The organism is Paenibacillus terrigena DSM 21567, from assembly GCF_000374845.1.
In the GTDB taxonomy this organism is placed as follows: domain Bacteria; phylum Bacillota; class Bacilli; order Paenibacillales; family Paenibacillaceae; genus Paenibacillus_K; species Paenibacillus_K terrigena.
In genome coordinates this window covers 1-230,686 of record NZ_KB895420.1, presented here as the reverse complement: position 1 = coordinate 230,686, position 230,686 = coordinate 1, and the positions used below count along the sequence as shown (strand labels likewise).

Annotated in this window: 190 protein-coding genes, 1 rRNA gene, 1 pseudogene and 3 riboswitches (1 of these 195 cut by a window edge); of the genes and pseudogenes, 37 read left to right on the top strand and 155 right to left on the bottom strand. The window is 46.6% G+C overall.

Features of this window, described 5'->3' with window-relative positions:
- The 8 genes from C558_RS0122835 to yyaC all read right to left on the bottom strand — a co-directional run.
- Positions 1–492, bottom strand: partial view of a PilZ domain-containing protein gene (locus C558_RS0122835; protein WP_018758633.1) — the 5' portion only. It extends 186 nt beyond the left edge of the window; only the first 492 of its 678 coding nucleotides appear in the window; it begins with the start codon at positions 490–492; its stop codon lies off the left edge, out of view.
- Positions 493–584: 92 nt separating this feature from the next.
- On the bottom strand, positions 585–1,790 hold the full coding sequence (locus C558_RS0122830) for a class I SAM-dependent methyltransferase (RefSeq protein WP_156826239.1): 1,206 nt from the start codon (positions 1,788–1,790) through the stop codon (positions 585–587).
- A gap of 15 nt (positions 1,791–1,805) precedes the next feature.
- Positions 1,806–2,462 (bottom strand): DUF6483 family protein, encoded by a 657-nt coding sequence (locus tag C558_RS0122825; protein ID WP_018758631.1) that lies wholly within the window; start codon positions 2,460–2,462, stop codon positions 1,806–1,808.
- A gap of 42 nt (positions 2,463–2,504) precedes the next feature.
- Positions 2,505–3,173 carry an SdpI family protein gene (locus tag C558_RS0122820; RefSeq protein ID WP_018758630.1) on the bottom strand — a complete coding sequence of 223 codons (669 nt, stop codon included), beginning with the start codon at positions 3,171–3,173 and terminating at the stop codon, positions 2,505–2,507.
- A gap of 13 nt (positions 3,174–3,186) precedes the next feature.
- Positions 3,187–3,450 (bottom strand): autorepressor SdpR family transcription factor, encoded by a 264-nt coding sequence (locus C558_RS0122815; RefSeq protein ID WP_018758629.1) that lies wholly within the window; start codon positions 3,448–3,450, stop codon positions 3,187–3,189.
- A gap of 153 nt (positions 3,451–3,603) precedes the next feature.
- Entirely contained in the window at positions 3,604–4,404 is an 801-nt protein-coding gene (locus C558_RS0122810; protein WP_018758628.1) for an alpha/beta fold hydrolase, read from the bottom strand.
- A gap of 22 nt (positions 4,405–4,426) precedes the next feature.
- Positions 4,427–4,690 (bottom strand): hypothetical protein, encoded by a 264-nt coding sequence (locus C558_RS0122805; protein ID WP_018758627.1) that lies wholly within the window; start codon positions 4,688–4,690, stop codon positions 4,427–4,429.
- 132 nt (positions 4,691–4,822) lie between these two features.
- On the bottom strand, positions 4,823–5,368 hold the full coding sequence (gene yyaC / locus C558_RS0122800; protein ID WP_026264084.1) for a spore protease YyaC: 546 nt from the start codon (positions 5,366–5,368) through the stop codon (positions 4,823–4,825).
- A 142-nt stretch (positions 5,369–5,510) separates the two neighbouring features.
- On the opposite strand from yyaC, the gene C558_RS0122795 reads away from it, so the two are divergent.
- Positions 5,511–5,735, top strand: a complete 225-nt coding sequence (locus tag C558_RS0122795) for a DUF1128 domain-containing protein (protein ID WP_018758625.1) — start codon at positions 5,511–5,513, stop codon at positions 5,733–5,735.
- Between the two features lie 68 nt (positions 5,736–5,803).
- Here the strand turns inward: C558_RS0122795 and C558_RS0122790 are convergent, their stop codons facing one another.
- From C558_RS0122790 to C558_RS0122775, 4 genes are all read right to left on the bottom strand, one after another.
- Positions 5,804–6,508, bottom strand: a complete 705-nt coding sequence (locus C558_RS0122790) for a copper homeostasis protein CutC (protein WP_018758624.1) — start codon at positions 6,506–6,508, stop codon at positions 5,804–5,806.
- On the bottom strand, positions 6,505–7,500 hold the full coding sequence (locus C558_RS0122785; RefSeq protein ID WP_018758623.1) for an asparaginase: 996 nt from the start codon (positions 7,498–7,500) through the stop codon (positions 6,505–6,507). The genes C558_RS0122790 and C558_RS0122785 overlap by 4 nt, the downstream gene beginning before the upstream one ends.
- Positions 7,501–7,589: 89 nt before the next feature.
- A complete protein-coding gene (locus tag C558_RS0122780; protein WP_018758622.1) occupies positions 7,590–8,444 on the bottom strand; it encodes a hypothetical protein in 855 nt (284 codons plus the stop codon).
- Between the two features lie 95 nt (positions 8,445–8,539).
- Positions 8,540–8,971, bottom strand: coding sequence for a MarR family transcriptional regulator (locus C558_RS0122775; RefSeq protein ID WP_018758621.1), 432 nt, complete (start codon positions 8,969–8,971; stop codon positions 8,540–8,542).
- A gap of 290 nt (positions 8,972–9,261) precedes the next feature.
- Between C558_RS0122775 and C558_RS0122770 the strand changes: the two genes are divergently transcribed.
- Positions 9,262–10,542, top strand: coding sequence for a GW dipeptide domain-containing protein (locus C558_RS0122770; RefSeq protein ID WP_018758620.1), 1,281 nt, complete (start codon positions 9,262–9,264; stop codon positions 10,540–10,542).
- Positions 10,543–10,621: 79 nt separating this feature from the next.
- Here C558_RS0122770 and C558_RS0122765 read toward each other — a convergent pair whose 3' ends face one another.
- On the bottom strand, positions 10,622–11,584 hold the full coding sequence (locus C558_RS0122765) for a Gfo/Idh/MocA family protein (RefSeq protein WP_018758619.1): 963 nt from the start codon (positions 11,582–11,584) through the stop codon (positions 10,622–10,624).
- A gap of 66 nt (positions 11,585–11,650) precedes the next feature.
- Positions 11,651–13,009, bottom strand: coding sequence for an aminotransferase-like domain-containing protein (locus tag C558_RS0122760; protein ID WP_018758618.1), 1,359 nt, complete (start codon positions 13,007–13,009; stop codon positions 11,651–11,653).
- A 189-nt stretch (positions 13,010–13,198) separates the two neighbouring features.
- Between C558_RS0122760 and C558_RS0122755 the strand changes: the two genes are divergently transcribed.
- Positions 13,199–14,182, top strand: a complete 984-nt coding sequence (locus tag C558_RS0122755; RefSeq protein WP_018758617.1) for a DMT family transporter — start codon at positions 13,199–13,201, stop codon at positions 14,180–14,182.
- Here C558_RS0122755 and C558_RS0122750 read toward each other — a convergent pair.
- From C558_RS0122750 to C558_RS0122730, 5 genes are all read right to left on the bottom strand, one after another.
- Positions 14,176–15,120, bottom strand: coding sequence for a hypothetical protein (locus tag C558_RS0122750; RefSeq protein ID WP_018758616.1), 945 nt, complete (start codon positions 15,118–15,120; stop codon positions 14,176–14,178). The genes C558_RS0122755 and C558_RS0122750 overlap by 7 nt on opposite strands.
- 154 nt (positions 15,121–15,274) lie before the next feature.
- Positions 15,275–15,886 (bottom strand): alpha/beta hydrolase, encoded by a 612-nt coding sequence (locus C558_RS0122745; RefSeq protein ID WP_018758615.1) that lies wholly within the window; start codon positions 15,884–15,886, stop codon positions 15,275–15,277.
- Positions 15,883–16,833 carry a ring-cleaving dioxygenase gene (locus tag C558_RS0122740; protein ID WP_018758614.1) on the bottom strand — a complete coding sequence of 317 codons (951 nt, stop codon included), beginning with the start codon at positions 16,831–16,833 and terminating at the stop codon, positions 15,883–15,885. Before C558_RS0122740 ends, C558_RS0122745 begins: the two co-directional genes overlap by 4 nt.
- A 27-nt stretch (positions 16,834–16,860) precedes the next feature.
- Positions 16,861–17,499 carry a nitroreductase family protein gene (locus C558_RS0122735; RefSeq protein ID WP_018758613.1) on the bottom strand — a complete coding sequence of 213 codons (639 nt, stop codon included), beginning with the start codon at positions 17,497–17,499 and terminating at the stop codon, positions 16,861–16,863.
- A 168-nt stretch (positions 17,500–17,667) separates the two neighbouring features.
- Entirely contained in the window at positions 17,668–17,883 is a 216-nt protein-coding gene (locus tag C558_RS0122730; RefSeq protein ID WP_018758612.1) for a hypothetical protein, read from the bottom strand.
- Positions 17,884–18,056: 173 nt separating this feature from the next.
- Here C558_RS0122730 and C558_RS0122725 point away from each other — a divergent pair, with 173 nt between their 5' ends.
- The 3 genes from C558_RS0122725 to C558_RS0122715 are packed head-to-tail and all read left to right on the top strand — an operon-like array spanning position 18,057 to position 20,909.
- On the top strand, positions 18,057–19,241 hold the full coding sequence (locus tag C558_RS0122725) for a MalY/PatB family protein (protein WP_018758611.1): 1,185 nt from the start codon (positions 18,057–18,059) through the stop codon (positions 19,239–19,241).
- Between the two features lie 46 nt (positions 19,242–19,287).
- Complete coding sequence (locus C558_RS0122720) at positions 19,288–19,968, top strand: DNA alkylation repair protein (protein WP_018758610.1); 681 nt, start codon at positions 19,288–19,290, stop codon at positions 19,966–19,968.
- Positions 19,965–20,909, top strand: coding sequence for a serine hydrolase domain-containing protein (locus C558_RS0122715; RefSeq protein ID WP_018758609.1), 945 nt, complete (start codon positions 19,965–19,967; stop codon positions 20,907–20,909). The genes C558_RS0122720 and C558_RS0122715 overlap by 4 nt, the downstream gene beginning before the upstream one ends.
- Before the next feature lie 44 nt (positions 20,910–20,953).
- On the opposite strand, the gene rnhA is transcribed toward C558_RS0122715, so the two are convergent.
- Entirely contained in the window at positions 20,954–21,613 is a 660-nt protein-coding gene (gene rnhA, locus C558_RS0122710) for a ribonuclease H (RefSeq protein WP_018758608.1), read from the bottom strand.
- Between the two features lie 213 nt (positions 21,614–21,826).
- On the opposite strand from rnhA, the gene C558_RS0122705 reads away from it, so the two are divergent.
- Both C558_RS0122705 and C558_RS0122700 read left to right on the top strand, forming a co-directional pair.
- Positions 21,827–22,585, top strand: coding sequence for a threonine/serine exporter family protein (locus C558_RS0122705; RefSeq protein WP_018758607.1), 759 nt, complete (start codon positions 21,827–21,829; stop codon positions 22,583–22,585).
- A gap of 26 nt (positions 22,586–22,611) precedes the next feature.
- Positions 22,612–23,040, top strand: a complete 429-nt coding sequence (locus tag C558_RS0122700; RefSeq protein ID WP_018758606.1) for a threonine/serine exporter family protein — start codon at positions 22,612–22,614, stop codon at positions 23,038–23,040.
- Here the strand turns inward: C558_RS0122700 and C558_RS0122695 are convergent.
- Both C558_RS0122695 and C558_RS0122685 read right to left on the bottom strand, forming a co-directional pair.
- Complete coding sequence (locus C558_RS0122695) at positions 23,007–23,492, bottom strand: hypothetical protein (protein WP_018758605.1); 486 nt, start codon at positions 23,490–23,492, stop codon at positions 23,007–23,009. The genes C558_RS0122700 and C558_RS0122695 overlap by 34 nt on opposite strands.
- A 311-nt stretch (positions 23,493–23,803) precedes the next feature.
- A complete protein-coding gene (locus C558_RS0122685; protein WP_018758603.1) occupies positions 23,804–25,153 on the bottom strand; it encodes a uracil-xanthine permease family protein in 1,350 nt (449 codons plus the stop codon).
- Positions 25,154–25,421: 268 nt separating this feature from the next.
- On the opposite strand from C558_RS0122685, the gene C558_RS0122680 reads away from it, so the two are divergent.
- Positions 25,422–26,402: an aromatic ring-hydroxylating oxygenase subunit alpha gene (locus C558_RS0122680; RefSeq protein ID WP_018758602.1), complete on the top strand. Its 981-nt coding sequence runs from the start codon at positions 25,422–25,424 to the stop codon at positions 26,400–26,402.
- A 114-nt stretch (positions 26,403–26,516) separates the two neighbouring features.
- On the opposite strand, the gene C558_RS0122675 is transcribed toward C558_RS0122680, so the two are convergent.
- Positions 26,517–27,800 (bottom strand): NCS2 family permease, encoded by a 1,284-nt coding sequence (locus tag C558_RS0122675; RefSeq protein ID WP_026264083.1) that lies wholly within the window; start codon positions 27,798–27,800, stop codon positions 26,517–26,519.
- A gap of 67 nt (positions 27,801–27,867) precedes the next feature.
- Between C558_RS0122675 and C558_RS0122670 the strand changes: the two genes are divergently transcribed.
- Both C558_RS0122670 and C558_RS0122665 read left to right on the top strand, forming a co-directional pair.
- Entirely contained in the window at positions 27,868–28,626 is a 759-nt protein-coding gene (locus C558_RS0122670; RefSeq protein WP_245583860.1) for a Crp/Fnr family transcriptional regulator, read from the top strand.
- Between the two features lie 190 nt (positions 28,627–28,816).
- The gene (locus C558_RS0122665) at positions 28,817–29,116 is read left to right on the top strand and encodes a DivIVA domain-containing protein (protein WP_018758599.1); all 300 of its coding nucleotides are present in this window, start codon (positions 28,817–28,819) and stop codon (positions 29,114–29,116) included.
- A gap of 80 nt (positions 29,117–29,196) precedes the next feature.
- On the opposite strand, the gene C558_RS0122660 is transcribed toward C558_RS0122665, so the two are convergent.
- The 13 genes from C558_RS0122660 to mutT all read right to left on the bottom strand — a co-directional run bounded on the left by C558_RS0122660 (position 29,197) and on the right by mutT (position 44,162).
- The gene (locus C558_RS0122660) at positions 29,197–29,985 is read right to left on the bottom strand and encodes a nucleotidyltransferase domain-containing protein (protein WP_018758598.1); all 789 of its coding nucleotides are present in this window, start codon (positions 29,983–29,985) and stop codon (positions 29,197–29,199) included.
- 184 nt (positions 29,986–30,169) lie between these two features.
- A complete protein-coding gene (locus C558_RS0122655) occupies positions 30,170–31,372 on the bottom strand; it encodes a copper amine oxidase N-terminal domain-containing protein (RefSeq protein ID WP_018758597.1) in 1,203 nt (400 codons plus the stop codon).
- A 79-nt stretch (positions 31,373–31,451) separates the two neighbouring features.
- A complete protein-coding gene (locus tag C558_RS0122650; protein WP_018758596.1) occupies positions 31,452–32,330 on the bottom strand; it encodes a copper amine oxidase N-terminal domain-containing protein in 879 nt (292 codons plus the stop codon).
- Between the two features lie 278 nt (positions 32,331–32,608).
- On the bottom strand, positions 32,609–33,742 hold the full coding sequence (gene ald, locus C558_RS0122645) for an alanine dehydrogenase (RefSeq protein ID WP_018758595.1): 1,134 nt from the start codon (positions 33,740–33,742) through the stop codon (positions 32,609–32,611).
- Positions 33,743–33,757: 15 nt separating this feature from the next.
- A complete protein-coding gene (locus C558_RS0122640) occupies positions 33,758–35,110 on the bottom strand; it encodes an aspartate aminotransferase family protein (RefSeq protein ID WP_018758594.1) in 1,353 nt (450 codons plus the stop codon).
- Positions 35,111–35,131: 21 nt separating this feature from the next.
- Positions 35,132–36,595 carry a CoA-acylating methylmalonate-semialdehyde dehydrogenase gene (locus C558_RS0122635; RefSeq protein ID WP_018758593.1) on the bottom strand — a complete coding sequence of 488 codons (1,464 nt, stop codon included), beginning with the start codon at positions 36,593–36,595 and terminating at the stop codon, positions 35,132–35,134.
- Positions 36,596–36,730: 135 nt separating this feature from the next.
- Positions 36,731–38,203 (bottom strand): aldehyde dehydrogenase family protein, encoded by a 1,473-nt coding sequence (locus tag C558_RS0122630; RefSeq protein ID WP_026264081.1) that lies wholly within the window; start codon positions 38,201–38,203, stop codon positions 36,731–36,733.
- A 26-nt stretch (positions 38,204–38,229) separates the two neighbouring features.
- The gene (locus tag C558_RS0122625) at positions 38,230–38,811 is read right to left on the bottom strand and encodes a DUF3156 family protein (RefSeq protein ID WP_018758591.1); all 582 of its coding nucleotides are present in this window, start codon (positions 38,809–38,811) and stop codon (positions 38,230–38,232) included.
- A 15-nt stretch (positions 38,812–38,826) separates the two neighbouring features.
- The gene (locus C558_RS0122620) at positions 38,827–40,260 is read right to left on the bottom strand and encodes an APC family permease (protein WP_018758590.1); all 1,434 of its coding nucleotides are present in this window, start codon (positions 40,258–40,260) and stop codon (positions 38,827–38,829) included.
- Positions 40,261–40,293: 33 nt separating this feature from the next.
- A complete protein-coding gene (locus tag C558_RS0122615; RefSeq protein ID WP_018758589.1) occupies positions 40,294–41,469 on the bottom strand; it encodes an iron-containing alcohol dehydrogenase in 1,176 nt (391 codons plus the stop codon).
- A gap of 239 nt (positions 41,470–41,708) precedes the next feature.
- Complete coding sequence (locus C558_RS0122610) at positions 41,709–43,373, bottom strand: PucR family transcriptional regulator (RefSeq protein ID WP_018758588.1); 1,665 nt, start codon at positions 43,371–43,373, stop codon at positions 41,709–41,711.
- 54 nt (positions 43,374–43,427) lie between these two features.
- Complete coding sequence (locus C558_RS0122605; protein WP_018758587.1) at positions 43,428–43,760, bottom strand: nucleoside triphosphate pyrophosphohydrolase; 333 nt, start codon at positions 43,758–43,760, stop codon at positions 43,428–43,430.
- Positions 43,761–44,162 carry an 8-oxo-dGTP diphosphatase MutT gene (gene mutT / locus C558_RS0122600; protein ID WP_156826232.1) on the bottom strand — a complete coding sequence of 134 codons (402 nt, stop codon included), beginning with the start codon at positions 44,160–44,162 and terminating at the stop codon, positions 43,761–43,763.
- A gap of 280 nt (positions 44,163–44,442) precedes the next feature.
- Here mutT and C558_RS0122595 point away from each other — a divergent pair, with 280 nt between their 5' ends.
- Positions 44,443–44,871 (top strand): MarR family winged helix-turn-helix transcriptional regulator, encoded by a 429-nt coding sequence (locus C558_RS0122595; RefSeq protein WP_018758585.1) that lies wholly within the window; start codon positions 44,443–44,445, stop codon positions 44,869–44,871.
- Positions 44,872–44,896: 25 nt separating this feature from the next.
- Complete coding sequence (locus tag C558_RS0122590) at positions 44,897–46,555, top strand: MFS transporter (RefSeq protein WP_018758584.1); 1,659 nt, start codon at positions 44,897–44,899, stop codon at positions 46,553–46,555.
- A 76-nt stretch (positions 46,556–46,631) separates the two neighbouring features.
- On the opposite strand, the gene C558_RS0122585 is transcribed toward C558_RS0122590, so the two are convergent.
- The 14 genes from C558_RS0122585 to C558_RS0122515 form a co-directional block, all read right to left on the bottom strand.
- The gene (locus C558_RS0122585) at positions 46,632–48,821 is read right to left on the bottom strand and encodes a DEAD/DEAH box helicase (RefSeq protein WP_018758583.1); all 2,190 of its coding nucleotides are present in this window, start codon (positions 48,819–48,821) and stop codon (positions 46,632–46,634) included.
- Positions 48,818–50,137, bottom strand: a complete 1,320-nt coding sequence (locus C558_RS0122580) for an ATP-binding protein (protein ID WP_018758582.1) — start codon at positions 50,135–50,137, stop codon at positions 48,818–48,820. Before C558_RS0122580 ends, C558_RS0122585 begins: the two co-directional genes overlap by 4 nt.
- Positions 50,138–50,146: 9 nt before the next feature.
- The gene (locus C558_RS31725; protein WP_018758581.1) at positions 50,147–51,715 is read right to left on the bottom strand and encodes a TerB N-terminal domain-containing protein; all 1,569 of its coding nucleotides are present in this window, start codon (positions 51,713–51,715) and stop codon (positions 50,147–50,149) included.
- A gap of 148 nt (positions 51,716–51,863) precedes the next feature.
- Positions 51,864–53,219, bottom strand: a complete 1,356-nt coding sequence (locus C558_RS0122570; RefSeq protein ID WP_018758580.1) for a dipeptidase — start codon at positions 53,217–53,219, stop codon at positions 51,864–51,866.
- 200 nt (positions 53,220–53,419) lie between these two features.
- Positions 53,420–59,551 carry an S-layer homology domain-containing protein gene (locus C558_RS32795; RefSeq protein ID WP_211220792.1) on the bottom strand — a complete coding sequence of 2,044 codons (6,132 nt, stop codon included), beginning with the start codon at positions 59,549–59,551 and terminating at the stop codon, positions 53,420–53,422.
- Between the two features lie 330 nt (positions 59,552–59,881).
- Positions 59,882–60,286 (bottom strand): DUF6855 family protein, encoded by a 405-nt coding sequence (locus C558_RS0122560; protein WP_018758578.1) that lies wholly within the window; start codon positions 60,284–60,286, stop codon positions 59,882–59,884.
- A 34-nt stretch (positions 60,287–60,320) separates the two neighbouring features.
- Complete coding sequence (locus C558_RS0122555; protein WP_018758577.1) at positions 60,321–60,779, bottom strand: 2-thiouracil desulfurase family protein; 459 nt, start codon at positions 60,777–60,779, stop codon at positions 60,321–60,323.
- 229 nt (positions 60,780–61,008) lie between these two features.
- The gene (locus C558_RS0122550) at positions 61,009–62,523 is read right to left on the bottom strand and encodes a sulfatase family protein (protein ID WP_018758576.1); all 1,515 of its coding nucleotides are present in this window, start codon (positions 62,521–62,523) and stop codon (positions 61,009–61,011) included.
- Between the two features lie 164 nt (positions 62,524–62,687).
- The gene (locus C558_RS0122540; protein ID WP_018758574.1) at positions 62,688–63,287 is read right to left on the bottom strand and encodes a response regulator transcription factor; all 600 of its coding nucleotides are present in this window, start codon (positions 63,285–63,287) and stop codon (positions 62,688–62,690) included.
- The gene (locus tag C558_RS0122535; protein ID WP_018758573.1) at positions 63,284–64,420 is read right to left on the bottom strand and encodes a sensor histidine kinase; all 1,137 of its coding nucleotides are present in this window, start codon (positions 64,418–64,420) and stop codon (positions 63,284–63,286) included. The genes C558_RS0122540 and C558_RS0122535 overlap by 4 nt, the downstream gene beginning before the upstream one ends.
- Before the next feature lie 66 nt (positions 64,421–64,486).
- Positions 64,487–65,545: a Delta(5) desaturase DesA gene (desA, locus tag C558_RS0122530; RefSeq protein WP_018758572.1), complete on the bottom strand. Its 1,059-nt coding sequence runs from the start codon at positions 65,543–65,545 to the stop codon at positions 64,487–64,489.
- A gap of 234 nt (positions 65,546–65,779) precedes the next feature.
- A complete protein-coding gene (locus C558_RS0122525; protein WP_018758571.1) occupies positions 65,780–67,273 on the bottom strand; it encodes an ABC transporter substrate-binding protein in 1,494 nt (497 codons plus the stop codon).
- A gap of 259 nt (positions 67,274–67,532) precedes the next feature.
- Positions 67,533–68,396: a carbohydrate ABC transporter permease gene (locus C558_RS0122520; RefSeq protein ID WP_051106913.1), complete on the bottom strand. Its 864-nt coding sequence runs from the start codon at positions 68,394–68,396 to the stop codon at positions 67,533–67,535.
- Between the two features lie 166 nt (positions 68,397–68,562).
- Positions 68,563–69,501 (bottom strand): ABC transporter permease, encoded by a 939-nt coding sequence (locus C558_RS0122515; RefSeq protein ID WP_018758569.1) that lies wholly within the window; start codon positions 69,499–69,501, stop codon positions 68,563–68,565.
- Between the two features lie 215 nt (positions 69,502–69,716).
- Here C558_RS0122515 and C558_RS31715 point away from each other — a divergent pair, with 215 nt between their 5' ends.
- Both C558_RS31715 and C558_RS0122505 read left to right on the top strand, forming a co-directional pair.
- Positions 69,717–71,492: a sensor histidine kinase gene (locus tag C558_RS31715; RefSeq protein ID WP_018758568.1), complete on the top strand. Its 1,776-nt coding sequence runs from the start codon at positions 69,717–69,719 to the stop codon at positions 71,490–71,492.
- Entirely contained in the window at positions 71,485–73,119 is a 1,635-nt protein-coding gene (locus tag C558_RS0122505; protein ID WP_018758567.1) for a response regulator transcription factor, read from the top strand. The genes C558_RS31715 and C558_RS0122505 overlap by 8 nt, the downstream gene beginning before the upstream one ends.
- 524 nt (positions 73,120–73,643) lie before the next feature.
- Here C558_RS0122505 and C558_RS0122500 read toward each other — a convergent pair.
- From C558_RS0122500 to C558_RS0122475, 6 genes are all read right to left on the bottom strand, one after another.
- Entirely contained in the window at positions 73,644–74,408 is a 765-nt protein-coding gene (locus C558_RS0122500; RefSeq protein WP_018758566.1) for a formate/nitrite transporter family protein, read from the bottom strand.
- 3 nt (positions 74,409–74,411) lie between these two features.
- Positions 74,412–74,732 carry a nitrite reductase small subunit NirD gene (gene nirD / locus C558_RS0122495; RefSeq protein WP_018758565.1) on the bottom strand — a complete coding sequence of 107 codons (321 nt, stop codon included), beginning with the start codon at positions 74,730–74,732 and terminating at the stop codon, positions 74,412–74,414.
- Positions 74,733–74,746: 14 nt separating this feature from the next.
- A complete protein-coding gene (gene nirB / locus C558_RS0122490) occupies positions 74,747–77,149 on the bottom strand; it encodes a nitrite reductase large subunit NirB (protein ID WP_018758564.1) in 2,403 nt (800 codons plus the stop codon).
- 240 nt (positions 77,150–77,389) lie between these two features.
- Positions 77,390–78,217, bottom strand: coding sequence for a carbohydrate ABC transporter permease (locus C558_RS0122485; protein WP_018758563.1), 828 nt, complete (start codon positions 78,215–78,217; stop codon positions 77,390–77,392).
- Between the two features lie 18 nt (positions 78,218–78,235).
- Positions 78,236–79,123 (bottom strand): carbohydrate ABC transporter permease, encoded by an 888-nt coding sequence (locus C558_RS0122480; protein WP_018758562.1) that lies wholly within the window; start codon positions 79,121–79,123, stop codon positions 78,236–78,238.
- 93 nt (positions 79,124–79,216) lie between these two features.
- Complete coding sequence (locus C558_RS0122475) at positions 79,217–80,479, bottom strand: sugar ABC transporter substrate-binding protein (protein WP_018758561.1); 1,263 nt, start codon at positions 80,477–80,479, stop codon at positions 79,217–79,219.
- Between the two features lie 313 nt (positions 80,480–80,792).
- Here C558_RS0122475 and C558_RS0122470 point away from each other — a divergent pair, with 313 nt between their 5' ends.
- From C558_RS0122470 to C558_RS0122460, 3 genes are all read left to right on the top strand, one after another.
- Positions 80,793–82,958: a glycoside hydrolase family 3 N-terminal domain-containing protein gene (locus C558_RS0122470; protein ID WP_018758560.1), complete on the top strand. Its 2,166-nt coding sequence runs from the start codon at positions 80,793–80,795 to the stop codon at positions 82,956–82,958.
- Between the two features lie 19 nt (positions 82,959–82,977).
- On the top strand, positions 82,978–86,322 hold the full coding sequence (locus C558_RS0122465; protein ID WP_018758559.1) for a GH36-type glycosyl hydrolase domain-containing protein: 3,345 nt from the start codon (positions 82,978–82,980) through the stop codon (positions 86,320–86,322).
- An 84-nt stretch (positions 86,323–86,406) separates the two neighbouring features.
- The gene (locus C558_RS0122460) at positions 86,407–87,372 is read left to right on the top strand and encodes a LacI family DNA-binding transcriptional regulator (protein WP_018758558.1); all 966 of its coding nucleotides are present in this window, start codon (positions 86,407–86,409) and stop codon (positions 87,370–87,372) included.
- 87 nt (positions 87,373–87,459) lie between these two features.
- Here C558_RS0122460 and C558_RS0122455 read toward each other — a convergent pair whose 3' ends face one another.
- From C558_RS0122455 to C558_RS0122430, 6 genes and pseudogenes are all read right to left on the bottom strand, one after another.
- On the bottom strand, positions 87,460–88,557 hold the full coding sequence (locus C558_RS0122455; protein ID WP_018758557.1) for a DNA alkylation repair protein: 1,098 nt from the start codon (positions 88,555–88,557) through the stop codon (positions 87,460–87,462).
- A gap of 181 nt (positions 88,558–88,738) precedes the next feature.
- Positions 88,739–89,417, bottom strand: a pseudogene (locus C558_RS31710) (Fic family protein).
- A 123-nt stretch (positions 89,418–89,540) separates the two neighbouring features.
- Positions 89,541–90,935, bottom strand: coding sequence for an MATE family efflux transporter (locus tag C558_RS0122445; protein WP_018758555.1), 1,395 nt, complete (start codon positions 90,933–90,935; stop codon positions 89,541–89,543).
- 296 nt (positions 90,936–91,231) lie between these two features.
- A complete protein-coding gene (locus C558_RS31705) occupies positions 91,232–91,411 on the bottom strand; it encodes a DUF3934 family protein (RefSeq protein ID WP_018758554.1) in 180 nt (59 codons plus the stop codon).
- A gap of 38 nt (positions 91,412–91,449) precedes the next feature.
- Positions 91,450–91,899, bottom strand: coding sequence for a HEAT repeat domain-containing protein (locus C558_RS0122435; protein ID WP_018758553.1), 450 nt, complete (start codon positions 91,897–91,899; stop codon positions 91,450–91,452).
- Positions 91,900–91,967: 68 nt separating this feature from the next.
- Complete coding sequence (locus C558_RS0122430; RefSeq protein WP_018758552.1) at positions 91,968–92,849, bottom strand: aminoglycoside phosphotransferase family protein; 882 nt, start codon at positions 92,847–92,849, stop codon at positions 91,968–91,970.
- A gap of 161 nt (positions 92,850–93,010) precedes the next feature.
- On the opposite strand from C558_RS0122430, the gene C558_RS0122425 reads away from it, so the two are divergent.
- On the top strand, positions 93,011–94,819 hold the full coding sequence (locus C558_RS0122425) for an S-layer homology domain-containing protein (RefSeq protein ID WP_211220791.1): 1,809 nt from the start codon (positions 93,011–93,013) through the stop codon (positions 94,817–94,819).
- 66 nt (positions 94,820–94,885) lie between these two features.
- On the opposite strand, the gene C558_RS32790 is transcribed toward C558_RS0122425, so the two are convergent.
- From C558_RS32790 to C558_RS0122390, 7 genes are all read right to left on the bottom strand, one after another.
- A complete protein-coding gene (locus tag C558_RS32790; RefSeq protein WP_018758550.1) occupies positions 94,886–100,903 on the bottom strand; it encodes an S-layer homology domain-containing protein in 6,018 nt (2,005 codons plus the stop codon).
- A gap of 185 nt (positions 100,904–101,088) precedes the next feature.
- On the bottom strand, positions 101,089–101,928 hold the full coding sequence (locus tag C558_RS0122415; protein WP_018758549.1) for a Gfo/Idh/MocA family oxidoreductase: 840 nt from the start codon (positions 101,926–101,928) through the stop codon (positions 101,089–101,091).
- Positions 101,925–103,004 carry a Gfo/Idh/MocA family protein gene (locus tag C558_RS0122410; protein ID WP_018758548.1) on the bottom strand — a complete coding sequence of 360 codons (1,080 nt, stop codon included), beginning with the start codon at positions 103,002–103,004 and terminating at the stop codon, positions 101,925–101,927. The genes C558_RS0122415 and C558_RS0122410 overlap by 4 nt, the downstream gene beginning before the upstream one ends.
- 16 nt (positions 103,005–103,020) lie before the next feature.
- Positions 103,021–103,851, bottom strand: a complete 831-nt coding sequence (locus C558_RS0122405) for a carbohydrate ABC transporter permease (RefSeq protein WP_018758547.1) — start codon at positions 103,849–103,851, stop codon at positions 103,021–103,023.
- 3 nt (positions 103,852–103,854) lie between these two features.
- A complete protein-coding gene (locus C558_RS0122400) occupies positions 103,855–104,805 on the bottom strand; it encodes a carbohydrate ABC transporter permease (RefSeq protein WP_018758546.1) in 951 nt (316 codons plus the stop codon).
- A 91-nt stretch (positions 104,806–104,896) separates the two neighbouring features.
- Complete coding sequence (locus C558_RS0122395; RefSeq protein WP_018758545.1) at positions 104,897–106,207, bottom strand: ABC transporter substrate-binding protein; 1,311 nt, start codon at positions 106,205–106,207, stop codon at positions 104,897–104,899.
- 185 nt (positions 106,208–106,392) lie between these two features.
- Positions 106,393–107,319: an AraC family transcriptional regulator gene (locus C558_RS0122390; protein WP_018758544.1), complete on the bottom strand. Its 927-nt coding sequence runs from the start codon at positions 107,317–107,319 to the stop codon at positions 106,393–106,395.
- A 146-nt stretch (positions 107,320–107,465) separates the two neighbouring features.
- Between C558_RS0122390 and C558_RS0122385 the strand changes: the two genes are divergently transcribed.
- Positions 107,466–108,668, top strand: coding sequence for an acyltransferase family protein (locus C558_RS0122385; protein ID WP_018758543.1), 1,203 nt, complete (start codon positions 107,466–107,468; stop codon positions 108,666–108,668).
- Between the two features lie 44 nt (positions 108,669–108,712).
- Here the strand turns inward: C558_RS0122385 and C558_RS32785 are convergent, their stop codons facing one another.
- From C558_RS32785 to C558_RS0122355, 6 genes are all read right to left on the bottom strand, one after another.
- Positions 108,713–111,343 (bottom strand): DUF4855 domain-containing protein, encoded by a 2,631-nt coding sequence (locus C558_RS32785; RefSeq protein ID WP_018758542.1) that lies wholly within the window; start codon positions 111,341–111,343, stop codon positions 108,713–108,715.
- A 264-nt stretch (positions 111,344–111,607) separates the two neighbouring features.
- On the bottom strand, positions 111,608–111,895 hold the full coding sequence (locus C558_RS0122375) for a hypothetical protein (protein ID WP_018758541.1): 288 nt from the start codon (positions 111,893–111,895) through the stop codon (positions 111,608–111,610).
- A gap of 57 nt (positions 111,896–111,952) precedes the next feature.
- On the bottom strand, positions 111,953–112,429 hold the full coding sequence (locus tag C558_RS0122370) for a GNAT family N-acetyltransferase (protein WP_018758540.1): 477 nt from the start codon (positions 112,427–112,429) through the stop codon (positions 111,953–111,955).
- Positions 112,430–112,602: 173 nt separating this feature from the next.
- A complete protein-coding gene (locus C558_RS0122365) occupies positions 112,603–113,955 on the bottom strand; it encodes a HAMP domain-containing sensor histidine kinase (RefSeq protein ID WP_018758539.1) in 1,353 nt (450 codons plus the stop codon).
- Positions 113,952–114,626 (bottom strand): response regulator transcription factor, encoded by a 675-nt coding sequence (locus C558_RS0122360; protein WP_018758538.1) that lies wholly within the window; start codon positions 114,624–114,626, stop codon positions 113,952–113,954. Before C558_RS0122360 ends, C558_RS0122365 begins: the two co-directional genes overlap by 4 nt.
- A 57-nt stretch (positions 114,627–114,683) precedes the next feature.
- A complete protein-coding gene (locus C558_RS0122355; protein WP_018758537.1) occupies positions 114,684–116,531 on the bottom strand; it encodes a serine hydrolase domain-containing protein in 1,848 nt (615 codons plus the stop codon).
- A 400-nt stretch (positions 116,532–116,931) separates the two neighbouring features.
- On the opposite strand from C558_RS0122355, the gene C558_RS0122345 reads away from it, so the two are divergent.
- A complete protein-coding gene (locus tag C558_RS0122345; protein ID WP_018758535.1) occupies positions 116,932–117,360 on the top strand; it encodes a hypothetical protein in 429 nt (142 codons plus the stop codon).
- Between the two features lie 115 nt (positions 117,361–117,475).
- On the opposite strand, the gene nudK is transcribed toward C558_RS0122345, so the two are convergent.
- From nudK to C558_RS0122315, 5 genes are all read right to left on the bottom strand, one after another.
- On the bottom strand, positions 117,476–118,426 hold the full coding sequence (nudK, locus tag C558_RS0122340; RefSeq protein ID WP_018758534.1) for a GDP-mannose pyrophosphatase NudK: 951 nt from the start codon (positions 118,424–118,426) through the stop codon (positions 117,476–117,478).
- Positions 118,423–119,646, bottom strand: a complete 1,224-nt coding sequence (locus C558_RS0122335) for a MerR family transcriptional regulator (protein WP_018758533.1) — start codon at positions 119,644–119,646, stop codon at positions 118,423–118,425. Before C558_RS0122335 ends, nudK begins: the two co-directional genes overlap by 4 nt.
- A 279-nt stretch (positions 119,647–119,925) precedes the next feature.
- Positions 119,926–121,224, bottom strand: coding sequence for a DUF5050 domain-containing protein (locus C558_RS0122325; protein WP_018758531.1), 1,299 nt, complete (start codon positions 121,222–121,224; stop codon positions 119,926–119,928).
- Positions 121,225–121,375: 151 nt separating this feature from the next.
- The gene (locus C558_RS0122320; protein ID WP_018758530.1) at positions 121,376–121,765 is read right to left on the bottom strand and encodes an iron chaperone; all 390 of its coding nucleotides are present in this window, start codon (positions 121,763–121,765) and stop codon (positions 121,376–121,378) included.
- A gap of 39 nt (positions 121,766–121,804) precedes the next feature.
- Positions 121,805–122,458 (bottom strand): M48 family metallopeptidase, encoded by a 654-nt coding sequence (locus C558_RS0122315; RefSeq protein ID WP_026264076.1) that lies wholly within the window; start codon positions 122,456–122,458, stop codon positions 121,805–121,807.
- Between the two features lie 160 nt (positions 122,459–122,618).
- On the opposite strand from C558_RS0122315, the gene C558_RS0122310 reads away from it, so the two are divergent.
- A complete protein-coding gene (locus tag C558_RS0122310; protein ID WP_018758528.1) occupies positions 122,619–122,966 on the top strand; it encodes a hypothetical protein in 348 nt (115 codons plus the stop codon).
- 64 nt (positions 122,967–123,030) lie between these two features.
- Here the strand turns inward: C558_RS0122310 and C558_RS0122305 are convergent, their stop codons facing one another.
- Complete coding sequence (locus C558_RS0122305; protein ID WP_018758527.1) at positions 123,031–123,537, bottom strand: ferritin; 507 nt, start codon at positions 123,535–123,537, stop codon at positions 123,031–123,033.
- Positions 123,538–123,714: 177 nt separating this feature from the next.
- The gene (locus C558_RS0122300) at positions 123,715–124,143 is read right to left on the bottom strand and encodes a hypothetical protein (RefSeq protein ID WP_018758526.1); all 429 of its coding nucleotides are present in this window, start codon (positions 124,141–124,143) and stop codon (positions 123,715–123,717) included.
- 194 nt (positions 124,144–124,337) lie between these two features.
- Here C558_RS0122300 and C558_RS0122295 point away from each other — a divergent pair, with 194 nt between their 5' ends.
- Entirely contained in the window at positions 124,338–124,679 is a 342-nt protein-coding gene (locus C558_RS0122295) for a helix-turn-helix domain-containing protein (RefSeq protein WP_018758525.1), read from the top strand.
- Positions 124,680–124,753: 74 nt separating this feature from the next.
- Here C558_RS0122295 and C558_RS0122290 read toward each other — a convergent pair whose 3' ends face one another.
- The 3 genes from C558_RS0122290 to C558_RS0122280 form a co-directional block, all read right to left on the bottom strand.
- Positions 124,754–126,199, bottom strand: a complete 1,446-nt coding sequence (locus C558_RS0122290) for an alpha/beta hydrolase family protein (protein WP_018758524.1) — start codon at positions 126,197–126,199, stop codon at positions 124,754–124,756.
- 166 nt (positions 126,200–126,365) lie between these two features.
- Positions 126,366–127,604, bottom strand: a complete 1,239-nt coding sequence (locus tag C558_RS0122285) for a chloride channel protein (protein ID WP_018758523.1) — start codon at positions 127,602–127,604, stop codon at positions 126,366–126,368.
- A 206-nt stretch (positions 127,605–127,810) separates the two neighbouring features.
- Positions 127,811–128,860 carry a LacI family DNA-binding transcriptional regulator gene (locus C558_RS0122280; protein WP_018758522.1) on the bottom strand — a complete coding sequence of 350 codons (1,050 nt, stop codon included), beginning with the start codon at positions 128,858–128,860 and terminating at the stop codon, positions 127,811–127,813.
- 228 nt (positions 128,861–129,088) lie between these two features.
- On the opposite strand from C558_RS0122280, the gene C558_RS0122275 reads away from it, so the two are divergent.
- Positions 129,089–130,138 (top strand): 2,3-butanediol dehydrogenase, encoded by a 1,050-nt coding sequence (locus tag C558_RS0122275; protein WP_018758521.1) that lies wholly within the window; start codon positions 129,089–129,091, stop codon positions 130,136–130,138.
- Positions 130,139–130,281: 143 nt separating this feature from the next.
- Here C558_RS0122275 and C558_RS0122270 read toward each other — a convergent pair whose 3' ends face one another.
- The 3 genes from C558_RS0122270 to C558_RS31690 all read right to left on the bottom strand — a co-directional run bounded on the left by C558_RS0122270 (position 130,282) and on the right by C558_RS31690 (position 133,729).
- Complete coding sequence (locus C558_RS0122270; RefSeq protein WP_018758520.1) at positions 130,282–130,875, bottom strand: acyl-CoA-like ligand-binding transcription factor; 594 nt, start codon at positions 130,873–130,875, stop codon at positions 130,282–130,284.
- Between the two features lie 149 nt (positions 130,876–131,024).
- Complete coding sequence (locus C558_RS0122265) at positions 131,025–132,548, bottom strand: MFS transporter (RefSeq protein WP_018758519.1); 1,524 nt, start codon at positions 132,546–132,548, stop codon at positions 131,025–131,027.
- Between the two features lie 152 nt (positions 132,549–132,700).
- Entirely contained in the window at positions 132,701–133,729 is a 1,029-nt protein-coding gene (locus tag C558_RS31690; protein ID WP_018758518.1) for an LCP family protein, read from the bottom strand.
- Between the two features lie 323 nt (positions 133,730–134,052).
- Between C558_RS31690 and C558_RS31685 the strand changes: the two genes are divergently transcribed.
- Together C558_RS31685 and C558_RS31680 are read left to right on the top strand one after the other, a co-directional pair.
- A complete protein-coding gene (locus C558_RS31685; RefSeq protein WP_018758517.1) occupies positions 134,053–135,444 on the top strand; it encodes an MFS transporter in 1,392 nt (463 codons plus the stop codon).
- A 50-nt stretch (positions 135,445–135,494) separates the two neighbouring features.
- Positions 135,495–137,075, top strand: a complete 1,581-nt coding sequence (locus tag C558_RS31680) for a DUF5597 domain-containing protein (RefSeq protein WP_018758516.1) — start codon at positions 135,495–135,497, stop codon at positions 137,073–137,075.
- A gap of 57 nt (positions 137,076–137,132) precedes the next feature.
- Here the strand turns inward: C558_RS31680 and C558_RS0122245 are convergent, their stop codons facing one another.
- The 6 genes from C558_RS0122245 to C558_RS0122220 all read right to left on the bottom strand — a co-directional run bounded on the left by C558_RS0122245 (position 137,133) and on the right by C558_RS0122220 (position 141,886).
- Positions 137,133–137,744 (bottom strand): TetR/AcrR family transcriptional regulator, encoded by a 612-nt coding sequence (locus C558_RS0122245; RefSeq protein ID WP_018758515.1) that lies wholly within the window; start codon positions 137,742–137,744, stop codon positions 137,133–137,135.
- Between the two features lie 39 nt (positions 137,745–137,783).
- Positions 137,784–138,488, bottom strand: coding sequence for a DUF7832 domain-containing protein (locus C558_RS0122240; RefSeq protein WP_018758514.1), 705 nt, complete (start codon positions 138,486–138,488; stop codon positions 137,784–137,786).
- 42 nt (positions 138,489–138,530) lie between these two features.
- Complete coding sequence (locus C558_RS0122235; RefSeq protein ID WP_018758513.1) at positions 138,531–139,133, bottom strand: hypothetical protein; 603 nt, start codon at positions 139,131–139,133, stop codon at positions 138,531–138,533.
- A 478-nt stretch (positions 139,134–139,611) separates the two neighbouring features.
- A complete protein-coding gene (locus tag C558_RS0122230; protein ID WP_018758512.1) occupies positions 139,612–140,136 on the bottom strand; it encodes a VOC family protein in 525 nt (174 codons plus the stop codon).
- A 51-nt stretch (positions 140,137–140,187) separates the two neighbouring features.
- Entirely contained in the window at positions 140,188–140,814 is a 627-nt protein-coding gene (locus C558_RS0122225) for a type 1 glutamine amidotransferase family protein (RefSeq protein WP_018758511.1), read from the bottom strand.
- A gap of 109 nt (positions 140,815–140,923) precedes the next feature.
- A complete protein-coding gene (locus tag C558_RS0122220; protein WP_018758510.1) occupies positions 140,924–141,886 on the bottom strand; it encodes a helix-turn-helix transcriptional regulator in 963 nt (320 codons plus the stop codon).
- Between the two features lie 506 nt (positions 141,887–142,392).
- Here C558_RS0122220 and C558_RS34335 point away from each other — a divergent pair.
- Positions 142,393–144,765 carry an NPCBM/NEW2 domain-containing protein gene (locus C558_RS34335; protein WP_018758509.1) on the top strand — a complete coding sequence of 791 codons (2,373 nt, stop codon included), beginning with the start codon at positions 142,393–142,395 and terminating at the stop codon, positions 144,763–144,765.
- 155 nt (positions 144,766–144,920) lie between these two features.
- Here C558_RS34335 and C558_RS0122205 read toward each other — a convergent pair whose 3' ends face one another.
- From C558_RS0122205 to C558_RS33940, 3 genes are all read right to left on the bottom strand, one after another.
- Positions 144,921–145,568, bottom strand: coding sequence for a Vat family streptogramin A O-acetyltransferase (locus tag C558_RS0122205; RefSeq protein WP_018758507.1), 648 nt, complete (start codon positions 145,566–145,568; stop codon positions 144,921–144,923).
- Positions 145,569–145,692: 124 nt separating this feature from the next.
- Positions 145,693–145,965, bottom strand: coding sequence for a hypothetical protein (locus C558_RS0122195; RefSeq protein ID WP_018758505.1), 273 nt, complete (start codon positions 145,963–145,965; stop codon positions 145,693–145,695).
- A gap of 43 nt (positions 145,966–146,008) precedes the next feature.
- A complete protein-coding gene (locus tag C558_RS33940) occupies positions 146,009–146,179 on the bottom strand; it encodes a hypothetical protein (RefSeq protein ID WP_018758504.1) in 171 nt (56 codons plus the stop codon).
- A 147-nt stretch (positions 146,180–146,326) separates the two neighbouring features.
- On the opposite strand from C558_RS33940, the gene C558_RS0122185 reads away from it, so the two are divergent.
- A complete protein-coding gene (locus C558_RS0122185) occupies positions 146,327–146,683 on the top strand; it encodes a helix-turn-helix domain-containing protein (protein ID WP_245583858.1) in 357 nt (118 codons plus the stop codon).
- A 132-nt stretch (positions 146,684–146,815) separates the two neighbouring features.
- Here the strand turns inward: C558_RS0122185 and C558_RS0122175 are convergent, their stop codons facing one another.
- The gene (locus C558_RS0122175) at positions 146,816–147,523 is read right to left on the bottom strand and encodes a response regulator transcription factor (RefSeq protein ID WP_018758501.1); all 708 of its coding nucleotides are present in this window, start codon (positions 147,521–147,523) and stop codon (positions 146,816–146,818) included.
- Positions 147,524–148,238: 715 nt separating this feature from the next.
- Between C558_RS0122175 and C558_RS0122165 the strand changes: the two genes are divergently transcribed.
- From C558_RS0122165 to C558_RS0122150, 3 genes are all read left to right on the top strand, one after another.
- Positions 148,239–148,694: a very short patch repair endonuclease gene (locus C558_RS0122165; RefSeq protein WP_018758499.1), complete on the top strand. Its 456-nt coding sequence runs from the start codon at positions 148,239–148,241 to the stop codon at positions 148,692–148,694.
- A gap of 766 nt (positions 148,695–149,460) precedes the next feature.
- Positions 149,461–150,597, top strand: a complete 1,137-nt coding sequence (locus C558_RS0122155; RefSeq protein WP_018758497.1) for a restriction endonuclease PLD domain-containing protein — start codon at positions 149,461–149,463, stop codon at positions 150,595–150,597.
- Entirely contained in the window at positions 150,594–152,453 is a 1,860-nt protein-coding gene (locus C558_RS0122150) for a Z1 domain-containing protein (protein WP_018758496.1), read from the top strand. The genes C558_RS0122155 and C558_RS0122150 overlap by 4 nt, the downstream gene beginning before the upstream one ends.
- A gap of 104 nt (positions 152,454–152,557) precedes the next feature.
- Here C558_RS0122150 and C558_RS0122145 read toward each other — a convergent pair whose 3' ends face one another.
- From C558_RS0122145 to C558_RS0122125, 5 genes are all read right to left on the bottom strand, one after another.
- Positions 152,558–153,667 (bottom strand): DNA cytosine methyltransferase, encoded by a 1,110-nt coding sequence (locus tag C558_RS0122145; RefSeq protein ID WP_018758495.1) that lies wholly within the window; start codon positions 153,665–153,667, stop codon positions 152,558–152,560.
- An 802-nt stretch (positions 153,668–154,469) separates the two neighbouring features.
- Positions 154,470–155,882 (bottom strand): UvrD-helicase domain-containing protein, encoded by a 1,413-nt coding sequence (locus tag C558_RS0122140; protein WP_018758494.1) that lies wholly within the window; start codon positions 155,880–155,882, stop codon positions 154,470–154,472.
- Positions 155,883–156,077: a hypothetical protein gene (locus C558_RS0122135; protein WP_018758493.1), complete on the bottom strand. Its 195-nt coding sequence runs from the start codon at positions 156,075–156,077 to the stop codon at positions 155,883–155,885.
- A 2-nt stretch (positions 156,078–156,079) separates the two neighbouring features.
- Positions 156,080–158,680 (bottom strand): PD-(D/E)XK nuclease family protein, encoded by a 2,601-nt coding sequence (locus C558_RS0122130; RefSeq protein WP_018758492.1) that lies wholly within the window; start codon positions 158,678–158,680, stop codon positions 156,080–156,082.
- Complete coding sequence (locus tag C558_RS0122125) at positions 158,677–161,730, bottom strand: UvrD-helicase domain-containing protein (protein ID WP_018758491.1); 3,054 nt, start codon at positions 161,728–161,730, stop codon at positions 158,677–158,679. The genes C558_RS0122130 and C558_RS0122125 overlap by 4 nt, the downstream gene beginning before the upstream one ends.
- Before the next feature lie 240 nt (positions 161,731–161,970).
- Here C558_RS0122125 and C558_RS32775 point away from each other — a divergent pair, with 240 nt between their 5' ends.
- On the top strand, positions 161,971–162,903 hold the full coding sequence (locus C558_RS32775) for an HNH endonuclease (RefSeq protein ID WP_169445406.1): 933 nt from the start codon (positions 161,971–161,973) through the stop codon (positions 162,901–162,903).
- Between the two features lie 407 nt (positions 162,904–163,310).
- Here C558_RS32775 and C558_RS0122115 read toward each other — a convergent pair whose 3' ends face one another.
- From C558_RS0122115 to C558_RS0122020, 17 genes are all read right to left on the bottom strand, one after another.
- Complete coding sequence (locus C558_RS0122115; RefSeq protein WP_018758489.1) at positions 163,311–164,975, bottom strand: UvrD-helicase domain-containing protein; 1,665 nt, start codon at positions 164,973–164,975, stop codon at positions 163,311–163,313.
- A gap of 15 nt (positions 164,976–164,990) precedes the next feature.
- Positions 164,991–167,633 carry a PD-(D/E)XK nuclease family protein gene (locus tag C558_RS0122110; RefSeq protein ID WP_018758488.1) on the bottom strand — a complete coding sequence of 881 codons (2,643 nt, stop codon included), beginning with the start codon at positions 167,631–167,633 and terminating at the stop codon, positions 164,991–164,993.
- A 9-nt stretch (positions 167,634–167,642) separates the two neighbouring features.
- Positions 167,643–170,108: a UvrD-helicase domain-containing protein gene (locus C558_RS0122105; protein ID WP_018758487.1), complete on the bottom strand. Its 2,466-nt coding sequence runs from the start codon at positions 170,106–170,108 to the stop codon at positions 167,643–167,645.
- 14 nt (positions 170,109–170,122) lie between these two features.
- Positions 170,123–171,868 carry an AIPR family protein gene (locus C558_RS0122100; protein WP_018758486.1) on the bottom strand — a complete coding sequence of 582 codons (1,746 nt, stop codon included), beginning with the start codon at positions 171,866–171,868 and terminating at the stop codon, positions 170,123–170,125.
- A 1,018-nt stretch (positions 171,869–172,886) separates the two neighbouring features.
- Complete coding sequence (locus C558_RS0122090) at positions 172,887–173,294, bottom strand: hypothetical protein (protein ID WP_018758484.1); 408 nt, start codon at positions 173,292–173,294, stop codon at positions 172,887–172,889.
- Positions 173,295–173,378: 84 nt separating this feature from the next.
- Positions 173,379–173,549 (bottom strand): hypothetical protein, encoded by a 171-nt coding sequence (locus C558_RS34490; protein WP_156826231.1) that lies wholly within the window; start codon positions 173,547–173,549, stop codon positions 173,379–173,381.
- Between the two features lie 592 nt (positions 173,550–174,141).
- Entirely contained in the window at positions 174,142–175,470 is a 1,329-nt protein-coding gene (locus C558_RS0122075) for a DUF4261 domain-containing protein (RefSeq protein ID WP_018758481.1), read from the bottom strand.
- A gap of 304 nt (positions 175,471–175,774) precedes the next feature.
- Positions 175,775–178,513 carry a DEAD/DEAH box helicase gene (locus tag C558_RS0122070; RefSeq protein WP_018758480.1) on the bottom strand — a complete coding sequence of 913 codons (2,739 nt, stop codon included), beginning with the start codon at positions 178,511–178,513 and terminating at the stop codon, positions 175,775–175,777.
- Between the two features lie 188 nt (positions 178,514–178,701).
- Positions 178,702–179,040 carry a hypothetical protein gene (locus C558_RS31665; protein ID WP_018758479.1) on the bottom strand — a complete coding sequence of 113 codons (339 nt, stop codon included), beginning with the start codon at positions 179,038–179,040 and terminating at the stop codon, positions 178,702–178,704.
- A 260-nt stretch (positions 179,041–179,300) separates the two neighbouring features.
- Positions 179,301–179,627, bottom strand: a complete 327-nt coding sequence (locus tag C558_RS0122060) for a hypothetical protein (protein WP_018758478.1) — start codon at positions 179,625–179,627, stop codon at positions 179,301–179,303.
- Positions 179,628–180,088: 461 nt separating this feature from the next.
- Positions 180,089–180,337 carry a hypothetical protein gene (locus tag C558_RS0122050; RefSeq protein ID WP_018758476.1) on the bottom strand — a complete coding sequence of 83 codons (249 nt, stop codon included), beginning with the start codon at positions 180,335–180,337 and terminating at the stop codon, positions 180,089–180,091.
- A 57-nt stretch (positions 180,338–180,394) separates the two neighbouring features.
- Positions 180,395–181,015: a ribonuclease H family protein gene (locus C558_RS0122045; protein ID WP_156826230.1), complete on the bottom strand. Its 621-nt coding sequence runs from the start codon at positions 181,013–181,015 to the stop codon at positions 180,395–180,397.
- Between the two features lie 134 nt (positions 181,016–181,149).
- A complete protein-coding gene (locus C558_RS0122040; RefSeq protein ID WP_018758474.1) occupies positions 181,150–182,409 on the bottom strand; it encodes a FlxA-like family protein in 1,260 nt (419 codons plus the stop codon).
- Positions 182,410–182,450: 41 nt separating this feature from the next.
- Positions 182,451–182,918, bottom strand: a complete 468-nt coding sequence (locus C558_RS0122035) for a hypothetical protein (RefSeq protein ID WP_018758473.1) — start codon at positions 182,916–182,918, stop codon at positions 182,451–182,453.
- A 143-nt stretch (positions 182,919–183,061) separates the two neighbouring features.
- On the bottom strand, positions 183,062–183,844 hold the full coding sequence (locus C558_RS0122030; RefSeq protein WP_018758472.1) for a hypothetical protein: 783 nt from the start codon (positions 183,842–183,844) through the stop codon (positions 183,062–183,064).
- Positions 183,845–183,882: 38 nt separating this feature from the next.
- Positions 183,883–184,551: a GNAT family N-acetyltransferase gene (locus C558_RS32770; protein WP_018758471.1), complete on the bottom strand. Its 669-nt coding sequence runs from the start codon at positions 184,549–184,551 to the stop codon at positions 183,883–183,885.
- Positions 184,552–184,749: 198 nt separating this feature from the next.
- Positions 184,750–185,382 carry a hypothetical protein gene (locus C558_RS0122020; RefSeq protein WP_156826229.1) on the bottom strand — a complete coding sequence of 211 codons (633 nt, stop codon included), beginning with the start codon at positions 185,380–185,382 and terminating at the stop codon, positions 184,750–184,752.
- 344 nt (positions 185,383–185,726) lie between these two features.
- Between C558_RS0122020 and C558_RS0122015 the strand changes: the two genes are divergently transcribed.
- On the top strand, positions 185,727–186,206 hold the full coding sequence (locus C558_RS0122015) for a hypothetical protein (RefSeq protein ID WP_211220790.1): 480 nt from the start codon (positions 185,727–185,729) through the stop codon (positions 186,204–186,206).
- Between the two features lie 45 nt (positions 186,207–186,251).
- Here the strand turns inward: C558_RS0122015 and rlmD are convergent, their stop codons facing one another.
- The 4 genes from rlmD to C558_RS0121995 all read right to left on the bottom strand — a co-directional run bounded on the left by rlmD (position 186,252) and on the right by C558_RS0121995 (position 189,956).
- Positions 186,252–187,757 (bottom strand): 23S rRNA (uracil(1939)-C(5))-methyltransferase RlmD, encoded by a 1,506-nt coding sequence (gene rlmD / locus C558_RS0122010; protein WP_018758468.1) that lies wholly within the window; start codon positions 187,755–187,757, stop codon positions 186,252–186,254.
- A gap of 193 nt (positions 187,758–187,950) precedes the next feature.
- On the bottom strand, positions 187,951–188,856 hold the full coding sequence (locus tag C558_RS0122005) for a diacylglycerol kinase (protein ID WP_018758467.1): 906 nt from the start codon (positions 188,854–188,856) through the stop codon (positions 187,951–187,953).
- A 35-nt stretch (positions 188,857–188,891) separates the two neighbouring features.
- Positions 188,892–189,662, bottom strand: a complete 771-nt coding sequence (locus C558_RS0122000) for a sirohydrochlorin chelatase (RefSeq protein WP_018758466.1) — start codon at positions 189,660–189,662, stop codon at positions 188,892–188,894.
- Positions 189,663–189,665: 3 nt separating this feature from the next.
- Positions 189,666–189,956, bottom strand: a complete 291-nt coding sequence (locus C558_RS0121995; RefSeq protein ID WP_018758465.1) for a YerC/YecD family TrpR-related protein — start codon at positions 189,954–189,956, stop codon at positions 189,666–189,668.
- A gap of 344 nt (positions 189,957–190,300) precedes the next feature.
- Here C558_RS0121995 and C558_RS33920 point away from each other — a divergent pair, with 344 nt between their 5' ends.
- Positions 190,301–190,660: a hypothetical protein gene (locus C558_RS33920; RefSeq protein WP_169445404.1), complete on the top strand. Its 360-nt coding sequence runs from the start codon at positions 190,301–190,303 to the stop codon at positions 190,658–190,660.
- Positions 190,661–190,818: 158 nt separating this feature from the next.
- Here the strand turns inward: C558_RS33920 and C558_RS0121980 are convergent, their stop codons facing one another.
- From C558_RS0121980 to C558_RS0121950, 7 genes are all read right to left on the bottom strand, one after another.
- A complete protein-coding gene (locus tag C558_RS0121980; protein WP_018758462.1) occupies positions 190,819–193,227 on the bottom strand; it encodes a universal stress protein in 2,409 nt (802 codons plus the stop codon).
- A gap of 75 nt (positions 193,228–193,302) precedes the next feature.
- Entirely contained in the window at positions 193,303–193,929 is a 627-nt protein-coding gene (gene kdpC, locus C558_RS0121975) for a potassium-transporting ATPase subunit KdpC (RefSeq protein ID WP_018758461.1), read from the bottom strand.
- A gap of 33 nt (positions 193,930–193,962) precedes the next feature.
- Complete coding sequence (gene kdpB, locus C558_RS0121970; protein ID WP_018758460.1) at positions 193,963–196,002, bottom strand: potassium-transporting ATPase subunit KdpB; 2,040 nt, start codon at positions 196,000–196,002, stop codon at positions 193,963–193,965.
- 25 nt (positions 196,003–196,027) lie between these two features.
- Positions 196,028–197,707, bottom strand: a complete 1,680-nt coding sequence (gene kdpA, locus C558_RS0121965) for a potassium-transporting ATPase subunit KdpA (RefSeq protein WP_026264072.1) — start codon at positions 197,705–197,707, stop codon at positions 196,028–196,030.
- 184 nt (positions 197,708–197,891) lie between these two features.
- A riboswitch (cyclic di-AMP (ydaO/yuaA leader) is annotated at positions 197,892–198,059 on the bottom strand.
- Between the two features lie 92 nt (positions 198,060–198,151).
- Positions 198,152–198,339, bottom strand: a riboswitch (cyclic di-AMP (ydaO/yuaA leader).
- 407 nt (positions 198,340–198,746) lie between these two features.
- The gene (locus C558_RS0121960) at positions 198,747–199,751 is read right to left on the bottom strand and encodes an inorganic phosphate transporter (protein ID WP_018758458.1); all 1,005 of its coding nucleotides are present in this window, start codon (positions 199,749–199,751) and stop codon (positions 198,747–198,749) included.
- Between the two features lie 119 nt (positions 199,752–199,870).
- Complete coding sequence (locus C558_RS0121955; RefSeq protein WP_018758457.1) at positions 199,871–200,482, bottom strand: DUF47 domain-containing protein; 612 nt, start codon at positions 200,480–200,482, stop codon at positions 199,871–199,873.
- Positions 200,483–200,693: 211 nt separating this feature from the next.
- Positions 200,694–201,761 (bottom strand): DUF3048 domain-containing protein, encoded by a 1,068-nt coding sequence (locus tag C558_RS0121950; RefSeq protein ID WP_018758456.1) that lies wholly within the window; start codon positions 201,759–201,761, stop codon positions 200,694–200,696.
- 297 nt (positions 201,762–202,058) lie between these two features.
- On the opposite strand from C558_RS0121950, the gene C558_RS0121940 reads away from it, so the two are divergent.
- Entirely contained in the window at positions 202,059–202,562 is a 504-nt protein-coding gene (locus tag C558_RS0121940; RefSeq protein ID WP_018758454.1) for a DoxX family membrane protein, read from the top strand.
- Between the two features lie 131 nt (positions 202,563–202,693).
- Positions 202,694–202,990 (top strand): DUF3784 domain-containing protein, encoded by a 297-nt coding sequence (locus C558_RS0121935; RefSeq protein ID WP_018758453.1) that lies wholly within the window; start codon positions 202,694–202,696, stop codon positions 202,988–202,990.
- Between the two features lie 70 nt (positions 202,991–203,060).
- Here C558_RS0121935 and C558_RS0121930 read toward each other — a convergent pair whose 3' ends face one another.
- The gene (locus C558_RS0121930) at positions 203,061–203,363 is read right to left on the bottom strand and encodes a hypothetical protein (protein WP_018758452.1); all 303 of its coding nucleotides are present in this window, start codon (positions 203,361–203,363) and stop codon (positions 203,061–203,063) included.
- A gap of 96 nt (positions 203,364–203,459) precedes the next feature.
- Positions 203,460–204,296 (bottom strand): alpha/beta hydrolase, encoded by an 837-nt coding sequence (locus C558_RS0121925; RefSeq protein ID WP_018758451.1) that lies wholly within the window; start codon positions 204,294–204,296, stop codon positions 203,460–203,462.
- A gap of 239 nt (positions 204,297–204,535) precedes the next feature.
- Here C558_RS0121925 and C558_RS0121920 point away from each other — a divergent pair, with 239 nt between their 5' ends.
- A complete protein-coding gene (locus C558_RS0121920) occupies positions 204,536–205,210 on the top strand; it encodes a phosphatase PAP2 family protein (protein ID WP_018758450.1) in 675 nt (224 codons plus the stop codon).
- A gap of 56 nt (positions 205,211–205,266) precedes the next feature.
- Here the strand turns inward: C558_RS0121920 and C558_RS0121915 are convergent, their stop codons facing one another.
- The 22 genes from C558_RS0121915 to rrf form a co-directional block, all read right to left on the bottom strand.
- A complete protein-coding gene (locus C558_RS0121915) occupies positions 205,267–205,446 on the bottom strand; it encodes a hypothetical protein (protein ID WP_018758449.1) in 180 nt (59 codons plus the stop codon).
- Between the two features lie 327 nt (positions 205,447–205,773).
- Positions 205,774–207,039, bottom strand: a complete 1,266-nt coding sequence (purD, locus tag C558_RS0121910) for a phosphoribosylamine--glycine ligase (RefSeq protein ID WP_018758448.1) — start codon at positions 207,037–207,039, stop codon at positions 205,774–205,776.
- Between the two features lie 233 nt (positions 207,040–207,272).
- A complete protein-coding gene (purH, locus tag C558_RS0121905) occupies positions 207,273–208,820 on the bottom strand; it encodes a bifunctional phosphoribosylaminoimidazolecarboxamide formyltransferase/IMP cyclohydrolase (protein WP_018758447.1) in 1,548 nt (515 codons plus the stop codon).
- A 19-nt stretch (positions 208,821–208,839) separates the two neighbouring features.
- The gene (gene purN / locus C558_RS0121900) at positions 208,840–209,454 is read right to left on the bottom strand and encodes a phosphoribosylglycinamide formyltransferase (protein WP_018758446.1); all 615 of its coding nucleotides are present in this window, start codon (positions 209,452–209,454) and stop codon (positions 208,840–208,842) included.
- On the bottom strand, positions 209,454–210,500 hold the full coding sequence (purM, locus tag C558_RS0121895) for a phosphoribosylformylglycinamidine cyclo-ligase (protein WP_018758445.1): 1,047 nt from the start codon (positions 210,498–210,500) through the stop codon (positions 209,454–209,456). Before purM ends, purN begins: the two co-directional genes overlap by 1 nt.
- 64 nt (positions 210,501–210,564) lie before the next feature.
- Entirely contained in the window at positions 210,565–212,058 is a 1,494-nt protein-coding gene (purF, locus tag C558_RS0121890; RefSeq protein WP_018758444.1) for an amidophosphoribosyltransferase, read from the bottom strand.
- The gene (gene purL, locus C558_RS0121885; protein ID WP_018758443.1) at positions 212,043–214,286 is read right to left on the bottom strand and encodes a phosphoribosylformylglycinamidine synthase subunit PurL; all 2,244 of its coding nucleotides are present in this window, start codon (positions 214,284–214,286) and stop codon (positions 212,043–212,045) included. Before purL ends, purF begins: the two co-directional genes overlap by 16 nt.
- Complete coding sequence (gene purQ / locus C558_RS0121880; protein WP_018758442.1) at positions 214,264–214,953, bottom strand: phosphoribosylformylglycinamidine synthase subunit PurQ; 690 nt, start codon at positions 214,951–214,953, stop codon at positions 214,264–214,266. The genes purL and purQ overlap by 23 nt, the downstream gene beginning before the upstream one ends.
- A 4-nt stretch (positions 214,954–214,957) precedes the next feature.
- Entirely contained in the window at positions 214,958–215,203 is a 246-nt protein-coding gene (gene purS / locus C558_RS0121875) for a phosphoribosylformylglycinamidine synthase subunit PurS (protein WP_018758441.1), read from the bottom strand.
- An 886-nt stretch (positions 215,204–216,089) separates the two neighbouring features.
- Complete coding sequence (locus C558_RS0121865) at positions 216,090–216,971, bottom strand: phosphoribosylaminoimidazolesuccinocarboxamide synthase (RefSeq protein WP_018758439.1); 882 nt, start codon at positions 216,969–216,971, stop codon at positions 216,090–216,092.
- A 24-nt stretch (positions 216,972–216,995) separates the two neighbouring features.
- The gene (purB, locus tag C558_RS0121860) at positions 216,996–218,291 is read right to left on the bottom strand and encodes an adenylosuccinate lyase (protein ID WP_018758438.1); all 1,296 of its coding nucleotides are present in this window, start codon (positions 218,289–218,291) and stop codon (positions 216,996–216,998) included.
- Positions 218,292–219,473, bottom strand: a complete 1,182-nt coding sequence (gene purK, locus C558_RS0121855; RefSeq protein ID WP_018758437.1) for a 5-(carboxyamino)imidazole ribonucleotide synthase — start codon at positions 219,471–219,473, stop codon at positions 218,292–218,294.
- A complete protein-coding gene (gene purE, locus C558_RS0121850; protein WP_018758436.1) occupies positions 219,470–219,955 on the bottom strand; it encodes a 5-(carboxyamino)imidazole ribonucleotide mutase in 486 nt (161 codons plus the stop codon). The genes purK and purE overlap by 4 nt, the downstream gene beginning before the upstream one ends.
- 251 nt (positions 219,956–220,206) lie before the next feature.
- Positions 220,207–220,307: riboswitch (purine riboswitch) on the bottom strand.
- A gap of 219 nt (positions 220,308–220,526) precedes the next feature.
- A complete protein-coding gene (locus C558_RS0121845; RefSeq protein WP_018758435.1) occupies positions 220,527–222,674 on the bottom strand; it encodes a DNA topoisomerase III in 2,148 nt (715 codons plus the stop codon).
- 350 nt (positions 222,675–223,024) lie between these two features.
- Positions 223,025–223,444, bottom strand: coding sequence for a universal stress protein (locus C558_RS0121840; protein WP_245583857.1), 420 nt, complete (start codon positions 223,442–223,444; stop codon positions 223,025–223,027).
- Between the two features lie 66 nt (positions 223,445–223,510).
- Positions 223,511–223,762, bottom strand: a complete 252-nt coding sequence (locus tag C558_RS0121835; protein WP_245583856.1) for a DUF1294 domain-containing protein — start codon at positions 223,760–223,762, stop codon at positions 223,511–223,513.
- Positions 223,763–223,832: 70 nt separating this feature from the next.
- Positions 223,833–225,770 (bottom strand): ABC transporter permease, encoded by a 1,938-nt coding sequence (locus C558_RS0121830; protein ID WP_018758432.1) that lies wholly within the window; start codon positions 225,768–225,770, stop codon positions 223,833–223,835.
- Positions 225,742–226,521: an ABC transporter ATP-binding protein gene (locus C558_RS0121825; RefSeq protein ID WP_018758431.1), complete on the bottom strand. Its 780-nt coding sequence runs from the start codon at positions 226,519–226,521 to the stop codon at positions 225,742–225,744. Before C558_RS0121825 ends, C558_RS0121830 begins: the two co-directional genes overlap by 29 nt.
- Positions 226,522–226,624: 103 nt before the next feature.
- Positions 226,625–227,740 (bottom strand): sensor histidine kinase, encoded by a 1,116-nt coding sequence (locus C558_RS0121820; RefSeq protein ID WP_018758430.1) that lies wholly within the window; start codon positions 227,738–227,740, stop codon positions 226,625–226,627.
- Positions 227,741–227,742: 2 nt separating this feature from the next.
- On the bottom strand, positions 227,743–228,465 hold the full coding sequence (locus C558_RS0121815; protein WP_018758429.1) for a response regulator transcription factor: 723 nt from the start codon (positions 228,463–228,465) through the stop codon (positions 227,743–227,745).
- 43 nt (positions 228,466–228,508) lie between these two features.
- Complete coding sequence (locus tag C558_RS0121810; RefSeq protein ID WP_018758428.1) at positions 228,509–229,999, bottom strand: FGGY-family carbohydrate kinase; 1,491 nt, start codon at positions 229,997–229,999, stop codon at positions 228,509–228,511.
- 455 nt (positions 230,000–230,454) lie between these two features.
- Positions 230,455–230,571, bottom strand: a 5S ribosomal RNA gene (gene rrf, locus C558_RS0121805).
- Between the last annotated feature and the right edge of the window lie 115 nt (positions 230,572–230,686).

Below are 230,686 nucleotides of genomic sequence, written 5' to 3'. Positions count from 1 at the left end.
TAGATCCAATTCGCCATGAAACCTCGTATGGATGGAGAACAACTCTGTCTTGGGCAGCATGAAGCCTATCCCTTCCAAGCTGATATTCGACAAGTTAAAGGACAACGGCTCATCTAATACGAACAAATCCTCATGACGTACAATTTTAAGAATATGGCCGCCCTTATTCGTCGCGATCCGTGGATACTTCCGCTTGTCCTCGAACTTGCTCTGATGGTTCGGCGGATGAATAATGAGGATGGCTCCCTCATATTTTGCAATGACAGAAGATTGCAGAATATGGATACCTACCGGCGAATAGATTGTAATTTTGACCGATTCACCGAGCTCGAAATCTTGGTATTCCGCAATTTCGACTTCGAGCAAATCGCCTTCCGCATACGTCAGCACACCCGTTGATACATAATCTTTGCGTTCTACGACTGTCCTGCAGTCGAGTAATGAGGTTAGCGGAACAGATTCCCGTTCATTCGTATACTTCTTATCTTCCAACCTGCCGTCCCTCCAAATCTGGTCATATCGTCGTTTACACCATATATTACCATAGACACTTTAAGACGAACACCCATCCTAGAAAAACAAGGCTACTTACGCGCCAGCGGCGGCAGCAAATCTTGGCAAGCCCGCTCTAGATAAGGCGATATATGAAGGAAATCGCGATATTGCACGTACTCCTGAACCCACTGCTCACGTTGTTCTGCGGACGCACTGCCCTTCACTGCTCGAATTAGAATATTCTTCGGCGTATGCTCCATATCAATGAACTCGAGTAGTTGCGTACGATAGCCGAGAAGGTCAAGCAGCTTGGCACGCGCCGCATCGGTTGCGAGCGCAGAGAACCGTTCTTTCAATATGCCATGGGACAACAATGGCTCAAGGGCCGGATTATCGATCTGGCGGAATAATTCATGCTGACAGCATGGGACAGAGAGAATGACATTCGCTCCCCAACGCACGGCTTTCTCGAGTGCCGCATCTGTCGCCGTATCACACGCATGAAGCGTTACGACCATATCCACCTGCTCTAGTTCATTGTACTCGGCAATATCGCCGACGAGGAATTGCAGCTGCCCATAATCGAGACGTTCTGCAAGCTGCTGACAATGTGCGATGACATCGGCTTTGAGATCAAGTCCTACGACATTCAGGGACAAGCCTTGCTGCACTTGCAAATAATGATACATCGCAAAGGTCAGATAAGACTTCCCGCAGCCAAAATCAACGATCGTAATCGTCCGATCCTTCGGCAAATGCGGCAATACATCTTGAATCATCTCCAAGAACCGATTGATCTGCCTGAACTTATCGTATTTCTTCGCTAGCACTTTTCCGTCGGCATTCATGATACCGAGTTCAATCAAGAACGGAACGGGTTCCCCTTCTTCGAGGACATACTGCTTCTTCCGATTATGCGTTAAATCCGCTGCGACCGCAGCCGTCTTCTTCCGGATCACAGTCACCTTGTTCTTCTTCGAGAGCAGCACTTGCAGCTCCTCCGAAGTCGTCCGAAGCAGCCCCTGCCGGAATGTGTGCTCGAAGAGCTCGGCAAGCTTCGCTCCAGCCTCTTCAAGCAGGACATTCTCATGCGTGACCCGCTTCGCATAATGATATTCAAACTGCACATATAACTGCTTCCGAAGTTCAATTGTCTTCAAGAGCACCTTCGTATACGTATCTGGCAGCTTATGCCGTAATTGACTCATCGTCCCGGACACCAGCTTACCTTCTTGAACGAGTCCATTGAGCATTTCGCTCAAGGATTCAATTGTATAGGATTCATTAGCCAAAATTGTTGCCTCCATTTCTTACTTAAGCCTTCCATCGTCCTGAAGCTGGGCGAGCCCTTGCTGCACTTCCTCCCGAGGAAGTCTACCCTGCTCAAGTGCCTCATCCGCCTGCCCCAACAAACGATTGTAGAAGGCAATGCCTTCCGAGAGGATATCGGGATCTCGATGATAGAGATGGAAGAGATGATCTTCGGCCTTCGCATAGTTTCCTATTCCCTCGTAGTGTTCCCACAACAGCCGATGCAAGGCATTTGAGAGATATACACCTTGCAGCAGAGCTTCAAGCTCACCGATTTCATCGCATGTCTTCACCCATTTGACTGGATAACCCTGCGTTGATGCATAGGCTAACAAATGCAATGCTTTGATTCGAAGCTGTGCTGCTTTCTCGATATCCTGCCTCTTCTCTTCAATCATCGCCTGCTGCTTTATGAGCAGTGCGACCCCCTGCAATCGATCCGACTCGAGCACACCATTAAAGGTGAACATCTTGATCAGATCCACAGCAGATAGCGATTGAAGCAGCGGGCCGCGAAGACGGAATTTTCGCTGCAAGAGCTCATCGATTTCCCACTCCGCCTCCGTCAATTTATTATCCTGACGAAGACCCATCACTTTGCCAAGCACACTGGTCATCTCTTCAATTAATCGCACCAGATAATCTCTCTGGAACATCCATCTCACCTGCCTGTCATATCAATCAATCTATGACTTGAATCATTTCCGATACAGCATATAGGAATAAATCGTCGGTATTATGGTGCTTAGTAACAGTATAGGGATAAACGTCACCAAGAAGTACGATGCAGGGAAGAATGACGCGACGATCATCAATAATCCACAGACGAACCAACATTTCCCACCGAAGCGATGTGTCTTACGCCAGACTTCCTCACTTGCAAGCGTCCAAGGGGTACGAATTCCCATAAAGTAAGTAAACCGAATTCGGCCCATCCTATTCCCAATTATGATCCATAAGGCCCCAAGCCCGAGCAATAATGCCGTGTTCATGGAAACCGGATACCCTAAATTATACGCAATCCCAAAGCCAAAAATAAAGTGAATGAACAAGACAACCGCCCAGCGCGAAAGTTGAAATGTCGATTCGAACAGCAAATAGTTGGCTTTGCGCGGATCGAGGTTTCGTGTCATTTTAATAATGATCGGCAATAAGATAGCCAACCCTCCATACAATAACCAGAATGCCCATTTGTCCATCGTCCGCGTAGGATTTCCATTCAGATCGAATTTCGAGATGACTTGGTCGGGCAGCCGCGGATAGAACAAGGAAGCTAGCACGAACAAGAGGGTGCTGACTACGATCAGTATCGTATCCTTGCGATCCCATAGCTTCGATGGATTGTCTTTCGTTTCTGAGGTATTCATCGCCTTTTCCCTCCTATTTATCCTTCTGAATCATGTTCAGGAACCAACCGAGCGCCTCTTGAATGACGGTCGTATTGAGCGAATAGATAATGTTCTGACCCTGACGTTGATCCACAATTAATTGTGCATGCTTCAGACTGTTCAGATGATGTGAAATGCTTGGTTTTGTCATGGCAAAATGATCGGCGATTTCGCCTGCGGACATATCCCGTTCTTTCAACAACACCAGAATCTGACGCCGCGTCGGATCTGCCAGTGCCTTGAAGGCATCATTCACGGGTGCTCCCTCCATTCCTTAGATAATTAGGTAATCTTCTAAACGGATTGTATGCAATCCTAGGCGATGTGTCAACAAACCCTATATCGCAGCAAAAAGAGGCCTCTCATAGCATCCAAACTAGGACATCCTTGGGCCTCTCTCTATGAAAATCTATCCATACACACGCTGCAAAAAGCTTCGCAGTACAGGTACCAACTCGTCCGGCGTCTCCATCATGCTCATATGCCCCGCAGCAGGGATGATGACCGGCTCAATATGTGTTCCTTCTACGGTGAACGCTTTGTCTGGCGGCACGATCTGATCCAACTCTCCAGCAACGATCAGAACCGGCAATTGCGTCTCTTGCAATACGTGATTGCGATCAGGACGCGACCGCATCGCAAGGCTCGCACCGGTTGCACCTGCTGGCGCTGTTCCATAACCAATTTGCTTCGCCTGCTCAACAAGCTCTGGCATCGTCGTGACATGTTCAGGTGCGAACAATTTCGGTACAAGGCCATCGACAAATGTCCGGATGCCTTCTTCTTCAATCGTCTTCACCGCTTTTAACCGGTTCTCGCGCGCTTGCTCCGCATCGGGATTCGCCGTTGAATGGACAAGGGAGAATCCAGAAAGTCGTGCAGCATATTGTTCAGCGAATGCTAGGGTTATATAGCCTCCCAGCGAATGTCCGAATAAGACAGCCTTTGCAATCCCTAGTTCGTCCAGCAATTCCACAATATCTTGGGCCATAGCTTCGATCCCGAACTCCGTACCGATCACGGCCGATTGTCCGTGCCCCCGTAAGTCGGGCGTAATGACCTTATAACCCTGTGCCATATCGGGAACGACAGCTTCCCAATAATCTGAACTGCCGCAAAACCCGTGCAGCATCACAATGGGATTCCCTTCACCTTGAACCTTGTAAAATAATCCTGCCTTTGTCTTTCCTTGTTCGATTCCTGAGCTCATTTGCGTCCCCTCTTTTCAATCTCTATTTCGATGTTGAGATCACGACGCTTCGCGTCTGATTATAGGCGAATTCATGTTCAGGGTCTGTGACGATGAGTGTATGTTCCCCTCGCAAGTCATTCCAGAAGCATTCCACACCTTTGCCTTGCGCAGTCCCCCCGAACATTTTGCAGCCTACACAATAACTCATCAATTGCTGTTCATTGAAATTAACAATTTTATTACGCATGCAGCAATAGACTTGTCCATCCTTCGATTTTATATTCACATGATTCATCCATGTCATTGTCCATCTCTCCTCTCGGCCTCTAGAGCACCTGTGTATTAGCGTACCTAGATTATATGCGGCCTATATTAAAAAGAGACTCGAATTTTGTAAACAAATTAAAAAAATTTCTGCATGCGGATTGTCCTGGATCTAATGGCTCAAAAGCGCATGCGCAAGCCCTTCATCAACCGCGCTGGCAATCTGCTCCGCCATCTGCATCACATGATAGAGCGAAGTCATCTGCAACGTCCAATACGGCTTCGGTCCGCTTACATTCACGACTCCTGCAACGCTGTAATGACCAACCTCCGGCAGTCGCCCTCCTACGGATTCCGCAGGCTTCAACGGTTTACGCGACACATAGTATTGTCCCACCATTGAAGGATGGCCTAGACAGGCATCGACTGCCACGACGATATGATGCTGCGGGATGGTCTTCAATCGAGTTGCAAGATTCGTCGCGTCGCATGGATTGGCCAGCGTACCGATCACATGCTTGAATCCACGCTGTTCCAGCAAAGTACCAAGGAAGGGACCGAGTGCATCTCCTGTCGAACGATCCGTACCAATACAGACGAACGAGAGATGATCTACAGAATGTGCGGTGAAAATCGACTGGAAAAAAGACGATAACTGATCCGCTGTCATTTTCTGCCGAGAGCTCCCTACCGATGAACTCGAATTCAATTCATGCATCGTCACCCAACCCCTCCTTGCATTAATCTGTCCGTATATTGCTATGATTGTAACTGAACAATAAATTCATGGCAATTTTTTGAGCACCTGTGATTTGAATCATGCTACAATAAAGATATTGAACCTGGAAAGGATGAATAATGTGGATCTTACTCAACCAACACAAGAAAACGTAGAATATATGATTGAAGCCATCAAAACCAAGCTCAAAATGGCAACCGCCGCTGCGATGCAAGCTTCATCCTTCTCCGTCGAACGTTATGAAGATATTCAAGAACTATACGATATCGTCGTAAGTAAACAGAACTTCAGCATTAGCGAAATCGAGGCTCTGGTCTCCGAGTTAGGTAAACTCAGACACGCCTAATTCATGTGTTAAAATCGAAAAACAGGCACTGCTCTTTCCGAAGAGCGGTGCCTGTTCTATTCTATGTATTAGGCATGTAAAATGGAACGTACCGCAGCCATCCGCTCCGAATCGATCGGCGCAAGGGACTTACCGTCTACTCGCACACCTGATCCGAAATGAACCTGCTGTACACCTGTCTCATGTAAGAAAGGCGCAAGCTTCTCCGCATCCGGCGATAACCCGCTCCCCGCCAAGATCGTACAATGCGTTCCGGCCGTACGCTCGACCATCGCTCGAATGCGATCCGTCGCATGGAGCACATTAGGCTGTCCGCCTGAAGTAAGAATGGTCGTTATCTGTGGATAGGCAAGGATCTGCTCGAGCGCCGCCATTTGATCCTGAACTTCATCAATGGCACGATGGAACGTCATTTTCATATCTCCTGCGCGATCCAATACCCGTTCCAGCAATCGAATATCGATTTCGGCTTTGGGTGTTAGAGCCCCAAAGACAATTGCATTCGCACCTGCCCGTTTGATATGCCGAACCTCAGACAGCATCGTACGAATATCCTCCCGATCGTATTCGAAAGACCGGCTGTGAGGTCGAATCATAACATTTACTGGAATATTGACCGATTTGACCGCTTCCTCGATCAAACCTATGGACGGAGTCAAGCCTCCCTCCTGCATCGCCGTGATGAGCTCAATCCGATCCGCTCCATACGCGGCAGCCGCTTTAACTTCCGTTAAAGTCGTCGCAATCACTTCGAGAATTACACGTTGCTTCATAGCTTAAATACCCCCTTGCTGTAGCCTACAATTTTGCCCGCATCATTCCGGATGTCTGCAGGGAACCGCTCATGAATTCGCTCAATCGTCTCGCGATTGTCATATTGAATCTGTTCTAGAATCGAGACCACGATACGCGCCCATTCTTCATCGGAACCGTCAATAATTTTGAAGGCGAATCCAAGTTGTTCCTTCCTTAGACTAAACCCATAGATCCCTTTGAAGCCGCCTTTAGCGACAATGTTCGAATCTTGCAGCAAAGTCGAGCAAATCCGATTCGTACCCGAGACATTCTCAGGATACGCATGCATCGCTGAAGTGATCTTACGAACCGCTTCTCGTGTCTCTTCCTCTTCGATCAACTCTGGACAAGCCAGCTTCAAGTAAGCAGTGGCAATATTCCGCAGCGGAAGCGCAAATACGGGAAGCCCACAACCATCAGTTCCACGCGCAATTTGATCTTCTGGCATCTCAGCCATCATGGCGAGTGTCTTCACAATCTCAAGCTGTGCCGGATGATTCGGGTCCTCATAGCCTTCGAGCGAATAACCCATCAGCTTGCAGTAAGATAGTACACCGAAATGCTTGCCTGAGCAATTATGATAGATCCGTCTTTCATGGCCTTGATCACGAATGATTGTCTCTCTTGACGCACGGTGCATTGGATAACTCTTCGCGCAGACCAAGTTCGACTCCTCAAGCCCTGTATGCTTCATGAAATCCTGTAATGTATCCATATGAAAAGACTCGCCGCGATGCGAAGCCGTCATAATCGCAATCTCGCGATCCGTTAAGCCATACGCTTCATGAATGCCGGCCCGAATCCCCGGAATGGCCTGAAATGGCTTGCCTGCAGAACGCAGGAATGCCACATAATCGGCGTCGCCTACCTCATATTTCACTTGTCTATCTATTCCAACACCGCAAATATGACCACGATGCAAACATTCGAGTGTCTCGTTACGGTATTCCTCCACCAATACTTGTTCCATGATGATAACTCCCTTTCGGATCGTACTCCCTTTCAAGTATACAACAAAAAGCTACCCTCGGGCAGGATAGCTCTTCCTTTGAAGCTTCTTCACTTCACGGCTTTCTGAACATAGACATGCAGCTGTCTCCACTTGCCGTCCTCCCAAGTCCATAAGGAATGCACATAGGCAATCACGTCATCATCACTGGCACCCGTAACCTTCTGTACACCCTGTAAATCCGTCGTTCCGTTCTTATCGAAATCAACAGGCTGAATCACTTCGAATGAAGCATTCGACACCTTCGTTGGACGCAGCAGCTTTCCATTTTTATAATAGCCTGCTGCATCATACTTTTCCTTCCGATCCTTCATATTTACAGCGTAGGTATCTTGCCCCTTCGCCTTCAACGTAATCGTGTAATCATTCTCCAGTTGGCCGACGATTTCGATCGGATTCGGTGCAGGCATCGGAACAACCTCTTGGTTCTTCACCGTATACAGTCGATAATTTGCTTTCTCTGTGTTGCTTCCTTTTGGCAGCTTCACAAGAACATCATTCACCTGATCCCCATTCAAATCGCATACGACCATGCTCGGTCGATACCCGCCTTGGATGAACGTGACACTGGTCTTCTGATGTTTCACATCTTTGTAGATCAGATAGACGAGCTGATAATGATCCGAATTGGGATCGTCCTTGCCGCCCAACAACCCGATCTGTTCCTGCTCACGATCCCCTGTTATGTCTCGCGCATCTGTCTGAAGCCATTGCAAATTCCGAAGCGCATTTAGCTGCGGATGATCTGGAATTTCCATCGGTACCGTTACGGACTGCTCAGGTGCAACTGTTACAGGCGATGACCCAGAAGAAGCGGAAGCACGCAAAATGCCTGGGAATAAGGTACTTAACATAAAGGTAATACAGATGACAGCAATCCAACTCGATATCGCGCGTTGCTTCATACAGCACATCCTTGTCTCTATCGTTTATTACCGATTAGGATGGCAAGATCGACCAAGGATTATGTACCGATACAGCACTCACTTAAGTAAGATGATTATTTGGACTCGGAATTCTCAATCACTTGCTTGAAAACTGAAGTTAGATGCAACACATCCTCATCTGATACGTTACCGAATAAATCGTTCATCAGCTCATGCCTGCGCTTCGCGATCTCTTGCATCGTCTGAATCCCCTTCTCCGTAATTTTCAAATATACAACGCGCCGATCCCGCTCATCGCGCAGCCGCTCTGCATAGCCGCCAAGAATCAGCTTGTCCGAGCATCCGGTCACAGCACCAGCTGTAATATAGATGGCATCGGCAATATCTGAACCTTTCATAGGACCTTCTACATACAATTTATCGAGTACAAGAAATTGCGTCCTTGAGAGCTCACTATTTACATTTCTAGCCCATTCAGACTGCACTTTTCTCATGAACTTTCTAAATTCATTCTCCATTTCCATAAGGTTCTCACGTTTAGCCAACGTACAACCTCCTCTAGGTCATAATAATTGTAACCACTCCATGAACCATCCAACAGTATATGACTTTTTCTTGATAAGGGTCAATACCCGCCATCACCTTTCCCTATAGGGATTATCCCGGTTGAGGTTTCCTTCGTTCGACAGGATTCGTAATCTTATTTTAAATAGATTGATACCTTGATGTAACCCTAGGCCGTTTGAACACGTATAAAATATAGATGTAGAAAACATATCCAACCCGCCCGAAATATGCTAATGACAAGGACGGACTGACAGGAGGTACATCATTTATGAGACAAAAAATCATGGCACTGACCCTATCGTTATCGATTCTCGCCACATTCCCCGCAGCGGCGTTCGCTGCAGACCATACGCAATCCGGTTCTGACAACCCGCCTAAAATCGGACAAACTTTCTCACTAGATGGCGTAACCGTTCCAGAGAATACCGTGCTGCTCGACCAGCAAAAGATTGATGTGAACAAAGACGGCGTGCTGGACACTGCGTATGTGGTTGGAACCCGTGAAGATAAGGAATCCCCTTTCTCCCAAGACATTAACCTTATTGTTGTCGATGGCAAAACATCCAAAATCATGAACGCGAACCTTATCGGATTCGATGGCTACATGCCTTATATTAATTTTGCAGGCGACTTCAACGGCGATAAAGCGAATGACATTATGCTGACGGCTGATACAGGCGGATCAGGCGGCTATATTACGAGTCGTATCGTCTCGTTCTATAACAATACACCCAAAGTTATTCTATCCGATAATTTACGGATTAAAGGCAATCTAGCCACATTCAATTCTCTTGATCCCTTCGACACGAATGGGGATGGGATCTACGAATTGCTCGGCGAAGAGCGACTTACCGGGGATAGCAATGCCGAAACCATCGGCTATGTGAACACCACGCTATCCTACCGAAACGGCGAGTTCACCGTCATGAAGCAAGCAAAGACGAAAGATGCACTAAGCTCTATTCATACGAGTCCGGCTCAAGATTTCATGTATGTCATCCCTGCATCATGGGAGGGCATTGTGGATATCGAGAAATTGAACCAAGCCAAGCTGGACAAGATCAAGCACGGCGGCGTTTACTCGGAACGGATTATGTATACACCAAGAGGGTCCAAAGCCAATGACGAGATGATCCTCTCCATCACGAAATATACGAAGAAAGAGTGGGCATCCCTTGCCAAGAGCCAGAATAAGGGTGGCGTCATTGTTGGAACGCAAAATGATAAGGTCTACGTGATCGAGACACCGCAGTCGAATCCATATCCAAATGGAAGTAAAGAGGCGCGAATCTTCAATGATCTCGTCTCATACATTCCAACATTCAACCGGATGTTCAGCGTAACGACACCAACATTCAGTAAGCCAGACAAAACCTTCTCAATTACCAAACCGATTACGGCACACAAAACAACAACAAGTAAAGCACTCGGTACGTTGATGCCTCAGATCGTCACAATTAACAATGAGAAACTCGATACGAAGGGGAACAAGTGGTATCAAATCCGTGATGCGAAATTCGGAGAAATTTGGTTTCAAGTCCCTAAATAATCGTCTAATCGTTATATTTCAAAACAAGCCCACTGCGCAGTTCATCTGTTCAGTGGGCTTATTGGTATGATGTTGCCTTCTATAATTTAACTGGAACACCAGTCGCTGCAGAATGTAAAGCTGCCGTTGCAATCCGCTGCGATTGGATCGCATCCTGATAGGTAGAACGAATATGCTGGGTATCTCCAGTGCGTACCGCATGGATGAACGCTTCATTTTCATGGACATACGGATTAGATTGGTTCTGAAGTGTATACGTCTCACCCTTCGTCCGATCTACAAGTTGGTTCGAATGAATCTCCATCACGCCTTGATCAGTATAAATATGAAGCCCTACTTGACCGGATGTCGGCACAATACACGTATTCGAGATGTTCGCCACGGCTCCGCTCGCAAGCTTCAAGGTCACGGTACCGACATCCGCAACGGTAACGCCTTCCTCGACCTGATGCATGACGCGATTCGCATAAGCGGCATAAACTTCGGTCACTTCACCCAGCGTATAACGGAGTAAATCAACCATATGCGTCGTCTGCTCCAGGAATTGGCCACCAGAGCCCTCCTGCTTGCGCCACCATCCGACACGCGGCATGTCTCCCATCCATGTACCGAGTGCCATCCCTACGGTTCGACCCTGTAAGAGCTTGAGCGCTCTCTGCGCCGCATCGGTATACCGGAAATGATAGCCTACCGAAGTAATAAGAGATTTCTCCTGAATGTGTGCGTAGAGCTCCGCAGGGAGCTGATCATCTAACGCAATCGGCTTCTCGATAAAAAACGGAATGTTCCGTGCGATAACTGACTTCTCCATCTCCCCATGCGCAAATGGAGGTACACAGATATAGACGGCATCCAGCTTCTCCTGATCGAGCATATTCTCAACATTCTCGTAAGCCGATACGTTACGCCATTTTCCTGCCAAGCGCTCAGCCTTCTCCATACTTGTCCCACATACAGCGCTAACATGTACACCTTCCATTTGCTCTAATAAATTGCAGTGCATCTCCGAGAACCATCCGGTTCCGATCATCCCAATCTTCATTGACCAATTCCTCCCCATTCATTGAAATTCATCATGCATGACGACTATCCCAAATCTCGTAACCTTCTATCCCCATCCACGGCCCGTGCGCTTCACTTCATCCATGATCGCTCGTACACCTTCTTCAATGCGATCCTCGTGAACACGAGTAATACTTAGCCGAAGGAATTTGGAAGAAGGTGTATGACCTTGCAAAAAGAAATGTTTGCTTGGTACCGTAATAATGTTGGCCCGCTTCAGCTTCGTATGCAGCTGATCCATATTGACGACTTTCGGCAGCATCAGCGAAATATACACGCCTTGTTGGACGGGAGCGACTTCTACCCATTCTGATGCTTGTACTTGCGTAAGCGCTTGGTTCATCCGATTCATCCGATCCGCATAGAGCTGTATAATTTTGCGCTTATGCCGGTCGAACATCCCATTCTTGAGGTAAATCTCCAGTGCCCCTTGAGAGACAATTGAAGAATCGGCATCAGAAAAGGCCTTATATTGCACGAAGGTCGGATGAAGCAGCTTGGGTACTACCGCTGCACCGATTCGAAGCCCCGGGAATATGACTTTGGAGAAGCTTTTCAAATAAATCACATGTTCAGACGTATCATAGCTATAGAGCGGATTCATCCGAACCTCGGTTCCCAAGTCCCCCATATAGTCATCTTCGACAATATAGACATCATACCGCTCGGCTAGCCGAACGATCGCTTTCCGTTCTGTAAGGGTAAAGGAAGTCCCCAGCGGGTTCTGATACCTCGGCATCGTATAGAAGAACTTGATATCCCCGTGCTTGAACATCTTCTCCAGCTCGTCCAGATCCAGGCCACGAGTTGTTCGGGCAATGCCTGCGACGTTCACGCCTTCCAGCTCTAGGAACCGCTGATAGATCTCATAGCTTGGCTGCTCAATCAGAATAACGGATTTGCCATTCGGAAATGGCATGCGGGTCAGAATGTTCAGCGCTTGCTGTACACCCGACGTGACAACGATCTGATTCAGCTTCGTGAACACTTGATCATCGGCAAGATGCTTCACCAGCATATGACGGAAGCTCTCTAGGCCCTGAGAATCGCCATACGTGAACAATTGATATTGATAGGTGTCGATCGCGCGATTTAGACAATGCTGAAAATCAAGGTACGGGAAAATATGCAGGTCTGGTGATGCCGACGAGAAATCTAGCTTGTCGTTGTCCCTCCCTTGATCCCACTGTTCTCCGCGACGATCTACCACATAATATCCACTCTGCGGCATCGCATAAATGATATGTAGACGTTCGAGTTCTGCATAGGCACGAATAATGGTGCTCTTACTGCATCCATACATCTCGGATGCATCACGGATCGAGGGGAGCTTGTGACCAGGAACATACTGACCTGTGCGAATTCGTTCTTCCATATCCGTCAGTACGGATACATATTTAGCCATCAACACACCGCGTTTCTATATAAAAATCATGAACCACTTGGAACTGTACCGATACAATTCAGTTAAATCCATCTCGTCAGCTTCTAGTTATTATCGTATCTTCAGTATAACGATTCACACTATCACTGAATAGAAGGAAGATCGTCATTTTCAATAAATCCATAGGATTTATTCTAGGAGGAATTTTATATGAATTCACAACAAAGCAATAAACTTGCCGTCGTATCCGCGGTCATCAACGCTAGCATCATCGGATTATCATTCTTGTTCATGAAGAGCGCGCTCCAATCGGCGGACCCCTTCACCGCGTTAGCCTATCGGTTTATCCTGTCGTTCTTGGTTCTTAGTATCCCTGTTGCGCTCGGGTGGATCAAAATCGATCTTCGCGGCAAATCACTACGTCCGATTCTAGGCATGGCGATCTTGTATCCGACTCTATTCTTCGCGCTTCAAGCCTTCGGATTGCAGCACGCATCCTCTGCTGAAGGAGGTATTCTCTATGCATTTACGCCCGTCTTAACGGTTCTGTTCGCGGGATACTTCCTGAAAGAACGTACAACGCTTAAGCAAAAGTTAGCCATTGTACTCTCGGTATTTGGGGTATTGTTCGTGGTTATTATGAAAGGCACGAAGCTGGATATGTCTCATCTTGCGGGGATTATCTTGTTGTTCTTATCCGTCTTATCCTTCTCAGGATACAGCGTATTCGCCCGGAAGCTCACCGGCCAGTTCCGTCCGATCGAACTGACTTATATCATGATGGCGATCGGCAGCGTAGCCTTCGGTGCCATGGCACTGATTCAACATGGCGTGAACGGTACGATGGAGCAATTGATTCAACCCTTGTCCATCGGCTCCTTCTGGATTGCGATTCTCTATCTAGGATTACTCTCTTCCCTCATGTCGCTGTTATTACAGACGTATACGTTGTCCAAAATGGAAGCTTCCAAAATGAGCGTATTCTCCAATCTTGCAACTGTCGTAACCATGATTGGCGGGGTGCTTGTATTCGGTGAACAGATCACAATCTATGATATGCTCGGGTCTGTCATGATTATCATCGGCGTTATCGGTACACTCATATGGGGAAAGCGTAAGACAGAGCAAGCAGAATCACTGAACACGAACAGCCCTGCCGTGACGCCTCCCTCACAAGTACGTGCGAATCAATAAGTTTGCGATTGAGCTTGAACGACGAGCACTTCGCGAACGAATCGACCTTTGTGAACCTGACAGCGGTCTACAATATCGAAGCCAGCATGGGCAACCGATTCGTCGATCGGCTCCGTTGTAATCAATACGACGCGATCTGCGAATCGATGCGCACTGCGCAGCATCGACAACCGCTCCTCATCGGAGAGCTTTGAGCACAGATTATAGGGCAGATCGATGATCGCCGTATCATAATGATCCGTAATATCCCGCACATCGCCTAACGTAACCACATTCGGGTAGCCAAAGTGCGCAAGATTCAGTCGTGCTCCACGGGTCGTTAACGGGTTGATATCGCGACCAACAATGTCGATTCCCATCGATAATGCTTCAAGCAATACGGTCCCAATCCCGCAGCATGGATCTATGACTCGAACGCCCTCCACTTCGGGGACGGCAATATTAGCGACGGCACGCGCAAGTCTTGTACTCAGTGCCGTCGAATAATTCTGAGGCTTATCTTGATGTTGCTTCCAGATCGCCTTACTCTGCATACACTCACCGAGTATCCAACCCTCCGTATGCTTCGTGACGCCGAGTATAAGCTCTGGATTGCGCATATTCACCTTGCCGCAGATCGCTGCTCCGAGCTTCCGTTCAATCACCCGCTCCTCATCATAGGATACAAACTCACCTGATTTATAATATACGACCTTAAATGATTTTCCCTGCTGGATTTGTAGGAAATCAACCTGCTCAACCAGCTCGTCAAGGGTCGGAGCCGTGTATTCGATTGTAATTCGTTCATGAATGAAAGGACTCCGGCTTGGATCAATCAGACGTGATGAGATGAGACTCTTAGCACCGATCTTCGCTCCTCTGAACAATGTACGTAGTTCCAATTGACACAACGCTTGTTCATCTTCATGTGCTGCATACGTATATAAATAGCTCTTCATTCGTATTAACCTCTTCCGTTATTCAACCTCTAGCCAGTATAGCGGATATTCACCGCCTGCTCCAGCAAAATAGCCATGACAGATAGCCGATCCTACATCGCTATCTACCACGGCTATTCTAAGTTTCTTTTCAATGACATGCGAACTCATACCGTTATTGTGCGTAGTGCTGCTGGTACCAAAAAGCAGCTGCATCTACCTCTGCTCCAGTGAGCTGGTGACCTGCATTTCCCCAGTGAAGCGTCACCGAAGCCCCTGCATCACGCAGGAGTTGATCCAGCTCCTCGGATTCGGATTTCGAACAGATCGGATCATTCGTACCTGCACCAATGAAGACTTCGGTCCCCTCTAGATTCGGCAACGCGACTCCGCGGCGTGGAACCATCGGATGATGCAGAACAGCGCCTCTGACAGCGTTCGCGTAATGGAACAACAAGCTGCCAATCATATTCGCACCGTTCGAATACCCTACGGCGATGAAATTGCTGCGATCTAATCCATATTGCTCAGCTGCTTGATCTAGGAATTCGTAGACTTCTGTCGTGCGGAAGATAAGGTCCTCTTCATCGAATACCCCTTCAGCCAACCGTCTGAAGAAACGAGGCATGCCGTTCTCCAGAACATTCCCTCGAAGACTGAGGATGCTTGACGATGGTGCAATATGCTTCGCAAGCGGTAATAGATCGCGCTCTGTGCCGCCTGTTCCATGAAACAGTACAAGTGTTGGTGCATTCGGGTCTGTGCCCTGCTCGAATAAATGAATCATACTTGACCCCCTCCTAAACTTCGAACTTCGATTGGAAGTAAATTCGCTTCTATCTGCGCTCGTCTTGGCTCGAACCAATGCGGTAGCATGAGCTGCTCGCCAAGTGCATCCGGATCCTCATCGCGTGCGAAGCCTGGAGGATCTGTTGCAATCTCGAATAGGATGCCTCCAGCTTCACGGAAATACAGCGCATGGAAATACTGGCGATCAAGAATATCTGTCGGTTTATAACCGCCTTGGATGACAGCCTGCCGCCATTGCGCATGCTCTTCATCGTCTTTGGCACGCCATGCTATATGATGCACGGTACCTGCGCCGCCATGGCCCCATTCCACATTATTGGCGCTAACATCAATTAAGTTGCCAATTTCTCCGGTTGCTTGATAACGTATATAACCTACATCTTCTCCAACCTTCGTTAGCCCCAACACATTCTCCAGTACGTCCATCGTACGCGCTGAATCCACGCTGAACAGCACAGCCCCGCCGAAGCCTTTGATTGCTGCCGATGTCGGAATACCGTCGAATGACCATGCACTCCGTTTTCCTTCCTCGCGTTCAACGAGCTCCAACTGCAAGCCTTCTCGATCTGCGAATTGCAGATATTTCTCGCCGAAGCGCTCTGCCGTCGAGATCGAAATCCCAAAATGTTTCAATCGGTCTTCCCAGAAGCCCATAGCGCCTGACGGAATCACATATGTCGTTCTCCCCACTTGTCCTCCGCCAACCCGTCCTCTGCGAGATTCAGGCCAAGGGAAGAACGTGATAATCGTACCCGGATTACCAGCCTCATCGCCGAAATACAAATGATAGACCTCTGGCGCATCAAAGTTAATCGTCTTCTTCACAAGTCTTAACCCAAGAATCCCTGCGTAGAAATCAACATTCTCTTGAGGATTCCGAGCAAACGCCGTAATATGATGAATCCCTGCTGTTCGTAATGACATGTTCCCCTACCCCTTTCCAACCATAATTTATTTTGAAATTTCGGTATTGTAGCTAACGAACTCCGCTATCGGCTTGCGGTAACCGCGCGGTCTTTGGCCCGCTACCTGCTCTTGCCCAATGACGATTAACATCGCTGGTACATATCGAGTTGAGATATTGAGTGCTTCTCTTATGGCTTCCGCATCGAACCCGATCATCGGACATGTATCCCAGCCCTTCTCCTTGGCAATCAACATGAACAGCATTGCGGATAAACTCGCATTACGTATGGCTTCATCACGCTTAAAGGTATCGCCGCGGTCTTCATAGAACGATGTCACCGATTCAACGGTCATATCGTATTCTTGCTTATTTATGACCCCAAGATGAAGCATCCCTTCATTGAGCTCACCAACCTGCGTGTACGCCTCCAGATCGCCAAGTACCAGAATGGCAGCAGATGCCGATTGGACCTTATACTGCTTATTCGCCGCTTCATAGATCTTCCCATTCTTGAGCGCCTCATCATCGATAACGATATAGTGTGCATGTTGCAAATTAAACGCCGACGGTGCATATTTGACGAGATTAAACATCTCATTGAGTTCTTCTCTTGTAATATGTACCTCTGGCTTAAATTTCATAGCCGATCTACGGTCTTTCACTATTTGCATGAAATCAGTCATGATATGTTCCCCCTACTGGATAATATATGAATTATTTCGTTCCATGATTTACTTGTTATTTATAACTTGATTATAGTATATAACAAAAAGTAAGTCAATAACAATAAAAAAAGAAACGCTATCGCACTTGTTTAAAGTGGAAACGTCCCTTTATCCTAACCCTTTATTTTAAATATAATCGTCGTCTTCGATCACATTGGATGCATGCTGCATCGATGCATCAGGAGCCGCAGGTGTTGCGGATGGAATCGCATTCCCTTCTTGCACATCATCACGCCCAAATTGCATCGATGTTAGTCCTGCACTAGCCGATGTTGCTGCATTCATCGACTCGAAATCCGCTTGAATCGCATCTTGAACAGCTTTTCTACTCTGATCTGACATGGTTGTCTCCTCCTCGTTCTCAAGCTTTTGCTTACAAGGATAGCGTGACCATTTCCGGCAAAACTATGTATTCGGCCTCATCCAAGGTAGGATTAACACTTTTCATAGTTGATTGCTTCTCTAGAAAGCCTTTAAATAAGAATATAACCGATACAACAGGAGGTACTTCCGCTATGAATTCATCTTATTCATCTTTCGATCAGATTACGAACCGATTCGGCACCAACAGCGATAAGTGGGATATCATGGCTCAGCAATTCGGGCAGAACCAAATCGCTCTTTCCGTCGCCGACATGGATTTGCTGACGCCCGAAGCCATTCAGAAATCCATTCGACGCATGGCAGATCACGGCATTTACGGCTATACGAATCTATTCGCACCTTATTATGATGCGGTCAAGCGATGGATGCGCAGCGCCTATTCATGGCAAATAGAACAAGAATGGATCGTCTTCTGTCCACGTATCGTCCAAGCAGTCTCTTTAATCATTCAGCATTTTACAGAGGAAACGGATCGGGTCTTGGTTCACACGCCATGCTATCAGCCAATCCCGCGATCAGTTCGTCTGAATCATCGCACCTTGGTGGAGAGTCCGCTTCAGCTTATCAATGGACGGTATGAAATGGATTTTGATGATATGGAACGCCATATGCAGGAAGGAATCAAAATTCTATTGTTCATCTCTCCGCACAACCCGACGGGACGGGTCTGGACGCGGCCTGAACTGGAGCGTGTTGCAGCGTTATGCGAGAAGTACGATGTACTTATCGTCTCAGATGAAATCCATGCGGATTTCGCACATGTTGGACATGAGCATACCGTCATTGCCACCTTGTCCGATGTGATCGCACAACGCTCCATCATCTGCACCTCTCCAGCCAAAACTTTCAATCTGGCAGGTCTAGAAATTTCGAACATCATCATTCCGAATGCAGAATTACGTGCAGGCTTCCGGACGCGCATGCTTCAATCTGGCGTATTCGATCCGACCTTCTTCGCTGTCCCGGCACTCGAAGCTGCTTATACAGCTTGTGATGAATGGCTTGGGGAGTTACGCACATACATTCAAGGCAATATTGCATTTGCGAAGCAATTCATTATGGAACATATGCCAGAGTTAGTCGTCATTGAACCAGAAGGCACGTACCTGCTGTGGGTGGATTGCCGTGCGGTTAGTAGAGATGAGCAGGCATTGAAGCAATGGATTGAGCAGGAAGCTGGCGTCACTGTTAGCTTCGGTACGGCGTTCGGCCCTGGTGGTGATGGCTACATCCGAATCAATTTAGGAACACCGCGTGCATTGCTGCAAGAAGCACTTGAACGAATTCAGAGAGCCTATCCCTTAGCGAAGAGGTAAATGAACGGACTTCTGGATATTCTAAACCTACAAAGGAGTCGTGCCGATGCATCCCTATTCTGAACAACTCGAAGCGTATTTCCGAACTCACGCGAGTGCTAAAGCAGCCATTCCTATGGCAGCTTATATGCGGGATCAATTCCCCTTTCTCGGTATTCGAACGCCAGAAAGAAGTCAATATTTACGCCAGTTCATGCAGGCGAATCCACTGCCTAAAGGCCAAGAACTTGTTCAAGTTGCCGGTGAAGTATGGTCACTGCCTGAACGAGAGTTCCAATATATCGCGATGATTCTCTACGAGAAACACCGGAAGCATGCCGAACAAGCACATATCGATGTCTTAGAACACCTTATTACAGATAAATCCTGGTGGGATACGGTCGATCTGATCTCCTCACGGTTGATTGGATTCCATCTCGCCAAATATCCGGAGCTGATTACATCCTATACGGAACGATGGATTGAATCCGATAACTTCTGGCTGCAGCGCGCTGCCCTGCTCTATCAGTTAAGTTATAAGCAGAATACCGACGAAGAACGATTGTTCCGATACATTCGGCGCCGTGCGGAAGAGAAGGAATTCTTCATTCGCAAAGCCATTGGCTGGGCTCTTCGAGAATACTCGAAGACGAATGAAGCGGCCGTGCGTAAATTCGTAGCGGAGACTGCCCTCTCGCCGCTAAGTCAGAAGGAAGCGCTCAAACATGTTGAGCGAAAGAACGCATGAAGCTATTTGACTTAGATCGCATAGAACAGTCGATCACTACGCATGCGCTCCGAAGCTGTATTTTGACAAAAGGCGATCAAATGCTGTTCGAGTACCATCGGGAACCCGACTCAGCAGACGCACTGCATAAGATCAACTCCTGCACCAAAAGTGTGTTATCCGCACTCGTCGGGATTGCGATCGATCAGGGGATTTTGCCAGGGACTGACGCACCGTTCCATCCCTTCTTCCCACAGCTGGAACAGGATGCCGATGATCGTAAGCGCAGTATAACGATCGAACATTTACTCTCGATGACTGCAGGGTTCGAATGGATGGAGTTCGGTGGACTAAATTCGTTCCCTCGCATGACAAAGACGATGAATTGGGTAGATTTCACATTAGCATTACCTTTGTCAGATCCTCCAGGTGCGCGAATGATCTACAATTCCGGCTGTTCGCAGCTGCTCGCGGCTATGATCATGCAAGCTTCTGGGCAATCGGTTGAAGAATTCGCTAAGCACCATCTCTTCCACCCTCTTGGTATAGAGGAATGGCAGTGGGAAGTCGATCCGCAAGGCATTCACACGGGAGGCTTCGGCCTCTATATGAAGGCTCGGGATATGCTTAAGTTCGGGCAGCTCTACCTGCAAAAAGGTCGATCACAAGGTATGCAGATTCTTAGCGAGTCATGGATCGAGCAATCGACTTTGCCGCGTGTGCAAGTTAGTAAACCGCGCGAAGGCATGTACGGCTGGCATTGGTGGGTATCTACTTTCACGACCGAGCAAGAACCAGCGATAGAAGTTCCTTATTACTTCGCCCTCGGATTCGGCGGACAATATATTATCGTTGTTCCATCTCATGATCTGGTAGCCGTCCTTACCAATGACAAGCATAAGAAAAGGAAACCGCCCATCGATGTGTTCCTGCAGTATATTGCTCCTACGCTTGTCAAATGAAAAAAGGCTTGTCCTCCTGTACAGTGGACAAGCCCTTTTTTTATTTACTTCCGCCCATAGTCGGCTCGAATTTCGCCCCAGCTCTGCGTCTCCCACTTCAGGACTTTATTCTTGTAAGTGTTCGTCCTAAGCCACTGTTCCGCTCGATCAACCAGGGTCCAGATCTCTTCCGTCGAAGCATCGCGAACAAGCGTGGAAGCTACCTTCTTCTGCTTAAGCCATTTCAGCGCATTTGCCGAATCGCTATAGATTGTCTGTGTGCTGTCCTTCTGTTTCAGGTAGGCCAAACCATGTACAATCGCAAGGAATTCGCCCAGATTGTTCGTTCCCTTCGCAATTGGGCCATGTGAGAACAATATATCTCCTGTCTGTGTATCCACACCTTTGTATTCCACCGGACCCGGATTCCCTCGTGTCCCGACATCGACCGAAATGCTGTTATAGTCGATTTCCGATAGCGGCACGTCTTTGGATGCGGGTTTGCGCGATCCCGATGTCTTGGCAGCCCCGCTCCCCTTCGATCCGGCTTGATTCCAATACGACTTCGCTCCGCCTTGATAGGCTTTCTCCGCTTCCGCTAAGGTCTCATACGATTTATACTTGGCCTGCGGGAATTGATTGACCTGCTCTTGGCACTCCGGCCATGTCTTATAAATCCCCGGCTTTTTCCCAGCCCATACGACATAATACTTCTGCTTCGCCATTCTCGTCCTCCTCGTGCCCTACTCGTATTTCCTTATTATAATGGAAAATGGACGGCAGAAGAAATGGGGTGCACGTACACCCTGCTCACACGTCTGCCTCATGTGCGCAACTAGCATGATAATCTTCGGTAAACCTGCTTTACATTCGGCATTTTCTTCTCCATAATGATCATAATTATGATTCTTGCATCATTTGATTATAGGGGATATGACATGGAAGACAAACTTGATCATTTAACATATGAGACCATCGAAATCTGTCTGCTCGCCGGCAAAATTATGCTGCAGAGCGGTGCAGAAACATCCCGTGTTGAAGATACGATGACACGGATGGCCACATCGCTTGGTCTCCCACGTTCGCATAGTTATGTCACGCCGACGGGCATTATTTTCTCGACGGATGGTGCAGAACCTGCCAAGTTAATCCGAATCACAGAACGAACGACAGATTTATCCAAAGTCGCCGAAGTGAACAATGTGTCTCGCGCACTAACAAGCGGCGCAATCACGATGCCGGAAGCTCGGCTGCGACTACGAGAAATCGAACAAGATAAACATACATATCCGATCTGGTTCCAGATCGTCGCTGCGGCAATATCCAGTGGCTGCTTCCTGATTATGTTCCGAGGCGGCTGGTACGATTTCATCCCTGCTGTCCTATGCGGAGGTCTCGGACTTGCATCCGTCATCTATTTCCAGCGGATCGTGGCTGTGAAATTCTTCGCGGAATTCTCAGCATCGTTTCTGCTCGGACTACTCGCATTCTTAATCGTCAAGCTTGGAATTGGGTATGAAGTAGATAAGATCATCATCGGGTCGGTCATGCCGATCGTTCCTGGCCTGTTAATTACGAATGCTGTCCGTGATCTGATGTCCGGTCATCTCGTCTCAGGGATCTCCAAGGGGGCAGAAGCGTTCTTAACCGCCTTCGCTATTGGAACAGGTATTGCCCTCGTCTTCATCTTACTCTAACCAACTCATTCGAAAGAGGTCAATCTATGATCGCACAACTCATTACCAGTTTTATTGCCTCCTCCGCCTTCAGCGTGATCTTCAATGCCCCAAGACGTTCGCTGCCGCAATGCGGCCTTGTCGGCATGGTCAGCTGGGCTGTCTATATTTTACTGAACGGAAGCTACAGCACCGTTCTAGCAACGTTCGCTGCGACATTCGTCGTCGGAGCGACTAGTATTGTGTTCGCGCGGATGTATAAGACGCCCGTCATTATCTTCAGCGTATCGGGAATGATCCCCCTCGTGCCCGGCGGCATGGCCTACGATGCGATGCGCCATTTCGTCGAGAATGACTACAATGTCGCGCTGCAGCTCGCTGCGCAAGCCTTCTTCATTTCTGGAGCGATTGCGATTGGCCTTGTGCTTGCTGAGGTGCTGAATCAGATGCTGCGCAAGGTGGGGAGTCGGATCTGAAGGCTAGCTGCATTAATGAAAATGCCCAGTAAGCAATAAATTTGCTTGTTGGGCGTTTTTATTTGATGCGGGTCGTTTGGGCTGGTTCGGCGAAATACCTGCACATTTGCAGTTATTTCGTCCAAGTGGGCAGCTTTCCAGCCATTTAACTGCACTTCTGCAGTTAATTCGTCCGAGCGTGCAACCTTCCCGCCATTTAACTGCATTTTTGCAGTTATTTCGTCCAAACCTGCAACTTTCCCTCCATTTAACTGCACTTTAGCAGTTAATTCGTCCGAGCGTGCAACTTCCCCACTATTTAGCTGCACTTTTGCAGTTATTTCACCCACGCGTGCGGCTTTCCAGCCATTTAACTGCACTTTTGCAGTTATTTCGCCCGCGTGTGCGACTTTCCAGCCATTTAACTGCATTTTTGCAGTTATTTCACCCGAGTGTGCGGCTTTCACGGTCATTTAGCTGCACTTTTGCAGTTAATTCGCCCAAGCGGGCAGCTTTACAGCCCATTAGCTGCATTTTTGTAGTTATTTCGCCCAAGCGTGCAACTTTCCCGCCATTTAACTGCTTTTTTGCAGTTATTTCTCACACGCGTGCTACTTTCCCGCCGATTAACTGCTTTTTTGCAGCTATTTCGCTCACGCGCAGCACTCGCCCACCATTAGCTGCCTTTTTGCAGTTATTTCGCACACGCGAGCTACTTTCCCGCCACTCCCCCACCCACCTAAACACAAAAAAGGCTTGGCCCCTACGCCAAGCCTTTCTATATTTAAGCAACTTCCTGGTTTGATGCAATCGCTGCTTTCTCTTTGTGATCCGGAATCAGAAGATTCAACAATACCGCCGCAAGCGCACCTACCGTCAGACCCGAAGATAGAACATAATTTACGAAATCAGGCAATCCGTCCGTTGCGCCTTTCGGAAGCACTGTAATCGCAATCGTTAACAATACCGGGATACCAATCACCATCATATTGCGATCATCGAGCACGACGTGTTGGATAACTTTCAGACCATTAATGACAATCGCGACACAGACAATACAGAAGATGCCGTTAATCACAGGTTCAGGAATACAAGTAATCAATGCAGACAGTTTCGGCATCAGTCCGAGCAAAACAAGGATACCGCCGCCCGCCATAATCGCCATCCGGCTGCCTACACCCGTAATTGCGATCAAGCCAGCGTTCGAAGAATAACCCGTCATTGGCGTTCCGCCAAACAACGAACCGACAAAACATCCAAGACCTTCACCAAAAGATGCGCGGTTCAGACGCTCGTTCGACAGATCCTCACCTGTAACGGAAGAAATAACGAACCATGTACCCGTCGTCTCAATCAAGACGATGAAATATACGAATACCATCGTAAGAATGGCACTAATATCAAACACAGGTGCTCCAAAAGGGAACAGTTTCGGGAAAGAGAACCAAGCGGCATCTTTCACAGGTGAGAAATCGACTACGCCGAACAACGATGCGGTGATGATGCCGGCGACAATCGCAACGATAACCGAAATCAGGCGGAAGAATGTTCCTAGCCCTTTCGCTTTACGTCCAAGAAGAATACAAACAACAAGTACAGTCGCCGAGACAGCACCGATTAGAACATTCGTGCTCAGTTCTCCCTGCCCATGCCCGTATACATTCCCTAAGCCGACAGGCATCAGGCCAATACCAACAATCAGGATAACCGTTCCCCCGACAAGCGGCGGAATGAATTTACGAACAGCTTTGGCGAACCATTTGAGTGGAAGGCCGAGCAGCATGACGATCAATGCGCCTGGAAGCAAGCTTCCGGCCATTGCGCCCATGCCAAGTTTACTGCCAATGGCACCAATTGCAGCGATCGGTACGTAGGATGGTCCTTGGACAACCGGCAAGCGCAGTCCGATCCCCGTCTGAATCAATGTTGCGATCCCTGTCGCAAAGAAACACATTTGAATAAAGAAGGAAGCATTGCTGTTACTTAATGATAAAATCCCTGCAATAATGATCGGCGCGATATACAAATCCATCGCTAATACGTGCTGTAATCCTAACAAGAGCGCTTTGACGGGGCCAATCTTCTCATTCACTCCGACGATAAGCTGCGGTTTGTTTGGCTGCTGCTGTTCCAACGAATACCATCCTCTCTTTTATGGCAAAACTTTTTTGACACTCGACACAATATGACAAAAATCATAATTCCGATTATAGGCGACACTTTTCGATTTGTACAGCCCTAAATACGTACATTAAATAATTACAACAAAATCAATGTTCGTCTTTATATTGAATAACCTGATTTATTTTGATAATATGTACCATATAAACGTTTTAATCGCGAAATAGTGACATTAAATATTAAATTCTATCAACTTTGAGTGAGCGAAGGAGTATGAAATCATGATCATTGAAGATGCGGTATTACGGCGTGAGTGGCTTGTAGCATGTCGAACGGATGAATTGCAGGAGAAACCACTTGGCGTGATGCTGATGGGAGAACGTGTCGTGTTGTTCCGGAATGAGGAAGGCGTACATGCGTTCAAAGACTTGTGTATTCACCGCGGAGCGAAGCTATCTCTCGGCTGTGTACGTGATGGCAACCTCGTATGTCCTTACCATGCGTGGGAATATGATGGCAGCGGCGCTTGCGTCAAAATCCCACAGCTTCCAGCTGATCGTGCTATTCCAGGTAAAGCTCGTACTTACAAATATGCTTGTAAAGAAGAATATGGTCTGGTGTGGGTATGCCTCGACAGCGAACAAGCTGCTCCGATGTTCGCACTTCCAGAATGGGCGGACGATTCGTATCGCAATGTGATGTGGGGATCAACGACGGTTGAAGCGAAGCCGCCGCGCGTGATCGAGAACTTCCTTGATGTTGGTCATTTGGCCGTTGTGCACGAAGGTTACCTCGGCGTATCTACGCATACCGTGATCGGAGACTATCACGTGATTCATGACGAACAGTCCATTCGTTCCGAGGAAATTGAAGTATTCCAACCTGATCCGGACGGTTCCGGTCAAGCCAAAAACGTCTATTACACGTATGAAATTCTTCGTCCAATGACGGTGAAATTCACGAAACGCGACAAAGAGCAAGGCAACAAAATGTCGATTATTCTTACCGTGTCTCCGAAGGATACAGAGACGACGATTGCTTATGGCATCTTGTCCTTTAACTATCCCATGGACTTGTCGGATAGCGAAATCGCGGCGTTCCAAGACGTTATTTTCGCGCAGGACAAGCCTATTGTTGAGAATCAGAAGCCGGAAGATCTTCCGCTCGATCTCCAAGCAGAGCTCTCACTCGCTTGCGACCGGATGAGCATCGCTTACCGTCGCTACTTGAAAGATACTGGCCTCGTATGGGGCACGGCATAATTCTACGTCAAAAAAAGCTGGCACCTGTCATTTCAGGGTCAGCTTTTTCATCTATTCAGCACTTAACTTAGGTTGCACAGCATTGTTTGTACTTCCGTCCACTCACTGCGAGGATTACGCGCCTAATATAAAATAAACCAAGAACAACGCTGCAATCACATACATCGCACCAGAGACCTCAGCCCGTCGCCCACTCACAATCTTCACGAGCGGATAGGCAATAAAGCCAAATGCGATGCCATTCACGATACTGAAGGTTAACGGCATGACCGCAATCATCAGATAGGCGGGGAATGCATCGGTAAAGTCATCGAGCTTCACATGCCTCATCCCTTGAATCATCAAGCAGCCAACAATAATCAGTACTGGTGCAATGGCGCTGCTCGGGATGATTTTCAGAATCGGAATCAAGAACAACGCTGGAATGAACAATAGTCCGGTTACGAACGGTGTTAAGCCGGAACGGCCACCGGCAGCAATCCCTGCAGCCCCTTCTGCCGCTGTCGTTGTTGGACTGCAGCCGAGCATTGAAGCCGCAATAATCGATAAGGAATTCGCTTGAAAAGAACGTCTGAACTTCGATGCGTCCGGCAGCATACCGAGCTGTGCACCCATATTCGCAAAAATAATGACCATCGATAAAGAGAACACAGCAATCCAGAATTGAAAGGAATGGATTTGGCTAAAATCAAATGCAAAGAATACTTCATCATACCCAGCCATCGAGAATTTGAAACTGCCCATTCGGGAGAAATCCACGATCCCTAACAAAATGCCAATGATCGTACCAGCAATAATCCCAATCAAAAAGTTTCCACGAACGCCACGTAAAAATAAGGGAACAACAATGATCAAAGTTAAAAGCGTCGTCAATGCATGTGGGTCACGCAAACTAGCTAGTGTAACAAAGGTCCCTTCGCTCGCGACGATCACGCCTCCATTTTTCAATCCGAGAAAGCCTATAAATAGACCGATTCCAGCTGTCATCGCATGAATCATGGAGCTTGGAATCTTCTTGGATAAATAGACCGCGCCTTTCGTCATACTGACAATAAAGAAAACAATCCCTGCGATCAGAACGGCGGCAAGCGCCTGCTGCCAGGTCAGACCGAAGGAGAACACTAATGTGAAGACGAAAAATGCATTATCCCCCATCCCCGGCGCAAGAATTAGCGGTGACTTCGCCCAGAAGGCCATCAGCATACATCCAATAAGCGCAGAGAATACCGTCGCGATCGTCGCTGCTTCATACGGCATGCCCGCATTGCTCAGAATCGCCCCGTTGACGGCAATAATATATGCGATTGTAATGAATGACGTCAGCCCCGCGAGCATCTCCGTCCGGATACTGGTCTGCTGATTATCAATTTGAAATATACGTCCTAATCTTGAGTTCAATGATGATCCCCCATCCATGCTGCCAGTAATTTTTGAATCTTGTCGAATCATGTTACAATAAAGAAGAATGACCATCGTGAAAGGATTGGTACACATGATCGAAATTAATCAAGTCCCGATCTTCTCTGATATTCCAATCGATGAATTGCAACAGATTATTCCTCTGCTCCGAGAGCGTCAATATAAGAAGAATCATGTATTCATGTTCGAAAATGACCAGAGCGATAGTATCTTTATCCTGAGGTCCGGCAAGGTTAAAGTATACCGAGGTCAAGAAGGCAAAGAAGTCATCATGGGTATTCAATTCCCAGGCGACGTCATCGGCGAAGCCGAGGCATTAACTGGTGATAGTCACCGTATTGCGACCATTGAAGCATTGGAGCCGGTTGCGGCATGGCAAATTGCGAAGAAGGATTTCCTTGATCTTGTGGATCGTTATCCTCCCATCCTACGTCGAGCTTATGATATTATGTTCGCACGCGTCCGTGTATTAAATCGTACCATTCGCTACTTAACGTTCTGTGATGTCCGCACCAAAATTGCAAATTTGATCATGGACCTTTATTATAATTTTGGTGAACAAGAAAAAGATGATATCGCTTACAAGATTGATATGAAAATCAATCACTCGCTGCTTGCAAGCATGGTAGGAATTACACGCGAGTCGATCTCGAAGACACTCAATGATCTGCAGCATGAAGGAATTATCGAGATTAGGCAGAAATATATTTATGTGTTAGATCTGAACCACCTCGAGCGGATTTGTCAGGAGACCGAAGAAGTTCCTGCGCTTCGCAAATGGCAGCACGGCACCGTATTGGAATAACCTGTAATGACTATAACAAAAGAAAAGCTGACAATGCAGTTAGACCGATAACATTTAGAATGTGATTTGGTTCATAAAAGTTAGGCTAACCCGTTCACAGAATAACCATGCATTGGAAATTAGGAACATTTCATTTGTAAGCACCTCTCCATGCTGTGCTTGCGAATATGGATAAGAAAGGTGATATAACGTGGCTAACGGATTTGGAAAAATGAAAACCCTCGAAGAAATGGGCATCAAACTTAATGCGCAAGAAATTCATAATAAGGATTTCAGCCGTTCCCTGCGCGGGTACAATGAAGAGGAAGTGGATGCTTACCTCGATGAGATTATTAAGGATTACGAACTATTCGCAAGGCTTTTTAAGGAAATGCAGAAACATATCTATGATATGCAAAATGCAGCAAACGTGGAGATATCCAATACCGACGATCTTCTGCAGCGTGTTCGTGAGCTTGAAATGTTTTGCTGGGGTAAGACAAAAGGTTAATGCAGGATCCCCAGATTAAAGAAAAGCAGGCATTGAGATGATGTCTGCTTTTTTAGTACCCTATTTGATAAGCCATTTCATTAACCCTCGTTCCACACTTCCGCTAGAGCAGCGCGAAATAGGACATCAAGCTCAGCATCCTGTGCTCCTTCCACTGCTTTTAACCCGGCTGCTTTTTGCTCGAAATCATTGATTTGCTCCTCCAAAAACGTATTGATGGGATGAATCCGAGGCTCGAAGTCGAGTTCGTCGCCTGTTTTTTTACGCCTTAATAACTCTTGAATAACCTCTCTTAACTCCCCACCCTCAGGAATCAGTCGTTCCACGAGTACATCGAACTGCATAGGCGGCATTTCATTATAGTGCTCAATCCACGCACAGGCCAGAATCGGACGCAGCACGTAGAAATATTTCTTAATTTTCACCTGATCACCTTGTAAATAATCCCGATAATTTCCTTTCGCCATATTCAGATAGTGATACATACAGGATTTCGGGGAAAAGGTTAGCGGCGAAATGCGCCGGATTTGCTCTGCGATGGTGTACTTCTCCAAGTAGAGAATCGGCGACTGAAGCCATTCGAGCAGCGGAGGGTTCGATTTGCGGAATAAGTTCAACGCCTTCTTGAGATCCCATCCGTTAATATCCAACAGATCATTAATCGGACGTTCGATCACATCTCGCTTATCGAAGATAGATAAGTACCAGTCCACTGGACGAATGTAAATGAATCGGACGTCATAATCGCTATCCTGGGAGGGAAAACCCCACGCACGACTTCCCGACTCACAAGCATATAGAATGCGTACATTCTCCTCTTGTTCAATGTTATGAAGCTCTTGTTGTATGATCGATTGAATAGCTGACATGACTGCACCTCCTCTGATTAGAAAATTACGATTCTCACGATAAAATAACAAAAACGGACATAGCCGAATCAACGATCCGGCTGATTCGGCTATGCCTATGAATTGCTGTTGATTGCACGTTGGAACGGGTATCGCTGATTCCGATATTTCTTCCACTGCCGTGGATACTTCTTGAATTTGCAGATTAATTTACGCTTTTCCGATGATAGGTCAACAGATGATGCTTCCCGTCAAACGGGCTGTAATGCGTGAAATAAATCAGATTCCCGTCCGTTGATTCGCTGTGATATTGCAAATCATCTCCACGATATGGTACATCATTATTGTGCGCGTAATCCAGCTCTTGGCCGGTGAGCAGCTTGTCGCACAGCACGACAACGGAATGATCATTCAGATCAATCAACGTCAGCAGTCCTGTCTTGTTCGGCCGAACAAGCAAGTAATCATCTTCGATCCCTTTAATCGTATATACATCATCTTGTCCAGCAAGCTTCGGCAGATCGTATTCTTGGACAAGTTGGCCTTGATCATTATACACGCTCAAAATCTTGCCATCGGTCATCAACAAATGCTCAATCCACTTTTCCGCTTTCGAGTCAAGTGTTTGATAATTTCTTACGTTACCATCATAACGCTGGAAATAGCTCGCTTTCTTCTGCGTTACAATTTTTTTGTTAAATAGAAGTACGCTATACACATCATAGTTCACATGCGGCTCACCGTAATTATCCACGACGGTAATGATCCGAGCCCCCGAATTGACGCTCATCGTGTCGATGGATACGTTCCCTTGAAGAGGATGATCCAGCTTAATCTTACCGAGATAAATCGGTGGTTGCTCGTAGGGATACGCGTAATAGAGATCCCCCGTCTTGCGATTCATCCAACTGCCTGCTTCATATTTCACAAAATCATTGGATTTCGTAATGGTTACCTTACTCGTCGATGGACTCCAAGCCACGCCGGCTCCAATGGCTTCCGAGAAGAAACGAAGCGGAACGTACATCCTTCCATCTACCAACCGCAGCTGAGCCGTCAATTGTACCGGCTTCCCGTTGACCGTCGCCTGCGTCGATCCATAATTCAGCTTGACGAACTGATCCGGATACGTCATGGTTATGACCTTGGTCGTCGAGTTCCAGAACACGATTGTACCGAGCAACTCCCCTGTATCCCGTAGCGGCATATAGAGCACTCCATTCTCGATAAAAGGAGCCGATTTCGGTTGAAATTCGACATCGTTCAATACGACCTTAATCCCACTTGAGACTTGCTTATTCGCTTGCGTCGCCCCAGCCGCAGAAGCCGCTACCGGTACCGATAAGGCCATAGCCGCGATTAGAGCCGCCGTAAGAATACGAGAAGACATTTTTCTTTTATGATGCATGAAATAAAACCTCCAATGTCAGCAATCTCTATCACTTCTTGAGAACACGCCTAATGATGAATATGAAAAAACTTAAGCGCTAGGGTCTAGCATCCGTGCGCTTCTCTCCTTCAATCGGAACGACTCTCCCATCGACCTCTTCGGATAAAAGCCTGCCAAGCTCTTGATTATTCCCTTGGGCATCGGTCTTGCCAAATGTATATAAACCGCCCATCCACTGATCTAAGAAATAGACCGAGCTTCCAAACTTCGGCTTCACGCCCCATTCGCGCTTAGCTACATCATCATACTGCCATTTCTTGATCGCTAGTCCTTCTTCATTAACCTCGTAGTACCCATAGTCGTAACCGGCATTATCGAAAATAAATCGCAGGGCCTCTCCTTCGGGGAACGTGAAACCATAATGATGATACCCTTCACCCGATTCCAACATCGGCGCATCCCCCGAGATCATTGGCACTTTTAACGCAATCTTACGTGCTTCCGTCAGATCGCCGTGCATCAGCGTCTCGTATTCTTTCTGGGCCGTAGGCGTTCGTACGATGACACGATTGTCTTGCGCGTTATACTTCACATAAGCGCCAAGTGCCTCGCTGATGAACCGAAGCGGCACATACGTCAGTCCGTTCTTGTTCACGACTGCGGCGTCAATCGGAACGGATTTGCCGTTCACGGTTGCCTTCTTTTCCCCTTCCCGCAATTGCACCGTTATCTTGTTATCTTTCGTATGAAACATCACAACACGCGTCTTCGGATCATAGGCAAAAACAATCCACGCCGTATCCGTCAGCGCCCGCAATTTGATCATCGCATTTCCCTTGACCATCATGGCATCGTATTGAAGCTCTCCGTTCACGAAAACCGAAGGGGCAGCGGCATAAGCAGGTGAACCCGCGAAGAGAACACTCCCAAGCAAAGCGGTACCCATTGTGAGCGTGAGCCATTTATTCCATCGCATTCAATCATCTCCTGGCTAAATTTAGCGAATAATACTAATATTTACGCGATGGGCAGCAGAAAAGTTGCAGGTTTGTACCGGAACACATGGCGATATTTTCTGTTAATCTCAAGCGAATCATTACTCTTATGAAAGAATCAAAATAAAGAATAAAGAGAAAAAGACGATATTCCGTTCGAATTCGAACGGAATATCGTCTTTTTGATTTAAAGCATGCCTTCAACTAATTAAAAACGTAAGTTTTTCAGTGGCCTCCCGCGGGTATGTCCCTCTTTTCATTACACGCGAACCGCGGCTTGATTTAACACCGCATACACATCCGTAAACGTATATCCATGCGCTTCTGCGACCGCTTTGTAGGTCACTTGGCCATCAACAACGTTGATGCCTTTGGCTAGCGCCTTGTTGTCGAGCGCCGCTTGCTTGTAGCCTTTGCTTGCGATTTGTACACCGTATGGTGTGGTTACGTTGGTCAAAGCTAACGTGGAAGTTCGTGCTACCGCACCCGGCATATTCGCTACTGCATAGTGAACAACGCCATGTTTCTCATACGTTGGGCTATCATGCGTCGTAATGCGATCAATCGTCTCGATCGAGCCGCCTTGGTCAATCGCTACGTCGACGATGACGGAGCCTGGGCTCATACTCTGTACCATTTTCTCCGTTACGAGCCTTGGCGCACGCGCACCAGGGATCAATACAGCGCCTACGACGAGGTCTGCGTTACGAACGGTCTCGGCAATATTGAACGGATTGGACATAATCGTCTTCACACGGCCTTGGAACATATCATCGAGCTGACGCAGGCGATCTGGGCTAATGTCTAGGATGCTCACATCGGCACCAAGTCCGATGGCCATTTTCGCTGCATTCGCACCAACGATCCCGCCGCCTACGATGGCGACTTTCGCTGGCGCAACGCCTGGCACACCGCTCAGCAATACACCTTTACCGCCGTTCGCTTTCTCTAGGAATCTCGCACCGATCTGAATGGACATGCGTCCTGCCACTTCACTCATTGGGGTTAGCAATGGCAAGCTGCCATTATCCAATTGGATTGTCTCATAAGCAATCGCTGTCACTTTACTCTCGACGAGTGCTCTCGTTAACTCTGGCTCAGGTGCAAGGTGCAGATACGTATATAGAATTAATCCTTCATGGAAGTAACCATATTCCGAAGGGATCGGTTCTTTGACTTTCACGACCATCTCTGCCGCCCATGCTTCATTCGCGGAAGATACGATGCGCGCGCCTGCTGCAAGGTAATCTTGATCTGTAAAACCAATTCCCGCTCCTGCATTCGTCTCAACGAGCACTTCATGACCAGCATTGATGTAGGTTACAACAGAACTTGGAGTCATGCCGACGCGATTCTCATTGTTTTTGATCTCTTTTGGCACACCGATTAGCATAATTGTTCCCACTCCCTATTGGTTGTTCATAACCTCTTTAAATGTGTTAACAATGAATTCAAGGTCTTCATCCGTACAGGATAACGGCGGCGAGAAGGTTAACACGTTGTTATAGCCCGCAACCGTATCGCCATTCTTCCCTATAATTAAACCTTTCGCTTTACATTCGGAAATGATCTTACCTACAGCAGGCAGCAGCAATGGCTCTTTGGTCTCTTTATTCTGAACCACCTCTACCCCCATTAAGAATCCGAACCTTCGAATATCTCCTACGAGTGGATGATCAAGCAGCTCTGCCATGCCCGCTTCCAGCTTCTCACCTAGAATCCGGGAACGCTCAACGAGATTCTCACGCTCCATAATCTCTAGATTCTTCAGCGCAAGCGCACAAGCTGCAGGTGTACCACCGAACGTATTCACATGGCGCAAATGGCTATAGTCTTCCTTGCCCTTAAATGCTTCATAAATATCTTTGCGCACAGCCGTCGCCGATAATGGCAAATATCCACTCGTTAACCCTTTTGCCATCGTCACGATATCTGGCTTTACATCGTAGTTCATATGTCCAAATTTACGGCCAGAACGGCCGAATCCGCAGATGACTTCATCAATAATGAGCAGTACATTGTGGTGATTGCAGATCTTCTGTACTTCTTCCATATAGACCGGATCCGGGACAATGACTCCACCGCCTGTGATCGCCGGCTCCATGATAACCGCTGCAATCGTCTCTTGGCCTTCCCAAATGATCGTATCTTCGATCTCTCGCGCACATTGCAGATTGAAATCCTCTTTGCTCATGCCTGCAGGACGACGATAGCTATCTGGCGGATGCACATGCACGAATCCCCCGCCAAGCGGCTCATATTTATACTTCCGTTGCGCTTGTCCTGTTGCAGCTAGAGCACCCATGGAGTTGCCATGGTAAGCACGATAACGGGAAATGAATTTATAACGATTCGGTGACCCCGATTGATCATGATACTGACGAGCAATCTTGAATGCCGTCTCATTCGCCTCAGAACCACTGTTGGAGAAGAAGACCACATACTCCCCTTCGAGCCATTCGTTCAGCTTCGCCGCGAGCTCGATGGCCGGAATATGGCTCTGTGTTAGTGGATAATATGGCATTGCAACGAGCTGATCATAAGCTGCCTTCGCCATTTCCTCGCGTCCATAGCCCACATTCACACACCATAATCCAGACATGGCGTCTAGGTAACGGTTGCCATTCAGATCGGTAATCCAAGACCCTTCGCCGGAAGTGACGACCATCGGAGGAACGTTCTCATTATAGGGGGACATTGCGTGCCACAAGTATTGACGATCTTTTGCAATGATGTCGATTGATTCACTTTTGATTGACATGTCTTCAACACCTCCGCCTGATTAGTAACGAGCTGTGAGCATTTTTTTACGCGTATAGAACTCGACGCCGTCTCGACCATTCGCATGGAGATCTCCATAGAACGACTTCTTATAACCGGAGAATGGGAAAAATGCCATTGGTGCGGGCACACCCAAATTCACGCCTAACATGCCAGCATCGATATCTTCACGGAACTGACGAATCGCCTTCGCACTATCCGTATAGAGACAAGCGCCATTCGCAAATTCGGATTGGTTCGCAATGTCGATTGCTTCCTTCAAATCCTTAGCCCGAACGATCGATAAGACAGGCGCGAAAATCTCATCCTTCCAGATTTGCATACCAGGTTTCACTTCATCGAAGATCGTTGGCCCAACGAAATAGCCCTCACCATCTACCGCTTGATCCAATCGGCCATCACGCGCAAGAACCGCGCCCTCGGATTGACCAATCTCTATATATTTCATCGTACGCGCTTTGTTATCTTCACGAATCACTGGGCCTAAGAACACATCCGATTGCATACCGTTACCGATCTTAATCGCATTCGCTGCTTGTAACAGACGATCAACCAACGCATCCGCAACGTCACCTACCGCAACGACAACTGCACAAGCCATGCAGCGCTCACCCGCTGATCCGAAAGCAGCCCCGATAATATTCGTCACCGCGTTATCCAAATCCGCATCCGGCATGACAATCGAATGGTTCTTCGCGCCAGCCAAGGCTTGAACACGTTTGCCGTTCGCAGCAGCCGTCTTATAGATGTACTCAGCCACAGGCTGGGAACCAACGAAGGAAACCGCCTTAATATGCTCGTTCTCCAGAATTCCGTTCACCACATCATGGGAACCATGGACGATACTGAGGACGCCTTTCGGAAGACCTGCTTCCTCGAACAATTCAGCTAGACGATTTGCAAGAATCGGTGTACGCTCCGAAGGCTTAAGTACGAACGTATTCCCGCAAGCAATGGCAAGAGGGAACATCCAGCAAGGCACCATCATCGGGAAGTTGAACGGGGTAATCCCGCCGACAACCCCTATCGGGTAGCGATACATTCCGGATTCTACGCCCGTCGCGATGTCCGGCAGTTGGTTGCCCATCATTAATGTCGGTGCACCCGCAGCAAATTCGACGCACTCAATTCCGCGTTGAACCTCACCATAAGCTTCCTGATAGCTCTTACCGTTCTCCAATGTCACGATCTTCGCTAGCTCTTCCCAATGCTCCACGAGCAATTGCTGATAACGGAACAAAATCCGTGCTCGGCGCGGAACGGCAACGCTCTTCCAGCTGGCAAATGCCTTCGCCGCTGCTTCAGCTGCTTGATCCAACTCTGCACGACTCGAATGCGGCACCTGCGCAATGATCTCGCCCGTTGCCGGATTAGGCACTTGATCATAACGGCCGCTCGTGGATTCGATCCACTCCCCGTTAATATAGTTCTTTATGGTCATGACTTGCGTCTTTACTTCAGACATTTGCTTACCCTCCTGTGATTTATGATATAAAAGTTACCTTTAGTATAGGGACTTCCCTCATGCAAAACATTAGACAGGATGTTAGGAAGAAACATCAAACTTTTTACCACAATAGAAATTATATGTTCCTATCGCTTAATGTCTGAACCAACCGGAAGGCGCCGTCTGCAAAGATACATTAATTTGCTTCGTCTCGAGATATTCTTCGAATCCGTAGGTCCCTAACTCACGGCCGATACCGCTCTGCTTGTAACCACCCCATGGCGCCTCATTGAATGTCGGATGATACGTATTAATCCACGTAATCCCTGCACGAATCTTACGGATGACGCGATGTGCCTTCGCTACATCACTCGTGAACACGGCACCCGCCAAGCCAAATTTCGTTCCATTCGCGAGCGCAATCGCTTCCGCTTCCGTTCGGAAGGTCTGAATAGCCAATACTGGCCCGAAAATTTCTTCCTGTACGATTCGCATATCTGGCGTGGTATCACCGAAGATCGTCGGTGCGACGAAGTTACCGCGGTCGAGCCCGTTGTCCATGATACGGTAGCCTCCACATAATAACGTTGCGCCTTCGTTCTTCCCAATCTCGATATAGTCCAGCACACGCTGCATTTGGCGCTCACTAATGAGCGGTCCCATCTCTGTTGTCTCTTGCATGCCATCGCCGACTTCAATCAACTGTGCACGACGCACCATTTCCGGAATGAATGTCTCGACAAGCGATTCTTCGAGCAATAACCGTGATCCCGCAGAGCAGACCTGCCCTTGATTCGCGAAAATCCCGAATAACGCATAATCCACCGCCGTATCGAAATCCGCATCCGCGAACACGATATTCGGCGATTTGCCGCCCAGCTCGAGGCCCACCTTCTTGATGGTCTCGGCAGCGGTCTTCATGATCTTAATCCCTGTCTCTGTCCCGCCTGTAAAAGCTACCTTGTCAACAAGCGGGCTGCTCGCCAGCTCGTGTCCGACCGTTGCACCTAAGCCAAGCACCAAGTTCAATACGCCTGGAGGACATCCCACTTCGTCAATGATCTCGAAGAGACGAATCAGCGTCAGTGGTGTCTGCTCCGCTGGTTTAATAATGACGGTACATCCCGCTGCTATAGCAGGCGCAATCTTCTGCGTTGCCATCACGAGCGGATAGTTCCACGGAATGATCTGACCGACCACGCCTACCGGTTCGCGTACAACCATCGCTTGGATCTGATCCGGTACATCGTAGGTCACACCATGCGGTTTGGTCGCAAGACCCGCATAATAACGGAACTGATTAATCGAATCGGTAATATCGTACTCCGCTTCACGCAGCGGCTTCCCATTATTTAGCGTCTCGAGCTTCGCGAATTCTTCTACCCGTTGTTCAAGGCGATCCGCAATTTTATGGAGCAAATCTGCACGTTCTCTCGCATGCATCTCTGGCCAAGCCCCTTGATCAAATGCCGTTCTCGCCGCTTGAATCGCAGCTGCCGCATCTGCATTGCTTCCTTCTGTCACAACAGCGATAACTTCGCCATTGGCCGGATTCACAATATCTCGCATCTCCCCGCTCATCGCCGATACCCATTTCCCGTTAATATACATATTCTCGATTGCCATTGGTTCTTTATTTATCATGATGTTGATCATCCTCTCATAATTAATTGTTGATGTTCAATATGTATCGCAAGTAATTCCATACATCGTACCGTATTGCTTGCTTCCTCAGCTGTTGGTTTCCTTGCATAGGACATCGGCGGAATAAGTACCCAGATAAAATCGCCATAATTCGGCGCGATCCGGACAGTCCACCTCTGCGAAGTGCGATTATACTTCAGCTCCATCTGATCAACGTCCATCTTATTGCATAGCTGGATCAGCTCTGGATCACCATTCAACAAATCGGCAAGGACGCTATCTCCAGATACGAGCAAGAATTGTGCCTGATTCTGCCCTCGAGCCGAACCTCGGTAATGCAGCTTGATTCGCGCATCGGAGGCAAGGGAAATACCCGGAAGCGAGAACTCCCAGGTATAAATATAGACGCGTCCCATCCATTTATTAATCATGTTGTGGTAAGCCTTCATTGATTCCATGCCATACTGCGAACCATCTAATTCAATCGCATTATCTTCCGCATGTAGAATCGGAATCATGGCTTGGAATTTCTCCACGATCTGGTTCAATGCCCGGTTCGCGCGGCGATCTACGATGCTATATACGCCCATATCGGCTTCCCCCTTCTATGCTGTAATTTGTGAATTCGGATCTTGTTCGCTGCCCGTCACAGCTAAACCATCGGACTCGCTACGTGATTGAATGCCGCGATAGACTTGATCGAGCGGCACCGGTGTAAACAGCTTCTGCCCTGTCACTTTCAAGTAGCTGATCGCGAATATCAAAATCAAAGCAATGGTTACAAGCGAAATTTTTAATACGGTTGGATTCACATACAAGGTATAGATCATATAGATACATGCAAGAATGCCGACGATTTGCGGAAGCGGATACAACGGTGTGCGGAATGGACGATGTTGATTCGGATACTTCCGGCGCAGCACGATCACATTAACTTGGGCAATGATGTAGGACATGAGCCATGTTGCGCAAGCCACATTAATCATCGTCGTAATGAAGCCGATATTGGCATTATTCAGACCCGCATACACTAGAACGATCGTGATCAGTGCCGTAACGAATAGAATGCCATACCATGGCGTTCTTGTTCTTGGGTGCAAATAAGAGAAGAATTTCGGCATCAAGCCCTCTTTGGACAAGCCGTACAACATTCTTGGAATCGCCATAAGATACGTATCGCAGGTTGTAATCGCAGCAAGGATAGATACGACCCCCATCAGGATCAATCCTGCTCGGCCTAGCATGGCTTCAGCTCCTGCGACGTGAGGAATCGTCGAAGCCGCTAGTTCATCAAGCTTGATATATTTCGTAATGCCGAGACCAAAGAATAAGTCTACGAGCCAAATCGTCAAACAACCGAATATCATCGCCATCGGGATCGTTCTACCCGGTCTCTTCACTTCCTCGGCAAGCGGCGCGACGAATTCCATCCCGATAAATAGCCAAATCGCTGCACCGAGGGTCTTGAATTGATCGCCCCAGGACATCGTCGAAAAAGGCGGCTGTACAGGCAATTGACTGTGCAGCCCAATGCCTGTCGTTCCCCATAGACCGATCAGACCTAGCAATCCCATCATGCCCAGCGCCAGGATCGTCTGCACTTTGCCGAATACGCCTACGCCCGCCATATTGACAGCGACTAAGGCTGCAAGGATGATCACGACGGCCAAAACCCATGGGATGCCGGTCAATGTCTCAATACTCTGACCTCCGACAATCATGTTCGTGCCGCCATCCGTTCCGACGAGTACGATATATCCCGCGAGTACCGCGAACATCGCTGCTAACTTCCCTAACGCAGGTGTCGTATACTCGCCAATCATCCCCGCTCCTGGGATCATGGCAGCTAGCTCAGAGTAAGATAAAGCTACACATAAAATAACGATAAGAGCGAAAAAAGCAATAATACTAAATGCTGGACCTCCAACACCATAACCATTTCCTAAGGAAACCATCGCTGTACCGGAGACGACCAGCCCTACTGATGCCGAATAAGCTGCCCAGAATCCCAATGTCCGATTTAACTTGACTCCACTCATTTATCTTCCTCCTCGAATGACCAATTAACACCGTTAAGCTTGTACTCCGATTTGACCATAAGCTTTGTGAAATAATTGAAGATAATCCTCTTGTGTCGCTGGACGCGGATTACTAGGGGCAGATACATTCTTGGTGGCGCCTTCGGCAAGATACGGGAAATCAGCTGGATTGATGTTATGTAAATCTCTCATTTTGGGAATCCCCACGGTTTCAGCCAGCTGCATGAGTCTAGTAACTCCCTCCGCAGCAAGCTCCTCATCCGACTGACCTTGGCGAATTGCGCCCAGGCGCTCTGCCACAACGGCATGCTTCGCAGGGTTTGAAGGGATGTTATATTCGAATACATAAGGTAAGAGGATTGAATTAGCCACGCCGTGCGGGGTATCATACAGTCCGCCGAGGGCTTCCGCCATGCAATGAACGCCGCCTACGTCGGAATTGCCAAATGCGATGCCGGCAATCAGACTTCCCATAAGCATATTCTTGCGCGCTTCTAGATCTGTACCGTCATGTACAGCCTTCGGGAGGTTGGTAATAATCATATCCATAGCATATAGAGCAAGTGCATCGGTTATTGGCTCTGCGATATTGCACGTATAGGCTTCAATCGCATGTGTCAGTGCATCCATCCCTGTCGAGGCTGTGACAGATGGAGGCAAAGTGAGGGTCAATTCTGGATCGAGCAGTGCGAGTACAGGAGCCACGTGAACGTCCAGAATGTTCATTTTCAAATTGGTAGATGTGTCTGTTATGACAGAGAAAAATGTGACTTCACTGCCGGTCCCTGCCGTGGTAGGGATACAAATCGTCGGAGTAATCGCATGCTGCAATGTGTTGAGCCCATACCAATCTTGAATCGAACCGCCATGACTGAGCAGTGTGCCTACCGCTTTTGCCGTATCCATTGAACTGCCACCGCCAAGGCCGATCAGCAGATCAACGCCTTCTTGAAGCGCGAAATGATAAGCTTCCATACAATCCGTGTCGCGTGGATTCGGTTTCGTCTTGTCATACACTACATAATCCACGCCTGCCTGCTCAAGCACATCGAATACTTTCTGAGCAACGCCGTACTGGATTAATCCCTTGTCGGTCACGACAAGCACTTTGCTCCCTCCGAACTCTTTAACGCGATGACCTAATTCGTTGACCTTACCCATTCCAAACGCAATACGTGTCGGTACATTAAATTGAAAATCCCATAGCATCCCTTTGACCACCTTCCTGAGTCATTGTGCAAGAGGTATTTGAAAGCGATTACAACAATACTAATGTGCTACGAAATTAAGTATAAATTGTTTTAGGTTCATTGCATTAGACAGAATGTTAAGTAGAATCTTTCACTTTTTTGACAAAAATGTCGAAAATGTGTCGTGTCATACGACAAAACGCCTACCACATCCGCATTCGGCTGGTAAGCGTTTCGGTTTATCCATATCGTAATGAACTAATCCTGATTCGATAGCCGTTCCGGATTCAGCATCTGATAACCGCGAAGCGCGACCTGCAGGGCAATGCGGTTCTCTGGTTGGATAAAGTCTGCACCGAGCAATTCTGCGATTTTCTCAAGGCGGTAATAGAGCGATTGTCTGACAATGAACAGCTTTTGCGCCGCAATTTGCTTCGACCCATCATGGTCTAGATAGACTTTTAACGTGCGAATTAATTCGCTGCCTCTTGTCACATCATGCTCGATTAACGGACCCAGATAGCTATGAACAAAGGATTCTAGCATCTCTCGATTATCGATATTAAATAGCAGCTGAAAGACACCCAAGTCTTCGAAGAACATCACGGGCTTCTTGAAGCAAGGATAGAGCGAGATCGCCCGAATTGCCTCTTGGTAACTGTGATGAGCATTCATTAATTTAACATAAGAACGGCCGACACCGATGAGCAGATCGATATCGCCGATTTTCTCATCCATCTGAATTTGTTGTAGCGACTCAAATACCTGCTGTAATCGAATCTTCGACGGACGCTTCGGATTCAGATCAATCGCAACAAGGATAAGGCGGTTATTCTTCAGCGTAATGAGAGGCAGGAAGGAATGCTGCTCGAAGATCGAACGGAGTACCATCGATAGATGAATCCCAATCGACTCGGTCCCCTCTTCCACCGCATGAAAAGACTGGTCGCCATGCTGATCGAATTCAATCAAGCACACCCGATAGTTCGCCTCGTTCAAACGTTTGAAATCTGTACCCATCAGCGACTTAATCTGATCCTCGTCCTTAATCCGAACATGCAGCAGGTCGTCCACCCATAGGTTCTCTGTATACAATTTACGTTCATCAATATAACGTTTGCGTAGCAAATCCTGCGCAATGGATAACGATGCGGAATCAAGAATGAGGTAATCATACTCCTGTGGCGGATGTTCGAGCACCATGACGATGTAGGCCCATGTCTTCCCTAAGGCACCTACAGATTGCAGGATCATGGTCTTGTTATCGAACTCCCACTCCATTGGCACGACATTGGGTTTATTCTCTGGCATTTCCGGAATTTGGTTCGATAGCGCTTCCAAAAAACTCTTCTGTTTCTGAATCGGCAGCGCAGGATTGAAGGTTGGTTGCCCCTGTGTCGGAACGTAGATGACTTGTGCTTTGGTACTCGTATGTAGCAGCTTAAGGACATTAGTAACCCCTTGCGAAGTTAACGTAAGTCGATGGAATTCCCTTGACACACTCTCTAATTCTTGCAGAATGCGATGGTGACTATTAATGATCATCGAATGTAGATCTTGCGTAATATCCACAAACCGAACGGTGTGCGGGAAAATAATGAGTGGCAGCTGATGTCTATTGGCCGCCTCAATCATCGCCTCAGGTACTTTGTCAAAAAACTTGCCCAGTTCAATACATAGACAAGAAGCATTCTGCTTCGCTAATTCCTCTACATAACTCACGGCATAGGATGGATCCGAATGAAAGCTAATGCCTGTTGTCAGAATTAATTCTTCTCCATTGATCAATTGGTCGAAATTCGATACTTCAAGGATATGAACCCAACGCACGCGACGGGCTAATCCGCCAACACCCGCGACCACCTTCGCATTCTGAAAAAGAGGACGTTGTAAGATGTCATGAACGGTTAGAATGAATTCCATAAGCGAGCTTCTCCTCCCCTAAATCACCCTCATATTACTGGAAATGGACTTTATTCAATCCTCCACCACATCGATCAAATAAATACGATCTTGAAAACCCCCGCGCTCTGCAGCCTTCTTCGCACGGATTTGTTCGAGCTCGTCCCAAGAGGCCCCATGTACAGCCGCTAACGCTCGGATGACCTCTAGGGCATCAGCCAGTTCTTCAAGTGCCTCTCCATCATTGTCCGCTTCAAAATATTCCTGGGATTCCTCGCGATATTTGACTTTCAACGCTTCCTTATAATCGGAATCTTCTAATACTCTCGTATTCGCTCTTTTGCCCTGTGCCTCAATGATGTGTGGAATCAAGTCACGAACGAGCTTGTTATATGTATAGGTTGGCATTCACTTCTCCTCCAATTCTGCTTGCAGCATCTGAACAAATAGTACATCCGCCGGGGCAAAAGCGATCTCAGTAAGTTCCTCACGCCGTACCCAACGATACGCATCATGGTCGATGAGCCTGATATCGCCTCGAAGGTAAACGACTTTATAGGCAATTAACCGGATATTCGCCGTCTCATATGGATGTTCGTGCGTGCCGAAATACGATTTTATCGCTACTTCGATCTGAAGCTCTTCCATCAGCTCCCGCCGAATACAAGCTTCGATGGATTCACCGGGTTCAATTTTGCCTCCAGGGAACTCCCATAATCCGGCCTGCGATTTCCCTGCCTTCCGTCTCGCGATCAGAATCGAACCTGCTTTATTCTCAATAATAGCGGCTGCTACTTCAATCCATTTCATATCTTCCATCCTCATTCTGCATCTTTTTCTTCTATTAGAATATCATTTGAAGCCTTTTCTGCCACCATATTATTTACGTTTTTCCCTGTTGGTACACTTTTCCTTTACCTATTGACGTTTTAAATCAAAAGATTTATACTGTCTAAATATTCGATAGTGAATTGTTTTAGTCATAAAAAATATGTGCCGCAAATAAACTGAGCATTGGGGTGGGCTGCTGCTAGCTGCTATTGAACATGCTGAATCGTGCATACCCCGAAGCCATTCGAGGAGAATCAACATGCCGATCAACACAGAATTGGTTGAAGTATCTACCTTATTTAAGACGCTAATCAAGAGCATGTCTCAGAATTGGAACAAACGTATGGTTCACCAATTGACCCTCCCTCAATTCAAAATGCTCTTCAAACTGGAGCAGCATGGTCCGCAGAAAGTGTCGCAGCTTGCAGAAGCCTTGTGCATTACTTCAGGTGCCGTGACTGGCGCAGCCGACCGACTATTGTCGGAAGGCTACATTGAACGTACACGTGCAGAAGATGACCGGCGCGTCGTCTACATTCAGATTACGGAGGAGGGCAGACAGATCACACATCAAGTGATGGAAGACCAGAAAGAAACCATCGCGATGTTCTTCGGTTCATTACCGGACGAAGATATCAAGCACTTGAAGCGCATTCTGACGACAGTGCTTGCGAAGATAGATAAATAGAGTAAAAGGAGTAGAAGAAAACATCATGGAGCATTTATCCTTGAAACGTAAAATTACGATCATGGTCGCCATCATGGCTGCCATGTTCTTCGCGGCGATCAATCAGACGATTGGCAGTACCGCCATGCCGCGCATTATTTCCATACTAGACGGTATGGATCTATACACATGGACGATTAACATTTATTTGTTGACGTCGACGATCGCGACCGTATTGGTCGGTAAATTGTCCGATATTTATGGACGTAAACCATTCCTGCTAGCCGGGATCTTATTCTTCATGGTCGGGGCCTTCCTAACCGGGACATCATCCGATGTCTATCAATTTATTACGTATCGAGGGATTCAAGGGATCGGCGCAGGGATTATTATGGCGACTTCCTTTACCGCTGTAGGTGACTTGTTCCCGCCGCGTGAACGTGGTAAATGGACTGGACTCATGACAGCCGTATTCGGATTCTCGAGTGTAATCGGGCCTACGCTCGGTGGTTATATGATCGATAACATGGATTGGCATTGGATCTTCTGGATCTTCTTACCACTTGGTGTTGTCGCATTCTTCATGATTATTTTCTTGTTCCCGAAAGTGGATCGCAAAAAATCAGAATCGATTGACTACTTGGGTTCAATTTTCCTGACAACGTCACTCGTTCCATTACTTCTTGCCTTCTCTTGGGGGGGCACAGAATATAAATGGGGCTCACCGCAAATCCTAGGATTACTCGCAGCTACGATTATTTCTGCCATTATCTTTATCTTTGTCGAGAAACACGCGAAAAGCCCTGTGCTTCCGCTGTCTTTATTTAAAAACGGTATCGTTACCGTATCCAACTTAATTGGCTTCATGATGAACTTCGGAATGATGGGCGCCTTGATCTACTTGTCCTTCTTCGTGCAAGGGGTTCTTCAAATTTCGCCGACTTATGCAGGTTATGTCACAATGCCAATGTCCATCTTCATGGTCATTACCGCTGCCATCACAGGTCAAAAGATCTCGAAGATCGGAAAATATAAACGCTTCGCTATGCTTGGCATACCGATCATGATCGCTGGTATGGCCATCATGGTCTTCATGACAAATGTAACGACGGCTGTAATCAGTATGATCGTCTTCGGTATTGGCCTTGGACTCGGGATGCCGGTCTTCTCTCTCGCTACGCAAAATGCCGTACCGCACAAGGAAATCGGTGTTGCAACAGCATCATCGCAATTGTTCCGTAACTTAGGTGGTACAATCGGGATTGCTGTTATGGGTTCCGTTATGGCGACGAGCCTGAAGCATAATATTACAGACAAAATGCAGTCCGCTGCAGCCCATGGCGTCGATATGACGAAAATGGATCCGAATATTGCGAAGCAATTAGCAGGGTTCGCAAATCCGCAGACCTTGATGAACAAACCACTGATTGATGAGACGATGGCGAAATTGCCAACTGATATTCAACCGTTGTTCACCAAAATGCTGGATATGATCCGAGATGCACTAGGCTCCACCTTGTCTACGGTATTCTTAACAGGTACGATTGTGCTAGTCCTTGCACTTGGGTTGGTCTTCTTCTTGAAAGAAATCCCGCTTCGTACTTCCAACTCAGCACCCGCACCTGCTGCAGGTGACGGGCAAGCGAAGAATGAAGGTATCGATGCAAGCACGAAGCAAGTGCTCGCAAGCGATAGTATGAACTAATTCCATCGTATGTTATATGAAAAGGAGCTCCAACCAATAGGTTGGAGCTCCTTTATTGTTCTAATGCTATGACTACCTATTCTTGCGCACGCAGTGCCGCGCGCAGTCCTTCCAAATCCAGTCCATCCTCAGCAAATGCCAAGCGAACCAGTTCAGGTAAGACAAATTCATCATATTTGCCTAGATAAGGCGACTCATCGGGTTTCAGCAGTCCCATCGGGTCCACATCGTGCGTACATTCAGCCTGAATTTCTGCCAGAAGATTCTCTGCATCGGCTCGCCCCGAGATGACCATATAATACGGCTCCATCGGTACGATCGAACGTAGCGAAAGCCGATCTGCCAGTCTATGCTTCACCAGCCTCTCCAACGTACGGAATGGCTTCGTACCGATCCATGGCAGGATGAACATCGAGTCTCCGCCTGCGGGGATGACGGTCTTCTCCAGCAAGCCGCTCTCACGAGCGAGTCGCCGCGCACGTTCCAGACGATTCACGGCACGCGGAGCAAGATACGGATAGATCGTATCGTCCGTTAGCACATCTTTCATTTTGCGCATCACTTCCGTATGAATGTCCCCTCTGCCTCCGAGCCATAACGTATCTACTTTGCCCAGCGATGGCTTCACATAGACTGCCTTGTGTTTACGATCAATCTCGATGACCTTCCACAGCTTCCCGGCAAGTGAGAAGCAATATTCGGGAGGTGGCACCGTCGTAATGGAGCCGATCTCTTCCGAGCCGTTATAGACGACATACTCTTCGTCATCTTGGAAGACCGCGTAGAATCTGTAGTTATTTACGGTCTTCTCCCCCGTCAGCCCTATAATCAGGCCACCCACTTCGGTCCGCTGCAAGTGATCGGTCTGTAGCAAATATTGCAGAAACTGCTGATATTCATCCGGTGAAATATACTGGAATGGGGGCAACGACAAAATCATTCGCGCGAGGTCCTTCGGCTCCGCTTCCCCCATGCTCTTCAAGACGCTCATCGTCTGATGATACAGCAGTCCGACCGGCTTCTTCCGAAGGCTGAGCGGCTCCACCCACTTGTGCCGTACATACAACTCGATGATGGCAATGGCTCGCATCAGCGTCCAAGGCATCCGTGCGGGCAGCTGCGCCTGCTCGTCCTCCTCTTCGGGAATCACGAACATCATCTCCGAAGGCATATCGCCGCGCCGCCCGGATCGACCGAGCCTCTGCACGAAGCTTGAGCAGCTGCTCGGCGATTCCAGCTGCACCACCCGCTCCAGCTCGCCAAGGTCAATCCCGAGTTCGAGCGTCACCGTCGCCATCGCCACGGCTGGCCCATGGCCTGTCCTCAGCGCTGCTTCCGCTTCTTCTCGCAGCATGGCAGAGATGCTGCCGTGATGCACATGGAACACATCCGGCTCCTGCCGTCTTGCCGCCGTGCGTCGTAACTCAAGGGTTGCGAGCTCTGCGTCGGAGCGGCTATTCGTGAAGACGAGTGCTTTCTTCAGCCGCGTATGATCGTAAATGTAATCGAAATAAGCACGGCTTGCATTCGCAAGCTGCTCCGCCTGCTCTTCATCCCTTGCGCTGGGGAATGAGAAATGCTCAATGGATAAGCGAAGCTTACGTCCTCCTTGGGGGGCAACCACTTCAACGCCATCTGCTGAGCCCGCGCGAAGCCATTCAGATGCCGTAGCATAATCACTCAGGGTGGCGGACAGTCCGATTCGTCTTGGTCTGCAGCCAGCCATACGTTCAATCCGAGCGATCTCGCTGAGCACCTGCATCCCGCGATCTGCGCCCATGAAGGCATGGACTTCATCGATGATGATGTACCTGAGATCATGGAATAAGGCTGGGATGGCGTTCGGCTTATTCATTAAGAGCCCTTCGAGCGATTCCGGCGTAATCTGAAGAACACCTGAAGGATCCCGTACAAGCTTGGTTTTCTCTGACTGTGGAACGTCGCCATGCCAATGCCAGACCGGGATATGTGCTTCTTGAAGCAGTTCCTTCAGCCGTTCGAATTGATCGTTAATGAGCGCTTTGAGCGGCCCGATATAGAGAATGCCGACCGATTGTGACGGCTGATTATGCAGTTCCGTTAGTGCCGGGAAGAACGCTGCTTCCGTCTTCCCGGATGCGGTCCCAGATGCGATGAGCAGATGATTCGGCGTATCGAATAACACCCGGCACGCTTCGACCTGTGCTTCGCGCAGCGTGTCCCATCTTTTCCGATAAATATATTCTTGAATGAACGGTGCCAGCCGATAGAATGGATGATCACTCATAGCTCGAACTCCGCCAAGAAGTCATCGACTTCATCGGGATTCGCTGCGGCCGGCTGCACATGACGTTCACCGAGCAATACTTCGAAGATACTGTCCGGATGCTGATGGAGCGTATGCAGCAGATCCAGGAAATCGCGCACGATCTCACGCGTCGTTAAGAGCTCGTCTGCCCCGAGTCTGCCGACGGCTAACTTCATGAAGGCGATCATCTGATTATCGGTGACTGACGGCGTGTAACCGAAATGCAGGGCATGAATTTGTCTTAATCGCTGCAAGAGAATCAGGATTTCCTCATAGGACAGCATGTCCAACTTCAGAATCGGCCCCGCGTAATTACGTAATTTGTCTTTCGCATATCGACCTTCAATCAGGCGGGAACGTAATGCTTCATAGCTGTACAAGCCCCGACGCTGGTCCTCCACGAACTGCGGCGTGCCGCCCAGATAGATGCCGAGATGCTCTGCTTTGCCCTGCATTGTATCGTTGAACATCGTCAGCAATTTTTCGTAGTTGCTCGTACGGGAAATGCTATTCGATATTTTGTACAAATTGACGCCCTCATCGATGAATAGGAGCAATCCTGCATAACCGATTTTCGCGGTGAACTCCGACCATAACTTCATATAATCGTACCAATTGTCGTCATCGATAATAACACCCACGCCCAGCGCTTGCTTCGCCTCTGTCTTCGTAGGGTATTCGCCGCGCAGCCAGCGCATAGCCGATTGTTTCTGCTCATCGTCACTCATGCGATATCCATTCCAATATGCCGATAGCACGCGAGCAAAATCAAACCCGTGCACCATATTCTGCATCTCGTTCGTGACGTGGACGATGCGCTGCTCCACTTCGACATTCAATGCGGGATCATCCATCGCGAGACCTTTCTCCTGCATGACTTGCTGTTGAAGTGCACCGAACCATCGTTGCAGCACCGTCTCGAGTGCCCCGCCGTCAGGTCTCGTACGCGTAGACAAGTTCATCATGAGCTCACGATAAGTAGCCAGACCTTGGCCTTTTGTACCGACGAGCCGCCGCTCTGGTGATAAATCACCGTCCGCGACCACGAAGTTACGATCCATCGCATAGTTACGGATCGTCTGCAGCAGGAAGCTCTTGCCGCTTCCGTAACGGCCTGAGATAATGCGGAACGCTGCCCCGCCCTCTGCGATATTATCCAGATCCGATAGAATCGCCTCGATCTCCGGTTTGCGTCCGACCGCTACGTGCTCTAGCCCAATACGCGGCACGACACCTGCCGTTAAGGAATTGACCAGCGCTGTTGTGACACGCCTCGGGATTCTAATCTCTTGCATTTCATCACCTTACCCTAATAGATTCTTAAGCATATCGATATATTCATCAACGAGGACATCACCATCCACGATCAAATCCCCAATCGTCTCCATCGCCAATTCATTCATACCATCAATCAAGAGTGCCGGCATCGTGCTATGTTCACGTGCGATCATGAACATTTCCGTATCCCACATCCCTTGAACCAAGGCTGATAAAGCCGCACGATAAGCAGGTGTCAATGCTGCTTGGAAAGCTTGCCAACTATCATCCAGATGCTCGCTGCCCGTTGGTTCAGGGGCTGCGGTTGAAATCTGATCCAACGGCTCAACACAGTTAGAAACCTCACGCTGCGTTGTATCGACATTCAACGGTTCTATCGCCACCTTCGTCTCACCCACCGATACGCGATCCGACTCCTGAACCGTCTCCTCCTCTACCGTCAGCAATTCACGCACATGATCGGAATCGCGCTGCAATTGCAGCAATCGATTCGTATCGATCTGCACCTCTGACTCCACTCGCTCTATGGCAGCCTGCCGTTCGAATTCCGTCTGCAGCGCCCGAGTAATCAATGGTTCTAGTGCTGCGTCGATTCGTACGCCTCTCAACTTCCCTTTATAGCCGCATAAATCACGCAGCTGATTCTCGCAATACCGAATCAACTGGCTTATGAAATCCCGAAAAAGCTTATGCTCGCTGATCTGAACGGCATGGACCGTGAACGTTCGGCCATATAACGACGTATCATACACCGCACTACCGAATAGATATCGCTCTCGCTGCACTTCTTTGCCCGGCTGAAACATCTCAATCAGTCTGCGTCCCTGTGTCTTCCGATAATAAGCGTCAACAAGGGCGACCACGCGCGGAACATAAGCTTCCATATGAACCTGACCGTCGCCCAAATAGAACTTGCTCTGCTGCACATTATAATTGGACAGCTTCTGCAGCATATCCCAGGAGACGTCAACCGGTTCCGCATGCAGTCCACGCATCAATTCCAGATCGAGCAGCTCCCCATTCAAGCCGTACGTCGAGCGACGCATGATGTCTTGAAAAGAAACATCCAGCCGATGTACGAGCACGAAGTCCGACACCCAGTCCACGATATAGAAGTTAAGCTTCGCATATTGGGCTCGGTATGCATCCCATAACGCAAGCAATGCCCGGTACCCTTCCATGGGCTCCTGCCAGCCTACGCCATTAATCAATTCATAGATGTAGAGAAAAATATACGATAAATCCGACTCAGGATACCTCCCGCTTCGCACCTCGTTCCGCCAATAATAGTACCACTTGACCTGCGATTCATTCATATTGGCATACGTCGGCCAGTACGTCATAAAAGGAACGAACGGCACCTCCGCTTCAACATGGTGCTCCATCTGTCTCGCCCGCTCCAGAAATCGCTGCTCCCCCGTAGGGTAATTCTTCGCTTCTTGGATCGCTACGGGTGCCGTTGTTTCCTGATTCTTCGATCCTTGTTCGATCGCAGATGTCTGTGGGCGCGACGGTATTGAAAGCCCCGAGCTCTGCGTCTCCCCTTGGCCGATCTCTATTTCTGCAAATTTCACTTCATGATTGTGATTCGTCATTAGAATTTGAACACCTCAAAGGTCGTCAACCGACTCGAATGTATGTTCTAATTATAACATTGGTTGGATGGAATGTAATCTTGTAACTTCGCTCCTGTTGAGCCTGCAAAAAACCGCCCGGATTTCTCCAAGGCGGCTTCGTTATCGATTAGACTGTTTTCAAAAATTCAACAATGGTGAGTAGACCTTTATCGAAATTCTCGAGGTTAAAATGTTCATTCGGTGCATGCAGGTTCTCATCCGGCAAGCCAAAGCCCATCATCACGACCGGCGCTTCGAGCACACGGGAGAATGTCTCCACAATCGGGATGGATCCCCCATCCTTCGTGAACAACGCGCGAGTTCCATAGATTGTGCCATAAGCATCCGCAGCAACTTGCAGCACGCGATCCGTCGGATCGATATTAAATGCGCGAGCTTTCTCACCATCGGTAATCGTTAGCGTTGCGCCCGGTTGAATGTGTGCGTTCAGATGTTTTCTAATTTTAGTGAGCATGTCCTGAGGGTCTTGATCGCCCACCAATCGGCAAGTAATCTTCGCATGCGCTTCCTTCGGGATGACGGTCTTCGTCCCCTCCCCTTGGAATCCACCGTAGACACCGTTCAGCTCAAGCGTCGGTCTTGCGCCAACGCGCTCCACGAACGTGTAGCCTTCTTCACCATATAGCGTATCGAGACCGAGCGATTTCGTAAGTGCATCTTCATTCATCCCTTGCTTCGCAAACTCCTCGCGCATCAATGCCGATAGCTCTGGCACACCTTCGTAGAAGCCTTCTACCGCGACGCGGCCTTGCTCATCATGCAGGGTTGCCAGCAATGACACGATCGCGTGAAGCGCGTTCGGTACGCCGCCACCATAAGTACCGGAATGAAGATCCGTATTCGCCGTGTTCACAGCTACCTCTAGGGAACAAAGTCCACGAAGTCCTGTGCTGATCGCTGGTTTGCCCGGTTCCATCAAGGATGTATCCGAGATGAGGATCGCATCCGCAGCCAGCTTCTCCCGATTCGCTTCCAAGAAAGGCGGCAGACTTGCGCTCGAAATCTCCTCTTCCCCTTCGATACAGAGCTTAATGTTAACTGGAAGTTGCTTCTCTTGATTCAGAATCGCTTCAATTGCCTTCACATGTAAGAACAACTGCCCTTTATCATCCGTTGCACCACGTGCATATAACTTGCCGTCACGAATCGCTGGTTCGAATGGTGGTGTTGTCCACAAGTTCAGAGGGTCGACCGGTTGAACGTCATAGTGACCATAGACCAGAATGGTTGGTTTGCCCGGCGCATGCAGATGATCGGCTGTAATGATCGGATGACCGTTCGTCTGATGAACCTCTACATGCTCAAGTCCGATTTCTTTCAGGTGGTTGGCAAGCCATTCGGCTGCGCGGTTCACATCTTCTTTATGCGCGGATAATGCGGAAATACTCGGAATCGAGAGCCACTCTTGCAGTTGGCTTAGATGCTTTTCTCTATTGGTTTGGAAATATGTTTCGTAACTCATGGGAATTGAAATCCTCCTCATCGTGATTGATGTATGTATGACACTATTGTACTACGTTTTCGAGAAATTACGAAAAATTTGACTAATATTCCCTCACTTATGCATTCGTTGATGCAGTGATAGGTGCAGCTAACCTTATTTTCCCTGTACATAGAAAAAAGGTTACCCTTTGCGCTTAACGCAAAGGATAACCCCTATTATTAGATGAGTTCAGACTTCTGAAGAAGTCGTTCAAGCATAACCGCAACTTCTGCTCTTGTAATGGTTGCTTGCGGTGCAAGCTGTGTAGCGCTGCGGCCGGAGACGACTCCTGCCTGCACACTCTCTACAATGCCGTTCACTGCCCAAGCAGAGGCTTGATTCTTATCTTCAAAGACACGTAGAATTTCTTCATTCGAAGGTTTTGGCAAGTTCGTGCTTTGCGTGGTAAGCTTCATCGCTTGCGCAATCATAACCATCGCTTGTTCTCTTGTGATTTGGTCCATCGGACGGAACTGTCCGTCTTCATAGCCATTGATTAAATGGTAGGCATAAGCCGTCTGAATCACTCCCTGGTACCAATCCGACACCAACACATCCTTGAATGCCGATTCGCCGCCTTCAAGTTTTAAGCCTAATCCACGAACGAGCATCGCAGCGAACTCTGCCCGTGTAATCTTTTGATCAGGATTGAATCGACCTTCATCATCGCCCCGGACCACCATCCGTGATCCCATATCGGTAATCGCGTCTTTCGCCCAATGCTGTGCCACATCCATGAATTCAACCGGATGCCAGATGACAGCATACGTGCTATTCGTAAGACTATGGATGATCGCAACAACCTTGCCATCCTTACGCACAATTTTCGTTGGCACATGACGTACGCTGCCGTCTTCTTCAATCACAATAGCAGTCGTGATCCGATTCGTATCTGCGACGTCAGATAGAACAATTGTCCGCTCCACATAGCTATCAAATTGAGACAATTCTACGCTCTTGCTTCCATAGAACGCTTTGACTGTAAATTGGAGCGGTGTTGCTACCAGTGTAAATGCCCCTTTGCTCGCCACTTGTTGTATCTTTTTCAATGTATCAGCGCTTGGTACGGCTATTTTGATCTGCACTTTCATATCTTGAAGCACAACATCTTTCCCAAATCGTTTGGCTAACTGATTCATTCCGAGTTGCTTAGCGGAGATCGTATAAGATCCCTTCTCCGACTGGAGGGTTAAGGTAACTCCTGCCTTTTCTAACATTTGAAGAAGTTGACCATTCAACTCACTAATCGCAACATCGGAATTGAATATTGGGATCACGATAACCGCCCCATGCCCTTCCGACGCCATCATCTCCTCCAGCTTCTTCTGATCCAATGTCACTGTTGTGACGGTCTGTCCATTCACTTGTTTCTTCGTTACTTTACCAATATGAATCGCCTTGCCGTTAATAAGTACATCCACGAGATTGTTTGATGGGGCAGGCGTACTTGGCTGGGAAGAGGAGCTTCCTCCATCGTTGTTTCCTCCACCACTCGCAGGCGCTGCCGGTATTACCGGATTCGATATTGGCGAAGCAGCACTTTTACCTGCACTATTCATAGCTTGGACTGTGAACGTATAAGTCGTCCCATTCACAAGCCCTGTGATGGTAATCGGACTGTTCAAACCCGCTACAACGACATTGCCCGGTGACACCGTCACTTCATAACCCGTAAAAGAACTTCCTCCGTCATCTATTGGTGCCTTGAAGGTGATGGTTGCTTGACCATTCCCTGCTATCGCCTTAACATCCGTAGGTGCTCCCGGAATCGTCCGAGGCTTCGCACTAACTTCATTAGATGCCGCACTATCCCCGCCTGGATTCGTCGCCTTAACAACGAAATTGTAGGACTCCCCGTTCTTCAGTCCCGTGACATCATAGCTGTATACCGTGCCTGTAACGGAAGCGACTTCCGTATCGTATACGCCTGGTGTTTGGCTTTGATACACTTTATAGCCTGTCGAGCCGTCTACTGGACTCCAATCCAAATGGATTTGCATATCCCCTGCTACAGCTGGTTGTAGAATCGGTGCACCCGGTGCTGGCACTTGCGGCGTTGCGCTAACTTCATTGGACGCTGTACTGATGCCCCCAGGGTTAATTGCTTTGACCACGAAATGATACGTTGTTCCATTGGTTAGCCCTACCGCATCATAGTTCGTAACGGAGCTGTCAACGATCGCAAGCTCCTGATCATAAACGCCTGCATCGGTGCTCTGATAGACGGCATAACTGACGGATCCGTACATCGCACTCCATTGTAAAAGAACATGTCCGTCGCCTGCTGTCACGGACTCAATGCTAGGTGCTGTAAGCGAAGGCCATGGAAGATCTACTGCTGCACTTAATATTTCAGGCATAGCCCCCGCATTGAATGCCAATTGTGCTCCAATGACTTCGGCGGCATTCGTTGCGCCAAGTCCCGAGAACGTAACAATACCCGCTTGCGCTGTCGCTGCCATTGTACCTGTCAGCTTCCACGCACCTGCATCCTTAATCGATGCGGTCACGACGGTGCTGTTATCGCCAACGTTCACGTTGCCGTACTTATCATAGAGTGTTACGACTGGTTGTGTCGCAAATGCGCCACCATTGCTTGCCGGGGCAGCAACATCCTTCGTCAACTCCATGGATGCTGTGTTGCCTGCAACCAGTGTCAGGACAAGCGAATTCGTATCCGGTTTCGCAACGCTAGTGATGCGGAAGTCAATCGTCTGCGCATCTGATTTGTTTAACTTCAAGTCAGCTTTTGCAACACCATCCACAAAAGTCACGCGGACTGTGCTAGGCGACGCGGTCAGATCCGTTGCCTTGAAACTTCCATACGATTGATCTGGTGCTTGCTGGTAACCTGTCACAATGACATCCTGTGCACCATTAAATGTCTTGTCCGTATGTCCTAACGAATTTAATACCGTTAATGTGATTTCTACATCTGTCCCTACGGTTGGATTGATGTTGTTAGCTGCAGCAGTCACGCTCTGTGCCCCTGCTGGTGCCGGCAGATTCACAACTGTGCTCATCACATCGGACATACCCGCCGCTTGGAATTGCAGCTGTGCGCCGGTGACGTCTTCATCATTCGTCGCACCAAGATTGTTGAAATTCACGATCCCAGCTTTTGCAGTAACGGTAGTGTCGCCTGTCAAAGCCCACGAACCTGCATCCTTCTGAGATGCCGTTACTACTGTGCTATTATCATTCGTGCTGATGTTGCCGTATTTATCGAGTAACTCTAATACAGGCTGTTGTGCAAAAACTGCACCATTTAAGGTCGGTGCGGTCACATCTCGGCTTAGCTTCATCGAGACTGCATTGCCTGCGACTGGCGTTATACTGATCGTATTCGCACTCGATACTGCGACATCTGCAACGCTGAGTTGGATCATCTGTGCTTCTACTTTGTTCAATGCCAACTTCACATGTGCAACACCACCCGCGAAACTAACAGAAGCCGTGCTACTTGTGGCGGTTAGATTCTTGCTGTCTAGACTTCCATACGAACCATTCGGCGCTTGCACATATCCCGTCACTGTTACGTCATGCGCTCCGTTAAAAGTTGCATCTGTTTTATTTAGGGAATTGCGTACCGTTAAAGTAATATCATTATCCACACCAACGCCTGGATTGACATCCTTAGCCACCGCGGTTACGTTCTGCGCCCCCGCAGGTGCCGGAAGATTCACGACTGCGCTCACAGCATCAGGCAAGCCTGCTGCCTTGAATTGCAATTGCGCGCCAGTGACGCCCTCATCATTCGTCGCACCAAGATCTGTGAACGTTACTACCCCCGCAGCTGCTATTCCGTTCAAAGTTCCTGTCAGCATCCACGCCCCTGCATCCTTCTTCGATACAGCTACGACAGTGCTATTATCGTTATTGCATGGGTTGCCAAATGCATCCAATAAGGTCACCACAGGCTGCTTCGCAAAGGCTCCGCCATTCTCTGATGGTGCTGTGATATCTTGCGTCAGCTTCATCGATGCTGCGCTGCCTGCGACAGGTGCCATGTTCAATGCATTCGTCGCATGAGCAGCCACGCCCTCGATCTGGAATCCGATGCTCTGAATAGCAGCAGAATTCAACTTCAATTGTACTTTCGCGACACCATCCACAAAATTTACAGATACCGCACTAGGTACTGCCGCTAACGGCGTTCCATGGAAGCTGCCATACGTCCTATCAGGCGCAGGCTGTGCACCTGTTATCGTTACATTTTTATTACCGTCAAAAGCAGCGTCTGTATGGCCTGCCGAATCTAGCACCGTCAATGTGATCTCATCATCTTGACCTGCTGTCGGTGTCAAAGTCGCAGCTGCAGCTGTGGCACTCTGCGCGCCTGCAGGTGGACCTAAGGAAACGGTCATTCTCGTCATATTACTACCTGCAATGTTGAAGTTCACACGATCATAAGCAACGCCATTCAAATTGGATGCTGAATTCGAAGCTTCCTCGTTCCATGTCGTTCCATCGGGTGACGACATCATTTCTCCAGCATTACCTACTGCCAGGAAACTCCCATTGCCGTAGGCAACGTCATTCAGACTATCAGCATTCACAGAAATCGGATTCCATGTCGTCAAATCTGCTGATTTGTAAATGATCCCTTTGCCTGTAGATGGATTCTGACCTACCATGACATACTGACTTCCGCTATAAGCAATACCCGTCATGATGGAATCCGGAGCAGCAACCTCAAGCGGTGTGCCCCACGTCTCTCCATCTGATGATCGAGCAACCACAATTTTCACAATATTATAGTTGCTATCATATTTCGTCCCTAACGCGATAAATTGATTATTCAGATAGGTAACCGTATTGAAGCCATAGTCCACATTCGTATATTTCGACCAGGCACTCTTGTCTGCCGCACTCACGTCTGCTGTGCTATAAATCGTCCCATAATCAGAGACCATGACATATTTCCCTGCGCCAACAGCAACGCCTGTTAAAGACTCATTAAGGCTGTTCGCTTCCCCCCACACGACTCCGTCATTGGAAGATAGTATCTTCGCTTTTCCATCATTGCCCGTTCCTGACACGGCAACAAATTGCCCATTCCCGTAGTTAACTGCATTTAGGCCAGGAATCCGCGAGGGCGTAACTTCGTTCCAATCTTTAGCATTCGTAGATTGATAGATCGTTCCAAAAGAACCATTGTTCGCAATCTCAACATACGTGCCCTTCCCATCATCTACAACACCTTTGAGGCTGCCCGTTAGAAGCTTCCAATTCTTAAGATCCGATGACACGACCATGCCTTCGTACCCGGAAGCAATGTAAATTTCATTAACGTCGTCGTATACGATATTGTCGAACATCATGGATGTCTTCGTATCGCTAACACTCCAATCTTTGAGTTGCGGCGTAGGATTACTCGTATAATAGATTCTCCCTTGATCTCCAAGCAATACATATTGGCGATTCCCTACCGGTCCCACTTCTGCGCCACTATAAATCGGGTTGTTATCCCAAGATGTATTCACAGACCAATTTTTCCCGTCCGTTGAAGTGAACATCTTCTTCTGGAAGGCCGCTGCATACGTGAAGAACATGTTTTTCAAATAGGTCACATTGTTCATATAAGGCCACATCGAATTGAATTCGTTGATGACAAGCTGGGTTAGTGTAACCGTCGTCCATGAAGATAAATTTGAAGAATAATAGAACGTCGTATTTAACCCAGATACAACATTTCTTTTATTCAGCGCATCATAAGCAATATCCGTTATAGACTGCATCCCCATGATATGATCGGTAGAGGTAATGTTGGTATTCTTCCACGTACTACCGTCTAGCGAGTATTCCAACCGAGCTTTGTAGGCTGGCGGATTCGTACCCTGTACATAATCCGAACGCCATGCGAAGAATGTATCAATCTCGGCTACATTAGGGTCGGGGTCGATCTTGCTTTTCACCATTTTGAGCTTCATAGGTACATAACCGATGTCCTTACTGCTCCAAGTTTCTCCATCTGCAGAAGTATAAATGTTGCTCGTCGTACCATCAATCGCAACAAACTTCCCATTCGCAAACGTAATGGTTGTCAAAGTCGGATCATTGGTGTTCCGATTTACAATCTTCCAATCCACCCCCTTGGTAGATGTCGAGATACTTCGATTCATCCCTATGGCAACGAATTTTCCATTTCCAAATGCAACATTCGTTAATTGCCCTGTAGATATCGCGCTCTGTTCTTTGATCACAGCAGTCGCAGCAGTCGCAGCCTGCGCTGTCCCAGGCATAATCAGCATACTTACAAGCGGAAATAAGAGACCTATCACGAGAATTAAGCTCAACCTACTTTTCATACTCGGTTGTCGCCCCATCCCTTTCTGCCCAGCATTTCTGTGCTTCATTGACTTTAAACTCATACATTCGATTCCCCCTATGTATTCTCCCAATCTATTAAAAATGGAGGTATGTTGCCCTCCTTACAGCTGCTCATACACATCATGCATTTCAGCATCATACCATTTTTCTACATTTTTCGACATCGTTTTCATTCATTCTGTCAATGATTTTTATCACACTCAAAAAACGGCATAGATGTCCGTCATAGAGACGTAAATCTCACGTTTAACCCCCTCAAAAAAACACGACGAAGGGGTCGTCGTGTTCTGTGTCGTATCATGATTGTCTTATAGCGCCCGCATCCGATTATTTCTTGGGTTATGCTCAACTTCTGCAAGTCCTAGGGCTTCCATCAACGGCGGAACATACATGCCGAAGCGCCCGCGAAGTCCTTTTTTCAGCCCATACCAGCCTCCGACTGGATTCTCGAGAGAACGCCCCCAAGCTTCCACCGTACCATCCTTCGCTGGCTTCTGCTCGTCAGCGCTGCCGAGCTCCATCCAATCTCCATGAGCTTTCAGCATTTCATGTAAATCTGCAATACAACGAGCATCGTAATGCAGCACGGTCTTCCCAACCGTACAGACGATAATTTCTCGTCCATCCTTCTCATCCTTGTACATCTGATACTCCGATGTTAATGGCGGTGTTTTTAGCTGCCAAGGATTGTCCTTCGTTCCGAGCTCTGACATTCCATTCACTCCTCTACTTATGTTGTGTTCCTTATCACACCATCATCTCAACAAATTCTTCCTCCGAAATGACATTAAACCCTTCACGTCTTAGCAGCGCGGTCGTAACCCCAACACCCACCATCCGCGTATTCGAGAAGCTGCCATCATAGACCATTTTCCCACCACAGGAGGGACTGTATTCCTTTAGTACAATGATCGTCGCCTGCAGCTCACGTGCGAGTTCGAGGGTACGCTGCGCCCCAAGGAGATAGAGCTCGGTCACGTCACTCCCCGACTTCTCTACGATCTTCGCACGGCCATCCAGCACATCTTCGCCTGTTCCGTTCACAATCTCTGCAGGTTCACGCGGCGTCTGGAACCCACCGAGCAATTCCGGACACACCATCTTGGCTCGTCCCTGTTCTACAAGTTCATGAATTTTGTATACCAGGCGATGCGTTGCATTATACCGGCATTCTACACCAGCAAGACAAGAACTTACGAGTATCATGCAGTTTCATCCTCTTTCTATCACGTTCGATATGGTTTGACATTATTATACCAATAATTCTATCGTTTGCTCTTGCACATGAACAGGAAATAGATGATTTTCTAGAATCTATAACATTATTGGGTTTGAGGAGAAATAATGTTAAATTTTGTAATACACTACACTCAAAAAAAGCGGTGTAGACCCCTAACAGGAATCATACACCGCTATGAATAGCGTAAGCTAGATTCTACGCTCCCGCAATCCGCGGCATCCACATCGGATCTTTGTCCAGCTCAGCCCACATGAACTCCATGAGCAGTCTGGATTTCAAATCTCGGTGTTCCGAGCTATCCCAGAGATTGCGAATTTCATTCGGGTCCTCGACTAAATCGAACATCTCTCCGTACTCTTGATTGCAATAGACGGTTATTTTATAGCGTTCATTCACATAGGTTCGCAGGTTAACAGTCGTCGGTTCATGATGGAACTCGCATATTATGTTGTTGCGAGCCTTCTCCTGATTCCCAAGCCATACTTCCGACTGGTCTTTCCCCGTCATGGCGCCAGGAATCGGCACCCCCGCGAACTTCAAGAACGTCGGTGCCAAATCTACAAGTGATTGCATCGCATGACTTGTCGCGCCTGCGGCAACTTCCTTCGGATAACGAACGATGAATGGTAATTTCAATAAATCTTCATAATGGAACGCACCTTTGGCAATTAAACCGTGCTGACCGATAAAGTGACCGTGATCCGTCGTGAATACGACGATCGTATCCTCAGCAAGCCCCAGCTCATCGAGCTTATCCAGAATCGAACCGATGTATTTGTCCATCAGGCTCACCATGCCATAATACACGGCAATATCCTTCTTCAGCTGCTCTGTCGTATGTAGATGGCTATGGAATCCATGAACCCCATACCCTGTCTCGTAATACGTGGAATAGTCCGGACCTTGCTCTTGCGATAGCTTGAAATGCGGCGGATTGTTGTCATGCTCGCCCGCTACGACAGAAGGAATCGTAAGCTGATCTGGGTCATACATGCTGCACCATGGCTCAGGCACGAGATATGGCGGATGCGGATCCGGGAAGCTTGCCCATAAGAAGAAATTCTCATCGTTCTGTTGGTAGTCCTCCAAGAGCGCATTCGTACGCTCTGCAATCCACGTGCTATAGTGGTATTCCTCGGGAATGTCCCACTTGTGCTGCACATCATACGTCAATTTTCCAGTCGGCTGTGCATAGTAATCCCGCCAGTTCTCGCAGCCCTTCTCTTCCAACCAGATCGCATAATGCTGACCTACCAGATGCTCGTGCGCATGATTGCGCAGCATCTCAATCTGCTCGAAGCCATAGTACGGGCCTTGGAACTTCTTCCAGTATTCCAGATCTTGTAGCAGAGGCTGCGACTCAATGGACGGATAAGCATCGGAAGTATACGCGGGTTGGAAATGCGCCTTCCCAATCAATGCCGTCCGATAACCTGCCTGCTGCAGATCTTCCCCTACCGTATGCGCTTCTTCCGGCAGCTTCGTGCCAAGTGTCCATGCGCCATGCTGGCTCGGGTACATCCCCGTAATAATGGAAGAACGGGATGGCGTACATGTCGGGTTCGGGCAATAAGCCCGAGTGAATGTCGTTCCTTCTGCAACTAATCGATCCAAATGCGGTGTCGAGATTTCCGGGTTGAATGCTCCAATCGTGTTCCAATGCTGCTGGTCACTCGTAATCAACAAGATATTCGGTCTTTTCTGCACCATGACGACCTCCTGTGGATGTTATTTCAACGCCATAATACGATCATAGTTCGTCTGGTAAATTGTGACAAGATAATGAAGCTATTTCATATTATTAAAAGGGTTCCAATCGCTGTTGAATTCCTGTTCATCTATACAAAAAAAAGCAGGCATTATGCCTGCTCCTCTCATTTGAACCAGCCCTTCTCTTTGAACCGCGTGATCGCTTCGATCCGATTCGTTACCTGCAGCTTATCGAGAATGACGGATATATAGTTGCGTACCGTTCCTTGCGTAATGTACAACTGGGTCGCGATTTCTTTCGTATTCTTCCCGTCCGCGATTAGGCCGAGCACTTCCTTCTCCCGCTGCGTCAGTGGGTTCTCCTCGCCATACGCGTCATCGACGAGCTCCGATGCGTAGATCCGACGACCTGCCATAATGCTGCGAATGGAATCTGCTAACTCTTCGCTCGGGCTGTCCTTCAACAAGTAACCGTGCGCTCCTGCCTTAATCGCCCGTTCGAAATACCCCGATCTCGCGAAGGTGGTCAAGATCATGACTTTACAGCCGCTGCCTTTGAGCTCTTCTGCCGCTTCGAGTCCGTTCTTGCCCGGCATCTCAATATCCATCACGACGATATCCGGCCGATATTGGTGAGCCAGCTTCACGGCATCTTCGCCATTGCTCGCCCGGCCGACTACTTCCATGTCCTCTTCCAAATCGAGCAATGAAGCGAGTGCGCCGAGCAGCATCCGCTGATCCTCTGCGATCACAATTCGAATCATACGACCACCTCCTTCTCCGGTTGATTCACGATATTCGGAACGCGAATGATCAGGGTCGTCCCGGATTCAGAACGAATCTCCATACTGCCGTTCACGAATTCAAGCCGTTCCTTCATCCCGCGCAGTCCATTGCCTCGCTTGCACATCGCTTCATTCGTTAGCCCCACGCCATTGTCCATGACTTTTACCGTGAGCTCCGTTCGCGAAGGAATGATGCAAATGCTGCAGAGCGTCGCGCTGCTATGCTTGACCACATTCGTCACGGCTTCCTTGAGGCACATGCTGATCACATTTTCAACAAGGAGTGAGGTATTGGTGAGTTTCAGGTCCCCTTCAACATGACATTCGATGAAGGCCGCCTTCAGAATTTGCTTCACCCGGAACATCTCATCCTCGAGACTCGTCCCGCGCATTTGCGTTACCATTTCCCGCACTTCCTTAAGTGCATGCCTCGCCGTCTGCCGTACATCTTGAATCTCGGCGTGTGCACCTGCCGGGTCTTTGTCGATAAGTTTTCCCGCCAGATCACTCTTTAATCCAATTAATGAGAGTTTCTGCCCTAGCGTATCATGCAAATCCCGTGCAATCCGTTGACGCTCTTCTAGCTTCACCAGCTCCGATATCCGCTTGTTGGCGTCCTCCAGCTGCACTTCGAGCAACTCTCTCTTGTTCCGGAAATACGTCGTTACAGGCAAGAGAATGACGGCGATCAGACTAACCAAGACGAACGGAATTTGCGTGATCATGATCGGATTTTTCGTTGCGAATCCATAATTAATCGTCACAAGCGTCGTAATGAGGTGGATCGTATAGAGTGTAATAAAGCCGGCCCGATGATGAATATTCCCGATGAAGAACGCCAGGAACAACCCAAAGTATACATAACCGAACAGCACTGTCATCGTAACCGAAATCAGAATCTGGATTGACGTCCAGAAATAGACAAGCCATCCTTTGGAGACAAAGGACAGCACATAGCAGCCAAAAAAGGCCATGATCATAATAATACCGATCGCCACCTCATACGGAGACGAGGAGCGAAATATGAAGTAGAAAGGGAGAATGTAAAAGACGACCCATACATAAGGGCTAAGCCCCGTACTCCGGTGAAAAATTTGATACCATTTCTGCAAGGCTGCCCCTCCCTAAGGTTCATAAGATACGTTATAAGTATCTTATCACAAACGATGGCGGCGTAGTTATTTGCCTTGAACACTTGGACGGCGATTCTTGACCGAGGCCGCTGCCTTTCTTGCGGGTCCTCCCAGCAAATGTTTGATCTGCTTGAAGCTTACGAATGTCTTGCGCTCCTCATCCCACAGACGGAACCGCAGTGACTGCAAGCTCGTACGAAGCGTAATCGTCGTTGCATGCTGTAATGGCGGCGTATCATTGTGCGCTTGCTCCAGCAGGTAATTCGGCACCTTCGGGCTCAGATGGTGTACATGATGGAAGCCAATGTTGCCCGTCATCCACTGCAGCAGCTTCGGCAGCTTATAATACGAGCTCCCCTCTACAGCCGCAAGGACATAACTCCACTCGTCTTCATGCTCGAAATACGAATCTTCGAATTGATGCTGCACATAAAATAACCAAATCCCGAGCATACCAGATACGAAAATAATCGGAACCTGAACCAAGAGGAATGCCTGCCAGCCAATCGCCCAGCACAGCAATGCGTATAGCGCTACAATAAGTACATTCGTCAGGTACGTGTTCATTCGTTCCTTGCGCTTCGCGCCCTTACGGTTGAAACGGTAGGTCAATACAAATATAAAAATCGGTCCGAGACCGAGCATAACAATCGGATTGCGATAGATTCGATAAGCAATGCGCTGCATCAGCGGTGCTGCCACATATTCATCCACCGTCATCACCCACATATCGCCGACGCCCCGTTTATCGAGGTTACTGCTCGTCGCATGATGGATGGAATGGCTGTTCTTCCATTGCTGATAAGGGACCAGCGTCAGAACGCCTGTAATCGTGCCGAGGATATCATTTGCACGACGGCTCTTGAAGAAGGATTGATGACAACAGTCATGAAAAATAATAAACGTCCGAATGACAAAGCCCGATGCGACGATCGTGAGCGGCAGCGTGAGCCAGTACGATACGGACAGGCTGGCATAAGCCGCGATCCATAGCAGGACTAAAGGTAAAATCGTATTTAAAATCTGCTTCATACTCGTCTTGATATTGCTCTTCTCATAGGGAACCATTTCTTTCTTCAAATGGGTGACATGGGAATGTGTCATCGTGTCATTTCCTCCTTGGGCTCATGCATGGGGAAACCTACCCAGCAGGTCTATTCTATCTTCAGTATAGAAAATGCCGTGTTGGCCGAGTAGTCATGAACGTCAGGTGACGAGTATGACAAATATCATATAAACGGGGGCCTATTTCCCAATTGTGCCCAGATAAGATGAGAATAGCCTCCTGCCGCGAAGGATATTGTTCCCCTCGCAGCAGAAGGCCTGCTGATGATCGTATTATTTGCTTGCGCGCCAAGCGTCAAGCTGCTTCTGTGCTTCTGCAATGATCTTCTCGATGCCTTGCGCCTTCAGCTTCTCAATCGCTTTTGGCAGCATCTTCTCTGGATCCACGGATCCTGTGTTGAAGGATGGACCGAATTCATCGACCGCATTCTTCACGTTCGCGATTTCTGTCATGACATTCGTTGGGTCGAATTGGAACCCAAGCAGCGGTGCATTTTTCGCGGAATCATTGAATTTCTTGTATTGCTCCCACTTATCTGCCGGGTCAGCCTTTAACTTATCAAGCAAGAACATGTTGCCGAGCGTGAAGGACGGCATGCTGTAACCGGAGTCTGGGATCGGCTCATACGTATCAGCTGTCAACCGTTTGTAGTGCACGCCTTCAATACCATTGTTGATCAAGTTGCGCAGATATTTATCCGTGTTCAGCAAGTTCAGGAATTCCATCGCCTGCTTCGGATATTTCGTTTTGGCCGAAATCGCCTGCATCGAACCCGTTACGGACCAGTTGAACACGAGCGGCTCATGAATTGGCGTCGAGACGATCGGATACTTCATGCTTTCTGTCCATTGAATGTCGGCAAAAGGTACGGTGTGCTGCTTATCCACGAGCCATTTGCCCGTTTTCTCGAAATCATTGCCTTGTTTGGTTGCGACATCTGGCGGCAAATAACCAGCTTGGTAATACTCGCGCATCGTCTTGAAGACTTGCTTCGCTTCCACAGATTCCCAAATATTCACCATTTTGAAATCAGTTGTGTTCATTGGTACTCCAACCGGAATGCCTTCTAATGCAAAATCAAACGGAAGGTACATACCAATGTTCGATGGAATCGGATATACATCCGGCTCACCTGCTTTGACAGCCTTCAACATCGGTGCAAGGCTCTCGAGCATTGTTGCTTGTGTAATGTCTAATTTGTATTTGTCGACCAAGTTCTTGTTGAACCGCCACACTGCTTGCGCAGGAAGCTCTTTATTCGTCGGGATCGCATAGTTATGGCCATTGACTTTGGAGCCTTCGAGGAACGCTGGATTGAGCACTTCCTTGATGCCCTGACCCGATTGGTTCAACAGTTCATCCAGCTCGAGGAAATAACCTTTTCTCGCACCCTCAACATAGTTGAAGGCCCATGAACTCGTGAACGCGATATCGAATGGTTCACCCGAGGCAGCGATAACTTGCATTTTCTGCGAATAATCGCCCCAATCGATTACTTTCATGTCCAGCTTCACATTGATTTTCTCTTGCAAATATTTGTTGACCTCCGTCAAGACTTTATCTTGGTCTTTTTGCGGTCCACCAATGGTATACCATAATAGCGTGACTGGGTCTTCTTTCTTCTCTGGCGTAACCTGTGTATCTGTCGTTCCTGTGTCCTTCGTGCCCTCACTGGACTTTGTGTCCTTGCTGCCGCTAGAGCAGCCTGCGAGTGCGATTGAAGCAAGCATGATGAAGGTTAATACGAGTAGTACACTTTTTCTCATCTCTGTCTTCCTCCCTTTTGTTTAAGTGCTATATAAGTTGAACTAAACCCGGCTCAGACGTTTGACGCCCCGCTACGAGAAATGCTCAACTTCCGGCCGCTGTTGTTTTCGGATTTCTTGAATGATTGGGTTATAGAGGAAATCCGAAAACAAAGGCGAACGTTATCACTCCTCCAGTTCGAGCATTCCTCTTCGCTCTTGTGCTGCTCATCTTTTCTACGTTTTGTTAATTCAACTCATATAGCATCTATCTTCGTAATCATTCCTTCACCGCGCCAATCGTCAAGCCTTGCACGAAATAACGCTGGAAGAATGGATACGCGAAAATAATAGGCACGGTAGCTAGAACAACCATCGCCATCCGTGTCGTCTCGGCCGGTAACGTTCTGACCATATCCGTTCGATCAGCCGCACCGCCAACCCCCGCATTCTGGAGAATGAACTGAATGTTCGTCTCCACCTTCATGAGCAAGGATTGCAGCGGAAGCAATCTCGCATCGTCAATATAGAGCAGTGCATTAAACCAGTCGTTCCAATAACCTAAGGCGGCGAACAGCCCAATGGTGGCTAGACCCGGCAACGAAATCGGCAGTACCAGGTATAGGAATACGCGGAACTCGCCTGCACCGTCAATTTTGCCCGATTCGATAATGGCGTCGGGAACCATGGTCTTGAAGAAGGTCCTCATGATGAGGATCGAGAACGCACTGACACACATCGGGAGAATTAGCGCCCACATGGTATCCTTCAAATGCAGCACTTGCGTCACGACGATATATGACGGCACAAGTCCGCCCCCGAACAGCATCGTGAAGAAGGCGACGAAGGAGAAAAATCCTCGAAAATGAAAATAGCTTCGGGATATCGCATAAGCATACAGGGATACGATCACGAGTGTGAGTAGCGTCCCCACAACGGTGATGAATAACGTAACCCCGTAGGATCGCAGCAACTGATTACCTGTCCTGAACAGGTACGTGTAAGCTTCCACAGACCACTGCTCTGGGATAATTTTATACCCATTCTTCGCTAACGACTGCTCATCTGTGAAGGACAGCACGACAACGAACAAGAACGGATAGACACATGCTAGTGAAAATAATCCAATCCCAATATGCGCCATGGCATTCCAGAAAGGCGACAGATGATGAATGTTCCGCAGCTTCTTTCGCGGTGCTCTAGGATTGTTCAATGATGGGTGTGAATCGATGACGGTTCTATGTTCCAAAATGGAGTTCCCCCTCTCGCTAAAGATGTCGGTCCATAAACCACGGGATGACCATGGCCATTTAGAATAACGCTTGTTCTTTATTAATTTTCCGTACGATAAAGTTCGTGACCAGGACAAGAATGAAGCCAACAACAGATTGATACAATCCGGCCGCGGTACTCATTCCGATATTGCCCGTTACCTTAAGTCCGCGATAGACGAACGTGTCAATGACATTCGTAACTGAGTAAAGTGCGCCGGTATCGCGTGGTACTTGGTAGAAGAGCCCGAAGTCTGCCCGGAAAATTCCCCCTACCGCAAGAATGAACATAATTACGATAATCGGTGTAATCATTGGAATCGTAATGTTGCGAATTTGTTGCCATTTGCTAGCTCCATCGATCATCGCCGCTTCGAAATACGATTTGTCGATCCCGACGATCGCCGCCAAATAGATGACACTGCCGTATCCGACACCCTTCCACAAGTTCACGATGATCAGAATGTAAGGCCAGAATTTGGTCTCCGTATACCAGAATTCCGGATCTGCGCCGATCCAGGTTAAGAACTGGTTCAGTACCCCTTTATCCACGCTCAGAAAGCTGAATACGAAATAACTCACGATAACCCACGAAAGAAAATGCGGCAGGAACATGCCCGTCTGATAAATTTTGGCCAGCTTCTTATTCGCAATCTCACTAATGACAATCGCGACAAGCACGGCGAAGAGTGTCCCGAGAATGATAAAGGCTGCGTTATAGAGCAGCGTGTTCCGCACGATGAGATAAGCGTCTTCCGTCTTGAATAGGTACTCGAAATTTTTGAATCCGACCCATTTGCTCTCGATCATACTGGCTAAGAATCCATCTCGGCTGAACTGATAGTCCTTAAATGCAATTAACGCTCCCGGCATCGGCAAGTAACAGAAGAGCAGAAACCATACGAATCCCGGCAGCACCATTAGGAGCAAAGCTTTGTTACGGCCAACCAGCTTCAGCCAGCGCAATAAACCTTTCATGTTGTCCCCCCCAGCTCGTCATTTGTTGATATGCCTAACTCTACAGCAATGTAAGCGTTCTCTAAAGTGAACAAATCAAAAGTCGAGGTGGATAAAACAAAGATCATATTCCTTTCTTTTTCCGAAGACAGTACAATAAGTGATGGGATTCCTGAATATTAAGAGGAAGGAATTCTTCTTAATGAAAGCGTATACAAAAAAGGAGTACGACAGCAATGCGTTTGATGATCGATTTCTACCAGAAGCACTTCAAGCAAAAGTTGTTCAATAAGATCTTGATGATCTACTCCCTCATCACCATCGTGTCGCTCGCGACGCTATCCGTCTTCGTCTTTACGTATTTCAGCAATAATCAAATTAAGAAAGAGCTCGATTCTAACAACCATGTGCTGTCGAGCATCGGCAGCTACTTCGATACACGCCATGCGGCTTCGCAGCAGATCATTCAGCAAATTTATCAAGATGGCTCCTCCACCCTGCTGGATGATGCGTTGTCTTTTCTGAAGAATAACTTCTCGGACTATTTGGATGACCGTCTGACACGGTTTAGCGATACGGGCATTCGGCGGCGCGACGTATTATCTTTTCTCCGCATCCAATTAAATACGTTCTCCGACATTCGGACCATCGGACTCTACAGCTCCAAGAAGAAATTCACCTTGCTTCTCACGAAGGATAATCAAAATTATTATCAAGTGAACAGCGATCTTCAGACGGTGCTCAACCAATATGTCATTACGCCCAAAAGCATCACGACCATCAGCAACATTACAAATTTGACGACGCTCGAGACCGACGGGAATCTCATTATCGACTATAACTCCGATGGCATCTACCGCGCGTTTCAGAACAATTGGAGCGAAATGAAAGGTTATGTGCTCGTCTTAACGCCAAGTGGCAACGTTGTATTCGATTCCTCGAACCGATACTACGGCGCCAAATATCCATACCTGTCACAGCTAAATGCACCTGCATCCATCCAGCAATTCGAGGAACCGTCTTATGTGAACGTGCAGACGACGAACCGATTCGGGTATTGGATTGTCGGGGTGATTCCGAAAAGCGAGATGTCGGCGAGCATGGTCGGCCTTCGGAATACGCTGCTGCTCGTAACCAGTCTCGTCATCGTGGCTGCGATGGCGCTCACGTACTTTACGATCGTCAATTTCTCAAGGCGTACGAGGACTGTTGTACGTGCGATGGAGAAGCTTAGGAATGGGGATTTATCGGTGCGGATCACGATGGAGAAGGAAGATGAGCTCTTCCAGATCGCGGATCGGTTCAACCATATGTGTGAAGATTTGACTCGTTATATCGACCGCGTCTATGTCTCGGAGATTCGGCAGAAGCAGGCAGAACTCGTCGCTTTTCAAGCGCAGATTAAGCCGCATTTCCTCTATAACACCCTAGAAGCGATTCGGATGCGGGCCCTCTCCTACCAAGCCGAAGACGTCGGGGAAATGATCTATATTCTGTCCACGCTGTTCCGGTATTCCGTTCGGCGCGATACCATCGCCCCGCTCGAAAATGAGATCGAATATTGCAGCCTTTACCTGGACTTGTTCCGCATTCGCTACATGCAGAACTTCTCGTATGAAATCGATATCGAGCCGGAGCTCATGAGTCTTCGGGTGTTGAAATTATCCATCCAGCCCATCATAGAGAATTACATCGTACACGGACTAATTATGTCTCGCACGGATAATCGGATCTGGATTCAGGCCGTGCTCGAAGAAGATGCGCTGGTCATTACGATTAAGGATAATGGCAGCGGCATAACGCCAGAGAAACTGGAGTTCATAAGGCAGAAGCTGAATACCGAGGTGTCAGACGATGCAGCAAGTCAATCGATCGGACTGATGAATACCCATGAACGGATTAAAATTTGCTTCGGTCCTGCATATGGACTTCGCGTGGAGTCTGTTCCGGGGCAAGGCACGATGGTTACGATGAAAATACCAGCAAGCCAAGGAGGAGAACTGTATGCGTAAAGTATTTATCGTTGATGATGAGCCATTCATTCTACAAGGTCTAACGACGGTGATCGACTGGGAAGAGTTCGGCCTTCATTTGGCAGGCAAAGCTTATGACGGTTCAGAAGCCTTTGAAGTGCTGCAGCATATGGGCTCAGAGGTGGATATTCTGATCACCGACATCATGATGCGCGATATGAACGGCTTGGCATTGATCGAACGGCTGAAGCCGCTCTATCCGCATATGAAGTTCATCGTGCTCAGCGGCTATAACGAATTCAGCTACGTCAAGGAAGGGATGCGCCTTGGGATTGAGAATTATCTGCTCAAACCGGTGAACATCAAGGAGTTAACGGAGACGGTTATGAGCACGGTTCAGAAGCTCGAGCAAGCCGATCGGCAAGCCTCCATCGTGCAGAACCAACTGGATATCTTGCGTGACAATGTGATGGCGCGTTGGGCTACAGGGAATATCGACCCCGCGGAACTGCGGAATCGGTTAGAGTTCCTGGAGATCCCGGTGGATCGCCCCTTCTATGCCGCTGCGACGGTGAAGATGGTACAGGATTCCGCTGCAGAGAATGGCAGCGATGCCTCGATATGGGAAGAACAGCAGAATAGCGAAGCTTATCGCATCTGCCAGACGCTCGCGCGTAAGATGGAGGGCAGCTATAGTTACTGCGATAATGATGGCGACACGATTATTCTGATAACTGGCGCAAGCGCAGAGGCAGGTCTAGCGGCGACACTGCCCTTGCTGGAGCATATTCGATTGGAATTGAAGCAGCGGCTTGGCATGCATGTATTTATCACGCTTGGCAGCATGGAGCTGAGCTATCTGGATATGTCCCAGAGCTATGCGCATGCCAAACGGCTGCAGGAATATTTCCTCACGAATACGGATAATGCCATTATCTCTTACGATCGGATCGTTGCTGTCGATGAGGAGCTGAAGCTGCCTTCGATGGATGCCTTCGAATATGAGCGCCTCCTGCTCGGTAAAGACAAGTCGGCCGTTCATGCCTATATCGACAAACTGTTCCAAGAGCTGCAATCGACTGCATCCATTACGCCGGCACATATTCATAATCGTGCTGTGGAACTGATCCTATGTACGAAGCAGGTCGTGCGAGACAATAAACTGAATCATGAGCTGGCGACGAGCGGCTATAAGCAGCTGTTCACAGCCCTGTTCCGCGCGCATACGATCGGTCAGCTGACGGCGCATGTGAAGTTCATCGCGGATTCGGCCATCGACTACCTGTCGACCGAAGACGATGAATTTAGCTCGGTCGTGAAGCAAGTGCTGCATCAGATTCAGACGAATTATGCAGAGGAGCTGTCGCTCAAGACGTTGAGCCATACGCTGCATATTCACCCCTTCTACCTCGGACAGCTGTTCCAGAAGGAGACGGGGGAGAGTTTCTCGGATTACCTGAACGCCTTCCGCATTAAGAAAGCGCAGAAGCTGCTGAAGACGACCAACATGAAGACGAGCGATATTTCGCGCAGTGCCGGGTATTTGGAGCCGGGGTACTTCTACAAGATGTTCAAGAAGTACACGGGCATGTCGCCAACGGCTTACCGGGGCAATCGGGGCGGTGCTGGATCGGAGCAAGGGAGTGTGAGTGAGACGCAGGTGTGAGACGCAAGTGTGATACGGCGGCTCCGGTGCGGGGCGATGCGGATGCAGATGCGGTGCAGGCGTTGGCTTGTGGCACGGCGCTGATAATGTGCGGGTGAACGGTGTAGGCGATCGATGCGGGCGATCGAAACATATGCGGAATATGCAACTCTTCTCCTCCACTAGTTAAGTCTTTTGAACACACATCTCTCCCTGTCCCTATGACGCCTATGTTGGATCTCTGCATGATAGATAGCCATCAGAGCCCATTATCATGCTCTATGATGGATCCTAGCATCGTAGAGACTCGAATTTATACCATTTGAGCTCAAAACCCTACTCTACCGTGCAAATATACAGGATAGGTGCCACTTCGAGCGAATTTAGCCAAAGTTAGTGCGAGAATCCAGGATAGAAGTAGTTCAGACGACGCGCTACAACTACTGCTACATTCATCCGCAACAGCAATTCGCATCATCTACCAAACAAAAAAAGGGCTGCACAGAGGATCCATTATCGGATTGCCTCTCTGTACAGCCCTACTTTTATTTCTCCTTCGCAATATACCAGTATGCAATGCCCACGAATAGCATGCCCCCGACGATATTCCCTAGCGTAACAGGAACGAGGTTCGCTGCCATACCCGCCCACGATACTGTCTCCGGATGCGGGATGAATAACGAGATCGACAACAACGTCATATTCGCTACACTATGCTCGAAACCTGAAGTGATGAAGGCGAACAGACACCAGAAGATCATGATAAGCTTCGCTGTCTCTTCCTTCAATTTCATCGAGCACCAGATCGCAAGACAGACGAGCGTATTACACAAGATGCCGCGCATGAACAACTCGAGGAACGGTGCATTCATTTTGGCTCCCGCTACCGTGTTGATGAAATCAGCAACGCCGCCCGTTGCAAGCCCTGTACCAACGAAGATCGCTGCCACGAGCATGGATCCTACGAAGTTACCGATATAGCTATAGAACCATATTTTCATTGTCTCAAGCCAAGTGGTCTTCTTCTCTAACGTACTAACCGTGAGGATGAAGTTATTGCCCGTGAACAATTCACCGCCCGCCATGATGACAAGACTCAAGGCAATGCCGAAGGAGATCCCCATAATAATCTTCGTGCTCGGCACATGCGCTGGCGATAACAGCCCGCCAATCGTGAAGATGAGAATGATGCCCAGACCTACGAACAATCCGGCGAGCATGGAGGAAGTCAAGTACTTCCCCTTGCTGCGCTTAAGCAATGCGACTTTACTCACGCCTGCGTTGTTAATAACGTTAATGAGCTCCTTCATCTATCACAGCCCCCCTAGATACACGTAACCGTCGCGAATTTCCGTCGGATATACTTCAATGCATCCATCATCCGGCTTCTGGACTTCACCTGTGACAAGCGAGATTTTCCAATCATGCAGCGGACAGAACACGAATTCCCCGGAGACGATCCCTTCGGCAAGCGGACCATTCTTATGCGGACAACGATTACTTACCGCACGGACATCACCATTCGATAGACGAAAGATGGCGATCGACTTCTCCTTCACATGCACTTCTTTGCCGATCTGTATCGCAAGATCTTCGAGCTTGATAACTTTGATCATATTCATCGTTGTACTCATCGCGATCATCCCTTCTATCGTTGTTCAATGGTGTACATATTCCGGCGTTGTTCATCTTCGAGCGTTGCGCTCCATGCCTCACGGTACGTGTCTCGGGCGAGTTCAAATCTAGCAGCTAACTTCTCCACCTGATCCTGATTCTCGAGGACCATACGTACTTTGTCTACGCCAACGCGGTCAACCCAAGGAGCTGTACGCTCTCCATAAATCCCCGTCTCCCGGTACAATTGAACGTATGCCTTCGCCATTTGCACCACTTCATCTTCCGTAGTGACCGTCGTCAAGCTATCGCATTCCCGAACTTCTGTACCGCCATTCCCGCCAAAGTATAACTGGAACCCGTTCTCCACGCAGACGACGCCGAAATCCTTCGTCAGCACTTCCGCACAGTTCCGCGGACAACCAGTCACGCCCATCTTCATCTTGTGCGGCGTATCGACCATCTCAATTTCTTGTTCTAAGCGAATGCCGAGCGCGAGCGAATCTTGCGTCCCGAAGCGGCAGAACTGCGAACCCACACAAGTTTTCACGTTACGCAGCGACTTGGAGTAGGCGTAACCAGAACGCATTTCGAGCTCAGCCCATACTTTCGGCACATCCTCTTTCTTGACGCCAAAGAGGCCCACACGTGCTGCGCCCGTAATTTTCACGAGCGGTACATTGTATTTCTTAGCGACTTCACCAATACGGATCAAATCTTCCGGCGTCGTCGTCCCTCCGTACATCCGCGGAACCACCGAGAACGTACCATCATTCTGGATATTGCCGTCCATCCGTTCGTTGACGAATCGGGAGGCTTTGTCATCTTCATATTCATCGGGGCGCAGCATGCGCAAATAGTAGTTCAACGCAGGACGGCATTTCGAGCAGCCCTCTTCATGCTTAAAGCCGAGTACGATACGGACTTCTTTTGGCGTATGCATGCCTTTCTCACGAATCGCTTCAACCACCTCATCGCGGGATAAGGTCGTACAGCTGCACATTCCAGTGACTTCCGCCGATGCATCGAATTTATCGCCTAACGTATGAGCAAGAATCGCTTCCACGACCCCACGGCATTTACCGCAAGATCCGCCTGCCTTCGTCACGGCTTTCACTTCATTGAAGGTTGTCAGTCCATGCTCCAGAATCGCGCCGACGATCGTGCCTTTCGTTACCCCGTTACATCCACATACCGTCTCATTGGCACTCATCGATGCTACGTCGATCCCCGACTCTTCCCCTGCTTTATGCAAGACAGAAGCATTCGTAAATTCTTGAATATCGGATTCTTTCTTCAACATGCTGAACAATCGCGTACCATCGGATGCATCGCCATAGAGCACGACACCAACCACTTTATTGTCACGGACGAGCACTTTTTTATAGACACCCTTCAATTGATCCTGCACCACAATCGCCTTCGTATCATCGCTCTCATGGATTTCGCCGCCAGAGAATAGATCACACCCTGCTACCTTCAGCTGCGTTGAGAGAATGCTACCTTGGTATCCAGCCGTCTCTTTGCCTGTTAGGACATCCGCAAGCACGATCCCTTGTTCATACAGTGGTGCGACAAGCCCATAAGCGATCCCACGATGCTCTGCACATTCGCCAACCGCATAAATCTGTGGGTCCGAGGTTTGCATGTAATCATTCACTTGAATGGCGCGACCTACAGCAAGCCCTGCTTCCCGCCCAATCGCAGCATTCGGTCTGATCCCTACCGCCATCACGACAAGATCACATTCGACACTTGTGCCGTCATCGAATCTAAGTCCTTCAACCCGCTGATCGCCATAGATTTCCGTCGTCTTCTTCTCCATCAGGAACTTCATACCTTGCTTCTCGAGGTCCTTCTGGAGCAGCTTCGCTGCTTCACGGTCGAGCTGCATCTCCATCAAATTCGGCAGCAAATGAACGACATGCACGTCCATCCCGCGATCGATCAGACCGCGTGCCGCTTCTAGTCCGAGTAAGCCACCACCAATCACGACGGCTTTTTTGTACTGTTTCGCAGCATCCATCATCCGCTCTGTATCTTCAATCGTGCGGAAACCGACGACGCCTTCCAGCTCATGCCCTGGTACAGGCAGAATGAACGCGCTCGATCCTGTCGCAATAATCAACTCGTCGTAAGGAATGACCTTCCCTTGATTCGTAACGACTTGCTGCTGCTCTCGCTGAATTTCGGTTACTCGCTCATTGGAGATAAGTTGAATGTGGTTCTCCTTGTACCAATCCCAATCATTTATATTAATCTCGCTAAATGTTGTTTTGCCTTGTAAGACATTCGACAGCATGATCCGGTTATAGTTCGGATACGGCTCATCTCCAATCATGGTGATGTCGAACATGTCAGCATCTCTTTTTAGAATCTCTTCAATACAACGTGCGCCCGCCATCCCATTGCCGATCATGACCAACTTTTTTTTCATTGAACACGCCTCCATCACCACTTTGTGAAAAAATTAACATATTTAAATTATAACTATTTTCACACAATATAATGTGATCTTTCGCACACTTTTAGAGGGAATTTTGTGAAATTAATGGAAAAACGCATCAGAAAAATACCAAAAAGCTGTTCCACACGTATCAATCGCTACGTCGGAACAGCTCTTTTTGTTACATCTATTTGTAAAGGAAGGTTTCATTAACACGCCTCGGTGCTCACATTATTTCGAACTGGAAGTCGTGTAATTCTCAATAATATTTTTCTGGAAAATAATAAAGATGATAATAACCGGCATAACCATGAAGGTTGCGCCCGCCATCTGCAGAGCAAAATTCCCGCCATACTGACTTTTCAGTAATGAGAGACCGACGGACAAGGTATATAATCTTTCATTGTTCGCCATGATTAACGGCCATAGGAAGCTGTTCCAACCACCGATAAAGGCAAGAATGGCCTGTACAGCAAGAATTGGCTTCGAACACGGAATAATAATCTGCATGAAAATTCTGAACTCACTAGCTCCATCGAGTCGTGTCGCTTCCAGTATTTCATCTGGAATGGTCGTCATAAACTGACGGAACAAGAAAATTCCGAACGCACCCACGAGACTAGGTAATACAATCCCCAGCATCGTGTCGGTCAAATTCATTTTGTTTAAGATCAAATAAACCGGGATCATCGTTACTTGGCTTGGAATCATCATCGTTGCCAATACCATAAGGAATGTACTTTCTTTCCCCTTAAAATCGTACTTGGCAAAACCAAAACCAGCCATCGCATTTAAGAACATTCCAAAGAATGAGAAAAGAACGATGATCATTGTATTTTTCAAATACACGGCAAAGTTCATATTTTGAAATAAATTGGTGTAGTTATCCAAAGTAAAATCTTTCGGCCACAATGTTGGTGGAATCAGAATAACTTCACTTTCCATCTTAAAGGATGATAAGATCATCCAAATAAAAGGAAGCACAAACAGAATACCTCCAATTGTTAATACAATCCCGGCCACCCATTGAAATAATTTATCTTTATTTGCACCTTTCATCGGTTCACCTCCACTCTTTTAATAATCTGATTCTTTCGCTTGCACTCTATATTGAACCAACGTTACCGCGATGACAGCGATGAATAATATAAATGATCCAGCCGCAGCATATCCAAAGTTACTTAATTGGAAACCATTTTTATAAATAAACAATGCAGCTGACATCGTGCCATCCAGTGGTCCACCCTTGGTCATAATGAACGGTTCTTCGAAGAACTGAAGCCATCCGATCATCGTCGTAATCGATACGAAGAAAATCGCAAATTTCAGCATCGGAATCGTAATTTTCGTAACTTGTTGCCACGTATTGGCACCATCCAATTGCGCAGCTTCATAATAAGACTTTGGAATACCTTGTAATGCTGCAATGAAAATAATCATATTTAAACCTACCGCTCTCCAGAGTGCCATGAGAATCAATGATAATTTGGCTACTGTAGGATCGGTCAACCACGGAATTGCAGATAAGTTCATAGATTCTAGAATGTAATTGAACAGACCAAATGCAGGGTTGTACAAATAAGTCCAGACTACCGCTACCGCTACAACGTTCGTAACCGAAGGCAAATAATAGACAACACGAAACACTTTGAAAATTTTAGAAGTACCTAAGTTAATCAATAAAGCCACACCAAGTGAAGTTACAATAACGAGAGGAACCCCAATAATAACGTAAAACAATGTATTAAAAATGGCTTTTAAAAAAACGGGGTCCGAAAGCACATTGATGTAGTTTTTAAAGCCAATAAAGCTCAAATTTGAATAGTCTGCTAGTCCAGCCAAGTCCATATTCGTAAAACTAATGAACAGGGCCACGAAGATTGGCAATAACGAAAACACAAGGAGCAATATGATCGCTGGCGCAATGAAAAAATATGGTGCCTTCCTCGAGGTGAAACCTTTCATACCCTAGTCACTTCCTTTACTCAGGTTCCTATAAACAGATAATGAGAGAGCTAACCGGCTATTGTAGCCGGTTAGCTTCATTGGTCTATACTATTACTTATTAATAATCGATTCAGCTTTTTTGTTGAAATCGTCCATTTCTTTTTGTACGTCAGCACCTTTTGTACGGTACACTTTTTCAAAGCTACTCAAGAAGTTTTGGGCAATTTCTTCAAATTGTTTTGTAGAAGGCATTGGAATCGCTGTTTTTAATTGTTCACCAAATACTTTATAGTTCGCGTCTTCTTGAAGAACTGGGTTGTTCCAAGCTTCTTTTGAAGAAGGAAGGGATTTAGTTAACTCCATCCATTTCAATTGTGTTTCAGGTTTCGCCATGAACTCAACGAATTTCAGTGATGCTTCTGCATTCTTTGTGTATTGGAATACGGACATGTTCGATCCACCAAGAGAGGAGAAGTTATTATCTTTACCCGCTGGCAATACCGCTGTTGCCCACTTACCATCAATATCAGGCGCTTGATCTTTAATCAATTGAACCATCCAAGGTCCGCTGATAAACATCGGTGCAACACCATCGCCACGGAAGCCTTGAATCGCATCAATACCCAGATCCACTGGAGCAGAGCCATTCTCAACGAAGCTATTCATATATTTCACAGTATCTACGAAAGCCGGTTGGTTAAATAATGGTTTACCTGCTGCATCGAACAATTCAGAACCATTTTGGCGCGCTAACATAAAGGAAAGAGATTGTTCTTTAACGTCAAGGGCGAAACCGTATTTTCCTTGACCGCGATCAGCAAGTTTCTTCGCTGCATCTTGCATTTCTGCCCAAGTTTTTGGTGCTTGATCGTAGCCAACTTCTTTGAGCAAATCTGTACGGTAATAAAGAACGCGTGTATCGATGTACCAAGGTACGCCTACATAAGCACCTTCGAATGTTCCAGTTTGAACGGATCCAGGGTAGAAGTTGTCTTGTTTCAATCCAGGATATTTATCTAAATACGGAGTTAAATCCATCAAGGCTTTTGCGTTCGCAAATTCTGGAATCCAAGTTGTACCCATTTGTACAACGTCAGGACCTTTTTTCGATGCAACAGCTGTTAGCAATTTGTCGTGTGCAGAATCCCACGGTAACGCTTGTACTTCAACTTTAATGTTTGGATTCTCTGCTTCGAAAAGTTCAGCCATTTTAGGAAGTGACTTCGCTTCCTCCCCCATCCCCCATACACTAATTGTTGTCACTTTATTGCCGGAGTTATCTGTTGTTTCTGCTGATTTTGACCCGCATCCTGAAAGGATACCCATAACAAGTAAAGTAGATGCTAGTACGGTTGCTGCTGTTTTTTTACGCATATTTAACTTCCTCTCTAATCATGATAGTAATTGGTGAAACGTTTCAATATACTTTATAACCCCGCTTCAAAATCGATCATCCATATAATTCAAAACGTTTCGATAATCATTATATAACATGCTGTAATCGTATACAAGTGAAAAATTCGTGATATTTAAAACGATTCTCTACTTTAAAAACTTATAAAAACCTAGGTTGACGTCGCTATTAAAGGTGTTTATAATGGTTTTTGTGTGACGATAGAAACGTTTCTATAATATTCGAATGTCCTTGAACATCGCTTTTGAGGCTTAACAAGATGGAGGAAAACATATGTCGGAACAACAGTTAATTTCATTAATAAGCCAAATGACTATAGAAGAAAAAATCAGTCAGCTACTTCAGTTAGCGGGTCCATTTTTTGAAGGCTCAGAGAGCCAAGGCGAAATAACAGGACCTATGGCAGCTATGGGAGTTTCAGATGATTCGGTTCGAAATTCGGGTTCAGTACTAGGTTTGACAGGAGCTAAAGAAGTCATTCAAGTACAAGAGGCCCATTTAAAAAATAATCGACTAGGTATTCCACTATTATTCATGGCAGACATTGTTCATGGGTACAAAACGATCTTCCCTGTCCCTCTTGCGATCGGCTGCTCCTGGGATATGGATATGGCGGAGAACACCGCAGCAATTGCCGCCAAAGAGGCTTCAGTCGCTGGTGTACACGTTACGTTCGCACCTATGGTTGACCTCGTACGTGATCCACGTTGGGGGAGAGTCATGGAATCTACCGGAGAAGATCCATTCCTTAATAGTGAATTTGCACGAGCCTTCGTAAGAGGTTTCCAAGGAACGGATTTAACTGATGATCATTCTCGTGTAGCAGCTTGTGTGAAACACTTTGCCGCTTACGGTGCAGCAGAAGGCGGTCGTGACTACAATACGGTGGATATGTCCGAACGCCAAATGCGTGAATATTACCTCCCCGCCTACCGCGCTGCGTTAGATGAAGGCTGCGAGATGGTAATGACCGCATTCAATACGGTCGATGGAATTCCGGCTTCTGGAAATCGCCGCTTAATGAGAGACCTGCTTCGAGACGAATGGGGATTTGACGGTGTCTTAATTTCCGATTGGGGCGCAGTTAAAGAGATGATTCCTCACGGCATTGCTGTGAATGAAGCAGAAGCAGCTTATAAAGCGATACAAGCTGGTGTTGATATTGAAATGATGACGCTTTGCTATGAAAATCATCTAAAAGCATGGATTGAAAACGGCCAAGTTAATGAATCACTCATTGATGAAGCCGTCCTGCGTATTTTGACACTGAAGCACAAATTAGGGCTGTTCGATAATCCGTATCGTGGCGCAAGTATCGAGCTTGAAGAAAAACTCATCTTATCCGAAGCACATCGTCAAGCTGCTCGAGATGCAGCCGCTAAATCTTCTGTGTTATTGAAGAATGACAACGTTTTACCTTTAAAAGAAGAGCAAAAAGTCGCGTTGATTGGTCCGTTCTCTCAAAGTGGAGATATTCTTGGCCCATGGTCTTGGTTGGGATCTAAAGAAGAAGCTGTTCAGTTGTATACCGGTATGGTCGATCTTGTAGGCTCCACGCATATCAAGACCGCACAAGGTTGCGCAATCGAGACGATGACGGAAGCTCAATTAGCAGAAGCATTAGTAACCGCACAAGATGCCGATGTCATTGTGCTCGCTTTAGGTGAACATTCCGATATGAGCGGCGAGGCTGGTTGCCGTGGAGACATTACTCTACCTAAGGTTCAGCTAGAATTGATCACCGCGTTAAAGTCGTTGAATAAGCCCATGGTTGCGGTTCTTTTTAACGGTCGCCCCCTAGACTTACACGGCGTCTACGACCAAGTGGACGCCCTGCTTGAAGCTTGGTATCCAGGAACCGAAGGCGGAGCAGCCATTGCTGATTTATTATATGGCAGACAGAATCCAACAGCTCGGTTAACCATGTCATTCCCATATGCATTGGGTCAAGTGCCTGTCTACTACAATCATTTCAATACAGGCCGTCCACAAGGTGCACCGGATGCACAAATACGCTATGTATCGCAGTACTTGGACATGCCTAATGAACCGTTATTACCTTTCGGATTTGGTCTTAGCTATACAACCTTTGAATATAGCGAGGCAACCCTTTCTTCATCAACCATAACTATGGAACAGCCTTTGACCATTAAGGTACTTGTCACCAACACGGGAGATCGGTCCGGTGAAGAGCTTGTCCAATTGTATGTTCGTGACCTATCCGGAGAAGTAGTACGTCCAGTTAAAGAATTGAAAGCATTCAGCAGAATCTTACTAGAGCCGGGAGAAAGTCAAGAAGTTACCTTTACATTAGCGGAAGAACAGCTTCGCTATCATCATTCTAACCTAGAATTCAATAGCGATTCAGGTGACTTCATCGCCTTTATCGGCGGCAACAGTCGAGATGTTGCCGAACTAAAATTCACTTTAACGAAGTAAGGAAGGCGAGTGAGAAAAAATGACAACAATTAACCCTTCAAATTTTCAAGTAAAAAATAATAACTTAGCGTTCACATTTATGAATAGCGGAGATATTCGTGAAATACGAATGAATCAAATGATGATTAATCAATGGATCGCAAATCCATTAGATGGATCTCTGAACAATCTATATCTTCGTGTACACCATGAATCCGGTATGAACTGCGTGCCACTCCTTGGCGTTCAATCCACAAGCGAAGTAAGCCATACGGATACACAAGTGATATTTAAGGGTACATTCGAATCCCTTTGCTATCTTGTTACGTTCACTTTAACACCGATGAATATTTGGTTCTGGGATGTTCAGGTTGAAGGGCAAGGTGAGGTTGTTGATGTCATCTACGGACAAGATATCGGTCTAGCAGATCAAGGGGCTGTACGCTCAAACGAAGCTTACCTATCTCAATATATTGACCATACTATGTTTGAAGATGCAGAGAAGGGTTATGTCGTATGCTCGCGTCAGAACATGCCGCAAGCTGGCGCATTCCCTTATATCCAACAAGGTTCATTGACGAAGGCTGTGGGCTTCTCAACGGATGGATTCCAATTCTTCGGCCTATCTTATAAAGCTACGAATGAGATCGCTGCACTTCAACAAGCACAATTAAATAATGAAGTTTATCAATATGAATTTGCCTATACGGCATTGCAATCAGAGCGCGTTACAGTGAATGGGACTGCACGGTTTGTATTTTACGGCCTCTTCAGCCCGGATCATAAGGCAGCCATCACATCCCTTGAATTCAACAAAGAGATTGAAGAAGCATGGGTGCAGGTATCCAAACTTCAAGCTACAACACGCGCTTCTGTAACGAAGGTAAACCTTGCACCATATATCGGATCACCGCTAACAACCGAACCCATGACATTAGAAGAAGTGAAGCGTCTCTTCCCTAACCGACACCAAGAAGAGTGGCAAGGTGAAGAATTGTTATCCTTCTTTACCGATACGCACGAACATATCGTATTGAAAGCCAAGGAATTGCTTGTTGAGCGCCCACACGGTCACATTCTAATGACTGGGGATAACGCGCACTTGAACGATCAAATCTTAACAACAACTTCATATATGTATGGTATATTCAACTCCCAATTGGTTGTTGGAAATACGTCCTGCAATAAAATGTTAACGAATGCTCGTAATGCTCTGAATGTGATGAAAACATCCGGTCAACGGATTTATATCGAAATCCAGGGTGCGTATCACCTGCTTACCATGCCTTCGATGTTCGAAATGGGCTTTAACTATGCTCGCTGGTATTACAAAATGGCAGACGATATGCTCGTTATTACGAACTTCACAACCGTAAACACACCTGAATTGCACTTACAAGTTCGTTCTGCTTCCGGCAAAGCTTATCGTTATCTCGTAACGAATCAAGTATCGATGAACAATAATGAATACGTTGCCCCATATCACATGGAGCAGTCTGATTCTGTGCTTACATTCCGTGCGGATGCAGCATCCGATAGTGCAAACACGTTGCCTGACCTTTGCTATCGCATGAAATTTACAGGTACAGCTATGACAATACAAGATGAAACGGCGATGTCTAAACAGGTGGATGCTGGATCGGCTTCACTTGTAGTCCTTGAACTATCTGCTACAAACGAATGGAATATGACAGCACAAGGGTTAATTGATGGTGGAGACTTACCATTTGGAACTCCAGATGTAGACACGGAAATTGCTAGCTACCGTGCATTTTATGAGCAAGTTATGAACGGCTTTAATCTGAATCATCCAGAAGGTCTTACCGATGAGATTCAAAAAGTAAACGCCCTGGCATGGTGGTATACACACAATATGTTAGTGCACTATTCTGTCCCTCACGGATTAGAACAATACGGTGGTGCAGCATGGGGTACGCGTGATGTGTGCCAAGGACCAACAGAATATTTTATGGCAACTCAAAAGTATAATGAGGTACGGGACATCATCAAAGTGGTGTTCACTCATCAATATGAGGATGAAGGCAACTGGCCGCAATGGTTCATGTTCGATCAGTACTCTCATATACAACAAGAAGAAAGCCATGGCGATATTATTGTATGGCCACTCAAAGTTTTGAGCGACTATCTGAACTTCACCAAGGATTACAGCATCCTTCAAGAAGAAGTGCCTTATTCCATCCGTCATACAGGTGAGCTAACAGAGAAGAAAGCAACGATCTATGATCATGCTAAAAAAGAAATCGAATATATTAAAAATCATTTCTTGCATGATACACACTTATCTTCTTATGGTGATGGCGACTGGGATGATACGCTTCAACCAGCAAATGCACAGTTGAAACAATATATGATCAGCAGTTGGACGGTTGCATTAACATACCAAGTGTTCAACCAACTAGCTACGGCGCTATCCCAAGTTGACGAAGCGATGTCTGTAGAATTAAGCGAACATGCTGCTGCTATTCAAGCTGACTTCAATCGCTATATGCTGAACACGGATGTGATTCCAGGTTTTGTATACATGGAAAAGCCAGGTCAAGCTGAATTGATGCTACATCCAACAGATACGAAGACAGGCATTCAATATCGCCTCCTCCCGATGACTCGCAGTATGATCGGTGAATTACTAACCGAAGAGCAAGCAGCAGCTCACTATGAGCTTATTAAGAAAGAACTCTACTGTCCGGATGGTGTACGCTTGATGAACCGTCCAGCTCAATATGTCGGTGGTGTAAGCACAAACTTCAAGCGGGCTGAACAAGCATCCAATTTTGGTCGTGAAATCGGTCTGCAATACGTCCATGCTCACATCCGCTTTGTAGAAGCGATGGCGAAACTCGGAAAAGCCGATGAAACATGGAAAGGTCTTGCCATGATTAATCCAGTAGGCATTCGGGACGTCGTGCCAAATGCTGAATTACGTCAGAGCAACGCTTACTTTAGCAGCTCCGATGGGAAGTTCAATGACCGTTATGAAGCACAAGAACGATTCAACGAGTTACGTACGGGCGATGTCGCGGTTAAAGGCGGTTGGAGAATCTATTCCAGCGGTCCTGGGATCTACATGAATCAATTGATCTCCAACTGCTTGGGTATTCGTCATGAAGGCGGCGATCTTATTCTGGATCCTACCCTACCAACAACATGCGATGGTATGCAATTTGACTTCACAATTCGTGGATCTAAGACACGTTTTGTCTACCATATTACCGGCCAGGCGATTAGCCGTATAACTGTAAATGGAAAAGATGCTGCTACAACCGAAACAACGAACCGTTATCGTAAAGGCGGCATTCGGATCGACGAGCAACAACTAAGCGATTTGATGAACGATACTGTGAATGAAATCAACATTTATATGTAAAAGCTACTTAGCACTCTATTAGGATCATCATCACATTTGGTATAATAGAACATTATGAGTGAGTGAACGTTAGGAGCGTATATCGTGGTCAGTATAAAAGATGTCGCTAAAAAAGCAGGGGTTTCGATCTCGACCGTTTCTTATGCGCTAAACGGAAATCCCAAAGTCAACGAGGAAACTGCATCCAAGATATTAGCTATTGCAAAAGAATTAAAATACACACCCAATGCAGCGGCTCGAAATTTAAAAAGACGAGAAACTAAAATTATTGGTGCATTCTTAACGGATTTTAATGGCGCTTTTTATGGTGATTTATTGCAAGGAATGAAGGAAATTCTGAACAAAAATGACTATGATCTAATTGTCTGCAGCGGAAAACAGTCGCATCGTTTGTTGCCGGAGAAAATGATCGATGGCGCCATCGTTCTAGATGCCTTTTTCTCTAGTGAGGAATTGCTGCTCCATGCAGATCGAGGTCATAAACTGGTTGTACTCGACAGAGAATTAAAGCACCCTAATATCAACCAAGTATTACTCGATAATAAAGCAGGGGCCGGGCTTGCCGTTGAATACTTAATTGAACAAGGGCATCGTAAAATATATATTGTTACAGGACCTCCTGATTCTTTCGATTCGGTTCAACGTCTTCAAGCCGTAAAACAAACGATCGATAGAAATCAACCTATTGAATGTATTCTCATTCAAGGAGATTTCAATAAATCATCAGGAGAACAAGCGGCGCACAAAATTATGGAAGATTATACGGAACCGGTTGCTGTCTTCTGTCTCAATGATGAAATGGCCCTCGGTGTGTATGATGCCGTGCAACAAAGTGAATTCCGCATCGGCGAACATATTCACCTGATCGGATTCGATAACATGGAGCTAACGCAATATACACAACCTCGAATAGCTACCATCGATTACTCCAAGCACAAATGGGGTGCGGTCGCTTCGGAACAACTATTAAAACTTATCGCTTCGGAAGAAGCAGATCAGGAACGGATCTATGTCAAGTTAATCCAAGGTGATTCTGTACATCGAATATAATTTTTTTCTAATCCAAAGACGAATTCTATCTAACAAGGTAGGATTCGTCTTTTATTTAGTGCTTATCATTTTATTATAGAAGTTGAACTATTCCCTCAACTCAACCGTCGCATCCGCCACTTCCACCCCATTCACCACCAGGACAATCCGATGCTCCCCTGGATAATGGCGGCGCGTGGTCAGGTCTGCCCAATTATGGCTTCGTCGCCCGTTCAGAACGGTACCTCCCGGGACAGTTTTATCCGTTAGCAGGAATAATTTGCGAGACGTCTGCCCCTTCGCTTTCACAAAGTAAATCCCATATTCAATCCGAACGCGCACCTCTTCCCCTTCTCGCACGCGCAGCGCATATTGAAGCTCGCAGCGCTCGCCAATCATGAGCGAAGCAGGCTCTACAGCAATAGAGGCTGAGGTCGTGAGCGAAGATGCATCCTCTGCATACCCGAAAATTCGCATGATCTCCGGGTCGGCTCGGCGAATCAATGTCCTGCATGCGTGGCGAATGATCCAATCCGTATCCGGGTGTTTTCCCTGCCAACGCCGCGCTGTCTCGATCACGATCACCGGGTGATCCTTCGCAATATCATTCAAGTTGTTCGCAACGCTTTTGCGCACATAGAGGGATGTGTCGGCTTGCAACTTCTCCAGAATCGGTAGAATCGGTGCGGGGTCGCGCTTGAACATCGATAATGCTACACCCCAAGGCAGCCTTGGACGACACCCTTCACTGGCAAGCCGTCGTACATGCTCACTCGGATGCTCTGCCCAGATCGCCATCTGACGCATCGCTCGCTCGGGATCTCTCAGCAGAAACGGTCTTATTGCGAACTCAGAAGAAGATCCTGACGTGAACCGCTCCAGCGCCTGCATCGATAGCTCCCAATGCTCATCGGCTTGTCCATAGACCTCGACGAAGTCGGGCAAGAAGAGGTACGGAAAGCCCGTACAGGTCTCATCGATCGCGAACAGTACCTTGATTGCTTCTTCATAGCTTGACGGCAAATACCGTCCGAGCGTCTCCGATATTTTCCGCATCCGTTCTTTGAGCGCTAGCTCGTCCCACGTCTCGTCGATGACATCCGTGATAAATTGCTCCAGTTGAAATGCGCCAAACGCAGATTTCACTTTCTCACCAAAGCCGCGTAGAAACGCTTCATGATAGACTAATTTTAATGGCTCAGCCAATGCTGTCCCCTCCTGCTTAACATGTTTTTTCTAGTATAACGGATCAAATTGGACAACAGGGTGTCAGGGAATAAAACCGCAAGAAAAGAAAATAACCTTGATAACTTATACAATCTTATCTCTTCAAAAAAACGCCATTGCACTCCAAAATAAAGAGTGAGAATGACGTTAATTAAATGAACTATTTCACCGCAGACAAATAGGACTGCAAAAAGCTCCGCGACGCATTCTATGATCAGCTCCATAAAGGGTTGCAACTGACCTTGAACACTTGCTTCTCCCAGCGTCTCATAATAGCGGAGTCTCGCAGCATCTGCTGCTTTTACAATCGCAGGAGGGTATCCATATTGCATAAGAATCAGATTCATTAATAGCCTCGCCGTACGCCCACTTCCATCCGAGAATGGATGGATATATACGAATCTGTAATGAAACTCTGCCGCTAATAACAAGGGATGCATGATGTTGCGCTGTGATTCATACCACTGGATTAACTGCTCCATTTGTTCAGGCACAAGCGTGTAATGCGAGGGTACATGCTCAGAACCAGATATTCTGACATTGACCATACGGTACCGCCCAGCATCATCTGCAATATTTTTGAGAACAAGATGTTGAATGGATTTGACTACGAATTCCGTAAGTTCATGCCCCTGATCAATCAGTTCTTGAATATACGCAATGGCTTCCGCGTGATTAATCACTTCGAAATGTTCCCGAAGCTTCTTTCCACCGATCGTCAAACCTTGCTCTAACACAAGTTTGGTTTCTAACAACGTCAGCGTATTTCCCTCGATCGCATTCGAATTGAAAGTCCACTCTACGCGATAAACTTCTTCCAAATTCCTAACAGCGGCGATAGGTAAAGGTCGAAGCGAATCTAAGGAGGTCTATATAACTCTAGTATATCAGATCAGCTCTTCGTTTAGACGTTACAAAAAAGCTGACATCGACAATCCGACATCAGCTTGCTTCTTCCAGCACTATATCAACTTCCTGCTATACCACTTCTCGCCTCTGAACCGCCACCAGAAGATCGCACCGCGGATCCCCCATTCACTGACCATCGCAATCCAGACGCCCATGATGCCGAGGCCAAGCGTAATCCCGAGCACATAGCCGAAAATCACGCGGAACACCCACATGGTAATCAAGGATGAGATCGATGTGAAATTAGAGTCTCCCGCTGCACGTAACGCAGAAGGCAATATGAAGCTGATTGACCATAGCAGCGGCTGCGTCACGGCGATCAAGACCATAAGCCCGTAGATCGAAGACACGATTTCCGCTGGTGGAGAGAACAGATTCACGATCCATGGCATCAATGGCATCAGAATGGCAGCTGCGACCAGGAAGATCACGGTGGACAAGCCGATGAACGACTTAATGAACTTCCGCGCATCCTGAATGTTACGCCGCCCGATACATTGACCGACCACGGTCACGACCGCAATACTGAGCGCACTGGCCCCAATCTGGAAGACGAGTGCAATCGAGTTCCCAATCGCATTCACCGTGATCGCCATCGTCCCGAGCTGCACAATGAACGTCTGCGTTAACAGCTTCCCGCCATTGAAGAACATCTGCTCTGCGGCGAACGGGACGCCAATGATCATGACTTTCTTGAGAATCGAGAAATCAATCTTCAAAGCATTTTTGATCCGGAATCGCAGCGTCTGATTGTACTTGAGCAGATAGATGAGCGACACCGCCATCCCGAGTACCCTAGCTGTGATTAACGAGATTATTAGCCCGGTAACCCCCATGTCGAGCACCGAGATGAACAAAATATTCAAACCTAGATACGTCAAATTCATAATGAGCGACAAGCCGAGGCATGCCTTCGTCTCTGCTACCCCGCGCAGCGCGCCTGTTACCGCTTGGAATATCGCAATGAAGGGGTACGAAATGCAACTACCAATTAAGAATAGCCTCGCATTATGAAAGACATCTGCATCCGCCTGACCGAATAACAAATCCAACGTAGGATTGTGAAAAATAATGACGATCGCGCTGATCAAGACCGATAAGATCGCAACCGCCGATATCGCTTGGGCGGCAGCCTTCGAGACCATCTCTGGATTCCCGCTTCCCCGGTACTGGGCGACAATGACGGTTCCCCCCGTCGCTACGGCGACGAACACATTGATCAGGAAAATATTCAGCGAATCGACCATACTCACCGCACTGACCGCCGCCACCCCGGAGGAGCTGATCATGGCCGTATTCACCAAGCTCATCAAAATAATAAAAGCTTGATCCACAAATATCGGAATGATGATCGCGATAATCTGTTTGTAATCAAGCGTGTCTCCCGTGAAATATTTATTTAACAGGACGTTCGTTTTACGTTTTAAATTAGGACTAATAAAATTCACTGTATCATCTCTTTTTGGCTGTATTCAGTCTGGTCAAAGTCCGCGCTTGACCTTAATGCTGTAACATTAAAATTATACCACTCTTCCAAAGAGATTGAAGTGATGAGTATTGCTATATGGGGGAGCAAATGCCAGATAGGATGCGGATACCCGGAGCTACGATCCCTATTTGGACCGTCAGATGGTTATACGCCGATTTATCGTCAAACGTAAGCACCAGCCGAATGTTAAAGCGCCATAAGTCATCACAAAAAAAGACTGTCGAAGGTTCTCAACAGTCTTTCATCATCAGGAAATTATAATTTGTCGCCCTTCTTCAAATCCAATGGATCTGGAGATTCGGACGGCTTCTTCGTTCCCTTGCTCTTATAAGGTTTGGGCGTGTTCATTGCCCGCTTCTCAGCAGCTTGCCAGCGGTTCCAGCCTTTTTTGCCCGTTCCGCGGCCTGTTCCGCCTTTACCTTTTGCCTTGCTCATGCCATCACTCCAACTACCCTTGCGTTCGGGTAAATCTGTTACTTCTTATGCGTCTCCAATGACTTCCACATTTTCTCGAGCCACGGATCGAAGTCCGCCCCCTTCTCACCTTCGTACGCGTCGTAGATATCAATGCGCATCTTCTGCACTTTCTCTTTGAATTGCTCGTACGTATGGTCTTTCGGCAAGCTCTTCTTAATGCGCATCATAATTTTCGAGATTCCTTTGAACAGCTCCGGCTTGTTGCGGGAAGGCTGTTGAACGTTCTCCCCCATCGCCTTAAGCTGTTTATATGCCGCCTCTTGCACAGGGTATACGAGATCATGCGTCATCATCCGCGATAGGATCGCAATCGACTGTGGATGATCAACCTGGCCTAATTCTTCAACCGCTTGAAGACGTTCTCTCCAATTCGCGGAACGCTTCGCAGATGCTTTTAATGCCTCGAAATTTTCAGGCAATTCTTGGTGTATATCTTGATTATTCAATGGATTTAATCCCCTTCGCTTGTCTTCTTATCACCATTCCCTTAGAATAGCTTGTTTTCGGGGTAGAATCAAATTTTTCTGTAAAGAAAATCCTGTGCAAACGGGCCAAGAAATGGATTGCTTCGTATGAAGCTTTCCGCTCTCTCCATGGTGTCCGGTCCAATCGGCACACTGCCGTATCGATGCAGCAGCACCCATCGCAGACAAGCCAGCGCTTCGAACCGTTCAAGCTCTTCCTGTGAGATGCTATTTTTCGCCAAATATGCGGAACGGAACATCTCGGCGTGCCGATCGGATATATGTATCTGCAACAAGATAAACGACCATGCGAAATCATATCTTGCATCCCCTAATTGCCCATTCGTCCAATCGATGACGGTGTATCGGTCATTGTTCTCTAGAATGTTGCCTAAGTGGAAATCGCCGTGAATAATCTGGTCCTGTTGAATTGTGGTCACTTCGGTAACATGCGTTAACGCTTGTAATACATCGGAATGCTCCCTCACGCTCGGGAAAAAGTAGTCGATGAAATCAAACTTCGGAATATGGAAATCATCCATTTCCTTCGCATCGGTCTTATGGATGTCACGCAGCATGCGAGCAAATTGGGTCATTTTCTTCTTATTTACGCTTGTTATTGGCGAACCGTCGAACGTTGTTAACAGCACCGGATCGCCTTTCGGATTGATCCCCCAGCCGAGCGGCTTCGAGACGGACAATCCACGCTCAGAGAGGACATGCAACAAATGATATTGGGACCTGATATCCGGTTTGGAGTGCTTGCTCCATATTTTCAAGACGAAGCTCTGTTCAGCGATGGTAATCCTCACAACTTCGGCCTCGAATCCCTGATCCAAGGGATACACAGTTAAGGAATGGGCTTGCTCTAACAGCTCCTCCAGCTTTTCGTTCTTGTCCTGCCAATTTACGCTGCGGATTAGATCCAACATCCAATTACACCCTTTCAAATCGTTCATTCATACAACTACTAGAAAAAACAAGAAAATCTACCGATATTTAAAATATATCACATATCTTAAGGAGTGAAATGATTTTGCAGCCACGATTCAAGACAAAAAGAACGATGTTGATTTGCCTTACCTGCCTCTTCTTGCTAAGCAACGCATTTGGATATACCAAGGCGCAGGCGGCTGAGACAACAAATGTACAGGAACTTGTGAGCAGCCATACAACAGCGGATATTCTCGCGAAATGGAAGCAGTATCAACCTATGAGCACGGCGTCGAATTATATGGATGGCGATTATATCTATGACAACAAACCTTCCTTTTCTCCAGGTTCCTATCAAGCTGGAAAGCTCAAGGAAATCTATGTAGAGGACGCTATTCGTGCCACTAATTTTGTTCGCTATTTAGCGGGGTTGCCCGATGATGTCACAGCCGATTGGAGTCTGTCCGACCAAGAACAAATGGCTTCGATACTCAATGCGCTGAATGGCGGGTTGTCCCACTATCCGCCTCAACCTGCGCAAATGTCCGATTCGCTCTACAAGCTTGGTTATAAAGGCGCTTCGTCCAGCAATCTATCGGCAGGGAGACCTACGCTGTACTCGACGATCCTATTCGGTTACATGTCTGACCGCAGTGCTTCCAATATTGATCGCGTCGGACATCGCCGCTGGATTCTCAATCCGCCCATGAAGAAGACCATGTTCGGAATGGCCCTTTTCACGGAATCTCGTTACGGCAGCTATTCGGCAATGTATGCATTCAACAAGGATCGCAATCCAAATGATGTGCAATATGATTATGTGAGCTGGCCATCGGCTGGATATTTTCCGAATGAAGTATTTGCCGTTGATGACCCATGGTCTATAGGACTGCAGCCGAATCGCTATGATGCGAACCGCACCTCCGATATTCAGGTCACGCTGAAGCGCGAACGTGATGGACGTGTATGGAATCTCGACAAGTCGTCAACTGACAAAGAGGGAGACTATTTCAACGTGGATACGGGAGGGTATGGGATTCCATTGACGATCATTTTCCGTCCGAAAGGCATTGAATCCTTCGCGAGCAATGACGCATTCCAAGTCACGGTAACCGGGGTCTATACCAAAGACGGTCAACCGACGACGATTTCGTACAAAACAACGTTCTTCGATATGGTACCGGCGATCTCCACTGTTACGCAACTCATCAAGTTAAATGTCGGTGAATCGTTCACCATTCCGATTCAATTCGAACATTCCAAGGATGAGAAGCAGCAGCTCACGTATACAAGCACAAATCCAAATATTCTATCTATTGATCAGCAGGGCGTCGTGACAGCGTTGCGTGAAGGTGAGGGCACCATTCAAATCAGTGGATTTTTCGATAGTTATGCAGATGTTCGCTTTAGCGTTAGTACATCCAATGGAACGGATCGTCCAAGTGCGTGGGCGTTAGAAGACTATACATTTGCGAAAAGCAAAGGGCTTGTAAGCCTGGAATACGATGAGCGATACCAATCTGCGATGGACCGCTATGGATTCGCGCAAGCAGCAGTAGGTCTCATCGAGCAGCTCCAAGGCACACCGATTCCGACGAAGGAATCCCCTTTTACTGACACGAAATCCGAAGTCGCGATCAAGGCATACTACAGCGGCATCATGAAAGGGAATGCCTTGAGCCAATTCACTCCGACGATGTCCATCACGCGGCAAGAAGCCGCTGTCTTGCTGATGAATATATACAATAAACTGAACAAATCCGAAGCATCCGTCATTTCAGGACTGGCAAAAACATTATTCAAAGATGATGCCGCCATTGCATCCTGGGCTAAAGCCAGTGTCTATCACGCCGCACAGCTGGGGTTATTGAAAGGAAATGATGAGGGTACCTTCCTCCCAAAAGGCCAGCTTACGCGTGAACAAACCTTCGCTATGTTAGCTAAATTGTATAAAATAATAAGTGAATAAACATAATGGAAAAGACCGTCGGGGTGAAGATCACCCTGACGGTCTTTTAGGTTTAACGCGCATACGTTACTTATTCAAAACCTCATACAACATCTTCGCGATTTCAGCTCTGGTTACTGAGCCGTGCGGATCGAAACGGTTATCGTCTTTGCCGTTAATGATACCCGCTGCTTGCAGCTTACTAACCGCATCCTTAGCCCAGCCAGAAATGCTGTTCATGTCGGCGAATGCCGCTCCGGACGTGGTCTCAGTCATTGGCTTCTTCATGTACTGTGCCATTTTGACAAGTACGAGAGCCGCTTCTTCCCGTGTAATCTGATCTTTCGGACGGAACTTGCCGTCGTTACCTTGCACAAGACCAAGCTCGGCCGCTTTGCTGACATAGCCTGCATAATAAGCATCTGCTACTACGTCGGCGAACGCCGGATTGTTCTCGGCCGTCTGGATTCCCAGTGCACGAATGACTAGCGTCGTAAAGTCTGCTCGCGACACCTTCAGATTCGGTCTGAAATGGTTATCGTCCATACCGGTAATGATGTTCTTCGCAGCCAGCTTGAGAATATACTCGTCTGCCCATCCGCCTGTTAAGTCTGCGAACTGCTTGTGCAGCTCGAACGCCGCGAATTGCGCCAGTTGATCCGTCGTAAAGCTAATTGTGCTGCCATCGAATGTGCTATGGATCAGCTCTGCTTGGCCACCAACGAGACGGTACATATTCGCATAATCTTTCTGCAACTGCTTCATTTGCTCTGCCGTTAGCGAGCGCTTCACGGTAATCGGACCGCTGAACTGCGGAACCGCTGTCTCCGTTTTCCCTTTGACCGTTACGAGCTTGAGCGTAAATACTAATCCCGTCGACTTCAGCTCACCGTTCGAACGGAGCGCATCATTGACAGCCTTCTGAATCGTAGAGCTCATCGTCGGATCGATCTGAAGCACGATGCGATCCGCATCTGCTATGCCATTTGGCAGGGAAGCTGCCGGAATCGTCACAGTAAATCCAGAAGCTACAATTTCAAGGCTGAGCTTGCGATTTTTCGCTTTCTGTACGCCAGCTGCATCCAACGTGAGCTGGGCCGCTTGTTCCAAAGCTGTTCCCTCGAGCTTGATCGCAACTTTGCCGTTCTCTGCTTCGTTTACCGCTTTTTCAAGTGCAGCACGATCTGCCGTATAAGCGCCGTCCGCACCCGGTTTGATATTCACAACCCCTTTATCCGAAGAAGGCTCCGGCTTTGGCTGCGGTTTTGGATCAGGCTTAGGAGTCGGAGTACTTGGGCCTGGATCTGGGTTATTCACTTTGCCCGTGTAGAAGCCCCAAATATCCGAAAGCACTTGTCCGCTGTTCGCGTCCTCTACCTTCGTGTACCATTGGTAGTAGCTATTGCCTTGGAGGCTATTCCATGTCAGAGAAACTTGCTTACCGCTCTCCACATGACTCACCTTGCCAATTGGCAGATCGCTGTATACCTTCACCCCGATGTAATCGGTCGCGACACGTTTCGTTTTTGGCTGCAAATCCAGATCAAGCGAGAACTCGTCTTTGCCTGGGAACTGCGCAGGATCGTAATAGTTGTAATCGTTCAAATAAGGCGAATACGTCTTCATATGAAGCTTATTGTTCTTGACATCGAATTGCATCAGACGGATATAGCCAAGACCGCCCTCCGGCGCACCTTGATAGTCCGCGAGCATCTGATATACTTTGCGCTTCTCGCCGTTGTCGTCCAGCTCATCGATCTTCAGCTGTGCATCATGATAATGTCCTGACAATGCCGCAATGACGTTCTTGTTCGGCTTGATGACCTTCTCGAAAATCTTATCGGCGATCGGAGCACGGTTATTCGACACCAGCATGTATTCATGCAAGCACAAGATCGCCTTACGCTCCGGATATTTCGCCACGACTTCATTCATCCAGTCGATTTCCTTGTCTCCTAGGCCCCAGCCCATATATACGATAATAAAATCGTTGCCGCCGGCGGAGACTAGATCATAGTGTCCACGATTGTTCTCGTAGGATCCGCCGTATGTCGGCATATCTTTGAAACGCTTTTCCCCAAAATACTGCCAATACTTCGCATAGTCGTTGTCTTGGTGACCAACGTCATGGTTACCCGCTAGCACACCGTAAGGAATTTTCTCTTTTTCCAGGACCTTCATATCCAGGTCGGCTTCCTCCCACTGATACTCTTGATAGGATTTGTCGACGATGTCGCCCGTGTGGATGACATATTTGATGTTGTTGCTTTCCTTGTTCTTCGCAACCCAGTTCACGATATCCTTGTAAATCGTCGGATAGCTCTGTGAATAATATTGCGTGTCCGACATCCATACGAAGGAGAAGTCATACGGATCAGTAGATTCTGGCGTAGGTTTTGTACCTGGCTTTTGTTCCGCAATTTCATCCTGTACGATAATCTGGATCGTATGTCCATTTGCGTAATCGCTAGCTTTCACCGTTGACATTAATTCGAAGTCCTCTGCGCCTGCAATACGGTGATCCAACTGTACCCATTGCTTCGCTGCCTGACTCCATGCATACAAGCTTACTTTACGTCCTTCGATCGATTTCCCTTTCCAGACGATATCGACACGATCTGTACCTTGCACATTCGGGTCAAGCTTAATCTCATAACGTTGGTATGGGAACTGCTCCACCGCATCATTGACTAAATAGTCGCCGTCTTCAGCGCTAATTTTGCGATATTCCTCGGCCGTTAATGCCTTCTCCCCTTGCGGAATCATTTCCTTCGGCGGTTCGGTATCGGATGCATTCTTGAAGCCCGTGAATCCTTCCTTACGATTTCCGTCATATTGGAAGCCTCTATAGAACGTCACGTCCATCGGATCATCCGTTGGATCTTGCACCTTCACCTTCAAGTCTGCGCTGCTGCCTACTCCAGATTGATTGTGCGTCGGAGCGACGAGCACCGGCTTCAACGGGTTCTCTTCCGGTACCAAGAAGGTAACGGTTCTCTCCGATTGATTGCCGATCTTATCCGTTGCCGTAATGTTCAGCGTATGATTGCCAGCGGTCATGCTTCCGGATGACAATGCGTATGGAAGCGTGATGTCTTGATTGTCCAGCTTGACGATCACCTTGTCTACGCCGGCAAGCAGGTCTTTAATCTCCGCATCCAGCTTGAAGTTGCCGCGGTACAGCTTGCCTTCTTCCACATTCGGTTTAATCGAAGGCGGCGTATTATCTACCGTGACATTCGCTGCCACTTCACTGTTCTTGTTATCTATCACCTTCACCTGATGAGTACCATCAGCCGATTTGGTCGTATCCCAGGCATAAGCATGCGATTGGAAGGACTTCGCATCCAAATTGAAATTAAAGCCAATCGATTCCAATTTCCCTGGGCTGTCACCGATCTTAATTTCTTTGTCCTTCGCATAGAGCGGATCCCAGATCTCGGTGCCGTCCGCCAGCATCAGACGTACGTTTCTCACTTCAAAATCGTCTTTGTTCTCTTCCTTGCGATCATCGAATGGACTTGTCTTCGACCCTGCGCGAATGTAGATCACGTTATCCGCACCGATATGCAGACGACTCGCATCGATCTTATACGTCAATGTCGTATACGTCGGAATCGGATCCATGAACGTATAGAGGATCGTCTTATCCTTGTCGCTTGGCGGTCCCATCGTGACGGCATTCTTAAAATAGTAATCGACACCCTTCGCTTCGAAGACGAAGTAAGCATCATGCTCTAGTGCATCGTACGTATCTTGCGCAAGCACTTGACCGTCAACGCTTAATTGCAATGTATTCGGAGAAGCGGTCTCGGACGTACCTTTCAACGTCTTCGTGCCGTTCACGATATCCCCGTTCTTCACGTTTAGACGAAGCGGATCATGGCCCGGCTTGCCTGTGATGTTCACCTTCACCTTCGCCGTCTCAACCTCATTCGTACCGTCAGATACCATGAAATAATATTCGATGTACTTACTGCCGATTAGGGTTGCTGCCGGCACGAGATAATGATACAGCGAATCATTGAAATTCTGTGTAAGCGAGTAACCGATATACTCCGATTCTTTGTCCGTACGGATAAGAACTTTCACCGTCGCCACTTGCTGTTTATCATCTGCAAAAGCCTTCAGGTCGAGGTTCTTCGACTGGTCGATCGCCGTGATGCCTGTCCGATCTTCTGCCGTTGGCGGAACCGTGTCCACTTCGATATGAACGGGCACTGATGGCACTAACGTACTGTCCACAGCCCCAGGAACAGGAGTAACTTGACCGGAGCTTGCCTTGATCATCGTGATGCTGCCGTCCATTGGATATTTGAATACAATCGCTTTATCTTCCTTGGTCTCGTCGCTCACGCCGCCTTCATACACGGTGGTTGCCTCATAGTTGGCATAGGAAATTTCTTTGCCTGTATTCGTCTTGACCACGACACCGCGACGCCCGGAATTCGCCATGCCATCGCTCTTGATCACGAACAAGTTCGTGTCTTCAATCAAGCTCGTCTTATAGAAGCTGTTGAAATCCGCAGCCGTATAACTGCTGTTCGTGTCGTTCTTAATCCAGAACACGACTGACTGTTGGGACGGGATAACGAAGTCTTCTTTGGTCGTCGGCCACTTCACGTCAGCTTCCGGACCATCGTCAGGATAACGATAGTTGATCTTATAGTTCTTGAAATTGATCGGTGCATCGGTATTGTTATATACTTCGATCATTTCGAATGCATCCGAAGACGTGTTCGGCACATTCGTCGTGTTCGGAACGATCTTCGTCACGAGCAACGGCGGTACCGTCGCAGGATCAAATGCCGGGATTTTGACGCCTACCGTATAGCTCTTCTCAACGTCTTTCACGCGAATGATGTAATCAAGCGTTGGTTCGACAAACGCATTCGCCGGAATGACGGCGCTATAGTCGCCGCTAGGCTTTTTCTCCATCGTCATGACTCTGTATCTCACTTGCGAAGGCGACTTGAACAACAGTTCAACCTTGTCAATCTTGACATTGTCCGGATTGTTCAGCTTAGCGGAGATTTCCAAATCCTTCGCTTCGACAAGCTGTGCAGAGGTATGCTCGATTTGAAGCTTATCCCCTTGCACCGGCGGCAACGATTCGATCTCTACCGCATATGTACCCGTTCGCTCAGGCAGCAAATCGCCGTCCGCCGCTTCGATATAGTATTGAAGCAGATTGCCGTCAACGACCGCTTGGCCTGGAATCGTCGCCGTATGCTTTACTCCATCGGCCGATGTCATCACTAGCGGCGTATATGCCGTCTGAACATCTGTCTTATAGTAGACGGAAGCGGTAACTGTCAGATTCAGATTACCCGTGATAGACGCCTCAATCGGCACATCTTGATTCACGGAAATCTTGGGCGCCGCTGTGTGAGCGAAATTCAGACTCGTAGCGGCAGGCGGCTCACCGATATCCGAAGTAAACGCCGGCACTTGATTCGCCTCGACGGTCCCTGGTGAAGCCGGCTGCGATTCCGGCGCACCTACCATGGCCATGTTCTTGCTTGCATCTATCGGATAACTATAGTGGATGCCGTAATTTTCTTTGGACTTGGTTACCGAATAAGCTGCTTTGGCGATCTCGACACCGCCAAGCGTATGAATCGCTACGCTGCGGTCTCCCGTATTCGCCATGCCTCCTTCTCCATTAATTCGGAACAAATTTGTATCTTCGATCAAATTGGACGTGTATCCATTCACCGTATAATTGCTGTTAAAATTGTCCGCTGTCTCATCTTTATTACTGCCATTCACATTCATAATCCATAACACAATCGTCTGGTGCGGCTTGATGATAGCAGGTACTTCTGTCTTCTTTAACTTCCAGTCATTATCACTGCCGTTGTTGTACACAATCTTGTAATTTCTGAAGTCAATATCTCGACTTGTATTATTGTAAATCTCAATACTTTCATAACCGTCTGAGGAACTTACATTCTTCGTATCCGGCACAAGCTCCGTAATTAATAGCTTCGGTACTTTGGTATAATCGAATCCAGCTGCGGCTTGTACCAATGCGGGCTGCAGCACGCCGAGCAGCATACTCCCGAGTAGTGCCAGAGACAACCATTTTCTGCGTCTTAGCATGTGATTATTTCTCTCTCCTTTTTATCTATTCCAAATGATGGATGTATCGCACCTGTAGTCTAACCCTCCATTGTAAAATCTAGGTCATCCCCATATGGAGTATATGTAAAGGAAAGTGAAATACAAAAAAAGGAAGTTGAAAGTCTTGATAGACTTTCAACTTCCCTACTATTTATCCGATCAGCTCAACACGGCAGCTCAATCCACTGATAAGGACGCTGCGCCGCAATACGGCCGTATTCAATCCATGTCACAATCGCAATCGTCTCAACCGAAGGAACTGTCACACGTCCTGTCTCGAAGAAAGCCACTAAATCACGGATGAACAATTGGAAGAAATCCGACTCTGGTCGCAGCACGCTACAATTCCCCGAAACGTAACTCACCGCCATCGTAAAAGGACATCCGAGTCCCGGATGCTGAATCGTCGCCTGCCGACCATCCGAGAATTCGATCATCAAGGCTGGCACGGCCTCTGTTCCGATGAACATCACCCGCTGCGCATCCGTCCCCATCAGAGATGCGATCGGCTCCAGCTGATGAATCGAATAGTTGTCGAAGGACCCGGGCCCCCAGCTGGAGACAACTCGGACTCCCTGACGTTCCGCTTCGACATACTCCGTTGCGAACCGCAGCGCCGATGAGGAATAGAGCGGCGTGTCATGCTGCGCAGCACGTTCGAACAATCGGAGTGCCGTTGCCCGATCCGGGGCAAACGTCTTATCGATATACGTCGGCTTCCCGGAGGTGAGCGGCAGCTGGGCGAGCGCTTCGTGCTGCTCCGGGTGATCGGGAGACAACACGATCAGATAATCGCTATGCTCCACGACCTCTGCAATCGTCGGCAGCAACGCGACACCATGGCGCTCACACCAAGCTGTATTACTGAGCCCTTGCTCGGCATCCTTCATACCGTAGGCGTAAGCGACCTCCATGCTTCCACCCGAGGCGCTCCGAATCCATTCCGGGTAGTTATTCGCATGCCACTCATCCAGATAATAATCGATGAATCCGATCTTCTTCATTGGACGACCCCTTGCTTCACGAAGGAGATTTCCTCCCCTTGGTCGGAGGATTGATAGATCGCCTCAATAATCTTGGAGGATTGGATCACATAGTCAATGTGCGCCGGTAATTTCTCACCCGACTTAACGCACGCCAGGAAGCTATCGATTTCGTTCTGGAACATATCGCTTTTCGTGAACTTCGGTGTGCTCTCGATTAACGCCCCATGCTTCGCACTGTAGATCGTGAAATCCGAACCGTACTGCAGCCGGATACCTGCCTTGTCGCCAAGGAAATCGATATACATCTCATCGACACCGATATTTTGTGCCCATGCGCCATTCATCGTAATCGAAGGCCCTTCCGTGCGAATCATCGCGGTTACAAAATCATCGACATCATAGGTTCCCGAGAAGTTCGGTGGTCCTGCCCACATATTGAGGTACGCGTAATTCTGCATGTCTTTGCCGAGCTTGGAATACGCCTGCCCCGTCACCGTCTTCGGCTGCGGATCGCCTACACAATACATGACGATATCAAGGAAATGTACACCCCAATCGATCAGCGCTCCGCCACCTGCAACGGCTTTGGTGGTGAAGTCTCCGCCGAGCCCAGGGATCGAACGGTGCGCACGGAAGCTCACGTACACATGATACAGCTCACCTAATTCTCCATCGTCAATCATGTTTTTTATCAGATTGACGCCTTTATTGAAGCGATTCACGACGCCGATATTCAGCGTCTTCCCCGTCTCATGCTGCACCTTCTGCATTTCTAGCGCTTCCGCATACGTTCTCGCTGCCGGCTTCTCGCAGAGGACATGCTTCCCTGCACGCAAGCAGTCGATCGCAATGGATGCATGAACATGGTTCGGTGTACAGATCGAGACCGCTTCGACTTCCGGGTCTTCCAGAATGATATGGTAATCTTCGATCGCCTCGCCGCAGCCATGCTTCTCGACCGCCTTCTCTGCCATTTCTTTGCGGATATCGCAGAAATATTTGATCTCCGCGTCTGGATTAGCCAGATACGCAGGAATATGCGCGCTATTCGCGATCGTTCCACAGCCGATAATTGCTACAATGGTCTTGCTCATTGAATCGTCCCTCCAATTATTTGAACCCAGTGAAAGCCGAACCGGATTGCATGAAATATTTTTGTCCGAAAAAGTACAATAGAATCATAGGAATCGCCATAATCGTCGATGCCGCCATGAGCTGCTCCCACTGCGCACCGTGATCCTGCTGGAAGCCCTGCAAGCCAACCGTGATCGTCCATTTCGCCGCATCATTCAGGTAAATGAGTGGTCCCATGAAATCGGTATACGATCCGACGAAGGTAAACAGCGCTACCGTGGCCAGTGCAGGCTTTAAGGTCGGCAGGATGATCTGCCTGTAGATGCGGAACTCGGATGCTCCATCAATTTTGGCCGCCTCAGACAACTCTTTCGGAACGCCTAACAGGAACTGCCGCAGCAGGAAAATATAGAACGGTGCCCCGAAGAAAGCCCCAATCGTGAGCGGCAGAATCGTATTGACCCAGCCCAGCTTCGTAAAAATAATATACTGCGGAATCAATTGCACCTGAGATGGCAGAATCATCGTCGCGAGAACGATCGCAAAAATAATTTTGCTCCCCACCCATGGAATTCGTGAGATCGAATACGCAACGAGTGGTGCTGCGAACAATTGCCCCACGATGCAGATCACGCAGATGACGAGCGTATTCAACATATAGCGCGGGAACGGCACCGTCTCTAAGGCCGCTCGGTAATTCTCAAAGTGGAACGCCTCAGGCAAAATGCGTGGAGGCATAGCAAAGATTTCATTCGACGTCTTCAGCGAAGTGAATACGAGCCATACGAAAGGAAACAGAAAGAAAATGGAGAACAAGATCAGCACCATATGCGGCAGGATTTTAGTTCGCACCAGCTTAGCTGTCATCCGCTATTCACCTCCATAGTAGACCCATCGCCTGGACGTTTTCAGGAGCACGAGGGTAATGGCCATCACGATGATAAATAGAATCCAAGCAAGTGCGGAAGCATAGCCCATCTTCAGATTCATGAACGCTTCTTGGTATAGGTTGACCGCATAGAACAGCAGCGATTGATCAGGCCCGCCGATCGAACCGCTCACCGATTTGCCACCAGCAAGAATATAAGACTCTGTAAATATCTGAAATGCACCGATGAGACCCATGATGAGCTGAAATAAGATGATTGGCGATAGCGCCGGGATCGTAATCCTCCAGAAGCGATGCCACCCGTTCGCACCGTCCACCTGAGCGGCTTCGTAATATTGCTGCGGCACGCCCTGAAGCGCTGCGAGGAATATCAGCGCTCCCGCACCGGAACCCCATAACCCCATGAGAACAAGGGATGGCTTGGTATATCGCGGGTCCATCAGCCATGCCGGATCGGGAAGGCCTACCGCCCGAAGGAACATATTGATCAGGCCAAAATCCGGGTTCAGCATCCATGTCCAGAGCAGCGCACTTGCCACGACGGGAATAACGGCTGGAAGATAGAAAATCGTACGGTAATAATTGATGCCCTTCACCTTGAAGTTCAGCATAAGCGCAATGATTAAGGAGCTGGCGAGCGAGATCGGCACCGAAATGAAAGCCATAAATAAGGTGTTATTGATCGATTTGTAGAACCTCTCGTCGGTCATAATTTGCTTGTAATTATCCAGCCCTACCCACTGTGGGGGATTGAACAAATCGTATGTCGTCAAGCTGAAGTATAGGGAGCTGAAGAAGGGATACACCGTAAAGACCAGAAATCCGATAATCCACGGGGAAGCAAAGAGGAGTCCCAGCCAGAAGTAGCGCCATTCCCTTCTCGTCCAACCCTTTCGCTTCGCAGACAGCTTCATGGATGCGGAGTCACTCATCGACTTGTACTCCTTTCTTAGGTCTCGGATCTAATCCAGTGCTCCAACCCACAAGGATCGGCTGAATTAGATCCGCCTGGTTTACAAGCTCCTATTTGACCAAAGGCTGTATCTTATCCTTCACCTTCTTGAGCCCTTCATCAATACCTATCTTTCCTCTCAGGATTGCGTTATATTGGTCCGTGAACTCCGTCATATATTCATTCGCGAATGCTGTGGCAGGGAACGAGTGCAGGTTCGGGCTTTGCGAATAGGTTAGGAACTCTTTGAATCCCGGTACATTCGCATAGATCGGATCATCCAACAACGATGCTCTCGTCGGCAGGTTCCCAAGCGCTGCAGTGAATTCTCCCATCTGCTCCGGCTCGGTCAGCCACTTCAGGAATTTCCAAGATGCATCGGGGTTTTTCACGCCTTTTGGAATGTAGAATACGCTTGTCGTGACGTTGCCTGGATTCTTGAGATTCGGATTGTTATCATCATACGGAATCGGAGCAATGCCATAGTTCAAGTTCGGGGCGAACTGCTTGATGAAGGTCGGCAGCCATTCCCCGTCGATCGTCATCGCATATTTGCCCGTGAAGAACGGGTTCTGAGCGGACATATACTGTCCAAGCCCGGATGCGAAGCGATCCAGCTCCTCCGATCCGAATTGGTCCCATATGCCTTTGGCCAGCTGGATTGCGGATTTCACACCTGCATTGTCAGGCGTCACTTGCTTCGCATCAGCATCATAATAAGAACCCCCGAATGCATTCGTGAAGGTAAACGCATCTACCCCAGGCCACAATCCCAGCTGTTGCAATCGCCCTCCATCCTGCTTGACGCTGAGCTTCGTGATATACTCCTTCAACTGGCTGATCGTCTGCGGCGGACCATCGAATCCTGCTTTTGCCAAGACGTCTTTGTTGTAGAACAACATCGTGGTGTGCATCGCAATCGGCAGTGCGTACGTCTTGCCATTCCCTTGTGACGTGCTGAGTGCGGCTGTAATATAATCGCTGAGATCGACACCGTCCTTCTTGATGTAATCGTCGAGCGGCATCATCGCCCCGCGTTCGCCCCATGGCACAACATCCTGCCCGAAATTCGAAGCAATGTCCGGCGGATTGCCCCCCGTAATCGCGGTGAGCTGCTTCTGATAGTCACTCTGTGACAGCCCCTTGACCTTGATGTCCGGATTCGCCGCATTCCACTTCGCAATGATCTTCTCGAGCGCAGCCGCTTCCGGCCCCGTCCAGCCGTACCAGAAGCTGAGCTCTACAGCGCCTTTGGTTGATTCACCACCCTTGGAACCGTCTGACTGATTGTTAGCATTCTGAGTTTCTTTTCCCGCACAGCCTGATGCAACCGAAATCATAAGAACAAGAACTAGACCCCACAGCCATGGTTTTCTTTGCATGCCGCCCGTTCCTCCTTTGATTCTTGCTAATTTCGTGCAAAACCGTAGAAACCTCACCCCATCATTTGGTTGATAGCAACGACCTGACTCGTATCCGCTACAGGCTATCAATATCCCACATGTTATCATGTAAGCGTTTTAGTTCATTTCACTATCGTCTTCAAAAATAGGATTATCGTATGATTTCACGATTTTCGAATCGCCTGCTTGCGAAAGTGATTGGGAGAGATCCCCGTGTACTTTTTGAAGATTCTGCAGAAGTAAGACAGCTCATTAAACCCCGTCGCATAACACACATCCGTGACCGATAAGGTTGGCCGCTGCAACAACGTCATGGCATTCAGAATCCGCAGATCAATCAGATAGCGGTTGAACGTCTTGCCTGTCCACTCTTTGAACAAGCTGCAGAAGGTCGACTTCGACATATTCGCTATGGTGCAGACATGCTCCAGCTTAATATCATCATGTACGTTCGTATGAATATAGTCTACGACGCGAGTCATGATATCCCGATATTTCTCGGATTTCTCGAAGCCTGCTCGGACCACGTCTCCATTCACTTGCCGAATGATGATCGACAGCATAACCAATAGATTCGATTTCAGCGCGATTTGAAAAAAAGGCGTGCGTCTCTCATACTCGCTCAGCATTTCTAGCATCAGATTTCGAATTCTTCCTTCCGTTACGCCGTCTAATGTCATTTGCGATTGAGCGGTACCGTCGTTATGCCAGAAGTGCTCCAAATAGCCGGCATCGAAAAATGCCTGATCCGCCGTCTGATCATCAAACCGTTCATTCACGAAGCACGGCATAAATTCGCAGCCGATGATCTCCATCTCTCGATCGCTCTCGACATGGATGCTATGCAAAGTAAAAGGAGCTACGACGAATAGATCACCTTTCCTGATGGTATAGGGTCGGTTGTCCACCGTATGGATGAATTCGCCTTTGGACACATACCAAATTTGAAAGTAATCATGGAAATGGGTCAACAGGTTATGAAGCCTGTCCAATTTGTACATCTTGCAATGCAGATCCTCCAGCATCTCGAGCCTCGAGTTGAAATAAATAACCCCAGAGTGCGTCAATTCCTCTATATCTATCGATCTCATATGCGCGATGAACCCCCTTATCGAAATTTCAAAGTCATTCATTTCTTCCTATTCCCATAATTATCCTATACAACACTCACAATGTGTACAGTCTATTCCATGTATATGCAGAACTTTGCATTTCTACGAAAGGAGCTGAGCTTGCTATGACATCCAAAATCGCTTATTTAGACGGTTTACGAGGATTGGCAGCATGTGTCGTAGTTGTCTCTCACTATTTTCAAGTATTTGCTCCGTCTGTCTTTGAAGGCAGAGCCGAGATTGAGCATTTCGCCTTCGAGCGCTTCGCTGCGATAACACCGATCAATTTGCTGTTCAACGGCAACTTCTCGGTCTGCCTATTCTTCGTCTTAAGTGGGTTCGTGCTCAGTTATCGGTATTTTCGTACGAAGGATTCGCTTCCCGTCTACTCCTCCGCCTTACGAAGATATTTTCGATTGGCTGTGCCTGCCGTGCTCTCCGTTGTACTCGCCTATCTCGTGATCGTCTTCGGATTCGGATACTATGATGACATTCGCGGCATGACCCTATCTTCGATGCCTGATCCCTTTATCGCCAGTGCTAGCTTTCTCGTCATGATCCAGGAAGCTTTCTATCATACCTTCTTCACGTATGGCATGACGTATAATCCCGTGCTATGGACCATGACCTATGAGCTGTTCGGTTCCTTCCTCATCTTCGCATTTCTGCTGCTCGTAGGTAGATTCAAGCTGCGCTTTCTCTTCTATCTGGTTCTCGGCTGGGTGTTCATCGATTCCTATTATCTAGGATTCGTGCTCGGCATGCTGCTGAGTGATCTGGTATACAGCGGTCGGAATTGGTTGGATTTGATTCGTCGTCCTTGGGTGAACTTCTTGCTCCTCGTTGCAGGGCTTTACATGGGCTCCTTCCCGTATCTAGGTGTTGAAGGGACGATCTATGCCCTACTCGTGTGGCAGCCGGGGTCGGGGTTCGCATACTTTCCGTTCTATCATGTCATCGGCTCCTTCCTGATCTTAATCGCTCTACTGAATTCCCCCTGGTTGAAAGCACTCTTCAGCCGCAAACTATTCTCTTATCTCGGCAAAATATCCTTTTCGCTCTACCTCGTCCATTTTACGATCCTCTGCTCCTTCGGCAGCTTTCTATTCCTTCAGCTTCAGCCCCTGCTCCCTTACTCCATTAGCGTAGTCCTTACAGTATTGATCACGACGCCCGTCATCTTCGCTTGCGCCCATCTATTCTATCGATGGGTGGATGCGTCCACGCTCGCTGTGCTCGCACGATGGAGTAAGAAAATGTTGCTGCCAATCACGGATCGGAGGAAGGAGAGGCTGCGTGCAGGTGTTGAAGAGAGGCTTGGTCAGTAAGACATGAAAAAGCGCACGGCTCCTCATGAGCCGTGCGCTTCGTATTATTGTAACGCAGAGAGATTCTCGGCATAGAAGTCATAGCTGCCTCGCCATGTGAACTTCTCCCCTTGCTTAAGCCCCGGTGTCGTTCCTTTGATCTGCAAGAAATAGGTTTTGCCGTATTCTTGTGTGAAGATGACAGGCATATGGTCCGCGAGGTTCGCTAACTCGCCTAGACCATACTGCCGATCGAGCCTTACGCGCAGCATGTGTTTGAATCCGCCCTGATCGGCGGAGCTGAGCAAGTAGCTGTCTACGTTCGGATTCACGGCTTTGGTGCCCGAATCGCTATACATGCCTGCTGGGCTGGAAGCGACCTCCTGCTCGCCTGCGAAGTAGCGAACCGTATCATTCCATGCGCCATTCACCGACTGAAGTCCGTAATACGTGTCGAACGTGATGTCTTCCAGCGCTTCGATCTCGTTATGGACCTGCACATGACCGTTCGAAATTTCATACGTGACGGTTTCCCGCAGTACAGGTCTTCCGGAGCCATCCGCCACCTTCGTGTTATAGGCTTGGATCAGATTAACCACTTCGATCTTCGTGTAGACGCTCGCCGTCACGCTGCCGTCCTGGACTTCCACGCCGTCTGCCCACACGCGGAACGATTCCGTCGTACCCGTATGCGAGCTGGCGCTACCGCCATCATAATTGTGATTGCCTCCCGTGAAATCCCACGGATTGCCATTGCCGTTCGCATTCGCTCTCACGACGTAAGGCCCGATCCAGTCCGATACATCCGCCTGGAGAAGCGTCGATGGTTGCGACATGTCGGGATTGACGCTCGCTCCCGAATTTTGTGCGAGCCTCCATTCCTTGAGGCCCTCCAGCTTGTTCGCGCCGAACCGGTCGAATACGATCCACATATCGTTCTGATCATTGTATTTGTGAGAAATCGTAATTTCAGTGCCGCACTTCACGACATATTGTGCCGCATTAGGCGCCACTGGACCTTCAGGATTCTTCATGCAAGGCCTTGGCTTCGCATACGTCCCTGTCACGAATTGATACATAAGATCATAATTCTGCCGTGCCATCGGGTCCGAGCTCTTGGCGCTGCTGAGTAATGTAGCCTTGCCTTGATCATAGGCCTTAAAAGCGTTATCCATATAGCCATAGTCGATACCGCCGTTCAGTGTATCGATATACCGCTCACGTCGATCGGTGTCGGTGTTGATCTGCTCATCGAACGCCAGCTCAAGCCCCATCTGATACTGCTTCGCTAGACCTGAAGCATCTTCCAAGCGCTGTGTCACCGATGAAGCGTTGTATGCACCCGAATCTAGCAGCGCTGCATCGAAGCCAAGCGCCTCCCCATCGTAATTCCGGTTGCCTTGGAAGCTCGGCATCCAGTAGAAGTTCAGATCCTTCTTATGCGCTTGCTTGCTCGTCGCTTGAATCAGATTCGGTTCCAGTAAATCGGAGGTGCTGATGCTTTTGCCGGTCCAATAGATGCCGTTCAGCTTTAATTTCGAATATTTCTCCTCTTTCCACCGTTGCTTGATCTGCTGAATCCACCAGGTGACCGCCTTTTGCTTGTTCCTGTAAGCTGCTTCCGCGCCAATTGCAGCGGAGTTGAAATTCTCCGTCACGCCATCGCCATCCACATCGCCGAAATCCGTTAATGTATCGCCCGGATTTGGTATCATCAACACGACATTCTCCTTATGGCCTCGTTCACCGAGCTTCGTACCCGCTTCGGTCACCGCTTCGTTCAACTGCTGCAGATCCCCTTGATCCGCGAACATCTTGTCCAGATACCCTATCCAATCGCTAAGGGTAGCGGTGCCCTTCGTGAAATCCTTCCCGCTCGGCGACTGAACGCTGTGGAACAGTACCCCGTCGAACAACCAATCCTGCGGTTCGCCTTGTTTATTCACATAGCTGATATACGGCATCAGGGTATCCTTCGTCCAGCTGCCGGAACCGCCCGGACCGTTCCCGTTATTCAGCAGTACGAGATTGCGCATGCCGCCAGTTGCTTTCCCTGGTTCTTGAAATGCAAGCCGGTCCGCAGATACCTGCTTGGCTTTGTTCATTTTGCCGTCCATCCCCCAGATCTCGATCTCATCCACGAACACAAACACATCGGTCGTAAACGTAACCTTCACATACTGGGCATAAGCCATCGTGGCGTTCGGATGATGCTTGGCCAAACCATCCTTGCTGCCATCCCAGACATAATCTTGGGTGCTCGCCGGAACATCGGCCCATCTGACTTCTCGGCTCGGAATATGTGCCAGGTTGCCCCACTGTATGCCGTCATTCGACGCGTACATGGACACCGTATTCGGGTAGGCGATACCGACCGATGAATCTTGCAGGAAATTCGCACTAATTCGTGCAATCGATTTCTTCTCCCCGAGGTCAAATACGACGCTTCGCGTTGACTTACGTAGATGTCCTGCCCATGCCGGATCCGTGAAGACCGTCGTACCGTACTTCCCGTCCGTTAATTTATTGCCAGCATCCCCATAGCTCGGCTCCGGCTGCTCCGACCACGTATACCCGGTGCCTGCTGCGAGATTTCGCAATTCCGGCTGGTCTTTGGCGGCCTCGGCTGTCGGCAGCCATAACAGTACCATTAGTAGTGCAACTGCTGCGGCAATCCCTTGTCTGTTTTGTTTCATTCATTTCCCTCCCGATTTGGATGAAATTCTAGATTTATGAATGCGGTTTCAAATGTGACTTGGTATTACTGTGCCATACAAGTCGTTATTCTCACCATCGGCTATCAGAACTAAGTGAAAATTTTGGATTACCGTCGAATGCTGTATTTTTATGATGAATTTTAGCGAATGAAAAAAAGACACCTGCGGAAGGTGCCCTACGTTAGACCTAGATGAACGATGATAACGAAAAAAGCCAACCAGAAATATCTGGCTGACCTTATCCTAATTGCCGCGATGCGCCGAAGTCGCTGTATTCAGCATGGACGTCCAATTCGGGAAATCCGTCTCCCTAGCAACATGCCGATCGAACAGCTCTTCAGGCAGGTTATCGATATCTTCCCGCGTACTTACTTGAAAGTTCCCTTTCGCAAGAAACTCCCCAAAGCTCTCGCAACGGGTATGTTCGTTCATGAAAACGTCATTGAACAATGCTTCAAGCGACGCCTCCTTCTGCTCTTCTTCTACCGACTTTTGTCCTTGTAATTCTTTCAACAGGTCGTCAAACGACATAGGCTTATGCTTTCTCAGACGATCACTCCTCGATTAAATTTAATCTCACAGAATGCCTTAATTAAAGGTCATCCATGCCGTGCTTCCCAGAACCTCGAAATTTTGCTTGAACCAGAAATTCCGTGATTTATCCAGGGTATAGACGTACATTCTTTTGCTTGGATACTTCGCTTTGAGCCAGTTCATGAAGGAAGCCGCGTACCCTTTGTTTTCAAATTCTTTGAGCACATCCAAGGCTTCGATAAAGATAAAGTCCTTCTTGCTCTTGATATCAATATAGAAGTCCTTCTCCAAATACCGCTCATCGGCGCTAAAATAATCTTGTTCGGCTTTCTGGATAAGCTGTTTCCCGTTATCGTATTCCCATACGACCCCGTACCCAACCATCGTATCTTCCGCCTCAATGATATAAATCTCTTCCGGTAATTCAGATAGCTCCTTCGTGCTCAATTCCCCTGCATGATAAGCAGATGTGACTTCACTTAGACATCTCTGCATTTCATGATCAAATGGCTTTGCAATTATCGTTGGCATTCCTGTTCTCCTTATTATTATATCCAGTACCTGACATCTTCAAATGAAAAAAAAGCAGGGCTCTCATACGTTCCCTACTTCTCCAATTGAATGTGTACGGGTTATTGTCCTTCGTTATTCTACCACAGATTCGGCAGATCGTAACCGTATTTTCCTTTACCATTTTCGAAATGTTATCGAATAGGCAAATGAACATCCACGGTCGTACCTTGGCCGACCTGACTTTTCATTTCGATGTTCCCCTGATGAAGCGTCACGATTTTTTTCGCGATGGCAAGTCCTAAGCCATTCCCTCCGATGCTGCGGTTCCGCGATCGATCCGTTTTGTAGAACCGCTCGAACACATAATCAAGCTGCTCCGGCGCGATTCCAACCCCTGTATCGGTTATGGAGAAGAAGACTTCTTTCTCCGCACGGGTCATGCGTATTTCGATATGCCCGCCCTCAGGGGTAAACTTGATGCTGTTGCCGAGTAAATTCATCCATACTTGGTTTAGCTGGTCCCGATCTGCCGTGATGTTGACGGCGTCCGCAAGTTCCAACTCGATGCGAATGCCCTTCGCCGACCATTGCGGCTCACAAGTCACGACGATTTGCCTGATTTGCTCATCGATGTAATACGTCGTCGCCTCGAATGGATGATGTTCCGAATCTAAGGAGGCGAGCTTCAACAAATTATCGCTAAGCCTAGATAGTCGCCCGCTCTCCGCGATAATAATATCGAGGTAGTAGCTTCGATCGCCTTCTGCGACCAAATGACTATGCTTCATCGCCATTGCAAAACCTGAAATCGACGTGAGCGGGGTTTGAATTTCATGCGAGACATTCGATACGAAATCCTGCCTCATCTGCTCCAATTGCTTCAGCTCGCTCGCCATTTCATTGAAGCTCTGCGTTAACGCTCCCATCTCGTCCGCTCGTTTCGTTTGTATTACCACGTCGAAGTCGCCCTTCGCAAGTCTTCTGGTCGCTTGCGTCAAGGCCTGGATCGGTTTCACCAAATACCTGGCCGCAATGAAGATGCATAGGCTTCCAATCAACAGGCCGAGCAGCAATACGATCATCATCATCCGATTGATGAGGTTTTCGTTCTGCGAGGAGAACTGCATAAACATCGCACGCCGCTCCCCTGCGAATGAAAAAGGAAGACCGATAAACGTTTGATCTGCCTCACCGGGAGAACGATAATCGTGTCCCTGGAGCACCTGCCGGACCGCTTCCGGTGCGATTTCGAAGCTACTCGTATCGTCCAAGCCATAGAACGTTACGTTACCGGAAGTGTCAACCAGATGAATCGGATAAGCGGATATCTTCACCATGTGCTGCATGAACGCCTCCTGATCATCGGGTTTTGTTTGTTCATAGAGACGTATCATCTCCTCTCCGACGGCAATCATGTCGTTCTGTCCTGTATGGTCGATCTCTTTCTGGAAGAGAATGAGCCCTATCAAGAAAGAGGATAGCAAGCTGAAGATAATGACCGCCAGAAACGTGCAAATGATACGGACGTATAAGGTTTTGATCATGATATCACTAGCCGATATCCCAGACTGCGGGCCGTTTCAATTTGGAAATGCTCCGAATCGCCAGCAAACCTCTCCCTTAGCCGTTTAATGTGAACATCGACGGTTCGATCAACGCCATCATAATTTTTGCCCCAGATATGCAAGATCAACTGGTCCCGGGTAAAGATCTGCCCTGGATGGCTAGCCAGCTTGAACAGGAGCTCGAACTCCTTTAACGGCAGATTGAGCGTCTCATCTCCCCGAATCACTTGATAGTTACGGCGATTCAGCACAATGCCGCCTAGCTGTATCGTCTGTGAAGCGACAATCATATAACGTTTCAGCAATGCTTTGACTCGCATCACAAGCTCCATCGGATTGAACGGTTTCGTTAAGTAATCGTCCGTTCCAAGTTGGAATCCTTTTACCTTATGCCCAGCTTCTCCTTTGGCCGTGACCATCAAGATTGGAAGATTCGAATCGACGCGCCTGATCTCTGTGCACAATGCCCAGCCATCGATATGGGGCATCATAATGTCCAGGATCACCAGGTCGATTTGCGAATTTTCCACGATCGCCAGCGCTTCCGCGCCATCCCTTGCCTCCAATAGCTCGAATCCTTCATTCCGTAAAAATAACGTGATTAGCTCGCGAATATGCGTATCGTCATCCGCGATAAGGATTTTAGCCATGCGCATGTACGCCTCCAATCTCTATCGAATTCCCCCCCGAATGGGTGGATTGTTGCTTCAACCGAACTGCCATCCCAGTAGATTCCAGTGATAGAAGAACAGACTCATCACGACCGCCGAGATCGCCACGAGGGTGAAATGCACGCGCTTCAGCACCGTCCAATATTTGTTTTTCCATGCCATGACGCTATAAGCCACGATGGCTGCTGTCAATCCGACAAGGATTATCGGCATGAATAGATAGAGATGTAACGATTCCGGAATGCGGCTAAGTCGATCCAGCAAATCCATGTTCAACACCACGACGAACGTCGCGATACAGGTCGCTAACGCCCATGCCGCGGTAATCGCCGACAGCCGGATTGCCCACTTCTGCGCTGTCGGCATCGTCTTCATTTCACGCCGGCGATAAGCGAACCCCGTCAATGATGTAATGAACAGCACGGCCGAGATGCCCAGCAAGGGTAACCAGAAAGTGGTTTGGTCGGACAGCGGCGTGGGCTCGAGCGGCATTTCAGGAAGAATATCCAGCAGCAGATGGGTAACCTTCCCCGACGCATCCGTGCGGAATCCGATCTGATGCGAGCCTCCGACTTCTTGAAATAAATTCGGTCCGATCGGAGCGAAAACTTGCTGTTCGGCCCCGCTCCCTATGGATAATCGGTTACCCTCAGCCGTAACGTTGATCTGGGACAAGAAGCTGAAAAACTTATCGATATCCGTGTGGTTACGGCGCGTGAATTGATAGGAACCGGCGTATTTCTGCACGGTGTTCTCAAGCTCGGCGGATACTGGTGGCGACTCTATGGCTTGCACCGGGAAGTAACGATTGAAGAAGGCTTGTAATAATCCTACCGTTGCTGCCCCTCCATCCCCGCCGCTATGGGATACAAATATGCCAATTTTCTTATCAGGTACAAGATACAGCTCCGTTGTGAATAGCGTGTCTGCTCCTCCATGGGAAAGGATGCGCAGCCCATTCTTCCTTTGCTCAATAAAGCCCAGGTCCATCGCCGGCAGACGCTCATCAAACTGGAACGCCGGCGAATGCATAAATCTGGCGGTTTCCGCCTTGAGTATTCGCCCATCCCCATACTGTCCATCCTGAAGATGTGCGATCATAAAATGGGCCATATCAATCGCTGACACGGCACCAGACCCCGCAGGACGAAAGCCTCCCTCAAAGGTAGGCGGTTGGGCCACGAATGTACCGTTTTCCCTGGCATAGCCTAACACCGCATAAGGCTCTAATGACGCCGGAATAGGCTCCTGAACCGTAGCATATTTCATGTCGAGCGGATCGAAGATGTTGTTCTGGATATAGTCATTGTACGAGAGGCCGCTAACCTCCTCGACGATGAGCCCCGCGAGCGCGGTGCCATAGTTGGAATAAGACATCATTTCGCCCGGTGGCCGAACCCGTGCCGGCATATGCTTGGCAAGTGTGTCTGAGATCGACACCGGCAGTTTCTTGGGGTCCGTGGTAATTTGATAGCCGATCCCCCCCTCCTCAAATCCCGCAGTATGGGTCATCAGATGACGCATCGTAACGGGTTGCGGATAGGTTTTTGGTATTTTCACCGTTTTTAAATAGGTATTTACGTCTGTATCAAGATCGAGCTTGCCCTGCTCAACCAATTGCATGACGGCCGTCCAAGTGAACAGCTTCGTAGTCGAAGCGATCCGAAACAGGCTGGTCTCCGGATCGACTAACGCACCTTTTTCGATGTTGGCGTAACCATACCCCTTCGTGAACAGGATCTTCCCATCCTTGACGATCGAGATGACCGCGCCTGGTATTTTGAAATTATCCATTTGCACTTTCATGATACCATCCATGAAAGGCGTTAGCCCAGCTGTATCGTTCAGATCCGCCGCCGCTCCCTCCGCTCTAGCGGATTGCATCCAACTCGCCCCAATCGTAACGACCAGTAACGCCAGTAAAACCAATTTGCACGATAAGTTCCTTATAGACGATGACATGATTAGTCCCCACCATTCAGCATATTTGTGATCTCTCGATTTCTTGGGAGAGCATATCACACGCGTGTGAACGGAGAATGAACCTCGGCTGTTATTTATTTCAATGTCACAAAGTAAGAAGTTGAGATTGTTACATAGATAGAGTACATGCTAGAGACAGAAGAGATGGGAGAAATGAAACATGAAGAGCAAATCGTTAACATGATTAAAAAAGACATTTATCTCATGTATCTGCCTTATTTCGAAACTGTTTAATAATCGTCCAATCACTCTCCTCTTGTCCAACATACTTTGAGAATATCAAACGAGAGGAGATGATTTTTTGGTACGTATTCTCGATAAAGCTGCCGTCCAGCCACGTCGTAGATTCAACTTAGCAACTTCATTTACGATCAGACGTTCACCGGCTAGATCTCGCCTAGCAACCATTCGATTAAGAATACCCGCTGTGAATGCTCAACCTAATCGAGTTGAACTAGTAGCAACTGTTGGTGTAAAGGGGATTACCGGTATTGCACAAATCCTCTTTAAAATCTTCCGAGACGGCGTAGAGATCTTCAATACACTACAAGGTATTGAATCAGCTGCTTCGGAACAAAACTATGCTGTCACATTTCAGGCGATCGATCGAAATGTAAGATCAGGTAATCATGTCTACACAGTAACCGCACAAAACCAGACCGCAAATACCAGAGCTGATGTTGTTGGTCCGATTTCATTTAGTGGGCTAGCCGTTCAAACGAGAACCTAATATTTTACGCACCTAAGTCCCCTATTAACAGAAAACGATCGATGAATAACAGATAAAAGCAGCGCAAGACTGTATTGTTCCAGTTTTGCGCTGCTTTTGTTGACGCGACACCTACCTAAGCCAGTACTGGAATTTCATCGAGATCGCGGTATACCCTTTTCCCCTTGGCCTCAGCAGTTCTTACCATCTCATCGGCACCCTTGGACGGTCCTCCTATTCTAAGAACTGCATCGCAATGAGATAACAGCCGAACGGCCGATGGGTGGAACATCCGCTCGAATATCTCATCTCCGATACGTTGCGAACCGGCCGTCTCCATGAGCGGCAGGGCGTACCATTCGCCGAGAACCGGCAGATGCCCCATCTCATACACGCGCAAGGCTGCTTCATTCATCAGCCGCATATTGGCCTCGATTAGCTCCGAATCGTCTCCCGTATTGGAACGATAAGGCCCCGCGATTAGTATATGCTGAGGTTGGCTCACAGGATGAAGCAACCCGTTCAGCTGGGCATATTGCAGCAGCATGATCGTTTTCGCATCCCGTATTTCACCGTTCTCCGCCATGTTCAGGGCTTGTCCGAAGGGCAGCTCCAGCACTTCGATCTCTTCCTGTTCTTTCTCTACGCCTCCGCCCTGACCCGTCTGCATATGCGGCGTATATTCTGCCACGAAGAAATAGAGTATTTCCGTCACTGATCCCGGGGACATATAAGCCTCCCCAATCTTGTGCACGTTGGATACTCGGTAGCCGGTTTCCTCTTCCGTTTCACGGCGAATGCAGTCCTCCGGCGAGTCCTTATCCAGCAGCCCCGCACAAGCCTCAATAAGCAGACCCGTCTCATTGCCGTTCATATACGTCGGCATCCGAAATTGCCGGGTCAGAATGACGGTTTGCTTCTCCCGGTTATACAACAGAATCGCAGCGCCGTTGCCGCGGTCATACGCTTCTCTTGCTTGCGTTTCCCAGCTGCCGTCACGCTTCTGATACTTGAAGGTCATTTTTTTCAGCACATACCAATTGTTCGATAAAATCTCTTCTTTCACGATTTCAATGTTCGGTATCATCCCGATCTCCCCTTATCCTCATCCGTTTTTCTGGCCAAAAAAAATCCCGTATCCTTCGTGATGTAGAGACTGCCTTGTTCTGCGATCTTACCCTTCAAATAAGTCGTGAATTGGTCGAGCTTGGTGCCGACAAGAAGCTTCCTCGCATTCATCGGCGTTGAAGTCATGTATTGGATGAGCGGCTGCACCTCATCGATCCGCATATCATCCTCGAACCGGATCTGCTCGATCTCGGTGAACGCAGCCCGCAGCGTATCTCTTCCGTTATCAAGCTGGAAGCGGTCCATCACAGGGTCAAGCACCTGAATTTGCGGATCGAACGCTCGGGTCAACTGCTCGATTTCTTGCAGATGACGCGTGCTCATCGTAGAGGCGTACAAGCACCCGCCAGGTTTCAGCACACGGTGCATCTCGGATATGGCACGATTCATATCGAGCACATGATACAGCATGTGATTGGCGATCACGATATCGAACTCGTTGTCGTGGAAAGGAATCTCCTGGGCGTCGGCAAGCAGAAATTTGAACCGTCCGCTGTGTGCACCCAAGCTCATCCGCGCCTGCTCAAGCATCCCTGCCGATAGATCCGTAAGCGTAATGCTCCAGGTTTCTGGAATGAGGTCCGTATTCCTTCGCCATAAGGCCGCATCACCACAGCCGAGCTCCAGTACCTTGAGATGGGGAAGCGAGCCCAGATGCTCGAAGAACCATCGATGCCATCCCGTCTTGTTCGAACTAAACTGATCATACAATCGCATTCTCGCCTGCAGCCGCACCGCATTATGGTACTGCTCACTCCAGTCCTTCTCCTTATGAATCGTTCGCATCACGCCCGCTACACCTTCCCAATCGACTTGTTGTCCCTGTTCATCCACCTTCCCCAGTGCTTCATCAATGGCTTTGGATACGTATTGCAAATGAGCGATTTGGGATTGGATGATTTCTTTTTGCATCTTCAATGAACTTCCCAGGTCTTGTTCGGGGGTGGTGTCATCTTGGATATATTGTCTGATCTCGGCCAGGGACAACCCGACGTACTTAAGCATCTGGATCTTGTGCAGCCGTGCCACATCTTCCTTACTGTAGAGGCGGACAGAAGCATGGTTGTGCTCTGACGGCTTCAGCAATCCAATCTTGTCATAGTAGCGAAGCGTTCTAAGCGTCATCCCCGTTCGCTTCGCAAGTTGCCCCGTTGTGAAGTAATGGTGTTCCTCCGGCATCACGGTACTCCTCCTCCTCGTATTTCCTATTGTATCCGGTGACGTTACGTCACCTGCAAGTTTTATTTAACTTCATCGCTGAAGTTTTCCACCTTTCCTACAGCATGGATAAGAAGGGAAAAATCATGACCGATGCGAAAGGCAAATGGGTGAAAAACTATCATAAGACGCCGGAGATGAAAATCCCTGTGAAAGCGTAAGGAATGACAAAAAGCCGCCCTATACACCGCTTCATGCTGGCGTATAGGGCGGCTTTCCGTATCCGTGAGCTTCTGCTCCTTATTGCTTGTCAATCAGAACGATATGATCAATCGTCTCTTCACTTAGCTTTGTACTCGTCTTACCATCATCCCCCATATGGTACAATCGTCCGTTATCTCCAGCATTGATATAGAAAAATCCAGATACATTATCTTTGTATTTGACATAATCCCATTCCACGCCAACGATTTTCTCCAATGAAAGATCATTCTTCAACAGATATGCGCCACTATCCGCAAAGATCAAGGTCGCTCTTACTTGACTATCCGTTACTAGATTACGAACATACCAAGCGTCGGTAACAGACAATGTTTTGGTGCTGACGACTTTATTATTCTTGAGCGTACTCACATAAGCATGGCCACCCGCATCAACAAATGCGAGCTTATCTGTTCCTACACTTGCAATCTCTGGCACGCCAGATTTATGCAGATCAATCGTTTTTCCTTCTGAGGTCAAGAGTGTCCCTTTGCTGATACTATAATCGTAATCTCCATCTACATTCAGCTTAATTCCTTTGTTAAATACAAAGAGATGGTTAGCCCACCAGCCGGAATAAGCCGCATTCACATCAAGTGGAGCTTTTGCATTAACGGCTTTCGCTGCCCCGCCTTTTGCAGGCATGGCGTAAATTACGATACTGTTCGTGGAGTATTGGACTTCTTCCGGTTTGATATTCACTACGAAATACAAGGTTGAACCCGTAACTCGTGCTTCCCAAGGCTTCTCAAAAGCACCTGCTGCAATCCATTGCACTTGTCCCGTACCATCAGCTGCCTTCGATGCCACCCAAGTCTTGCGTCCGTCTTTCAGTGCATTATAATAGACGCGACCTTCAACCACGACAAATCCAGAGAATTTCGTATCTGCCATATCGGCAATCAATTTGGCTTCGGATTTATCCACCGCATTGGCTGGCGCGCGATAGATTTTCCCTTTACTATCCATATAATACAAGAAGTTATGATCCGTCTCAAAATAGATTGCATCATCGAAGAATCGTTTTGGTATATTCGTCGATCCGTCTACAGGAACACGCAGTAACGTCGTTGATCCTTGGCTGTATGCAAAATATAAATAGTCTCCAGCCGGCTTCATCTCGGTGCCTTCAAAATTAAAACTTTTCAACAATCGTTGTGCTCCAGTACCATCACTTTTCACACGATACAAATCACTATCGGATACATAATAGACATACGCATCCCCCGTTGCAGCAGCCGCCTTATCTAAGGCTAAGGTTCCGATACCTGTAAACATGAGTGAACAGAGTAGAACCACACTAAACGTTTTTTTAATTAGTGTTGATATACTTTTCATTATCGCTACATCCTTTCTAGGTGGGTTGTTGTACCTCTTCTTTAGGAGGCACACTTTACCTATATCGGATGGAATACCATATTTGTTATATTTTTCATTAAATATTGTTAATTTCTGTAATCGTTTCAACCTGAGATTCGGACTCGTTCAATTACTTTTTATTTTTCGTCTTCAGTTCGGCTTTGGCGATATTCTCCGAAACTCTAAATTTCACGATCTTGGTGATCAGCTCCATCGGCAACGGCTTGCCTAACGGAAATTGGATCGTTCCTTTGCCTGCTTTGTAGGGGGCTAACTCTTGCTCGAACTCCTCAATCCCGCTTGGTGCCGGGTAGAAGCCGATATGATTCTTGAACGCGGCAAAATGAACCACATTGCCATACTGCGCAAACGTCGGCATCTGATAGCTGATCTTCTCCGCTGCGTCTGGTGCGGCATCGCGGATGACCTGTCGGATCGAGTCCAGGATTTCCTGAATGTCCGGCGGAAAGGTTGAAATATAATGGTCGATCGATTCATACGTCGTTTTGTTCCCGTCCATAGTAACGTCCCCTCTCCTACTCATTCATTCTTGCAAGTATTACAACGTCATGGCTTGTCCATATCTTGCGAGGAACGCTTCCTTCGCTTTGTAATCCGGCATGATGCTTCCGACCCGTCGCCAGAAGGATCGATCATGATTCATATGCAGGAGATGGCATAGCTCATGAATGACCACATAATCGATGACCTCGATGGGCGCCATCGCTAGTCGATAATTGAAGGTGAGATGCTTAGCCGAGCTGCAGCTCCCCCACTTCGTTCTCGACTCCTCAATGATGTAGGATTTCGGCGTGACTTTCAGCTGCTTCTGATAAATCTTGATCCGTTCTCCAATCACCTTCTTGCAGCTTGCGAAATAGAACTTCTTCAGATCACGTTGAAGTTCTTCTTCCGTTAGCCCATTCGTCTCGATTAACTCATGCAGCGCATGGTATTTCCCGAGATGCAGGAACTTGCCTTCTTCTTGATATTCTCTGACCTTCGGAGCTGTCCGAGCCGTCTCAATCGCTTGCAATTGCTTCACAATCTTGCTTCCATGCTGCTTCACCGCGCTCATCACGACATCGTCGCTTGTATCATTCGGTGCTTTCACCGTAATGAGACCTGAAGGGTCGATATGGATCGAGAGCTTTTTACGCTGTCCGTATTCTACATGAAATTCGATACTTCGTTGTCCTAATTCTATTCTCATCATCAACATCGTTCCTATAAAGTTTTGTCTCATTCTCTATCCCCTATTGTAGCAGAATGGGATGACGCTAGAGAGAGGCAATATTTCCTGCACAGGGATAAGAAAGTTGCGCGTAGGAAACATTAAGAAGATACTTGAACGTATTCTTCAGGAGGTTGTCATGTTCTACCTATATAGCGTTGTACTCCTATTCGGAGGATTAACCGTCATTAACTTTATTTTCTCGTATCAGAGTAAGCATATTGATCCAATGTTCTGGACCACCTTGAAATTCCAGCTCATGATGATTCCGGTATTCTTAGCAGCTAATCTAAGTGTCGGATACGGCGTGAAATTCGGCGTGAAAGCCGCTCACAATCTGAGCTATGTCCTCGTGACTGCCAAATGCATCGAGGTGCTGATCTCGATCGGTATGGGGTATCTGTTCCTCCGGGAAGTTCCCAACTGGAAGACATGGGCTGGCGTTGGCGTGATCGGAGTTGGACTTTTTCTCGTGAAGCAGAAATAAGCTCAGAGCATGAAGAAGAAGCTGCCTTCCCTCACGGGAAAACAGCTTCTCAAGTGATATCTGCTTATTCTTGACCTGGCGTGAACGTACGCTTACCCAGCTCGGAATCGAGCATATAGAACGCGTTGCTATCGTTATCGATACGGCGCAGCTTCTGAATGATGCTATCGAAGGTTGCTTCTTCCTCTACCTGCTCATCAATGAACCACTTGAGGAAGTTGATCGTTGCATGCTCCCGCTCATCCCACGCGATGTCGGACAATTCGTAAATTCGCTTCGTTACCGTCTTCTCATGCTCGAAGGCATGCTCGAAGGCATCCAGTAAGGAGCTGTATTCATTCTGAGGATTCTCCATGCCTGTAACGACGGCGCGTTTGCCTAGTGCATTTATGAAATGGAAAATTTTCATTCCATGATATTTCTCTTCTTCCGACTGCATGATGAAGAAATTCGCAAACCCATCAAAACTCTCCGACGAACAATACGCCGCCATCGCCAGATACACCTGCGAGGAATAAAACTCATAATTCATTTGATCGTTCAACTTCGCGAGCAGCTTCTCACTTAACATTCGGATCACTCTCCCTTATTCGCTTGTCTAGATGAAAGGTAAGCTTGTACCGTATCAGAACATCATTCGACACCATTCCATGTCAATCGATGTTATCCTGCACGATTTGCCTTCCTTCTATTCTTAGTATGTTGGAAATAAGCGGGAAAGTAAAGATCCCCCCGGTGACTCGAAGCGTTACGTTGCAATCCTTGCGGATAACTGCAGATGGATATCGTTCACGCAGTTTATCAGGTTTGTTAGTTGAGGGGTATCCATTTGCTGAAGAAGCGAAAGGTCATTACAACCGGCCAGAAAATGAATATTGTAAATCAAGGTTATCATGTTCAAATCGAGACCGGACTCTTGCGCAGGCAGTTGAATGACATCACTGAGCGAAAAAGATGCCGGAGGTGCCATGCTGTTATTCCGCTCCACGTACAGCGCCTTCAATAAATACTCTATTGCACGATCACTGAATAAGATGCACATATGAACAGAGGCTGGGTGATTATAGCGGGTTGCCGCATTCATATAGTCTTGCGAAAGCTGCTGCAGCTTCCTAATCGTCTTAGCTTGGATTGAGCGATGATCTTTGCATTCATCATTGATGGTTGAATGATTCACATGCCTCAGCTCCCACTCGGATTGTTGCACGATTCAACGGGCGCGGTTATGATTTGGCGAATCGTGGAAATACTTACCTTTATATCCCATTATACAACAAAATGATATTAATAAGTATAATTTATGATATCTAAATGATGGTGTATGGTGGGTCGTATTTTATCTACACTTTCTAGTAGAGAGGTGTGGAAGGAATGACGGATAAAGAAGTACTTCTTCGGGTTGGGGCGCGTATTCGCGAACTGAGGAAAGAAAAAGGCTTGACGCAGGAAGCGCTCGGCGAAAAAGGCGGCTTTCACTTTTCCTATGTCGGACAGGTTGAACGCGGTGAGAAGAACGTCGCGCTACTGAACCTCGCCAAAATTGCGGAAGCGCTGGATGTGGACATATCGCAGCTCTTCACCCCGATCAATCAAGATAATACCGAGAAATCACAATCGGATATTCAAGAGATTACATATATGCTGAATCAGCAGGACCCTCAGAAGATCGCCTTGGCGAAGAATGTGGTGAGGGAGATTTTTAATTATAAGTAAGGTCAAGCCAAATTAAAGAAGCCTCCATACCCACTTCAGATGTGGATAGGAAGCTTCTTTTTCTCTGTTTCAACCTATGGGTTCACCTTAAAATTCACTTCCGGATATTTGGCGGCTAAGCTTTGCAGCGCAGAATCGTCCTTTCCTTTCAGATACCGGTCGAAAAAAGCAACACTGAATTCGTTCACGATGCGATGATCCCGCCGTGGGTCTGGTCCGTTCAACCCCAGCAGTGGAGAGAATAACGCGAGATCGGAATAGCTTGCATGCTTGGAACCTGGAATAAGTAAGGATAGGCCGCCGCCTGCCAGCGCATAGCCCGATTTCTGAATATAGTCTTTCCTCGGGGCTTCAAACGCCTCGCGGCTTACCCCGCCTAACTGCTTGGCAACATCATCGTAAGAGGTCATCACCTTATTGTAGGTTTCCTCGGAATACATCATGAGAAACGGTTTGCCAAGTCCTTTATCGGAAACCGGAGAACCATAAAATCCGCCGTCCATACTCAGGGCAGCCTTCACGCGCGGATCATTCTTGACCATCTGCAGCGTAGCGGCACCACCGAATGAATGTCCAAGCATACCGATTCGATCCATATCGATTTTGCCGGTAAAACGCCCAGCTGGATCATTCCGATTCAGCTTCTCTACTTGATCAAGCACAAAGGTGGCATCGGCCGTCCATAGTGGGATGTGCTTGGTGTACTCGGCATTGGAAGTCAGATTGGGATCGGTTCGATTTGGCGCTACGCGTCCGTCAGGATACACGGTGGCAGCCGCTTCATAGGTATAATCCGTGGCCATCACGATGTAACCGTGGCTTGCCAGTTCCTCCAGTTGGAACATATTCTGATTGCGATATCCGTTCATCCCGTGAGAGAAAATCAATACAGGATAACGGCTTTCCGAGTCGGATAGCTTGGCTTCCAACATCGAATGCGTCTTAATCAGCTTCAAATGGTTTAGTGTAAAAGCTGGAAGGTTCATCATGTTCGTCGATATGGCTTGCGTCATGATCGAAGCGTTCTGGAGATAAGCGCTCTGTTCTCCCTTGCTTCCTTCGGCGGCCGGATACCACACTTGGACCATCAGTTCACGCTTGTCAGCCGAGTTCTTCGAGTAAGGTTCATGCCGTTGTTCATCCACCCAATGGTACACGGTTGATCCGACCGCATAAGGCCCCGTCGGTTTCTCGAACGAGAATATCGGCATCAACCAGGGCGGTGCTATGGAAGCGAGCAGAAACATGATCAATAACACCATCTGCATCGAGAAAGTGACCGGACTTCTGCGTCTTTCTTTCCGTTTACCCATGTAGAAATATGCCATTAATACGAAGGGCGTCAAATAAGCCGGAATCATCTCCCATCGTGCACCTTCCACGGCAACCTGTGCAATCACCAAACCAAAGGCGACCACCAACGGGATCACAAAGGTCTTCCCGACCTTCCTATTCGCTATCACTGCCCAGAACAACAATCCAAAATTGACCGCAATCAACACAATCTCCAACAGTCTCATCTGCATCCCTCCTACTACAAGTCACTGAATATGTTCCATCTTAATCCTGAAAATTGAAGACTAACGCATGAAAATTCTGAATCTTTTCTCAAGAATGCAGCAAAAAAACACCTGCCAATATAGCAGGTGCCTGTTATCAAACATATTTTATTTCGCCATCCATGCCCTAATTGTCAGCATCCGACAGCCATTTCAGCTTGAACAAATAGATCGGTAGATATGCGGCTATGATCATTGGGATAATTAGCTTAAATGGGAATATCATCATTAAAATCAATACAACGGCGATTGGCTTTTTGAGTATGGCACTGGTAAGTGCAGTCGTGACGATGGCAATGGATGTTACGGGATCTATTGGGAAGATCGACGCCATTGCGTACCCTATACTTACCCCTGCGAAAATAATCGGAAATATGTGTCCTCCGCGCCAGCCCGTGGATAGACAAAATTCGGTTAAGAATAACTTTACAATGCCTAATATCAATAATAAATAAATAGACATATGGGACCAGTCTGCCGCTAATTCTGTCAGCTCATGCTCCCCTGAGAATAAAGTCAGAGGAAGCACCGTTCCGATTAATCCGAGTGCTAATCCGCCAATCACAGCTTTTAGGACTTTATAATGATCAAGCGGCTTGAGTACCTTATGAAAAATAGATCCAAAAAACTCATACAATTTGGCTAGCAATACCCCGATCAGTATCAGCGGGATGATCGCCATGATTTCTTTTCCACCAATACTTGCCGGACCAAAATCAGCTATCGTAAATTTTCTGTTATCGATTTTGGATAAAAATACAAATACACCAAAACCTGCAGCCGTCGTTATGGTATACACAAGTGTCTTGATCAACTTGATAAATCTAGGGTCTTTCCAATCCTCGAAGAATGTCGTCACACCAAATAACGGGGATCTGAAAATCATACCAATGGTCGTCTCAACACTGTACTCGATGATGATATCTCCATATTCATTGGCGACTTCTTTTTTCTTCACTCTAGATTTAATAGCATCCCCTGCCCATGTAGTAAGACCGCCTACAATACCAACCAAAGCTGCCTCGGGACCAAGACTGGCTCCAAAAGAAAGAACACAAAGCGCAGTGATCGCGCTTTTAAATGTAGAACTATAATCAATCCTTTTGGTTTCCTTGAATTCTGCTAATACAGCCTCCATATTACGCGGGTAATTACCAAAGTACTTCTGACATAATCCCACCAAAATACCTCCGACTAAACACACGATGAAGGTCCAATATGGAACATGAACCACACTCGGTATCGTATCCCATAGAAAGTGAGTCGTTAAAGAGACAATAGCTAAAAAGCTCCATGTCAAAAGCCCAGCAACCCCGCCGATTATGATGCTATTTAGCGTTAAACGGCTTAAACTTAATAATTTCATCTTTTATGTATCCTCCTTCCTTATGAATGAGCAATAAGGGAGAGATTTCGAATTGAATAATTATTAGAGTATAGCAAATGAAGCATGAATAAACCACTCGTTCAAGTAATGCAACGGACTCCACATGCACTGTCCACGGAGGCCCGAACATGCCAAAAAAGCTGCCTTCCCTCGGGAAAACAGCTTCTTCATTGTTTACGCTCAATTTAATCAATTTGCTGGGTGGTGCGCGTTCGCGGTAAGCTGGATTCTCTCACGATAAGTCTTGGCTCGAACTGTATCCGCTCGTACAGGCCTTTTTTCTGCTCATGGATGCGCTGCAATAGCAGCTCTGTTGCCACCTTCGCGACTTCCGACCCCATAATGGAGACGGAGCTAAGCTTCGGCGTCGTGATCGTACACAATAGATTGTTATCGATGCCGACGATCGCGATATCTTCCGGCACACGTACACCTAGTTCTTTGAACCGATTCAGCAGCCCGATCGCGACCATATCATTTCCCGCATAGATGGCATCCGGCATATGGGTCAGATTCACGAAATAATCCGCTGCCCTTGCCCCCGTCTGGAGTGAGAAATCATCCCCGAAATAGACCAGCGATCGATCGACTTGATCCAGTGCATCCTCATAGGCAAAAAAACGCTCCTCAATGATCTCTTTCGGCGCCCCCGCATAGCCAATTCTCGTCCTGCCGATGCTAATCAAATGCTCCATGACGAGTCTGCCCTCTTGCGTGGAAAGACTGACGATATCCGCCTTAATATCCGGCTCTAATTTTTTGCCATAATTGATAATGGAGATCGGTAACTTGGCTTTATTAATAAGATCCTTGAGTGTATCTGGATACGCAAGCGGTAAAATAATAAGACCATCCGCATGAAGCTTCTTCATATCACGCAGCAGCTCAAGCTCCGACGTTATATTGCCTAATGTATTAATTTGAACCACGCGATAGCCGTAATGCTTGGCCGCTTGTTCGACCGAATAGGCGATTTCCGGTACAAAGGCGTTGCGAATATCCGGAACGGCGAGCGCAATCAGCTTGGTCTGACGCAGCTTCAAGTTCTGCGCATTCGTATTCGGAATGAATCCTAGCTCCTCGACCGCTTCCATCACCTTGGCCTTCGTCTTCGGACTAATCCCGCCCATATTGTTAATCGCTCTCGACACGGTTGCGATCCCAACCCCCGCTCGTGCAGCGACATCCTCTATCGTCACTTTATCTTTACTCAATCCCAGCACGTCCCAACTCATCCGAAATCGTTTCCACAATAGTTTGCGTCATTCATGAATATTTTTATTATAACATAAACGCAATAGAATCAGGTACATGGTCATTTCTGTACGTCAATAACATTTTTAACATTGACAGTTTGACGATTTAGTGACATAGTAGTCAACGGAAACGTTTCCTAAAATTATATCGTATTTCCGAAAATATAGATTATTTCGAAATTCAACATTTCTAAGGGGATGAGCAAGGTGAAAGCACTCAGATGGCATGGCCTCAAAGATTTGCGTGTAGAACACATTGAAGAACCAACGGCATTACCAGGTAAAGTGAAAATTAAAGTCGAATGGTGCGGCATTTGCGGCAGCGACTTACATGAATATACAGCAGGTCCAATCTTCATTCCCGAGGGTGCTCCGCATCCTATTACAGGGGAAAAAGCGCCGATCGTGATGGGCCATGAATTTTCTGGACAAGTCGTCGAGATTGGCGAAGGCGTATCCAAAGTGAAAGTCGGGGATCGCGTTGTCGTCGAACCGATCTATGCTTGCGGTACATGTGATGCGTGTAAATCCGGTTACTATAACTTATGCTCCACCATGGGCTTCCTCGGTCTTGCCGGTGGCGGCGGTGGATTCTCCGAATACGTAGCTGCGGAAGAATATATGGTTCACAAAATTCCGGACAGCATCTCCTATGAGCAAGGTGCACTGGTAGAACCATCCGCCGTTGCGCTCCATGCCGTCCGTCAGAGCAAACTGAAAGTTGGCGATAAAGCTGTCGTATTCGGCGCTGGCCCGATCGGTTTGCTCGTGATTGAAGCATTGAAAGCCTCCGGTGCAGCCGAGATCTATGCGGTGGAGCTGTCCCCTGAGCGGAAGCAAAAAGCGATCGAGCTTGGCGCTATCGTCATTGACCCGAAAGAGTATGATGTAGTGGAAGAAATCCACAAACGCACGGGCGGCGGAGCAGATGTCGCTTATGAAGTGACCGGGGTCCCTCCTGTCCTTACACAAGCTCTGAATTCCACGAGAATCGGCGGAGAATTGATGATCGTCAGCATTTTCGAGAAAGAAGCGTCCATTAAACCGAATAATATTGTCATGATGGAACGCTCCATCAAAGGAATTATCGGTTACCGCAACGTCTTCCCTGCCGTGATCAGCTTGATGGCGCAAGGCTACTTCTCGGCTGAGAAGCTTGTTACGAAACGGATTAAGCTGGATGAAGTTGTTGAAGAAGGATTTGAAGCATTGCTCCGCGAGAAGAATCAAGTGAAGATTCTGGTGAAGGCAGAATAAAGCTTGTCATGAAAAAGAAACGTTAGCAGACCGTATGGTTGGCTAACGTTTCTTTGGCTATGCCGCTAAATTTGCTCCAGAAACACAAAAAAACTACATCCGAAAAAGACGTAGTCCTTATAATTTCTCTAATTCGCATCATGTCAGAGGGGGATTCCGCTCTCCAGCTTAGCAAAGCCTTCGTCTAACAGTTGCGCAAAATTTTCATTAGGATGTTCGCTAAAATACAACATTGCCGAGATACACACGCCCACGACGATTCCGACAAATGTCCGCACATCGACATCGCCCGGGTCTTTGCCAACTCGCTTGCCTATCGCCCCTGCGATCAGATCCATGGTCTGAATCATATTGTTGACGGTAGAGGCTCGTAATTCGGGAACGGTCATAATGATCTGAATCCGCTCACGCACCGTCTCGAGCTCTTCATTCGACATCCCCTCGATCCCGGAACGCATCGCGCAACGAACAGCTTGAATCGGGGTTAAATCAGATGGCTGCTCTTCGAACGCAGCGACGAGAATCGGATCATAGTTATCCGTAATCACGACATCTTCCTTCGTGGTAAAATAACGAAAAAAAGTGCTCGGAGATATTTCTGCTGCATCAGCAATCTGCTCAACCGTTGTAGCATGATAGCCAAATTCGCGGAACATCCGCATCGCATGCATCTGAATGCTTGCCATCGTTTTAGCCTTTTTGCGCTCACGTAAGCCCATTTTTTGCTCTTTCTCCACTGTGCCTTTCACTCCTTGAACGTGATACTGCTACTTTATTTCATTTAAATGTTGATGTCAATTGAGAGACATCACTGTCATCAATAGAACAGAAACAGCCCGCCCCTTCGTAAGGTTCGAGCTGCTGGTGTAACTTATCGTCATCGATTCTACTCTCGGAATGCGGCCTGCTGCATGTCCGTACGAGCTTTCTGCTTCATTCGCTTCTGCACAATCATTAGCGTTAGGATGATGCCTGCCGCCGAGACAGCCCCGCACGTCCAGAATGTCGCCCCCATACCATGGACGAACGACGACTTCACGGAAGCCATTAATTCATTGGACGAGAGCTGTCTCGCAACGGTTACGCCTGCAGATAAGTTGCGCTGGATCATCTCGGCATCTGCACTCGGCAATCCGCTCACATTCATATGCTCCCGATAGCCTGTATTCAAAACCGTACCCAGAATCGCAACTCCCAATGTTCCCCCAACTTGTCGCAACGCCATCAGCAGTGCAGAACCGACACCGCTTCGCTCCATGGACAGCGCCGACATCGCTTCGTCCATCGAGGCTGGGAGCGCCAATCCGATTCCGAGTCCAACAATCGTCATCCAGATGGCTGCATAACCATATTCGCTGTCTATGCTCGTATTCGCTCCCAGGATGAAGCCTATGGCGAGCAGGCAGAAGCCTGCCGTAATCGTGATACGAGTGCCTGCACGTGCATGCAATCCATCCGACACGCGTGACCCTACCAGAAGTCCTCCAATCAGCGGCAAGATTCGCAATCCAGCACTTAGCGCTTCTACACCTTCAATCCCCTGAAAGTACTGAGGCATGATGAACAAAATTCCAAACATAGCGAAGGAAATCAGCGTCGCGAACAGCATGCCACCCGTAAACCTTTTGGACCGAAAAATACTCAGATCAATCAATGGATGCTTGCTTCGTCTCTCCCACAGGATAAACCCAATTGTGAATGCCAAACCACCGATGAGCGTTATTAACGTAAGCCCGTCTCCCCAGCCTCGTTCCCCTACTTCAATCACGCCGAAGGTGATGCCGGTAAGCCCTAAACTCGAAGTAAGGATGCCAACCCCATCGATGCTCTGTTTCTCCCTGCTGCTGGACTCTGTCATAAACAGCGTGACCGCTGCTAAGGCAATCACAATGAGCGGAATATTGATCAAGAAGACCGAACCCCATGCGTAGTGATCCAACAGCCACCCCCCCAATACGGGTCCGAGCGGAATGCCGATCGCATTCGCCATCATCCATACTGCAATGGCTTTGGATCTTTCGTGTTCTGCGAACAAGACCGGGATGATGGACATGGACAAGGGGACAAGAAATGCTGCGCCGAGTCCGAGGAACGCGCGTCCGACAATGAGTTCCCACGGCGATCCGGCATAGGCGCAGGCCAAGGAAGACGCACCGAACACAACCAAGCCGACGAGCAGCATCTTCTTCCGTCCAAATCTGTCGCCGAGCATCCCCGCTGGAAGCAGTGCCGCCGCAAAGACGAGATTATAGGCATCCGCGAACCATTGCAGTTCCGTATTGGATGCATGCATATCCAGCGCAAGAAATGGCAGCGCCAGATTTAGGATCGTCATATCCAGTCCGACTGCCAAAATGCCAATCGCCAGAGACCCCATGATCCACCATCTGCGATTTGCTTGATTATTCATAATAGTTACCACCTTTCGACACACTCAATATAATGATAGTTAATACTTAATGAGAGTCTATGTCATTTTATTCTACCTGTCAATATATGTTATGGAAATAAACGCAACAAAAAACACCGGAGAAATCTCCGGTGTTTATCGATACCATTTATCTACTTCATCAGCCCCATCACGTCGCCTAGACGAATCGGACTGGCCTCCTTTTGGCCGACTTCGGCCCGCAGATCCGCGAGCGCCTGCCTCATATCCTCTTCCTTGGCGTAGACATAAGGACTCTTCCAATCGGCTTCCACATGCAACGAGCGAATCGTCTTCGGATAGTAGGTTGGGAAGTTGAAGAGCCATTGCTTCAGTTCGTTCGCCGGCATGTCCGTCTTCACGTTGTCCCCGATAATATCCAGCACTTTCCCCCACTGCGCCATCCCTTGGAAAGCACTCAGTTTATCCGTTAATTGCTTGATGACTTGCTGCTGCCGTTCGCCCCGCGCAAAGTCGGATGACTCTTGGGTGCCCCGATTGGATTTACGGTATCGCACGAAGTCGAGCGTCTTCTGCCCGTCCAGCTTCTGCAGTCCTTTATTCAGATCAATGTGGGTGCCATCTGCGGTATCCACGTATTTCATATCCATATCAACGTCAATCTCGAGCCCGCCAACCGTGTTCACGGTTTGACGCAGCGCGTCGAAGTTCACCAGGGCCATATAATCGATCGGCAATCCCAGCATATCGCTGAAAAACCGTTTCGTATTCGCAATCGCTGCAGCCTTATCCTTGATCGCGTAGTAGGCATAGTAGAAATTAGCCTTCCGATTCGGCATATCTTTCGGCTTCATCAGCAGGTCACGCGGCAGCGACATCATGCTCGCCGAGCGCGTCTCCGGGTTGAAGCTGATGAACATCAGGACATCGGTATTTAACGTGCCTCCACTTCCTTCCCGGTTATCGATTCCGGCGAGCAGCATGAGGAACGGTCGGATTGCCTTTTCATTCGCAACAACTTCATGGGATTGTCCCTTCGCTTGCATAGCATCTGTCGGCGCCGCCATCCGCTCAATCGCGGAATCCGCCTTATAGTAGAGATGTCCGAGATAACCTGCCGTAACGAGCAGCAGCGTGCCGAGCACGAGTGCGGAGATCCAGATCGTCCGCCGCAATACTGAAGATTTGTGTTTCGTGGTCATCGTTTCCTCCGAACGAAATGCCTACCGCTGCACCGCAGCCGCATATTCGACATTTCTTCTAATTTTTCTCAGTTCACTCCATTGTATCTCGCGATCGGAGATAAAAAGTTATGAAAAAGTTAAAATTGAGGTGCTAGCCGAGGGGAACGGGATTGTATTGGTGAGAGGGAGAGGTCTGATTTCGGTATCGCCACATCTCTTTCGTTTATTTCATCGTTGAGGGCATGAAAAGGATATTGACGATATTATTTCCAATATTGTACAATTACCGCATGCCACACGTGTGGCACGCAAGTGAAAAACAATAGCAAAGGAGGGCTTCAATGGTCACATTGCCAAGAAGGATCAGGGTGTTCTACTCGCTTGGGCAGTTAGGCTGGTCGATTTTGGCCGGAATCATGGGAACATGGCTCATCTATTTTTATTTGCCGCCAGTAGAATCCGGCATTCATGTGGTGATCCCGCAAGGCAGTGTGTTTATGGGCGTTACGATTATTGGCGTCATCATGGGAATCTCTACGTTGATCAATGCAGTGACCGACCTGTGGATTGCGAACATGAGCGATAGAACCAAGCACCGCCTTGGGAGACGAACGCCGTTTATGAGACGAAGCGCGCTGCCTTGCGCCATTTTGCTCGTGTGCATATTTTTCGTTCCTTTTCAAAACGGCATTCATACCATCAATTCCTTATGGCTTCTCATCCTTCTGCCTCTATACTTTGTTGCATTTACTTGTTATGTGATACCATACACTGCCCTTCTAAGTGAATTGGGCCGCAGCACGGAAGACCGAATCGATCTGTCGACGTATATCTCGGTTACCTGGTTTCTGGGCCTGATTATCGCAACGTTCGCCCCCAATATTTGGGAGACCGTCATGACGGTCTTCGGAATTTCAAAAACCGCTTCGATTCAGTGGACCTTTGCAGGACTAGCAGCCATTGCACTGATTCTTATGCTCATACCGGCCTATACGATTGATGAGAATCTGTATGGTTCCACTACCGCGACAAGCTTGGACATCAAAGCATCCGTTAAAGCAATATTTCAAAATCGAGATTTCAGATTCTTCTTAATGAGCGAGCTGGGGTATTGGTTCACGAACAGTTTCTTCCAATCATCCCTTGTTTACTACATTACGGTGCTCGCTCGGCAGAAGGAAACGCATGTCGGGCTGATTGTAGCTGCCGTCGGCGTACTCTCGTTCCTGCTATATCCGCTCATCAATCGATTAAGTAAAAGTTATGGCAAGAAGAAGTTAATGATCGTATCGTTCGCTTCTCTTATCGTTTCTTTCATCTATATCTCGCTTATGGGGATGTTTCCGTTTGACGGATTTTTACAGTTGATTCCCATCGTACTTCTCTCTGCGGTTACCGCGGCTATATCAGGCATATTGCCGAATGCCATCGTTGCGGATTGCGCCGTATATGACGCCACTTCAAGCGGAGAAAACAAAGAAGCGCTGTACTTTGGCGTACGCTCGTTTCTAACGAAATTTGGAACCGCTTTATCCGTTATCATCTTACCCACCATATTGGCAATCGGGAATTCGGTTCATGATGATTCCGGGATCCGAATATCCGTCGTCATAGCTGCCCTTGTCTCCCTCTTATCCTTAATCGCTTTTCTTAAATACGATGAGAACAAAATCAGCGCAAGTCATCACCCGATAGGGAATTTGGAAGCTCAAGAACCGACTCACCACGCGTAAGTTGAAATTCATATTTACCCCATTTCAATATAAGAACAGGAGAGGATTGTATGTTTACAGTAAAGGGAAAACCATTCATGCCGATGGGAGGCCAGTCCAAAAACTCCAGCGCCTATACGGCGGAAGAATTGGCATCTGCTATTGCTGGTGTCAAGGCATTGGGAGGCAATACGTTGGAAGCTCCGGTCTATTGGGAACAAGTGGAGCCGATAGAGGGCCAATTTGATTTTTCTTCGGTAGATATGCTGCTCGAGGAGTGCCGGAAGAATGACTTGCACCTTATCGTATTATGGTTTGCAACCTGGAAGAATGGCGAGATGCGTTATTGTCCCGGCTGGATCAAGACAGACAAACAGCGATTTTTCAGGGTGCTTCGCAGCGACGGCGTCCCTATGAATATACTTTCGTCTTTTTGCGAAGAAGCGCTTCAGGCGGATGCAAGAGCGTTCCGAGCATTGATGGGCTATCTGAAAGAAAAGGATAGCAAGACGGAGACGGTTATTGCGGTGCAAGTAGAGAATGAACCGGGCATTCTTGGATGTGACAGAGATTATGGACCTGAGGCAAATGCCGCACTATCCGGGGCTGTACCCTCCGAACTTCTCGAACATGTGAAGGGCCTTGGAGAAGGGAATGTCTGGAAAGCGTTTCAGAAGAACGGTTCTAAAGAACAAGGGAGTTGGGAGGAAGTTTTTGGCGTCTCGGGCGGGGAGTTCTGCACAGCTTGGTCTATTGCCAAATATATCGATCATATCGCCGCAGAAGGCCGCGCGGTATATAACCTTCCTATGTATACCAATGCTTGGCTCTCTTTTCCGGGTTGGCCGATTCCGGGATTCTATCCTGCCGGCGGGCCTGTAAGGAGCACGTTAGACATTTGGAAGTTTGCGACGCCTCATTTGGATCTGATCGCACCGGATATTTACTCTGTAAATTATAGCGACTACAGGATTATTTGCGAAGACTATCTCCGGCAAGGCAATCCTTTATTTGTTCCGGAATCCAGCCCAGACGGGCTTAATGCGAGAAATATGCTCCGGGCTTTGGCTGACTACAACGCGATCGGTTATTTTTGTTTTGGCGTAGACAGCATCCTGGATATGGAAGGAAATCTGCTGGAAGATGCCGTATTATTCGCCGAGAGCTTCCGCAGCGTAATGAGTTTATTGCCGTTGATTCAGAAGTATCGAGGTACAGGCAAAGTTCATGCCGTCGTAGAAGAGGATTATCAAATGAACCAGAGTTTTGAATTCGAACAATACATCGGAGCAGTGCCTTTTATCAATATGGGCCCAGCGAGCGAGAACAAGGATCATAGACATGCCCGTAATCCTAAGTTGATTGAAGGACGACCTAAACACGGGCTTATCATTGAAGCTGGACCGCAAGAATTTTACTTGGCCGGCAACTTCCATCTCTTTATGGTTCCTGGGTCAGGACCTGGATGGTTGGATGCTTTGAAAATGTCGTTAGTACAAACCCCCGTGGACTATCTTTCCGTGGAGGAAGGCTATCTGACAGAGACAGGCGAGTTCGTACCCACTCGCACCCGAAATGGCGATGAATCCGTATTCGGAGGTTTCTGGGCTACTCCCTATTGCGGCGTTGTAAGGATCGTTCTAACGCCATAGCTATCGAATAACCGCCGATGCCGCGCACATGAAACCGCAGTTGATAAACTCCGGTATTCATGTGCGCTTTATTCCACTTAACACAATATCCCGAAAAGATTTGCCAAAATCAATTTTATCGCAGTATTCATTTTTCAAGTGGTTCTCTCTCAGAATTAGACGTTGGAAGAGCGAAATAAAGCTGTGGCTAATAAAGTGGTACAGCTCTTCGACCGTCAGATCGTTACGTATGGAGCCATCTGTCACCCCTTCGCGAATATAATGAAACAGCGGGTCCAGATCGGGGTTTAAAGCTTCAATAAACGATTGTTCCAGCTCTGGATTCGGATAACTCTCCTGAAAATACCTGTCGAACTCGGCAGTGAATTTAATCTGTTCTTTGACTTTATCCAGATCAACCTGAAAGAAGTACGCTTTTACTTTTTCAAAACCCGTTTTGCCGGTCGTATCCCCGATATCCAGCGTAAGATAGTCCTGTATTTGTTTCATCACCAGGATTTCAATTTCGAAGGCTAATTCATCTTTCGTGGGGAAATAACGATACAGTGTTCTCCTATTGATGTTGACGGCCGATGCAATATCTTTCATTTGGGCATTTGCGATCCCCAGCGCTATAAACTGTTTTTCTGCTTCTATCAGGATACGTTGTCTTGTCGTTTGCATATCCATTCCTTCATCCCCTCGCTTCATCCCTATATGAAATATACATTACTCATATACTGAATGAAATTCTTTAAAACGTTGTTCAATTACAGGTTCAATCAAGTCATAATTTTCCCATGTATTAGCAACATGGTAAAATGTAAGTCCAACTCCTTGAAAGGTATGGACATAGTCTTCGGCTGCATAAATGTCCTTTTGAATATTCAAATATTCATTCACGAATGGTTTAATCTCATCTGCAAGTTCTTGGGTTGAAAACACGCCATCCAGACATTTTCGATAGAATTCAGCACCCGTAAGTTGCTTCTTCTTTACTTTCTCTATTTCAGTAGCGAACTGCTGCTCTATTTCCTCTGAAAACCAATTATTTTTAATTAACCAAGTGATGAACATGCCCGTAGCGGTGTAAGCAGCATCTTTTGTTAAATCCTCCGGGAAATCCCCTTCATAGTGCCACTTCGCTTTATCTAATACACGATCCTCAGGAATCATAATTGCATCTAGAATCGATTCAGGCTCTTCGATATATCCTTTCGCTTGGTATTCCAGAGACAACTGCTCAAGCTGATAGAGCGCTTCTTCCATTGGATATTGTTGATACACCGCATTAGTGGTTTTTTTACGTAATGTTAACCGGCCTTTCACGATATTCAAAATATGTAGATCTGACGAAGTCTCCGTGATCATCAAATGAATATATTGTTTATAATTTTTGCTCGGTTTTGTAAGCAATATTCTCTTCGGATTCAATTCTCTTTCCTCCTTACACATAATGAATTAATTAGAAAATGCTTATACTCTGCCCCAAAATTCATCAATCATTTTCTTGGTTTCTTCTGATGACCGAAGTTGGACAGAATCTCCTTTTTCATCTATCGTAAAATGTCCTTTGAAAGCATCTGGCATTGCATTGTATTGTTGTTCTTCTTGTGCATATGCCTGAATAAAACAAGCGTATCCAAATCTATTTACTAAATACGGTAACCCAAAAGCAGAACGAATCAACTCATATTCTTGATAGTTATATGGTGTATTTTCAGGACGCTTCATCAGAATTTCTATGAACTTAGACATCAGTTTCTCTACTTCTTTTTCAGTGGCATAATTCGCGTATCCTCGGATTGCAGTCAATCTCATATCTAGATAGCGTTCTTTTTTAAAGGCTTTGAAGAAAAAATCCTTTAAATCAATATACTCACAAAACACAAGTGACATCATTATTGTGTTACGAATGTACAAATTTTTTGCTAAAGAATATAGTTCTGTTAAAAATTCAACATCTTCACTTGACAACGCTATGGTCTTGCATTTTTCCAGCAACTGTTGAAAATCAGTTTTATTTTCAAATCCCTTTTTTTGAGACATTTTCTTAAGCTCTTCAATTATGTCTGGCATTTGATATATTCCTCCATAATATAATTGTTATACGTAATCATTATACAGCATTTCCAAAGAACAAGATTTGGAGCGTGGTAGGCGTGCAAGTACAACATCCGTTCGTTATTGAAAGTGATGCTCCCTATTCCTTGAATTTTTTAGTATTTTAGTTCAAGAATAAGAATAGTACCATAACGGACTTAATAACAAAAAGAGGGGTTCGCCGCCCCTCTTTACTATTTCCGCCAATACATCCCTTATTTAAGTATCCTGCTTCACCAATAGTGAGCAACACTCCACATGCCTTGTGGCGGTGATAATGATGCCGTATGAAGCTGGTAGCCCCTTGGCGACACGGTATATTTTCGAAAGATTGCTTTTTCAACCTCAAAATTTTGAAGTTTCTATTTTCGCCAACTATTTGGCACCAGCATTTCTATTACATCATTTCAGCAAATTGTCACTTTAACGTTTTTTATTAAAACAGTTATTGCATTTATTCTCGACTAAAGCTTTTGGCCCATTCAGCGACCCTCCGACTACTTTCTTCTTCTGACAAATCCTCAATCCTAGTCATAATAGACCATCTTACTCCAAAAGGATCCAATATACTTCCGAATCGATCACCTGAAACAAAGTTTACAACCGGTTCCCTTACTTTTGCTCCTCTTGCTACCGCATTTTCAATTACCTGATCAACATGAATTACGTAAATTCCTAAAGAATAACACGCATTGTCTTCATCTGGCGGCAAGACCAATTTATATGCCGGATTCGCTGCCCCCAGCTGCAAAAAACCATTTCCAAAATCTAATTCCGCATGAACAATTATTTTATTGCCATTTCCATCAGGATATTCAGTAATATCCTTAACCCTTGCATTGAAAACAGTTTTATAGAACTCTATTGCTTCAGAAGGATTCTTCACTGTTATAAATGGGGTAATAGATGTACAGCCGTTGGGTGTTCCATTCTTTGTATATTTACCTGACACTCCCATATATTCTCTGCTTTCAGTCATTTTTACTCCTCCTTTAAATGATCATAACCTATCAATTTTATGCTTATACCTTCATTGGATTGAATTCATCAACTCATAGAAATACTTGGATTCATGAGTCTTATTAAGACTATACCAGGCATCTAATGTTTCTGAAGAAAACGCACCCAGAGCTTTCAAGACGTGTACAGAAAATTCCAACGGAGCTATTCCAGATGCAGTGATCAATTTTCCATCCGTTACTGCAGACTCCATTTTGTAATACTTTTCGCCCGTGTACGTGGGACAGATCATTTTAAGGTATTCCAGATCATTGCTTGTATGCCAACGTGAATTCAGCAATCCTGTCTGGGCAAGTGCCATTGTAGCGCCGCAAATCGCTGCAACCAATATATCTTCCTGTAAACACCTTTGCGCGATTTTTAAGATGGGTTGGTGAATGGTTTCTGTCCATGTCTCTCCTCCGGGTAAAATCAATGCATCTGTGTTTTCAATGCTGCACTCATCCAGTTGGATGTCAGGCAGTATTTTCAACCCGCCCATTGTAGTTACAGGAGTTTTTTCAATTCCCACGGTAACTATTTTTGATGGGGCCATCCCCGTTTTATAATATCTTCCCGAGTTCAGTTCGGCCGTTAAATAACCTATTTCCCAGTCTGCCATAGTGTCAAACACATAAAGATATACCGTATGATTCATTTGCAAGTTCTCCTTATTTTACAATTCATCAAGTGCTACCATCCATCGGTAATCAATGATCATCATCATTATAAAAAAACTTCACTGACATCTGCTGTCAGTGAAGTTATTAAAGTTGATAATATTCCATTAACTCCGAAGCAACTGCAACAAGTTTTTCCTTCAAACTCTGTGGTTCGATGACTTGAATAGATTTCCCGTAGGATAGGAGAAAATGAGGGACATAGGTATGCATTGATTGTTCCTCAAGTAAAAAGATGGCTTGATTGGATGTCCGCTCTTTCAGATGATGCCCCAAAAACCAATGCAGGCATAAGTCATCCAATGCCTCTGACCTGCCTCCGATAATTAAAGAAATCAACCCGTCCTTGCCCGCTAAATCGGGTAACAGATTTCGCATAAAAAATTCACGGGCCGAAAAAGCTTCGGGACGCTTAAATAGGATTTGAGTACGCTTGATTTGTAGAATCCGTTCTGCCCGAAAGCTGCGGATCTCCTGCCTTAGATGGCAAAATGCAACCGTATACCATTTATTGTTCCAGTTAACCATTCCATAGGGGTCTATCACCCTATTCTTGGGTTGTTCTTCACGGCTTGTGCGATAATCAATTTCTACAGAGAATTCGTGTGCTACAGCCTGCTCCAATTCCGCCAATACCGGCTGAACAGAAGGGTCTCCCCTGCGGTTAATAACTTCAAATCCGGCTAAATGACGGCTAAGTATACTTTCCTGCTCCTGATTCGAATACATTTTCAACTTTGATGTCGCATGGCCTAATGCCTCACTCAAAGGGTATCCGGCTTCTTTTGCAAAAACAGCAGCATGAAGGAGTGCCTTTTTTTCTTCCATATCAAATAGCAGAGGTGCTCTGATAAAATTATTCAGCAAGCTATACCCGCCATTATGACCTGCGTCGGATATTATAGGCACTCCACTGGCACATAGTGCATCAATATACCGATAAACCGTCCTAATATTTATTTCTAACTTTTCGGATATTTGTTTTGCAGTCATTTTTACGCCCGAATTCAGCATCCATAGAATGGCCAGCATATTATCGTTTTTTGGCATAACGTGTACCCCCCCCTCTTTTATTAAACCTAATATTTTATGAATATCATTTTTTATCTTCTCAAGGATCGCATAAAATTATTAGCTTTGCGAATCGCCTGCATCCCGTAGTCTGGACGTAGGAGTCTCTCAACTTCAATTGCTGATAATATATCATCTCTTCCCAATCTTTTCATCAACACCTAAATCTACTGATATTATAAAAATCAACCTTGATGCCAAATACAACCTCTCTTCCTTCCTCGGAACTTCCACTACGCAGAAACAATGTGCATAGTTGATTGTTAACCGTATTATCCATTCTAACACTCCTATTACGACAGGTTTCATACCGGCAGCAAAGATTTGCCGCATACACAAATAGGCGTTTACATATTATGTAAATGATGGCGTTCCCTAAACATAGTAAGCTATCTCCATTAAAATGGAAGGCTGGTGATAACTCAGAGAATCATTACATACACGTTATCAGATATAAAGAACTAAATCATTTTGGAGGTAATCGTATGCGTAGGTTCAAAGTGTTATTGTTATCCATTGCACTGGTATGTGCCCTATGGATCCAGACAGGCGTCATGAGCAAGCTGACACCAACGGCATATGCACTAGATGATGGACTTGCCCTTACTCCCCCTATGGGATGGAACAGCTGGAACAAGTTTGGCGGCAATATAGATCAATGGAAGATAATGGCCATGGCAGACGCTATGGTAGAGAACGGCATGAAGGATGCAGGTTATCAGTATATCAACATCGATGATAACTGGATGACCGGATCCAGGGATGCGAACGGCGACCTCGTGCCCGACCCTACTAGGTTCCCCGACGGAATCAAGGGGGTTGCGGATTATGTTCACAGTAAAGGCTTAAAGCTTGGGATTTACTCCTCTAACGGTACGAAGACCTGTATGGGTCTACCGGCGAGCCAAGGTAATGAGAAAAGAGACGCCGCAAAATTCGCGGAATGGGAAGTAGACTATTTAAAATATGACTTCTGCTATAATGAGAGACCATCTACCTATGCGCCAGATCTAGATAAGATCGTTATATCCGATGGAAAGAACACCAAGACATATGAAGCGGAATCGCCTGACAATACGCTTGTCGGAAACGCCAAAATAGTCGGCACGAAGGTCGGATATATCGGCAATAACTCTGGTGAATTAATTATCAATAAAATTAATGCACCTGCGGCAGGCAATTATACAGTAACCATTTACTATATGAATGGGGACGCCAACAGAAATCTGTACGTCAGCGCGAACGGCGGTGCGGGACAAAAATACAGCTTACCTTCTTCAGGAGGTTGGGGTACTACGGCTGCTTATCCAATTCAAGTTGCTTTAAAGCAAGGTGAAAATACGATCAAGTTCTACAACCCGGAGGATGGCTCCAAGATCTCGGAACAACAATACGGAGCCATGAGAGATGCACTCGTAGCGACAGGACGCCAAATCATATTCAGTATTTGTGAATGGGGAGCCAATAAGCCCTGGCTATGGGGTCCGTCGGTAGGACACCTCTGGCGTACAACCGGCGATATTACCGATACGTGGAACAGCATGACAACCTTATTGGACGAAAATTCCGTACTTGCCCAGTATGCAGGACCGGGACACTGGAATGATCCGGATATGCTGGAGGTTGGCAACGGCGGGATGACGGATACGGAGTACCGTGCGCATTTCAGCTTGTGGAGCATCATGGCATCGCCTCTCATCGCAGGCAACGATATTACAGCCATGTCGGATGCGACGAAGAAGATCCTACTGAACAAAGAAGTCATTGCCATTGACCAGGACCCGGCAGGTGTACAGGGAAGTAAAATACGTGACGACGGAGACTATGAAGTATGGGTAAAACCATTATCTAACGGAGACAAGGCCGTATTGTTCTTTAACCGGAGCCAGTCATCGACAACCATGAGTTTGAACATCGATGAGCTCGGCTTGAAGAAGGCTCCTGTATATATCGTACGCGACCTGTGGGAGCACAGTGAAAGCGCAGCAACGAACATCATTAGCGCCGATGTGCCGTCCCATGGGGCAGCCATGTTCAAAGTCCAACCCGGCACGCCGAATATGGCCCAGCCGACAACGAATCTTACGATAACGTCAGATCCTACTGTTGAAGCAGGTCAATCCGGCCAGGTCACGATGACATTTACAAATAACGGCAAAATAGCGCTTCAGAGGATCGCAATCCAGTTACAGACGCCTAACGGATGGGTCGTGAATGCGACTTCGCCGATCACATTTCACAATCTTCCTCCAGGAAAGTCCATTACGACGACGTGGGATATGACCGTGTCGAGCGGTGCGACAACGGGAGTATACGACATCCATGCCAAGGCAGATTTTAATTATCGAGGTAATGAACAGGGAGAAAAGCAGGCAGCAAGCCAGATCAAAGTGTATGCAGCTCCGCCGGCAACGGATACCTATCTTAGCGATATGAATTGGCTTGAAGCAGCGAACGGCTGGGGACCTGTTGAGCGAGATCGGAGCAATGGAGAGTCCGGTTCAGGGGATGGGCAACCAATCACCATCGATGGCACAACGTATGAGAAAGGACTTGGAACGCATGCAGATTCTGCCATCACCTATTACATTGGCGGCAAATTCGCCAAATTTATTGCTGACGTAGGTATTGATGATGAAGTTGGAGACAATGGTTCTGTCGTATTCCAAGTTTGGGCCGATGGGAATAAGATCTATGACAGCGGCGAATTGTATAGCAGTTCACCGGTACAGCATGTCGATGTCGATATCACCGGAGCCAAAATGCTTAAGCTCGTCGTCACGAAAGGCGGCGACAATAACAATTATGACCATGCAGACTGGGCCGGTGCTAAGATCTTAGTTAATGCCAATCCATAGCTTGTTTCAACGGTATTGAATAGATGCGATATACAAAACCTCCGATGCGCAGGCCAAGACCTGCTGTCGGAGGTTTCTCTGGCGAGCGTTTCCCTGGGATCAACAGGAGAATGCTCGCCTTGTTTGATGAGGAACTGATCATGATGATACCAGGTTCATTGGCCATCTCGTAACAACGCTTTGACTTGCTCCAGATCAGGGCTGCACAGCTTCTCCAGATTCGCGAATAGCTTCTCAGCAGGCCAGTCCCACCAGCGTAGCTGTAGCAGACAATCAATCGTCTCGTCATCAAATCGCTTGCGGATAACTTTGCAAGGATTGCCGCCGGCGATATGGTATGCAGGCACATCCTTTGCCACTACCGAATTCGCAGCAATGATCGCCCCATCCCCGATATGTACGCCCGGCATCACGGTTACGTTTTGCCCGATCCACACGTCATTCCCTACGACTGTATCCCCTTTGAATGGCAGCTGATCCAGCGTTGGCGTGGTCTTCTCCCATCCACCGCCCATAATATTGAACGGATACGTGCTGGCAGAGTTCATCCGATGATTCGCGCCATTCATCACGAACTCTACACCCTTCGCGATCGCACAGAACTTCCCGATGATCAGCTTATCGCCGAGGAACTCATAGTGATGCGTGACGCGCTCTTCGAACCGTTCAGGACCATTCGGATCGTCGTAATATGTATACTCCCCTACTTGAATGTTCGGACGCGTGACTACATTTTTGATAAAGCAGACGCTCTTGATCGCCTCGTTCGGATAGATCGCATTCGGATTCGGACCATGTGTCATAGGTGATTCCTCCTCTATTGAGCCAATTTTTCAACTATGACTTTATTATATTCGGGATGATGACTGGATACAAAAAAGGGAAATCGATTGAAGTGAATTTATATCTCTTCGAGGTACATCTCATTTAGAAGCATTCATTCTGTTCCCTTAAGCTTTTTATCTTCCGCTCGAGAACACCCATTTCTAGCTGCAAATGAAGCAGCTCTGTATCGAGATCCTGCCCCATCGTATGGATGACAGTAACAATGTCCTCTGCAGTAGGCAAATGAATAGCATCTGCCTTATTGGAGATATACTCTAGAATAACGTTAATGATTTCTTTGCAAAGTCCGATCCTTTGAATCAGTATGTTCTCTTCTTGGATGGCTTCTTCGTATTTGGTAAGGAGATCTTGCATAGCTATCACCCCAGTTTTCTATTAATCTTCTCAATTTTAAACACTAGCTCTTCTGACTCTTCACGTCTTCTCTTCTAGCGTTATAGCACTTGGATTGTGCAAATCGCAATGTCTGAAGTAGCGTAAGAGCATACTCTTGTGTAACTTCGTCAAGTGTTGAAAACACAGCCTTTAACTCATCAATTTTTTTCACCTGTATTTGTGGTTGTGTCATTACATCAACCCACTTTCATAATTTGTGTTATAAGCACAGATTATCATTGATTTTTAGAGTTGTCAACACTTTATTGCCAACCAACTTGTGTTGACTTCATATTTTCTGTGTTGTAAAGTAAATGCATCATCATAAAGGAGGTAACTCGTGTTGCACGATAGAATCAAAGCCGTGAGAGAACACTTGGGGTTGTCTCAAAGAGAGTTCGGGGAAAAACTAGGCGTTAGCAGAGATGTCATCAGTAATTTGGAATATAATCGCGTTCAACCGAAAGAACTATTATTTAAACACATTTGCGAACTGTACTCTGTCAATGAACAGTGGCTGCAGACAGGTGAAGGCGAGATGTTTATAGACGCAAATCGTTATAATAAGAAGTTTGAAGAAGCCATTGCTATATTTAGAGAGTTACAACCAGACTTTCAAGATTATGCACTGGAACAGTTAAAAAAGCTGGCTGAATTGCAAGCCAAGAGGCTGGGTTCTTCGAACAAGTTCGAATGACGTTGTAAGATATTGCTCGAAAGGTGATTCTTAAGATGACCAAAAAAGTCGTTGTTAATATAACTGAACTTACTAGAACTATCATGACAAAAAATAATCCGCAGATTAAGGAATCTGCGGATTTATTCGTAATTATTTAGGATGTTCAATTTTATAACCTACGCCCCATACCGTAGTAATCATCGTAGCAGCTGGCAATGAAACTTTCGATAATTTCTCTCGAAGCCTCTTTACATGCGTATCCACCGTCCTAAGATCTCCAAAAAACTCATAATGCCAAACTTCTTTAAGTAACTCCTCACGAGAAAATACCTTATCAGGCGTCAAAGCTAAATAATGAAGCAGATCATATTCTTTGGGAGTTAAATGTACTTCTTGCTTATCTGCTGTAACACGACGAGCTTCATGTTCGATACAAAGATTAGGAAATACAATAATACTACTAGTATTTTCTGTTAAGTAAGCAGTCACTGATGAACGGCGTAAAATAGCCTTAACCCTATAAATAATCTCTCTAGGACTAAAGGGTTTTACCACATAATCATCAGCACCTAGTTCGAATCCATGTATCCGATTTCCTTCTTCACCTTTAGCAGTTAGCATAATTATAGGAGTCGACTTCATTTTACGAATTCCAGCACAAACATTCATTCCATCTAATCCTGGCAACATAATATCTAGGAGGATCAAGTCATAATCAGACTCAATAGCCTTTTGAATTGCAGTATTACCATCACCTGCCTCCTCTACAACAAAACCTTCTCGTTCTAAATACATTCGGAGAAGGCGTCGAATCCGTTCTTCGTCATCTACTACTAAGATCACTTGTTGTCTATCCAAAATAATGTTCACCCTTTTCTAATATAGTTGGTTATCCTACATCATATCATGCAAGCTAAAATGATAAGAACTTTTCACCAAAGAACTGCAGTTTAATTTAGGAGGAGTCCCCCTACTTTTTCATTGAATATCAACTATTCTAATTATAATTGGCGGATTGTAATATGAAATGCAACAACAAATACAAAAGACCTGTGAATATCGTATAGAATGGGAGTTACGATATAACCAATCATTCAGGAATACCAACAAGATCCACCCCCACTTAGCATAATTGAACACGGACATCTATTCAATTTACATCAATTAGGGTACTTCACTACCGATGAACAGGAAATGACAGGATTCTAGTCAATGACTAAAAGGAATAAGGATGAGGAAATAGAGCCTAAACAAATCGGAAACAGGCGCGTCTGCAGACGTTTCCGAATGATTATATATTGGAAAACAGCAAATCGGATTGGTCTCCTCTGGGAAGGTATAAGCATGATAGATGAGGCCTTTATAAACATACGCTGGTATGAAATACGAATCAATCAGCATAATATGGGATATTGATCTTTTGCTAAATCCGTAGACGATGGATCTTTAACTCTTTAATCATCTTAAAGTGCAATTCTCATATATGAAGAGCATTTTTGTTATAATTAGATCGGATCTGGCCCATATTAATATCAGATAATATTTAGGGTATGGCAGCTAAGGCGGTGTCTTTATGGATAATTTATCACCCGATGACAGAAGAAAAAATATGCAGAACATTCGTTCCACGGGCACTAAAATGGAACAGCGGGTTCTTCATGAGTTGTGGAAACAAGGGCTGAGATATCGAAAAAATGTCCATGATCTTCCTGGTAAACCGGACATAGCCATAAAAAAGTACAAACTCGTTGTTTTTCTAGATTCTTGTTTTTTTCATGCCTGCCCCCAACATTTCATCATGCCAAAGAATAACCGGGAATATTGGGAAAAAAAGATTAATCGTAATATTGAACGAGATTATGAAATTAACCAATATTACTTAAATAACGGCTGGGTCGTTATGCGTTTTTGGGAACACGAAACAAAAAAAGAGCTGGATAAAGTAGTTGCTCGTATAATGGAGAAGGTTGAAGAAAAAAAAGGCATATCACTCCCAGACGGCAATTTGATTAATCAATATAAAGAATAACCTTCATCTCTGATGAATATCTCAAGTAAGAATAATTAATCTATAAACAAGCACTCCCAAATCTATGACACCAAACATATCGAATGAATCTAGAGAATCCTTAGCAACGCTGACAGTTTTGAATCCATCTATGACTCAGTCACCATCTTCTTCGATTACCCCACCCCATATGCGTGTTCAATGTCACCTCCCCCGGCTAATGCTGTAAAAGCGACCATGGAGAGTATGTCAGCCGAACTCATCTGATCCGTTACGTATATTTTTGCTATACACAAGCTGATCTCCCTTCCATCGATCAAAAGCCTCCTCTCCATCCCCATTTAAGCTACACTCGTAATGTTCATCATAATAAATTACGTCCTGCCAAAGAATTTCTTTATCATAAGTCATATGAAGAGTAAAGTAGACACAGTTGACTCATGTGGGCCACATCATACATAAGTTCAGTTTCTCCAATTGTCCAATAATAACTTACATTAAAATCCTCTTAAGGAAATATTAGATTGGTAAAATTTTTCTGCAAAATGTACACTGATTCTAATTGTCAATTTACGATATTATACAACAATATATTACCAAAAGAAGAATATTATAGATAATCGCAAAGTGTTAGAATCCGTTATGAATCATCTGCTAATACAAAATTAACGGCTTTCTTAAATGAGAAGTATAGGGCGTGCAGAAGGATATCTTCATTTACTCAAAATTCTTGACACTACGAGATTTCATTAATTTAAAGCATCTTACAAACGGAGGTAACATAAACATGCGATTACTATATTCTGATATTTTACCGCTTCGACTGGAAGAGAGTCAGCAAGCATTTATTGAGTATTTTAACGAAGCAGTTGCAAACTCTGATAGTTTGGACATAGCGGTTGGTTATGTTTCAAAGGCATCTCTAATGGAGTTGCAAAAAATCGTTGAAGACAACCACATTAGTAATATATGCCTCAATATTGGTATGTACTATTTAGAAGGTATGCCTGAGGGTACATACCATGCAGCTGTATCGCTTAATGAGGCTTGGAAGCAAGCTGGCGTTGGTGAGGTAAGGATTGTAAAAACACTTAAATATCACGGGAAGCTTTATACATTTTACAAAAACGGGCATCCAGTAGCAGGGATTATTGGATCACATAACTTGGGTGCTATAAAACTTGAAGCATTTAATCTGAGGCAATATGAAATTTCAGCAGTTACTGAAGTCCCAGAAGAAGTAGAAGAAGTATCTAAGATTATCTTCAAACTAAAGCAGCCGAATTGCTCAGCTAACATTCAGGAGATTAGAGTCCCGCTCGTTCGAGAAGAAAACAGTGCATTGGTTGACCAAGAGTTTGTGACAAAAATCACCTCAGATGAGGTAGCTGCTTATCAGAGTAAAATTACAGACATCTCTTTTGAAATCCCTTTGAAAGTTCCAGTTGACCACGCCGATCCAAAGATGAGAGGTTCTAACATAAATGTTTGTTATGCAAGTGGCCGTAAAAGAGTATGGTGGGAAATCGAAATGGTGGTAAGCAAAGAAATTCGAGATTTACCAGGTTATCCTGAACATCAATTACCTTTTATGGCTGTTACTGACGATGGATGGAAATTTAAAGCGTGGACCTGCGGTCAAAACAATAAGAACCTATACTCAAAAGATGATCTAAAAATTATGGGCCGCTGGATAAAAGGCCGCCTTGTTGCTTCGGGTCTAGTGGAACCGGTAAATCAAGTTGAAGCAGATACAGCTTTCAAAGGAATGATAACAGGAGAAATTCTTGAAAAGTATGGAAAAAACAGTATTACCCTTACTAAAACAACAGTAAAGACAATTGCGGAAGACGGTACTGAATTGGATGTGTGGGTGCTGTCATTTTTGCCGAATAACGCAGATGTACAGGAGGTAACAGCTTGAAGTATTTAGATTCATATCTCCAAACCATAATAGATAGAGGGAACCTCCAGCTTGCAGAATCTATAAAAAAAACTGTAAATGATGTTGCGCCTGCATATTTGGAGAAGTTCTCATTTTGCGATCATGAAATAGGGCTGCTTTTCGGCAATGTCCAATCTGGAAAAACCGGTCAGATGTTTGGAATTATATCTGCTGCAACAGATTTAGGATTTCCTGTGTTTATTATTCTTACAACCGATAATGTTGTGCTTCAGCAACAAACAATTGATAGAGTCCGGACAGATTTAAAAGGGTATTGTGTTTGTGATGAATATGATTCAGAGATATTTGCTCGAAATTGTTTGATGGAACCTACAATTATTGTGTTGAAGAAAAATGTTAACACATTGAAGCAATGGTCAAATATCTTGGCATCAACAGGTTTTATGAAAGGAAATCCGCTGTTTATCATTGATGACGAAGCTGATGCGGCTTCTTTAAATACTCTGGTTAATAGTAATCGAAAATCCTCAATCAACAGATATCTTGAAGAAATAAAAACAAAAGCGGCTTGCAGCATATATCTTCAGGTTACCGGTACACCGCAATCTATACTCTTACAAACAATGGCTTCGGGATGGCACCCATATTTTACTTACTATTTTCGCCCAGGTACTGGTTATCTTGGCGGAGATTTTTTCTTTCCCAAAGACGGTATATCACAATGCATAGTGTTCACTGACACGATTGAAAATTCGTTAAAATCAGCAATTATTCATCATCTTGTAGTATCGGGTCAAATATTGATATCCAACGGTAAGGTGTGCAATTTCTTGATTCATCCAAGTGTTCGCAAAGTGGTTCACAGCCAATTTCAGAACGATGTGCAGAAGGAGCTACAATATTGTAATAACAATATTGATGACCCTGTTTTTGTAATAGAGTTAAAGAAAGTGTTTGAGCGTACGTATCCACAGAAATTCGGACGAGCAGCATTTGAAGATGTATATGCTAAAGTAAAAGAGTTATTAACGAGCGAACAAATAAAGGTGCTCGTTATGAATGGTTCTTCGACTGTTACCAGTGATCAATATGAAACTGGCTCAAATATTCTAATTGGTGGAAATACATTGGGAAGAGGTGTCACTTTCCCAGGCCTGCAAACGATTTATTATTCTCGCACTGCAAAAAAACCACAGGCTGATACTATGTGGCAACATAGCCGTATGTTTGGATATGATCGAGATGAAGGCTTAATGAGAGTCTTTATTGACGAAAACTTATATAAGTTATTTTCGGATATTAATTCCACGAATAACTCTATTATTTCTCAGGTTGAGCGTGGATTGAGTGACATAAAAATATATTACCCTGAAGGTATCAACCCTACCAGAAAAAATGTGTTGGATAATAAAAAGGTAGATTTTATTACAGGTGGAACCAACTACTATCCATTTAATCCAGAAAACGACTCCCTAGAAGAGTTGGATCAACTTCTTGCAGGTTTTAATGATACAGAGGACTATTATCAAGTAAGTTTGCGATTAATGATTCAAATCCTGAATCACGTTATCTCAGACGCAGACTTCCGAGTCGGTACTTTTGCGTCCATTATCAATTCGTTACTAGCCGAACAGCCTGCTTCACAGGGAATTCTCATTGTTCGCAGAAATAGAAATGTTGCAAAAGGTACTGGTGCACTTCTGTCTTCGAACGATTGGCAGCTAGGTGCATCAATCCAAGACAAAATTGTCTTGACTGTTTATCAGATGACAGGTGAGAAAGGCTGGAACGGGCGCAAACTCTGGGTGCCAAATATCAAGCTACCGAGCAATATTGTTTACTTTGATGTGAATGACGATGACTCGGAAGACTAATATCTAGGTCTGATCAATGGATGTTTATAGATAGTTCTGTATGGTTTATTACCACTATGCGTTACACACTGCAAAGCGAGCGCCAACGGCGCTCGCTTTACAACTTATACCAATTCAAATTCTTTATCCACTAAAAACTGTTGCGCATTCCACTTTGAATCAACATAGTCGTACTCAATCCCAGCGAATGTTTTAAGAACGGCTTCAATAATAATTTTAGCCCCCTCCGGAGGAACTGCCATTCCGATCTGTTGACGGACCTTTTCTTTTCCTCCAAAAAACACATAATCATCTGGAAATGTTTGCAGACGTGCTCTCTCCCGATTTGTCAGCGCACGAGGATCTTCCCAATGATAAATATGCGTTCCGCCACCGCCGCTTCCTGTAACCGTGTAGGCAGGCTGATCCGCTTGTAATCTTCTGTAGATTTGGCTCATTTTCGCCCCTTTAACATTGAGGCGAAGTTCTTCGGGAATACCTTCATACCATGCGTTTTGTCCCGGCGGAATGTGATTTAGAAAATCAATTACTTTAGATGTGTGTTTCGTTAGTTCGTGATTTAGTGCGTTCGGATCAATTGGTGGAATAGTCAGCGCATGCTCGGCTGTTTTATAAGGTAATTTTCCTACCCCATGCGTTGTAGCGGGTACTTTAAATTCTAAATTCAGATCATTTCGGATTCCAACAATAATAATGCGGTGCCGCGTCTGTGGAATGCCATATTCCTGGAAACGATACAAATGAGGGGTTATCTTATATCCTGCCTCTATAAGATCTTTCATAATCAAACTAAAGGCTTGTCCTTCATTTGCACTTGTTAATCCAGATACATTTTCGGCAATAAACCACTTCGGACGAAATTCCTTTAATACTTTCACACCATAGGTATAAAGCGGGCCATAATCTCCGCTAAGTCCCTTTTTTTCACCCACAAGACTGTAATCATTACATGGAAACCCGAAAGTGAATGCATCAATTTCTGATAAACGCTTCTTACTAATCTCTAGTTCTCGAACATCTTGTGCTATTACTGACTCAGGACGGTCTGGACAAATATTATGAATAAAAGTCTGGCTGGCTGCCTCGTCAATGTCGTTTGCCCACTCATGTTCTATACGATATTCCACACCATATTTATCAGTGACTTTGGCCATCTTAGCTCCGAGAGCAATTCCACCCGGTCCATTGAAAAACTCACCTTTTTTAAAAATCATGCTTACACCCCCGCAATTACTAATATCATTATAGAACAAATTCATTAAAAAAGCAGCAACAAACATGACAAAATATGTCGAAAATCGAATATACGTTCCTTTTTATTGTAAATGGACATCTTATAATTACAATACTTAAATGCCAAATCCTAAACTAAAGTAAAAATATTATACGGAAACAGTTTAATAATGACAACTTGAATCCAATAGATACTTCGAAATAAAATAAAAACACCCCTGTGAGTGCTTCTCAACAGGGGCTTCACCGATGCTTTCGGTAATTCCATTATATTACAGCGTAATAGTAATTTCAACAAAATACCACAGTAATTATCTTACAGTAAATCTTACTGTGTATTCCTTTACAACGGGCGTACTGACGCACTGCTCTTCTTGTGCTTTAGTAATTCAATGTACCCAAGTAGTGTATGGCAACATCAAGAATTATGTGGGTGAAATCTGTAATAGGGTTTGGATTGCACAGATATAAATCCGTTTAAGGTGCACTGATTTACTAAACGCTAATTTTCCGCCAATACATTTCCATTTAATTGCCCTTCCGCACTACCAGTGAACAGCACTCCACATGCACCGTATGATTTGATTAGATTCTGTATTAGTTGGTTAAACCCCTTGATTTACAAGGGCTTTAACCACGGTATATTGTTCTTTTTGTTTTAGTTTGAGTTTGATAGCTTGTTGACGATATTCGTCAACAAGGCGTCAACAAATCAACAAGAATGATTTTCCCTATTCCGTTTCTAGTTAGTTCTTTCCCCTATCCCTCCAAGGTTTTATATTGCTAAATAATTATTTTATCATAGTATGCTTCACCAAGTTCATCTAGTAAAACGTGACGATCCCCGTAAGTGAATAGGTTCAAAACTTGCATTGCTCGTGACATAGCGACATATAATAAGCGGCGTTCAATATCCCAATCGAAGTCTTCACCTAATCTCTCTTCTGTAGGCGGGTCGACTAAATCCGTAATGAGTACATATTTAAATTCTAATCCTTTGGCTGTATGAAATGAGGTCAACTTGATACCTGGATCATGGTGAGTACCAATTAGATCTGGATTATCATCGTTCTTAAATGGTGATTTGATGAATTGATATTTCTTTTTTGAACCATCTAGCAAAGTCACTACACGGTTCATGTGTTTTTTATTTCGCGATAAAATACCAATTGTAGCTTTAGGATCTTCTTTTTGAATAAGCTCAATCGCTTCTAATAGTGCCTTCTTTTGCCCTTCGATCCCTTTTGTATAATACACTTTTGGCTTAGGACCTGTTTTTGTAGGTAGCTCTGGACGAGTAAATTCCTCATCTTTAGAAATTTCGTCTTTCTCCTGGATGCTGTAAGCAAGCTCCATAATTTCTTTTGTCGAGCGATATGAATTGCGTAGTACCTTTGTACGACCACCTTTAATATTCAATCCAACGCTTTCCCATGTAAAAGAAGTCGTAAATATTTTTTGTCCTTTATCTGCACCGACTATACAGGACTTACGAGCAATGTGACACAGCACCTGCAGGTTAACCTTTGTAAAATCTTGTGCCTCATCAATAAATACATGGTCAAACTTTGACACGTCCTGGATTTTCTCCAATTGTCGTGACATTTGAAGACCAAAGTCATGATAATCTACGCGGTAATCTAGCTTCTTTTGGTAGGTCTCGTAAATTTTATAAATTACTTTACGATCATCTGCAGAAAGGCGAACCTTCCCACCTCGGCCTTTGCGAGGGGCTTTATCATACTTTTTAAATTCACATAGTTCCGTGCCTTTAATCCAGCCTATTTCCTCTTCTATAAATGTAATTAAATCTTGGTTATTCACAAAACGATGATTAACATATTCCTGCTTTACCTCTTCAATTGCATCAAGTAGCTTTTGACGTGTAAAATTCTCCAAATAGAACTTTTTTTTAAACGTTTTATAATAATTTTTCATTGCCCACGAATGGAAAGTTATAACTGTCAAATTCGGTAAATTGTATGTCTCCAACTGCCTAATAGCAGAGGCAGTTAATGCACTTCCATATGAAAATACGGCTACGGTTTCATCAGGTTGCTTCGTTGCAACATCACGTGCTTTCTCAAGCAGTATTAGGGTTTTGCCACTACCAGCAATACCGCGAATCAATAATTGATCACCAGAGTATTTTATAATTTCCTTCTGCTGTTCAGAATACTTAATATCCTTCTTCACCTAAAGGCCTCCCCAAAAATCGTCGTCAATTGTAAGTTCTAAAGGTGGCTCAATCATTGAGTCGTTTCCCTTACTGCTGGCAATATCTTTGCGTATGACATTACGTAGAAGCTCTATATTTACGGCAGCCTCAACTGATTCCGTTTGTACAGACTGCCAGCTTGTACTTACCTGTTTCCAAAAAGATAAATTCATTTCTATTCATTCTCCTTACGCAAATCTATAGGGAACACTGCGTCGCTGCAGTAGTCGATATGCGGGCAGAAGCGGCATGCATAACCAGGATTTGCAGGCAGTATCTGATTTTCATCAGCCTCAATTTCGCCGACTATACTTTCAATGGAAGCCTTCGTCTCATCAAATAATTCATCTCTGTCTTCATTTCTAAAGCCAGGGAATTGGAAATTTTTACGAGTTTCAGTATATGAATAAGATTCAGATACTGCTGTCTTTTTCCCTGTCCGGCCTAGCCTATACTGAAATACTTTTTTCACTGAGAACTGCTTCTTAAAATCAAGCCACTGTGGAAATAATGGACTCACTTCCTGTAGAACAGTCTCAAAATCAGCATTGGCCCCTCTTCTTACAACACGGACAATTTCTGAGAACATAAATTGGTGTATGAAATCACTTGAAAACGTTGGATATTCATCTGTAATGTAGCTGTAATAAAAACGTTTTGGGCATGACTTATACTCAGCAAGAAAATCTTCGAAACCTAATGTTTCCCAAGCACCCGCTATCTCATTATGATGGATTAATTCTTGAGAAAAATCATAACGGGGTAAGGAAGATTCAGTATCTGCTGATGCTGCCGTAGAACTGACTTCTTGCAAGCCAAGCTGTTTTATATACAGTGCTGGCTGAAGTTCATCCTGATCCAATATATTTTTAATCCACGATAATTTTAACTGCTGTGGTGATAGATTCAGCACAATGAAAAATAAATAACGTGAAATGGACTTATTCGCACGACTACGAATGGTATGTAGCTCAAGAGCAGTATGCTGTTCACTTAACAACTCAAAGGTTTCAGGTTGCAGCGGCCAAGGGATGCTTTGTCCGCCAAGAGGTAATGAATTCTCATCAAGTCCTGTCAGGTAGATAGCATCATCTTGAGGCTTAAACATTTCTCCGTCAATTTCTATAAATCCACTAATATAGTTTTCATCCTCATCATCAAGCTTACCGCTCAAATAAAAATGCAGCGCTGTTTGGATATCATCATAATAAAACTCCGAATCATCCTGAATGTGATCAAGCTTCTGCCCAAGCTCTTGGATTAATAACTTTTCATTTTCATCTGCAATTAGGGAAACCCCTTGGCCATGTGTTTTTAAAATGTCCTTTAAACGCTTGAAATGAACATCGATGGTATTCTTCGATTCAGACTGGGCAAATAAAGCCTTAGTCATCGTCTGAATGCTTTCAATAATCATCTTCACCTGCTTCACACGGTCAAGCGGCACGGCAAAATGGCTAATTTTCGCAAAAGGACTACGCATACTGCGGAGAATGCGGTTTTCCTCGCCTATTGGGAATGCCTTTTCAATGATCATGCCCTGTTCAATGAGCTGTTCTAACCGAGAGATCCAGCTGTTTATCTCTGTACAGCCTTCCAAATAAGGGAACAGCTGTTGCAGATCATATGTGTAATCTTGAGCATTATTACTTAAAGATTTGCCGGATAACCACCCCGATGAAAACAGATCCGTCAAAATTTCATTTGTTAAATCCAGTTGCCCATTATTATAAATTTGGTGCAGGCTCACTAAAAAACGACCAATCGGATAGGATAAAAAATTTCGCTTTTTTGGATTTAACTCAGGGTAATAAGATAGGAGCAGTTCATTGAGTTGCTTTGCATTCGGCGAAATAATATTAGGAGCAGCAGCCTTATTATTCTGTTCACTATCAATTGGGAAGTTCGGCAAAATTACGTCATGTAAAAAATCGAAAAAAGATTCGTAACCCGTGATAGTCTCTGCCAATTCCTCCGGCATATTCAGCTTGTTTTCATACGCTGATAGAAACGTCCGTGCACTTTTCGTAGTATCTTCCGGAGTTGCAGAGTCGTATATCCACTCTTCAGGAGACGGCCAGCCGAATCGATCTGTCACAAACGCTTTTATAAAATTAAAAGTATTGGCATAGCGGCCATCAAAGTAATGGAAAAAAGTAATCCGAATCTGTTGCTTACGCAAATTTTCTAATATAATCTGCTGTTCCGGTGTGACAAAGTAAAAGCCGTGCAGCACAATATGAATATCGTCTTTGATTTGGATATCAGGCTCTTTACATATGGCATTTTGTATAGAAGTTTTTAATATAGGCCGGTCTAATGCTTGATAATGCCCTTGACTTGCTGCATCCTCTTTGATGAAGCTGTCCCAAACTTTCTTAAACACACGCTCTTTTTCTGTATTTAGCCAACGATCCTGTAATGCTGGGGGCTTGATACTCGCTTCCACAAAAAAACGAATACTATCTAAGATATCCATTGCATTTAAACGAAACGCCTGTTTTAACTCCGACTGTACATCCATTAAATTTGCAATAATTCCCGATAAGCGTAAATACTGCTGGAATTTTGTTTCAGCACTATACCAATTGGGATACAAACTTTTTATAAATTCACGGAAGGAATATATATGCTTTAAATCGTGACCGTAGCATGCTTTAATTCCTTTCCTCTGATTATTTGTAGCACAAATATGAATAGCATCTGGAAAGGATGCATACTGTGGATGCTGTGCCCATTCCTTAGGCTGTGAGTAAGTATGCACTTTTACGTTCATTGGAACGCCTCCAATCCACCGCTCTTTAAGATATAAGCCCAACTTTCATTGGAGAACTTCTCACGTTTTGGCATCGTAATGTACACACGTTGCATTGCTCTTGTGAGTGTAACATATAGTAATCGCGTTTCTTCCTTAAGTTGCTCTTTGTCTTCGTACTCCTTTAAATCCTCGAAATGACTATTGATATGTGGTTTATCAGGTTGCTTTTTATCCCATGTAATCTTCCAGCCAAATCTTCGCTGCGCTCTTTTTTCAGTTTGTTCAGAAGCTTCCTCCAAGAAGTACTGTTGCTCAACCGCATTAAACGGGGTATCGGTAATGGGCAAAAACACAGTATGATATTCAAGTCCCTTTGAACGGTGGACTGTTGTTATTTCTACCTGGGCTTTGTCCTGTTCCAGCAGCGGCTCATTTTCAGTGCGGTTCGTTTTAATTTGAAGCCCCAGCCAATCACGCAAGATTTGAATTGTCACATGTTGGGATGAAAAATTCCTCTCTATTAATACCATTAGATGCTGCAAATTTTTTGTATACCTCAGTACTGCAAGCTCAATCTCTTCCTTTGAAGGAGCAGTTTCTTTGTTTGCATGAAGCAGCTGCTGCTCTAAATACTGAGGTAAACGCGCAAGCAGCTTTTTGTCATAAATAATTTTTTGAATGACCGTCATTGGCGACAGCGTACGTAATAGCAGCACATACTGTTTAAACTCATTCTCGGTACGATCATGAATAAATGATGTAATACGCTCCTTATGGCCGCCAAAAGGTATAACCACGTGATGCGGCACAGCATATCCAAAATAGGGCGTTTGCAGAGCGTTTAATAAAAACTTCGGCTCATGCGAATACAATAGTCCATCAATCAAAGCCTTTAAATGGAGTACAGGCGGACTAGTAAAGAATGTACCATCTAAATTTTCAGATGTCGGAATGTTTTTGGACACACAGTATTCTTTAATTTTCTTGGCTTGACGATTAGTTCGGACGATAAAAGCGATTTTATCCTTTTTATCCGGCAGCGTCGCTAAAGCTTTTTCAAAATCATCCTTATAATCTTTTGACACATGCCAATCATTATTCGGAAACTGTGTCTCTTCATTACTTTGTAAACGATCTGTTTTTTCGTAGTTGAGCCAACCTTCCCTGTGCCAACGTTCAAATAAGTGATGCATTTTATCTAAAATCGAAGCTGAACTTCTATAGTTAAGCTGTAATTCAGTCTTATCGTATATAACGCCCTTAGTTGCATTCTGCAGTTCTTGGAATGACTTATAATCAGCGCCGCGGAAACGATAGATAGCCTGCTTAACGTCCCCTACTACAAACAAACGATACTGCAAATAGGTTTGTAAACTGGCTAATAGTTCAATTTGCACAGAATCGCTATCCTGAAACTCATCAACGAATATAAAATGATCCTTAGAAAGCTGTTTCATTTTATCCCCACTGTTTGTAAACAGCTTAAGCTTTCGGATTAAATCTCCCATCGTAATTGTATTATCTGCTCGTTTTAAGTCATCTAAGCGCGTCTCACATTGGCTGAAAATATATATGAGAAGTTCTTGGATAACCGCGGACTCTTCGGTTGAAGCATCGCCCCAATCGATCTTTCTTACTTCGTCGGCTGTCAAGCCCTTCTTCTCCATCTCTTCCCACATATCGTATACAAGATCAATAAACACATAATCCATTACTTCTATTTTTAAAAACTCCTCAACAAGTCGTGATGAAAAATACTCATCCAACAATTCATGGATAATTCTTTTCTTCTCAAATTTATAGCTTCGGAGTTGAACGTTTTGTCCATAGCCAATCTCATGAGCGAGCTGCTTTAAAATTGAACGCGCAAATGAGTGTATGGTACTAATTTGCATATCCTTTACATCCTCGGCGAACTGTAAAAAACGCGTTTGCCCGGTCAGGTTGTACAGTGTAATAAATTTATTCTCTAATCGCTTTTTCATTTCATTTGTAGATGCATTTGTAAAGGTAATCATCGTAACGAGCTTTAGCGGAATACCACCATTCAGCAACAGAAATAAGATACGATCAATCATTACATGTGTTTTTCCTGTACCCGCTCCAGCTGTAATGATTTGATTTGCATCAATTGGCCTATGTATCGCTTTGTATTGCCCGCTATTGAACTTGGAAAAATGTTCAGCTATTTGTTTAAGAAGGCCATCTGTAACATGCTCACCATCAACAAAGCAATTTGAAGCAATAGGTTTCTTAGTTGAGCTCTTCGCCTTATACACATTTAACTGAAACTCTTTATTATGCTTTTCATAGTCAGTTATATCAGACAACTCTAATTTAGCGTAGGTCAACAAATATACTTTTATGCCGTTACTTAAGGCATCTGAAATATCATTCTTGTAACGTTCAAAATCCTGACTCGTCTGCACAATATATAGATGAGAGAAAGGCAAACGTGACTTCAGTACATCTTGTTGTTCATTCGTTGTTTGAATACCGAGTTCTTCCGAAATCGTCATAAGTTCAAGATTTGTTAGTTTCCCTTTAGCCTCTGACAAAGCAAAATTTTGGAGTTTCCTTACTAATTGGTTCAAATCTGTTAAATCCTCTTTAAATAGAGGAAGAGGCACATTGATTTGCTTATGGAATCCGCGTTCCTGCCACTGCTTTTCGGATATATAAGGAAGGGCAACAAATACACGCTTACTTAAACGGCGATAGAGAAGTGGATTCTTCTCTAAATGATTACATAACATATGCAACTGATTTTCTGCTTGTTTATATGGGTTGCCTTGTGCCTCATAGAAATTGGTATACGACCATTGATGTCCCTGAATCGATGTAATTTGGTCAATCTTGAGTCCTTTTACTTCTATAACACAAACGCCTAAGATCTCATTGATAATTAAAATATCAATCTCTCGCCGCCCAGCTCCACTTGAATAGAACATTGGAAACTGATGAATAGCCAAGGTCGTTTGCTCATCAAAAGCATGAGTAATTGCATTCCACACAGAAAGCTCTGCATCTAAACCGGGTATATCCTTCAGCGTAGTCGGTATAAACATAAATAGGCCTCTTTCATTTAGGGATAACATATAGTAAAAAAGTCCTGTAAAAAAATATATATATTATCAAAGTGGAGGATGGCACTTATATTGAACTGGATAGTAAAGTATTTCCTCAATTTAATATACATATCTTGTATACAATCGCACATGACTATAGTACTATATATATCGTCATAATACGATTTATTCTTAGCTTTGATCCCTTTTAGCATGGAATTTTTTATAAAGATTATGTGGATGGTGGATATATTGGAAGTGACTCATGAGGGCATATTAAAAAAATTTGAGTTTCTCAAGGGGGATCTAATAGTAGGTAAAGCAGGTATAAAAGGTGTTAATTCTGAAGAACGGCTACCACAAGATCAACATGTTCCTGAAGCTCATATTCTTCACAACTTGGTAAGAGGATTTTATAAACCAGCTGGTAAGCCATATATCTTATCCTATCAAGCCACAGAATCTAACAAAAACTATGGTAAACAAATAATTTGGAGCGATGAAAGCGAAACCGAGTTTTTACATATTGAAATGGCTCCGCCTGACAAAGAAAACGATCCTAGCAAAAAAAGTGATATAGTAGCTGCACGCTATAACCTCAATCATAATATTCCCATTGGTATACTACACAAAATAAAAAAAGGCCATAATCGTATACTCGGCCTTGGTATTATTACATCAGAGCGGGATGATGGGGTTTTCATAGTTGAACCCTATTCATTTAAAGATAATTCTTTGCACCCATTAGAACAATTGAAAAGATTGATAAAAAACGAGGAACTTAATACGAGTTTTGTGTCTGAAGTAGTTCAAAGACGGGGGCAGGCAGTCTTTAAAAAGAAATTGTTAGAAGACTCCGCAGAATGTGCTATCTGTGGAATGGATGAACCATCATTGTTAATTGCTAGCCACATTAAACCGTGGAAGTGTAGCTCCAACTTTGAAAGACTTGATAAATTTAATGGTCTGTTATTATGTCCAAATCATGATAAATTATTCGATCAAGGCCTTATAACCTTCACTGATGATGGGAAGGTCATTATTTCTAATCTTCTGACTCCAAAAACCAAAAACACGTTGGGATTAACCGAATATTTGTGTATTTATTTAGACGAAGCTCATAAAAAATACTTAAGCTGGCATAGAGAAAATTGTTTTAAAGTTAAACAATGAGTCTCTCGGTCAATCAGTAACGTTAAAATTAGAGAGAATCACTGCCTCGAGAGATAACTCAAAACAGTAGTGTGATAAAGAGCATTTTTTTGAATGTGGTTTTTTAGAAGTACACACTGCGTCCGCAAGATCGAGCACTGCTAAATTTGCCGATCTTGCTTTTAGCTCGAAAATAAACTTATGTTTACTTGCCGGCTATAGTGCCACTGCTAACCATACACTCAACAAACCCATTTTCAGTCTTCCCTTTGGTTTGCTTCTTTACGAGTCGAAGCGGTAAGATATTTGAATATAGTAATCGCATATTTATGTTAGCTCCCATAGTAAAGTTAGTCACATTAAATCTGCTCGAGTCTTAGCTTCGTATAATAGGTACACTTGGATGATCTGATATACCCTCTTGCCCTTTAACGTGATTCATGTAAGAAGTCATTTGGATAAAAATCAGACTTGAATGGAGAAACATCTTGAAAAAAGTTACCATAATACATGAGGGTCAGTGTTTTTTTAGCTCTCGTTAGCACAACGTATAAGACTCTCTTCTCCCTGTCCATGATCTGCCGCTTGTCATCGAGATACATCTTTGTTGTGACGTCATCCGCATTGTATTTTTCTAATGCCTTAAACTCATCCTGTAAAGGATAGTTTTTACGGTCAAAATTAATGATGAATACATGATCAAACTCAAGACCTTTTATCGGGTGAGCATCCGTCACATATACATGACTCCCAGAGCCGACTGCACTAGGATCATCTGTTTTCTTTATGGAGAAATGCCGGCCCAGTCTGGTCTTCAAGTCTTTTTCTTGTATCTCATCCTTTATGCGGTGCACCACCGCGACGGATTCCTCAGGATTTTTCTTTTTTAGACACAAAATTTCCTCAACCAAATAATCAATTTCATCTTTATAGTTCTTAAAATGAACGATTCTTGGTTTACTTCCTTCTTTGTTGTAAATTTCCTGTTCCTGCTTATCATCATCTTCACGGGTAAACTGAAGTGCATTGGCTAAGGCCATAATCTGTCGTGTAGAACGGAATATACCCTCTAGCATATAGTTATTTCCCCTGTCAATCTCAATCCCTAATTTGCGATAAGAATATGGGCTGCTCTTATAGATTCGTTGTTTATCATCACCACAAATGGTAAGGCTCTTTCTCGTGAGCAGGGTTAATGCAAAGAGCTGCATTGGTTGTAAATCCTGAGCCTCATCAATAAAGACATGATCATATTTTAATGAAGACGGAATTTGATCAATCAGTTCAATAAGCTTTAAGGCGTAATCTTCAGCGTCCAGCCGGTTATGAAATGCATGAACTTGATCTTCCCTATACTTTTCGAAAAGCCGAAAGATCGTTCTTCTTTGCTCTCTTGAAATACTCGGAAGATTTCCCCGCCCTGTACGTTCCAGATTACGGTCTGTGTATCGTTCTTCAGTAATGTAGTTATTAGCCTTCATCCATAAAAACTCATCACGCAGAAAATCAACATTCTGCTCCTTCTTTATTTTATGGATGGGGGGGAGATCCCTAAACTCCTCTGAATCTAAGCATTGCAGTACTCTGTGCATTTGACGGATCATCATGTCATTTCGTCTTCTAAGTTCTTGAGGCGTAGTCTCAAATCTGGGTATCGTAATGCCAGCGTCATTTAAAACCCTTTTCACAAGATCATGGAAAGTGAAAAAATGAATATTGTCATATTTCTCATGCTTTGCATCCATTTCCTTATAATAAGGAGACCGCTTGGAACGATGACTCATATCCTGAACTAATTTGTTGTTATAGGATACATACAGATAACGCCCTTTGTCTTCTTCTATCATCCTCCCAACCATTCTAGAAAGAAGAGCCAGACTCTTGCCGCTTCCTGCCGCTCCGCGAATTAACATATGCTTACTCTTACTAAGGACAATTTCAACCTGTTTTTGGGTTAGTGTGACATTATGAAGGATTTTGTCCGCTTCGTAACTTATTGTTGCTTGGACAATGCTCTTTGAAGAAGCTGACCATTTCAAAAAGGAATCCCAGACCAAAGCGTTCTTTCTCAGATTCCCTTCGTTCGTCGTCATCGGTCTTGATCCTCCTTAGTTTGCATACTGCTCATCATCAACTGCATGCCGTCCATCTGGACAAACATTCAGATGAGGACAATACTTGCAGTTTGAACTCGGCCGAGTCAAAGTGAAATCAGAAGCCGTTTGGGTTAATTTATATCCGCTGTTACTCCATGCTTTTTTCCAGCCTGCTGAACTGCCAGCCGGATTGGCGAGATACTTCATACCGGTTAAACAATGATACTCTAGTCCAGCATAAACGTAACTTTTGAAAGCACGGGGAGATAAAGCGTGCCGGTTGGCCATCATCCCTTTTGATAAATGCTTAAAGCTTGTCCAGTGTGGAAATACATCATGAAGTACCACTCCAGGCATATCCGTAAAATGAGCCAAAACAGCATACAAATTCTGATAAAGAAAACTGTAGTGAAACTCTGAGTGATATACGCTGTAAGGGCGTAACAAATAACTGCTAAAAAACCTCCGGGGGCACATGTGAATTTCGGATAATGCGTAATCCGAGTAATGCTCAAACACCCTATTGAAATCCTTCGTTTTTCCTGTCAAAGTTTGCGCCTTTGAAGCAGGCATTGAAGGAAGCAGTCTATGATCATTTACCTGCGGCATTTGATCTATCAGTAATTTAAGATAAATAGATGGTTCTAAAGCATGCTGTTCCTTCCAGTCCATGAACCAGGATAACGTAACCTGCTGCCTTCTAGACAGCAGAATATTAAATAAATACCGCGGGATGGCATCCTTATGATTTTCTCTCAATACTGCAGCCTTCATGGCGGGAACCCGCTCACTTAATTTCTCTATAGTCTGTTTAGTCAGCGGCCAGGTCAATGTCGATGCTGCATTCGGGAATGAAAACTCGTCGAGGCCCGTAACATGTGCAGCTCCCTCATGAAAGATGATCCCGTCAATCTCAGCCAGATCATGAAGCTCGCTTGTTTTTGCTAGCGGCAGAGCACCCTCTTCTTCCAAATGAGCAGCCAGCAGCGCATGAAGTGCTTCAGAAATATCTTCAATCTGATATTTCTTATCTTTAGGATGACTCTGGCTGGCATCAGCAAACTCCCATATTTTATCAACCAGCTTCTCTTCGTGCTCTAAGAATTTAACTTCGGACTGTTGTTTGTAGATAAATTTAAGAATCAATTGGAAGTAATCAAACAGCGTAAGTCCCTTGTTCATGTCTTTGAAAAAAAGCTGAACATGAGCAGAAATGTTATCAAGAATTGTCAATATACCCGCCAAGTCTTCAGGTGGAACCGCATAAGGAGCAATTTTTTTGATTGGATTTCGAATTTCATCAACGAACCGGTAATGTTCTGGTGAAGCTTCAATCCCTCTGACCAAAAATTCGCCGTTTTCAATCTGATCGATCAATTTCGCAATACCTGTTCTCCATGCTTCCAAAGACATCTTTCTTGGGAAGAAGTCTTTAAGTGTATAAAGAATATGAACATAATCAGAAGCAGGCTGTTTCTTCCCTGTACGAGGGTTGACTACAGAGAGCCAGGGAGAAACAAAACATTCCGTTAACATCTCGATACTAACAAGCTGCTGTTTTCTTTCCTGGTCCCACATCTTGTGCAGATGAAGCAGATACTGCCCTACAGGATAGGACAAGAAATTGCGTTCTTCTTGAAATCTCTCAGGGAAGAACTCTTTCAGCCGGGCTTCCAAATCGTTATAGTTTGGCGTCAGATGATAAGTCTGTATCTCGGTGTTTCCAAAATCGTTGATCCATTGGTGAACGTTTCGATAACTCTGAATGGAGATCTGGTCTGTCCACACTGGCGGAGCAGATTCTTTTTTATTTTCAAATAAACCAGCAAAATAACGGCTGGCAGGTGCTTCTTGTGTAAACAGACTAACTTTCCAGTCTTCAGCCGGAACCCAATCATTCGCTGTTCCAAGCACTTCTTCGAGAAACCGGAACGTATGCGGAAAATCAGGATGATAATACTGAAGAAACGTAATTTTCACTCCAGCTTGGCGAAGTGACTGAAACATTTGTTGCTGAAGCGGAGTAAGGAAGTAAAATCCATGGAGTATAACTTCTCCATCCAGGTGCAGATTCTCTTCACTTACTGCTAATGATGATTCTAATTCCAGATCCTTCTCATACTTTTCTTTTAGCCTGGCAGCCGTCATCATCTTAAAGGCCGCTGGATGACGATAGGCAAACATGACCTGTCCTAACTTCTTAAAATGATTCGCTCCCTCATCCTGCTTTAACATTTTCGCCCAGATAACAGCCAGCTCTTTCTCATTAGCTGTAAATGCATATGCCTCCAGATCTTGTGGTTTTAACCCTAACTCGGCAAGTGTCCGTATGGCGAGAAGGACTCCCTGCTTATTTTTTCGAAAGGATTTTTTCATCGGTGTATCATCAGGGTTATCTGGAGAACCCTTTCGAAGCAGTTCCGAAAGATGAATATACTGCTCTAGTTTGACATACGAATCCATCCAATCCCCCAGGACAGCATCAGTAAACCATTTTGCCGAGATAATATTTTTCCGTTTACCGCCGTCCCGAGCAGTCATCGCCTGAGTCAAGCTTGTTGTAGCACAGATATGGAGCACCTGATCCCGATCACAAATGTCCGAAATAACAGGATCATCGGGATGCGTATATGAAAAAACCGTAACTTGTTCCATGCCGAGCTCTCACTCACTTTCATATACTGGCAGATATTTTGCCCAGCATTCCTTGCCGGGTTTGAATGTGCATTTAATAATCCATAACTGCTGCTCTGCTCTTGTCATCGCAACATACAGTAATCGCAGCTCTTCTGCTTTAATCGCATTTTCTTCACGGGTCTGAAGACTGTTAAAGCTCTGATTGCTGTACCATCTATCTTCTTGACCTTGTTCCGTCCCTGCCCTTATACGAATCTTCCAGCCTGCCTGCGTTTTCTCCGAATTAAAGATGATGCCGCTGTTAAATAAAACAGATGTATGAAAGAATCTATCTGTAAATGGAATGATAACCGTATGATATTCTAGTCCCTTAGCACGATGAACTGTAAGAATATTCACTGCGTGGTAAGCTAAATTATCATCCTTTGGCTCGTCCTCTTCCCGATTGCTTTTAATCTGGATCTGAAGCCAGTTTAGTATGGAAGGCAGTGACGTATGATCTCCGCGCTGACTCTGCACCATCAAATCCATGATTCTAGATAAATTAAGTTCATAAGCCACCGATTGGCGTTTGGCCTCTTCCGGTTCAGTACCTTTTTGTATTAATAATTCGTAATATCGGTTAACCACTTCACTTTCGTTTATAATTAATCGAAGCAAAGAGAGATTCGGAAGCCTTCTTGTCTCTTTTTGATATCTTTTCAAATCTGAAAGATAGGGATCAATTAAATTGCGGATAGTATCGGGATTCCCGTCCGCTTCATATAGAAATGAAGGTTCCAATTGGTATACACTATATGGAGTCAATAGATATTCACAGGCATACGCTGGCTCATTTGTAAACAACAACGCATGAAGCAGGCGATTCAAATCCCGTGCTGAAGGACTCTCAAACAATGTACCCCCAATATCCAGATGACATGGGATTTTCTCAGAAGCACACCATTCTGCCACTAATCTGGCTTCTTTTCGAGTCCGAGTCAGGACAGCCACTCGGTGCTTCCGGTGCTCTTTCCCCTCGGCTTGCTGCATTGCCCGCTTAAGCCACGACATAATCGTGTCTTTGCATTCCTGCTTCTCTTCATATTCTAATGGAGTTACCATCAGCGGGGTCACGCCGCTTTCTTTTGCTTTATTGGAAATGAGGCGGTCCTTTTCTGCATAGCTGAAGTTGCTGCCCCAGGATGAGAAGTACTTTTGATCCATAACTTCAAGCAGGTTGTATGAGGAGCGGTAGTTCTGCTGTAGTGAAAATGCAGGCAGCCACTTATTGTCCCCGTAATCATGTCCCAGCAATTTTTCAAAGGCGGAATCATCCGCTCCACGGAACCGGTAGATCGACTGCTTGATATCTCCTACAACAAATAGTTTCATATGGAATTGTACAGCCAGCATGTGAGCCAGCCGGATTTGGAAATCACTGCTGTCTTGAAATTCGTCAATAAATAGATAATCGTAGTCTAAATAAGTCTGCTGCATAACTTCTGGACGTTCCATAATTACATGATCCAGGATGCTTGATAAATAACTTAAGGTCACAGCATTCTCGTTCAGCTGTTCTTCTAAGAAAGCGCTGTGGCAGGCCGTGACAACAGAGACAATTAAATCTTGCAGCGGCTTATAATACTCATCTGCTGGACCAAACAGTTTCTGAACCGCTTCGTTGTTGCTGGGTACTACCCCCCTTTTCTCAAATTCCGCCCAGAACTGATCTATAAGACGAATCAGTTCATAATCTCGGATTTCAGTTAAAAACTGTTTAAATGAAGCCGTTATCCGGTTTGCATCTTTATAAATATTGATAAAAGAATCAATCTCACGTTCGATAAGCTCTCTTCGTTCTAACTTGTAGTTTTTAATTGTAAAATTAGAACCCAATCCGACTTCTCCCCCCAGTCTCTTAAACATACGGTAGAGGAATGAATCGATGGTACTGATCTGCAGCTCATTCAGATGTTCGATATCTTTAAGATACTCAGCATCCCCCGTCACTTGAAAACGAAAATAAAGAGCTTCTCTAAGTTTCTCAAACATATTTTTAGCTGCTTCCCGCGTAAACGTTATCATTGCCACGGAGGAAGGCTCGACTTTCACATGCTTCAATAGAAACAAAATGCGTTGTACCATTACAGTGGTCTTACCAGAGCCTGCTCCAGCGGTAATAAGGATGGATCCTTCGTTATCTGCGTGTTCCACCTCATACTGCTCCTGGTTAAAGGTTGGAAAATAACCATCTAATTTTGATTTAATCGTGTAAAAATCAAGCCCATTCTTTATCGAATGGGCGGTTGGAGCAAACGGAAATTGCGGATCGATATGTACCTGATACAGCATGCTGTCCTTCACAATGCCACCGTTCGAGGGATCTATCCATGCAACTTCGCTGTCTGTAAGCAAAATCACTTTGATTCCTGAAATAACCTTGCTGTAAACGTCATCCATATTAATATTTGTCCTTCGTGCTAAGAGAAGCTCTGAGTACAGCTGTTCCATCTTGATTCCTCTTTCTATTTCATGATGGCCGGTCTCTGTAATTTATGTTGCAGTGATGTCCAGCAAGCTTCACGCTTACAATACTGAGTTACATTCGTTCCTTTTACCGGTGGATCAGTAATGTGATCCCAGACGACTTCAATAATTTTTTCCAGTTCACCTTTCTGATCCTGACTGATTGACTGCGCAGTCCAGATCTGTTCGAAATCAAACTGTGGCTTCATTAAAGATAACGAAGCTATCGAATAGGTAACCAAATTTGCTTTATACCCTTTATATCTCAGAGTCTGAATCAGCTTATCTGTTTCACGGAAGAGAATTCCTTTGGCTATCAAATCTTGATAGTAGCTTTCGTCTGGTAAAATTTTATCTTCTCTTACAAAGTTGCAGAATTCCAGGAAGTTGGCTTCTGAACCTTTGCTGACAATATGCGGATACTGATTCCAGCTCATAATATATTTAGCTGCTTCCGTTTTTGTAATGACTTGTTCTTTAGGGAATTCTAATTGATACGCTCGTTTTTTGGCAGGGGTCGATCCCTGGCGATTAACCTCCACCATATATTGACCACGGGTACGTTCATAAAACCACTTGGTTGCAGGGTTTGTACCAGGAACCGCAACCACGTAAGAAAGCCGCTCAAGTTCCGCTTGATAGGCATCGTTAGAACGTAGATCTGATATAGATATCTTATTTTGGCTGTTCGCATACTCCGAAATGCTTGATATAATATCATCTTTTCGGCTCATATCTTTAATAACATTCAGCTTAATTTGTACGAACAGGTCGTCTAGTGACTCTCCCTCTTTATATGTCCGGTAAAGCGAAGCAGTCGTCTGGCCTCCATTAACGATCTGCCAACCTATCAGCTCACTGATTTCAACAAAACCCGTTTCCTCTTTTTTGGAGAAGACTGCCTGCTCAGCAATGGTTGTCAGGCCGTTATTATAGGCCATAAACATGGACGGACTTTTCTTAGCTGTCGTTATGATGCCTTTATTTATTTTCCCGCGAGCCTGCAGATAGGAGCGGACATTTCTCTCCATCAAACGATTACCATAGAATTCATATGCCTTTGCCAATAGTCTACCGGAAACATACCCTATGTAGCAGCTGTACGTATCGTTTTCCACGGGAACTTCAATTAGACGCATTGGTTCATTAAACTGCTCATCCAGCTTTATGTACAGCTCATCAATTTGAACATTTTCTATATCAAAGCTATAAAGCTTTTTTAGATCCCAGATGTGAAACGTTACTTTTGCTTCTTCAATCATGGTGTCGTCAGGATTCACATCCATCTCACTAATCCGATTCGTTATAATGTGTATGGAGGCATGACGGATATTGCTAATGTTCTGATTTATTGTTTGACTTAAGTCGTATATTTCTGGGTACTTATTCTGGTCAATTATAGTCCCAAGCAGATCAGAAACGGCAGCGTATATGAAGGTTTCTGTTTGTTGAATTATCCCCTTTATTTCCTCGCGGCTGATTACACTCGGTACTGTCCCTTCGCGGTAATCTGCTGCAAATACATGAAGCGTGTTCATTTCATCACTGAGCTCGTATCCATGAATGGATATTCCGTCACGTGCGCTTTGGAATGCACAAACCTGTGGAGCAGATAGAACCTCACCTTCAACTAGACGATCACTGACAATAGTAGCAAATGAAACTATTTTTTGATCTAAGTTGACTTCTGCATGATTATTCACTTGCTCTATTAGTTCTGTATAATACGTGTTGATTTTGCTCATCTTTTATGACCCCGAGTTATTAGAATTTTTATGAATGAACCACTAGTAATTTATGTTGAGTTATCTTGTACATCTTTCGACACCGAGCCATAGTTCCTATGATCATGAAGAAATTAAATATATATACCTATTCTAAATCTAATCTAATATATCTTCTTAATAAATGGAATACAAATTATCCCATTTTTTAATTTTAGTACTTATCTTCCACTTAGACTTCATAAGTGTTCACAAATTCTCATGATTAGGACTTTTACCCATCATCTCTGGACGAATGCTACGCTCCTCAAAGTCGTATATAACACCTATCTTCTTTGCCAAATCCCTACATCCTTGCAATTTTATAAAACAATACCCGCACCTCTATGTCATGCGGATGAGTTCCGTCCATCTCGATAAATTGCTTGGTTTCTGGAAACAAAATATACATAGAAAGTTCCCTCATACGTTTCGAACTTCTATGTTGTATGCAGGAAGGAAGGGAGTAATAAACTTGAGGGGGAAGGAAGTTATGGAAAGATGAACAATCATTTATTGAGGAGTCTGGAGCAAGCATTAATAAATCTTCGTGACAGTCCTGATCCAATAAAGAGTATAGGTTGGGTCCCCAGTTCATTTAGACATTCCTTAATACCCTCACTGACTTCATCCGTGTATTCCCTATAACTTATATCTTCAACTCACATTTTGTGGTATCTATTATAATTTCTTATTTGCAGCTTCTGACCTTATTGGAAAAATTGTATACATATTGAACTAATAATATCGTGATTTATTCCGAAAAGGAATTTCGCAATATTATAGAAAGACACTGGCATTACTCAAAGCAAAACCCTCTTCGAATAAAAGAAGAGGGTGGTTCTTAGTAGATAAATAAATAATTCAAGCCTCAATAGCGCGCTGTTCATTGCCAGTAAATTCATTAAAATGTTGATGAAATGGTTTTCCCATTGTTTGTAGTGGCTAAATAAATTCATTCATTTTCTCTACTTACTAGATGTATTTGATCAAATCTAATCTAATTAGAATAAAGAATCTTTCTTCCTTCATCCTTCAGTAATTTGTGCATCCGGTCAATAATTTTCAAGATACTCTCCGGCCCCACACCAATCTGAACAGAGTATTCATGAATCTCACCATTAAAAGACCAACTCACAGTATCCGTCCAACCATCGCAAACTTCAAATCCTTCTCCCGCAGGATTGGTCTCATTCTCCCATCGGCGATCTATTAGAATTTTTGCTAAGTTTTTGTATATACGTGGTGACGCCTTCCATTTATACGAACCATACAACGGAACGGATAATTCGCCTTCTCCGGTGTATTCAATTGTGGCTTCAGGTTTGAAAAGTATTCGGTAATGACCAAACGGGTAACCGGAAAAAAACTCAACTTGAATCCATTTAACATCGGGTTGCTTATCCATGAGTACAATACTCCTTCTTGTGTCCGTAAAAATGGCGAAAAGATACGACGGCTTAATGAGATCATTGATCTCTACCCGCCTTTTTTATTGCATCGAATGAAGCAGTAATTTGGCCTTCTCTCTTGCTGTATGATTAACTCGGGAAGAGTTTGCGATCACCGTTAACGCTTCAACTTGGAGTCCACTCCCCGCTATCCTTCTGGCTGCCTGAATGCACATTTTGATTCCCGCTTCGTCTTTTCCAACTTGCCTCATTTGTTCACATACTGTTCGTTCATCGAACCCAGGTTTATTCCAGAACTCAAAGTATGTTACATAAACACTTTTCCCACACATTTTCAAATCAAATTCCAGATCTTTTGACAATATACCGTCCCCTCTTATCTTCCTGTTGTTTATGGCTTACACTTGCCACATTTCTTGAATTCATAATGTAGATAGTTCATCTTCGACCATACCGACGCCTCATCCAGTAGTGAGAATTCATACCAACCTCCATCGCCTCTGATTTCTCTTATGCCTTTAAGTCTAGTCTTTTCTTGAAGAACATGGCCGCAAGTATCTTTATGGGCTGTACATAACTTATCTGGAAAATGAACGTTTACCCAAATCAATATTCTACCCTCCGGAGTAAATCATAATTATCACGACTTTATTTTGGGGTTACACCATCCCTTACCAACAACACCACCGATTCTACATGTGACGAGTGATCAGTAAGAACAACTCGTGATATTAAAATATGCAACGTATGGATTTTCTAATAATTGAGCAATGGTGTAAAAATTTTCTTTTAATTTTTCTATCTATGGCAACATAGGCACCATCGCGAATGGATAACTGCTGGTTACGACTGCTCTGCGCCTTGTCTTCCGGCATAATAAGGTTCTCCCGGATCTATATCGATGACAACCCGGTGCGGTGCGGCCAGCCCGTATTGGTGTTCGCAGCGCCAGCGCATCTCTTCGGTGAAACCAACTGTTTCTCCGTCGACAATAACGTCCCCGCGGTCGAATAAATAATAGGCGATATTAAGCAAATTCCCGGCTACCTCATCAGGCTCCAGATCGTAATAATGACACTGAATATCCGGAATGCCAAGCGCGGCGAGTCCCAATGAATCCATCAGACCTTCTGGGCGGCCGCTGCCTGTGCCTTCAACATTATAAAAACGAATGTTCAGCGCACCATATAACAGTTCTCCTTCTTCAATCGCCGCCAGATAAGCGCTAGGTTCGACGAGCTTGTCGCTTTCCCGGAAATAGATGGCGTCGCAAGGCGCCGTTTCCAACACCGCCCGCAGCGAGCCGGTGAACAGCTGCAACCGCGATTTGGGATCGAGTCCCGATGCCATCATGTCGATCAACAGCAGCGAGTGCTCGCAATCACTCACGACTTGAGCGGCTTCCTGCCAATGCCAGGACTGCTGAATGGCCGTCTCGTAGTCCGTAACCGGGCCGCTTTCTGTATCCATCAGGTTGGTTTGCGCCGGCATTTCGCCTTCCTTATATTCAACCATATAATTCAAATGGAAAAAATGCAGCAAATTCTGATCTTCCTGACTGTTCGCTTCCCACACAGCAAGTCCCGCGGCATCCGGATGATGTTCTCCGCGATCAACCTTACCCGTGTAAAGTTCCATCTTCTCGTAAAGGAGGTTTCGGTCCAGCTTCGGCGGCTGCTTGTATTTTAGCTCCACAGCGTACACCCGGGCAAAACCAAAGTCCTTTTCCTGTTCAAGCATCTCATTCGCCTCAATATCATTCTTCACCGAAGCAATTGCGTTTGGCTGCACTGTCACTGAGTTCTCTTGACGGTCTGTTAGGCCAACCTCGTGACGGCTCCATTTCAATAACAACGAAGTATCTTCATCCTCGGGATCAAGTTTATTCGCTATTTCGAATGCTGTTACTGCGTCCTCATATTGCGATAGGTAGTAGTAGGCGTAACCTACACGGAAATGCCAAAGAGGATCATGTTCGCCTAACGTTTTGATCATCAAAAGTTGTTGCAATGCTTCATTGTAACGTTCCAGATTGTTTAATGCTCTCGCTAAATGGCCAACTAAATCATAGTCTCTGTCCTGTTTGGGAATTTCCGCAATCTTGTCTACTATTTTTTCAAATTCATCATCTTCATGCCATAGGTTTAGCTGTTCCAAAAGATCTTTTTCCATAACACTACCTCCTTAGTTTCCAAAAGCCTCTTAGATATTTTTCTAGTTTTATTTCGGAAAACCTCCTTACTTCGCTAATAGTAAACCAACAATGGTCGACATTTAATGCGTAGTTAGGAAAAAACTTGAGTACGATTTATTAAATTGCGGGTGGTCTGAAGCTTCATGAAGAAAGGTGCTGTTTTTCTTGAAGGTGCACTTCGAGGTTTTAGGTTAAATCCGTTCCACGATCTCGACTACCCCTGAATAAAGAAAAAACTGCTGAGGTTATCAGCAGTTTGATCTACTTCATTATTCACCTGACCTAATTTCCATACTTCCAACCTTTTACTTCTCTTAGAATACCCTTTGTCCAATAATCGTTAGACCACACGAAGTCAGGTTTAGCAATGTCATCAACAAATTGCTTCTTAGCCCATGTGCGGAAACCACCGCTATTCGTATTCACAAAGTAGGAAAAGAGAGAAACAACCTTTCCACTTGATGGAGCAGTAGAGTTGCTTGCCGAATCAACGATATACTGCAACCAGTACTTGTCTCCACCTACATATTTCAGCACACAACTTAAAGATTCCTTACGCGATATGTGGTATGCCAACTTCAACCAGTTACTCGCGGAGCTGACCTTCTTCGTGACCCCTTCCTCAACAACGTCTTCAGAGAAAGCAACATAGAAGAATTGTTTAAATACCCCGCTAGGCTCATAAGGTTCATCGACTCGAACAATACCAAGATACTTAGCGTAGAACACGTCTGAGACGCTTAAGTCCCTATTTCTTAGACGATCCATTGCTAAAGCAAATACATGATCATACCCATCAAACTTATCTCTCATAGCGCCATTCGCTATTTGAGCTGACCTTTTCAGCTCTTTCTTGTACTGATCCATCATCTTAAACAAAGGGAGGGTAGGTATCAACTGGTCAATATTTTCGATTACCAAAGCGCTGATCTTGTTGTCACCTTCGAGTATAACTTCATGGTTAGATTCTTGTTTGGCTTTTGCCCTGGCTTCAATTTCAGCTTCAACTGAGGCTTTTAGCACTACTTCAAATTTCTCTGAATACGTGCTACCTACAAGGTCAGGGAACAAGACATCGAACTTGTTCGCTATAAAAGCTTCCTCATACCCCTTATTTATCAGAGCACGATACTTTTGGAACTCCTTGGGCAGACGGATCTGCTCGTTGAACATTTTTAGATACTTCACAAAATCGCTGTTATCTGAGATGAATTTCGCACACCCCTCTACTGCATCAACACGATCTACATCAAGCTGCGTCCAATCAACTGACCGTTCGTTGATGTAAAAGATGTGATCCCAAATACCCTCATCCCTTGATAGCCACTCAATTACCTTATCCTTCTCATCACTTTTGTGCAAAACATCTCCTTGAAACTCTGCTATTCGTTTCTGGATATCTTCAAGCAGAGCTTTTTCGGCATCATCCCTGTTACCTTTAAGACTTTGATCAAGAGACAATTCTTCTCTGCAGAACATAAATAACTCGTTCTGCTCCACATCAGCTAACACAAGAACGGAATTGAAAGACTCCTCATCCAGTGGTTCGGATGATTCAGCAGAATCGGCATCGGCTAAGGCTAAATCTCCATCTTGGGACTCGGAGCTTTCCGAAACAGGTCTATTTTGAAGAGCTTCCCATGCAGTCAGATAATCATAAAGTTCGCTGACCCCTTGGTTATCAAGAGATTCAGAAAGTCGAGCAAGATACCTCTCAACATCACTCTTCATGGTTGTATACAGCTTTAAGATATCAGGCGACAAGATCGTATTTCGCGAGGGCAAGTAGCTCAGCATCGAACCAAGACAAGTGCCAATGGCATAATAAAAATTCAACGTATTCGTATCATAAACGCCCTTTTCACCGATAAGGAAGCAGTTGAAGATCTTTTCACTTTTGCTGTTTAAACGGTCGATCCGTCCATAACGCTGCTCTAAGGCAGATGGGTACGCTGAGATATGATAATTTACAATATGGTTATACCCCGGCAGATTAATGCCTTGCTCTGCGATTTGATACGTCAGAATGAGAACAGTCGGAAGGTTATCTGCTCTTGAGAAGTCCGTCAATTCTCTCGGGTTACGTCCAGTGACCACATAGTAAGTCGGCTTGTCAGGGAGTTCAGTATTGGACTTCACGAAACCTGCAGATTCCAAATACCCCGCAATGACATCCACTTCTTTAACCAAATATCTGGTGAACACGACAAAACGGTTATCTTTAGGATTCTCACTATACAAGGATTTCAGTTTCTCTGCCAAGACTTCATTCTTATTACTACGTGAGTACTCCCAAACCAAGGATTCGTAACGCTTAACCTTGGTTTTGTTATACCCCTCTGTCTCAAGGGACTTAATCGTATCTTTGAAATACCGAGTTACTGGAAACTTCACATCGAACTGGCTGCAGATCAAGTCTTTCGGCTGCTTACCAATAGTCCGAAGTTGATCGATCCAACTGGAGTCTACTGGCTTCCCAAGTAATTTATATGCGATCCGCGGATAAACATGTAGATCGAGAACTCCCTGCTTAATCGGTGTGGCTGTTAGAAATACCACTTTCTTAGCAGTAATGTTATTGGTCAAATTTTGATATCGCTGAGTCCATTCACCCAAGAACAGGTGCGCTTCATCTATGATTACGAGTCCATATTTTCTCGGAACCTTGAATTTGGAGTGGTGGTTATTTACGACACGAACCCTATTGCCATACCCCAACTCCTCGAAGGGGAGCTTCTTAAACCAATCTTCTAGGAACTGACCTCTAGGTTTGACCTCACTACTCCGAGCTAAAGCATTTGTTGTGATGACCAAGACATTTTCACTTGGATTATGCTCTAGAAAATCAAGTGCCATGATGCCGCTGCTTATTGTCTTACCGCTACCGACTTCATCAAATATGTAAACTGCATCATTGCCATGATTGTTTAATCGTTCGGTATTAGCAAACTGAAGTGGATATAAGATAACTTCATCCGGATCGAGCCGGTTAATCCATTTTTTATCTACAGCCAAAGTCACAATGATTCCCTCCAAGCTCTAGTTGTATGGGTCTAGCAAATCGCTCCAGTGCTTCGTAAGGGAACACATGAGAAAGCGAAAAACTTTTGATATCCCAAATTAATACAAAATTCTACAACTAACTCCTTTTGTCCTGCCTGAAAGAATGAAAAAGCACCAAGCTCCCCGTTCTAAAGGGAGCTTGGTGCTTATCGAATATACTTGATCCACCATCGGTTACTGTCGCGGCTGAATCTCACCGTTTTCCATAAAAGCAAAGAGATCTTTGTAAAGGCACACCCATCTTTTACCCCTGCTAAATACAGCCATTCCCTTTCGAGCGTGTTACGGTGATTTAGCACATCTTCCCATTCTAAGATGCTGCGAAAAGCTTCCGAACCAATATCATGCTTCAAACCTGCTTCGATTTCAGCTTGCTTCTCACGTAATGAACGTACCTCCTCGACCAATGAAGCAGCTCTCGCCAGTTCATTGAAACGCTGATCGATTAGGTTCTTTAACGACTCTGACCAATAGTCTTGCGACATTATACCTTCACCTCGCTTAGTGGTTTGTATGATGATACCGTAGCTCGAGCGAGGTTCACAAGTCGATTCGGGGGCGAGGAAATCAAGATCGGAGGTTGGGTGAACGGGTGAATTATCCTGCGGCATAAAGCTAACTTCTATTTTTTCTTTAAGGTGCGCTTCAAGGCTCTAGACTTAACCCATTCGACGATCTCAACTACCCCTGAATAAAGAAAAACTGCTGAGGTCATCAGCAGTTGATTGATTACTCTAATGAGTTGTTAATGGACGAGTGAGTTAACCATAAGACCCGCGATGAACTTCAACACTACAGGATAATAAGCGCCTCGAAACTTCCTTGGATAGTTATGAAAATAATCGCTCGACAACTCACTCTGATCGATACAATCCTTTGCCTTAATGAACAGAGCATCACTCTTGCTCACTTTTTCCTCTAGATAGGATAGTATCTGATTTTTCTCATCATCCGTGAGAGAGGTTTCTTCCTCAAATCCTTTTCTGAACACAAGGCTGTCAAACCCCTTTGCTCTAAATACAACAAACGAAGCAGATTTAAACGAGTCATCGAGTTGCTCATTTGTGAACATGGATAATCATCTCCTTCGGTCAATTAGCTACCATAATACTTTCTGGCTCGTTCAAGATACGATTAAGCGTTTGGAGTTGCTTTTCATCTAGCTCGGATGGCTGCTTACCCTCAGCGCTTATTGCCCACCATAAAGTGCCGTTAATCGAACAGCTTCCGCAAGTGCGCGGAGAAACGATCTGGAACTTTCCCATTCTCGGAGGGTAGTCCCATCCTTGATCGAAAGCTTGCTCGGGCGTTAGAACCTCATCCTTACCACAGACCTCACAAATATGACGCAAGAGCATATTTATTACCCCTCTCAGTTTGAGAAGTTGTTATTGCTACTTTAAGTTCAATCCCGATATTGGCTCTTTTTACCGAACTACCACTTCCAACAAATCTCGATCCTCTTAGGGGCAACATGATTAAAAGAGAGATAGTATCCACTATAGGACACTATCTCCACTTGTTAACTGCTTGCTAAGTTAACTGAACGAGGTTTACCGCTCCTTCGGGATATTCCCATACTTCTCCAGTGACTTCATTCAAGTGACTGCATTGGGGGCAAGGAACCTCTTCCGTAAAGCTGTACTGAGTCTCATCGCCCATACCTCTTTCATCGCTGCTCTCGTACTCAAGATCTTGGATAGTAAAAGTATGGTTAATTTTAGCACCACAACCTTCACACTCGAATTCGTCTTGATGACTAATAGGCAACTCTAAACTCATTTGGCATACCCCTCTCAATAAATATTAAAGCTGTTCCAGGTCGAATCCCTGCTTATGTTACCTTGGCAGTAGGCTTTGGTAAATATCTGCATTTAGACTTGACCTCAACAGTTTTTGGAAAGCCTTTTGGCGTTCGTTTATACGATAGGCTCGTTTCATGCCACCTCTTATCCCCGTATAACTCCGATACTTTGCAAATGGGCTGGCATCGGGGACTATTAGCGCTTCGTCAATTCCTGAAAACTGCTCTACATTTCTACTTTTAGCCAAGTGGTCTGCAAGAGCATTTAACAGAATGCCCTTATGACTTTCCACCCAGTAGAGATTTATATCAAAAGGAATAGAGATGTTATCCTTGATTTCCTTAGTCAGTCGCTTTAAAGCAGAAGTACTGTCAGAAAGGACGTATGCTTGATTAAAATCCCACGTTCCCACAGCTTCTGCAATACCCCGCTTGAGCGCTTTATACTCTTCCTTGGCGATATCATCCTTATCGGATTTGTACTCACATTCAGCGATCAGCTTAACGCCGAACTTTTTCTTCTTCCGATAGAAAATCACGACGCCTATGCCTGACCTGTATTCATAATCCGATACGGACTGAACCGAAGCATCCGTGTATATGATGACTGTTCCTTTTTCATCAAGCATCAGTTGCTCATCCGATTGTTTAATCAAGTCCAGTAGGATTTTGTCACGACTGCCCGTCCTTTTCCTATTCATATTGAAGCACCTTCCTTCATTGGAGATGCCTCAATTGTATTACGATGAAAAGGTCTGTGGTCATAAAGTAAAGCAAATAAAAATTCCCTTTACTTTATTCCACTGGTATTCATGAAGTTTATAAGGACTTGCCCTACAAAGTGATCCACTATCGGTTTCAAATTTTCTGAGTCTTGATTTGCCTTCTCACAGTACGCCACATACTCTCTTTGCATCTCAACCATGAAACTGTCTACGGAGTCATCTTGTGGTTCGCTGGCTTCTTCCTCTAATCTGGCTAACTCATCCTGCATTAACTTTATCCGACTTTCTAGAATTTTCTTCTTCTCGTCAACGCTCAACTCGCCCGGCTCACGGAAGCTTTTATCTTTAATCTGTTCAACAATTGATTTCCTCGTCAGCATTTTTTCTCTGTGCTTCTCTAATACTGACTCAGCCATAGCGACTCTTCCTCGGTTTACCACCTTAGACAGCTCGTGACTATAATAAAGTGTTCGCTCAATTAAGTGGCTGTGCTGACCACCCGAATTGCTTTCATCTGCTGGCACTGCCTCTAACCCCAGCATTAGAAGCAATTCTTTATTTTTAAGGTCTAGAAATTCAGAACCTTTGTCTGCGTAATACAGGTCATCAGTAGCTTGCAAGATACGTTTTATTAGCAATGATATTGTGTAATCTATACTGTTGTTTGTCGCAACCATTCGTCTCTCTAGATCATCAATCTGTTCATCTTTTGGTCCGTGTAATTTCTCAATGAGCTCTTTAAAGTGCTCATTATTGTAAGCTTCATTAGACTTTTGAGCCATCTCATTAATGTAGTTGCCCCTGAACAGATTATAATTTGCCTCATCTAATCGTCTACACAGCCAGTCAACTGTATCGCCCATACCTTGATGATCCAATTTGGTGATATTCACAATAAATAACGTCAGGCGCTCCACCAAAACTGAAGTTAAGTCTCCGAGCATAACTGACTGAAGGTGAGAAGGCATAGTGTAGATTAAATCTCTGAATACTGAGGGCAACTCATTATCGATGTTTTCGCACATCAGTTGATTGTACTCCTGTATTTGCGATGCGTTAATTTTCTCTTTGACATGATTTACTCTACTAAAAGGGTGTTTACTGCTGTTTCTTAAGATTAAAGCAAGGAGCTCTGCAAAATCAGCAGGGAAGTAATAGTCCGCGTTCTCTGATTTACCTACTCTGAAGTCAGATTCTTCAAAACCATATAGCTCATAGAACTTGTCCATGTAGTTAGTGAATGTCTTTGGTATGTTAATTTCACTTAGCTCCATCATTTCTTTTCTGCCATAATCAATACGTCTTACTTTCCTTCCTCTTGGCATCCCTAAACTACCTCCATTCATTTCAGAAGCGACCAAAGTCTTTAACGCAACTCTAACTCACTGATATTTTCCTGATCTAGAAGCGGACATGGGAAGCTGGTTCTAGTTTTTCCGCCTTTAAATGACTTGAACTTACTTAAGTCGCCTTCGTAATCAAGCTGGGTCTGGATTGCATTATCTAAATCTGGATGTGCCGCTTGAAAAGCCCGGACATTATCCATCACTTTTTTATATAGGTTGATAATTTCCTGCTCAGTCCACGTAGTATGAATTTCATCCATGATTATCTCAAGTTCAACCTCTGAGACTGTAAAGAAATCGCTGCAACAATTACTACATCCCGAGAAACACTGGAGAGAATTATCATTATGCTTAAAGTATGATTCAACTGTAGTTTCAACTTGATCATAAAGTTTGAATAGATGTGCCGCGCGACTGTCAGAAGCGACCCGATGACAATTTGTCGAAGCCTTCCCGCTTCCACAGAAGCAACGTTCTTTCTTAGCCATAAACTACCTCCAGCAAGTATAATATCCGCCTGTAAATATTCGCCAAAATATGACTAGTTTCCTCCTCCTTTAGGGTGATAGTCCTATAGAAACTTAACCCCACTTAAAAAGCAAAGAGTCGAGCAGCAATCTGCTCGACCCCATTAATTACCGAAGAATTCCTTCTCCAATATTTCAACGACTTCACTTATAGGTATCACCCATAAAAACCCTGCTTCTTTATTCCCATTAGATAATATACCAAGTAATCGAAACGGAATTTCAATATCTTCTCTTTGGTAAGAATAAGCAAATGAACCACTCATCCCACCAAAATCGGGCAGTGGGTGACCTGTTTGACCAAATTCATTAGTCCCATCCACATCTGCCATTAATACTATTCTCTGCGATGCTTCATCAACTCGATCAATAAAGGTCGTATAAGGTGTCGTTGTCATATCAACTACGAATGCACCATAATCCACGTCAGTTCCTTCTTTAGAAATACCATGCAGAAATACAACATTGGATTTATTTTCAAAGTATCCTAATGGATCTTCATTAATCAAACCATCTTCCAAGAAACATTTATTTTGTTCCTGTTCCAAAAATACTGCAGACGTTTGAGCCACTTCAAAGATTGCTATATCTCGATCAGAGTCAACTGCTTGCTTCAATAAAGTCAATGCTTTTGTTCCACCTTGATACTGGTAAGGAATCACGATGTCAGATAGGGGGAGTAGTTCATTACCTAATGTGACAACGTGTTTAGCGGTAACAACAAAAAATCTATCTTTATATTTCAATAAGCCAGCAGATCCAAGTGTACCAATTTCATAACCTACTACACCTGTCTTATTAAATACTCTAGTCAAAGACGGACCGGAAAAGAGTTTAAACTCCTTAGATTTTTGAAGAAGCTCTTCTTGTTCGATTTTATCCTTCACGATCTTCACCTCATTTAAGCTTTAGTCTGGTAACTTCTCTAACTGATCTCAAATGGATCGGTTTTTAATAACTGCTCGAACTCTTTCCGAGTAGCCCCAAGCTCCTCATTCAACCAAAGGATCTTTCCAGACCCCTCATTTAGCTCGACATCGAATCCAAACTTCCGGTAGAAGTGAGCCGACCGTTCAATATGACCCCAGTCGACACCAGAGATCCAACCATCAATAAACTTGATACCTAACTGGTGTGCAAGCTTTAGTATCTCGTTCATGACGATGGAGCCGTAGCCGCGATTTACGTGAGCTCCTTCGATACGAATGTCTGCTATTTGAATGTGTTGATCCTCTTGAAATACGTGTAAGTAGATATTGGGGTCAGGAAGCATTACGCCCTTATCTGTAATGATCCGAATACGCAAATTGATATTGATATCGTCTTGATCGTCATCGTAATACAAGCGATACACGATTACTCGTTCGCTATACTTATTAGTCACGACATTGAGGACACGATGCCCTTCGCCTTCGATCTGAGACGATTGATATTGAACCTCGTATTCGATGTCGCCTTTCCACTTCAAAGGGATTGGCTTGTAATTACGCATCCGCTTCAGATCATCAAAAGAATCACTACTGCCAAATAGACCTTTCAAAACGTCCATAATCTTTAATTTCTCCTCGTCAATCAATCGATCTTCATCTTTCAAATGCAGGAACCCCCCTCATAGCCCGAAGCCACATCTATACTCCATAATTCAATAGATTGCCTCCCAATACCTTCCATCAAGTCGACAGGAATCTACAGAAAAATAGACAGCAAATGATCGCTGTCTAGATCAATACCGCAAAATCATTGCGACATAAAATAATACGGCTGACTGACAAATTAATTTGTTCGGTGACAATCAGAAAATGTACTCTTTAATAGTAAACTCCAATTGCTTTAACTTTCTTCGTGGAGAAGTTTTTATTTTGATTTCTCTAGCATCCAAACCGACTTTACCTCTTTGGCAGATAAATATATCTGAGAAGAAATCATCAAGCGATAGTCTTTTATCTGCTGTAACATTTTTCACACGATATCCAGCTTCGATTACATCTGTCGATTTTACTATGTAAACACCAGTAAGATCATATACCGCTATGTAGGATTCATCTGATATTTGACCCATATCATTTACCTGCTTTGCTAACCTCTTATAATCGGTGCTTTCCGGGAGCTTTGCTTGAACTAAGACACTCTTTACTTTTTCTAGGTGTTCAGAATTACCCCAAACATCATACTTACGTAAAGAAATGGCAAAATCCGCTCCGACAATAGGTTCCAATGTTCGCTTTGGAAAATCTCTTGCTGTCACTTCATAAGTAAATCTTCCGCTATTGTCTTTGTTTTTCTCAATAGCTTGGAAGCATAGTATCTTTATTGCCTTCAACAAATCTATTGTAATATTTTCCTCACCACTTAGATCACCCGATGCAATGTCCTTTAATGTGCTTTGCTCAGCATCTTTAACCGCTCCAACTAATATTTCTCTCATTCGTTCTGATATCATGTTCGACCCTCGTTTATTAGTTAATAATTCCTGTACTTTTAATGACTTCAATGTTTTCTATCCTCTGAACATTTAAACTGCACACCCATATTTCTACAAAATCCTCCTAAAACCTTTAAGGTTATTGACGTTATCCCATTAAAAAGAGACAGCGCATGAGCGTTGTCTACTACTGCCTTTGCCATTACCTCTCAAGAAGCTGCTTAATGGACCTATGCCATTCTGTTCCTTACCAATAAGTCCATCCCGTATCGTTGATAATTCTTAAGGAATCGGTTGTCGATGTGCATGTGGTTCAAGATCCCCATATAATCTACCCCAGGCTCCGAGTGACGGTAATCTTGAGTGATAAAATACAGATTGAAGTAAACATGATCCTCATCGTCCAATTTGATGATATTGTCGAAAAGACCTTCAACATCGGCTCGGTTCAAGTATCTGAAGGATTTCCGCTCCTCAACAATGTAGAAGGGAAAAAATCTACCTCGAAGGAATCTTTGAATCTCAAGAGAAGAATTGAGCAGATACAGACTCGAAAAAATAATGCAGAGGATAAGTGGTTGGATGGTGAATTGTCTAAAGAGAGATATCACGAACTTCTCTCTCGGTTAGACAAAGAACTTGCAGAGTGCACTTTGAGGAGTTCTGATCTTCTTAAGGAAACACAAACCAACAAACCAACTCTTCTTGATATAGCAAAATTAACATCTTTCGAAAAGCTTGATCGAGAACTTCTACTCATGCTTGTAAAAAAGATAAGTATTAAAAAAGACGGTGAAGTAAATATCATTTACAACTTCACCGTCTAACTAAACTAATAAATAATTTTGTGGCAATGAAGCTGAATTTAGAGCTCATTGCCCTTCAATTAGATCTTTTCTATATGTTGACACTACACATTCAACATGCACCGTATGCGGAAACATATCCACCGGCTGTACTTCCTTCACGCGATACCCACCATCCTCGAGTACCCGCAAATCCCGCGCCAACGTCGCGGGGTTGCACGACACGTACACGATACGCTCAGGCTGCATCGTAAGCAGCGTCTCGAGCAACCGCTCATCACACCCTTTACGGGGCGGATCCACAACGACGACGTCAGGCGTCACGCCCTGCTCAAGCCAGCGCGGCATGACGTCCTCTGCTGCCCCTACCTCAAATTCGGCATTGCTAATCCCGTTCAGCGCAGCATTCGCACGTGCGTCCTCGATCGCCTCGGGGACGATCTCGACGCCGTACACCCGCTTCGCATGCTGTGCCAAGAACAGCGAGATCGTGCCGATGCCGCAATAGGCGTCGATGACCGTCTCTGATCCGGTCAGGCCGGCATACTCTAGCGTCTTCCCGTACAGCACTTCGGTCTGTACCGGGTTGACTTGATAGAACGAACGCGCCGAGATCGCGAACTTCACGTCCCCGATATAGTCATAGATGACATCGCGGCCCCACAGCGTCTTCGTCACATCACCGAAGATCACATTCGTCCGCTTCGTGTTAATGTTCTGACAGATGCTCTCCACACCAGGCACTTGCGCACGAATGGCTTCGATCCATGCCTCAACGCGCGGAAGCTTGGCTCCATTCGTCACGAGCACGACCATCAGCTCACCCGTACGGAAGCCCACACGCACAACAACGTGGCGCAGCAAGCCTTCGCCCGTCTCTTCATTGTAAGCCGTCACGCCAAGGTCACGACCGATCGACTTCACACGGCGTACAATATCATCGTTCTGATCATGCTGAATCAGACAAGCATCCATATCGATGATGCGGTGGGAATTACGCGCATAGAATCCACCGATCAAGCCGCCCTCTTCCGCCATGCCCATCGGGACCTGTGCTTTGTTCCGATAACGCCAAGGATCGTTCATCCCAAGCGTCGGATGAACCACAATCCTTGCCTCTTCGCTCAATCCCTCACTGGTCTCACCATCAACACTGCCCCCAACCTTCAACTTCCCAATCCGTTCCAGGTTGTCCACTACATGCTGGCGCTTCCAGTCGAGCTGCGCTTCATACGACCAATGCTGCAGCTGGCAGCCGCCGCACTGCTTGTAGATCTCGCAAGGCGGTGCGATACGATCCGGGCTTGCAACCATGACCTCTAGTAGTTTCGCATACCCATACTGCTTTTTCACTTTCAGCACTTTCGCACGCACACGCTCACCCGGTAATGCGCCGCCAATGAACAACGTGTAGCCTTCTACGCGTCCCACGCCTTCGCCTTCGTGCGTTAAGCCGATAATCTCGACTTCCACGTCTTCATTCTTTGCCACGGGCAAATCCAGGATCGCCTGCGATGGTGCCTTGCTGTTATTGTTACGCGATTGTCCACCGCGCTGTCTTCCTCTTGTCATCTATCTAACCCCGCCCAACTCATAATATATGTTAAAGGGAATCTCATTCGCATTCCCATCATTTCCACGCTCATTACATCAAAAAGAGGACCGCCCTGCCCTTTCCAGAGCCAAACGCAATCCCCTATTGTTTACGCTCACTGCTTCTTCCATACGCCTGTGATCTACGGATACCACTAACGCTCCCGCTTCCCTACTCCGCCGCAAAAATCTCAATATGCGCCGGCAGCACCGAGAAGTTGCATGGCAGCGTTCCGCCAAGTTCGCCGTCCAGGTTCAACTGTACGTATTCCGGCGACGTCACTTCCAACTGCGAGGTACGGAAATGTACCACGTGCGGATCCGTCATATGCTCTCCGCGCATCGCGAGACTCGCGATGCGGATGAATTCTGCGAGATTGCATCTCTTCACGAGCAAGACGTCGAATAGTCCATCGTCGATTCTTGCATTCGGCGCAAGCTTATCCATGCCGCCGATCGAGTTGCTGTTCGCGATCAGGAAGAGCATGAATTCCTCATGGAATTCGCCGATGCCATCCGCGCGAATAATCAGCTCGGACGGGCGAAGCCGCGTCATTTTCTCCAGACCCTTCACGTAATAGGCTAGCTGCCCGATCATGGTCTTCAGCTTAATCGGCACTTCATAGGTCAGCTCCGTCAAGGAGCCACCGCCTGCAATATTAATGAAATAACGATCTCCAGCTAACCCAAGGTCAATCGGCCGCGTGTGCTGTCCCAGAATGAGATCGCAAGCGTCACTCCAATTCCGGGGAATGTTCATCGCACGCGCGAAATCGTTCGTCGTTCCGACGGGCAAGATGCCGAGCGGTGGACGCTTCTCAAGCGGCGCCAAGCCGTTAATCACCTCATAGAGGGTCCCATCCCCACCCGCTGCAATGATCATATCGTAGCCGCGTTCCACCGCATCGATCGCACATGCGGTTGCATCGCCCTCGCCGATCGTCGCGTGCGCAGTCGTCTCAATGCCAGCAAGATCCAGCCGTTGCAAAATATCAGGGAGCCGCCGCCGCATCTCTTCCCTACCGGATGTCGGATTGTATATGAGCCTCGCTCTTTTCGTGATTCGATCCATACCCATTTTTACCTGCCACCTGTTTATTCATTTCGTACGGGTCACCGACGCTGCATAACCTGATGCACTTGCCTCGATAGCCAGCGCGATACGAGCGGATGCGGCAAGAGTGCCTGACCGTCATATACACATACAGCCTGCCCAATACGATTCGGTATTACACGATTAGTAAAATAGCCCGAACTCAAAAATAACGGCACCACCATCACGGTGTAGTCCGTCTCTGTCTGCCATCTTATTATCTTATCATATAATTGCTCCGGAAGCAGTAGGCCCGTATCGACCGCAGCGTAATTCATCTCGCGCTGAATCCTGACGGCCACCCGCTGTAACCCGCCTACCCAGCGATCATAGAATAGAGGGTGATCACTGCCATGGGCTACGAGCATAAGGACCGTCTCCTCCGGCTGCCGTCCACCCAACAGCTCGCGGCTGCGCTCCATCACAATCTGCGCCATTTCGATCGGATCGACATCCATCGGCTCCCCGAACCAGACGCGTGCTTGAACACGGAACGGCTCCAGATCTGTATCGAAGGACGCGGCTTCCTTCACCCCGAGCGCATACGCAATCTCATCGACATGCGTACTTCCGCCCGACACAAAGAAAGGAATCACGAACAGGTCCGTAACTCCCTTTGCTTCGAGACGGTCGATGCCATCTTGTATAAGTCGCCCTTCGACGATTTCCAGGAACACAACCTCAGCAGGTATCCCCTCAGGCAGCTTCGCATGCTCCACGGCCTCATCCACGAGCGAGACCCAAGCAGCGTCCCGTGACCCGTGACTAATGATTAGTATACCCGGACGCATGTGTTATCGTTCCAATCGTTCGAGAGCCATCGTGTAACCATCATTGCCATAGTTGAGGCAACGCTTCACGCGCGAAATCGTAGCCGTGCTCGCGCCCGTCTCCGCTTCGATCTGATTATACGTGCTGCCTTTGCCGAGCATTCTTGCCACTTCCAGACGCTGCGACAGCGATTGGATTTCATTCACCGTGCACAGATCATCGAAGAAAACATAGCATTCTTCTACAGACTTCAACGTTAATACCGCTTCGAATAATTGATCGATTGTTTTATCATTAAGTTTCTTGAGTTGCACTTATTCTCATCCCCCAGCTACTGGTACTTACCCCCATTGTAACGTAGAGTGCAAATCTATTTCAAGCATTACCGTTTTCCTGCACTACAGAGCGAAAATCTGCCCACACTTTTTTGTCAAAAACCGGGCATTCGTCCAGTCATGTTGTTCGCCTATCACATACAGTATTCTATACATCCACCCATAAAGGAAGTGAAATCTCCATGCCTCAGCACCCTCACGTGCGCTCACATCACGTCTCTCCGTACCCCGGCGTGCGCAATCCATATAATCGGCCTCCCCTGCAAGAATCGCTGATTCCCGAGACGACACCCGCAGCCATTGACTTGGCCGAATCTACTTCCATGGTCCCCTTTGTTGATCCATCCGTAACCCCCGTCACACCCGTCGCCACCAAGAGTAAGTTCCCCTTCAATATTGGTGATATCAAAGGGTTCATCGACCGGATGGGCGGCATTGACGGGATTGTGAGCACGGTGTCCAAGGTTCGGGAGGTGATGCAGAGCGTCTCCCAGTTGGCGCCTGTCATGAAATTGATGGCCGACGTCCTGCTCCCTAGCAAAAAAAAGAAAAAAGATGATGACGATTGGTCCAAACGCAGACGGCGCCGCAGACGCAAACGCCAATCGACCAACAAATCGAAACAACACCGCCGTCCTACCAGCTCTAAAGGCAACAAAAGCTACAAAAAATACAAAAAATAGATTCCCCTTCCTCACCCTCCCCTCATCATACAAAAATAGGCCGAAGCCTCCTCGCCTCAGCCTATTTATCATGTTCCACCGCTCTCTTCGCTGTAGTCATCCAGCGGCTTCAACCGCCCGATCACACCAGCTCTATGAACATGCCCCTATTGCCCCACTTAGCCCTTAGGCTTCGCGACGATCAACACATCCATATGCCGGGCCATCCGCAGCAGCTTGTTAATCACCGACCCACGCAGCAGACGCACATGCCATGGACGCGCCGATTGCCCAAGAATCAACTGGGTGCTCTTCACGAGATTCGCTTCCTGCATGAATATGTCCGCCATCTTCCTCGCATGCGGCGCGTGGCTAACCTTGAATGTCCCGCCAAAACGTTCCGTGAGCGCTCCAATCGCATCCGCCCGCTCCTGCTGCTCCGCTGTCAGCGGTCCCCCTGTGTGAATGTAGGTCACATAGAGCGCTGCCTTCAAGCGGTATGCGATGCGGAATCCGCGTCGGATCAACCGTTCCGCATTCGAACTTAATGTCACCCCGACGAAGATTACTTCCTTCCGGCGCCAAGGACCGCGAAGCGATGGCTTCCGCTCCCACGATTCCAGGCGTTCATCCACATCATCCGCTAGCTCCCGTAACGCTAATTCCCGCAGAGCAATGAGATTTCCCGTCTTGAAAAAATGATTCAGCGACTGCTCCACCTGTTCCTTGCGATAAATATGCCCGTCTCGCAGCCGCTGCTGCAGCGTCTTCGGCGCGACATCAATCAATTCCACCTCATCGGCTAGCCGTAAAATATGATCTGGCACCGTCTCCCGCACGCGTACCCCTGTAATCTGCTCCACCGCATCATTTAAGCTCTCCAAATGCTGCACATTCATCGTCGAGATGACCGAGATCCCGGCGGCTAACAGCCGCTCAACATCCTCGTAACGCTTCTTCAGCTCACTGCCAGGCACATTCGTATGGGCCAGTTCATCGACCAAGACAACCTCGGGATTCTGGCGCAGGATCTCATCCGTATCCATCTCTTCCATCTGCACACCGCGATAATCGATCTTACGCCTTGGTACGAGCGGCAGTGCACCCACTTGCCCCGCTGTCTCGCGGCGACCATGCGTCTCCAAATACCCGATACATAGGTCCATCCCCTTGCGGAGTAGTTCATTGCCTTCCCGCAGCATGGTATAGGTCTTGCCCACCCCCGGCGCCGCGCCAATATAGACCTTGAAATGCCCTCGCTGTATCGATTCGACTTCGCGATCAATCTCTTCCTGTGTCAATCGGCGGTATCGATTATTCTCCAAATCCCCCAGCTGACCTCGGACACGCACCTTGCCGTGCAACATTTTCTCTTCTCCGCTAGGTACCCCCGCTATGTCCACGTCTCCACGTAATGCTAACCGTTTGGTTGGTAGAATCCGTTCCCCATCCGACTCCGCCCGATCCGCGACGATGAACATATCCACCTGGTTCATTCGCGCGATCAATCCATTCAAGACGGAGCCTTTGAGAAGCTCCTGCCACCTCGTCATCTTCGAATGCCCGATCACAATACGCGTCACTTGATGCTCTAACGCATAATCCATGAGTATGCGCGGAAGATGTCGTTGCGAGGGCAAGGGCAGCTCTTCGAAAGGCGCATCAATCTTCTCTGTCAGCTTCACGATCGACCGCTTGAAGGTCGCACTCTCCTTCGTCAGCTCCATCCCTGGCTTCACGAATGTGACGACGCGCAGATCCCCATTCAACCGCTTCGCAATCTGCTGACCGCGCCGAATATAGATCGAGCCATTCCAATGATACTGGGCCGCGACAAGAATCCGTTCCGCTGCCCAAGACGGTCCGATGAGCCCCAATCGCTCCCGATGCCGCTCCAGCGAGTCATTGACGCCCTCCGCAACCAGCCGCAGGGCAAGCTCCCGCAGAACAGCCAGATTGCCATGCCGGAACACGGAGACATCCGCTGGAAGCTGCAGCCCATCCAGATGCCCTTCCGCCATTCGTTTCAATAATGTCTCCGGCGTGACATCGATTAACCGGACTTCGTCCGCCATTTCGAGTGTATCCGTAGGCACCGTAATCTCCGGCTTAAAGCCGATATACGGCTCGGCAAGCTCCGCGACCTCTTGCAGTTCGTAGACATTGACCGTCGTCGTGACACTAATGCCTTGCTTCAATAGATATTGAATATCCTCTAGCCGTGTGGCATGGAGCGCGCCAGGTCGATTGCGATGCGCGAGTCCATCGATGAGCACCGCCTCTGGATTCCGCTGTATGAGTGCCCCGAGATCGATGTCCTTCTGTTCGACGCCATCCTTCATCCAATGGATGCTCGGTACCCGCTCCAGATCGCCGATCTGTTCCATCGTCTCGGGCCGCTGCCGCGTGGAAATCGCCGTGATGACGACATCCACGCCTTGCCTTGCTAACTGGTGCCCTTCACGGAGCAGATGGTACGTCTTCCCCGAACCGCTGACCGCTCCGATCAGAATTTTCAGATAGCCTCGCGACAACCGCGTAATCGACTCCAGAATTTCCTCCGGTGTTTTCCTTCGAAACTGCTCCATGCCCCTACCCCTTTGGCTTATATGTTGACATGAACATGCCCACCCGATCCAAGCGACCGAGTGGACACATCCGCATTATTTCATTAATTTCTGCAAATCAATATTCAGCATCAAGACATTCACACGCGGTTCCCCGAACACACCAAGGTCACGGCCTTCAGTATGGCTCTCAACAAGCTTCTCCAGCTCTCCTGCGCTGATCCCCGTCAATTTGCTGATCCGCGGTATTTGCACTTCAGCACTCTTCGGCGAAATATGCGGATCTAGGCCCGATCCCGAGTTCGTCAGCAATTGAATTGGCACTTCACTGAGCGGCACATCCGGGTTATTCTTCGTCCATTCCGCCGCCGATTCCTGTGTCCGCTTCAACAAATCGGGGTTCGAAGGCCCATAGTTGTTCGATCCCGAACTCGCTGCGTTATATTCAATACTGGATACCCGCCCTTGGAAATACTTCTGATCCTTGAACATCTGCCCAATCACCTCGGAACCGATGACGGTACCGTTCGCATCCTTGATCAAGCTGCCGTTCGCCTGTTTCGGCATGAGCACTTGCGCAAGGCCTGTGGACAGGAGCGGATACACCAACCCACAGAGAATAATAAAGACGAGACTTATTCGTACGGCGACTAAGATGATCGAGCCCACCGACGTTCGGGCAGGCACCTCAACATTTGTATTTGTATGCAAATTCATATTCATGATTATTCCATCCTTCCCTCTCTCCATGCCACGCTAAATCCAGATATGAACGAACAAATCTATCACTTTAATCCCGATGAACGGTGCAATCACGCCGCCAAGACCATAGATCAACAAGTTCCGACTGAGCAGCTTGCTTGCACTCATCGGCCGATACGCTACACCCTTCATCGCGAGCGGGATTAAGAGCGGAATAATTATGGCGTTAAATATTAATGCCGATAAGATCGCGGACATCGGTGACCCGAGCCCCATGACGTTCAACACATGCATCTCAGGAATGGCTAACATGAACATCGCGGGGATTATCGCAAAATATTTCGCCACATCGTTCGCCACACTGAACGTCGTTAATGCACCGCGTGTCATCAGCAGCTGCTTCCCGATCGATACGACTTCAATGATCTTCGATGGGTCGGAATCCAGATCCACCATGTTCGCTGCTTCCTTCGCCGCAATCGTACCGCTGTTCATTGCGAGCCCTACATCCGCTTGCGCTAACGCTGGCGCATCGTTCGTACCGTCGCCTGTCATCGCGACGAGCTTGCCTTCCGCTTGCTCCTTGCGAATCACTGCGATTTTGTCCTCCGGCTTACTCTCAGCAATGAAGTCATCTACACCCGCTTCACGCGCAATCGTTGCTGCCGTCAACGGATTGTCTCCCGTACACATAATCGTCTTGATGCCCATACGGCGAAGCTGTTCGAACCGCTCGCGCATCCCCGGTTTGACGGTATCCTTCAAATAAATAATGCCTAACAATCGATCATTTACCGCTACCGCGAGCGGTGTTCCGCCTTCCGAGGCGATCTTGTTTCCTTTGTCTGTCAGATCAGCCGGAATCACGCCGCCTTGATCCAGTACCCATTGCTTCACCGCATCGATTGCCCCTTTACGAACTTTCCATCCATTGGTTAGGTCCGCGCCGCTCATTCGCGTCTCGGCTTTGAAATCGATAAACTCGGCATTTCTCGCAATCTTATCATCAAAGGTATAACCTTCTTTTCGTACCCACTCCAGCACGGAACGGCCTTCCGGCGTCTCATCCTGCATGGAGCTCACGGCAGCCCATTGGGATACTTCTTCGACCGTGGCTTTCCCGACAGGAACGATGTCGCTAGCCATCCGATTCCCGAACGTAATCGTCCCCGTTTTATCGAGAATCATTGTGTTAATGTCCCCTGCCGCTTCAACGGCTTTCCCGGACATTGCGAGCACGTTATATTGCGTCACGCGGTCCATCCCCGCGATCCCAATCGCGGACAATAAGCCCCCGATGGTCGTCGGGATCAAGCAGACTAACAAGGAGATCAGCACCGGAATTTCTAAGTCGACCCCTACATACTTGGCAATCGGCGCTAGCGTCATAACTACAATCAAGAAAATCACGGTCAATGTAATGAGCAAAATGTTAAGCGCAATTTCGTTCGGCGTCTTCTGACGCTCGGCCCCTTCGACGAGGGAGATCATGCGATCCAAGAACGATTCACCTGGATCATTCGTGATCCGTACTTTAATCTGGTCACTGACTACGCGCGTTCCGCCCGTTACCGAGCTGAAGTCGCCGCCTGCTTCCTTCATGACTGGCGCAGACTCACCGGTTATCGCGGATTCGTCTACCGTGGCCAGCCCTGCAATCACTTCACCGTCTCCAGGGATCATCTCGCCCATGGCTACGACGACGACATCCCCCTTACGAAGCTCTGTCGCTGGTACTTGCTTCACACCGCCGCCCGGCTGCACTTTATTCGCCGTCACGTCGCTCTTCGTCTGCTTCAGTGCATTCGCCTGCGCTTTCCCACGTCCTTCAGCGATCGCTTCGGCGAAGTTCGCGAACAAAACGGTGAACAGCAAGACGATGAATACTGTTAGGTTAAAGCCGAAATTCGCTTCCGCGCCAAAAACGGAAGGAAACAGTGTTAACAGCAGGACGATGAACGTTCCTAGCTCTACCACGAACATGACCGGATTTTTGATCATGATCAGCGGGTTCAATTTGACGAAGCTCTGGCCTAGCGCATATTTCAATATATCTGAAGTTATTAATGATTTACGTTTCATGGTCGAATCCATGTTCTTTCACCTCGTTAATTGATCTCTACCCTAATGTCAGGAACTCTGCAATCGGCCCAAGGACGAGTACAGGCAGGAACGTCAATGCCCCAATGAGAATGACCGTTCCGAGCAGCACCCCGGCAAATAGCTTGTTATCAGTGCGGAATGTCCCAATTGTCTCAGGCACCCATTTTTTGCGCACGAGTGAACCTGCTACGCCGAGCAGTGCCACGATGGAGACGTATCGACCGAGGAACATCACAATCCCTGTCGTCATATTCCAGAACGGCGTGTTATCCGCCAAGCCCTCGAACCCGGAGCCGTTGTTCGCTGCCGATGAGGTGTATTCATAGAGCACTTGCGAGATGCCGTGAAACCCTGGATTCGTAATGGCACCCGATCCCAGATCGGTTAAGAACGCAATCGCCGTCGGACCTAAGATAATCAGCGGATGGACGAGAATCGCAATCGCGATCAGCTTCATCTCGTGCGGTTCAATTTTCCGACCCAAGAACTCCGGCGTACGTCCGACCATTAAGCCTGCCAAGAACACCGCGAGGATCGCATACATCAGCATATTAACAAGCCCTACGCCATCGCCGCCGAACACCACGTTCAGCATCATGAGCGACATCGGTACGAGACCGCCAAGCGGGGTTAACGTATCATGCATATTGTTGACCGTACCCGTCGTTGCCGAGGTCGTCACAGTCGTGAATAGCGCGGATTGCGCAATCCCGAATCGTGCTTCCTTCCCTTCCATGCTGCCTTGTGATGTGTCTGCACCGATCGTATTCAAGACCGGATTACCGTTAGTTTCCGAGACATACACAAGACTGAGGAACGCTGCGAACAAGATGCTCATGACAGCGAACACGATCCAGCCCTGCTTCTGATTCCGAGCGAATCGTCCGTACGTATAGGTTAGCGATGCCGGGATACACCACATCATCAGGATTTCGAGCACATTGGTAAGTGGGTTCGGGTTCTCGAATGGATGCGAAGAGTTCGCTCCGAAAAATCCCCCGCCATTCGTCCCCAAATGTTTAATCGACTCGAGCGATGCTACAGGACCAATCGCGATCTGCTGTGTCTCGCCTGTAACCGTGTGCGCTTGAACCGTAGCGTCCAGCGTCTGCGGTACTTGTAGTCCGACCAACACCAGTGTCATTACGATAGCCATCGGGATCAATAGTCTGGTATGGGCCTTCACGAAGTCCGTGAAGAAATTACCAAGCCCTGTGCCCTTCTTCGTTAATCCGCGGATAAAGGCAATCGCCACCACAATTCCTGTCGCCGCCGAAGTGAACATCATCATCATGATGACGATCATTTGCGAGAAATACGATAAGCCTGACTCCCCGCTATAATGCTGTAAGTTCGTATTGGTCATAAAGCTAATAATCGTATTAAAAGATAACGTCGGCTCCATATTGTCGATGCCGTTCGGATTGAGCGGCAGCCAGCGCTGTGTCAGCAAGATGCCGAACCCAACCAAGGTTAATACAAGATTCGTAAGGAGCAAGCTAAGCGCGTATCTTTTCCAAGACATATCGCCGCGGTTCTTCAGCCCGATCAGCCAGAAGATCCCTTTCTCCACCGGACCAAATATCCGATCACTCCGGTTCGGCTCGTTCGAAAATATATGATAGATATACGTACCGAGCGGCTTCACGATCAAGAGCAGCAGCCCGATAACAATCACGATTTGCAATAAATCCATTCCCCAGTTCATAGTCGATCTCCCTTTTCAACAACATTTTAATCAACGTGAAAAAAGTTAATTTTTCTCATTTCCCTTAAAAAAAGGCATAAAAAAAGAAGCCTGCGGGGGAGGTTATCCTTCGCGGCTTCAATAATGGACACGGCGAATCACACCATGCTGCGCACATATTGAATACGTTCAAGTTGCCTCTCTCGAGACGCTTACGAGGTTAGCTGTCGGATTCGGGCCTTGAGAGTCGCCCTACCTTAGCGCCGTACAAGACGGTGCCTTGGATTCACCCCATGGTCAGCTCAGCTGACCGTTGGTTCCCCCGCTCTTTGCCTTAGCAAAGACTCAGCGTTAAAGACATGTAAAACATTTTTCATAGCTTCATCAATCTATTTCACATCATAACCACAGATCCATTTCGCATCTGCAGCCAACGTTCGTCTACACTTTCCTTCATCCTCTCTCATTCGCTTACGAGGTTAGCTGTCGGATTCGGATGGTGAGAGTCACCCTACCTCGGTACCGTTGTACCAAGGATTCACCCCACATGTTCCTGCTCTCGCTCTCACACGAGCCACAGGTTCATGACTTATTTGGTTCCCCCGCTCCTTGCTCAGGCAAGGACTCAGCAATGTTCATGAATCGTATCATACTCCTCGTGTTGCAACTTGTAAAACCTTAAATTGGTTCTAAATGGAATCTGAAAATACTGGAAATCGCCATGAAAGCGTTATGAATGACATGAATCTCTCGAAACCTCCTATTTTCACGCGATAGATTACTTTCGCGCGATTTTCAGGATGAATGTACAGGGTGCCCAGCCATCTTATGTCATTCGCCGCAGGGAAATCCTGCAGTCCTCTTTTTATTAACGGAGCACTTTGGCAGCCAAACCCCCCCCCCTCTGATCAGCAGTGTTTACATCCATAATGTTCATAGACGTGTTGTACACTGTCAACCAAAGGGAGAGCTTAAACCTTTACATTTCACCTCACCGCCACACAAAAAAAGCCAACCCTCTTCACCGAAGGTTAGCTTCTCTCCACATTTATCTATAGAATAATAAATCAATCACTTTGAACACGGCCATCGCAAGCCCGAATGCAATCGGAATCGTCACGATCCAAGAGATGACAATACGACCTGCTAGGCCCCATTTTACCGCCGAAAAACGCTTCGCGGAACCTACACCGAGGATCGCTGAGGTAATCGCATGCGTTGTACTAACAGGCAAATGCGCTAGCGTTGCCGTCATAATAATAGAAGCTGACGTTAAATCCGCTGCAAAACCGTTAATCGGTTCGATTTTGAAGATTTTCGTACCCATCGTTTTAATAATTTTCCACCCGCCGACGGATGTACCGAGTGCCATCGCTGTTGCCGCCGAAATTTTAACCCATAACGGAACATCCAAATTATCTTGTATTCCTGCTGAGACAAGAGCGAAGGTAATGATCCCCATCGCCTTTTGCGCATCATTCGTCCCGTGCGTATAAGACTGAAGTGCTGCCGTCATAATCTGCCCTGTGCGGAAGCCTTTATTGACCGAATGCGGGCTCATTCGACCGAAAATAATCTTCAGGATCGTCATCACGATATAACCAACTACAAATGCAATAAGCGGTGAGAAGATAAGTCCTTCTACGATTTTCGTAAACCCGGCATAGTTCAAGCTGTCTGAACCCGCTCCTATAAAGACTGCACCCGCGAGTGCACCAATGAGTGCGTGGGATGAGGACGAAGGAATTCCGAACCACCAAGTCACAAGGTTCCAGATGATCGCGGCGATTAAGGTCGCTATCACAATCTCTACCCCATTATCCAGCTTGGAGGGGTCTGCGACGCTTCCCCCGATCGTCTTCGCAACCCCGGTAAAGGACAAGGCTCCGATGAAATTCATCGTTGCTGCGAGCAGAATCGCATGCCGCGGCTTGAGTGCGCGCGTCGAGACAGATGTCGCGATGGCATTCGCCGTATCGTGAAATCCGTTAATAAAGTCAAATGCTAGAGCTAGTAAGATAACAATACCTAAAACGATCATTGTATGATCCATAGAAATGTATTGCACAGAACGACTAGAGGTTCTTCAAAAAGGTAACTTTTTGAAACACACTATTTAGGTGTTCCCGCGCAACTCTGTCCTCCTTTATTTCACCTATCGTTCACGCGACCTTAGGAGTTGCGCATAATAATGGTTTCAAGAATATTAGCAACGTCTTCGCAGTTATCCGTCGTTTGCTCTAGACGCTCGTAGATTTCTTTTTTCTTAATCAGCTCAATCGGATCTTTCACCGCAGCGAATAGATCTTTGATACTCTTACGCAGAATATCGTCTGCTTGGTTCTCAAGGTCATTAATAAGGATCGTATGTTCGCGAATCGCAAGCAATTTTTTCTGTGACAATAGCCGAATCGCTTTTTGGATTTCAAATGCGCTATCGAGCAGCACTTTACCAAATTGTTCGATCGAAGCATCGTATTCCTTCACATGGTACATATCAAAGCGCGATGCACAAGCTTCAAGCCCGTCTAACACATCGTCCAGCGAGGTAGCCAGCGACATAATATCTTCACGCTCGATCGGCGTAATGAACGTCTTATTCAACTCTTTAATAATCGTATGGGTGAATACGTCACATTTCGACTCCAGCTCTTTCATTTCCTTGGTGAAAGCTGTCGTATCTCCTGGCTTTGCTACATACTTCGCAAAAATATCCGCGCCTTGGACAATGGAATCGGCCATATTTTGCAGATTTTGAAAAAATACATCGTTCTTCTTAAACATACGCTGTCCCCTCTGCTTCAAATTGCTTAGATTACCTTAATAATGAGAATTATAACCTTTGTTATCTTATCACAAGTGACATAGTGCTTGTAAAGGAATTGTAAAACAAAATCGTGAATTTCTTTTAACAGTTTGTCGATATTCGCCTACAATTATCCAGTCCGCTCGACAAAATTAAATCCGACAAGGAATCCTTGCCGGATTTAACAAATTACCCCACCTGGATATGACTCGCAAATGTTGGAGTGTTTGGAACGATGTTGAGAATTGTCTTCCCCGGGTAGAGTGGCAACTCTTGCCCATCCTTATACAATCGAATGACATCACTTGTCTTGCTGCGCGACCACGTGCAAGAGATGGCTTTGCCGCGTTGATAGAGTACGGCTTCTCCACCCTTCATCAAATTCACATCCAAGCGTCCCACATCGTCTAGCGTACGATGATCCGCTCCCAGCACAACGACATTCGTCGCCGTAAGCGTCTCCTTCGTATTCAGATCGATATGCGGCTGACCGTTGATCGAACGGCTGTAACGCTTGCTCGTCGCATCATAATCATAGGTCACTTTATAGTTCTTGAGCAGGAAGTTGACCGTAATTTTCGCCGCCTCTTCCCCCACAGGCATGTCCTCTTCTTTGGCAAAAGGATACGTGGTCACAGGCACATCTGCCTTATACTTCTTCTTCGCAGCGCCTTCACGCAGCTTCTCTAGCGTTGAATACAGATTGTGCGGTGCTTTTCGTGATTTATCCCGGTAAAAGAACGGCCCGGCGTTCGAAATTTCATCCAAGTGTTCTTTGTGTTGACGTTGAAGGACCGCATACCCGTCGGTACTCGCCCCGGCATGCACCAAGACCCCTTGGTAGCTATCGCCAAGATCAATGAGATATGGACGGATGCTGCGAATCGGACCAATGGGTTCCTGGAAATTCTCACTCTGGAAAATAGCCACAAGCCGCGTAATCCCGCCTTCTGCGAGCACTTCATACAGCATATCCGCATGGGTAAGTCCAGACTGTGGTCTTGCCTTGGACATATTATTGATCATGACTGCGATTGGCCTTGCGGTTACTGGCTCTGCTGTGGGTAACCCTGTTAATGGCGCAATATAAGCCTTGGTCGGATCTTGCTCTGATTCCTGTTCCTGTGCTGGTTGTTCCGTGGATTGCGGCTCAGGTGTGCTCTCAACTTCAGGCGTTTTACTCGTGCAAGCACTGAGAAGCAGCGTCAGTAGAATACATAGTATGCTAAGTGTTCGATAGAATGATTTCGACTTCATGAAGACCCCTTTCAAATGGCAAAAATTTGGAACAGATGAAAGTCCATGGTCTTTATTTAAGCATAAAATGGAAGATTTGTCTGTTATTTCGACGCTTGGAGCTATGGAAAAATGTTTTTGGATAGGTGTGATATTTGCGCTTGTGAAAATGTGAACAAAGTATGTACTTCAAATTCATAAATTTTAAATTCGGGCTAATAATGTGATAAAAATCACATGTTGAGGATTAAACTGAATGTATGATTAAGCCATAGAGATAAACAATAATAACTACAAAACGGACTGGAGCTGGTATCAATGTTCACACATTGGTTAAGAAACAACATCGTCGCAGCTTGGCTGCTCACCATCATTCGCGTATATCTCGGCTATCAATGGATCACGGGCGGCTGGGGCAAGATCACAGGCGGAGGCTTTGATGCCGCAGGATTTATGCAAGGTGCAATCGCTAAGGCAACAGGCGATCATCCCGCTGTACAAACTTGGTTCGCGAACTTCCTAGAGCACTTCGCACTACCGAACGTCAAACTGTTCAATGTCCTCGTCCCATGGGGAGAATTCTTAGTCGGCCTTGGACTCATCCTTGGTACATTTACAACATTCGCCGTCTTAATGGGTATGGTCATGAACTTCGCCTTCCTGATGGCTGGTACCGTGAGCACGAACGCACAAATGATCATCCTTGAGATCTTCATCGTCGTCGCTGGCTTCAACGCAGGCCGCATCGGACTTGACTACTTCGTCATCCCTTACATTCGCCGCATGTTCGGCCGTAAGGAACGAGCGAATAGCTATCAATAATGGCACATAGAACATACGCCCTCCGCTTCGTACGGGGGGCGTTTTTTGATATTACACCTGCCTCCCCTACACTCGACTTTCCCGGTCCCTCCCCTTATAATTAATAGATTCTATAGCACGAGGTGAAATCATTGAGTTCTTCGATTCTAGTCATGGGACTGCTCGGATTATTGTTTATCGTCTTCGGCTATTTGATTGGCGTGAAGAAAATGCTCGTCCTCATCGCAGGATATCGCGAAGAGACGTTCACGGGGAATAAAGACAAACTTGCGAAGACCGTGGGTATCGCATATGTGACGATCGGAATCCTTACCCTTTTGCTTCCCTTAGGTCTCGAATATATCGGCTCGATGGCAGGCATCATCTATGCAGCGATCGTCGTCATTGGTGCGGCTAGCTTCATAGCGAAGATGAAACGACGCGATTAATACAAAAGAACCTTCGATCTCCCTCATTTTTGCAGGGAACCGAAGGTTCTTCTTTTTCCTAGATAACGTACTACTTCTTCAATCGTGCAATTTCTTCGGTCACAACCGCTGCGAGGTCATCATTGTTATAAGCAGCAAGCATGCCGAGCACGATATGCTCACCGATTGGTCCCGCTTCTTCCTTCGTTACCGCAATCTTCAGCGCCTCGCGCAGCTCCACATTATCTGCTTGCTGCGGATAGGCCCGCGTATACAGTGCAACAGGATCCAAATCATTGTTGATGCACCACTGTACAAATACGAGAATCATCATACGCTCATCCCGTTCAAATTGCTGGGTCATCTGACGTTCTATTTCTTGTTTGCTATTCATCTGCCGACTCCTTCACGCAACATTTCCATGCCAACTAATCTCTATTGTACTAGGAATCCGCGATGAAATCAGCCCCTGCTTACACGCATTATGAACTTATATACTCCAGTGCTGCCAATCGGAATTACGTTCTTCCAGTGCACGCAGCCACATCTTCGTCTTGCCAATTACCTGTGTCTGATGTGTCCCTGTCGAATACGTATGATCGGCTTGGAAAATAATTTCTTTATCGCAACGGCCATCACTGCGCAGCCAGAAAGTTTTCTCATACAAGAAGCTATAGTCTACAGGAATCACATCGTCACTTGTCCCGTGAATCAATAAGACATCTCCTGAGAATCGGTTCGTTTCTTGGAAAGGCTGATAGAGCCCGAGCGAATCGAAATATTTCGGTGTAAAGCTATATCCCGCGTAGTCCGTCTTCCCTTTGAGCTTCGATTCATCATACCCGTTCCTGCCAATAATTTTCACGATATCATTAAAAGGATAGCCTACGGCCGACCACATAACGAGTCTTTTCACACGGCGATCCTTCACCGCTGTTAGAAGCGCAACCGCTCCCCCCAGGCTATGACCGAGCAGCGTAACTCTCGACAAGTCCACATCACAGCAATCCAGTGCATAGTCTAATGCCGTACGCGTCTGGGCGATCATCGATTCGAGTCCAAGGTCTCCGTACTCACCCGAGCTCTCCCCGCATCCGCCATAATCGAATCGAAGCACTAGGTTGCCTGCAAGCGCCAGCTCGCGCGCTGTCTTCACGAACAATCGATCGACGCCGATCCGGTTGCCCACGAACCCGTGACAAATGACAACTAGCGGAACCCGAAAGCCTTCATGGCCTTGCTTCCCTGCAGAGCAGACACCCTCCGGATAATGAATCGTTCCTGCAAGCTGCAAATCCTCGTGTTTGATCGTAATATGACGTTCCATACGCTCATCTCCCTACTTCCATATCCTTTAACCTTTAATTCCGATAAATTTACTATGAATTATTAAAGTCATATTATCATGAACCTCCAAGCACTGTCAACGGGACAGATATAGAATGATTTTTGGCGGCGATCTATATCTTCAGACTTTCTTTAGTTATCTCTTTGCCGAATCTACAGATTCTCCCGTTACGATAAATTCATCAACGTGCTGCGGCACGCACAAAAGGAGAATCTATCGTGAAACGAAACACTCGTCTGCAATCCCTGCTCCCGCTCCTCTGGTTGCTCGTCATTCCTGTGCTAAATATCTTCTACATGGTGCTGAACCACGGCGGAGAGCAAGTATACAATCTCATGACAGACCTCGACAATGCGATCCCGTTCCTCCCGGTCTTCATCATTCCCTATGTGCTCTGGTATCCCTTCCTGATTGGGGTCTTCGTCCTGTTATGCCTTAAAAATCGCTCTATCTATTACCAGACGCTGCTCGCGGTCATCCTAGGACTGATAGGAAGCTACCTCATTTATTATGTTTTTCAGACGACCGTACCAAGACCCGAACTTCACAATAATGGGATACTCATTCAAATGGTGAAAGGGATCTATACGCTGGATGGCCCGTATAACTGCTTCCCCAGCATTCATGTAATGACGAGCTATCTGCTCTGGATCGGTGCTCGATCATGTCATGCCATCCCCTCCTCCGTCAAAATGATTATTGGTGCGGTTTCATGGTCGATCATCATTTCAACCTTTTTCGTGAAGCAGCATGCCTTATTGGATGCGGTCGGTGCGATCATCCTCGCAGAAATGGTCTTTCGAATCGCCGCCTTGCTGCTCCGCCAGTTATTTGGCTATCGGCCTGCGGTTACTGTACGTCATGTCCAAGAACAACAAAAGCCAATGCCCTGACGTGTTATTGTCAGATCCATTGGCTTTGTCCCAGGACATCGCGTAAGTCTATAACCTTATTCGTACATCCCATAGAATTGCTTCAACAAGAAATTCGTATCGTTGTGATTGACTTCTACACCTGCTTGGTCCACTTCCGAGGTAACAGCATCCGTCGCATCCGCTGTACTCTGAACCTCTTGAGCGGCCTGTACCGACTCATCCTTCTCGCCGTAGTTCACGTCATAACGCTCCATTCTCCATCACCCCACTTTAGCATGCTGTTCATTGCTTCTTCGCTAGTGTGGCAAAAGAGTCCCTCATTCTATTCATGGAGACAAGAAAAAAAGCTTAAGCATCTGCTTAAGCTTCAACCAATCAACTACGTGCTCTGGATAGATATGCCCCGGATCGGTAACAATAGGGGCAATTCCCAGTTCACAGAGGAGCGTCCGTCGACTATGACTTTTCTAGACTTTCTACGTGCATATTGGCTGCCAATTTTACTAATTCTCATCGTTCTGTATGCTGTTATCTATGTGTATAAGAACCGTACTCAATTGTTCCGCAGAGAGTGATCTTGACTAGACGAGCGCTTTATTCGCAATATCCGATCGATTTTGCTTGCCTTCGAACTGAATCCGATCGGCATCGGCATATGCTTTGGCACGTGCTTCAGCAATCGTCGCTCCGAGGCCTACAACCCCAAATACGCGGCCACCGTTCGTTACGAATTGCCCCTGTTCATTGGTTGCCGTCCCCGCGTGGAACACGAGCGCTTCCTGCACTTCATCCAGCCCCTTTACTGGCAATCCCTTCGGATACGATGCCGGGTAACCTCCCGAAGCTAAGATGACACATACCGCCGCTTCTTCGCTCCATTCGATCTCAAGCTCATGCAAGGTTCCGTTCACAGCGGCCAAGAAAATATCGACGAGATCCGTCTTCAGGCGCGGCAGCACCACTTGCGTCTCAGGATCGCCAAAGCGTGCATTAAACTCCACCGTCTTCGGCTTACCATCCGGCGTAATCATTAGACCTGCGAACAAGACGCCGCGGAATGGACGACCTTCAGCGACCATCGCTTTGGCCGTCGGGATCACAATCGTCTCAATTGCCTCGTCAATGATGGACTGTGGAATATGCGGCAATGGTGAATACGTCCCCATACCGCCTGTATTCGGTCCTTTATCTCCGTCATACACTGGTTTATGGTCTTGTGCCGGACTCATCGGACGAACCGTCTCCCCATCAACGAAGGCGAGGATCGACATTTCTTGGCCTGCCATAAATTCTTCAATGACGACTTGGTTCCCGGCATTACCGAATACTTTGCCGACCATCATCTCTTGCAGTGCCTGCTCCGCTTCTTCCATCGTCTGCGCGACGATCACGCCTTTACCCGCTGCTAATCCGTCCGCCTTGATGACAATCGGTGCGGACTGCTGACGCAAATAGGCAAGGGCATCCACGTATTTATCGAACTTCTCATATGCGGCTGTCGGAATGTTGTACTTGCGCAGCAGATCCTTCATAAACGTCTTGCTGCCTTCAATAATCGCTGCATTCTTGCGCGGCCCGAAGACCGGAATCTCCTTCGCTTCGAACACATCGACAATCCCAGCTGCCAACGGATCATCTGGTCCGACGACCACAAGGTCGATCGCATGATCGAGCGCATATTGCGCGAGCTCATCGAACTGACTCTCTGCGATATCGATGCACTCGGCAAGCTGTGCAATTCCCGCATTACCTGGCGCACAGACGAGATGCTTCACTTTCTCGCTCTTCTTCAAGGCCCACACGATCGCGTGCTCACGCCCGCCGCGGCCCACTACCATAACACGCATCCCGCTCACCTCAGTTTAAGTGTAAAAATATATCGTACCTGCGAACCAACCGCTCCGGGTACGGATCGTCCTTCCAATCGCTGTTGTCCTCGGATTTCTTGATCTAACTAAGAAATAATGGTTGAAATCCGAGGACAAAGGCGAACGCTACGCTTTTCCAGCACGATTCCGTCCCCTACGCTGCACTCGCCGCGCATTGAACATGAAACATGTAAATGCCTAAACCTGTAATCTTAGTGCTTGAAATGACGCACACCCGTGCAGATCATCGCAATGCCGTGCTCATTCGCCACGCGAATGGATTCCTCGTCCTTGATCGATCCACCTGGTTGGATGATCGCGGTTACGCCTGCTTTGACAGCCAATTCAACGGTGTCGCCCATCGGAAAGAATGCGTCGGATGCCAACACAGATCCTTGCGCCTTCTCGCCCGCTTGCTCGATAGCGATACGCGCTGCGCCTACGCGGTTCATTTGGCCTGCGCCTACACCGATGGTCATGTCGTCTTTGGCAAGTACGATCGCGTTGGATTTCACGTGTTTCACAACTTTCCAACCGAACAACAATTGCTTCAGCTCTTCAGCCGTCGGTTGACGGTCTGTTACAACCTTCAGATCGGATTCATCCAATTGACGAATGTCCGTCTCTTGAACAAGCATTCCGCCATCGACCGATGTCACGGCGAATTCTGTCTTGCGATCCGTTGAAGCGGAGAACTCGCCCAGCTTCAGCAGACGAATGTTTTTCTTTTTCGCTAGGATATCGAATGCTTCAGGTGTGAAGTCTGGTGCCATGACGATCTCGAGGAAAATCTCGCCGAGCAGCGTCGCTGTCTCTGCGCCGATGACACGGTTCGCCACGACAATGCCACCGAAGATCGATGTTGGATCAGCCGCGTATGCTTTCTGATACGCTTCATGGATCGTCGTACCAATCCCTACGCCGCAAGGATTCATATGTTTAACAGCAACAACCGTAGGCTCATCAAATTCACGAACGATCGAGAGCGCTGCGTTTGCGTCGTTAATATTGTTGTAAGATAGCTCTTTGCCATGAAGCTGTTCCGCCGTTGTAATGTTCCCGAGTCCAGCTAGTGGTTTGCGATAGAACGCCGCGCTCTGATGCGGGTTCTCCCCATAGCGAAGATCTTGAACTTTCTCATACGTCACGGTGTATGTCTCAGGCAATGGCTCGCCCACTTGCTTGGAGAGATAATCCGAAATGAGTGCATCGTACGAAGCCGTGTGACGGAATACTTTGGCCGCAAGACGTTTACGCGTTTCTAGGGTCGTATCGCCTTCAGCACGCACTTCCTCGATCACGCTCGCATAATCCGCTGCATCCACAACCACCGTCACGAACGCGTGGTTTTTCGCCGCGGAACGTAGCATCGTCGGTCCGCCGATATCGATATTCTCGATCGCATCCTCGTACGAGACGCCCGGTTTCGCAATTGTTTCTTTGAACGGATACAAGTTCACGACCACGATATCGATATAATCAAGCCCAAGCTCTTTCATTTGCGCCGTATGCTCTTCGTTATCACGAACTGCGAGCAATCCGCTGTGAACCGCTGGATGCAATGTTTTGACACGGCCATCCATGATCTCAGGAAATCCTGTTACTTCGGAAATTCCGATGACTGGAACGTTCTCTTTCTCGAGCAAGCTCTTCGTACCGCCCGTCGAAATAATCTCAACCCCTGCTGCTGCAAGCTCGCGTGCAAAATCTACAATCCCCGTCTTATCCGATACGCTAATCAGCGCTCTACGAATAGCCACGTCTGATTCCTCCCTCATGCTATGAATGATTGATATGAACAATTCGATCTATTAGTTGAATGCGGCCTTCGCAGAACCACTGCACCACTTGCGGATACAGTTCACGTTCAATGCGTTGAACCGACTGAGTAACGTCGTCAACTTGTACTCCCTCATCAATCGCGACAGCACGCTGGGCAATAATTGGACCTGTATCCATGCCGCCATCGACGAAATGAACCGTGACCCCCGTCACCTTCGTTCCGTAGTCTAGCGCTTGCTGGATAGCGTCCTTCCCTGGAAAGGCGGGAAGCAAGGACGGATGAATATTGATCAGTCGACCGTAGTAAGGCGTCACGAGCGTTTCTGTTATGATTCGCATATAACCCGCCAGCACAACCAAATCGATCTGTTTCTCCTCCAGCTGCTTCAGGATCTCCATTTCATACGCTTCGCGATTCGCATACTGCTTCGGATGGAACAGGAAGGTGTCAACACCAGCCTGTTCAGCGCGCTCAACGACTTTCGCAGTTGGTCTATCACAGACGAGCAGCTCCATCGTCGCATGGAGCTGTCCCTCTTGAATCGCATCGACCAGCGCTTGAAAATTACTCCCGTTCCCGGTAGCAAACACCGCCATGCGCAATCGTTCCATTACACATCCGCTCCTGTGAAGGTAACCACACGCTCTCCTTCAGTAACGGTGCCTAGACGATAGACTTGCTCACCTTGCGATTCCAGCGCAGCAACCGCTTGTTCTGCTTGATCCGCAGGCACCACAATCACCATGCCGATCCCCATGTTAAAGGTGGTGAACATATCCCGATTCGTGATCTCGCCCTTCGACTGCATGAGCTGGAAGATCGGCAGAATCGGCCATGTGCCGTATTCGATGTTCACATTCACGTTCGCCGGCAGCATACGCGGAATATTCTCAATAAATCCGCCACCTGTAATGTGAGCCATCCCTTTGACTTTCACGTCTTCAATCAATTTCAGAACCGGCTTCACATAAAGCTTCGTTGGTTCGAGCAAAGTTGCACCGAGTGTTGCGCCGCCAAGTTCAGGTAACGTATCTGTCAATTGATAGCCGTGTTTCTCGAGCAACAGCTTACGTACAAGCGAGAATCCGTTGCTGTGCACGCCGCTCGATGCAAGACCGAGCACAACATCGCCTGGAGCAATCGTAGAACCATCAATGATCTTCTTTTTATCGACAATGCCGACCGTAAAGCCTGCAATATCATATTCACCTTCGGCATACATGCCCGGCATCTCTGCCGTCTCGCCGCCAATTAGCGCACAACCCGACTCCGAACAGCCATCCGCAATCCCTTTGACAATCGCTTCGATCTTCTCCGGAACGACACGATCACAAGCTAAGTAATCAAGGAAGAACAACGGCTCTGCCCCTTGAACGATAATATCGTTGACGCACATCGCGACCGCATCCACACCGATCGTATCGTGCTTATCCATTGCGAATGCAATTTTGAGCTTCGTCCCTACACCATCGGTACCCGATACGAGAACAGGCTCTTCGTATTTGTCTTTGTTCAATCCGAACAAACCGCCGAATCCTCCGAGGTCTGTCATCACTTCAGGACGGAACGTTCTTTTGACATGCTTCTTCATACGCTCGACTGCTTCATTTCCTGCTGCGATATCGACGCCAGCTTCTTTGTAGGCTTCTGAGGACATCATGTACACTCCTTTTACAATCTGGTGGTCAATCTATCGTTCACAATTCGATCTATCTATTCAATCAGTCGCATCCGCAACCGAATTTCTCTGTCCCGTGAAACTGCACTTCTGTCGGGTAATCATTATCAAAACAAGCCAGACACAATCCGCCATTCATCTCATTCGTCGAGTAGCTATCAATTGCTTCGATCAATCCGTCTTTCGAAAGGAAAGCCAGCGAATCTGCATTAATCTCCTTACGAATTTCATCAATCGATTGATAAGAAGCGATCAATTCCTTGCGGCTCGGGGTATCAATTCCATAGAAACATGGATTCTTAAAAGGTGGCGATGTAATCCGCACATGGACCTCTGTCGCACCCGCTTCCCGCAGCAAGTTGACGATGCGACGAGACGTTGTCCCGCGCACGATCGAATCATCGATCATGACGACGCGCTTGCCTTCCACGACTTTACGTACGGCGCTAAGCTTCATTTTCACACCTTGCTCCCGGAGCTCTTGGCTCGGTTGAATGAAGGTACGGCCTGTGTATTTATTTTTGATCAGCCCTAATTCGTAAGGAATTCCTGTCTCCTCGGCATAGCCGATCGCGGCAGAAATACTCGAATCCGGCACCCCAGTGACGATGTCTGCATCCACGAAGGATTCCTGCGCCATCTTCTTGCCCATCCGCTTGCGAGCGGCGTGAAGATTCGAACCGTTCAAATCCGTATCCGGGCGGGAGAAATAGATGTATTCCATCGCGCATAACGAACGACGCTGTGTCTCGGTATAACGATCTTCCTTCATGCCTGTGCTATCCAGAATAAGCATTTCTCCGGGCTGAATATCGCGAACCAACTCTGCGCCAACGACTTCGAACGCACATGTCTCCGAAGCGAACAAATACGCATCGCCGAGACGACCCATCGTAACCGGACGAAGCCCGTTCGGGTCAGATGCAACGATCAACTTGTCGTTCGTCATGATGAGGAACGCAAAACCGCCAACCAGCTTCTGAAGAGCTTCTTTCGTCGCGGTGACGAAATCTTTGGATGACCGTGCGATGAGATGCGCGAGCACTTCGGTATCACTCGATGTCTGAAAAATCGAACCCGAGGACTCGAGTTCACGACGAATTTGATTCGCATTCACGATATTCCCGTTCGTCGCAATCGCAAGGTCTCCATCACGGTACTTGAACACGAGCGGCTGCGCGTTGGCGAGCTTACTCTCGCCTGATGTCGAGTAACGCACATGACCGATGGAACGTGAGCCGATCAAGGACGCTAAAAGGTCTTTATCGAACACCTCTTTCACAAGTCCCATCCCGCGGTGATAGTTAAAGTCGCCGCCATCTGTGACACAGATCCCCGCACTCTCTTCACCACGATGCTGAAGAGCGTGCAAGCCATAATACGACAAGGATGCTGCGTCGGGGTGACCGAACACCCCGAACACGCCGCATTCCTCTTTTAACTTGTCAAAAATATCGTCTCGACCCATACCCTCATTGTAGTACTCGCCTACCCACAACTTCGGAGTGGTCTCAGATGCATTTATTTCATGAGACATGGAATCGCATCCTTCCAAACCTTCGCAAATTGAGATACAGGAGCTGCAATTGCAGGTTTGCCGTTCACCGTGATGGTTAGATCGCTGCCTTGCACGGCTCCGATTTGCTGAACAGGTACCCCTTGCTCACGCACATAAGTCGCTAACGCTTCAGCATGTGATGCAGATGCTGTTAATAGAATGCGGGATTGGCTCTCGCTGAATAATGCGAAATCCGGACGTATTTCTGTTGCGAAATTTACCGAAGCGCCAATGTTGCCGCTGATGCAGCTCTCTGTTACGGCTGCGGCAAGACCACCCTCGGACAAGTCATGCGCCGATGCCACAAGTCCCTGCTGAATCGCGCCAAGCACCGTGTGGAGTAATGTGCGTTCTGTCGCCAGATTAAGCTGCGGCGGTCTGCCTTCGGTTACGCCGTGAACGACATATTGGAACTCACTGCCGCCAAGCTCTGCTTGCGTATCGCCGAGTAGGAAAATCACGTCGCCTTCGTTCTTGAACGCTTGCGTTGTAATATGATCTGTATCGTGTACAAGCCCTACCATCCCGACGACTGGTGTCGGGTAGATCGCGCCGTTCTTGTTCTCGTTATACAAGCTGACATTTCCGCCGATAACCGGCGTATTGAGCTCACGGCAAGCTTCAGCCATGCCATCTACAGAACGTTCCATTTGCCAGAAAATATCCGGTTTCTCCGGGCTGCCGAAGTTGAGGTTATCCGTAATTGCTAGTGGTTCAGCACCGGAACAAACGATGTTACGAGCCGCTTCACTAACCGCGATGCGTCCGCCTACTTCAGGATCAAGATAGACGTAACGACCGTTACAGTCCGTTGTCATCGCAAGCCCTTTGCGCGTGCCGTCTACAAGAACGACTGCTGCGTCCGAACCTGGACGAACCGCTGTGCTCGTACGAACCATGTGGTCATATTGGTTGTAGACCCACTCTTTGCTTGCTACCGTTGGGGAAGCAAGAACTTGCTCTAATGCACGGTTCAAGTCCGTCACTTCTTCATAACGCGTTGTATCGATGCTCTCGTTCGCTGTGTAATACGCAGGAACAGCCGATGGTTTGTTGTATACCGGACACTCGTCAACAAGTGCTTGCACTGGCATATCGCCGACCACTTCGCCATTGTGGATCAGACGCAGACGACCATCATCGGTTACTTTACCGACTTTGGCACAAATAACGCCCCAACGTTCGAAGATCTCCATCGCTTGCGCTTCGTCCTTCGGTTCAACCACGAACAACATCCGTTCTTGCGACTCGGACAGCATCATTTCATACGCCGTCATGTTCGGCTCGCGCTGCGGCACTTCATCCAGGTATAGCTCGAGGCCGTTCCCTGCTTTACTCGCCATCTCTGCGCTAGAGCAAGTTAAGCCTGCTGCACCCATATCTTGAATACCGACAACGATACCGGCATTAATTAATTCCAATGTTGATTCCATAACCAGCTTCTCCATAAATGGATCGCCGACTTGTACCGCAGAACGTTTCGCTTCCGTCTCAGCTGTCAATTCCTCGGATGCGAATGTCGCGCCATGAATCCCGTCACGTCCTGTTGGAGGTCCAACGTAGAACACTGGATTCCCAATCCCTTTGGCAACGCCGCGTTGAATTTTATCATGATCGATGAGGCCCACACACATGGCATTGACGAGCGGGTTGCCTTCATAGCTCTCATCGAACATCACTTCCCCTGCAACGGTAGGAATCCCGATACAGTTCCCGTATCCCGCAATCCCGGACACGACATGCTCGAACAAATATTTCGCACGTTCGGATTCTAGTTTCCCGAAACGTAGAGAATTCAATAGGGCAACAGGTCTTGCACCCATCGAGAAAATATCGCGGATAATCCCGCCCACCCCTGTCGCTGCGCCTTGATACGGCTCTACCGCGGAAGGGTGATTGTGACTTTCGATTTTGAATACAACCGCTTGATTGTCGCCGATGTCGACGATCCCTGCGCCTTCGCCCGGTCCCATCAGGACACGTTCTCCGGTTACCGGAAAGCGGCGAAGCAGCGGTTTCGAGTTCTTGTATGCGCAGTGCTCTGACCACATGACACTGAATACACCAATCTCGGTATAGTTCGGCTGACGGCCTAGAAATCCACAGATTAATGCGTACTCGGATTCGGATACGCCAAATTGCTTGTAAATTTGCTGATCAGCGATTTGCTGTGCTGTTGGCTCCTTAGCCGATACTTGCTGCGTCATGTTGTTCCCTCCATGCATTCAAAATCGATGTAAACATTTTCTTACCGTCTTCCGAGCCTAACAGCTGATTCACTGCGCGCTCTGGATGCGGCATAAGACCCAGGACATTACCCTGTTCGTTACAAATCCCTGCGATATCTTCCATGGAGCCGTTCGGGTTATCCGAATAGCGGAAAATAATCTGGTCGTTCTTCTTCAATTGTTCAAGCGTTACTTCGTCACAATAGTAGTTGCCTTCGCCATGCGCGATCGGAATATCGATCATTTCGCCAACTTCATACTGGTTCGTGAAAGCTGTCTTATTATTCTCTACACGTAGAATTGTCGAGTGGCAGCGGAATTTCAAAGACATGTTCCGGCGAAGTGCACCCGGCAGCAATCCCGCTTCCGTCAATACTTGGAACCCATTGCAGATCCCCATCACATATTTGCCTGCTGCTGCAGCCTTCGCCACTTCAGCCATAACCGGTGCGAAGCGTGCAATCGCGCCGCTGCGTAGGTAGTCACCGTAGGAGAATCCACCAGGAATCAAGATGCAATCATATTTGGATAAGTCCGTCGCTGTATGCCATACGTAATCAACCGGCTGCCCAACTGTCTGTTCCACTGCTTTATAGCAATCGATATCGCAGTTGGAACCTGGAAATACGAGAACTGCAAAATTCATTCCCTTAACCCTCCAATTCAAAGCGATAGTCTTCCACTACCGTATTCGCCAACAGTTTTTCGCACATTTGACGCACACGTTCTTCCGCTTCCACGCGATCTGTCGTATCGATTTCGAACGCCATATACTTTCCAATTCGAACCTTGCTTACTTCACTAAATCCCATGGAATGAAGTGCGCCTTGAACGGCAACGCCTTGCGGATCCAATACGTTTTCCTTCACAGTGACATACACGGTTGCTTTGAACATCGATTATTTCCTCCTAGAGTGAAAAATTATTGATAAAAATCGAGATTGTTTATTCCCTTGGGCAGGGGGCCTTATTTTAAAAAACCTTTTTGCCATCCCCCTAAATCCCCCTTCCATCTGGAAAGGGGACCCCAGGGGCTACGCCCCTGGACCCCGAAATCGGTCGAATGACTGACTGTGGCGGAATCTATCTAACTTGTGTGCAATGATCGCTCTTATGTGGAACGATGTTTCGATATTGCCTCTAGCACTATCGAAACATCGTTCCACATACGCTTGCCATACGAGTGTATCTAGTAACTTCAAATCTATCGGTGGAGATGCAAAAGGGCGTGCCTCGGTCGATACCATGTGCTAGGAGCGCTACTGTGCGTGGGGTTGCCTATCCGGCGACCCCGGCGCACACGCTCTACCACACCGAAATCATTGCCTGCTTCTCGCAGATCAGCAGGTCATATAACTGCTATTCGCTTGCAGCTTCATCGTGCGGCCGATGCTCGGCGCCCTTGCTGCTTGCGATTTCCGCTAGACGCGGGGCTGTTCTAGGCTTTGCCTGAACGGCAACTCCCCAGCGCTTCTCGCTTGCCGTGCGGCTGATTCTCAGCGCACTCGCTTCCAGCGTCATTCGCATGACACCGTTCTCGCCTCTGGCTGAACGGTGTACCCTTTGCCCCTCCCCCTCGTGAGGGGGACGGTGTAGGCTGGGATGAAGATGGAATTAGGAAGGAAAAGTGGGTGTAGCAGCTGGAGAGCGATAGCGCTCGCCTTTGAAATCGGGAAATATCCATAAAATCCAATCAAAACTTACCCGATTTCAACAGCGATGGAAGATGATACACCTACGTTCCGCCCCCTATTTCCAGCTTCATCCCCTCATCATTCCAATCTACTCCGTCAATCTCCGATAAATATCCTGATATCGACGTGTCGTCTCCGCCACCACTTCAGCCGGCAACGGATCCGGCACGCTGTTCTTATCCCAGTCGCTGTTCGCCAGATACGTGCGCACAGGCTCTTTATCCATACTGTCAATCTCGATGTTCAATGCATAATTCTCTTTTGCCCAGAACCGTGCGGAATCCGGGGTAAACAACTCATCAATCAATATCACCTTGCCGTCGATCAAGCCGAACTCGAACTTGCAATCCGCGAGGATAATACCGCGCTGCTCGCAATATGCATGTGCGAAGGTGTAGAGCTGGAGGCTCTTCACTTGTAGCTCATGGGCTAACTCTTCGCCGACTAGTTCCTTCATACGATCGAAGGAGATGTCCTCATCATGTCCCACATCATTTTTCGCAGCCGGCGTGAAGATTGGCGCTGCGAAGCGCTCATTCTTCTTCATCCCTTGCGGTAATGTAATCCCGTTAATCGAACCCGATTGCTGATACTGCCGCCATCCGCCACCTGTAATGTACCCACGAACGACACATTCGATATCGATACGTTCTGCTTTTTTGGTAACCATGATGCGATCTTTCAGTAAGGACGGGTCTGTGACTAGATCCCCTAGTTTCTCGACATCCGTATGAACGACATGATTCGGCTCAATTGCCGCCGTCTGTTCGAACCAGAATGCCGCCAGACGATTGAGTACATTCCCCTTCTCAGGAACCGCAGGCTCCAGCACATAGTCAAAAGCGGAAATGCGGTCGGTCACGACGATTAAATAATGTTCCCCAAGATCGTACAACTCGCGCACTTTCCCTTTATAGAGCAGCGGCGCTTTTACTAGATCAACAGCAGATGAAATCGCTCTGACAGACACGTTGTTCCTCCCCTTCTCCCTCTTCTATTCCAAGCCTAAGTTCGCAAAAATCGTATCGACATGCTTCAAATGCCAAGCTGGATTGAATGCATCCGCAATTTCTTCGGCGTTTAACACGGTTGCAATTTCAGGTGTTGCTTCGATAATCTCACGGAAGCTGCGTTGCTCTTCCCATGCTTGCATCGCACGCGGTTGAACCGTATCGTACGCTTGCTCACGGCTCATGCCTTTGTCGATCAGCTTCGTCATTACGCGTCCCGAGAACGGTACGCCATACGTTCTTTCCATGTTGCGCTTCATGTTCTCTGGCATCACCGTCAAGTTCTTCACGATGTTACCGAAGCGGTTCAACATGTAGTTCAAGAGCATTGTCGCATCCGGCAAAATCACACGTTCAACCGAGGAGTGCGAGATATCACGTTCATGCCAGAGCGGCACGTTCTCGTAAGCCGATACCATGAATCCGCGGATGACACGCGCAAGGCCTGAAATATTTTCGCAGCCGATGGGGTTGCGTTTGTGCGGCATCGCGGAAGATCCTTTTTGGCCTTTAGCGAATGCTTCTTCTACCTCACGTACTTCACTCTTCTGCAAGGCACGAATTTCCGTTGCGAATTTATCCAAGCTTGTCGCGATCAACGCAAGTGTCGCCATATATTCTGCATGACGGTCACGCTGCAACGTTTGCGTCGAGATTGGAGCAGCAGTTGTTCCTAATTTCTCACACACATACTTTTCTACGAATGGGTCAATATTCGCGTATGTTCCGACAGCACCGGAAATTTTACCGTATTGCACACCGTTCGCCGCATGACGGAAACGCTCCAAGTTACGCTTCATTTCTTCATACCAGAGTGCCATCTTAAGACCAAAGGTTGTCGGTTCGGCATGCACACCATGCGTACGGCCCATCATCGGCGTATGTTTGTATGCAAGAGCTTTATTTTTCAAAATGTCGATAAATTGAACAATGTCTTTCTCGATAATTTCATTCGCTTGACGCAGCACATAACCAAGCGCTGTATCAACAACGTCTGTCGAAGTTAGTCCGTAGTGCACCCATTTGCGCTCTTCGCCTAGGGATTCGGATACGGCACGCGTGAATGCGATGACGTCATGGCGTGTTTCTTGCTCGATTTCATAGATCCGATCGATATTGAAGCTTGCACCTTTGCGAAGTGCTGCAACATCTTCCTTCGGAATGACACCAAGCTCTGCCCATGCTTCACAAGCACAGATTTCAACCTCTAACCAAGAATTGAATTTATTCTCTTCCGTCCAAATGGCTCTCATTTCCGGTCTGCTGTAACGTTCTAACATCTATTGATTCCTCCAAATTTGTGTTTTGTCGATCCATGCGAGGGCGTCATCCAAGTGATCTGCTAAGACGTTCACATGGCCCATTTTCCGTTTTTCTTTCGCTTCTTTTTTCCCATATAGATGAACTTTCGGAGCTACGTTAAATGCCTCAGCCGCCTCATCTTCCTGCGCCATATGCGCAAGCAGCGGTTCAACGTGCTCTCCTAGCACATTGACCATGACGACGGGTGTCAATAACATCGTGTCTCCAAGAGGTAAATTGCAAATGGCCCGCACATGCTGTTCGAATTGCGACGTTCTACAGGCCTCCATCGTATAATGCCCTGAATTATGTGGTCTTGGCGCTAATTCATTTACGAATAATTCGCCATCTTCCGTTAAGAATAGCTCCACTGCGATCAACCCGACGACATTCATCGATTCCGCAATTCGTATCGCCAACGCTTCCGCTTGATCTTTTACATCGAACGACACCCGAGCGGGAACAATCGATAGATGCAAAATATTGTTCACGTGAATATTCTCTGCCACCGGAAAAGCCTTCACTTCGCCGCGAGGGCTTCGTGCTGCAATGACGGACAACTCCTTCGTAAACCGAATGAATTGTTCAAGCACAAGCTCTGTCTTCGCAGCCGCGAGGGTTGCATAAGCCTCTGGGATTTCATCCATCGAACGAATGACCCATTGCCCTTTGCCATCATAGCCGCCTGTTGCCGTCTTCAATACACAAGGCAATCCGAACCGTTCCACCGCTGCGCGAAGATCCGCTTCACTCGTAATCTCTGCATAGGGAGCAACTCGTACGCCAGCCGCCTCAATTGCCCGCTTCTCTCGCAGACGATGCTGCGTGGTATAGAGCAATTCACTGCCTTGCGGCACGTAAGATTCTGCCATCAGCATCGCCGCAACTTCAGCATCAACATTCTCGAATTCATACGTGATGACATCCGATAGTGCTGCGAGCTGTCTCGCTGCATCCTTATCATCGTAGTTCGCGATGATCTGCTCCGCGATCTGCCCGCAAGGTCCATCAGGCATCGGATCGAGTGTCACGAATCGATAACCTAGATTGCTTCCCGCTAATGCCATCATCCGTCCCAACTGCCCGCCGCCAAGTACACCAATCGTTGAACCCGGAGCAATGATTTTCTCACGCGATGTACTCACTCTCGATTCCATCATAGGGAATCACTGCCTTCGAGCACATGATCACGAATCGCATCACGACGCGTTTGCACCCGTTCTTGCACCGCTGGATCAAATGCGCCGATGATTTGCGCTGCAAGCAGCCCTGCATTCGTCGCGCCAGCATTGCCAATCGCTACCGTTGCAACCGGAATACCCCCCGGCATTTGTACAATCGATAAAAGGGAATCGAGACCATTCAAGGTAGACGACTTTACAGGTACGCCGATCACGGGAAGAATCGTCTTCGCTGCCACCATACCTGGGAGATGCGCTGCGCCTCCTGCGCCAGCAATAATCACTTTCAAGCCGCGCTCTACGGCACTCTCCGCATATTGGAACATCAGATCCGGCGTACGGTGAGCCGATACGACTTTCTTCTCATACGCAATCCCCAGCTCATCCAGCACGTCGCATGCATGCTTCATTGTCTCCCAATCGGACTGACTGCCCATAATGACGCCTACTTGTACTGACATGTCATAACCCACTTTCTATCGATTCGGTAATGTATGAAAATGAATAAGGTCCTCGGATAGGTGTATACGTAAACAACCGTACACATTGTTCTATCTTCGGACCGTTTTTTTAGGAATAATTAAATGAAAGAGTCTAGTACACTCGCGTCACCGTCGATTCGCAGCAGCATTCCGCTCACAGAGCGCCAATCCCGCATCAATCGACAGTTCATTTCGACAGCAAAAACCCATAGTTCAATACTGTCTTCGCCAGATGCACAACTTTCACTCGTAGTCCAAAAATTTAAGGTCTTTGGGTAGAAACTTCGGGCCATATCCCCATAATTATACGAGATCATTTTATTCGTGGCTCGCCACTTTATATCCCTATATTATCAGTCCATTACATGAGATGTCAACTTAAAGACGAACATTAAAATGTTTACATTAAATTAAAGTTCGTATTTTCTGACCACATAGGATAGTTTTACTTTATTCTGATGTATAATAACTTCCCTATTGGCGATAAAAACCACCTCTAAACGCGATCGCTCATCATTGGATTAACCTCGGTTAAGGTTTTTATCACAATTCACTCATTTCGTTCAAGCGCCGCTCGCAATGCATCGCCTAGACTTGAGCCCATCGATTCTTTTTTCTCGAACTGTTTAACGAGGTTTTGCTGTTCTCGTTTATTCACGCGACCGCCGCGTTCGCCATCCAGCACTTCGATCACATTACAACCGATACACTGTACGTACTTGCCAGCCTTCCCATCTTTCAATTCCATCTTCTTGTGGCATTGTGGACAACGTCGATTGGAAAGCTGCTTCTCGCCGGATCTCCGGTAACTGCAGTCCCCGCTGGAGCAGACGAGCATTTTACCGCGCTTACCCTTCTTCTCCATCATCTTCTCGCCGCATTCTGGACAACGACTGTTCAGCAAGTTATGCGGTTTATACGCAGCATCACTTGTCTTCACACCGCTCACCAGACTCTCCGCCATTTGGCGAATTCCTTTCATGAATGGCTCGGTACCGCCTTGACCTCGTGCGATTTTCTCAAGCTCCTGCTCCCATTTCGCCGTAAGTTCTGGTGTTCGAAGTTCACTAGCAACAAGCTCGATGAGCTGAACGCCTTTACCCGTCGGATGGAGCGAAGAACCTTGACGCTCAATCGTATCGCTTGAGACGAGCTTCTCAATAATATCCGCGCGTGTCGCAGGCGTCCCGAGACCGTACTTCTCCATTTGACCGAGCAGCGAAGCTTCGGTATACCGCTTCGGAGGCTGTGTCCGATCTTTACGGAGGTTCGCCCGCTTCAGCTGAACCGTTTCTCCTTCACGCAAACTTGGCAGCAGTTGTGTACCCGTACGATCATCCTCACGCCCGGCACCCGCTTCATCCTCATCATCATCCCAGCTATCTTCTTGCCCATACACTTCACGCCAACCGCTCTGAATCACTGTTTTGCCACGCGTCGTGAACGTTTCACCTTCGACATCAATCGTTAAGGCCGTTAATTCATACTTCGCCGCCGGGTAGAATAATGCCAAGAATCGTCTTACGATCAAATCATAGAGCTTCCGCTCCTCATTCGATAACGCGTTCAGAATGACCGTCTGGTCGGTCGGAATAATCGCATGGTGATCGGATACTTTCGAATCGTCTACCACACGACGCGTGATCGGCAGCTTGCCGCGCAAGAGCGGCTTAGCTATCGCGGCATAAGGCCCAACAGCAACCGAGCGAATACGCTCTGGCAGCGTGTCCGTCATATCACTGGATAGATAACGAGAATCCGTACGCGGGTACGTCACGAGCTTATGCTGCTCATACAGTCTCTGCAATACGTTCGAAGTCTGCTTCGCAGAGAAGCCATACCGCTTATTCGCATCCCGTTGCAATTCGGTCAGGTCATACGCAAGCGGATGCGGCTCCGATTTCTCGGATTTTTTCACCGAGGTGACCTTGCCCTTCTTTCCGTCCACTTTGCCGCGCAAAGCTTCAGCTTGATTCGGTTCGAAAATTCGGCCGTCCCCCTGACCTCCGCGTGGCCGCCACTGTGCCTGGAAACCATCGAACTCCCCTTGGAGCGTATGATATTCCGCAGAACGGAAGTTACGAATCTCATTCTCCCGATCCATAATCATCCCGAGCGATGGCGTCTGCACACGGCCCGCCGACAATTGCGCATTGAATTTACAGGTGAGCGCGCGCGTCACGTTGAGCCCGATGAGCCAATCCGCCTCAGCACGGCAGCGTGCCGACTCATACAGGCGGTTATACTGTGATCCAGGCTTCAAGTTCGCAAACCCTTCACGGATGGCCTTGTCCGTCTGTGAAGAGATCCAGAGCCGATGGAATGGCTTCTTCCATTTCACCATCGCCATGATCCATCGCGCGAGCAGTTCCCCTTCACGCGCCGCATCCGTCGCGATGATGAGTTCCGCAACATCCTGACGACCTGCAAGCTGCTGGACCGCCTTGAATTGATGCGATGTCTCGCGCAGCACCTTCAGCTTCATCTTCTCCGGCATGATCGGTAGATGCTCAAGCTCCCATGTCCGGTACTTCACGTCATAATCTTCCGGCTCCGCCAGGCCGACCAAATGCCCGAGAGCCCAGGTCACGATATACTTTGGACCCTCAAAGTAACTCTTATGCTTCTGGTGACTTCCCATCACCCTTGCTATTTCCCTCGCTACGGAGGGCTTTTCAGCCAACACTAATGTCTTCATTCCCTACTCCTTTAATGGAAGTCAAAAAGTTACCTTATGATCACGAAGATAACTCATGAAGTCGACTCAACATCGAATCTTACTTTCAGCTTCGAACTCCGGTGCTCATTTAGGCTACTCCTAAACTCCGCTCCTCTTTCTTCAACTTCAAGTAACCTTAGCTTATGCTTACGATGTAGTTTCCTTCGGAAACTTTCAGGTGCTGATAAGTCAACTTTTTGACCCCTATTGAACTTAAAAATTTTTCAACAATAATCAAGCTTATCCCCCCCATTATAGCATTAGCCCGGGGTTATACATAACAAGCTGGCGCCTGATAAACAGACGCCAGCTTGTGTGATTTACGTTTATTATTTTATGACCAGGACCGGTACTTGCGTATGCTGCACCACATGGTGGCTGACGCTGCCGAGCACCCATTCACCGATCGGGCGCAAGCCTCTGCTGCCAATGACGATGAAGTCGATGGCATGCTTCTTCCCAAACTCAAGAATCATCTGCGCAGGTGTACCTTGCTGGAGCTCTACATGGGTCTCATTCGCAAGGGATGCAACCCGCTGCTTCGCTTCTTCAACAATTTGTTCCGCAATCTCATACTGCTCCATGTTCACGCTGACAGGTACCGTTAGCACCGAATCCGCCATGTACATTTTCTTGAAATCATAGACATGCAGCACGAAGAGCTTCGCCGCTGGATTAAGCTTAAGCATGTCGATCGCAGATTCAAGTGCTTTCCTCGATTGTTCTGTTCCATCATAAGGCACTAACACGTTGTTGAATAACATACCTATCACTCTCTTCCAGTGTGAATTAAGCAGAAAGGATTCGGGAGTTTATCATACCGCCTGAAATAGATAACCATATACAATCACATTCACAAGAAATAATAGTGGCATACCTAGACGAAAACTCCAATGTTTCGTTTTATGCCGTTTACGCTGCATCGCAAGCATGGAACCTAATCCACCACCAAGCGCCGCAAGCGTAAATAAAGTACGTTCAGGCACTCTCTGCCTGTACTTCTTGGCCCGGACTTTATCCGCCGCCATCACTTGGTAGCTTATGATATTCATCAAGAGGTAAACCATACACAAGACAATCTGTAATGAATTCATCCTATCCCCCAAATCTCGTACCTGCTGCCTCTATTATATCACACTAGAGCTCTCCCATCACGCGACGAAGGTAGTTTCGCTTAGCTGCCACAAAATATACAAATTGAACGCCTATGAAAATACCAGCCACAATGGAAGCATACCCCCATGTGCTTATGAATAACAGATTGCCAAGCGCCTTCATGGCGAAGGCAGAATGTATTAATCCGACAATGCACGGAAGGAAGAACAGAATCCCCACCTGTGCATTCACCACCCGCTTCATCTCCATCACGGTCATACCCATGCGAGCGAGGGCTCGGTAATGTTCCCGATCTTCTTCAATCTCGGTGAACAATCGGAAATAGAGAATGCTCCCTGTCGCGATCACGAATAATAGACTTACGAAGATGCCGACGAATATCATAATGCCGGAAGTCTGCTTCACATCCAAGTAGGAGGTCGAACGGTTATCAAATGTTGCTTCCTCCTTCACCAGAGCCATCACTTTCCCATTCGTCTGATCCGTAATCGTCTCCCACTCCTTTACTTCGAGCGCATAGTTCACGAACTTGTCCTGATCAGCGATCCCTTGCATCACCGCATCATGCTGCTCCGTATTCATGACAAGAAACTGAGAGAATCCCGAGTGTCTGGAGAAAGGCGACCCGCTGCGCTGCTCATCCACCGTGAGTATGAGCGGCTTGCCGTCACTTCGTATGCTCTTCACGACCTCCCCCGGTTGCACGGCTTGATAAGCACCCATATCATCAAAAGGCAGTACGAGCGCGGCATGATCCTTCTCCACCTGGATCGACTGTTTTCCTTTATGGGATACGGCCTCATTATAATCTCGCGCTGAAATGACGAAATTATCTTGCTCACTCCGCTCCCCCGGATAGTTCAGCAGCTCGGACCGGACCTTGAACCCTGCTGTATGCAGTTTATAACTTAGGGTATGCCCACTCTCCTGAAGCACGCGAACAATATCCTGTGGATTCGCGACTTGATGCGTATTCAGTCCTTGCTCCATATAACTATAGGTCTGCGGAAAATTATTTTTAAACTGCGCATACGTCTGCCGGTCCATAATATAGGCCGTACTGGACGCCGTCAACACGACTGCACTCAGAATCGAGACCATGAATAGGACGCGTGCGTTATCTTTAACCTTGAAGAGCAATTGACCGAGCGTGACGAGGTTCGTCCCATGATAACTGATTCGGCGGCTTCGCTGCAGTCGGTTCAGAATCGCAACGCTGCCTTGGGTATACAAGAAGTACGTCCCGATCATCACCAGCGTCATAATGGGCATGAAGAAGACGAGAGCTGTCTGCGCAGACATGATATAAGCCATGTAGTAGCATCCGCCAAGGCTGAGCACTGTGACGAGGAGCAGCCATTTCGACGCCATCGGTGGCTTCTTGGGCTGTCGCGACGCCTGAATCAGTTCAATAATCTCTGCGCGACCGACTTTCAATATGGAATAGACGGTTATCGTCAAGAACAAAAGGGTGAACCCGAGAGCCGTCTGCAGCACCGCCTTCATCGACACCGCAAATCGAAGCGGTAGCTCACTGCCAAGCAGAACGCCGATCCCCATATAGAATAGCTTGCTGAACATCAGCCCGAACACGATGCCGACCAAGATCGCAAGCGTTGAGATCAACATATTCTCGAGGAGTATCATCCATTTTAACTGCCCTGACGTCATCCCGCATAAGCTGAATAGACCGAATTCCTTCTTCCGTGTCCGTATGAACGAAGTAATGGCATACAAGACAAAGAAGAATGAGAATACCATGACGATAACTTGGCATACGATCAGGCTGTTCTTAACAGACTTCACAGCACGTAAGACTCCATGTACGATATCGGGATGATTGAGGAACGACGCATAGATGAAGAATACCATCACAGAGAAGACACTGCTCCAGAAATAAGCCCCGTAACGATGCCAATTGCCTTTAATATTATGAATGGCGAGTTCGCGAAAGGTCATCGAAATTGCCTCCCAACACGCTTAACACATCCAATATCTGCTGAAAGAACGCTGGGCGGTTCGCGCCGCGACGAATTTCCGAGAAGAAGCTCCCATCCTTAATAAATACAATCCGATCACAATAACTTGCGGCAAAAGGATCATGCGTGACCATCAAAATCGTCGCACGTATCTTTTGATTCAGATCTTTCAGAGACTCCATCACATCTTTCGCGGCTTTCGAGTCGAGATTGCCCGTTAACTCATCGGCAAGAATAATCGATGGCGTATGAATCATCGCACGTGCGATCGCCGCACGCTGCTTCTGACCCCCGGACACCTCATACGTTCTTTTATAAAGAATATGTGTGATTCCCAGCAGCTCAGCAATCGCCTGTAGTCGCTTATCCATCTCAACAGCCGGCATCTTCTCAAGGGCAAGCGGAAGAATGATATTCTGCTTCATCGATAGCGTGTCCAGCAGATTGAAATCTTGAAAAATAAATCCGAGCTCCCTGCGGCGGAATATTGCTAGCTGTTTATTGCTGAGCGTTGCGGGATCCTTGCCATTAATATATACGCGGCCCGATGTAGGCTTATCGATCGTCGCAAGGATATTGAGCAGGGTTGTTTTGCCGCTGCCTGAGGGGCCCATCACCCCAACGAACTCCCCTTCTTGGATCTTAATCCCGAAATTATTCAACGCTCGATATTGAACGCTTTTGCTCGAACCATATATTTTACATAACTGCTCTGCTTGTAGAACGGTCATGAGTTGTCCCCTCCATTATTCATCCATTATGTATCTCATTATATGGAATACAACCATGATCACCTATTGATCCGTCTTTCAAATTCAAATCCGATTTCTTACATTATTGAAAGATTGGCTTCTTCAATACTTCATGGTAGATTCCTGTGGATCGGAACCGAAGCGTAACCGTCGTACCTTCGCCCTCCGTGGATTCGAATGCAATATGCGCACCAAGCTTCTGGATGACCTCATGCACCAAGAATAATCCCATTCCTGTCGACTCCGGCCCTTTTCTACCATTCTCTCCTGTAAAGAACGGTTCAATCACGCGAGGCAAATCATGCGCTGCAATCCCAATTCCCGTATCGATGACTCGCAAGATCGTCTCCGCACTGTCCTCTGAGCGTGCTGCACGAATGGTAAGCTGTTTCGTGCCTGGCTTCAGCTTGGAATATTTAATCGCATTGATAATTAATTGGTTTAAAATAAATCGCATCCACTTCTCGTCCGTCTCTATTTCGATCAGCGGTTCATCACATTCAACTTTTGGAAAAATCCCGCCATGAATACATGCCTTTTTGTGCTCATTAATGACTTGGCGAACCAATGCAATGAGGTCGATACGCTGTACATGAAGATCAAATTCAAATTTGTCCAATCTGGCCGTATGCAGCATCATTTCGAGTCCGAGGCGAATCCGTTCATTTTCCTCTTGGATACTCGTCAAGGCAGACTTTGTCTCTTCCAACTGCCCGCTATTCTTCGTCTCTTGAATATGCAGATCAATCACAGACACCGGTGTCTTCATATGATGCACCCATTGGTTGGTAAAATGATGCTGCTGCTCCTGACTCAGCTGCAGTGCGTTCAATTGATCCATATATGCCCGATATTGATGATGTAGCGCCCCATGCGTCCATTTCTGTTCCTCGGTTGTCCCGGAAGCCATTCCAATGATCTCTTGCAGGTCAGGATTAGTATTGTTACTCATTTGAACCATCGTCATAAGGAATCTGCGCTGCCGCATGAAATCAAATGTAAGTCCGAGGCCGAGAATGAATGTCGATAAAATAAGCAAATAGATCAGATTCTCTGGCTTCATAAAGCCAAGACCCTGACCTAGCATATCTAACCAACTTAAGATCACCGTAAGAAGGATACCCACGTAATACGTGAAAATAAGGACAATACGATCCTTTAGATAAGAACGAAGAACCTGCAGAACCATGCGTCTCATGACTACGGTTTCCCCCATTCTTGCACGAACCGATACCCTTGTCCGCGTATCGTATCCACAGCATCCGTAATGCCCAGTTCCTCAAGCTTCTTCCGTACACGTCCTACATTCACAGAGAGCGTATTATCATCCACGAATTGCACATCATCCCATAAGAGCTCTAACAGCTCTTCCCGACTGACAATGATTCCTGGTGTGGACAACAGTCGTTGAAGAAGAAGACTTTCATTCTTTGTCAATTCCGTACGCTGATCCTGCCAAGACAGGATGTTCCGCCCTCGATCAAGCTGCAATCCTTGATATTGGAGAAGAAGCTTATCTTCCTCCGATTCTTGATCTGCCGCCTGTGAAGGAGCATATTCACCATAAATTCGACGCAAAGTACCTTTAATTTTGGCTTGGACGACATCCAGATCGAACGGCTTCGTAATGAAATCGTCCCCGCCATTTTCGATCGCCATCACTTGGTCCATATTGCTTGTCCGGGCCGATACGAAAATAATCGGAACATTGGATACGGTACGAATTTGGCGGCACCAATAATACCCGTCGAAATGCGGTAAATTGATATCCAAGAGCACGAGATGCGGCTCATGCTCGATCACTTCCTGCTTAACCTGAACAAAATTCAATCCACGAATCACTTCGTAGTTATACTTTTCTAAATTCCTTTTTAGAATGGCTGCAATCTTGTCATCGTCTTCAACAATAAGAATTCGATACACCGCGTGTCATCCTCTTTCTGCAATTATATTCTGCTGTGTTGTTTTATAATTCCCAATTCCTAAGCGCTACTTGAATCGGAACGAATTTATCCGTATAGAATTGTTGATACGCTTGATGCTCTTCTTCGGCGTAGCTAACACGTCTTAGGCTGGCTTCTTGCTGGATCGCTGCGACCGCTTCTTCCGCATTCGCATATTGCTTCGCTCCAATGGCAGCAATCATGGCTGCGCCGAGCACGGCAGCTTCATCAACTTCCGGTAAGATCAATTCGACACCTGATACCGCAGCTTTGATCTGCATCCATGGCTCAAGACGCGTTCCGCCGCCAATCACACGCACTTGATGAATGTGCTGACCTGTAACTTGTTCTGCGCTTCTACGGATGTATTCCTGTTGATAGGCTGTCCCTTCGAGCAATGCCTTAAGGATTTGTGGACGGCCATGACTTTTGGATAAGCCGATAAATGCTGCTTTAGCGCCTGAGTCCGGTGTCGGTGCTCCGCATCCTGAGAGATAAGGGTAATACAGGATGCCTGTAGGTCCTGGCAGGCAGGAAGTCACTTCGTCCTTCATCGTCATATAGTCTAATGTATTGACGCCGATAACCTTCCGGATCCATTCAACCGAGCCGCCAGAAGATGAATTTCCACCCATCCAGAAATACTGCCCAGGAACTGCATGGACTCCGTAGGACAACCCGGAGTGATATTCCTCAGCACCTAGTTTGCGTTCAGAGATGATCCCTACTAAAGTCTCGGCCGTTCCCATGGAGTTGTATACATCTCCAGAAGAGATTGCCCCAACAGCCAGCGCTGCACTGACATGATCATGTCCTGCGATCGCTACGACCGTATGAGCAGGCAATCCAAGTGTACGTACTTCACTCGTAACTTTACCCAGAGGAGCTCCGCTTGGAACCAGTTCTGGGAATAAGTCTGGATTTACGCCAAAATGAGCGATGAATGCACGATCCCATGATTTCGTATTCAAATCGAATGCATATGTACGTGCAGCTAATGTATAGTCGCAAGCCATCACACCAGATAAGCGGTATGCAATATAACCGGATACCGTCAACCACTTCCCTTGTTCAAGTGCTTGTGGATTGCGACTTTGAATCCAAAGAATTTTGGCCAAGCCCAGTTTAAAAGATAGATTTAATCCAGACTTCGTGAACTGTTCCATTGCGTCGGATTCGGCTGCGATATGGCGTGCCTGATCTTGTGAACATGTATCGAACCATGGCACGAATATCGATTGCGGTTTGCCTGTCTCTTCATTAAGGATCAGCCCGCTCTCGGCCATACTCGTGATTCCGATCGAAGCAATTTGTGCTGCATCGACTTTGCTTGTAACTTCTTGAATCATACCCGCAATATCGTCCCACATCTGTTCGGGATCATAATACGAGAATCCTTCTTCATGCATATATGAAATTGTCGGACGGCTGGCAATTGCAAGCACTTTACCTTTCGCGTCCATTACGCCTACTTTACTGTTCGTTGTTCCTACGTCAATCCCGATCATCAACATATCATGCACCTCATCAAACTTATAATTTACATATTTTGGATGTTATTGATTAGAGTTCTTTGTAACTTTGCTTTTAAACACAATAACAATAGGATATCGCAAATCGAATGAAGATGCACTTCATATTTTCGTTTTGACACATTTAATCTAACATTTATGAACTGTGGATAAATATTCGAGCGGAAACAACGGCATTTACATGTCGTGTATAAGCTGTGTGTGATGTGGATGAATCCGTGGATAAACAAGGGGATTGTGCATAATAACTCATGCTTGAATGAGGAAAAACCACGAAATGTGGAGAAAACCGTGGATAGTCTGCTATTTAGCTGTGGATTGAAGGAATTCTAACCTATTATCCACATGGATAACTCTTTGCATTTCCATACGAGTTATTCACATGTGGACACAAAAAAGACCACTATCGAGAACTGAGTCTCAACAGCGGTCTTGCTGCTTGGCATCGTCCTACTCTCCCAGGACCCTGCGGTCCAAGTACCATCGGCGCTAGAGGGCTTAACGGTCGTGTTCGGGATGGGTACGCGTGGAACCCCTCCGCCATCGACACCAAACGAATTTCTAGCAGAGATTTTTTGATCTCTGAAAACCGGATGCGAAATAAATTTGCGTTTTATGTTTAGGATAAGCCCTCGACCGATTAGTATTGGTCAGCTCCACACATTGCTG

What these genes read in the sequence shown, in the direction of transcription:
- C558_RS0122290 (WP_018758524.1), bottom strand. Translation starts at nt 126,199, where the DNA reads ATGAGACTGTTGGAGATTGTGTTGATTGCGGTCAATTTTGGATTGTTG.
- C558_RS0121925 (WP_018758451.1), bottom strand. Translation starts at nt 204,296, where the DNA reads ATGGAACGTCATATTACGATCAAACACGAGGATTTGCAGCTTGCAGGA.
- C558_RS0122755 (WP_018758617.1), top strand. Translation starts at nt 13,199, where the DNA reads ATGAATTCACAACAAAGCAATAAACTTGCCGTCGTATCCGCGGTCATC.
- ald (WP_018758595.1), bottom strand. Translation starts at nt 33,742, where the DNA reads ATGCTAATCGGTGTGCCAAAAGAGATCAAAAACAATGAGAATCGCGTC.
- C558_RS0122310 (WP_018758528.1), top strand. Translation starts at nt 122,619, where the DNA reads ATGTTCTACCTATATAGCGTTGTACTCCTATTCGGAGGATTAACCGTC.
- C558_RS0122040 (WP_018758474.1), bottom strand. Translation starts at nt 182,409, where the DNA reads ATGCCAAGAGGAAGGAAAGTAAGACGTATTGATTATGGCAGAAAAGAA.
- C558_RS0122090 (WP_018758484.1), bottom strand. Translation starts at nt 173,294, where the DNA reads ATGGATAAGCAACCCGATGTTAAATGGATTCAAGTTGAGTTTTTTTCC.
- C558_RS0122825 (WP_018758631.1), bottom strand. Translation starts at nt 2,462, where the DNA reads ATGTTCCAGAGAGATTATCTGGTGCGATTAATTGAAGAGATGACCAGT.
- C558_RS32785 (WP_018758542.1), bottom strand. Translation starts at nt 111,343, where the DNA reads ATGAAACAAAACAGACAAGGGATTGCCGCAGCAGTTGCACTACTAATG.
- kdpC (WP_018758461.1), bottom strand. Translation starts at nt 193,929, where the DNA reads ATGAATATGAATTTGCATACAAATACAAATGTTGAGGTGCCTGCCCGA.
- C558_RS0122395 (WP_018758545.1), bottom strand. Translation starts at nt 106,207, where the DNA reads ATGCAAAGAAAACCATGGCTGTGGGGTCTAGTTCTTGTTCTTATGATT.
- C558_RS0121960 (WP_018758458.1), bottom strand. Translation starts at nt 199,751, where the DNA reads ATGGATCATACAATGATCGTTTTAGGTATTGTTATCTTACTAGCTCTA.
- C558_RS0122405 (WP_018758547.1), bottom strand. Translation starts at nt 103,851, where the DNA reads ATGACAGCTAAGCTGGTGCGAACTAAAATCCTGCCGCATATGGTGCTG.
- C558_RS0122235 (WP_018758513.1), bottom strand. Translation starts at nt 139,133, where the DNA reads ATGCCAGACATAATTGAAGAGCTTAAGAAAATGTCTCAAAAAAAGGGA.
- C558_RS0121915 (WP_018758449.1), bottom strand. Translation starts at nt 205,446, where the DNA reads ATGGAGCGTTATGACGTGAACTACGGCGAGAAGGATGAGTCGGTACAG.
- C558_RS0122680 (WP_018758602.1), top strand. Translation starts at nt 25,422, where the DNA reads ATGATCATTGAAGATGCGGTATTACGGCGTGAGTGGCTTGTAGCATGT.
- C558_RS0122035 (WP_018758473.1), bottom strand. Translation starts at nt 182,918, where the DNA reads ATGGCTAAGAAAGAACGTTGCTTCTGTGGAAGCGGGAAGGCTTCGACA.
- C558_RS0122415 (WP_018758549.1), bottom strand. Translation starts at nt 101,928, where the DNA reads ATGAAGAAGATCGGATTCATCGATTATTATCTGGATGAGTGGCATGCG.
- C558_RS0122790 (WP_018758624.1), bottom strand. Translation starts at nt 6,508, where the DNA reads ATGAAGCAACGTGTAATTCTCGAAGTGATTGCGACGACTTTAACGGAA.
- C558_RS31690 (WP_018758518.1), bottom strand. Translation starts at nt 133,729, where the DNA reads ATGACCACGAAACACAAATCTTCAGTATTGCGGCGGACGATCTGGATC.
- C558_RS0122400 (WP_018758546.1), bottom strand. Translation starts at nt 104,805, where the DNA reads ATGAGTGACTCCGCATCCATGAAGCTGTCTGCGAAGCGAAAGGGTTGG.
- C558_RS0122725 (WP_018758611.1), top strand. Translation starts at nt 18,057, where the DNA reads ATGAATTCATCTTATTCATCTTTCGATCAGATTACGAACCGATTCGGC.
- C558_RS0122370 (WP_018758540.1), bottom strand. Translation starts at nt 112,429, where the DNA reads ATGCCAACGATAATTGCAAAGCCATTTGATCATGAAATGCAGAGATGT.
- purD (WP_018758448.1), bottom strand. Translation starts at nt 207,039, where the DNA reads ATGCGTGTTATGGTAGTGGGCCGCGGCGGGCGTGAGCACGCGATCGTG.
- C558_RS0122135 (WP_018758493.1), bottom strand. Translation starts at nt 156,077, where the DNA reads ATGAATTTATCTTTTTGGAAACAGGTAAGTACAAGCTGGCAGTCTGTA.
- C558_RS0122365 (WP_018758539.1), bottom strand. Translation starts at nt 113,955, where the DNA reads ATGATCAAAACCTTATACGTCCGTATCATTTGCACGTTTCTGGCGGTC.
- C558_RS0122720 (WP_018758610.1), top strand. Translation starts at nt 19,288, where the DNA reads ATGCATCCCTATTCTGAACAACTCGAAGCGTATTTCCGAACTCACGCG.
- kdpA (WP_026264072.1), bottom strand. Translation starts at nt 197,707, where the DNA reads ATGGATTTATTGCAAATCGTGATTGTTATCGGGCTGCTGCTCTTGATC.
- C558_RS0121950 (WP_018758456.1), bottom strand. Translation starts at nt 201,761, where the DNA reads ATGAAGTCGAAATCATTCTATCGAACACTTAGCATACTATGTATTCTA.
- C558_RS0122005 (WP_018758467.1), bottom strand. Translation starts at nt 188,856, where the DNA reads ATGGGTATGGATCGAATCACGAAAAGAGCGAGGCTCATATACAATCCG.
- C558_RS0121810 (WP_018758428.1), bottom strand. Translation starts at nt 229,999, where the DNA reads ATGTTGATGATCGGGATTGACGTAGGAACAACGAACAGTAAAGTAGGC.
- purN (WP_018758446.1), bottom strand. Translation starts at nt 209,454, where the DNA reads ATGGAACGATTGCGCATGGCGGTGTTTGCTACCGGGAACGGGAGTAAT.
- C558_RS0122320 (WP_018758530.1), bottom strand. Translation starts at nt 121,765, where the DNA reads ATGGACGGGAACAAAACGACGTATGAATCGATCGACCATTATATTTCA.
- C558_RS33940 (WP_018758504.1), bottom strand. Translation starts at nt 146,179, where the DNA reads ATGACACAACCACAAATACAGGTGAAAAAAATTGATGAGTTAAAGGCT.
- C558_RS0122480 (WP_018758562.1), bottom strand. Translation starts at nt 79,123, where the DNA reads ATGAAAGGTTTCACCTCGAGGAAGGCACCATATTTTTTCATTGCGCCA.
- C558_RS0122505 (WP_018758567.1), top strand. Translation starts at nt 71,485, where the DNA reads ATGCGTAAAGTATTTATCGTTGATGATGAGCCATTCATTCTACAAGGT.
- C558_RS0122580 (WP_018758582.1), bottom strand. Translation starts at nt 50,137, where the DNA reads ATGCAAGAGATTAGAATCCCGAGGCGTGTCACAACAGCGCTGGTCAAT.
- C558_RS0122100 (WP_018758486.1), bottom strand. Translation starts at nt 171,868, where the DNA reads ATGAGCAAAATCAACACGTATTATACAGAACTAATAGAGCAAGTGAAT.
- C558_RS34335 (WP_018758509.1), top strand. Translation starts at nt 142,393, where the DNA reads ATGCGTAGGTTCAAAGTGTTATTGTTATCCATTGCACTGGTATGTGCC.
- C558_RS0122595 (WP_018758585.1), top strand. Translation starts at nt 44,443, where the DNA reads ATGCCGATCAACACAGAATTGGTTGAAGTATCTACCTTATTTAAGACG.
- C558_RS31725 (WP_018758581.1), bottom strand. Translation starts at nt 51,715, where the DNA reads ATGACGAATCACAATCATGAAGTGAAATTTGCAGAAATAGAGATCGGC.
- C558_RS0122705 (WP_018758607.1), top strand. Translation starts at nt 21,827, where the DNA reads ATGGAAGACAAACTTGATCATTTAACATATGAGACCATCGAAATCTGT.
- C558_RS32790 (WP_018758550.1), bottom strand. Translation starts at nt 100,903, where the DNA reads ATGCTAAGACGCAGAAAATGGTTGTCTCTGGCACTACTCGGGAGTATG.
- C558_RS0122785 (WP_018758623.1), bottom strand. Translation starts at nt 7,500, where the DNA reads ATGGAACAAGTATTGGTGGAGGAATACCGTAACGAGACACTCGAATGT.
- C558_RS0121955 (WP_018758457.1), bottom strand. Translation starts at nt 200,482, where the DNA reads ATGTTTAAGAAGAACGATGTATTTTTTCAAAATCTGCAAAATATGGCC.
- C558_RS0122295 (WP_018758525.1), top strand. Translation starts at nt 124,338, where the DNA reads ATGACGGATAAAGAAGTACTTCTTCGGGTTGGGGCGCGTATTCGCGAA.
- C558_RS0122225 (WP_018758511.1), bottom strand. Translation starts at nt 140,814, where the DNA reads ATGAATCATACGGTATATCTTTATGTGTTTGACACTATGGCAGACTGG.
- C558_RS0122230 (WP_018758512.1), bottom strand. Translation starts at nt 140,136, where the DNA reads ATGACTGAAAGCAGAGAATATATGGGAGTGTCAGGTAAATATACAAAG.
- C558_RS0122205 (WP_018758507.1), bottom strand. Translation starts at nt 145,568, where the DNA reads ATGACACATGGTCCGAATCCGAATGCGATCTATCCGAACGAGGCGATC.
- purS (WP_018758441.1), bottom strand. Translation starts at nt 215,203, where the DNA reads ATGTTCAAAGCAACCGTGTATGTCACTGTGAAGGAAAACGTATTGGAT.
- C558_RS0122020 (WP_156826229.1), bottom strand. Translation starts at nt 185,382, where the DNA reads ATGAGAGAAATATTAGTTGGAGCGGTTAAAGATGCTGAGCAAAGCACA.
- purM (WP_018758445.1), bottom strand. Translation starts at nt 210,500, where the DNA reads ATGTCCTCAGAAGCCTACAAAGAAGCTGGCGTCGATATCGCAGCAGGA.
- C558_RS0122810 (WP_018758628.1), bottom strand. Translation starts at nt 4,404, where the DNA reads ATGAGCTCAGGAATCGAACAAGGAAAGACAAAGGCAGGATTATTTTAC.
- C558_RS0121820 (WP_018758430.1), bottom strand. Translation starts at nt 227,740, where the DNA reads ATGAGACGCATGGTTCTGCAGGTTCTTCGTTCTTATCTAAAGGATCGT.
- C558_RS0122115 (WP_018758489.1), bottom strand. Translation starts at nt 164,975, where the DNA reads ATGACGACGAACGAAGGGAATCTGAGAAAGAACGCTTTGGTCTGGGAT.
- C558_RS0122360 (WP_018758538.1), bottom strand. Translation starts at nt 114,626, where the DNA reads ATGGCTAAAATCCTTATCGCGGATGACGATACGCATATTCGCGAGCTA.
- C558_RS0122315 (WP_026264076.1), bottom strand. Translation starts at nt 122,458, where the DNA reads ATGAGAATAGAATTAGGACAACGAAGTATCGAATTTCATGTAGAATAC.
- C558_RS0122570 (WP_018758580.1), bottom strand. Translation starts at nt 53,219, where the DNA reads ATGAGTTACGAAACATATTTCCAAACCAATAGAGAAAAGCATCTAAGC.
- C558_RS31715 (WP_018758568.1), top strand. Translation starts at nt 69,717, where the DNA reads ATGCGTTTGATGATCGATTTCTACCAGAAGCACTTCAAGCAAAAGTTG.
- nirB (WP_018758564.1), bottom strand. Translation starts at nt 77,149, where the DNA reads ATGAAAAAAAAGTTGGTCATGATCGGCAATGGGATGGCGGGCGCACGT.
- C558_RS0122715 (WP_018758609.1), top strand. Translation starts at nt 19,965, where the DNA reads ATGAAGCTATTTGACTTAGATCGCATAGAACAGTCGATCACTACGCAT.
- C558_RS0122145 (WP_018758495.1), bottom strand. Translation starts at nt 153,667, where the DNA reads ATGATTTTTAAAAAAGGTGAGTTTTTCAATGGACCGGGTGGAATTGCT.
- C558_RS0121980 (WP_018758462.1), bottom strand. Translation starts at nt 193,227, where the DNA reads ATGGAGCAGTTTCGAAGGAAAACACCGGAGGAAATTCTGGAGTCGATT.
- C558_RS0122130 (WP_018758492.1), bottom strand. Translation starts at nt 158,680, where the DNA reads ATGAACGTAAAAGTGCATACTTACTCACAGCCTAAGGAATGGGCACAG.
- purF (WP_018758444.1), bottom strand. Translation starts at nt 212,058, where the DNA reads ATGTCTCATGAAATAAATGCATCTGAGACCACTCCGAAGTTGTGGGTA.
- C558_RS0122740 (WP_018758614.1), bottom strand. Translation starts at nt 16,833, where the DNA reads ATGTCATTACGAACAGCAGGGATTCATCATATTACGGCGTTTGCTCGG.
- purK (WP_018758437.1), bottom strand. Translation starts at nt 219,473, where the DNA reads ATGATGGAATCGAGAGTGAGTACATCGCGTGAGAAAATCATTGCTCCG.
- C558_RS31685 (WP_018758517.1), top strand. Translation starts at nt 134,053, where the DNA reads ATGGTCACATTGCCAAGAAGGATCAGGGTGTTCTACTCGCTTGGGCAG.
- C558_RS0122585 (WP_018758583.1), bottom strand. Translation starts at nt 48,821, where the DNA reads ATGAGTGATCATCCATTCTATCGGCTGGCACCGTTCATTCAAGAATAT.
- C558_RS0121845 (WP_018758435.1), bottom strand. Translation starts at nt 222,674, where the DNA reads ATGAAGACATTAGTGTTGGCTGAAAAGCCCTCCGTAGCGAGGGAAATA.
- C558_RS0122305 (WP_018758527.1), bottom strand. Translation starts at nt 123,537, where the DNA reads ATGTTAAGTGAGAAGCTGCTCGCGAAGTTGAACGATCAAATGAATTAT.
- C558_RS0122325 (WP_018758531.1), bottom strand. Translation starts at nt 121,224, where the DNA reads ATGAAAAGTATATCAACACTAATTAAAAAAACGTTTAGTGTGGTTCTA.
- C558_RS0122265 (WP_018758519.1), bottom strand. Translation starts at nt 132,548, where the DNA reads ATGAATAATCAAGCAAATCGCAGATGGTGGATCATGGGGTCTCTGGCG.
- C558_RS0122655 (WP_018758597.1), bottom strand. Translation starts at nt 31,372, where the DNA reads ATGCATCATAAAAGAAAAATGTCTTCTCGTATTCTTACGGCGGCTCTA.
- C558_RS0122745 (WP_018758615.1), bottom strand. Translation starts at nt 15,886, where the DNA reads ATGATTCATTTATTCGAGCAGGGCACAGACCCGAATGCACCAACACTT.
- C558_RS0122625 (WP_018758591.1), bottom strand. Translation starts at nt 38,811, where the DNA reads ATGGGCGTATATAGCATCGTAGATCGCCGCGCGAACCGGGCATTGAAC.
- C558_RS0122555 (WP_018758577.1), bottom strand. Translation starts at nt 60,779, where the DNA reads ATGATACTCGTAAGTTCTTGTCTTGCTGGTGTAGAATGCCGGTATAAT.
- C558_RS0122700 (WP_018758606.1), top strand. Translation starts at nt 22,612, where the DNA reads ATGATCGCACAACTCATTACCAGTTTTATTGCCTCCTCCGCCTTCAGC.
- C558_RS0122650 (WP_018758596.1), bottom strand. Translation starts at nt 32,330, where the DNA reads ATGCGATGGAATAAATGGCTCACGCTCACAATGGGTACCGCTTTGCTT.
- C558_RS0122630 (WP_026264081.1), bottom strand. Translation starts at nt 38,203, where the DNA reads ATGGCAATCGAGAATATGTATATTAACGGGAAATGGGTATCGGCGATG.
- C558_RS0122750 (WP_018758616.1), bottom strand. Translation starts at nt 15,120, where the DNA reads ATGAAGAGCTATTTATATACGTATGCAGCACATGAAGATGAACAAGCG.
- C558_RS0121835 (WP_245583856.1), bottom strand. Translation starts at nt 223,762, where the DNA reads ATGGTTTACCTCTTGATGAATATCATAAGCTACCAAGTGATGGCGGCG.
- C558_RS0122050 (WP_018758476.1), bottom strand. Translation starts at nt 180,337, where the DNA reads ATGAGTTTAGAGTTGCCTATTAGTCATCAAGACGAATTCGAGTGTGAA.
- C558_RS0122475 (WP_018758561.1), bottom strand. Translation starts at nt 80,479, where the DNA reads ATGCGTAAAAAAACAGCAGCAACCGTACTAGCATCTACTTTACTTGTT.
- nirD (WP_018758565.1), bottom strand. Translation starts at nt 74,732, where the DNA reads ATGAGTACAACGATGAATATGATCAAAGTTATCAAGCTCGAAGATCTT.
- C558_RS0122525 (WP_018758571.1), bottom strand. Translation starts at nt 67,273, where the DNA reads ATGAGAAAAAGTGTACTACTCGTATTAACCTTCATCATGCTTGCTTCA.
- C558_RS31680 (WP_018758516.1), top strand. Translation starts at nt 135,495, where the DNA reads ATGTTTACAGTAAAGGGAAAACCATTCATGCCGATGGGAGGCCAGTCC.
- C558_RS0122660 (WP_018758598.1), bottom strand. Translation starts at nt 29,985, where the DNA reads ATGTCAGCTATTCAATCGATCATACAACAAGAGCTTCATAACATTGAA.
- C558_RS0122430 (WP_018758552.1), bottom strand. Translation starts at nt 92,849, where the DNA reads ATGTTGGATCTAATCCGCAGCGTAAATTGGCAGGACAAGAACGAAAAG.
- C558_RS0122165 (WP_018758499.1), top strand. Translation starts at nt 148,239, where the DNA reads ATGGATAATTTATCACCCGATGACAGAAGAAAAAATATGCAGAACATT.
- C558_RS0122805 (WP_018758627.1), bottom strand. Translation starts at nt 4,690, where the DNA reads ATGACATGGATGAATCATGTGAATATAAAATCGAAGGATGGACAAGTC.
- purL (WP_018758443.1), bottom strand. Translation starts at nt 214,286, where the DNA reads ATGACGCAGCAAGTATCGGCTAAGGAGCCAACAGCACAGCAAATCGCT.
- C558_RS0122730 (WP_018758612.1), bottom strand. Translation starts at nt 17,883, where the DNA reads ATGTCAGATCAGAGTAGAAAAGCTGTTCAAGATGCGATTCAAGCGGAT.
- C558_RS0122735 (WP_018758613.1), bottom strand. Translation starts at nt 17,499, where the DNA reads ATGACTGATTTCATGCAAATAGTGAAAGACCGTAGATCGGCTATGAAA.
- C558_RS0122760 (WP_018758618.1), bottom strand. Translation starts at nt 13,009, where the DNA reads ATGGCTAAATATGTATCCGTACTGACGGATATGGAAGAACGAATTCGC.
- C558_RS0122610 (WP_018758588.1), bottom strand. Translation starts at nt 43,373, where the DNA reads ATGGAATTCATTCTAACCGTTCATGACATCTTACAACGTCCTCTTTTT.
- C558_RS0122590 (WP_018758584.1), top strand. Translation starts at nt 44,897, where the DNA reads ATGGAGCATTTATCCTTGAAACGTAAAATTACGATCATGGTCGCCATC.
- C558_RS34490 (WP_156826231.1), bottom strand. Translation starts at nt 173,549, where the DNA reads ATGAGGCAAGTTGGAAAAGACGAAGCGGGAATCAAAATGTGCATTCAG.
- C558_RS0122605 (WP_018758587.1), bottom strand. Translation starts at nt 43,760, where the DNA reads ATGCCAACCTATACATATAACAAGCTCGTTCGTGACTTGATTCCACAC.
- yyaC (WP_026264084.1), bottom strand. Translation starts at nt 5,368, where the DNA reads ATGCATGAATTGAATTCGAGTTCATCGGTAGGGAGCTCTCGGCAGAAA.
- C558_RS0122470 (WP_018758560.1), top strand. Translation starts at nt 80,793, where the DNA reads ATGTCGGAACAACAGTTAATTTCATTAATAAGCCAAATGACTATAGAA.
- C558_RS0122155 (WP_018758497.1), top strand. Translation starts at nt 149,461, where the DNA reads ATGCGATTACTATATTCTGATATTTTACCGCTTCGACTGGAAGAGAGT.
- C558_RS0122770 (WP_018758620.1), top strand. Translation starts at nt 9,262, where the DNA reads ATGAGACAAAAAATCATGGCACTGACCCTATCGTTATCGATTCTCGCC.
- C558_RS0122635 (WP_018758593.1), bottom strand. Translation starts at nt 36,595, where the DNA reads ATGTCTGAAGTAAAGACGCAAGTCATGACCATAAAGAACTATATTAAC.
- desA (WP_018758572.1), bottom strand. Translation starts at nt 65,545, where the DNA reads ATGACACATTCCCATGTCACCCATTTGAAGAAAGAAATGGTTCCCTAT.
- C558_RS0122105 (WP_018758487.1), bottom strand. Translation starts at nt 170,108, where the DNA reads ATGGAACAGCTGTACTCAGAGCTTCTCTTAGCACGAAGGACAAATATT.
- C558_RS31665 (WP_018758479.1), bottom strand. Translation starts at nt 179,040, where the DNA reads ATGTCGCAAGACTATTGGTCAGAGTCGTTAAAGAACCTAATCGATCAG.
- C558_RS0122780 (WP_018758622.1), bottom strand. Translation starts at nt 8,444, where the DNA reads ATGAAGCAACGCGCGATATCGAGTTGGATTGCTGTCATCTGTATTACC.
- C558_RS0122110 (WP_018758488.1), bottom strand. Translation starts at nt 167,633, where the DNA reads ATGGAACAAGTTACGGTTTTTTCATATACGCATCCCGATGATCCTGTT.
- C558_RS32775 (WP_169445406.1), top strand. Translation starts at nt 161,971, where the DNA reads ATGGTGGATATATTGGAAGTGACTCATGAGGGCATATTAAAAAAATTT.
- kdpB (WP_018758460.1), bottom strand. Translation starts at nt 196,002, where the DNA reads ATGGATTCGACCATGAAACGTAAATCATTAATAACTTCAGATATATTG.
- nudK (WP_018758534.1), bottom strand. Translation starts at nt 118,426, where the DNA reads ATGATACCGAACATTGAAATCGTGAAAGAAGAGATTTTATCGAACAAT.
- C558_RS0121830 (WP_018758432.1), bottom strand. Translation starts at nt 225,770, where the DNA reads ATGACCTTTCGCGAACTCGCCATTCATAATATTAAAGGCAATTGGCAT.
- C558_RS0122390 (WP_018758544.1), bottom strand. Translation starts at nt 107,319, where the DNA reads ATGAGATCGATAGATATAGAGGAATTGACGCACTCTGGGGTTATTTAT.
- C558_RS0122515 (WP_018758569.1), bottom strand. Translation starts at nt 69,501, where the DNA reads ATGAAAGGTTTATTGCGCTGGCTGAAGCTGGTTGGCCGTAACAAAGCT.
- C558_RS0122520 (WP_051106913.1), bottom strand. Translation starts at nt 68,396, where the DNA reads ATGGCGCATATTGGGATTGGATTATTTTCACTAGCATGTGTCTATCCG.
- C558_RS0122385 (WP_018758543.1), top strand. Translation starts at nt 107,466, where the DNA reads ATGACATCCAAAATCGCTTATTTAGACGGTTTACGAGGATTGGCAGCA.
- C558_RS0122335 (WP_018758533.1), bottom strand. Translation starts at nt 119,646, where the DNA reads ATGCCGGAGGAACACCATTACTTCACAACGGGGCAACTTGCGAAGCGA.
- C558_RS0121930 (WP_018758452.1), bottom strand. Translation starts at nt 203,363, where the DNA reads ATGAATAGCAAACAAGAAATAGAACGTCAGATGACCCAGCAATTTGAA.
- mutT (WP_156826232.1), bottom strand. Translation starts at nt 44,162, where the DNA reads ATGAAATGGATTGAAGTAGCAGCCGCTATTATTGAGAATAAAGCAGGT.
- C558_RS31705 (WP_018758554.1), bottom strand. Translation starts at nt 91,411, where the DNA reads ATGAGCAAGGCAAAAGGTAAAGGCGGAACAGGCCGCGGAACGGGCAAA.
- C558_RS0122500 (WP_018758566.1), bottom strand. Translation starts at nt 74,408, where the DNA reads ATGAAGGAGCTCATTAACGTTATTAACAACGCAGGCGTGAGTAAAGTC.
- C558_RS0122615 (WP_018758589.1), bottom strand. Translation starts at nt 41,469, where the DNA reads ATGCTATGGGATTTTCAATTTAATGTACCGACACGTATTGCGTTTGGA.
- rlmD (WP_018758468.1), bottom strand. Translation starts at nt 187,757, where the DNA reads ATGACAAGAGGAAGACAGCGCGGTGGACAATCGCGTAACAATAACAGC.
- C558_RS0122220 (WP_018758510.1), bottom strand. Translation starts at nt 141,886, where the DNA reads ATGCCAAAAAACGATAATATGCTGGCCATTCTATGGATGCTGAATTCG.
- C558_RS0122125 (WP_018758491.1), bottom strand. Translation starts at nt 161,730, where the DNA reads ATGTTTATACCGACTACGCTGAAGGATATACCCGGTTTAGATGCAGAG.
- C558_RS0122355 (WP_018758537.1), bottom strand. Translation starts at nt 116,531, where the DNA reads ATGCAATCCGCTAGAGCGGAGGGAGCGGCGGCGGATCTGAACGATACA.
- C558_RS0122670 (WP_245583860.1), top strand. Translation starts at nt 27,868, where the DNA reads ATGACCATCGTGAAAGGATTGGTACACATGATCGAAATTAATCAAGTC.
- C558_RS0121940 (WP_018758454.1), top strand. Translation starts at nt 202,059, where the DNA reads ATGTTCACACATTGGTTAAGAAACAACATCGTCGCAGCTTGGCTGCTC.
- purQ (WP_018758442.1), bottom strand. Translation starts at nt 214,953, where the DNA reads ATGAATTTTGCAGTTCTCGTATTTCCAGGTTCCAACTGCGATATCGAT.
- rnhA (WP_018758608.1), bottom strand. Translation starts at nt 21,613, where the DNA reads ATGGCGAAGCAGAAGTATTATGTCGTATGGGCTGGGAAAAAGCCGGGG.
- C558_RS0122560 (WP_018758578.1), bottom strand. Translation starts at nt 60,286, where the DNA reads ATGTCAGAGCTCGGAACGAAGGACAATCCTTGGCAGCTAAAAACACCG.
- C558_RS0122410 (WP_018758548.1), bottom strand. Translation starts at nt 103,004, where the DNA reads ATGAGCAAGACCATTGTAGCAATTATCGGCTGTGGAACGATCGCGAAT.
- C558_RS0122285 (WP_018758523.1), bottom strand. Translation starts at nt 127,604, where the DNA reads ATGAAATTATTAAGTTTAAGCCGTTTAACGCTAAATAGCATCATAATC.
- C558_RS32795 (WP_211220792.1), bottom strand. Translation starts at nt 59,551, where the DNA reads ATGAAAAGTAGGTTGAGCTTAATTCTCGTGATAGGTCTCTTATTTCCG.
- C558_RS0122765 (WP_018758619.1), bottom strand. Translation starts at nt 11,584, where the DNA reads ATGAAGATTGGGATGATCGGAACCGGATGGTTCTCGGAGATGCACTGC.
- C558_RS0122245 (WP_018758515.1), bottom strand. Translation starts at nt 137,744, where the DNA reads ATGGATATGCAAACGACAAGACAACGTATCCTGATAGAAGCAGAAAAA.
- C558_RS0122060 (WP_018758478.1), bottom strand. Translation starts at nt 179,627, where the DNA reads ATGTTCACAAATGAGCAACTCGATGACTCGTTTAAATCTGCTTCGTTT.
- C558_RS0122550 (WP_018758576.1), bottom strand. Translation starts at nt 62,523, where the DNA reads ATGGTGCAGAAAAGACCGAATATCTTGTTGATTACGAGTGACCAGCAG.
- C558_RS0121825 (WP_018758431.1), bottom strand. Translation starts at nt 226,521, where the DNA reads ATGACCGTTCTACAAGCAGAGCAGTTATGTAAAATATATGGTTCGAGC.
- C558_RS0122075 (WP_018758481.1), bottom strand. Translation starts at nt 175,470, where the DNA reads ATGGAAAAAGATCTTTTGGAACAGCTAAACCTATGGCATGAAGATGAT.
- purE (WP_018758436.1), bottom strand. Translation starts at nt 219,955, where the DNA reads ATGTCAGTACAAGTAGGCGTCATTATGGGCAGTCAGTCCGATTGGGAG.
- purB (WP_018758438.1), bottom strand. Translation starts at nt 218,291, where the DNA reads ATGTTAGAACGTTACAGCAGACCGGAAATGAGAGCCATTTGGACGGAA.
- C558_RS0122540 (WP_018758574.1), bottom strand. Translation starts at nt 63,287, where the DNA reads ATGATTCGAATTGTGATCGCAGAGGATCAGCGGATGCTGCTCGGCGCA.
- C558_RS0122695 (WP_018758605.1), bottom strand. Translation starts at nt 23,492, where the DNA reads ATGACCGTGAAAGCCGCACACTCGGGTGAAATAACTGCAAAAATGCAG.
- C558_RS0122820 (WP_018758630.1), bottom strand. Translation starts at nt 3,173, where the DNA reads ATGAATACCTCAGAAACGAAAGACAATCCATCGAAGCTATGGGATCGC.
- C558_RS0122465 (WP_018758559.1), top strand. Translation starts at nt 82,978, where the DNA reads ATGACAACAATTAACCCTTCAAATTTTCAAGTAAAAAATAATAACTTA.
- C558_RS0122195 (WP_018758505.1), bottom strand. Translation starts at nt 145,965, where the DNA reads ATGCAAGATCTCCTTACCAAATACGAAGAAGCCATCCAAGAAGAGAAC.
- C558_RS33920 (WP_169445404.1), top strand. Translation starts at nt 190,301, where the DNA reads ATGGTCCCCTTTGTTGATCCATCCGTAACCCCCGTCACACCCGTCGCC.
- C558_RS0122000 (WP_018758466.1), bottom strand. Translation starts at nt 189,662, where the DNA reads ATGCGTCCGGGTATACTAATCATTAGTCACGGGTCACGGGACGCTGCT.
- C558_RS0122375 (WP_018758541.1), bottom strand. Translation starts at nt 111,895, where the DNA reads ATGTCGTTTGACGACCTGTTGAAAGAATTACAAGGACAAAAGTCGGTA.
- C558_RS0122485 (WP_018758563.1), bottom strand. Translation starts at nt 78,217, where the DNA reads ATGAAAGGTGCAAATAAAGATAAATTATTTCAATGGGTGGCCGGGATT.
- C558_RS0122620 (WP_018758590.1), bottom strand. Translation starts at nt 40,260, where the DNA reads ATGAGTGGAGTCAAGTTAAATCGGACATTGGGATTCTGGGCAGCTTAT.
- C558_RS0122640 (WP_018758594.1), bottom strand. Translation starts at nt 35,110, where the DNA reads ATGTCAATCAAAAGTGAATCAATCGACATCATTGCAAAAGATCGTCAA.
- C558_RS0122280 (WP_018758522.1), bottom strand. Translation starts at nt 128,860, where the DNA reads ATGAGTTGGGACGTGCTGGGATTGAGTAAAGATAAAGTGACGATAGAG.